180 protein-coding genes, 3 tRNA genes and 4 pseudogenes (1 of these 187 running past the window's edge) are annotated in these 217,133 nt (G+C 72.9%); 89 read left to right on the forward strand and 98 right to left on the reverse strand.

Features of this window, described 5'->3' with window-relative positions; all coding sequences use genetic code 11:
- Positions 1–413: the 3' portion of an alpha/beta hydrolase gene (locus ACFYZR_RS17305; RefSeq protein WP_391910982.1), read on the forward strand. Its footprint begins 331 nt before the window's first position; the window shows 413 of its 744 coding nt (coding positions 332–744); its start codon lies beyond the left edge, outside the window; the stop codon is at positions 411–413.
- Between the two features lie 3 nt (positions 414–416).
- On the opposite strand, the gene panD is transcribed toward ACFYZR_RS17305, so the two are convergent.
- From panD to ACFYZR_RS17325, 4 genes are all read right to left on the reverse strand, one after another.
- On the reverse strand, positions 417–833 hold the full coding sequence (gene panD / locus ACFYZR_RS17310; RefSeq protein WP_391911339.1) for an aspartate 1-decarboxylase: 417 nt from the start codon (positions 831–833) through the stop codon (positions 417–419).
- A gap of 72 nt (positions 834–905) precedes the next feature.
- On the reverse strand, positions 906–2,990 hold the full coding sequence (locus ACFYZR_RS17315; RefSeq protein WP_391910984.1) for a SpoIIE family protein phosphatase: 2,085 nt from the start codon (positions 2,988–2,990) through the stop codon (positions 906–908).
- Positions 2,991–3,177: 187 nt separating this feature from the next.
- Positions 3,178–3,738 carry an ATP-binding protein gene (locus ACFYZR_RS17320; RefSeq protein ID WP_391910986.1) on the reverse strand — a complete coding sequence of 187 codons (561 nt, stop codon included), beginning with the start codon at positions 3,736–3,738 and terminating at the stop codon, positions 3,178–3,180.
- A gap of 343 nt (positions 3,739–4,081) precedes the next feature.
- Positions 4,082–4,738 (reverse strand): DUF4360 domain-containing protein, encoded by a 657-nt coding sequence (locus ACFYZR_RS17325; RefSeq protein WP_391910988.1) that lies wholly within the window; start codon positions 4,736–4,738, stop codon positions 4,082–4,084.
- Between the two features lie 417 nt (positions 4,739–5,155).
- On the opposite strand from ACFYZR_RS17325, the gene ACFYZR_RS17330 reads away from it, so the two are divergent.
- A complete protein-coding gene (locus ACFYZR_RS17330; protein WP_391910990.1) occupies positions 5,156–5,506 on the forward strand; it encodes a helix-turn-helix transcriptional regulator in 351 nt (116 codons plus the stop codon).
- Between the two features lie 15 nt (positions 5,507–5,521).
- Here the strand turns inward: ACFYZR_RS17330 and ACFYZR_RS17335 are convergent, their stop codons facing one another.
- Positions 5,522–6,352, reverse strand: coding sequence for a hypothetical protein (locus ACFYZR_RS17335; RefSeq protein ID WP_391910991.1), 831 nt, complete (start codon positions 6,350–6,352; stop codon positions 5,522–5,524).
- Positions 6,353–6,643: 291 nt separating this feature from the next.
- Positions 6,644–7,204, reverse strand: a complete 561-nt coding sequence (locus tag ACFYZR_RS17340; RefSeq protein WP_311609539.1) for an NAD(P)H-dependent oxidoreductase — start codon at positions 7,202–7,204, stop codon at positions 6,644–6,646.
- Positions 7,205–7,402: 198 nt separating this feature from the next.
- Between ACFYZR_RS17340 and ACFYZR_RS17345 the strand changes: the two genes are divergently transcribed.
- From ACFYZR_RS17345 to ACFYZR_RS17355, 3 genes are all read left to right on the forward strand, one after another.
- Positions 7,403–8,239 (forward strand): alpha/beta hydrolase family protein, encoded by an 837-nt coding sequence (locus ACFYZR_RS17345; RefSeq protein WP_391910993.1) that lies wholly within the window; start codon positions 7,403–7,405, stop codon positions 8,237–8,239.
- 539 nt (positions 8,240–8,778) lie between these two features.
- The gene (locus tag ACFYZR_RS17350) at positions 8,779–9,363 is read left to right on the forward strand and encodes a restriction endonuclease (RefSeq protein ID WP_391910995.1); all 585 of its coding nucleotides are present in this window, start codon (positions 8,779–8,781) and stop codon (positions 9,361–9,363) included.
- 169 nt (positions 9,364–9,532) lie between these two features.
- On the forward strand, positions 9,533–9,742 hold the full coding sequence (locus tag ACFYZR_RS17355) for a hypothetical protein (RefSeq protein ID WP_190063843.1): 210 nt from the start codon (positions 9,533–9,535) through the stop codon (positions 9,740–9,742).
- A 113-nt stretch (positions 9,743–9,855) separates the two neighbouring features.
- On the opposite strand, the gene ACFYZR_RS17360 is transcribed toward ACFYZR_RS17355, so the two are convergent.
- The 3 genes from ACFYZR_RS17360 to ACFYZR_RS17370 form a co-directional block, all read right to left on the reverse strand.
- The gene (locus ACFYZR_RS17360; RefSeq protein ID WP_391910998.1) at positions 9,856–10,680 is read right to left on the reverse strand and encodes an alpha/beta fold hydrolase; all 825 of its coding nucleotides are present in this window, start codon (positions 10,678–10,680) and stop codon (positions 9,856–9,858) included.
- Positions 10,681–10,882: 202 nt separating this feature from the next.
- A tRNA-Ser gene (locus tag ACFYZR_RS17365) sits at positions 10,883–10,977 on the reverse strand.
- Positions 10,968–11,924, reverse strand: a complete 957-nt coding sequence (locus tag ACFYZR_RS17370) for a LysR family transcriptional regulator (RefSeq protein WP_391911000.1) — start codon at positions 11,922–11,924, stop codon at positions 10,968–10,970. The genes ACFYZR_RS17365 and ACFYZR_RS17370 overlap by 10 nt, the downstream gene beginning before the upstream one ends.
- Positions 11,925–12,023: 99 nt before the next feature.
- Here ACFYZR_RS17370 and ACFYZR_RS17375 point away from each other — a divergent pair, with 99 nt between their 5' ends.
- Together ACFYZR_RS17375 and ACFYZR_RS17380 are read left to right on the forward strand one after the other, a co-directional pair.
- Positions 12,024–13,040, forward strand: coding sequence for an L-tyrosine/L-tryptophan isonitrile synthase family protein (locus tag ACFYZR_RS17375; protein ID WP_391911003.1), 1,017 nt, complete (start codon positions 12,024–12,026; stop codon positions 13,038–13,040).
- A gap of 39 nt (positions 13,041–13,079) precedes the next feature.
- Complete coding sequence (locus tag ACFYZR_RS17380; RefSeq protein ID WP_391911005.1) at positions 13,080–13,940, forward strand: TauD/TfdA dioxygenase family protein; 861 nt, start codon at positions 13,080–13,082, stop codon at positions 13,938–13,940.
- A 3-nt stretch (positions 13,941–13,943) separates the two neighbouring features.
- On the opposite strand, the gene ACFYZR_RS17385 is transcribed toward ACFYZR_RS17380, so the two are convergent.
- Positions 13,944–16,640 (reverse strand): SpoIIE family protein phosphatase, encoded by a 2,697-nt coding sequence (locus ACFYZR_RS17385; protein WP_391911007.1) that lies wholly within the window; start codon positions 16,638–16,640, stop codon positions 13,944–13,946.
- Between the two features lie 179 nt (positions 16,641–16,819).
- Between ACFYZR_RS17385 and ACFYZR_RS17390 the strand changes: the two genes are divergently transcribed.
- Positions 16,820–17,137 (forward strand): hypothetical protein, encoded by a 318-nt coding sequence (locus ACFYZR_RS17390; RefSeq protein ID WP_391911009.1) that lies wholly within the window; start codon positions 16,820–16,822, stop codon positions 17,135–17,137.
- Between the two features lie 247 nt (positions 17,138–17,384).
- Here the strand turns inward: ACFYZR_RS17390 and ACFYZR_RS17395 are convergent, their stop codons facing one another.
- Positions 17,385–19,604 carry an NADP-dependent isocitrate dehydrogenase gene (locus tag ACFYZR_RS17395; protein WP_391911011.1) on the reverse strand — a complete coding sequence of 740 codons (2,220 nt, stop codon included), beginning with the start codon at positions 19,602–19,604 and terminating at the stop codon, positions 17,385–17,387.
- Positions 19,605–19,748: 144 nt separating this feature from the next.
- On the opposite strand from ACFYZR_RS17395, the gene vph reads away from it, so the two are divergent.
- The gene (gene vph / locus ACFYZR_RS17400) at positions 19,749–20,588 is read left to right on the forward strand and encodes a viomycin phosphotransferase (protein ID WP_391911013.1); all 840 of its coding nucleotides are present in this window, start codon (positions 19,749–19,751) and stop codon (positions 20,586–20,588) included.
- A gap of 72 nt (positions 20,589–20,660) precedes the next feature.
- Here vph and ACFYZR_RS17405 read toward each other — a convergent pair whose 3' ends face one another.
- The 6 genes from ACFYZR_RS17405 to ACFYZR_RS17430 form a co-directional block, all read right to left on the reverse strand.
- A complete protein-coding gene (locus ACFYZR_RS17405; RefSeq protein WP_391911015.1) occupies positions 20,661–21,665 on the reverse strand; it encodes a lytic polysaccharide monooxygenase in 1,005 nt (334 codons plus the stop codon).
- A 99-nt stretch (positions 21,666–21,764) separates the two neighbouring features.
- Entirely contained in the window at positions 21,765–23,177 is a 1,413-nt protein-coding gene (locus ACFYZR_RS17410; protein ID WP_391911017.1) for a sensor histidine kinase, read from the reverse strand.
- On the reverse strand, positions 23,174–23,887 hold the full coding sequence (locus ACFYZR_RS17415) for a response regulator transcription factor (protein WP_391911019.1): 714 nt from the start codon (positions 23,885–23,887) through the stop codon (positions 23,174–23,176). The genes ACFYZR_RS17410 and ACFYZR_RS17415 overlap by 4 nt, the downstream gene beginning before the upstream one ends.
- Positions 23,888–23,940: 53 nt before the next feature.
- Positions 23,941–24,996 (reverse strand): basic secretory protein-like protein, encoded by a 1,056-nt coding sequence (locus tag ACFYZR_RS17420; protein WP_391911021.1) that lies wholly within the window; start codon positions 24,994–24,996, stop codon positions 23,941–23,943.
- Positions 24,997–25,042: 46 nt separating this feature from the next.
- The gene (locus tag ACFYZR_RS17425) at positions 25,043–25,987 is read right to left on the reverse strand and encodes a peptidoglycan-binding protein LysM (RefSeq protein ID WP_391911023.1); all 945 of its coding nucleotides are present in this window, start codon (positions 25,985–25,987) and stop codon (positions 25,043–25,045) included.
- A gap of 31 nt (positions 25,988–26,018) precedes the next feature.
- Positions 26,019–26,906 (reverse strand): CAP domain-containing protein, encoded by an 888-nt coding sequence (locus ACFYZR_RS17430; protein ID WP_391911025.1) that lies wholly within the window; start codon positions 26,904–26,906, stop codon positions 26,019–26,021.
- A 252-nt stretch (positions 26,907–27,158) separates the two neighbouring features.
- On the opposite strand from ACFYZR_RS17430, the gene ACFYZR_RS17435 reads away from it, so the two are divergent.
- The 13 genes from ACFYZR_RS17435 to ACFYZR_RS17495 all read left to right on the forward strand — a co-directional run bounded on the left by ACFYZR_RS17435 (position 27,159) and on the right by ACFYZR_RS17495 (position 40,040).
- Positions 27,159–28,052: a peptidoglycan-binding protein gene (locus tag ACFYZR_RS17435; protein ID WP_391911027.1), complete on the forward strand. Its 894-nt coding sequence runs from the start codon at positions 27,159–27,161 to the stop codon at positions 28,050–28,052.
- A gap of 319 nt (positions 28,053–28,371) precedes the next feature.
- Entirely contained in the window at positions 28,372–29,616 is a 1,245-nt protein-coding gene (locus ACFYZR_RS17440; protein WP_391911029.1) for a DegT/DnrJ/EryC1/StrS family aminotransferase, read from the forward strand.
- Positions 29,617–29,670: 54 nt separating this feature from the next.
- A complete protein-coding gene (locus ACFYZR_RS17445; protein ID WP_391911031.1) occupies positions 29,671–30,504 on the forward strand; it encodes a DNA methyltransferase in 834 nt (277 codons plus the stop codon).
- A 5-nt stretch (positions 30,505–30,509) separates the two neighbouring features.
- Positions 30,510–31,745: a 2-deoxy-scyllo-inosose synthase gene (locus tag ACFYZR_RS17450; RefSeq protein WP_391911033.1), complete on the forward strand. Its 1,236-nt coding sequence runs from the start codon at positions 30,510–30,512 to the stop codon at positions 31,743–31,745.
- Positions 31,738–32,739, forward strand: coding sequence for a hypothetical protein (locus ACFYZR_RS17455; protein WP_391911035.1), 1,002 nt, complete (start codon positions 31,738–31,740; stop codon positions 32,737–32,739). Before ACFYZR_RS17450 ends, ACFYZR_RS17455 begins: the two co-directional genes overlap by 8 nt.
- A 31-nt stretch (positions 32,740–32,770) precedes the next feature.
- Positions 32,771–33,586 (forward strand): glycosyltransferase family 2 protein, encoded by an 816-nt coding sequence (locus tag ACFYZR_RS17460; RefSeq protein ID WP_391911037.1) that lies wholly within the window; start codon positions 32,771–32,773, stop codon positions 33,584–33,586.
- Complete coding sequence (locus ACFYZR_RS17465; protein WP_391911040.1) at positions 33,583–34,566, forward strand: radical SAM protein; 984 nt, start codon at positions 33,583–33,585, stop codon at positions 34,564–34,566. The genes ACFYZR_RS17460 and ACFYZR_RS17465 overlap by 4 nt, the downstream gene beginning before the upstream one ends.
- Positions 34,566–35,507, forward strand: a complete 942-nt coding sequence (locus ACFYZR_RS17470) for an NAD-dependent epimerase/dehydratase family protein (RefSeq protein WP_391911042.1) — start codon at positions 34,566–34,568, stop codon at positions 35,505–35,507. The genes ACFYZR_RS17465 and ACFYZR_RS17470 overlap by 1 nt, the downstream gene beginning before the upstream one ends.
- Positions 35,504–36,655 (forward strand): DegT/DnrJ/EryC1/StrS family aminotransferase, encoded by a 1,152-nt coding sequence (locus ACFYZR_RS17475; RefSeq protein WP_391911044.1) that lies wholly within the window; start codon positions 35,504–35,506, stop codon positions 36,653–36,655. Before ACFYZR_RS17470 ends, ACFYZR_RS17475 begins: the two co-directional genes overlap by 4 nt.
- A 16-nt stretch (positions 36,656–36,671) precedes the next feature.
- On the forward strand, positions 36,672–37,448 hold the full coding sequence (locus ACFYZR_RS17480) for a phytanoyl-CoA dioxygenase family protein (RefSeq protein WP_391911046.1): 777 nt from the start codon (positions 36,672–36,674) through the stop codon (positions 37,446–37,448).
- A 64-nt stretch (positions 37,449–37,512) separates the two neighbouring features.
- Complete coding sequence (locus tag ACFYZR_RS17485) at positions 37,513–38,127, forward strand: SIS domain-containing protein (protein ID WP_391911048.1); 615 nt, start codon at positions 37,513–37,515, stop codon at positions 38,125–38,127.
- A 15-nt stretch (positions 38,128–38,142) separates the two neighbouring features.
- Entirely contained in the window at positions 38,143–39,159 is a 1,017-nt protein-coding gene (locus tag ACFYZR_RS17490) for a zinc-binding dehydrogenase (RefSeq protein WP_391911050.1), read from the forward strand.
- A 20-nt stretch (positions 39,160–39,179) separates the two neighbouring features.
- Complete coding sequence (locus tag ACFYZR_RS17495; protein WP_391911052.1) at positions 39,180–40,040, forward strand: hypothetical protein; 861 nt, start codon at positions 39,180–39,182, stop codon at positions 40,038–40,040.
- A 74-nt stretch (positions 40,041–40,114) separates the two neighbouring features.
- Here ACFYZR_RS17495 and ACFYZR_RS17500 read toward each other — a convergent pair whose 3' ends face one another.
- Positions 40,115–41,251, reverse strand: coding sequence for a glycosyltransferase family 4 protein (locus tag ACFYZR_RS17500; RefSeq protein WP_391911054.1), 1,137 nt, complete (start codon positions 41,249–41,251; stop codon positions 40,115–40,117).
- A 71-nt stretch (positions 41,252–41,322) separates the two neighbouring features.
- Here ACFYZR_RS17500 and ACFYZR_RS17505 point away from each other — a divergent pair, with 71 nt between their 5' ends.
- Positions 41,323–41,868, forward strand: coding sequence for a D-glycero-alpha-D-manno-heptose-1,7-bisphosphate 7-phosphatase (locus ACFYZR_RS17505; RefSeq protein WP_391911056.1), 546 nt, complete (start codon positions 41,323–41,325; stop codon positions 41,866–41,868).
- Complete coding sequence (gene galE, locus ACFYZR_RS17510; RefSeq protein WP_391911058.1) at positions 41,865–42,827, forward strand: UDP-glucose 4-epimerase GalE; 963 nt, start codon at positions 41,865–41,867, stop codon at positions 42,825–42,827. The genes ACFYZR_RS17505 and galE (ACFYZR_RS17510) overlap by 4 nt, the downstream gene beginning before the upstream one ends.
- A 34-nt stretch (positions 42,828–42,861) precedes the next feature.
- On the opposite strand, the gene ACFYZR_RS17515 is transcribed toward galE (ACFYZR_RS17510), so the two are convergent.
- Entirely contained in the window at positions 42,862–43,812 is a 951-nt protein-coding gene (locus ACFYZR_RS17515; RefSeq protein ID WP_391911060.1) for a phosphotransferase family protein, read from the reverse strand.
- A 164-nt stretch (positions 43,813–43,976) separates the two neighbouring features.
- Between ACFYZR_RS17515 and ACFYZR_RS17520 the strand changes: the two genes are divergently transcribed.
- From ACFYZR_RS17520 to ACFYZR_RS17530, 3 genes are read left to right on the forward strand one after another with little or no spacing between them, the layout of a single operon-like run.
- Positions 43,977–45,803 (forward strand): ABC transporter ATP-binding protein, encoded by a 1,827-nt coding sequence (locus ACFYZR_RS17520; RefSeq protein WP_391911062.1) that lies wholly within the window; start codon positions 43,977–43,979, stop codon positions 45,801–45,803.
- Positions 45,800–47,665 carry an ABC transporter ATP-binding protein gene (locus ACFYZR_RS17525; RefSeq protein ID WP_391911064.1) on the forward strand — a complete coding sequence of 622 codons (1,866 nt, stop codon included), beginning with the start codon at positions 45,800–45,802 and terminating at the stop codon, positions 47,663–47,665. The genes ACFYZR_RS17520 and ACFYZR_RS17525 overlap by 4 nt, the downstream gene beginning before the upstream one ends.
- 39 nt (positions 47,666–47,704) lie before the next feature.
- Complete coding sequence (locus ACFYZR_RS17530) at positions 47,705–48,205, forward strand: AAA family ATPase (RefSeq protein WP_391911066.1); 501 nt, start codon at positions 47,705–47,707, stop codon at positions 48,203–48,205.
- 79 nt (positions 48,206–48,284) lie between these two features.
- On the opposite strand, the gene ACFYZR_RS17535 is transcribed toward ACFYZR_RS17530, so the two are convergent.
- The 4 genes from ACFYZR_RS17535 to ACFYZR_RS17550 are packed head-to-tail and all read right to left on the reverse strand — an operon-like array spanning position 48,285 to position 53,760.
- Positions 48,285–49,505 (reverse strand): glycosyltransferase, encoded by a 1,221-nt coding sequence (locus ACFYZR_RS17535; RefSeq protein WP_391911068.1) that lies wholly within the window; start codon positions 49,503–49,505, stop codon positions 48,285–48,287.
- The gene (locus ACFYZR_RS17540) at positions 49,502–50,320 is read right to left on the reverse strand and encodes a MerR family transcriptional regulator (RefSeq protein WP_391911070.1); all 819 of its coding nucleotides are present in this window, start codon (positions 50,318–50,320) and stop codon (positions 49,502–49,504) included. The genes ACFYZR_RS17535 and ACFYZR_RS17540 overlap by 4 nt, the downstream gene beginning before the upstream one ends.
- Positions 50,321–50,371: 51 nt before the next feature.
- Positions 50,372–53,293, reverse strand: a complete 2,922-nt coding sequence (locus ACFYZR_RS17545; RefSeq protein WP_391911072.1) for a BTAD domain-containing putative transcriptional regulator — start codon at positions 53,291–53,293, stop codon at positions 50,372–50,374.
- Positions 53,290–53,760, reverse strand: a complete 471-nt coding sequence (locus ACFYZR_RS17550) for a hypothetical protein (RefSeq protein WP_391911074.1) — start codon at positions 53,758–53,760, stop codon at positions 53,290–53,292. The genes ACFYZR_RS17545 and ACFYZR_RS17550 overlap by 4 nt, the downstream gene beginning before the upstream one ends.
- Positions 53,761–53,909: 149 nt before the next feature.
- Between ACFYZR_RS17550 and ACFYZR_RS17555 the strand changes: the two genes are divergently transcribed.
- The 5 genes from ACFYZR_RS17555 (at position 53,910) to ACFYZR_RS17575 (ending at position 61,814) form a co-directional block, all read left to right on the forward strand.
- Positions 53,910–55,472: an MFS transporter gene (locus ACFYZR_RS17555; protein WP_391911076.1), complete on the forward strand. Its 1,563-nt coding sequence runs from the start codon at positions 53,910–53,912 to the stop codon at positions 55,470–55,472.
- A gap of 213 nt (positions 55,473–55,685) precedes the next feature.
- The gene (locus tag ACFYZR_RS17560; protein ID WP_391911078.1) at positions 55,686–56,153 is read left to right on the forward strand and encodes a pyridoxamine 5'-phosphate oxidase family protein; all 468 of its coding nucleotides are present in this window, start codon (positions 55,686–55,688) and stop codon (positions 56,151–56,153) included.
- A 77-nt stretch (positions 56,154–56,230) separates the two neighbouring features.
- Entirely contained in the window at positions 56,231–59,350 is a 3,120-nt protein-coding gene (locus ACFYZR_RS17565) for an amino acid adenylation domain-containing protein (protein WP_391911080.1), read from the forward strand.
- Positions 59,347–60,567, forward strand: a complete 1,221-nt coding sequence (locus ACFYZR_RS17570) for a cytochrome P450 (protein ID WP_391911082.1) — start codon at positions 59,347–59,349, stop codon at positions 60,565–60,567. The genes ACFYZR_RS17565 and ACFYZR_RS17570 overlap by 4 nt, the downstream gene beginning before the upstream one ends.
- A 50-nt stretch (positions 60,568–60,617) precedes the next feature.
- Positions 60,618–61,814: a cytochrome P450 gene (locus ACFYZR_RS17575; protein WP_391911084.1), complete on the forward strand. Its 1,197-nt coding sequence runs from the start codon at positions 60,618–60,620 to the stop codon at positions 61,812–61,814.
- Here ACFYZR_RS17575 and abc-f read toward each other — a convergent pair.
- From abc-f to ACFYZR_RS17630, 11 genes and pseudogenes are all read right to left on the reverse strand, one after another.
- On the reverse strand, positions 61,804–63,465 hold the full coding sequence (gene abc-f / locus ACFYZR_RS17580; RefSeq protein WP_391911086.1) for a ribosomal protection-like ABC-F family protein: 1,662 nt from the start codon (positions 63,463–63,465) through the stop codon (positions 61,804–61,806). The genes ACFYZR_RS17575 and abc-f overlap by 11 nt on opposite strands.
- Positions 63,466–63,668: 203 nt before the next feature.
- Positions 63,669–64,274 (reverse strand): TetR/AcrR family transcriptional regulator, encoded by a 606-nt coding sequence (locus tag ACFYZR_RS17585; RefSeq protein WP_189448209.1) that lies wholly within the window; start codon positions 64,272–64,274, stop codon positions 63,669–63,671.
- Between the two features lie 67 nt (positions 64,275–64,341).
- A pseudogene (locus tag ACFYZR_RS17590) lies at positions 64,342–65,301 on the reverse strand (quinone oxidoreductase family protein); the annotation flags it as partial.
- A gap of 170 nt (positions 65,302–65,471) precedes the next feature.
- On the reverse strand, positions 65,472–66,656 hold the full coding sequence (locus tag ACFYZR_RS17595; RefSeq protein WP_391911089.1) for an acyl-CoA dehydrogenase family protein: 1,185 nt from the start codon (positions 66,654–66,656) through the stop codon (positions 65,472–65,474).
- 23 nt (positions 66,657–66,679) lie between these two features.
- Complete coding sequence (locus ACFYZR_RS17600; RefSeq protein WP_391911091.1) at positions 66,680–67,609, reverse strand: 3-hydroxyacyl-CoA dehydrogenase NAD-binding domain-containing protein; 930 nt, start codon at positions 67,607–67,609, stop codon at positions 66,680–66,682.
- Positions 67,606–68,361 (reverse strand): acetoacetate decarboxylase, encoded by a 756-nt coding sequence (locus tag ACFYZR_RS17605; protein ID WP_391911093.1) that lies wholly within the window; start codon positions 68,359–68,361, stop codon positions 67,606–67,608. Before ACFYZR_RS17605 ends, ACFYZR_RS17600 begins: the two co-directional genes overlap by 4 nt.
- Positions 68,358–69,137: a crotonase/enoyl-CoA hydratase family protein gene (locus ACFYZR_RS17610; protein ID WP_391911095.1), complete on the reverse strand. Its 780-nt coding sequence runs from the start codon at positions 69,135–69,137 to the stop codon at positions 68,358–68,360. The genes ACFYZR_RS17605 and ACFYZR_RS17610 overlap by 4 nt, the downstream gene beginning before the upstream one ends.
- Positions 69,137–70,276: a CaiB/BaiF CoA transferase family protein gene (locus ACFYZR_RS17615; RefSeq protein ID WP_391911097.1), complete on the reverse strand. Its 1,140-nt coding sequence runs from the start codon at positions 70,274–70,276 to the stop codon at positions 69,137–69,139. Before ACFYZR_RS17615 ends, ACFYZR_RS17610 begins: the two co-directional genes overlap by 1 nt.
- 249 nt (positions 70,277–70,525) lie before the next feature.
- Positions 70,526–71,446 carry a LysR family transcriptional regulator gene (locus tag ACFYZR_RS17620; RefSeq protein WP_391911099.1) on the reverse strand — a complete coding sequence of 307 codons (921 nt, stop codon included), beginning with the start codon at positions 71,444–71,446 and terminating at the stop codon, positions 70,526–70,528.
- 248 nt (positions 71,447–71,694) lie between these two features.
- Positions 71,695–72,453 (reverse strand): hypothetical protein, encoded by a 759-nt coding sequence (locus tag ACFYZR_RS17625; protein WP_391911101.1) that lies wholly within the window; start codon positions 72,451–72,453, stop codon positions 71,695–71,697.
- 231 nt (positions 72,454–72,684) lie between these two features.
- Positions 72,685–72,758 (reverse strand) — tRNA-Pro (locus ACFYZR_RS17630).
- Positions 72,759–73,056: 298 nt separating this feature from the next.
- On the opposite strand from ACFYZR_RS17630, the gene ACFYZR_RS17635 reads away from it, so the two are divergent.
- On the forward strand, positions 73,057–76,392 hold the full coding sequence (locus tag ACFYZR_RS17635; RefSeq protein ID WP_391911103.1) for an amidohydrolase family protein: 3,336 nt from the start codon (positions 73,057–73,059) through the stop codon (positions 76,390–76,392).
- Between the two features lie 64 nt (positions 76,393–76,456).
- On the opposite strand, the gene ACFYZR_RS17640 is transcribed toward ACFYZR_RS17635, so the two are convergent.
- Both ACFYZR_RS17640 and ACFYZR_RS17645 read right to left on the reverse strand, forming a co-directional pair.
- Positions 76,457–77,629 (reverse strand): MBL fold metallo-hydrolase, encoded by a 1,173-nt coding sequence (locus ACFYZR_RS17640; protein WP_391911105.1) that lies wholly within the window; start codon positions 77,627–77,629, stop codon positions 76,457–76,459.
- A gap of 48 nt (positions 77,630–77,677) precedes the next feature.
- Positions 77,678–78,325 carry an alpha-ketoglutarate-dependent dioxygenase AlkB family protein gene (locus ACFYZR_RS17645; protein WP_391911107.1) on the reverse strand — a complete coding sequence of 216 codons (648 nt, stop codon included), beginning with the start codon at positions 78,323–78,325 and terminating at the stop codon, positions 77,678–77,680.
- Between the two features lie 122 nt (positions 78,326–78,447).
- Here ACFYZR_RS17645 and ACFYZR_RS17650 point away from each other — a divergent pair, with 122 nt between their 5' ends.
- Positions 78,448–79,008, forward strand: coding sequence for a carboxymuconolactone decarboxylase family protein (locus ACFYZR_RS17650; RefSeq protein WP_391911109.1), 561 nt, complete (start codon positions 78,448–78,450; stop codon positions 79,006–79,008).
- Positions 79,009–79,040: 32 nt separating this feature from the next.
- On the opposite strand, the gene ACFYZR_RS17655 is transcribed toward ACFYZR_RS17650, so the two are convergent.
- The 3 genes from ACFYZR_RS17655 to ACFYZR_RS17665 are packed head-to-tail and all read right to left on the reverse strand — an operon-like array spanning position 79,041 to position 81,056.
- Positions 79,041–79,919, reverse strand: a complete 879-nt coding sequence (locus tag ACFYZR_RS17655) for an SAM-dependent methyltransferase (RefSeq protein ID WP_391911111.1) — start codon at positions 79,917–79,919, stop codon at positions 79,041–79,043.
- A gap of 24 nt (positions 79,920–79,943) precedes the next feature.
- On the reverse strand, positions 79,944–80,186 hold the full coding sequence (locus ACFYZR_RS17660; RefSeq protein WP_126916826.1) for a DUF397 domain-containing protein: 243 nt from the start codon (positions 80,184–80,186) through the stop codon (positions 79,944–79,946).
- A gap of 3 nt (positions 80,187–80,189) precedes the next feature.
- Positions 80,190–81,056 carry a helix-turn-helix domain-containing protein gene (locus tag ACFYZR_RS17665; protein WP_391911113.1) on the reverse strand — a complete coding sequence of 289 codons (867 nt, stop codon included), beginning with the start codon at positions 81,054–81,056 and terminating at the stop codon, positions 80,190–80,192.
- A gap of 136 nt (positions 81,057–81,192) precedes the next feature.
- On the opposite strand from ACFYZR_RS17665, the gene ACFYZR_RS17670 reads away from it, so the two are divergent.
- Positions 81,193–81,663, forward strand: coding sequence for an ATP-binding protein (locus ACFYZR_RS17670; protein WP_391911115.1), 471 nt, complete (start codon positions 81,193–81,195; stop codon positions 81,661–81,663).
- A 20-nt stretch (positions 81,664–81,683) separates the two neighbouring features.
- On the opposite strand, the gene ACFYZR_RS17675 is transcribed toward ACFYZR_RS17670, so the two are convergent.
- Positions 81,684–82,475, reverse strand: coding sequence for an SGNH/GDSL hydrolase family protein (locus tag ACFYZR_RS17675; protein ID WP_391911117.1), 792 nt, complete (start codon positions 82,473–82,475; stop codon positions 81,684–81,686).
- Between the two features lie 152 nt (positions 82,476–82,627).
- Here ACFYZR_RS17675 and ACFYZR_RS17680 point away from each other — a divergent pair, with 152 nt between their 5' ends.
- Positions 82,628–83,419 carry a tyrosine-protein phosphatase gene (locus ACFYZR_RS17680; RefSeq protein WP_391911119.1) on the forward strand — a complete coding sequence of 264 codons (792 nt, stop codon included), beginning with the start codon at positions 82,628–82,630 and terminating at the stop codon, positions 83,417–83,419.
- An 18-nt stretch (positions 83,420–83,437) separates the two neighbouring features.
- On the opposite strand, the gene ACFYZR_RS17685 is transcribed toward ACFYZR_RS17680, so the two are convergent.
- The 18 genes from ACFYZR_RS17685 to ACFYZR_RS17770 all read right to left on the reverse strand — a co-directional run bounded on the left by ACFYZR_RS17685 (position 83,438) and on the right by ACFYZR_RS17770 (position 104,202).
- Complete coding sequence (locus ACFYZR_RS17685) at positions 83,438–84,832, reverse strand: aspartate aminotransferase family protein (protein WP_391911121.1); 1,395 nt, start codon at positions 84,830–84,832, stop codon at positions 83,438–83,440.
- Positions 84,829–86,757, reverse strand: a complete 1,929-nt coding sequence (dxs, locus tag ACFYZR_RS17690; protein WP_391911123.1) for a 1-deoxy-D-xylulose-5-phosphate synthase — start codon at positions 86,755–86,757, stop codon at positions 84,829–84,831. Before dxs ends, ACFYZR_RS17685 begins: the two co-directional genes overlap by 4 nt.
- Before the next feature lie 109 nt (positions 86,758–86,866).
- Positions 86,867–88,033 (reverse strand): flavodoxin-dependent (E)-4-hydroxy-3-methylbut-2-enyl-diphosphate synthase, encoded by a 1,167-nt coding sequence (gene ispG / locus ACFYZR_RS17695; RefSeq protein ID WP_391911126.1) that lies wholly within the window; start codon positions 88,031–88,033, stop codon positions 86,867–86,869.
- Between the two features lie 5 nt (positions 88,034–88,038).
- On the reverse strand, positions 88,039–89,061 hold the full coding sequence (hpnH, locus tag ACFYZR_RS17700; protein WP_391911128.1) for an adenosyl-hopene transferase HpnH: 1,023 nt from the start codon (positions 89,059–89,061) through the stop codon (positions 88,039–88,041).
- 5 nt (positions 89,062–89,066) lie between these two features.
- Positions 89,067–89,729, reverse strand: a complete 663-nt coding sequence (locus tag ACFYZR_RS17705; RefSeq protein ID WP_391911130.1) for a 1-hydroxy-2-methyl-2-butenyl 4-diphosphate reductase — start codon at positions 89,727–89,729, stop codon at positions 89,067–89,069.
- Positions 89,729–91,747: a squalene--hopene cyclase gene (gene shc, locus ACFYZR_RS17710; protein ID WP_391911132.1), complete on the reverse strand. Its 2,019-nt coding sequence runs from the start codon at positions 91,745–91,747 to the stop codon at positions 89,729–89,731. The genes ACFYZR_RS17705 and shc overlap by 1 nt, the downstream gene beginning before the upstream one ends.
- 135 nt (positions 91,748–91,882) lie before the next feature.
- Positions 91,883–92,947, reverse strand: coding sequence for a polyprenyl synthetase family protein (locus tag ACFYZR_RS17715; RefSeq protein ID WP_391911341.1), 1,065 nt, complete (start codon positions 92,945–92,947; stop codon positions 91,883–91,885).
- A gap of 74 nt (positions 92,948–93,021) precedes the next feature.
- Positions 93,022–94,482, reverse strand: coding sequence for a hydroxysqualene dehydroxylase HpnE (gene hpnE / locus ACFYZR_RS17720; protein ID WP_391911134.1), 1,461 nt, complete (start codon positions 94,480–94,482; stop codon positions 93,022–93,024).
- Positions 94,479–94,628, reverse strand: coding sequence for a hypothetical protein (locus tag ACFYZR_RS17725; RefSeq protein ID WP_391911136.1), 150 nt, complete (start codon positions 94,626–94,628; stop codon positions 94,479–94,481). Before ACFYZR_RS17725 ends, hpnE begins: the two co-directional genes overlap by 4 nt.
- The gene (gene hpnD, locus ACFYZR_RS17730) at positions 94,628–95,566 is read right to left on the reverse strand and encodes a presqualene diphosphate synthase HpnD (protein ID WP_391911138.1); all 939 of its coding nucleotides are present in this window, start codon (positions 95,564–95,566) and stop codon (positions 94,628–94,630) included. Before hpnD ends, ACFYZR_RS17725 begins: the two co-directional genes overlap by 1 nt.
- Positions 95,567–95,574: 8 nt before the next feature.
- Positions 95,575–96,474, reverse strand: a complete 900-nt coding sequence (hpnC, locus tag ACFYZR_RS17735) for a squalene synthase HpnC (protein WP_391911140.1) — start codon at positions 96,472–96,474, stop codon at positions 95,575–95,577.
- A 405-nt stretch (positions 96,475–96,879) separates the two neighbouring features.
- Positions 96,880–97,668, reverse strand: coding sequence for an ABC transporter ATP-binding protein (locus ACFYZR_RS17740; protein WP_391911142.1), 789 nt, complete (start codon positions 97,666–97,668; stop codon positions 96,880–96,882).
- Positions 97,661–98,596, reverse strand: coding sequence for an ABC transporter permease (locus ACFYZR_RS17745; RefSeq protein WP_391911144.1), 936 nt, complete (start codon positions 98,594–98,596; stop codon positions 97,661–97,663). The genes ACFYZR_RS17740 and ACFYZR_RS17745 overlap by 8 nt, the downstream gene beginning before the upstream one ends.
- Before the next feature lie 91 nt (positions 98,597–98,687).
- Positions 98,688–99,584 carry a glycosyltransferase family 2 protein gene (locus ACFYZR_RS17750; protein WP_391911146.1) on the reverse strand — a complete coding sequence of 299 codons (897 nt, stop codon included), beginning with the start codon at positions 99,582–99,584 and terminating at the stop codon, positions 98,688–98,690.
- A complete protein-coding gene (locus ACFYZR_RS17755) occupies positions 99,581–100,360 on the reverse strand; it encodes a CDP-alcohol phosphatidyltransferase family protein (protein ID WP_229349238.1) in 780 nt (259 codons plus the stop codon). Before ACFYZR_RS17755 ends, ACFYZR_RS17750 begins: the two co-directional genes overlap by 4 nt.
- Entirely contained in the window at positions 100,338–101,399 is a 1,062-nt protein-coding gene (locus ACFYZR_RS17760) for an iron-containing alcohol dehydrogenase family protein (protein WP_391911148.1), read from the reverse strand. The genes ACFYZR_RS17755 and ACFYZR_RS17760 overlap by 23 nt, the downstream gene beginning before the upstream one ends.
- Complete coding sequence (locus ACFYZR_RS17765; protein ID WP_391911150.1) at positions 101,387–102,139, reverse strand: sugar phosphate nucleotidyltransferase; 753 nt, start codon at positions 102,137–102,139, stop codon at positions 101,387–101,389. The genes ACFYZR_RS17760 and ACFYZR_RS17765 overlap by 13 nt, the downstream gene beginning before the upstream one ends.
- Positions 102,136–104,202, reverse strand: a complete 2,067-nt coding sequence (locus tag ACFYZR_RS17770; RefSeq protein WP_391911152.1) for a DUF5941 domain-containing protein — start codon at positions 104,200–104,202, stop codon at positions 102,136–102,138. The genes ACFYZR_RS17765 and ACFYZR_RS17770 overlap by 4 nt, the downstream gene beginning before the upstream one ends.
- Positions 104,203–104,560: 358 nt before the next feature.
- Between ACFYZR_RS17770 and galE (ACFYZR_RS17775) the strand changes: the two genes are divergently transcribed.
- From galE (ACFYZR_RS17775) to idi, 3 genes and pseudogenes are all read left to right on the forward strand, one after another.
- Positions 104,561–105,547, forward strand: coding sequence for a UDP-glucose 4-epimerase GalE (gene galE, locus ACFYZR_RS17775; RefSeq protein ID WP_391911154.1), 987 nt, complete (start codon positions 104,561–104,563; stop codon positions 105,545–105,547).
- A 151-nt stretch (positions 105,548–105,698) separates the two neighbouring features.
- A pseudogene (locus tag ACFYZR_RS17780) lies at positions 105,699–106,643 on the forward strand (cation diffusion facilitator family transporter); the annotation flags it as partial.
- 149 nt (positions 106,644–106,792) lie between these two features.
- Complete coding sequence (gene idi / locus ACFYZR_RS17785) at positions 106,793–107,404, forward strand: isopentenyl-diphosphate Delta-isomerase (protein WP_391911156.1); 612 nt, start codon at positions 106,793–106,795, stop codon at positions 107,402–107,404.
- Here the strand turns inward: idi and ACFYZR_RS17790 are convergent.
- On the reverse strand, positions 107,379–107,891 hold the full coding sequence (locus ACFYZR_RS17790) for an ATP-binding protein (RefSeq protein ID WP_391911158.1): 513 nt from the start codon (positions 107,889–107,891) through the stop codon (positions 107,379–107,381). The genes idi and ACFYZR_RS17790 overlap by 26 nt on opposite strands.
- 192 nt (positions 107,892–108,083) lie before the next feature.
- On the opposite strand from ACFYZR_RS17790, the gene ACFYZR_RS17795 reads away from it, so the two are divergent.
- Positions 108,084–108,836, forward strand: coding sequence for an enoyl-CoA hydratase/isomerase family protein (locus ACFYZR_RS17795; RefSeq protein WP_391911160.1), 753 nt, complete (start codon positions 108,084–108,086; stop codon positions 108,834–108,836).
- Between the two features lie 218 nt (positions 108,837–109,054).
- Here ACFYZR_RS17795 and ACFYZR_RS17800 read toward each other — a convergent pair whose 3' ends face one another.
- Positions 109,055–109,684: a DJ-1/PfpI family protein gene (locus ACFYZR_RS17800; protein WP_391911162.1), complete on the reverse strand. Its 630-nt coding sequence runs from the start codon at positions 109,682–109,684 to the stop codon at positions 109,055–109,057.
- A 60-nt stretch (positions 109,685–109,744) separates the two neighbouring features.
- Complete coding sequence (locus ACFYZR_RS17805; RefSeq protein WP_391911164.1) at positions 109,745–110,728, reverse strand: GlxA family transcriptional regulator; 984 nt, start codon at positions 110,726–110,728, stop codon at positions 109,745–109,747.
- A 140-nt stretch (positions 110,729–110,868) separates the two neighbouring features.
- On the opposite strand from ACFYZR_RS17805, the gene ACFYZR_RS17810 reads away from it, so the two are divergent.
- From ACFYZR_RS17810 to ACFYZR_RS17820, 3 genes are all read left to right on the forward strand, one after another.
- Complete coding sequence (locus ACFYZR_RS17810) at positions 110,869–111,735, forward strand: hypothetical protein (protein WP_391911166.1); 867 nt, start codon at positions 110,869–110,871, stop codon at positions 111,733–111,735.
- Between the two features lie 140 nt (positions 111,736–111,875).
- Positions 111,876–114,230, forward strand: a complete 2,355-nt coding sequence (locus tag ACFYZR_RS17815) for a Tex family protein (RefSeq protein ID WP_391911343.1) — start codon at positions 111,876–111,878, stop codon at positions 114,228–114,230.
- Positions 114,231–114,634: 404 nt separating this feature from the next.
- Positions 114,635–116,233: an AMP-binding protein gene (locus ACFYZR_RS17820; protein ID WP_391911168.1), complete on the forward strand. Its 1,599-nt coding sequence runs from the start codon at positions 114,635–114,637 to the stop codon at positions 116,231–116,233.
- Here the strand turns inward: ACFYZR_RS17820 and ACFYZR_RS17825 are convergent, their stop codons facing one another.
- The 3 genes from ACFYZR_RS17825 to ACFYZR_RS17835 all read right to left on the reverse strand — a co-directional run bounded on the left by ACFYZR_RS17825 (position 116,234) and on the right by ACFYZR_RS17835 (position 119,588).
- Positions 116,234–117,559, reverse strand: coding sequence for a hypothetical protein (locus ACFYZR_RS17825; protein ID WP_391911170.1), 1,326 nt, complete (start codon positions 117,557–117,559; stop codon positions 116,234–116,236).
- 90 nt (positions 117,560–117,649) lie between these two features.
- The gene (locus tag ACFYZR_RS17830; protein WP_391911172.1) at positions 117,650–118,591 is read right to left on the reverse strand and encodes a dihydrodipicolinate synthase family protein; all 942 of its coding nucleotides are present in this window, start codon (positions 118,589–118,591) and stop codon (positions 117,650–117,652) included.
- Positions 118,592–118,622: 31 nt separating this feature from the next.
- Positions 118,623–119,588, reverse strand: a complete 966-nt coding sequence (locus ACFYZR_RS17835) for an FAD-dependent oxidoreductase (protein WP_391911174.1) — start codon at positions 119,586–119,588, stop codon at positions 118,623–118,625.
- 159 nt (positions 119,589–119,747) lie between these two features.
- On the opposite strand from ACFYZR_RS17835, the gene ACFYZR_RS17840 reads away from it, so the two are divergent.
- Entirely contained in the window at positions 119,748–120,029 is a 282-nt protein-coding gene (locus ACFYZR_RS17840; RefSeq protein ID WP_391911176.1) for a peptidylprolyl isomerase, read from the forward strand.
- Between the two features lie 48 nt (positions 120,030–120,077).
- Here ACFYZR_RS17840 and ACFYZR_RS17845 read toward each other — a convergent pair whose 3' ends face one another.
- The 3 genes from ACFYZR_RS17845 to ACFYZR_RS17855 all read right to left on the reverse strand — a co-directional run bounded on the left by ACFYZR_RS17845 (position 120,078) and on the right by ACFYZR_RS17855 (position 127,635).
- Entirely contained in the window at positions 120,078–121,484 is a 1,407-nt protein-coding gene (locus tag ACFYZR_RS17845; RefSeq protein ID WP_391911178.1) for a M1 family metallopeptidase, read from the reverse strand.
- Positions 121,481–125,674, reverse strand: a complete 4,194-nt coding sequence (locus ACFYZR_RS17850; protein WP_391911180.1) for a Pls/PosA family non-ribosomal peptide synthetase — start codon at positions 125,672–125,674, stop codon at positions 121,481–121,483. The genes ACFYZR_RS17845 and ACFYZR_RS17850 overlap by 4 nt, the downstream gene beginning before the upstream one ends.
- 323 nt (positions 125,675–125,997) lie before the next feature.
- Positions 125,998–127,635: an ABC-F family ATP-binding cassette domain-containing protein gene (locus ACFYZR_RS17855; protein WP_391911182.1), complete on the reverse strand. Its 1,638-nt coding sequence runs from the start codon at positions 127,633–127,635 to the stop codon at positions 125,998–126,000.
- 72 nt (positions 127,636–127,707) lie between these two features.
- On the opposite strand from ACFYZR_RS17855, the gene ACFYZR_RS17860 reads away from it, so the two are divergent.
- A complete protein-coding gene (locus ACFYZR_RS17860) occupies positions 127,708–128,076 on the forward strand; it encodes an MmcQ/YjbR family DNA-binding protein (protein ID WP_391911184.1) in 369 nt (122 codons plus the stop codon).
- Positions 128,077–128,094: 18 nt separating this feature from the next.
- Here ACFYZR_RS17860 and ACFYZR_RS17865 read toward each other — a convergent pair whose 3' ends face one another.
- Positions 128,095–128,877 carry an alpha/beta fold hydrolase gene (locus ACFYZR_RS17865; RefSeq protein WP_391911186.1) on the reverse strand — a complete coding sequence of 261 codons (783 nt, stop codon included), beginning with the start codon at positions 128,875–128,877 and terminating at the stop codon, positions 128,095–128,097.
- Positions 128,878–128,981: 104 nt separating this feature from the next.
- On the opposite strand from ACFYZR_RS17865, the gene ACFYZR_RS17870 reads away from it, so the two are divergent.
- The 10 genes from ACFYZR_RS17870 (at position 128,982) to ACFYZR_RS17915 (ending at position 141,286) form a co-directional block, all read left to right on the forward strand.
- The gene (locus ACFYZR_RS17870; protein ID WP_391911188.1) at positions 128,982–129,434 is read left to right on the forward strand and encodes a MarR family winged helix-turn-helix transcriptional regulator; all 453 of its coding nucleotides are present in this window, start codon (positions 128,982–128,984) and stop codon (positions 129,432–129,434) included.
- Between the two features lie 92 nt (positions 129,435–129,526).
- Positions 129,527–130,264, forward strand: coding sequence for a helix-turn-helix domain-containing protein (locus tag ACFYZR_RS17875; RefSeq protein WP_391911190.1), 738 nt, complete (start codon positions 129,527–129,529; stop codon positions 130,262–130,264).
- Between the two features lie 69 nt (positions 130,265–130,333).
- Positions 130,334–131,773, forward strand: coding sequence for a CoA transferase (locus ACFYZR_RS17880; protein ID WP_391911192.1), 1,440 nt, complete (start codon positions 130,334–130,336; stop codon positions 131,771–131,773).
- Between the two features lie 19 nt (positions 131,774–131,792).
- On the forward strand, positions 131,793–132,986 hold the full coding sequence (locus ACFYZR_RS17885; protein WP_391911194.1) for a CaiB/BaiF CoA transferase family protein: 1,194 nt from the start codon (positions 131,793–131,795) through the stop codon (positions 132,984–132,986).
- 67 nt (positions 132,987–133,053) lie between these two features.
- On the forward strand, positions 133,054–134,223 hold the full coding sequence (locus ACFYZR_RS17890; RefSeq protein WP_391911196.1) for an acyl-CoA dehydrogenase family protein: 1,170 nt from the start codon (positions 133,054–133,056) through the stop codon (positions 134,221–134,223).
- Complete coding sequence (locus ACFYZR_RS17895; RefSeq protein ID WP_391911198.1) at positions 134,223–135,290, forward strand: acyl-CoA dehydrogenase family protein; 1,068 nt, start codon at positions 134,223–134,225, stop codon at positions 135,288–135,290. Before ACFYZR_RS17890 ends, ACFYZR_RS17895 begins: the two co-directional genes overlap by 1 nt.
- Before the next feature lie 135 nt (positions 135,291–135,425).
- The gene (locus ACFYZR_RS17900) at positions 135,426–136,625 is read left to right on the forward strand and encodes a CaiB/BaiF CoA transferase family protein (protein WP_391911200.1); all 1,200 of its coding nucleotides are present in this window, start codon (positions 135,426–135,428) and stop codon (positions 136,623–136,625) included.
- Positions 136,622–137,764 (forward strand): acyl-CoA dehydrogenase family protein, encoded by a 1,143-nt coding sequence (locus ACFYZR_RS17905; RefSeq protein ID WP_391911202.1) that lies wholly within the window; start codon positions 136,622–136,624, stop codon positions 137,762–137,764. Before ACFYZR_RS17900 ends, ACFYZR_RS17905 begins: the two co-directional genes overlap by 4 nt.
- A 37-nt stretch (positions 137,765–137,801) precedes the next feature.
- Positions 137,802–139,016, forward strand: a complete 1,215-nt coding sequence (locus tag ACFYZR_RS17910) for an acetyl-CoA C-acetyltransferase (RefSeq protein ID WP_391911204.1) — start codon at positions 137,802–137,804, stop codon at positions 139,014–139,016.
- Positions 139,017–139,117: 101 nt separating this feature from the next.
- On the forward strand, positions 139,118–141,286 hold the full coding sequence (locus tag ACFYZR_RS17915; RefSeq protein ID WP_391911206.1) for a 3-hydroxyacyl-CoA dehydrogenase NAD-binding domain-containing protein: 2,169 nt from the start codon (positions 139,118–139,120) through the stop codon (positions 141,284–141,286).
- A gap of 40 nt (positions 141,287–141,326) precedes the next feature.
- On the opposite strand, the gene ACFYZR_RS17920 is transcribed toward ACFYZR_RS17915, so the two are convergent.
- Positions 141,327–142,052: a MerR family transcriptional regulator gene (locus tag ACFYZR_RS17920; protein WP_391911208.1), complete on the reverse strand. Its 726-nt coding sequence runs from the start codon at positions 142,050–142,052 to the stop codon at positions 141,327–141,329.
- 154 nt (positions 142,053–142,206) lie between these two features.
- Positions 142,207–143,751, reverse strand: coding sequence for a M1 family metallopeptidase (locus ACFYZR_RS17925; protein ID WP_391911210.1), 1,545 nt, complete (start codon positions 143,749–143,751; stop codon positions 142,207–142,209).
- Positions 143,752–143,919: 168 nt separating this feature from the next.
- On the opposite strand from ACFYZR_RS17925, the gene ACFYZR_RS17930 reads away from it, so the two are divergent.
- Positions 143,920–145,896, forward strand: coding sequence for a Xaa-Pro dipeptidyl-peptidase (locus tag ACFYZR_RS17930; protein WP_391911212.1), 1,977 nt, complete (start codon positions 143,920–143,922; stop codon positions 145,894–145,896).
- A gap of 125 nt (positions 145,897–146,021) precedes the next feature.
- Positions 146,022–147,563: a carboxylesterase/lipase family protein gene (locus ACFYZR_RS17935; RefSeq protein WP_391911214.1), complete on the forward strand. Its 1,542-nt coding sequence runs from the start codon at positions 146,022–146,024 to the stop codon at positions 147,561–147,563.
- Positions 147,564–147,572: 9 nt separating this feature from the next.
- Here ACFYZR_RS17935 and ACFYZR_RS17940 read toward each other — a convergent pair whose 3' ends face one another.
- The 3 genes and pseudogenes from ACFYZR_RS17940 to ACFYZR_RS17950 form a co-directional block, all read right to left on the reverse strand.
- Positions 147,573–147,797, reverse strand: a complete 225-nt coding sequence (locus ACFYZR_RS17940; RefSeq protein WP_391911216.1) for a DUF397 domain-containing protein — start codon at positions 147,795–147,797, stop codon at positions 147,573–147,575.
- Positions 147,794–147,910: pseudogene (locus tag ACFYZR_RS17945) on the reverse strand (DUF397 domain-containing protein); the annotation flags it as partial. The pseudogene ACFYZR_RS17945 and the gene ACFYZR_RS17940, both read right to left, overlap by 4 nt.
- The gene (locus ACFYZR_RS17950) at positions 147,861–148,811 is read right to left on the reverse strand and encodes a helix-turn-helix transcriptional regulator (protein ID WP_391911218.1); all 951 of its coding nucleotides are present in this window, start codon (positions 148,809–148,811) and stop codon (positions 147,861–147,863) included. The pseudogene ACFYZR_RS17945 and the gene ACFYZR_RS17950, both read right to left, overlap by 50 nt.
- 134 nt (positions 148,812–148,945) lie before the next feature.
- Between ACFYZR_RS17950 and ACFYZR_RS17955 the strand changes: the two genes are divergently transcribed.
- The 3 genes from ACFYZR_RS17955 to ACFYZR_RS17965 all read left to right on the forward strand — a co-directional run bounded on the left by ACFYZR_RS17955 (position 148,946) and on the right by ACFYZR_RS17965 (position 151,500).
- Positions 148,946–149,152, forward strand: coding sequence for a hypothetical protein (locus ACFYZR_RS17955; RefSeq protein ID WP_391911220.1), 207 nt, complete (start codon positions 148,946–148,948; stop codon positions 149,150–149,152).
- Positions 149,149–149,340, forward strand: a complete 192-nt coding sequence (locus tag ACFYZR_RS17960) for a hypothetical protein (protein WP_391911222.1) — start codon at positions 149,149–149,151, stop codon at positions 149,338–149,340. Before ACFYZR_RS17955 ends, ACFYZR_RS17960 begins: the two co-directional genes overlap by 4 nt.
- A 114-nt stretch (positions 149,341–149,454) precedes the next feature.
- A complete protein-coding gene (locus ACFYZR_RS17965; protein WP_391911224.1) occupies positions 149,455–151,500 on the forward strand; it encodes an alkyl/aryl-sulfatase in 2,046 nt (681 codons plus the stop codon).
- Between the two features lie 21 nt (positions 151,501–151,521).
- On the opposite strand, the gene ACFYZR_RS17970 is transcribed toward ACFYZR_RS17965, so the two are convergent.
- Positions 151,522–152,220: an endonuclease V gene (locus ACFYZR_RS17970; protein WP_391911226.1), complete on the reverse strand. Its 699-nt coding sequence runs from the start codon at positions 152,218–152,220 to the stop codon at positions 151,522–151,524.
- Between the two features lie 79 nt (positions 152,221–152,299).
- Here ACFYZR_RS17970 and ACFYZR_RS17975 point away from each other — a divergent pair, with 79 nt between their 5' ends.
- Positions 152,300–152,599, forward strand: a complete 300-nt coding sequence (locus tag ACFYZR_RS17975; RefSeq protein WP_229355296.1) for a YciI family protein — start codon at positions 152,300–152,302, stop codon at positions 152,597–152,599.
- Between the two features lie 193 nt (positions 152,600–152,792).
- Here the strand turns inward: ACFYZR_RS17975 and ACFYZR_RS17980 are convergent, their stop codons facing one another.
- Positions 152,793–153,896 (reverse strand): WD40/YVTN/BNR-like repeat-containing protein, encoded by a 1,104-nt coding sequence (locus ACFYZR_RS17980; protein WP_391911227.1) that lies wholly within the window; start codon positions 153,894–153,896, stop codon positions 152,793–152,795.
- Positions 153,897–154,039: 143 nt separating this feature from the next.
- On the opposite strand from ACFYZR_RS17980, the gene ACFYZR_RS17985 reads away from it, so the two are divergent.
- Together ACFYZR_RS17985 and ACFYZR_RS17990 are read left to right on the forward strand one after the other, a co-directional pair.
- Positions 154,040–155,242 carry a sensor histidine kinase gene (locus tag ACFYZR_RS17985; RefSeq protein ID WP_391911228.1) on the forward strand — a complete coding sequence of 401 codons (1,203 nt, stop codon included), beginning with the start codon at positions 154,040–154,042 and terminating at the stop codon, positions 155,240–155,242.
- Positions 155,243–155,455: 213 nt separating this feature from the next.
- A complete protein-coding gene (locus ACFYZR_RS17990) occupies positions 155,456–155,863 on the forward strand; it encodes an SsgA family sporulation/cell division regulator (protein WP_391911230.1) in 408 nt (135 codons plus the stop codon).
- 41 nt (positions 155,864–155,904) lie between these two features.
- Here the strand turns inward: ACFYZR_RS17990 and ACFYZR_RS17995 are convergent, their stop codons facing one another.
- From ACFYZR_RS17995 to ACFYZR_RS18005, 3 genes are all read right to left on the reverse strand, one after another.
- Positions 155,905–157,410 (reverse strand): hypothetical protein, encoded by a 1,506-nt coding sequence (locus ACFYZR_RS17995; RefSeq protein WP_391911232.1) that lies wholly within the window; start codon positions 157,408–157,410, stop codon positions 155,905–155,907.
- 40 nt (positions 157,411–157,450) lie between these two features.
- Positions 157,451–157,951, reverse strand: a complete 501-nt coding sequence (locus tag ACFYZR_RS18000) for an inorganic diphosphatase (protein ID WP_391911234.1) — start codon at positions 157,949–157,951, stop codon at positions 157,451–157,453.
- Positions 157,952–158,235: 284 nt separating this feature from the next.
- Entirely contained in the window at positions 158,236–159,162 is a 927-nt protein-coding gene (locus tag ACFYZR_RS18005) for a DMT family transporter (protein WP_391911236.1), read from the reverse strand.
- Between the two features lie 397 nt (positions 159,163–159,559).
- On the opposite strand from ACFYZR_RS18005, the gene ACFYZR_RS18010 reads away from it, so the two are divergent.
- From ACFYZR_RS18010 to ACFYZR_RS18020, 3 genes are read left to right on the forward strand one after another with little or no spacing between them, the layout of a single operon-like run.
- Positions 159,560–161,083, forward strand: coding sequence for a flavin monoamine oxidase family protein (locus tag ACFYZR_RS18010; RefSeq protein WP_391911237.1), 1,524 nt, complete (start codon positions 159,560–159,562; stop codon positions 161,081–161,083).
- Positions 161,083–164,415, forward strand: a complete 3,333-nt coding sequence (locus ACFYZR_RS18015; RefSeq protein ID WP_391911239.1) for a ferritin-like domain-containing protein — start codon at positions 161,083–161,085, stop codon at positions 164,413–164,415. Before ACFYZR_RS18010 ends, ACFYZR_RS18015 begins: the two co-directional genes overlap by 1 nt.
- Positions 164,412–165,611 (forward strand): cytochrome P450, encoded by a 1,200-nt coding sequence (locus tag ACFYZR_RS18020; protein WP_391911241.1) that lies wholly within the window; start codon positions 164,412–164,414, stop codon positions 165,609–165,611. The genes ACFYZR_RS18015 and ACFYZR_RS18020 overlap by 4 nt, the downstream gene beginning before the upstream one ends.
- Before the next feature lie 215 nt (positions 165,612–165,826).
- Here the strand turns inward: ACFYZR_RS18020 and ACFYZR_RS18025 are convergent, their stop codons facing one another.
- On the reverse strand, positions 165,827–167,101 hold the full coding sequence (locus ACFYZR_RS18025) for an alpha/beta hydrolase family protein (protein WP_391911243.1): 1,275 nt from the start codon (positions 167,099–167,101) through the stop codon (positions 165,827–165,829).
- A 71-nt stretch (positions 167,102–167,172) separates the two neighbouring features.
- Here ACFYZR_RS18025 and ACFYZR_RS18030 point away from each other — a divergent pair, with 71 nt between their 5' ends.
- Both ACFYZR_RS18030 and ACFYZR_RS18035 read left to right on the forward strand, forming a co-directional pair.
- A complete protein-coding gene (locus tag ACFYZR_RS18030) occupies positions 167,173–168,372 on the forward strand; it encodes a sensor histidine kinase (RefSeq protein WP_391911245.1) in 1,200 nt (399 codons plus the stop codon).
- Complete coding sequence (locus tag ACFYZR_RS18035) at positions 168,369–169,052, forward strand: response regulator (RefSeq protein WP_391911247.1); 684 nt, start codon at positions 168,369–168,371, stop codon at positions 169,050–169,052. Before ACFYZR_RS18030 ends, ACFYZR_RS18035 begins: the two co-directional genes overlap by 4 nt.
- Before the next feature lie 173 nt (positions 169,053–169,225).
- On the opposite strand, the gene ACFYZR_RS18040 is transcribed toward ACFYZR_RS18035, so the two are convergent.
- From ACFYZR_RS18040 to ACFYZR_RS18050, 3 genes are all read right to left on the reverse strand, one after another.
- Positions 169,226–170,809: an FAD-dependent oxidoreductase gene (locus tag ACFYZR_RS18040; protein WP_391911249.1), complete on the reverse strand. Its 1,584-nt coding sequence runs from the start codon at positions 170,807–170,809 to the stop codon at positions 169,226–169,228.
- A 121-nt stretch (positions 170,810–170,930) separates the two neighbouring features.
- Positions 170,931–172,382 carry an MFS transporter gene (locus tag ACFYZR_RS18045; protein WP_391911251.1) on the reverse strand — a complete coding sequence of 484 codons (1,452 nt, stop codon included), beginning with the start codon at positions 172,380–172,382 and terminating at the stop codon, positions 170,931–170,933.
- A gap of 170 nt (positions 172,383–172,552) precedes the next feature.
- Positions 172,553–174,160 (reverse strand): helix-turn-helix domain-containing protein, encoded by a 1,608-nt coding sequence (locus tag ACFYZR_RS18050; RefSeq protein WP_391911253.1) that lies wholly within the window; start codon positions 174,158–174,160, stop codon positions 172,553–172,555.
- 228 nt (positions 174,161–174,388) lie between these two features.
- Here ACFYZR_RS18050 and ACFYZR_RS18055 point away from each other — a divergent pair, with 228 nt between their 5' ends.
- The 5 genes from ACFYZR_RS18055 (at position 174,389) to ACFYZR_RS18075 (ending at position 176,283) form a co-directional block, all read left to right on the forward strand.
- Positions 174,389–174,748, forward strand: coding sequence for a hypothetical protein (locus ACFYZR_RS18055; protein ID WP_229349809.1), 360 nt, complete (start codon positions 174,389–174,391; stop codon positions 174,746–174,748).
- Complete coding sequence (locus ACFYZR_RS18060) at positions 174,739–175,104, forward strand: hypothetical protein (RefSeq protein ID WP_391911255.1); 366 nt, start codon at positions 174,739–174,741, stop codon at positions 175,102–175,104. The genes ACFYZR_RS18055 and ACFYZR_RS18060 overlap by 10 nt, the downstream gene beginning before the upstream one ends.
- A gap of 20 nt (positions 175,105–175,124) precedes the next feature.
- Entirely contained in the window at positions 175,125–175,484 is a 360-nt protein-coding gene (locus ACFYZR_RS18065) for a hypothetical protein (RefSeq protein WP_391911257.1), read from the forward strand.
- 63 nt (positions 175,485–175,547) lie between these two features.
- The gene (locus tag ACFYZR_RS18070; RefSeq protein ID WP_391911259.1) at positions 175,548–175,916 is read left to right on the forward strand and encodes a hypothetical protein; all 369 of its coding nucleotides are present in this window, start codon (positions 175,548–175,550) and stop codon (positions 175,914–175,916) included.
- Positions 175,917–175,923: 7 nt separating this feature from the next.
- A complete protein-coding gene (locus ACFYZR_RS18075; protein WP_391911261.1) occupies positions 175,924–176,283 on the forward strand; it encodes a hypothetical protein in 360 nt (119 codons plus the stop codon).
- Positions 176,284–176,353: 70 nt separating this feature from the next.
- Here ACFYZR_RS18075 and ACFYZR_RS18080 read toward each other — a convergent pair whose 3' ends face one another.
- The 5 genes from ACFYZR_RS18080 to ACFYZR_RS18100 form a co-directional block, all read right to left on the reverse strand.
- Positions 176,354–177,946 carry an FAD-dependent monooxygenase gene (locus ACFYZR_RS18080; RefSeq protein ID WP_391911263.1) on the reverse strand — a complete coding sequence of 531 codons (1,593 nt, stop codon included), beginning with the start codon at positions 177,944–177,946 and terminating at the stop codon, positions 176,354–176,356.
- Between the two features lie 56 nt (positions 177,947–178,002).
- Complete coding sequence (locus ACFYZR_RS18085) at positions 178,003–180,396, reverse strand: ATP-binding cassette domain-containing protein (protein WP_391911345.1); 2,394 nt, start codon at positions 180,394–180,396, stop codon at positions 178,003–178,005.
- 104 nt (positions 180,397–180,500) lie between these two features.
- Positions 180,501–181,100: a hypothetical protein gene (locus tag ACFYZR_RS18090; RefSeq protein WP_391911265.1), complete on the reverse strand. Its 600-nt coding sequence runs from the start codon at positions 181,098–181,100 to the stop codon at positions 180,501–180,503.
- Positions 181,101–181,371: 271 nt separating this feature from the next.
- Positions 181,372–181,776 carry a hypothetical protein gene (locus ACFYZR_RS18095; RefSeq protein WP_391911267.1) on the reverse strand — a complete coding sequence of 135 codons (405 nt, stop codon included), beginning with the start codon at positions 181,774–181,776 and terminating at the stop codon, positions 181,372–181,374.
- An 83-nt stretch (positions 181,777–181,859) separates the two neighbouring features.
- Positions 181,860–182,435: a hypothetical protein gene (locus ACFYZR_RS18100; protein WP_391911269.1), complete on the reverse strand. Its 576-nt coding sequence runs from the start codon at positions 182,433–182,435 to the stop codon at positions 181,860–181,862.
- A gap of 257 nt (positions 182,436–182,692) precedes the next feature.
- Between ACFYZR_RS18100 and ACFYZR_RS18105 the strand changes: the two genes are divergently transcribed.
- Both ACFYZR_RS18105 and ACFYZR_RS18110 read left to right on the forward strand, forming a co-directional pair.
- Positions 182,693–186,376 carry a helix-turn-helix domain-containing protein gene (locus tag ACFYZR_RS18105; protein WP_391911271.1) on the forward strand — a complete coding sequence of 1,228 codons (3,684 nt, stop codon included), beginning with the start codon at positions 182,693–182,695 and terminating at the stop codon, positions 186,374–186,376.
- Positions 186,377–188,036: 1,660 nt separating this feature from the next.
- Complete coding sequence (locus tag ACFYZR_RS18110) at positions 188,037–188,273, forward strand: hypothetical protein (protein ID WP_391911273.1); 237 nt, start codon at positions 188,037–188,039, stop codon at positions 188,271–188,273.
- A gap of 144 nt (positions 188,274–188,417) precedes the next feature.
- On the opposite strand, the gene ACFYZR_RS18115 is transcribed toward ACFYZR_RS18110, so the two are convergent.
- Positions 188,418–188,505, reverse strand: a tRNA-Leu gene (locus ACFYZR_RS18115).
- 106 nt (positions 188,506–188,611) lie between these two features.
- On the opposite strand from ACFYZR_RS18115, the gene ACFYZR_RS18120 reads away from it, so the two are divergent.
- Positions 188,612–189,976 (forward strand): DUF2254 domain-containing protein, encoded by a 1,365-nt coding sequence (locus ACFYZR_RS18120; protein WP_391911275.1) that lies wholly within the window; start codon positions 188,612–188,614, stop codon positions 189,974–189,976.
- Between the two features lie 49 nt (positions 189,977–190,025).
- Positions 190,026–190,856, forward strand: coding sequence for a formate dehydrogenase accessory sulfurtransferase FdhD (gene fdhD, locus ACFYZR_RS18125; RefSeq protein ID WP_391911277.1), 831 nt, complete (start codon positions 190,026–190,028; stop codon positions 190,854–190,856).
- A 40-nt stretch (positions 190,857–190,896) separates the two neighbouring features.
- Here fdhD and ACFYZR_RS18130 read toward each other — a convergent pair whose 3' ends face one another.
- Both ACFYZR_RS18130 and ACFYZR_RS18135 read right to left on the reverse strand, forming a co-directional pair.
- Entirely contained in the window at positions 190,897–193,434 is a 2,538-nt protein-coding gene (locus tag ACFYZR_RS18130) for a GTPase-associated protein 1-related protein (RefSeq protein ID WP_391911279.1), read from the reverse strand.
- 169 nt (positions 193,435–193,603) lie between these two features.
- Entirely contained in the window at positions 193,604–194,149 is a 546-nt protein-coding gene (locus ACFYZR_RS18135; RefSeq protein ID WP_391911281.1) for a MarR family winged helix-turn-helix transcriptional regulator, read from the reverse strand.
- Between the two features lie 111 nt (positions 194,150–194,260).
- Here ACFYZR_RS18135 and ACFYZR_RS18140 point away from each other — a divergent pair, with 111 nt between their 5' ends.
- Positions 194,261–195,193, forward strand: a complete 933-nt coding sequence (locus ACFYZR_RS18140; protein WP_391911283.1) for a zinc-binding alcohol dehydrogenase family protein — start codon at positions 194,261–194,263, stop codon at positions 195,191–195,193.
- A 101-nt stretch (positions 195,194–195,294) separates the two neighbouring features.
- The gene (locus tag ACFYZR_RS18145; RefSeq protein ID WP_391911285.1) at positions 195,295–197,259 is read left to right on the forward strand and encodes an exo-alpha-sialidase; all 1,965 of its coding nucleotides are present in this window, start codon (positions 195,295–195,297) and stop codon (positions 197,257–197,259) included.
- A 95-nt stretch (positions 197,260–197,354) separates the two neighbouring features.
- On the opposite strand, the gene ACFYZR_RS18150 is transcribed toward ACFYZR_RS18145, so the two are convergent.
- Positions 197,355–198,449 carry a bile acid:sodium symporter family protein gene (locus tag ACFYZR_RS18150; protein WP_391911287.1) on the reverse strand — a complete coding sequence of 365 codons (1,095 nt, stop codon included), beginning with the start codon at positions 198,447–198,449 and terminating at the stop codon, positions 197,355–197,357.
- A gap of 89 nt (positions 198,450–198,538) precedes the next feature.
- On the opposite strand from ACFYZR_RS18150, the gene ACFYZR_RS18155 reads away from it, so the two are divergent.
- The 3 genes from ACFYZR_RS18155 to ACFYZR_RS18165 all read left to right on the forward strand — a co-directional run bounded on the left by ACFYZR_RS18155 (position 198,539) and on the right by ACFYZR_RS18165 (position 202,399).
- Positions 198,539–199,471, forward strand: a complete 933-nt coding sequence (locus tag ACFYZR_RS18155; RefSeq protein ID WP_391911289.1) for a LysR family transcriptional regulator — start codon at positions 198,539–198,541, stop codon at positions 199,469–199,471.
- 139 nt (positions 199,472–199,610) lie between these two features.
- Entirely contained in the window at positions 199,611–201,437 is a 1,827-nt protein-coding gene (locus ACFYZR_RS18160; protein WP_391911291.1) for an AMP-dependent synthetase/ligase, read from the forward strand.
- Between the two features lie 119 nt (positions 201,438–201,556).
- The gene (locus tag ACFYZR_RS18165; protein WP_391911293.1) at positions 201,557–202,399 is read left to right on the forward strand and encodes an aldo/keto reductase; all 843 of its coding nucleotides are present in this window, start codon (positions 201,557–201,559) and stop codon (positions 202,397–202,399) included.
- 45 nt (positions 202,400–202,444) lie between these two features.
- Here ACFYZR_RS18165 and ACFYZR_RS18170 read toward each other — a convergent pair whose 3' ends face one another.
- Positions 202,445–202,750: a 4a-hydroxytetrahydrobiopterin dehydratase gene (locus ACFYZR_RS18170; protein ID WP_391911295.1), complete on the reverse strand. Its 306-nt coding sequence runs from the start codon at positions 202,748–202,750 to the stop codon at positions 202,445–202,447.
- Positions 202,751–202,925: 175 nt separating this feature from the next.
- Between ACFYZR_RS18170 and ACFYZR_RS18175 the strand changes: the two genes are divergently transcribed.
- Positions 202,926–204,710 carry an FAD-dependent oxidoreductase gene (locus ACFYZR_RS18175; protein WP_391911297.1) on the forward strand — a complete coding sequence of 595 codons (1,785 nt, stop codon included), beginning with the start codon at positions 202,926–202,928 and terminating at the stop codon, positions 204,708–204,710.
- Positions 204,711–204,869: 159 nt separating this feature from the next.
- Here the strand turns inward: ACFYZR_RS18175 and ACFYZR_RS18180 are convergent, their stop codons facing one another.
- On the reverse strand, positions 204,870–207,248 hold the full coding sequence (locus ACFYZR_RS18180) for a collagenase (protein ID WP_391911299.1): 2,379 nt from the start codon (positions 207,246–207,248) through the stop codon (positions 204,870–204,872).
- A gap of 165 nt (positions 207,249–207,413) precedes the next feature.
- Between ACFYZR_RS18180 and ACFYZR_RS18185 the strand changes: the two genes are divergently transcribed.
- The gene (locus ACFYZR_RS18185) at positions 207,414–207,995 is read left to right on the forward strand and encodes a TetR/AcrR family transcriptional regulator (protein ID WP_391911301.1); all 582 of its coding nucleotides are present in this window, start codon (positions 207,414–207,416) and stop codon (positions 207,993–207,995) included.
- Between the two features lie 103 nt (positions 207,996–208,098).
- Entirely contained in the window at positions 208,099–208,860 is a 762-nt protein-coding gene (locus tag ACFYZR_RS18190) for an SDR family NAD(P)-dependent oxidoreductase (protein ID WP_391911303.1), read from the forward strand.
- A gap of 82 nt (positions 208,861–208,942) precedes the next feature.
- On the opposite strand, the gene ACFYZR_RS18195 is transcribed toward ACFYZR_RS18190, so the two are convergent.
- Positions 208,943–210,343, reverse strand: coding sequence for an amino acid permease (locus ACFYZR_RS18195; RefSeq protein ID WP_391911305.1), 1,401 nt, complete (start codon positions 210,341–210,343; stop codon positions 208,943–208,945).
- Between the two features lie 266 nt (positions 210,344–210,609).
- The gene (locus ACFYZR_RS18200) at positions 210,610–210,867 is read right to left on the reverse strand and encodes a hypothetical protein (protein WP_391911307.1); all 258 of its coding nucleotides are present in this window, start codon (positions 210,865–210,867) and stop codon (positions 210,610–210,612) included.
- Positions 210,868–211,081: 214 nt separating this feature from the next.
- On the opposite strand from ACFYZR_RS18200, the gene ACFYZR_RS18205 reads away from it, so the two are divergent.
- Together ACFYZR_RS18205 and ACFYZR_RS18210 are read left to right on the forward strand one after the other, a co-directional pair.
- A complete protein-coding gene (locus ACFYZR_RS18205) occupies positions 211,082–212,497 on the forward strand; it encodes a CoA transferase (RefSeq protein WP_391911309.1) in 1,416 nt (471 codons plus the stop codon).
- A 56-nt stretch (positions 212,498–212,553) separates the two neighbouring features.
- On the forward strand, positions 212,554–214,437 hold the full coding sequence (locus ACFYZR_RS18210; protein WP_391911311.1) for a DUF5107 domain-containing protein: 1,884 nt from the start codon (positions 212,554–212,556) through the stop codon (positions 214,435–214,437).
- A 73-nt stretch (positions 214,438–214,510) separates the two neighbouring features.
- Here the strand turns inward: ACFYZR_RS18210 and ACFYZR_RS18215 are convergent, their stop codons facing one another.
- Positions 214,511–214,861, reverse strand: coding sequence for a VOC family protein (locus tag ACFYZR_RS18215; RefSeq protein WP_391911313.1), 351 nt, complete (start codon positions 214,859–214,861; stop codon positions 214,511–214,513).
- A gap of 10 nt (positions 214,862–214,871) precedes the next feature.
- Positions 214,872–215,684 (reverse strand): class I SAM-dependent methyltransferase, encoded by an 813-nt coding sequence (locus tag ACFYZR_RS18220; protein WP_391911315.1) that lies wholly within the window; start codon positions 215,682–215,684, stop codon positions 214,872–214,874.
- Between the two features lie 169 nt (positions 215,685–215,853).
- Here ACFYZR_RS18220 and ACFYZR_RS18225 point away from each other — a divergent pair, with 169 nt between their 5' ends.
- Together ACFYZR_RS18225 and ACFYZR_RS18230 are read left to right on the forward strand one after the other, a co-directional pair.
- Entirely contained in the window at positions 215,854–216,429 is a 576-nt protein-coding gene (locus ACFYZR_RS18225; RefSeq protein ID WP_391911317.1) for an IS607 family transposase, read from the forward strand.
- Positions 216,422–216,802, forward strand: a pseudogene (locus ACFYZR_RS18230) (IS200/IS605 family accessory protein TnpB-related protein); the annotation flags it as partial. The gene ACFYZR_RS18225 and the pseudogene ACFYZR_RS18230, both read left to right, overlap by 8 nt.
- A 13-nt stretch (positions 216,803–216,815) precedes the next feature.
- Here ACFYZR_RS18230 and ACFYZR_RS18235 read toward each other — a convergent pair.
- A partial coding sequence (locus ACFYZR_RS18235) for a transposase (RefSeq protein WP_391911319.1) occupies positions 216,816–217,133 on the reverse strand: 318 nt, incomplete at its 5' end.

A 217,133-nucleotide genomic window follows, 5' to 3' on the forward strand; every position in this document is an offset into this window, starting at 1 on the left:
CGGCCGCGGTGGGTGTCGCGCTGCGGCCCGGCATCGCATCCGGCCCGCGCCCGGCGGCCGTGGTGAGCATCGCTTCGCGTTATGACCTCCCGAACCGGACGACGGGCACGGTCCCGCTGACCGACCTGGCCGACCCGGCCGGCCTCGCGGAGACGTCCGCCGTGCCGATCACCCTGGTGCACGGCACGACGGACGCCCTGATCCCCGCCGCGCGCTCGCGGCACCTGAGGGACGCCCTGGCCGCGCGCCACTGGCCGGTGCTGCTGGAGGAGCCGGCGACGGACCACGCGGGCGTGATCATGACGGAGTACGACCCGGTGGCGGGCCGCTGCCGCCCGAGCGAGGATCCCGGCGTGCTCGCGGCCGGCCGGACGACGGCCCGGGCGATCGCCGGGGCCGCCGGGAGGGCGTAGCCCTCAGACCTCGACCCGGTCCCCCCGCTTGAGCCCCGAGCCCTCCGGGACGGCGGCCGGGTCGCTGCCCAGGTCGACGGCCCGGTTCCGGTCGTCGACGAAGACGACGCGCGGCTGGAAGGTGCGGGCCTCGGCGTCGTCCATGGTGCCGTAGGCGATGATGATGACGAGGTCGCCGGGGCTGATCAGCCGGGCCGCCGCGCCGTTGATGCCCAGGACGCCGGAGCCGCGCGGGCCCTCGATGACGTAGGTCGACAGACGGGCGCCGTTGTCGATGTCGACGATGTCGACCTTCTCGCCGGGCAGCAGATCGGCGGCTTCCATCAGATCGGCGTCGACGGTCACGGAACCCACATAGTGGAGGTCGGCCTGGGTGACGATGGCGCGGTGGATCTTCGACTTCATCATGGTGCGCTGCATGGGCATGCTCGGCTACTCCCGGAACTCGGCTCCCTGCCTGCGTTGTTGCAGGTCAAGGGCTGTGCCTTCACTTTACAACGAGCCGCGGACCCGGGCGATGAGCAGGGCGACGTCGTCCTGGTCGTTGCCCTCGCGGAGCTCGGCGAGCAGCAGGTCGCAGGTGGCCTCCAGGTCGAGCCGGTGGCGGTCGAGGAGGTCGACGAGGACCGCGAGGCGGGTGTCGATGTCCTCGTCGCGGGTCTCCACCAGCCCGTCGGTGTAGAGGACGAGCTGGTCGCCGGGGGCGAGCGCCACGCCGACGCTCTCGAAGGGGACGCCGCCCACGCCCAGCGGCGCGCCCGTGGGCAGCTCCAGCAGGACGGGCCGCAGTCCCGGCCGCATCAGGACCGGGGGCAGATGGCCGGCGTTGGCGACGCGGCAGCGCGCCTCGCGGTGGTCGTAGACGGCGTAGACACAGGTGGCGATGGTCTGGTCGAGACCACTGGCGGTGCGGTCGAGGTGGTGGAGCACCCGGCCGGGGTCGAGGCCGAGGCCGGAGAGCGTCCGGGCGGCGGTGCGCAGCTGGCCCATGGCCGCGGCGGCGTTGATGCCGCTGCCCATGACGTCCCCCACGACGAGGGCGCTGCGGGCGCCTCCCTGCGGGATGACGTCGAACCAGTCGCCGCCGACCTGGACGGCCGCTCCGGCGGGCTGGTAGCGGTAGGCGACCTCCAGGCCGATCAGGTTCTGGGGCCGCTGGGGCAGCAGGTTCCGCTGGAGGGTGAGGACGGTGGCACGTTCGCGCTGGTACCAGCGGGCGTTGTCGATGCAGACGGCCGCGCGGGCGGCGAGCTCGCCCGCGAGGACGACGTCGTCCTCGCCGAAGGGCTCGGGGTTGGTGACGCGCTTGAGGTCCAGGGCGCCGAGCACCTCGCCCCGGGCGATCAGCGGTACGGCCAGGTAGGAGTGGAGCCCGGCGCGGCGGAGGAGCCCGGCGGACGTGGCGTCGCGGGCGATCCGGCCCACGTCCGAGGGGGTCACCCGGGCCAGCAGGACGGGCCGGGCGGTGCTCACGCAATGGGCGACCAGGCGGTCGGGGGCGTACTTGGCGATCTCGCCGGGCGGGTCGGCGGCCCGTACGGCGTCGGTGACGGCGTCGCCGCCGGCCGAGGCGACGGCGAGGGCCCGGAAGACGGCGGCCCTTTCGTCCGGCGGGGTGGCGTTGCCGTGGAGGGCGGTGTCGAGGACGTCGACGGCCGCCACGTCGGCCAGGTCGGGGACGACGACCCCGGCCAGTTCCCGGGCGGTCTGGTCGAGGTCGAGGGTGGTGCCGATGAGCACGGACGCGTCGGCGAGCAGGGCCAGTCTGCGGCGGGCCTCGGTGGCCGCCCGGTGCCGGTCGGTGATGTCGACGTCCGAGGTGGCCAGCCCCATCGGCCGGCCGCCGGGGTCCTCCAGCCGGTAGCAGGAGACGAGCCGGGCCCGTTCCCCGGCGGCGGCGTCGGCGGTGGGCCCGACCGTGAAGTGGTCCACCAGGGGGACGCCGGTCGCGAGGACCCGGCGCATGGCCCGCTCCACCGCGTCGGCCTCGTCGGCGGGCAGGAAGGGCAGCGCCTCGCGCACGTGCCGGCCCACATAGGCCCGGGCGGGCAGGCCGTGGATGCGTTCCAGGGCCGGGTTGACCATGACGTACCGCAGCTCGGTGTCGAGGACGGCGAGCCCGATCGGGGACTGGGCCACCAGCCGCAGCGACAGGGCCAGGTCCCGCTCGACGTCCCGCAGGATCTCCTGGTCGGTGGCCATGCCGAGGGCGTAGACCCGGCCGTCCTTGTCTTCCAGCCGCATGTTGCGGAATTCCAGCAGCCGGGTGGTGCCGTCCTTGTGCCGGGCGGGGAAGACCCCGGCCCAGCTGCCGCCGCCGCCCATGACCTTGGCGAACAGCCGCAGGACCTCGTCGAGGTTCTCCTCGTCCACCAGGAGCTGGGCGGCGTACCGGCCCAGGGCCTCGGCGGCGGTCCAGCCGAAGAGCTCCTCGGCCTGCGGGCTCCACAGGACGATCCGGCCGTCCTGGTCGAGGACCACCGCGGCGACGCTGAGCACGTCCAGCAGGGTGCCGGGCTCGTAGGGGGTGCCCCTGGCCCGGCCCGGGTCCGGCCGGGACGCGTCGGTCGTACCCATCGGAGGTCCTCCTTCCGCCCGCTCGGGGTGGTGCGGCGGCCTCGCGCCCGGGTGTGCGCCCGGTCCGTCCTGCGGTCCTCCCTCGCCTCGCCGTCACGCCGCAGCGTCTTCCATGTTCCCCCCGAACCCGCCCACCGCCCACCGCGCGGGCCGCGGCCCCTGCCGGTCGGGCGGGAGCGCCCGGGGGTCAGCCGAGGGGCGTGGCTCCGGGCAGCGGGAGGGTGAACCAGATCGTCTTGCCGCCGCCGGAGGTGTGGTGGCCCCACTCGGTGGCCAGCTGCTCGACGAGCCAGATGCCCCGGCCGTTCTCGCTGTCCGCGCCGGCCTCACCGCACAGCGGCAGCCGGCCGCCGCCGTCGGTGACCTGCACGACCAGCTGGGCGGGGGTGCGGCTGAGGGCGAGCCGGACCTCTCCGGAGCCCTCGGGGACGTGCACGATGGCGTTCGTGACCAGCTCCGAGAGGAGCAGGACGGCGTCGTCGGCGAGCTCGTCGAGGCCCCACTCGGCCAGCAGGCCCCGGGAGAAGCGGCGGGCGGCCGCCACGGAGCGGGGCGAGGAGGGCAGGGAGACCGCGCCGGAGGGCGGCGCCGGGGGCGTCCGGCGGGCCGTCCGGAGGACCGGCGGGCTGTGCAGGCACCAGGGGACCCCGTGGCCCCATTCGCCGAGGACTCCCCGGGGGCGGGTCGTCCACTCGGCGATCGGCTCGTGGGCACGGGGGAAGGCGTCGGCCGTATGCGAGGGACTCAAGGTGTCGCGTCGGAATGCAGGCATCGGGCTCTGGGACGTTCGAGGGGGCGCGAAGGGCGCCGGACGACGGGGTCGTCCTGTGCCCCGCCACGGCCCCGGGGGGGAGCGCCGTGCGGGCCGTCTTCGCAAGGGATTCCCCCAACATTCGCCCCGTTTCCGCCACAGGTCCATACCCTTTGGGTCACCTCCTCCCCACGGAGTGCGATAACCGCAGGCCGGGAGGGGTGTCCGGGGCGTAAAGTCGATGTGAGCGAGACCACGGACCGATGCCCCCCGGGGGGCCGTGCCGGAGCCCCCGGGGCCGCCGGGGCCCGCGTGGCGCGGGCCCCGGCGGGGCGTCCCGTCAGGATCTGGCGGGGCACTCCTTCCACGCGAGGTGGTAGGTGGTGTTGATGCTGCCGTCCGTGGAGTCCATGGTCATAAAGCTGGTGGTCTTGCTGGGGTCGGAGGTGCCCGCGTTGACCCGCAGCTCGGTGTTGATGTTGAAGTTCCGCAGCTCGCCACAGGGCGCCCAGACCAGCGCGGCGATGGGCACGCTGTCGGTGGCCTGCCAGTTGTCGGCGTAGTGCCCCTTGAACGTGTGGCTGCTCGGGGTGGTGACGGGCGAGCCCTGGAAGTAGTACGAGGCCTTCTGGATGCCCGAGGCCCCGGGCTCCAGGCTCGCGTAGCCGCGGTAGTCGGCGGCGGCGATCGCGTAGGTGAAGCCCTGGGGGACGTGGACGTTCAGGTTGAGCTGGCAGTTCTTGCGGAAGTCGGTGGGCTTGGAGCCGACGCCGACCTGGGCGAGGTAGTCGCTGTAGGTGACGGTGAAGGCCGTGTTGTCGGGCGAGACCGCGACGGCGGCGGTCCCGGCCGGACAACCCGAGCCGTTGACCGTGGCGACCTCGATCACGATCTTGTCCGGCGGCGGGTTGGTGATGACGGAGGAGGCGTTGTGCGTGGACAGCGGCGCCGCGAGCAGGGTCGCGATCGCACCCGCGGTGAGAAGACCGGTGGGCATGGCGCTCCAATCGGTTGGGCGGCGGGAGTGATGACGTGACTCAAGTGCCGGACGGCCGGGAGGGCGGGCGGCGACGCGGGTCGCGACACGACCCAAACAAGCCATGCGCATGACAATCCACGCCCTCTTCCGGGGCCCGTAGGACTGGGAGCGTTCGCATCGTAGGGGGCGGGAAGGGGGTTGACCAGACTCTCCGCCCGCGCCCGGCGGCGACCCCCGCGACACGTCCGCCGGGGTGAATTCCCGGGATCTGGCCGAAAGTTGTCGTCGCCTGTGTATCGCCTGGTCACCGGGCGGGAACCGGTCCCGCCCGGTTGTCGCGGGCGGGCCTTTGCGCCAGACTGGTCTTTTAGTTAGGGCTAAAGGTGGCATGCTGCACCCAAGGAAAGCCCGGAAGACAGCTGGTGGGGGGACGACATGGCCTGGCGCAGGAGCGGTCACGAAGGCGGACACGACGCGGCGCCGGCGGGAGCCCGGCTCGCCCGGCAGACGACGGCCTCGCTGGCCGGCCTGCTGGCCGAACGGGACATGACGCGCAAGGACCTGGCCGAGCAGCTCGGCGTCTCCCCCGGCCGGGTCAGTCAGATCCTCTCGGGCGACGAGAACCTCACCCTGCGCTCGCTGGCCGCCGTCGCCGAATCCCTCGACGCCACGATCGAGATCACCTTCCGGGACGCCTCCGGCGACCGGAAGCACCACCACGACGACGCCTCCACCCGTCTGGAGACCGCCCCCGCCTCCCCCCTGGCCCGCTCACGCCGGCACTGAACGGACGGAGCGCGCTCAGCGCTGGGGAACGCCCCGGGTGTCCGCGCCCGGCGCGCCCGGCCCGCCGCCCAGGGCCTCGTCCATGTCCGAGGGGACCAGATAGCGCTCCTTGAGGGCGAGGATCTTCTCCCCGTCGCTGCGCTTGCCGTGCGCGTGCGCGAGCTCCAGCAGATGCCGCAGATACTGCTCGGCCTCCCCGAACGCCCGCTTCACCTGGCGGATCTCATCGGGCCCGGGCAGCCGGCCCTGGAGCCGGGCGGCCTTCTTGACCTTCGTCTCCACGTTGATCCACTTCTGTGCCGCCGTCCGCACCTCCTTGTGCCGCTCGTTGATCTCGCGCTTGGCCAGCGCCCGGGCCCGGCCCGTACGGCCCTGGACGTCGACCCGCAGCAGCAGGTGCGCTCTGATGTCGTCGGCGTAGTAGTCGAGGTGCCAGCAGTCCCGGAAGCCCTCGGCCATCCGCTCGCACCAGTCGGCCCGGTCCGTCCGCAGGCGCAGTGCCAGTTGGTGGAGCAGCAGGGAGTTACCGAGTGTCAGGACGGCCATGGCGGGGCCGCCGCCGTTGCGCTCGCCGCCCCGGCCCCGGGGGCTCACGCCCCAGCCGGTGGCGACGCCCACGGCCATCGGGGGCACGCTGGGGGTGAGGGGCAGCAGGACCCCGCTGGCCAGGGCGGCCATTCCGGAGGTCCACAGCACGACGCACAGCGCCAGCGCCGAGGAGCGCGCCGTCCCCAGCAGCCTGCCGTCCTCCCGGAAGCGGAAGACCAGGCACACCCAGGTGACGGGCGCGCAGACGGCGGCGGGCAGGACCCACTCGGAGATGATGGACGCCTGGTCCAGTGCCACGTCGGCTCCCGGTCGCGAACTCAAGGGGGGCGGCCGCGCCTTGGTGACACCTGCGCCGAGAAGCACGGGCGGCGCGCCGGACCGAGCGCTTGTCCCACTCGGCTCGACAGCTTTCACTCAGCGCGCACCGCGACGACCCGATGATGTTCCCACCGAGGCCATTACGGCGTGCGACGATCCGGCCAACCTCTGGGGGCGACCGAATGATTCACGCCATACCTGTCCGGCGGACGCCACCGGGCCGGGAGGCGGGGCCGGTGCCCGGCCCGGCGGCGTCCGGTCGGCGCGGGGTCAGCCGCGGACCTTGGCCACGACGGCCATGACCAGGGCGGTCAGGGAGGCGCGCAGCTCCTCGTCGACGGGCAGGCCGTCCTCGCCGAGGGCGGTGTGGGCCTTGGCCACGCACAGCTCGTCACCGACGACGTCGGCGCCGCAGGCGGTCAGCACCTTGCGCAGCTCGGCCTGGGCGAACTTGGCGCCGTAGCCGCTGGGGCTGGCACCGATGACGGCGGCGGTCTTGCCGTGGAGGGCGCTGGCCTGGTAGGGGCGGGAGGCCCAGTCGAGGGCGTTCTTCAGCTGGCCGGGCAGCGAGGAGTTGTACTCGGGGGTGGCGAACAGCAGGGCGTCGGCGGCGAGCATCGCCTCGCGCATCGCCCGCACACCGGCGCCCGGCGCGGCCTCGTCGTCCTCGTTGAAGGGCTCGACGGCGGCGAGACCGTCCCACAGCTCCAGCTTCACCTCGGCGCCCGCCAGTTCGCCGGCCGCGCGCAGGATGGCGGCGTTGACGGAGGCGGTACGGGTGCTTCCGGATATCGCGAGGACGCGGACGGTGTCGGTGGTGGTGGCGGTCATGTAAACAAGTTCTCCTGTTGTGACAAAAATGCCGCCTGGACGACGGCTTGACGTACTGAGGATCTGCCAATCAGGGAACGTAGCACCCGCACGGCCGCGTTCCGCCCCAGATGGGACATGGCCTGCTCCGGAACGGCCGCGACGACGGGGGAGGAATGCGGTGAAGTTCCATGAATGGGACGGTCCGGTGGGGGCGCCATGAGGCGGGGTGTCATGGGCCGGGGCGCCATGAGCCGGGAGGTGCTGTCCCGGCAGGCTCCGCGCCCGTATCGCACCCTGGCCTACGGCACCCACCCGGACCAGGTCGTCGATCTGTGGCCCGCGCCCCGGGACGGCGCTCCCCTGGTGCTGATCGTCCACGGCGGCTTCTGGCGGGCCGAGTACGACCGCAGGCACATCCGTCCCATGGCCAACGCCCTGGCCGCGTCGGGGTACGCGGTCGCCGCGGCCGAGTACCGGCGCACGGGGACACCCGGCGGGGGCTGGCCGGGCACCTTCGACGACATCGCGGCGGTGGCGGACGCGACGGCCGGACTCGCCGCGCGTCATGGCGCGGATCCGCGCCGGCAGATCTGGGTCGGCCACTCGGCGGGCGGCCATCTCGCGCTGTGGGCGGCGTCCCGGCACCGGCTGCCGGAGGGCTCGCCCTGGCACGCCGCGCGCACGGAGGCGGCCGTGCTCGCTCTGGCGGGCTGTGCCTCACCGACCCTGGCGGCGCTGTGGGACCTCGACGAGGGGGCGGCGCGAACGCTGCTCGGGGGGACGCCCGAGGGCGTACCGGAACGTTACGCCGCCGCCGATCCGGGGTGGCTGCTGCCCACGGGGGTGCGGGTGACGCTGGTGCACGGTACGGCGGACGAGCAGATTCCGGTGGCGATGAGCCGGACGTTCGCCTCCCGGGCCCGGCGGCTGGGGGATCCGGTGACGCTGGTCGAGCTGCCGGGGGTGGAGCACTTCGCACTGATCGACCCGCGCTCGGCCGCCTGGCCCGAGGTGCTCACCGCGCTCGCCGCGCTGGCGGACCCGGCGCGGTAGGGCCGTGCGGCCCTGACAGGGGCAGGACAGCGGCGCCCGGAGATTCGTAGGCGGCTTCGCTTTGGTCGGAGGCCATGAGGTCGGGCAGGGCCTTCATGCACGCCTTCGAGAGAGCGTCGAAGCGGCTGCCACCGTCGGCAGCCAGTCGGAGCACCATGTTCGGCGTGCGTCGAGAAACGGCTGAAGCCCGATGGGCGGCCAAGCGAATGCGCTGGTAGTCGGTGGTCGTCCATATGGGACTGCGGGTTTCAGTGACCGAAAACCCACTACTGCCGGTGATCGTGTCCGGACAGATTGTCGGTGGTGCGTGCTCTCATACGACCTGCGCGGTGACGTGCCAACGTTCGTAACTGGTGGGGGAGTTTCTTCATGGCGGTGCAGGTGAAGGCGCACGGATGGGGCGGAGTCCCCCTACAGCCCGATGGTGTCCGGTGAGCCGCCGTCCGGTACGGCGTACGGCCCGGCGGCGGGTGTCTCGCCGGTCCAGGAAGAAGGACGAGCAGGTTGGCCTGCTGGCGGCCACGGTCGTGGCGGTCGGGATGGTGGCTGCAGCTGTGCAGTGGCTGCTCGCGCACTGGTGGGTCCTCCTTCTCGCGGCCGTGGGCGCCGCTGTCGCCGGTGGCCTCTGGCTGCGGCAGGTGCGGCAGCGGGCCGAGTGGGAACGCGCCCGGACGCAGGCCCTGCGGATGCGCATCGCCGAGCTCGACGCACTGGATCACCGCGCCTTCGAGTTCGCCATACGGGACTTGATGCGGCGGGATGGTTGCCGGGCAGAGCGACTGGGGGGTGCGGGAGACAACGCCTGCGACGTGCGTGCTGTCGACCCTGCCGGTCGTGTCTGGGCGATCCAGTGCAAGCACCGGCGGGACGGAGACCGGGGCTCCGCCGTCGGTGTCGGGGTGCTGCAGCAGGTCAATGGCACCGCTCGACAGATCCACGGGGCAGACATAGCGGTCGTCCTCACCAACGGCCGCTTCACCTCCAAGGCCGTCCCCTGGGGGCAGGAACACCGAATCCACCTCGTTGATCGCCGCTTGCTCGGCGAGTGGGTGGCAGGCTCCCGTCCCCTGTGGGATCTGCTGGACCGTATCCCGCCGGCACGTCGCCCGACCGCCCTGTCCTGACTCGCGGGGCGGGATGACGGATGCGGTGGATCAGCGTGGGCGTGCCGTGAATCCAGCCACTGGACCGGCACTCTGGCCCCATCCGCTGCTGATAGGGCCACCGCGGTGCCCACTTCGGGCTATGCAGGAAGGAGGGGAAGGCAAGTGCTGGGGGGAGGGGACTCGTCGGATGACCATCAACGTGGCGCTCTTGCTGGCCATCATCATCGTCGTGCGACTGCGCCGGCGCACAGAAGCCCGGAGCCGGTTCGACGAAAAGCTCACCGTGGTCATTGTGCTGGTGTTCGGAGTACTGATCGCTCCGACCAGCTTCGGACAAGGGATACTCAACGTTGTGGGGCAGCTCGCACGGAGCATCTCGCAGAACAGCGGGTTCTGAGAGCCTCCGGACACTTTGTGATGTTTAGGCCCATTCAATCAGACCGCATGGGCCCCCGCCCGCAGACCATCCTGCGGAGCGTCCCTCTGCTGGGGTGGCAGGTGCCGAAGGGGCTATGAACGCCGGTTGTTCCCTTCGATGAAGCTGGTCACGCGCTCTGCGTAATCGTTCGGGTGGCTGATCTGGGGGATGTGCCCGGCTCCTTCGAAGGTGTGTGTCTCCGCTTGGGGCAGAGCTCGAGAGAGCCTGGCGGTGATCGTGGCGAACCACGGCGGGCTCTCCGTTCCCTTCGTCAGCAGGGCCGGTCCGGTGTAGCCGGAGAGGCGGCTGAGGTCGAGATTCGCCCACCCCGGGTCGGCCTGCTCGTCCACGAAGGTGGGGGCGTTGGTGATGAATGTTTCGCGGAGCTGTTCCGGCAGCTGGTCCCAGGCGCCGGGCCCCAGGGCGATCTCCTCCGCGAACTGGCGCGCTCCCGCGAGGGTCTCGTCCGCGCGCAGGTGGGCGAGGACGGATTCGATCTTCTCTTCGGTGGCTGCCATCAGCGGCAGCAGCTCGGCATCATCGGCCACGATTCCCATGAGTGGGGGCTCGTGGGCGATGAGGCCCCGGAAGAGCTCGGGCCGCCGGGCCGCAAGGCCGAGTGCGGTCGAGGCGCCGAAGGAGTTGCCCGCGACGTACGCCGGCGCGAACCCGAGGGTCTCGATCAGCGCGGCCAGGTCTTCCTCGTCCTCGAACCGGGATCCCTGCCCTGGCGGGCGTTCGCTCTGGCTGTGTCCCCGCCGGTCGTAGATGAGCACCCGAAACCTCAGCGCGAGGGCGTGCAGCACCGGGGCCCAGCTGTCGTGGTCGCTCCAGGAACCGTGTACGAGCACCAGCGGATCGCCATCCCCGCCCACTTCGAAGAAGAGTTCGACGCCGTTCGCTCCGACCCGTGGCATACCTGTCTCCTTACCGGCCGACGGCGGCTGCTGGAACCAGTGAGGCACCGCACCCCCGGCCGGTGCAACTGCGGTAGGCCGAACGCCGCACTTCCGGACGCCGCGTGCCCCGGAACGGATCAAGCCGCCCCGGCGGGGAGGGAAGTCGGCGACGCGGGAACGCCAGAGGGCCGGACCGCTGATGCGGTCCGGCCCTCTGGGCTGGCGGAGGATACGAGATTCGAACTCGTGAGGGGTTGCTCCCAACACGCTTTCCAAGCATGCCGCGAGCGGCCTCAGCACGGCCGTCACTCCTCCAGCGGCGGGTTCTCGGCCAGCCAGTCGAGGTAGTGCGGGCTGCGGCGCACGGCGGTGGCGTAGACGCGGTCGGCGCGGGCGGCGATGACGGGGGCGTGCGCGCTGAGCGCGCCCTGCCGGTGCCACAGCAGCAGGTGCCGGAGCCGTAGGGGGGTGCCCGTCAGGGGGCGCGGGACGATGCCCGGGGTGGCGCGGAAGGTGGCCTGCCCCAGGCCCACCGCCTGGCCGTCGGCGATGAGTTCGCGGGCCGCCCCGGCCTCGGCGTCGTGCCGGACCTTCGGGGTGAAGCCCGCGCGGGCGCAGGCGGCGGTGAAGGAGTCGAACAGGCCGTTGCCCTGACTGGCCGGAAGGGTCCACTCCGCGTCGGCCAGCTCCGCCAGCCGGAGCTCCGGCCGGGCGGCCAGGGGGTGGACCTGGGGCAGCAGGACGAAGGCCGGTTCGGTGGCAACGGTCGCCGAGCGCAGGTCGGGCGGCAGCTCGGAGGACGGCCGGACGTACTCGGCCACGGCGGCCAGGTCCTGCTGGCCGCTGACGACGAGGTCGGCGGCGGTGGCGAGGTTGGGCTCGGTGCGCAGGGTGGGCAGGGCGCCGGGGAAGAGTTCCTGGAGCTCGCGCACCAGGCCCACCGCGAGCGGGCCGGGGGTGGCCACGTACCGCAGGGGGCGGCGGCCCTCGGTGGAGCCGGTGTGCAGCGCGGACTCGCGCTGGATCGCCTCGATCGACGGCAGCACCGAACGCGCCCTGGCGAGCACGAACTCGCCCAGCGCGGTGGGCGCGGCACCGTGCCGTGACCGGGCGAACAGGGCGCCGCCCAGGACCCGTTCGATCCGCCGGATCTGGGCGGTGAGGGAGGGCTGGGAGACGCCGAGCGCGGCGGCCGCGCGGGTGATGCTGCCGGCGTCGGCTATCGCGCAGACCACCTTGAGGTGGCGCACTTCGAGATCCATAACCCGCATCCTATGGACGAATGCGATTACTTGAAAGTTTTAGTTCTTGTCAGGATGGTGACGCCGCACAGCATCGAACGGAATTCCGGGAGGACACCGATGGCCGACAGGGGCGACGTGCTCATCGCGCGCCGAGTCATGGAGCTGGTCCTGCGTCACCAACGCAAGGGACAGCACACGGGCGGCTGCGCGCGGACCCCCTGCCCGGACTGCCGGGACGCCCATCTCGCCCGCGTCACCCGCTACGTCGAGGCCGGCGAGCCGGTGCGGTTCGTGCTGCCGGCCTTCCCCGGCAAGTCCCCCAACGCCGCCAAGGTGCTCGGGACGCTGCCCGACACGGCGGAGCGGCTGGCGCTGGACTTCCTCGCCGGGCTGACCGCGCGGATCCGCGCGGTGCACGCGCCGGGGGCCGAGATCCTCATCTGCTCCGACGGCCGGGTCTTCAGCGACGCGGTCGGCATCCCGGACCCCCACATCACCGGCTACCAGCGGGAGATGCAGCGGCTGATCGACGCGCTGCCGGAGCCCAGCGGCATCGGCCTGTTCAACCTGGAGGACGTGCCCGAGTTCGCCGGGCTCGGCCACGACCGGATGCGACAGCTCCTCGCCGAGCGGTACGCCGAGCCCCTGGAGTCGCTGAAGGAGCGGGTGCGGGCGGGCGAGGAGGTCGCGCTCTACCGGGCCATGACGCGCTTCCTGTTCGAGGACGGCGACACCCCCGGCCGCACCGGCAGCAGGGCCGCCCTCCAGCGCGACGCCCGGGCCCGCGCCTACACCGTGATGCAGCGCAGCAAGGCGTGGGGCGACCTGCTCGCCGAGCGGTTCCCCGGAGCCGTGCGGCTGTCCATCCACCCGCAGTCCTGCGGCGCGGAGAAGCTCGGCATCCACCTCGTGGACACCCCGGACAACTGGCTGACGCCCTGGCACAGCGTGGCGCTGGACACCGGCGGCGGCCGGTACGTCCTGGTCAAGCGGAGCGAGGCCGAAGGGCGGGGCGCCGAGCCGGTCCTGGTGGCCGGCCGCCCGAGCCACTACGCGCTCCGCTCCCCCGTCACGGCTCCCGTCACGGCTCCCGTCACGGCCGCCGCGCCCGCCCCCGCGGCCTCCGCCGCCTGACCGGGCACCCCACCCCCCGTATCCACCGAAGGGCCCGCCATGACCAGCACCCCGGACACCACCGACCGCCTCTCCGGTCACCCCGTCACCGCGCTGGAGCCGTTCGGCGTCCGCGTCGACGCCGCCTCGCCCGGCGCCGATGTCACCGGCCTGTCCATAGCCGCACTCCGCGAACTGACCATGCGTCATCATCTGGTGCTGCTACGCGGTTTCACCGCCTTCGCCGACGCCGGGGCGCTCACCGGGTGGAGCGCCCGCTGGGGCGAGATCGGCATGTGGCCCTACGGGGCCGTGCTGGAGCTCGTCGAGCACGACGAGCCCGACGACCACATCTTCGACCACCGCTACGTACCGCTGCACTGGGACGGCATGTACCGCGAGCAGATCGCCGAGTTCCAGATCTTCCAGTGCGTCACCGCGCCGGGCGAGGGCGACGGCGGCCGGACCACGTTCTCGCAGACCGAGGCCGTGCTCCGCGACGCCGCCCCGGAGCACCGGGAGCTGTGGGAGCGGGTCACCGGCCGCTACCGCCGGGCGGTCACGGACTACGCGGGCGAGTGCGTCTCGCCCGTCGTCACCACGCGCCCCGGCGGCCGCGCGGTGATCCGCTACAACGAGCCGGTCCCGGCGGGCGAGGTCTTCCTCAACCAGCCGGACCTGGAGTTCACCGGCGTGCCCGGGGAGCTGCTGCCCGAGTTCCACCGCACGCTGCGGGCCGCCCTCCACGACCCGCGCCACCTGTACGCCCACGCCTGGCGGGACGGGGACGTGGTCGTCGCCGACAACTACACGCTGCTGCACGGCCGGGAGGCCTTCACCAGCCGCTCGCCGCGCCATCTGCGGCGCGTCCACGTGCTCGGCACCCCGCCGCTGGAGAACACGGCACTGATACGTGGGTAGGGCTCAGGCCAGCGGCAGCTCGGCCCAGATGACCTTGCCCTCGGGGGTGTAGCGGGTGCCCCAGCGCTCGGCGAGCTGGGCGACGAGGAACAGGCCCCGGCCGCCCTCGTCCTCCGCCGCCGCGTAGCGCAGGTGCGGGGCCGTGCTGCTGGTGTCGGACACCTCGCAGATGAGGACCCGCTCGCGCAGCAGCCGCACCCGGATGGGGCCGGAGGCGTGCCGGATGGCGTTGGTGATCAGCTCGCTGAGGATCAGCTCCGTGGTGAACACCGCCTCCTCCAGCCCCCACTCGCTCAGCTGCCGGGTGACGTCGGCCCGGGCGCGGCCCACCACGGCCGGGTCGGAGGGCAGCTCCCACTCGGCCGACCGCCCGGGCTCCAGGATCCGGGTGCGCGCGGCGAGCAGGGCGATGTCGTCGGTCTGCTCGGCGGGCAGCAGCGCCTCCAGGACGGCCTCGCAGGTCTGCTGGGGCGTGCGGCCCGGCCGGGCCAGGGTGTGGGCGAGGATGGTCAGGCCGGTGTCGAAGTCACGGCGGCGGTCCTCGACGAGGCCGTCGGTGTAGAGCACCAGGCTGCTGCCCTCGGTCAGGGTCAGCTCCATGGCCTCGAAGGGCATGCCTCCCACACCGAGCGGCGGGCCGGCGGGCAGCTCGGGGAAGGTGACCTCGCCGTCCGGGGTGACCACGGCCGGCAGGGGGTGGCCCGCGCGGGCCAGGCTGCAGCTGCCGGAGGTGGGGTCGTAGATGGCGTACAGGCAGGTGGCGCCCGCGATCGCGGCGCCCCCGCCCGTTTCCCCACCGGTTTCCCCACCGGCCTCCGCCGCCTCCTGGTCGATGCGGGCGACCAGCTCGTCGAGGTGGCCGAGGAGCTCGTCCGGGGGCAGGTCGAGGGCGGAGAAGTTCTGCACGGCCGTGCGCAGCCGCCCCATGGTGGCGGCGGCGTGGAGGCCGTGGCCGACCACGTCGCCCACGACGAGGGCGACCCGGGCGCCGGGCAGCGGGATGACGTCGAACCAGTCGCCGCCCACCCCGGCCTGGGCCGGCAGATAGCGGTAGGCGATGTCGAGGGCGCTCTGCTCGGGCACGCCGCGCGGCAGCAGGCTGTGCTGGAGGGTGACGGCCATGGCGTGCTCGCGGGTGAAGCGGCGGGCGTTGTCGATGCACACGGCGGCACGGGCGGCCAGCTCCTCGGCCAGGGACAGGTCCTCCTCCTCGAAGGGCTCGCTCCCCTCGGTGCGCCAGAAGTTGACGATGCCCATCAGCACGCCGCGCGCCTTCAGCGGCACGGTGATCAGCGAGTGGAAGCCGTAGTCCAGGATCTGCTGGGTGCGCATCTGGTCCTGGGTGCGCCAGCCGGTGGACGTCGAGAGGTCCGGTACGAGCACGGGGTGCCCGCTGACGAAGCCCTGGGCCTGCGGAGTGGGCGCCGCGAACCGGTGGAGCTCGCCCGCCCCGTACAGGGGGTGGTCGTCGCGGACGCCGCTGACCGCGACCCGGCGCAGCTCCGGGGCGCCGGCCGTCGAGGGGCGGGGCTCCTCGCCGTGGAGGACGGGCTCGGAGAGGTCGACGGTGGTGTAGTCGGAGAAGCGGGGGGAGGACACCTGGGTGAGTTCCTCGGCGGTGCTCCTGACGTCCAGGGTGGTGCCGACGGCCACGCTCGCGTCGTAGAGCAGCCGCAGCCGTTCGCGGGCGACCTCGGCCTTGCCGGCGAGCGCGCGCAGCTCGGTGGAGTCACGCAGCGTGGCCACGCTGCCGGGCGGGCCGCCCCCGCGGTCGGTGCGCCGGTTGTTGACGGCCAGCATCCGCTCCCCGACGGGGATCACCTCGTCGGTGGCGACCCGGCGGGAGACCAGCAGTTCCGCCATCCGGGGGTCGAGGCCCAGGTCGTCGACGGGCCTGCCCTCGGCGTCCGGGGGCAGGTCCAGCAGCCGGCGGGCCTCGTCGTTGGCCAGCATGACCCGGCCGTCGCCGCCGACGATGACCACGCCCTCGCGCACCGCGTGGAGGACCGCGTCGTGGTGCTCGTACATCCGGGTCATCTCGGCCGGGCCCAGGCCATGGGTCTGGCGCCGCAGCCGTCTGCTGGCCAGCCAGGTGCCGCCCGTGGCCAGCAGCAGCGCGATGGCACCGGCGATCAGCACCACGGGCAGCAGCCGGTCGGCGGCGCTGCTCACCCGGCTGACCTTCATCCCGGACGCGACCATGCCCACGACGTGGCCGTGGTCGGTCACCGGGACGACGACCTGGAGCTCCTCGCCCAGGGGGCCGTTGACGTCCTCGACGGTGGTGCGGCCCTGAAGCGAGGGCCCGATCGTGCCGACGAACTTCTTCCCGATCAGCCGGGGGTCCGGGTGGGAGTAGCGGATGCCCTGCCGGTTCATCACGACGATGAAGTCGACCCCGCCCTTGCGGCGGGCGTCCTCGGCCAGGGGCTGGAGCACGGCGGACGGGTCGGGGCCGCGCAGCGTGGCCACCATGCCGGGGCCGTGGGCGAACGCCTCGGCGGCGGCGAGCGAGCGGTCGCGCGCCGCCTGGAATCTGTCGCTCCGCGCCTGGAGCAGCAGGGTGACCGCCGCGGCCACGACGAGCAGCACGACGATCAGCACCTGCAGCACGAACATCTGTCCGGCGACGCTACGGGTGCTCGCCACGGCGAACCAACGGCCCGAGGGCCTCCAGGAGCGGCCCTGGCTTCGGGCCATACCCCATGTCTACCCTGCCGCCTTCCGCCGCGCGAACGGTACGCGGTCACACCGGGCGACCACCGGCCGGCCCGGAGGCGGTCCGGCGCGCCCGGGCGCGTGTCGGGACGGGCCGAGCGTCGTTGACCATATCGGGCCCAATCGCCCTCCCGCCCCGCAATCGAGACCAAGGATCCGTGATGCGCCTGATCCGCACCGCAGTGGCCGCCCTCGGGGGCCTTCTCCTCGCCGTCACGCTGCCCGGCAGCACGGCGGTCGCCGCGAACGGCCAGTTCCTCTGGCTGGGCCCGAAGGCGAAGGCCTACTCCATCCAGAACCCGCCCGACAACAAGTGCTACGACATGGGGCAGGAGGCCCGCGCCGCCCGGAACGAGACCAAGACGCCGCTCGTCGTCTACTCCAAGAAGAAGTGCAAGGGGGACGCGACCCGGCTCGCCCCGGGGCAGCAGGCGCCGCAGGGCGCCGGCTTCCAGAGCGTGATCTTCAACCCGCGCTGAGCCGGCACGGAGCACCGAGCGCGCCGCCCGGGCCGGACACCGGCCCGGGCGGCGGCCTGTCCGGGCCACGCCGGCCCCGGGCGTCCCGCTGGTCCCGCCGGTCCCGCGCCACTCCCCTGTTCCCCGCGGTGCGGCCGCCGGGTGGCGTGGATACGGGACCGCCCCGGCCGGCGGGTGCCGGTCGGGGCGGTGTGCCGGGCGTACGGCGGGACGGCGGTGGGCCGTCCGGGCCGGGTCCGGGCGTGGGTCAGGCCAGGGTCGCGACGGCCTGGTTGAAGGTCGCGGACGGGCGCATGACGGCCTCGGCCTTGGTCACGTCGGGCTGGTAGTAGCCGCCGATGTCGGCCGGCTGCCCCTGGACGGCGTTCAGCTCGTCGACGATCTTCTGCTCGTTGGCGGTGAGCGTCTCGGCGAGCGGGGCGAAGGCCTTGGCCAGGTCCGCGTCGGTGGTCTGCGCGGCCAGCTCCTGGGCCCAGTACATGGCCAGGTAGAAGTGGCTGCCGCGGTTGTCGATGCCGCCGACGCGACGGGTCGGGGACTTGTCCTCGTTGAGGAAGGTCGCCGTGGCGCGGTCGAGGGCGTCGGCGAGGACCTGGGCGCGCTGGTTGCCCGTGGTCTTCGCGAAGTGCTCCAGGGAGGGGACCAGCGCGAAGAACTCGCCGAGCGAGTCCCAGCGCAGGTAGTTCTCCTTGACCAGCTGCTGGACGTGCTTGGGGGCGGAGCCGCCCGCGCCCGTCTCGAAGAGGCCGCCGCCCGCCATCAGCGGGACGACCGACAGCATCTTGGCGCTGGTGCCCAGCTCCAGGATCGGGAACAGGTCGGTGAGGTAGTCACGGAGCACGTTGCCGGTGACGGAGATGGTGTTCTCGCCGCGGCGGATGCGCTCGACGGACAGCTTGGTCGCCTCGACCGGGGACAGGACGCGGATGTCCAGGCCCTCGGTGTCGTGCTCCGGCAGGTACTGCCGGACCTTGGCGATCAGGTTGGCGTCGTGGGCGCGGTTCTCGTCGAGCCAGAAGACGGCCGGGTCGCCGGTGGCGCGGGCGCGGGTGACGGCCAGCTTCACCCAGTCCTTGATCGGGGCGTCCTTGGTCTGGCAGGCGCGGAAGATGTCGCCGGCGGAGACGGTCTGCTCCAGGACGACGTTCCCCGCCTGGTCGACCAGGCGGACGGTGCCGGTGACCGGGATCTCGAAGGTCTTGTCGTGGCTGCCGTACTCCTCGGCCTTCTGGGCCATCAGGCCGACGTTGGGCACGGTGCCCATCGTGGCCGGGTCGAAGGCGCCGTGGGCGCGGCAGTCGTCGACGACGACCTGGTAGACGCCCGCGTAGCTGCTGTCGGGCAGCACGGCGAGGGTGTCGGCCTCCTGGCCGTCCGGGCCCCACATGTGGCCGGAGGTGCGGATCATGGCCGGCATGGAGGCGTCGACGATGACGTCGCTGGGGACGTGGAGGTTGGTGATGCCGCGGTCGGAGTCGACCATCGCCAGGGCCGGGCCCTCGGCGAGCTCGGCCTCGAAGGACGCCTTGATCGCGTCGCCCTCGGGCAGCGCCTCCAGGCCCTTGAAGATGCCGCCGAGGCCGTCGTTCGGGGTCAGGCCGGCCGCGGCCAGGGTGCCGCCGTGCGCCGCGAAGGTCTTCGGGAAGAAGGCGCGGACCACGTGACCGAAGATGATCGGGTCGGAGACCTTCATCATCGTGGCCTTCAGGTGCACCGAGAACAGCACGCCCTCGGCCTTGGCACGGGCGACCTGCGCGGTGAGGAACTCGCGCAGCGCCGCGACGCGCATGACGGAGGCGTCGACGACCTCGCCGGCGAGCACCGGCACGGACTCGCGCAGGACGGTGGTGGAGCCGTCGTCACCGGCCAGCTCGATGCGCAGCGCGCCGTCCTCGGCGATGACCGCGGACTTCTCGGTGGAGCAGAAGTCGTCGGCGCCCATGGTGGCGACGTTCGTCTTCGACTCGGAGGTCCAGGCGCCCATGCGGTGCGGGTGGGTCTTGGCGTAGTTCTTCACCGAGGCGGGGGCGCGCCGGTCGGAGTTGCCCTCGCGCAGGACCGGGTTGACGGCGCTGCCCTTGACCTTGTCGTAGCGGGCGCGGATGTCGCGCTCCTCGTCGGTCTTCGGGTCGTCCGGGTAGTCCGGCAGCGCGTAGCCCTGCGCCTGGAGCTCCGCGACGGCGGCCTTCAGCTGCGGGATCGAGGCCGAGATGTTCGGCAGCTTGATGATGTTGGCACCGGGCGTCTTGGCCAGCTCGCCGAGCTCGGCGAGGGCGTCGGCGACGCGCTGGCCCTCCTCGAGGTACTCGGGGAAGCCGGCGATGATCCGGCCCGCCAGGGAGATGTCACGGGTCTCCACAGTGACCCTGGCCTGCGAGGCGTAGGCCTTGACCACGGGCAGGAAGGAATGCGTCGCCAGGGCCGGCGCCTCGTCGGTGTGGGTATAGATGATGGTCGAGTCAGTCACCGGGTGCTCCGCTCCACGTCTATAACATTGCTTGACATCAAGATATCTCGTACCGGGCGTCTCTTCGACAGGACCCCGCCCCGGGGCCTTTCGGGGGCACCGGGGCCGGACGGAAGACCGGACGAAAGAGGGGATCCGCCCGCCGTGGACGTGCTGGAGGAGCACCGGGCCCTGCTGGAGCGGCTGCTGCCGGGCGAGCGGGCCGGGGAGCTGGTCGTCCACCGGGGACAGTTCCACCAGGTGGTGATCGGCGGCACGCGCGTGGTGTGCTTCGCCCGCACCGGCGCGGCGGCGGCCCGGCTGCCCCGGCGGGCCGCCGTGCTGCGCGCCCTCGCCACCGTCGACCTGGGCTTCCGCACCCCGGAGCCGCTGGAGGAGGGCCCGGCCCATCTGGTGCTCGGCCGGATCCCCGGGGCCCCGCTGGGGGAGGACGCCCTCGCCGCACCCGGCGCCCTCGACGCCGTCGCCGAGCAGTACGCCGCCCTGCTCGCCGGGCTCGCCGCGGCGGGTGCCGACGAGAAGGTCCGCGCGGCGCTGCCGGGGGCGCCGGAGGGCGGGTGGCGCGCGTTCGCGGACGGGGTGCGGGCCGAGCTCTTCCCGCTGATGTCCGCGACCGGGCGGGAGCGGGCCGGGCGCGAGCTGGCGGCCCTCGACGCGCTCCCCCACCTGACCACGGCCGTGGTCCACGGCGACCTCGGCCGCGAGAACGTCCTGTGGGACACGTCCGGCGGGCTGCCGAGGCTGAGCGGAGTGGTCGACTGGGACGAGGTCTCCCTCGGCGACCCCGCCGAGGACCTCGCGGCCATCGGCGCCGGCCACGGCGAGGAGCTGCTGCGGCGGGTCATCGGGCTGCGCGGGCCGGACGAGGGCGTCGGCGGGCGCGTCGCCGCGATCCGCGGCACCTTCGCCCTCCAGCAGGCCCTGTACGCACGCCGCGACGGCGACGAGGAGGAGCTGGCGGACGGCCTGGCCGGCTACCGCTGAGCCCGGGCCGGAACGCGGCGTACCGCAGGGGCGGCACCGATGCCCACCCCGGCGGTACGCGGCGCGGGGAGGTCAGGCCCGGTCGCGGGCCTGCCGACGGCGCGCGGTCAGGACGATGGCGGTGCCGCCGGCCGCCAGGGCGCCGGCTCCGGCGAGGGCCATCACGGCGGTGCGGTCGTCGCCGCCCGTCTCGGCGAGCTGCCCGCCCTGGGCGGCGGGGGCGTTTGCGGCCTTCACGGCGGCGGGCGCCGCGGCGACGGTGTGCGGGGCCGGGGCGGCTGCCGCGTGCCCGGCTTCACCGCCGTGCCCGCCCGCGCCGCCCTCGCCGCCCTGCCCGCCGTGTCCGCCGTGGGAGACCGTCGACTTGTGGGCCTCGGCGGCGATCTGCTGCTCGCCGGGGGCGGCGGCGAGCGGGGCCTTCGCGTCCGGGGAACGGCCGAAGTCCACGTCGGAGCAGGTGTAGAACGCCTCGGGGCTGTCCGAGCGCTGCCAGACGCTGTAGATCAGATGCCGGCCCGACCGCTTCGGCAGCTTCCCGTCGAAGACGTAACTTCCGTTCCGCAGCGTGGGGTCGGTGACCTTGGCGAACGGCTTCGCCTCCAGGTCCGACCACTTCAGCGGCTTCTTCGGGTCGTACCCGTCCTTCGTGATGTACAGCTCGAACGTGCCCCGGTGCGGGGCGGTCGCCCGGTAGCGGAACGTGTGGGCGCCGGGGCTCAGCCGCGTCCCGGGCCAGTCCGCGCGCGGCAGGTCCAGCCCCCGGTACTTGGCGCGCCCGGCGCTGCACAGCTTGCCGTCCGGGATGATCTGCCGGTGCCGGCCGGCGGCGGTGCCGATGTTGACCTCGTTCCAGTCGTACAGCGGCTGGGTGCCGCCGGCCGCCACCAGCGCCTTGCACGCGGCCGAGCGCGGGTGCTCGGGCCCTTCCGCGAAACAGGCCGCCACCCGGCTCACCGGGTCCGACATCGAACCGTGCGCGTCGGCCGGGCCGGTGGCCAGGGCCGAGAGCGCGAGCGGCCCGGCAGCGAGCACACCGACCCGGGCGGCGCGGCGCGCGGTCGTACGACGAACATCCATGGGGGGTCTCCTTCGTGAAGCGGAACGCCCCGCACGCTAGCCCCGCCGGCCCGCGTGAACGCCCGTCGAAAGCGCTACCGGCCAGTCCTTATGCCTCTCTTAAGACGGCCCTGAGGCGGCGCTCAGACCGGGTGTCCCGCGCCGGGACGCGCCCCGGCCCCGCCGTCGGCGGCGGGCTCCCCGGCGCGGGCGGCCGCCGGCCAGGGCGAGCCACACGCGCACCTCCGTTCCGCCGAGTACCGACCGGCCGATGCGGATGTCCCCGCCGGTCGACTCGGCGACGCGGCGGACGATGTCCAGGCCCAGGCCGGTGGAGCCGGGGCCGCCGGCGCCGTGGCCCCGGCGGAGGGCGGCGCCGGGGTCGGCGATGCCCGGGCCGGCGTCGGAGACGAGCACGATCACGGCGTCCTCGCCGTGGTGGACGTCGACCGCGAAGGCGGTGCCCTCGGGGGTGTGCCGGAAGACGTTGCCGAGCAACGCGTCGAGCGCGGCGACGAGTTCGGGGCGGGGCACCGGGACCCTGGCCGGCGCGGCGGCGCCGGCGAGCCGTGCCGTGCGGCCCTCGTCCTCGGCGAGGGCGGACCAGAAGGCCATCCGGTCGCGGATCACCTCGCAGGCGTCGCAGCCGGGCGCGGGCCGCGCCTGCCGCTCGCCCCGCTCCCGTGCCGTACGGATCAGCTGGTCGACCTCGCGCTCCAGCTGGGCGACGGCGGAGCGGGTCTGCTCGGCGGCCGGGCCGTCGCCGAGCGAGGCGGCGTTGAGGCGGAGGACGGTGAGCGGGGTGCGCAGCCGGTGGGAGAGGTCGGCGGCCAGCTCCCGTTCGCCCTCCAGGAGCCGTACGATCTTGTCGGCCATGGCGTTGAACGACGCTGCCGCCGCGCGCAGTTCGGCGGGCCCCTCCTCGCGCACCCGCACCTCCAGCCGCCCCTCCCCGAGCGCGCCGGCGGCCTCGGCGAGCCGCACGGCCGGGCGTACCAGGCGCGTGCCGAGGCGGTCGGTGACGGCGACCGCGCCGACGACCAGGCCGAGGCCCGTCCCGGCGAGGACCAGCCAGGAGGCGGTGACGCCGGCGCCCACCGCCTCGTGCGGCACGTAGACCTCGACCACCGCGAACCCGCCCGTCGCGAGGGCCGTCGGCTGGAGCAGCACATAGCCGCCGGGCACGGGGGCGACGGCGGATCGGCCGCCGCGGGCCGTCTCCACATCGCGCGGGGCGGCACGGACGCGGCCGATGCGGTACGCCTCATGGGCGCCGGTGCCGCCGGTGCCGGCCGGCACATGGACGGCCAGCCGCCCCTCGCCCCCGGCCCGCGAGCCGGCGACCGCCCGTTCCAGCCGGTCGCGGTCGGCGGTGACGGCGAGCGCGGGCCGGATCCGGGCGGCGCGGCGCTCGGCGTCGGCGAACGCCCGGTCGCGGGCCAGCTCCCTGACCACCAGCCCGAGCGGCACGGCGAAGGCGAGCACCACCATCACGGTGACGGCGAGCGAGACCCTGATCAGCGCCCATCTCACGCGTGCTCCACGGCCGTCGGCGGCGCCTCCAGCTTCACACCGACCCCGCGGACGGTGCGCAGGTAGCGCGGCCGGGCGGCGGTCTCGCCCAGCTTGCGGCGCAGCCAGGACAGGTGGACGTCTATGGTCTGGTCGTCGCCGTAGGACTGCTGCCACACCTCGGCGAGGAGTTCCTTGCGGGGGACGACGACGCCCGGCCGGCCGGCGAGGTAGGCCAGCAGGTCGAACTCGCGCCGGGTCAGGTCGAGCGCGTCGCCGCCGAGTTCGGCGTGGCGCCGTAACGGGTCGACCGTCAGAGCGCCCACCCGCAGCACCCTCGGCGGCTCGGGCTCGCCCGCCCCGCCGCCCCCGCCCGCCCGGCGCAGCACGGCGGCCACGCGGGCCGTCAAGTGGGCGCCGGAGAAGGGTTTGACGAGATAGTCGTCGGCGCCGTCGGTGAGCAGGCGGACGATCTCGGCTTCGTCGTCCCGCGCGGTGGCCACGATGACCGGCACGTCGGTGATGCCGCGCAGCATCTTCAGCGCCTGCGCCCCGTCGAGGTCCGGCAGCCCGAGGTCGAGGACGACCGCGTCGAAGCCGACCTGTGCCACCTCCCGCAGTGCTTCGAGAGCCGTGCCCACGCTGCGCACGGTGTGCGCGGCCTCGGTCAGCTGGCGGATGAGCGCGGAGCGCACGAACGGATCGTCCTCGACGACGAGCAGTCTTGCCATGGGCCGCACCGTACGCCATACGGGTGAGGCCCATGAGCCGGATGAGACGGGTCTCAGCGCTTGGGGATCTCGTCCCACAGCTGCTGGGCGGTCTTCCCGGTGCGCTCGCGCCACCACTGGTTGTCGCCGTCCTGCCCGTACGAGCCGTCGTGGCCGGCGACGTTCAGCTTGCGCACGATGTCGCCGTCGTAGCGCGTGGCGACGTGGTTGAGGAAGTACGCCGTCGTCCGGTAGGCGTCGGTGTACTTGTCGGACGTCCCGACGGAGGGCAGCCCGCCGTTCTCGAAGTGGTAGTTGCGGACCCAGTCGGCGACGCCCTCCACGAAGTGCCCCGGGAGGACGCGGTTCTGCTGGATGATGTGGACCTGCTCGTGGATCAGGAAGCCGGTGTCGCCCGGGTTGCGGCGGACGTAGTCGGGGTTGACGCTGACCATGTCGCCCGAGGCGTAGGCGACTCCGGTGTTGGACCGGTCGAGCACGATCCGGTACCCGGCGGGGGCCGCGAACGCGTCGCCTATGATCAGCGCGACGGTCTTGGGGAACCAGGCCTCCAGCACCGGCTTCCGCTCCTCCAGCCAGCCGGCCAGGTCGGGGGCCTGCCCGGCGTCCAGGGTGATCCGCACGCCCGTGCCCGGACCGGGCTGCGGCCGGGAGGAGCCGACGGGCAGCAGCTCCCAGCGCTGCCCCGGGTCGCCCCAGTCCGGGCCGCGCAGCCCCAGCGCGACGCCCTCGCCGACGGCCGTCAGATAGCGGTCGCCCTCGTTGCCGCGCACGGTCTTGATCCGGTACCAGCCGCTGCCGGCGTCCTCCAGCAGCCAGCGCTGGTTGGTGTCGCCGTGCTCGGGGAAGAGGTGGGTGACCCCGGCGCTGAAGTTGTAGTCGAGCACCATGCCCTTGCCGGGGGCGTGGGTGCCGTTGGTCAGACCGGTCTCCAGCAGCCACGTGCCATTGTCCTTGGCCCAGAAGACCCAGCTCTGGGCCTTGGAGCCGTTGGGCTTCCAGCCCTGGATCCGGTTGCCGGTGGTGGTCTGGCTGGAGTTGACGTCGACGGTCAGTCCGTTGGCGGACCGGAGGACGAACATCTGGCCGTTCTGCGGGGTGACGGGCATGTCACGATGCCTTTCGGTGGTGGGGTGAGGGGAGTCCGGCGGAAGCTCAGTCGGTGACGCGGAAGCCGTGCTCCGCGCCCAGCTTCTCGAGGCTGGTCCGGCCCGGGACGCCGTCGGCGTCGTCGCCCTCGTAGCCGCAGCGGCTCTGCCACTCGGCGTAGGCGTCCCGGGTGCTGGTGCCGAAGGAGCCGTCCAGCCACTCGGCGGACAGCAAGCCCTCGGCGTGCAGGGCCCGTTCGACGACGAGGACGTCGTCGCGGTGGGTGGTCGCGCCCTGCGGGGCGTCGGGGTCGCTCCCGGCGGCGGCGATCACGTTCGCGAGGCTGACGCCGGAGACATCGACGCCGGAAACCTCGCCGTCGGGGACATCGCCGTCGGCGGCCGTGCCGGACGGTGCCTCGTCGCGTGCGGCGGGAGCGTCGCCCGAACCCGCGGCGAGGACCGCGGACTGCGAGATGGCGCCCGGGTCCCAGTGGTCGTTGCCGGGGACGTTGGCGTGCCCGTAGTGGCCGCCCTCGGAGTGCCAGGTGTCGCTGTCGCGGCTGGTGGACTCCGAGCCGTCGGAGGCGAGGTCGCCCGCGGGCCAGGCGTCCGGGACGCCCCAGGAGCGGGCGGCCTCCAGCAGCGCGGCGAAGTTCGGGCCCGGCTTCCAGTAGTCGGTGAAGGGCTCGCCCGCCCGGGCCAGCACCTCGACCTGGACGCAGACGCGGCCCGTGCGGTTGGTGCGGTCGTCGCCGTCGTTGCGCAGGGCGCGGGCGCTCTCGTCCAGCGGGCCGAACTGCCCGAGGCGGTCGGTCGTGGGGTCGTAGAGCAGGTGCGGCTCGGCGCCGATCTCCATCAGGTAGTCGGCGGTGGAGTCGAACTCCGCGTCGCCGGCGCCACTTTCGGTGGTGTGCCAGACGATACGGGGCGGCTCGTCGGGGGTGTCCATCTCGCCGCCGATGTCGCCGTCGCCCAGGCGCTCGGCACCGGGGATCCAGGTGATGCCCATGGGGGGTGTGCTCCTCGTGCTCGCGGGCGTGTCAGTTGGCGAAGGCCTGGGTCCAGCGGCCGCCGTTGCCGGGGGCGAAGCCGGCGCCGAAGCGGCTGTATCCCCGGCCCAGGATGTTGTTGCGGTGACCTTCGCTCTTCATGAGCATGTCCATGGCCTGGCGCACGTCCGTCACGGGCGCCGCGTTCTCGGCTCCGCCGAAGAGGTTCTGGACGCCCGCCTCCCGGAAGCGGTCGAAGAACGTACTGCCGTTCGAGCCGTTGTGCCCGAGGAAGTTGTTGCGCGCCTGGTCCTCCGAGTGCCGCTGGGCCGCCAGGGACAGCCGGTCGTCGAGCCGCAGCGGCGGCACCCCCGCCCTCGCCCGCTCCTGGTTGACCAGGCTGAGCATCAGCTCGACCGCGGAGCCGCCGCCGGGCTGAGGCTGCGGCTGCGGCTGGGGCTGCTGACCGCCCTGTCCGCCCTGGCCGGAGGACGGGGCGCTCTCCAGCCGCCACCGCTGGGCGTCGCTGCCGGGGTCGGACTTCCACACGCCCAGGAAGCGGCCGGCGCCGTCGGCGGTCAGATAGGCGTCGCCGTCCTCCGTGCGCAGGCTCTTGAGGCGTACGTAGCCGTCGCCGGCGTCCTCCAGCCGCCACAGCTGGTTGGGCTGCCCGTGCTCGTTGACGAGGTGGGCGCGCCAGTTGGAGAAGTCGTAGTCGAGGACCATCGCCTGGCCGGGGGCGTGGGTGCCCTGCGTCAGGCCCGTCTCCAGCAGCCACGAGCCGCCGTCCTTGGCCCAGAAGACCCAGCTCTGGGCCCGGGAGCCGTTGGCCGGCCACCCCTGGATCCTCGTGCCCGGCGCCGTATTGCTGTGGTCGACGTCGGCGACCACACCGGTCGCCGAGCGAAGGACATATGCCTGACCGTTCTGCGGAGCCATTTTCTCTTTGCCACCCAATTCTTTGGTGCGATGAATTCTTTTCGGCGATCGCCATGCTGCCGGGGGCGGATCAACGGCCGGTCGACGGGAAATGGAAGAACGGTCGACGTCACGTTCACGGTTTGTCGATGAGGCGTCTATTCCGCCCTTGCGCACCGCATTCCCGGTTTTTGTGTGGCATGGTGATCGACGGCAATCGCCGCACGTCAGCCCGTGTCGGTGAGCATTCACGGAATCCAGGAGGGCTAAACCATGGCCGGAGCAAAGGAATTCATCAGCGTCGCCCGGGACGAGATCGGATACCAGGAGGGCTTTTCCGACGGACACTGGGACAACGACAACAAGTTCGGCCGCTGGTACGGCATGAACGAAGAGGCGTGGTGCGGCATGTTCGTGAGCTGGGCCGCGGACCGCAGCGGTAACGGCGACATAGTGCCGCGCTACGCGTGGTGCCCGGCGGGCGTGGAGTGGTTCCAGGAGCGCGGCCGCTGGAGCGAGTACCCGGCCGTCGGCGGTGTGGTGTTCTTCGGCCCCGGCGGCGGCAACCACACCGGCATCTGCATCGGCTACACCGACGACGAGATCACCACCATCGAGGGCAACACCAACGACTCCGGCTCGGCCGAGGGCGACGGCGTCTACCTCAAGACCCGGCCGCGCAAGTCCTCGTACATCTACGGGTACGGGATCCCGGACTTCCCCGAGGGGGCCGTCGTGGCCGACCCCGACTGGAAGGGGCGCCCCGGCGTCGTCCACTTCGGCGAGCAGGCCGACGAGTCCGACATCCCGGCCGGCGGCGGCACTCCCACGCCCCGGGAGGAGGACCGGCCCACCGCCCGGGAGGAGGAACAGGAGGAGGGACAGGAGGAGACGCCGGACGGGACCGCCACCGACCCCCGCCAGGTCGTGATCGACGGCGCGGCCTACGGCCCGGGCAGCAGCGGCGAGCACATCACCCGCCTGGGAGAGATGCTGGTACGGGCGGGCTGCGGGGCCTACCGGGTGGGGCCGGGCCCGGAGTGGACGGAGGCCGACACCGAGTCGGTGCGCCGCTACCAGCTGATGATCGGTGACACGGGCGCCGACGCGGACGGCGTCCCGGGCCCCCGGCAGCTGGCCCGGCTGATCGAGGAGTACGGCTCGTAACCGTCCCCGTCGCCACTCGGCCGCCGGTGCGCAATTCCGGTCAAGGACCAGCCATTGGCGGCGAGTTGACACAAGTGTCAACAGTCCCCGTTCTCAACCACACGCAGGACAATCAAGCTTCCCCCACGTCCCGGGGCCCTCGGAGTCGAGGCGAGCTCAATCCGCCAACCGCCGACCGGTCGTTGACGCGTGCCACACGCACATGCGTACGCTTCTTGGTAATCCCGTTCCGCTTCGGCGGCACGGCGTGCGCGCGACACCGTAGGCGTTCGGCCCACTCCCCACACTCGTGGCCCGGTGAACACGGAGGTCCGGCAGCTTGAAGACACACACGCACTCATGGCCCGCGTGGCCGAGGTACACCCCGCAGACCGAGGAGCGCCTGCTCGCGGCGCTGCGGTCGGGCCGCTGGACGGTCAGCGGCGCCTATACCGGCGAGCGGTCCTTCGAGGAGTCCTTCGCCCGGGCCTTCGCCGGCTATCTCGGCGCCGCGCACGCGGTCCCCACCTGCAACGGCTCGGCCGCGCTCACCGTCGCCCTGGAGGCGCTGGACGTCGGCCCGGGTGACGAGGTGCTCGTCCCGGGCCTCACCTGGGTGGCCTGCGCCTCCTCCGTCCTGCGCGTCGGCGCGACCCCCGTGCTCGTCGACGTCGACCCGGACACCCTGTGCATGTCCGTCGCGGCGGCCGAGGCGGCGCTCACCCCCAGGACCAAGGTCGTCATGGCGGTGCACCTGTACGGGTCCGCCGTGGACCTGGACGCCATGGGCGCGCTGACCCGCCGGCACGGCCTGGCGCTGCTGGAGGACTGCTCGCATGTGCACGGCGCCACCTGGCACGGGCGCCGCCTGGGGAGCTTCGGCGATGTGGCGGCGTTCAGCCTGCAGCAGACCAAGCTCCTCACCTGCGGGGAGGGGGGCGTCGCGGTGACCTCCGACCCGGAGATCCACTCCCGGCTCTACCGCAAGCGGGCCGACGGCCGCCGGCACCGCACGGGCGCCCCGCCCGGCGAGCTGGAGCTGGAGGAGCTGCCCGGCGTGCAGGGCTACAACTACTGCATGAGCGAGTTCAACGCGGCCGTCGCGCTGGACGGCCTCGGCCGGCTCGACGAGGAGAACGACCTGCGCAGGGCCTCCATGCGGCGCCTGGAGGAGCTGCTCGGGGACGTCGAGGGCGTGTACCCGCTCGTCCGGCCCGCCGCGCTGACCGCCGAGGCCGCCTACCAGTTCTGTGTCCGGCTGCGCCCCGAGGTGTTCGGCCACGGGGCCAAGCACAAGGTCGCCGCCCTGCTCTCGCAGCAGCTCGGGGCGCATGTCGAGCCCGTCGACTCGGCCCTCAACCGCAACGACCTCTACCAGCCGCTCAGTTCCGGCTGGGCCGGGGCCGGGGCCGATCCGCGGCGGGCCCGGGAGCTGGACCCGGCGCGGTTCGAGCTGCCCGTCGCCGAGGCCGCGGGGGAGAACGCCGTCGTCCTCCCGCACTGGATGTTCCTCGCCCCGCCGGAGCGCATGGAGCTCGTGGCCGCGGCGCTGGGGACGGCCCGGACCCGGCTGGGCGTCGTCTGACGCCTAGCGAGGTCCGCGTCCCGGCAGCTCCGCCCCACGACGAAAGGGCACGCCATGACCTCCCGTACCGCGCCGGGCGCCGCCGCCGTGCGCACGGTGACGTCGACGGACCGCGGAACCCTCACCCAGGGCGACGCCGTCGGTTTCCTGCGCACCCTGCCCGACGCCACCGCCCGGCTGGTGGTCACCTCCCCCTGGTTCACCGGCCCCTTCACGGCCTCCTCCGCCGACCCCACCGGCCCCGGCTTCGTCAAGTGGCTCGACCCGTTCCGCAAAGAGATCGCCCGGGTGCTCCGGCCGGACGGCAGCCTCGTGATGGAGCTGGGCTGCTGCTGGGCGGAGGACGCCCCCGTGCGCACCGTGCAGAACTTCTCCGCGATCGGCGGCCTGCTCGCCGGCGGCGACTGGCACCTGCTCCAGGAGTTCTACTGGTACAACCCCGGCTTCCTGGACGCCGACGTGGAGTGGCGCGACCGGCGCCGGGAGCGCCTCGACGACTGCGTGAGCATGTGGTTCTGGCTGGCGAGGACACCAGACGTGCCCGTGGACGTCAAAGCGGTGCGCGGCTTCCAGAACCACCTCACCCGGGCGTACGGCAACTTCCTCGTCCTGGGCGACTCCGCGGCCGACGACCACGGCCCCGCCGACGCGTCCGGCGATCCGTCCGGTGAGCGGGAACGGGCCCACGCCGAGCGCTTCCCGGTGGCGCTGCCCGAGTACTTCATCCGCCTGCTCACCCGGGAGGGCGAGCTCGTGGTCGATCCCTTCGCCGGGACCGGTGCCACGGCCCTGGCCGCCGAGGCCACCGGCCGCGCCTGGGCGTGCAACGACTTCTCCAACGAGGCGACCGGGATCGCCGAGCGGCGCATCGACGCTTTACGAAGGTGATGGTGATGGACTCCCAGTTCCCTCCCCCGGCCCCGGCCGATCCCCACGGCCCCCCGCCGCCCCTGACCGAACGGCACTTCTCCCTCGGGGACCGGCGCGTCCGGGTGCTGCTCGGGCACGACTGCCTCGACGACGTGGCCCAGGTGCTCACCGCACTGGACGCGGACCGCTTCGTGTTCGTCACCGACGACACCGTCCAGGGCGTGGTCGCCAGCAAGCTCGCGGGGGTCGTCGAGCAGACCGCGCCCGCCCTGCTGCTCTCCCACCCGCCCGGCGAGACCCACAAGAACCTCGCCACGCTCTCCCGGTTCATCGACCTCGCCCTGGACTTCAAGGTCACCCGCCGCTCCGTCGTCGTGGCCGTCGGCGGCGGCATCCCCGGCAACATCGCCGGGCTGCTGGCCGGGCTGCTCTTCCGCGGCATCCGGCTCGTCCACGTCCCCACCACCGTCATCGCCGCCTGCGACTCGGTGATCTCCGCCAAGCAGGCCGTCAACACCACGCACGCCAAGAACACCGTCGGGCTGTACCACCCGCCCGAGCTGATCGTCGTCGACTTCGGCGTGGTGGCCACGGGTTCCCCGCGCGACCTGCGGTCGGGCACCTGCGAGACCGTCAAGAACGCCCTCGCCATCGACCCCGGCCAGATCACCGCCCTGCGCCGGCTGCTGCGCCCCCAGGCCGACTACACGGCGGTGGACCTGGAGGAGATCTTCGAGCTGAGCCTGGCGGTCAAGAGCCGGCTGCTGCTGGAGGACCCCCACGAGAAGTACTCGGGCGTGCTGCTGGAGTACGGCCACACCGTCGGGCACGCCCTGGAACTCGCCAGCGCCGCCCCCGGCTCACGGGCCGTCCCCGTCAAGCACGGCGAGGCGGTGGCCCTGGGCATGGCCGTCGCGGCCGACGTCGCCCACCGGCTCGGCGCGCTGGGCGCGGACGCCGTGGCCACCCACGAGGAGCTGATCGAGCGCGTCGGGGTGTGCCGCTGCCTGACCGCCGGGCTGGACACGGAGACGGTGATGCACCACATCGGCTTCGACAACAAGCGCGGCTACGAGGCCCACACCTCCTCGGACGTCCCGATGGTGCTGCTGGGCGCGCTGGGCGTCCCGCTCGGCCTCGGGCAGCACTACCTCACCCCGGTGCCCCGCCGGGAGGTCCGGGCCGCCGTCCACGAACTGCTGCGCCGGGGCCGCGAGTGCGGCGGGGGCCACGACCCGGGACACGAGGCCCATGGCTGAGATCGTCACGGCCCGCGCACCCCTGCGGATCTCCCTGGCGGGCGGCGGCACCGACATCCCCAGCTACTCCGCCCGCCACGGCGGACTGGTGATCGCCTGTGCCATCGACCGCTACGTCGGCGTGACCGTCCACCCCCGCGAGTTCCGGGGCCGGCTGCGCACCGCCACGGACTCCTGCGAGAGCGTGACGGAGGCGGCGCGGCACCCGGACCCCATGCTGCGGGCCTGCCTGACGCGCGCGGGGCTGATCCGCGACCGCCAGGTCACCGTCTTCGGCGACGTGCCCAGCGGCAGCGGGCTGGGCGGCTCGGCGGCCCTGGCCGTCTCCGTGCTCCACGCCGCCGCCCACCGCCACGCCCCCGGCACGGACGCGGACGCGCTCGCGGAGACGGCGAGCCGGATCGAGATCGAGGACCTGGGCCGGGCCGTCGGCAAACAGGACCACTACATGGCGGCCCACGGCGGCGTCCGGATCCTCCGCTTCGCCCCCTCCGGCCGGGTGGAGACCGAAAGCCTCGACCTCGACCCGGGCGTACGCGCCGAACTGGAGGAGCGGCTGCTGCTCTTCTACACCGGCATCAGCCGCGACGCCGGGGACATCCTCTCCGAACAGAACCGCCGCACCCTGGCGGGCCACGGCGACGCGCTGGAGCGCCTCCACGCGATCCGGCGCATCGCCGACGACATGGCCGACTGTCTGCGCAAGGGCGACCTCGACGGCGTCGGCCCCCTCGTCGAGGAGCACTGGCGGCTCAAGTCACGGCTCGGCTCCCGCGTCAGCAGCCCCTGGCTCCAGGAGCTGCACGACCGGGCGCTGGCGGCCGGCGCCGCCGGAGGGAAGCTGCTGGGATCCGGCGGCGGCGGTTTCCTGCTGCTGGTCTGCGCCCGCGACCGGCGGCAGACGGTACGCCGGGCCATGACCGGCGCGGGCCTTGTGGAACTGCGCTTCCGCTTCACCGCACACGGCTCCCGGGCCGTCGCCCTGCCCCTGTGAACCACCGACCCGAGCGAAGGGCGATCCAGCCGTGCTGGTCACCGTCGTCACCCTCACCAGAAACCGGCCCCGGCTGCTGGAGCGCGCGCTGCGCAGCGTCCAGCGTCAGGACCTCGACGCCCCCTTCCGGCACCTCGTCGTGATCGACGACTGCCACGAGACCTACGCGTTCCTGCGCTCCCACGAGCCGCTGCCCGGGAACGTCCGCTGGCTGCTGGCCGGACGCGGCCCCGAGGACGTCTCCGGGCCGGGACGCTCGGCACGGCTGCGCAACATGGCCGTCCGCACGAGCAGCGCCCACTGGATCGGCTTCCTCGACGACGACAACGAATGGGAACCGGAGCACCTCAGCAGCCTGCTGGAGTGCGCCGGGCGCACCGGCCACCGCGCCGTCCACTCCCACCTGCGGATGCTCAACGCGGACGGCACCCCCTATCTGGAGCCCCGCGAGCCCTGGGCCCGCGACCCGGCGGAGGGGCGCGCCCAGTGGGCGCGGATGCGCGCCAAGGGCGTCGTCTCCCCCGACGTCTGTGTGCGGCGGGACCGGCTCGACCCGCCGGGCACGGACGACCCGGTCGTCTCCGTCGACACCGGTGAATGGCTGCTGGCCCGCGACCTGCTCCTCGACGTGCCCTTCCGGGACGTCTACGACGCCCACGACGAGGCCGAGTCCATCGGCGAGGACGACAAGCTCGCCATGGACCTGCGCGCCCGCGCCGAGCCGGTCTCCTGCACGGGAAAGGCCACCTTGCGCTACTACCTCGGCGGCTACTCCAACAACTTCTCCCTCCCCTTCGACCCGGCCTTCTCCTGGCGGGACGCGGGAGAACACGAGGCGGTCCGATGACCTATCGCGTCGAGAACGGAAAGGTGGTCACCCCGGAGGGGTGCGAGCTCAACGTCGCCCACCACTGCAACCTCGGCTGCGCCTCGTGCAGCCACCTCTCCCCCGTCTTCACCCGCTCCTTCGTCGCGCCCGAGACGGCGGAGCGCGATCTGGCCCTGCTGGCGAAGTCCTTCCGGGCCCGGTTCGTGAAGGTCCTCGGCGGTGAGCCCCTGCTGCACCGCGAGCTCGTCCCGATCCTGGGCTCGGTGCGCGCCAGCGGCATCGCGCCGCGCATCGTCGTGTGCACCAACGGCGTGCTGCTGCCGCGCATGCGCGAGGACTTCTGGGCGGCGGTGGACGAGGTGGAGGTCTCCGTCTACCCCGGCAAGGAGATCCCCGAGGAGAAGATGGCCCGGATCCGCGGCCACGCGGCGGACCACGGGGTCACCCTGACCCTCCTCCACTACTCGCACTTCCGCTACTCCTACTCGGAGTCCGGCACCCGTGACGACCAGCTGGTGCGGCGGATCTACTCGACGTGCCAGATCGCGCACGTGTGGCGCTGCCACACCGTCTTCGAGGGCCATTTCTTCAAGTGCCCGCAGTCCGTGTTCCTGCCCCGGGTCCTCGAGGGCGGGGCGGACCCGTGGGAGGACGCGCTGGAGATCACGGACGACCCGGGGTTCCCGGACCGGCTGCTGGCCTATCTCCGCTCCCCCGAGCCCCTGGCGGCCTGCCGCAACTGCCTGGGCAGCGCCGGGCGGCTGATGCCGCACGAGCAGCGCACCCGGCGCGACTTCCGGCTGCCGCAGCGGCACCCCACCGAGGAGCTCACCGACCGCGCGTTCCTGGACCTGCTGGACCGCACCCCCGACACGGACGACGGCTGCGCCGTGGACAGCGCGCAGGAGTGGCGCTCCCGGCTGCGCGGGAGTGCCGGCGCCGCGGTCGCGGGCCCGGCGTCCGCCACCACCACCCACCACACCCACAAGGGGACCTGATGCGAGCTCTGGTGACCGGCGGATCGGGCTTCATCGGCCGCCATGTGGCCCGTCGCTTCCACGAGGAGGGCCACGAGGTCCTCGTCGTCGACACGCGGTGGACGCCCGACGACCCCTTCCCGGGTGCGGCGCTGAGCGTGACCGCGCGGCGGGAGCTGACGGAGCTGTTCGCCTCCTGGCGGCCGGAGGTGGTCCTGCACCTGGCGGGCGTCGCCGACGCCCGCGCCGTCCTGGCCGACCCGGTGACCGCGATGGACGTCAACGTCACCGGCACCACCGCGGTGCTCGACGCGTCGGCCGCCTGCGGCGTCTCCCGCGTCGTCCTCGCGGGAAGCTGCTGGGTGTACAACGCCATGCGCGTCGAGGCCATCGACGAGGACGAGCCGTTCCTGCCCACGGGCGCGGGCCACTTCTACACCACCTCGATGATCGCCAAGGAGCTGCTGGCCCGCGACTACGCCCGGCTGCGCGGCCTCGCCTCCACCGTCCTGCGCTACAGCCCCGTCTACGGCCCCGGCATGTGGCCCGGACTGGTCGTCTCCGCGTTCCTGCGCGCGGCCGCCGAGGGCCGGGAGCTGACCGTCTTCGGCGACGGCTCCGAGCGCCGCGCGTTCCTCCACGTCCACGACCTCGCCGACGCCTTCCACCGGGCCACGGCCCCCGTCGCCGCCAACCAGGTCTACAACCTGGAAGGCCCCGAGATCCTCACCACCGGGGAGCTCGCCGAGCGGGTCTCCGCGCTGTTCGGCGGGGTGCCCATCACCTACCGCGAGGAGCCCACCCGGCGCGGTGAACTCGTCTACTCCCAGCGCTTCGTCTCCACCGCCAAGGCCCGCGCCCAGCTCGGCTGGACCCCCAGGATCACCATCGACGAAGGGCTGCGCATGGAGCTGGAGCACCGCCCGGACCACAGCGGCCAGGCGGGGGTGAGCGGCCGATGACCCGTCCGCACGTGGTCCCCGTCCGGCCCGACTTCACGGAGGCGGACATCCAGGAGGTACTCGCCGCCGTGCGCACCGGCCTGGAGACCGGGCAGCTCACCCAGGGCGCGCAGGTCGAGGCCTTCGAGGCGGAGATGGCGGCCTGCACCGGCGCCCGGCACGCCGTCGCCGTCGCCTCCGGCACGGCCGCCCTGGTCTGCGGGCTGCGGGCGCTGGCCGGCGAGGCCGGGGGCGAGGTGCTGGTACCGGCCAACTCCTTCTACTCGACGGCCGCCGCGCCCCTGCTGGCCGGGCTGCGGGTGCGGCTGACGGACGTGGACGCCGCCACGCTCGCGCCCGGCGTCCGCGAACTGGAACGGGCCGTCACCGACGCCACCACGGGCGTCCTGATCGTCCACATGGGCGGCATCGTCACCCCGGACATCGAGTCCGTCGCCGCCTGGTGCGCCCGGCGCGGGCTGTGGCTGTTCGAGGACTGCGCCCACGCCCACGGCAGCCGCCTGGCGGGGCGGCACGCCGGGACGTTCGGCGCGGCCGGGGCGTTCTCCTTCTTCGCCACCAAGGTCATCACCTCCGCCGAGGGCGGCATGGTCACCACCGACGACGACGAACTCGCCCGGCTCGTCCGCCTCTACCGCAATCTGGGCAAGCCCGAACCCTGGCGCAGCGTCCACACCGTGCTCGGCGAGAACGCGCGGATGAGCGAGCCGCACGCCGCCATCGGCCGGGTCCAGCTGCGCCGCCTCGACGAATTCCTGGCCGTCCGCGACCGGCTCGCCCGGCGCTACACCGCCGGACTGGCCCAGATGCGCGGCGTCCGCCCGCTGCTGCCCGGGCACTCGCCGGCGAGCTGGTACAAGTACGTGGTCGTGCTGGACCCCGGCGTGGACCGGGGGCGGCTGCGGGAGCGGATGCGGGACGCCGGGGTGCAACTGGGCGGCGAGATCTACGAGATGCCGCTGGACGCCCAGCCGGTGTTCGAGGGCCGGTTCCCGGCCGGGGAGCACCCCGTGGCCGCGGACCTGTGCGCCCGGCACATCTGCCTGCCGCTGCACACCCGGATGAGCGACGACGACACCGACACCGTCCTGCGCGCCCTCGACAAGGCCCTCGCCGAGGAGGACGTGACCCTGCCCCCGCGGCACTGACGGAAAGGGAACCCCTGTGCCCGCCCTGTCACCGGAAGAGCTCTACCTCTTCGACACCACCGGATTCCTGGTCGTGCCGGGCGCCTTCGACCCGTCGGAGGTCGCCGGCCTGCGCGCGGAACTCGACCGGCTCCACCCCGTAGACCCCGGATTCGCCAACACCCGCCGCTACAACGACCTGCCCCGCGCCAGCGAGACCTTCGCGAAGCTCGGCCGGGACGAACGCATCGTCGGCCGGGTGCGCGAGGTCGTCAACCAGCCGCTGCGCGTGCTGGAGGGCTACGCGCTGCGCCGCGGCCGCGACAGCGTGCTCTACCTCCACGGCGGCAACGCCGAACTCCTCGACCTCGACGGCGGGACCGTGGGCCGCGACCTGTCGATCACCCACACCTACCACGACGGCAAACTGTTCTGCCCCTATGTGAAGGCCCTGGTCTACCTCAGCGACATCCGCTCCCCGGAGGACGGCTCGTTCTGCTACATCCAGGGCTCGCACAAGGCCAACTTCCCGCTGCTGCGCCCCCGCGCCGAGCGCGGTGAGCGCGCCTCGCTGATCGACGAGGGCTTCCCGACGCTCACCGACGTCTTCGTCGGCGCCGGCGACCTGCTGATCCTCAACGAGGCGCTGATGCACGGCACCCGCCGCAAGCGCACCCCCGGCGACCGCGTCCTGGCCGCCTTCGGCTACGGGCCGACCTATATGGCCGACTGGAGCGAGTGGGACGGCGAGTCCGGCGACCTGCGCGGCACCGGGTACGTCGACCACGACGTCGAAGAGGACTTCGTCCGCTGACCCCGTACGACCGTGGTGTCCACCGCACCCCGGTGCTCCCCGACACGATTGCAGGTACGCAGAGATGACGCAGGACTCCATCGCCACGGGCCGTACGGCCCGTGGCCCGTGGGACGAGTACCTGGACACCGCGGGCCCCCTGCTCCAGGCCATGGGCGACCAGGTGCACCGACTGATCGGCGAACTCGACGAGGTACGGCGCGACGGGGCCACGGTCTACCTGGCGGGCAACGGCGGCAGCGCCTCGGCCGCCTCCCATCTCGCCCAGGACCTCCTCAAGGGCACCACCGCGGAGCAGAACCCTCCACTGCGCGCGATCGCCTTGACCGACAACCTGTCCATGCTCACCGCCTACGCCAACGACTGCGGATACGAGCGGGTGTTCGTCGAGCCCCTGCGGCTGATGGCGCGCCCCGGCGACCGGCTGCTGGTGATCAGCTGCTCGGGCACCAGCCCCAATGTGGTGGCCGCGGCCCGCTGGGCCAAGGAGGCGGGGCTACGGGTGATCGCGGTGACCGCGGGCACCGGAGGCATCCTGCGCGACCTGGCGGACGCGGAGGTGAACGCCCCGACCAAGGACGTCGGCATGGCCGAGGCCATGCACAGCATGATCTTCCACTTCGTCACCCAGTACCTGCGTGACAACAGCGGCAACCCCCGCCACTCCCACCAGGGCTGAGCTGAGAGGTCCCGTATGCGTGCAGCAGTGCTCAACGGCCCCCGCGACCTGTCCGTCGAGGCCGTCCCCGACCCGGTGCTCCCCGAGGGGTGGGCCCTGGTCCGCGTCGCCTACAACGCGATCTGCGGCAGCGACGTCTCCCTGTACAACGACGTGTGGCACGGCGCCGCCCTGCCGGCGATACCGGGCCACGAGTGGAGCGGCACCGTCGCCGAGACCCGTAGCCCCCTGGTGAGCCCTGGAGACGTGGTGGCCGGGGACATCGCGCTGACCTGCGGCCACTGCTCGTGGTGCGGCAGGGGGCAGCCGGTGATGTGCCCGGAGCTGCGCGAGTTCGGCTTCACCGATCCGGGCGGCTGTGCCGAGTTCATCGCCGTGCCCGCGCGGAACCTGGTGCGGCTCCCGCCGGACACCGACCTGCTGACGGCCACGCAGACGGAGCCGCTGGCCGTGGCCCTCCACGCGCTGGACCGGGTGCGGCTGGAGGCCGGGGAGAGTGTCGCGGTGCTGGGGTGCGGTGGCATCGGCCTGAACGTGCTCCAGGCGGCCCGGGCGTCCGGCGGCCGGGTCGTCCTGGCCGTCGACCCGGTGGAGCGGCGCGCCGCCGTGGCCTCCTCGCTCGGCGCGCGGACGGCGCTGTCGAGGCAGGAGGAGGTCACGCGGTGGATCGAGGAAGCGGGGCCCGCCGGGCTGCCGGACGTCGTCCTGGACGCCTGCGGGGAGCCGGACGCGATCCGGCTCGCCGCGGAGCTGGTGCGGCCCGGCGGCCGGGTCGGCCTGATCGGCTACCGGGTCGGCAAGCGGGTCGAGATGCCGGCCGCGCAGTGGCCGCTGAAGCTGATGTCGACGATCGGGGTGATGGGCCCGGGCCGGTTCATGCGCCGGGCGGCGGACCTCCTCGTGGACGGTGCCGTGCGCACCGACCGGGTCATCACCCACGTCCTGGGGCTGTCGGAGGCGGACAAGGCGTTCCGGCTCGCCGATCAGCCCGGCCCCGATGTGATCCGGGTGGTGGTCCGTGCCGACGGCTGAGCGCGCGGAGGGCGGCACGGGTGGCTGAGCTGCGTACGGACCCGCTGACCGGCCTCACGGTGGCGGTCGACGGCCGCCGCCAGTCCCGCCCCCGCGCCGGGAGCGAGGACTGCCCGTTCTGCCCGGGCGGGCTGGAGGCGCCCGAAGACTACCGGGTGCGGCGGTTCCCCAACCGCTGGCCCGCCCTGGACGGGGGCCGGTGCGAGGTGCTGCTGTACGCCCCCGAGCACGGCGGGTCCTGGGCCACGATGGGCCTGAACCAGGCGGCCCGGGCGGTCGCGTTGTGGAGCGAGTGCACCGAGGAGCTCGGCGCGCGGCCCGATGTGGGCTACGTGCTGCTCTTCGAGAACCGGGGCGCCGACGCGGGCGCGACCGTGGACCATCCGCACGGGCAGGCGTTCGGCCTGCCCGGTGTCCCGCCCGCCCCCGCGGCGCAGCTGGAGCGCAGCCGCGCGCTGGGCCGCTGCCCGCTGTGCGAGGGGCCCGCGAAGGAGCTGGTGGTGGCGGAGGAGGGCGGCTGGCGGGCCTGGGTCCCCGAGGCACCGCTGTTCCCCTACGCGCTGCGGCTGGCGCCGCGCGCCCATCTGCCGGACCTCCCGGGCGCGGGCGCGTACGGGCGGCGGGAGCTGGCCGCGCTGCTGACGACCGTCCTCGGCAGCGTCGACGCGCTGTTCGGGCGGCCGGCGCCGTATGTGCTGTGGGTGCGTCAGCGGCCGACGGACGGCGGTCACTGGCCGTGGGCGCATCTGTATCTGGAGATCAATGTGGTCTGGCGGGCTCCCGGGACGCCCCGGTACATCGCGGCGGGGGAACTGGGCAGCGGGATGTACTTCACCCCGCTGGAGCCGGAGCGGGCCGCCGAGACGCTGAGGGGGGTGTGATGGCCCGGCGGCGGCGTCTGCCCCGGCCGGGCCGGCGTCCGTCCCCGGGCGCCGGGCGCCCGGGGACGGCGGGGTCAGGCGGCGAGTTCCGCCAGCTGGTCCACGAGGACCGCGATCGGGTCCGGCGGGATCTGCTTGCGGACGGCCACGGCCGCGCGCCGGCCCATCTCCTGCCACTCGCCGCGGGCCCGCCAGGCCCGCTCCAGGGCCTCGTCGAGGCAGGCGGCCGCCGGGGCGGCCGCGACGAAGCCGGTCACCCCGTCCTCCAGGAGCTCGGCGTTGCCCGCCACGTCACTGACGATCGCGGGCCGGCCGCAGAGCATCGCCTCGATGATCACGGTGGGCAGGCCCTCGGCCCGCGAGCACAGGACCAGGCCGTGGTGCTCCCGCCAGATCGCCTCGACGTCCGTGGTGTACCCGGCGAACTCGACGTTGTCCAGGCCGAGCCGGTCGCGCAGGCAGCGCAGCACCCACGCGTGGCTCCCGGCCCCGAACAGGGAGACGGTCAGCGGGCGTTCGCGCCACTTGGGCCGGGCGAGGACCTCGAAGAGCACGTCCTGCCCCTTGCTGATCGGGTCGAGCCGGGCCGGGCAGGCCAGCCGCAGCGGCCCGGTGCCGCCGGGCCAGGGCGGGGCCGCGCCGTAGTCGACCTTGAAGTGGCAGCGGACCACCCGGGCGTTGGGCAGCCGCGTGCCGACCTGGCGTTCGGTGATGTCCCGGTTGGCCTCGGACACGAAGAAGGCCGCGCGGGCCGCGCGGTAGGCCACGGCCAGCCGCTGGGCGACGTCGTCCGCCGGCCATTCGAAGTCGGCGGCGGAGTTGGAGTAGGCGACGTACGGGTAGCCGCGCGTCCGGCACTCCTCCATCCAGCCCAGCCCCTCGTAGTTGTCGCCCTGGGAGACGACGACCAGGTCGGGCCGGACCTTCTCCAGGGTGCTCGACCGGTGTTCGGACCACGGGAGTTGGTGGACGGGGCGGAGGTCGTAGGGGGGCTGCTCCCAGCGGCGGTGCACGACGCACCCGGCCCGCTCGGCGGCGGCCAGCTCGGCGGGGACCTCGTCCCAGCCCTTGACGCTCGCGTGGACCTCGGCGCCCCGCTCCAGCCAGTGCCGCGCGGCCAGCGCCCAGTTCGTCTCGCTGGGGCCCCATGGCGCGGTCTCGTTCGCCGAGACGAAAAGAATACGGAGTCGTGCTCGATCGGCGGTGCCCATTCTCGCATTGCCTCCATTCCGGCTCCCTGGGGAGCCGAAAAGACCATAACAGCGAAAGCGGGTACGCAGAAGTGCGCACTTTCTTTCTGGACCGGGACGGCACCTTGAATGCGAAGCCGTCCGACGGCCGATACATCGGACATCCAGCGGAGCTTGTCCTGCTGCCGGGCGCCGCCGAGGCCGTGCGCGAACTGAACGCCGCCGGACGGCGTGTGGTGCTGGTGACCAACCAGCGGGGCGTAGCCAGACGCCTGATGACCAGCGCGGACCTGGTGGCGGTGCACGCGCGGCTCGCCGCGCTGCTGCGCGAGCACGGGGCGTTTCTGGACTCCATTTACGTCTGTCCGCACGAGGTGGGCGAATGCGGTTGCCGAAAACCGCTGCCCGGACTTCTCACCGCCGCCATGCGGGATTTCCAGGACATCGACCCGGCGGATTCCGTGATGATCGGCGATACCGAGTCGGACGTCATGGCGGGAAAGGCGGCCGGCACTCTGACCATTCTTCTTCAGGGCCCGGGAAAACCGCCTGCGAACACTGCGGCGGACATGGTGACGACGGATTTACGAACGGCCGTCGACCTCCTGCTCACGTCCTCGAAAGGCGGTTTCGTGTGAAGATCCTGGTGACCGGCGGCGCCGGTTTCATCGGCAGCGCGGTGACGCGCAGGCTCCTCGACGAGGGGCACCGGGCCGTCGTCCTCGACGACCTGTCCACGGGCTTCGCCGACGCCGTCCCGCACGGCGCCGAGTTCGTCCGGGGCACGATGGCCGAGGCGGCCGCTGTCCTCACCGATGGGCCGGGCCCGTTCGACGCGGTGCTGCACCTCGCCGCGCGGGCCCTCATCGACGACTCGGTGCGCCACCCCGAGCGCTTCTGGCGCAACAACACGGTGGAGAGCCTGACCCTGCTGGACGCGGTGCTGCGCGCGGGCGTCGGCCGGCTCGTCTTCTCCTCCACGGCCGCGGTCTACGGCCAGCCGGAGCGGGTGCCCATCGAGGAGAACGCGCCGACGGTGCCCACCAACCCGTACGGTGCCTCGAAGCTGGCCGTCGACCTGGCGCTGGAGGCGTACGCCCGTGCGCACGGTCTCGCCTCCGTGAGCCTCCGCTACTTCAACGTGGCGGGCGCGCTGGGCGAGTCGGGCGAGCGCCACGAGCCGGAGACCCACATCGTCCCGCTGGCCCTGGACGCGGCCCTGGGCGGGCGCCGGGAGTTCGCGGTGTTCGGCGACGACTACCCGACCCACGACGGCACGTGTGTAAGGGACTTCATCCATGTCGCGGACATCGCCGACGCTCATCTGGCCGCGCTGCGGGGCGCGGTCCCCGGTGAGCACCGCAACTACAACCTCGGCAACGGCAGGGGGTTCTCGGTGCGGGAGGTCCTCGACGCGGTGGCCCGCGTCACCGGCCGGCGCGTACCCGCCAGGGTGACGGGCCGGCGCCCGGGCGATCCGGCCGTCCTGGTCGCCTCCGCCGAGCGCGTCGGCCGGGAACTGGGCTGGAAGCCGGCGCGCCCGGGCCTCGAGGCGATGATCGAGGACGCGTGGCGGTTCCGCCGGGCGCGCTCATGACGGCCACGCGCCCGACGGAAGGGTTCCGTTTCCGCTACCGTACGTCCCACAGGAGCCGGGCCAGCTCCCCGATGTCGTCGATGCCGGAGAGGTCCACGGGCACCTCCTCCAGGACGTCGAAGTCATGCAGGAAGGTGAACCGGAGCATGTCCTCGGCGAAGGTGTCGGTCACCTGCCATTCCGCCCCTTCGAGCAGCGCCGCGAGCAGTTGGCGGTCCGCCCGGAAAGCGTTGAGGTGCAATTGGACGAGGCTGTACCGGGGGTCTCCCGCGTATACGTCGGTGAAATCGATCAGACCGGTCACCGAGGCGTCGCCCGCATCGACGAAAAGGTTGGTGCCATGCAGGTCGCCATGTACGAACACGGGTTTCCCGCCGTCGAGCAGGGCGTCGACGGAGGGCAGGAAGTCATCGACCCGGTCCAGCAGTCGCGGGGAGAGATAACCCCATTCCCGGTGGTCCTCGACGGTGGCCGCGCGGCGTTCCTCGAGCAGTTCGGCGAAGACCGGGGAATCCGGTCGCAGCGCTCCCGCGCCGGTCAGCGGTACGGAATGCAGCCGGCGCAGCACCGCGCCGAACCGCCGGGCCAGCGCCAGCTGGGTCGGCCGGTCGGCACGCGCCGCGGCCTCCCGCCATGTCGTGCCGGGGGCCGCGGCCATCACCAGGTACGGCCACGGCCAGGCGGCGCTGCCGGGAAACAGCTCGCCACGGCCCAACAGCGGGGGAACCGGCAGGTCCTGACCGGCCAGCACCTCATAGGCCTCGGCCTCCGAGGCGTAGTTCTCCGGGCCGCACCAGTGCTCGCCGTAGAGCTTGACGACCACGCCGGTGTCGGCGATCAGCACGGGGTTGGTGCTCTCCCCCGGGACCCGTAAGGCCCCCGGGGCGGGGAGCCCGGCCGCGGCCAGCGCCCGTCGGCCCCAGGGCTCCCAGAATTCCAGGTCGTTCCGGAGTTTCGCGTAGGTTTCGTCCGATGTAATTTCCATCGGCTGGGCGGGGTATTTATTGGGCACAGCATTCTCAGGCACGGCAGTTCCCCGACTTCTCTGCGTGTGGTGATGCCTATCGAATTCGGTTCAGGATAACATGGCCGGCCTGCCGGGCAACGGTGAAGCCCGGCCATTCGACCCGTCATTGCGAGGTGTACGCATTGAACGTCGACGGCGCCCCGATCCCGACGAACGCGTCCTCTCTTGCCGTACTCGCCAGGCTCGGCCCGTATTTACGGCCGGTATGGCTCCCCGTCACCGGGGCGGCCGCCGCCACATTCGGCGCCCTGCTGTGCGGCCTCGGCATTCCCCTGGTGGTGCAGCGCGTCATCGACGGCCCGCTCGGCTCCGGCGACTTCGGCCGGCTGCCCTGGCTGATCGCCCTCGTCGCCGTGCTCGGCACGGCGGAGGCCGGCCTGTTGTGGGCCCGCCGCAAGCTCATCGCCCGCCCCACCGCGCTGGTGGAGTCCCGGATGCGGGCCGACCTCTTCGCCCACCTGCTGCGGCTGCCCGTCGCCTTCCACGACCGCTGGCAGTCCGGCCAGTTGATGTCCCGCGCGGTCAACGACCTGGTGACGCTGCGCAAGTACCTGGCCTTCGCCGCGGTCTTCCTCGTCGTCAACTCCCTGACCCTGGTGGTGGGTCTGGGCATCCTGTTCACCATCGCGCCCGAACTCGCCCTGGTCGGGCTGATCAGCGCCGCGCCGCTGCTGCTGATCACCTACTTCTACGAGACGCACTACAAGAAGGTCGCCCGCCGGGCCCAGGACCAGTCCGGGGACCTCACCACCCTCGTCGAGGAGACGATGCTCGGCACGCGCGTCATCAGGGCGTTCGGGCGGTCCGCCGAACGCACCCGGCTGTTCGTCGCCCAGGCCCGCCGGCTGCGCTCGACCGAACTGCGCATCGTCCGCATCCTCGGCGGGCTGTCCACCGGCCTGCTCATCCTGCCCGAGCTCGGTATCGCCGGTCAGCTCGCGGTGGGCGGCTGGGGCATCGCCGAGGGCAGGCTGACCCTCGGTCAGCTCGTCGCCGCGATCACGATCAGCACGTATCTGCGCTGGCCCACCGAGTGCATCGGCTGGGCGCTGTCGGAGACGAGCACGGCCGCCGCGGCCTGCGACCGCTACTGGGAGATCAGGGACTGCCCGCCGACCGTCACCGACCCCGCCCGGCCCGTCTCCCCGGCCGGCCCCGCGCGGGGCCGGCTGCGCTTCGAGGACGTCCACTTCCAGTACCCGGGGCAGCCCCGCCCGCTGCTGCGCGGCGTCGACCTGGAGGTGCGCCCGGGCGAGACGATGGCGCTCGTCGGCGCCACCGGATCCGGCAAGACCACCCTGGCCTCCCTGGTCCCCCGGCTCGCGGACGTCACGGCGGGCCGGGTCACCGTCGACGGCGTGGACGTACGGGACATGCCCCTGGCCGAGCTGCGGGCGATGATGGGCTGCGCCTTCGAGGACGCGCTGCTGTCCTCCGCCTCCGTCCGCGAGAACATCGCCCTCGGCGCCCCCACCGCCTCCGACGCCGACATCCGCGCGGCGCTTCGGGTGGCCGGCGCCGAGGGCTTCGTCGACGCGCTCCCCCACGGTCCGGGCACCCGTATCGGCGAACGCGGCATGTCGCTGTCCGGCGGGCAGCGGCAACGGCTCGCCCTCGCCCGCGCGGTGCTGCCGCGGCCCGCCCTGCTGGTGCTCGACGACCCGCTCTCCGCGCTCGACCTCCACACCGAGGCGGAGGTGGAACGGGCGCTGCGCGAGGTGCTGCGCGACGCCACCGCGCTCGTGGTGGCGCACCGCCCGAACACCGCGCGCATGGCCGACCGGGTGGCCGTCCTGGCCGACGGCCGCGTCCTCGCCGTCGGCACCCACCACGAACTCCTGGACTCCTGCCCCCACTACCGCACCCTGATGGCGACCCCCGGCGAACCCGGAGCGGCGGAGGCGGTACGGGCCGACCCGCGGCCGGACAGCGAGGCGGTGACCCCGTGAGCGACACCACCTGCGCCGGGCCGGACGAGCAGACTCCGGAACTCGCCGGCGCCCTGACCGCCGAGGACGCCCCCGTCCTCGACAAGGCCACCCAGGCGCGCGTCCACGCCCGTTCGCGAAAGCTCCTCGCCTCCCTGCTGCGCCCCTGGCTGCGCCGGTCGCTGCTGGCACTGGCCGCGCTGGTGGGCGAGAACCTCGGGCAGCTCGCCGGGCCCCTGCTGATCGCCCGGGCCATCGACGTCGGTGTGCCGGGGGCCGTCGCGGGCCGGCCCGGCGCCCTCGTGCGGTGCGTGGCGGGCTTCACCGCGTGCGCCCTGGTCGCGGCCGCCGCGCGCTACGGCTTCTTCCGGCTGAGCGGCAGCGTCGGCCAGGCCGTCCTGCTGGACCTGCGCACCCGTATCTTCGAGCACGCGCAGCGGCTGCCGGTCGCCTTCCACGACGCCTACACCTCCGGCCGCGTCGTCTCCCGGCTCACCTCCGACGTCGACGCGGTGCGCGACCTGGTGGAGACGAGCCTGGACGGCCTGCTGACCTCGCTGCTGTCGGTGGGCGGCATCGCGATCCTGCTGCTGTGGCTGGACCTGCCGCTGGCCCTGGTGGTCCTCGGCACGTCCGTCCCCCTCGTGCTGATGACCCGCTGGTTCCGCGAGCGCTCGCGGCAGGCGTACCGCAGGGCCCGCAACACCGTCGCGGAGATCCTCGTGGAGCTGGGCGAGACGCTGGGCGGCATAAGGGCCGTCCAGGCGTTCCGCGCCGAGTCCCGCGCCGCCGTCCGGATGAACCGGCTCAACGACGACTTCCGCGACGCCCACACCGACGCCCTGCACGTGGTGGCCCGGTACACGGCGGGCGTCCGGCTGGTCGGCAACGTCTGTCTGGCGCTGGTGCTGGCGATCGGGAGCTGGCGGGTGGCGAACGGCACCCTCCAGCTCGGCGTCCTGACCGCCTTCGTGCTCTACCTCCGCAAGTTCTACGACCCGCTGGACGAGCTCGCGACGTTCACCAACAAGTACGCCGCGGCCGCCGCGGCCCTGGAGAAGATCTCCGGCTTCCTGGCCGTGCGGTCCTCCGTGCCCGAACCGGCCGCCCCGGACCGCCTGGACGCCGGCCGCCCGGGCCGCGGCCGGCTCCGGCTGCGGGCCGTGGAGTTCCGCTACTCCCCCACGGGCCGGCCCGTCCTCCCGCCCCTGGACCTGACCGTGCCCGCCGGGCAGACCGTGGCCCTCGTCGGGGAGACGGGCGCCGGGAAGTCCACCCTGGCCAAGCTCCTCGCCCGGTTCTACGACCCGACGGCCGGCGCGGTGCTGCTGGACGGGGTGGACCTGCGGGACCTCGCCGATGCGGACCTGCGCCGCGAGGTGACCCTCCTGACCCAGGAGAACTTCCTGTTCAGCGGCACGGTCGCGGAGAACGTGGCGCTGGCCCGGCCCGGCGCGAGCGACGCCGACATCCGCGCCGCGGCGGCTGCGGTCGGCGCCCACACGTTCATCGAGGCCCTGCCCGACGGCTACGACACGGACGTCAGCAAGCGCGGCAGCCGCCTGTCGGCGGGCCAGCGCCAGATGGTGGCCCTCACCCGCGCCTTCCTGGCCGACCCCACCGTGCTGCTGCTGGACGAGGCCACGTCCAGCCTGGACATCCCCACCGAACGCGCCGTGCAGGCCGCCATGGCCAAGGTGCTCGCCGACCGCACGGCCCTCATCATCGCCCACCGCCTGTCCACGGTCCTGGCCGCCGACCGCGTCCTCGTCATGGACGCCGGCCGCATCGTGGAGGACGGGCCGCCCGCGGAGCTCATCGACGCCTCGGGGCCGTTCAGCCGGACGTACCGCACCTGGATCGCGGCGGTGGGCGAGGACTGACGCCGCCGGGACGGGCATGCCGGGCATACGATGCCCGGCATGCCGACGCTCCACCTCCTGACCGGCGCCCCGGGCGCGGGGAAGTCCACGCTGATCGCGCACCTGACGGCGTATCCGCTCATCGCCGTCGACTTCGACGAGCTGATCGACCCCGTCGGCGAACTGCTGGGCGTGGACGTCAGGTCCTCGTCGGCGAGCCGGGTGTGGCCCGGCTACAACAAGCTGTGGGTGGAGATCATCGCCCTGCTGCTGCGGGGCGGCGGGCCCGTGCTGGTCATGTGCCCGCTGGCCCCGGACGAATGGCGGCGCGCGGCGTCGGCCGCCGCAGCGGCCGTGCCGGAGGCCGTCTGGGCGCGGCTCGACTGCGCCGACGCCGACCGGCGCGCGCGCCTCGCCGCGCGCGGCTGGGACGACGGCCGGATCGAGGACGCGGTCGAGGACGCGGCCGGGCTCCGCCGGGTCGTCGGCCGGGAGTTCACCACGAGCGGTCGTTCGGCCGCCGCGACGGCCACGGCCCTCGCCGAGTGGGTTGGCAGTTAGGCGCTCCGTTGGAGGTCCGGTACCTCATCTGCCGGTGCGTCGTGGCTGGTCGCGCAGTTCCCCGCGCCCCTTCGGGGCGTCACCCGGCCCCCGCCAGCTCCTCGATCGCCTTGAGGGCCTGCTCCACCCCGTCCTCGGTAGCCATGTGCCGCGCAGCGTACGCGGCGGCCCGAGCGTACGACCCCTCGTTCACGACTCGCTCGAGCGCGTCGGCGAGCCGCTCGGCGGTGAGGGACGGGAAGGGGATCGGGGCGGTGGCGGCACCGAGGGCGGCGAGCCGTCCCGCCCAGAACGGCTGGTCCCCGGTGACCGGCACGGTGACCGCGGGAACCCCCGCGCGCAACGCGGCCGCCGAGGTGCCCGCCCCGGCGTGGTGGACCACGGCGGCCAGCCGTGGGAACAGCGCGGCGTGCGGTACGTCCCCGACGGTCAGGACGTCGTCGCCGTCGGCCGCGAGCCCGGCGCCGCCGGACTGGAGGATGCCGCGCAGCCCGGCGCGGCGCAGGGCGCGCACGGCGATCCCGCTCAGCCGTTCCCCGTCCCCGCTCGCCATGCTCCCGAAGCCGACGAGGACGGGCGGGGGTCCGGCGCCGAGGAAGTCCTCCAGTTCGGCGGGGAGTGGCTCGGCCGGGTCGTGGTGGGGCCACCAGGTCCCGACGACCCGCAGGCCGGGGCGCCAGTCGGAGGGGCGCGGCACCAGGGCCGTACTGAAGCCGTGGAGCACGGGCCAGTCGGCTCGTTCCTGACGGCGGCGCATCGCGGAGGGCGAGAGCGGCGGCAGCCGGAGGCGGCCGCGCAGGTCGGCGGCCGCCTGCTCGTAGAGCCGGTCGACCATGCGGAGGGCGAAGCGCCCCATCGCGCGGTTGCCGAGGCGGCCCAGTGAGCGGGTGGCGGTGACGGCGGGCGGGAAGTCCCCGGTCGGCGCGGTGGGCTGGAGGTGGACGCCGAGGCCCGGGATGCCCGTGGCCTCGGTGAGGTGCCAGCCGAGCGGTGCCGTGGTGGCCGACAGCAGGAGCAGCTCCGTGTCGTCGCTCACCGCGTCGGCGAACCCCTGACCGAGTTCGGTGACGAACGCGGCGGCCGTGCGCATCAGCTCACGTCTGTCCGTGCTGCCGCCGCCGCGCACCCGTGTGTCGGCGGGGAGAGCGCGGTACTCCAGCCCGGCGGCGTGTACGAGGTGGGCGTAGGCGGGCGTGGCGGCGACCGTGACGTCGTGCCCGGCCAGGCGCAGCCCGGCGCCCAGACCCGTGTAGGGCGCGACGTCGCCGCGCGATCCGGCCGCGGCGATCAGGATCCTCATCGGTGCTCCCCGGAGGCGGAGTCGGATATGGAGTCGGTGCGGCCGCCGGTGTGGCGGGCCGCGTTGGCGTGGACCGCCCGGGACACATAGGCGGCCAGCCCCGGGCGCTGCTGTGACGGCGGTACGACCAGGGCGAAGGCGCGGGGCTCGGCGGCGAAGTCGTCCGCGATGCGCCGGTGCATGTCGGCGGGGCAGGAGGTGAACCAGCGCGAGATGTGCAGACGGTGCTCCTCGGCGAGGTCCATGGCCCTCTCGCCGTCGCTCGGCTCCCCCTCGTCGAAGGCCGCGAGCAGCTCCGCGCGCCAGGCGGCGGCCTCGCCCATCAGCCGCCGCCAGTCCTCCTTGGTGTGCGCGGCCGCGCGCGCCATCGCCTCGCGCCGGCCGTCCGAGTGCGCCCACTTCAGCTCGGCCTGAGTGGCGTAGCTCAGGTCGAAGGTGATGTCGCCGAAGACCTCGAAGCGTTCCTCGGGGGTCAGGGTCACCCCGGTCTGCTGGACCTCGATGGCCCGTTCCGCCACCTCGGCCAGCCGCTGCAGCCTGGTGATCTCCTCGCTCAGCCGCCGTTGCCGGGCCCTCAGCTGTTCAAGGGCGTTGGCCTGCGGGTCGGCGAGGATCGTGGCGATCTCGTCGAGGGAGAAGCCGAGCTCACGGTAGAAGAGGATCTGCTGGAGCCGGGCGAGATCGGCGTCGCCGTAGAGCCGGTATCCGGCGTCGCTGCGCTCGCTGGGCGAGAGCAGCCCCGCCTTGTCGTAGTGGTGCAGCGTCCGCACCGTCACCCCGGCGAATGCCGCGACCTGTCCCACGGAGTAACTCATCCACCTGCCCTTTCGTCGACCCACAGCCTCGGGCCTGACGTAGGGGGAGGGTCAAGCCGGGCCCCGGGCGAGGTCCGCCAGGAGCGTCCGGGTCTGTTCGGCGTCGGTCGTGGCCTCGCGCTGTTCGAAGAGGTCGAGGGCGGTCTCCAGGCAGGCCCGTGCCCTCGCGGCCTGTCCCAGGTGGCTCAGGCCGCGGCCGAGTGCCCTGAGCAGGGCGGCTTCGAGCATGCCGCTGGTCCGCCGGGCGAGCGGCATGAACTCCTCGGCGGTTCCCGCCGCGAGGGCGTGGTGCCCGGCTTCCGCGTGGACTTCGGCCATCAGGGTGCCCGTGGCGGCCTCGAAGGCGGTCACGCCCAGGGCGCGGAACAGTGCCAGCGCGTCCCGGGCCCGGTCCAGCGCGGCGTTCCCGTCGCCGCACAGGCGCAGGACCCGGGCCAGGTAGTACAGGCCGATGGCCTTCGAGACCGACTCCCGGCCGCCGACCAGCTCCGCGCCCCGCTCGGCCGCGGCCCGGGCCTCGGCGAGCCTGCCCTGGCGGGCGTAGTTGAAGGCCAGTTCGCCCAGCACGGTGCCTTCCGCGATCTCCGCGCCGAGTTCGCGGAAGAGCCGCACCGAGGCCTCGCCGTGGCCGACCGCCTCGTCGAAGTGGCCGTGGACGCGGGCGTTCGCGCACAGTGTGAGATGTGCCGAGGCCCGCAGCCGCGCGGATCCGCCGGCGCACAGCTCCAGGGCGCGGGCGAGTTCGGGCTCGGCCTCGGCGTAGGAGTTCGCGTGCCACAGGGCGTTGCCCCGTACGTACCGGGCGAGGGCCTCGACGTCCGGGCTGCCGCGGCGCGCGGCGGCGCCGGCGACCCGTGCGGCCCGTTCGGCGACGGCGGACAGGTGGGTGATGCCCGACAGCACGGTGTTCAGCTTGTCCATGAGGTCGGCCGCCTGGGTCAGCGACAGGCCCTCGTCCTCGCAGGCGCGGTCGACCAGCGCGCGCTGCACGGGGATCTCCTGCCGCATCCAGTCGGTGGCGTCCTGGGCGGTGCCGAACGCGAGGCCCGTCGAGGTCGTCGGCGCGTGGATGAGGGCACGCTCGGCGGGTTCCACCGAGTGGGCGACCGCGTCGGCGTTGCGGGCGGTGGCCACGCAGAAGTCCAGGAGCCCCGCGAAGGCCCGGGCAATCTCCCCGGGGGTGTCCTCGCGGGCGCTCCTGGCCCGCGCGAACGCGCGGACCAGGTCGTGGAAGTGGTAGCGGCCCGGCCTGCGGGACTCCAGGAGGCTCAGGTCGACGAGCGACTCGAGCAGTTCCTCGGTGTCCTCCGGGTCGTGGGCGTCCCGGCCCAGCAGCGCCGCCGCGCACGGCGGCCCGAAGTCGGGCACGTCCAGGACCGCCAGTAGCCGGAAGGCCCGCGACTGTTCGCCGGTGAGCTTGGAGTACGACAGGTCGAACGCGGCCTCCACCGCCGCGTCCCCGCTGCGCAGCTCGTCCAGGCGGTTCCGTTCGTCGGTGAGCAGGCGGACCATGTCCGCCAGGGGCCGGCCGGGCTCGGCGGCCAGGCGGGACGCGGCGATCCGCAGTGCCAGGGGCAGCGCCCCGCAGGCGTCCGCCAGTTCCGCCGCCGCCCGTGGCTCGGCGTCGACGCGGCGGCCGCCGATGATCCGCCGCAGCAGCGCCAGCGCCTCCTCGGGCGGCATCACGTCGAGCCGCATGTGCCGGGCGCCCTCCAGTCCGGTGAGCCAGGCGCGGCTGGTCACCAGCACGGCGCAGCCCGCCGTGCCCGGGATCAGCGGGCGCACCTGGTCACCCGAGGCCGCGTTGTCGAGCAGCAGGAGCACCCGCCGTTCCGACAGCGACGAGCGGAAGAGCGCGACGCGTTCGGCCATGCCGTCGGGGACGTCGCTCGCGTCGGTCCCCAGCTCCCGCAGGAACGTGCCGAGCACGGTCAGCGGGTCGGCCGGGTCGGGGTCGGCGCCGCGCAGGTCCACGTAGAGCCGCCCGTCCGGGTAGCTGTGGCCGAGCCCGCGGGCGGTGTGGACCGCGAGTGTGGTCTTGCCGACGCCGGCCATGCCGTTGATCGCGGAGACCACGACGGCCGGCGCGTCGCCGTCGAGCATTCCGGTGAGCGTCTCCACCTGTTCCCGGCGCCCGGTGAAGTCGTCGATGTCGCGCGGCAGCGCGGCCGGGCGCGGCCCCGCGGCCCGGACGCCGTGCGCCGGCCCGGAGGGTCCGGGGGGCCTGAGGGAGGGGTCCGAGCGCAGGATCCGCCGGTGGAGCTCCCGTAACGCCTCGCCGGGCCGTACCGGGCCGAGGAAGCGCCGGGTGTCCTCGAAGACCCCCAGCGCCTCGGCCTGGCGGCCCGACCGGTACAGCGCCAGCATCTGCACCCCGCGCAGCCGTTGGCTGGCGGGGTACTCCACCACCAGGGCGCCGGCCTCCGCGGCCAGCCCGGGGCGGTCCCCGAGCTCGGCGTCGAGTTCCAGCCGGGCCTCCAGCAACGCCTGCCGGACCCGGCGCAGCCGGGTGCGGGACGCCCTGGCGGCCGGCCCGTGGAGGCCCGCCAGGGGCTCGGCGGCCCATAGCGCGAGGGCCTCGTCGAGGACCTCGCGGGCGCGGTCCGCCCCGTCGGCGGACCGCGTCTTCTCCGCCATGGCCGGGGCGCCCTCGAACGACCAGGTGTCCACGGCGCGTTCGGCGACCCGCAGCGCGTAGCCGTCGCCGACCGTCTCCAGCACCGGCGCGCCGGCCCCCTCGAGGGCCCGGCGCAGCCGCCAGACGTGGGTCCGGATCGCGTGCTCCGGTCTGGCGGGACGGTCGCCCTCGTCCCACACGCCGTCGACGAGCAGCGGCATCGCCACCGTCCGTCCGGCGGCGCCGAGCAGGACCGCGAGCACTTCCCGCTGCTGCGGTCTGCCCAGGTCCAGCTCGGTGTCCCCGCTCCAGCCCCGCACCGGGCCGAGCAGGGAGAACCGGAGCTCCGGCGTCACCGGCTCGACCAGACCGGGACGATGTAGGGGGCCTCGCTGAAGACCTTCACCGTGCCGTCGGTGAACACACCGAGCTTCAGCTCCGGAGTGTCCGGGCCGAGCCGCTTCCGCTCGGTGTCGCTTTTCCAGCACACCCGGGTGCCCTGGCCGTAGACCACGAAGTTGCCGTCGGACTGCATCATGGCGCGGTCCCCGCAACCCGCCGTGTCGGTGTGCCAGGTGGGTTTGCGGTGGGCCCAGTTGTCGTCGGTGGAGTAGGTGACGAGGTTGCCGTCGTCCTGCATCACCAGCTGGACGTAGTCGTTCTTGAGGACCGAGCCCTTGGTGAGGGTCTCGTTGTTCCAGATGACGCCCCGGGCGTCGTCCCGGGCGGCCGAGGCCGTTCCGCCGGTCGCCATCACCGTGGTGGCGGCGACCGCCGCGGTCGCGGCGACGGCGGCGAGGCGGTGGGAGAGTCTGCTGCGCATGACGGGCCCTTCGGTCGGGGGGTGAGGGATCACCCCCCGACTCTCGCGGCGACCGATACACGATCAATTGATGAGTTCTAAATGCTCACTTTCCGCCAACCGTCGCTGATTCCGACTCCCTCCCCGATCTTCGGGGAAAGATCCTTTTCATGTCCGAACCCCGTGCCGACGACCCGCCCTTGACCGCTCCCGCCGCCCCCGCCGGCCCGCCCGGGCCGCCGGCGCCCTACCGGTGGCGCTGGGCGGCCCTGGGGGTGATCCTCGCCGGAGAGGCGATGGACATGCTCGACTCGCTGGTGGCCACCATCGCGGCGCCGTCGATCCGGGCCGAGCTGGGTGGCGGGGCCAGTCTCACCCAGTGGCTGACGGCCGCCTACGCGCTCGCCATGGCCGTCGGGCTGATCACGGGCGGGCGGCTGGGGGACGTCGTGGGGCGCCGGCGGACGTTCCTGATCGGCACGGCGGGATTCACCGCCGCCTCGCTGCTGTGCGCGGCGGCCGTCTCGCCGGGGGGCCTGGTCGCGGCGCGAGGGATCCAGGGGCTGTTCGGGGCGGTGCTGATCCCGCAGGGGCTCGGCCTCATCAAGGAGATGTTCCACGGCCGGGAGCTCGGCAAGGCCCTGGGGATGTACGGGCCGGTGATGGCGCTGTCCTACGTGGGCGGCCCGATCCTGGCCGGCTGGCTGGTGGACGCCGACTGGTTCGGGGCCGGCTGGCGCATGGTGTTCCTGGTCAACCTGCCGCTCGGGGTGCTCGCGTTCCTCGGCGGGTGGCGGTTCCTGCCCGCGTCGCCACCCACGGCCACGACCAGGCTGGACCTGGTGGGCGCCGTGCTGGCCTCGGCCGCCGCGCTGGCGGTCGTCTTCCCGCTGGTCCAGGGGCGCGAACTGGGGTGGCCGATGTGGGCCTTCGCGTCGATGACGGCCGGAACGGCACTGTTCGGGGTCTTCGGCTGGTACGAGAAGCGGGTGTCACGCGGTGGCGGCGACCCGTTGGTGGTTCCGGGGCTGTTCCGCAAGAGGGCGTTCTCAGGCGGTCTGGTGACCGGCGCCGCGCTGTTCGCCGCGGTGGCGGGGTTCTCGCTGGCGCTCAGCCTCTATTTCCAGTCGGGGCTGGGGGCTTCGCCGCTGAAGGCGGGGCTGGCCGTGCTGCCCTGGTCGGCCGGCACGGTCATCGGCTTCGTGGTGGTGCAGGTGCTGGACGGCGCGGGGGCGCTGAGCCGGCTGGGGCGCCCGCTGGTGCAGACCGGCGTCGTGGTGATGGCGGTCGGCGTCGGCGCGTTCGCGGGCGCGCTGCGCTGGGCGGGCCCGGAGGTCACGGTGTGGCGGGGAGCCCCGGCACTGGTGGTCGTCGGGCTGGGGACGGGGCTGGTGATGGGCCCGTTCTTCCAGGCGGTGCTGGCCGCCGTGGAGCCCCACGAGACGGGTTCGGCCGCCGGGACGCTGACCGCGGTGCAGCAGTTCGGCAGCGCCCTGGGCAGCGCGGTGCTGGGCACGGTCTTCTTCTCCGTCCTCGCCGGGCGGGTCACGGCCGCGACGGAGGCCGACGCCTCTTCAGCGACGGCCCGCCCCGGCTACGCCCGCGCCATGGAGATCACCTTGGGCGCGGAGGCCGGGCTGCTCGCGCTCACGCTCCTGGCGTCCTTCCTGCTCCCTGCCAAACCGGGCGGAACCACGGCGAGCCGGCTGACCGGAAATGATGTTGGTGATTGACACCTGGAAGAGAACCGTCCAGTCTCATCAGCCGAACAACCAGCCATAGCCCGACTATTGGCGTTAAGTCAGCGTTAAGCCCCATAAAAGAGCCGGATTACGGTCGATTTACCCGGGGTCAGGAAAGGTCGGCAAGGGCCAGGAAGCCCGGACCCCACCGGCCTGCCCCGAGGAGTCACCACCGAGACAGGAAGGCGCTTCATGCTGCCCGCAATGCCGCACTCCGAACGTGAACGTTTCCTCGCCGAGCCGCGCATCGGCGTGCTGGGCGTCACCGACCCCCGGGGCGAGCGCGCCCCGCTGCTGGTGCCGATCTGGTACCACTACGAGCCCGGCGGGGAGGTCGTGGTCCAGACCGGCCGGGAGATGGTCAAGACCCGCCTCCTGCGCGCGGCGGGCCGCTTCAGCCTCTGCGCCCAGGACGACAACCGCCCCTACCGGTACGTGAGCGTCGAGGGGCCCGTCGTCTCGGTCAGCGACCCGGCCGACGCCGATCTGCGCGAGGCCATGGCCCACCGCTATCTGGACCCCGAGGAAGCGCGCGCCTACCTCAAGGCGACGGCGCACCAGCTCACGGAGGACGTCACCTTCCGGATGCGCCCCCAGCACTGGCGCACCGCGAACTTCGCCGCCTTCGCCGCCGACTTCGCCGAGAAGGGCAAGGGCGACTCCGCCGGCTGAACCACCCACCCACCGGACCCACCACAGCGCGGATGACATGACACCCACACCCCCCGAACCCGAACGAACAGGTCTCCATGACAGACATCGACGTTTCCGTCCGGCCGTCCTCCATCGGCCGACCCGGGACAGCCGGTACGAGCGGCCCACACGATTACCCGCGTGACCGAAGTCTTCCCGAGCTGTTCGAGGAACAGGCGGCGGCCCGGCCACAGGCCCTCGCCGCCCGGCACGGGGACCGCACCCTCACCTACGGACAACTCGCCGCCCGTTCCGACGCGCTGGCCGCCCGGCTCCTCGGCCGGGGTGTCGAACCCGGCACTCCGGTGGGCGTGTGCGGCAGCCGTTCCCTGGAGGCGCTGGTCGCGCTGCTGGGCATCCTCAAGGCGGGCTGCGCCTACGTCCCGCTCGACGAGGACCTGCCGCCGGCCCGGCTGCGGGCCATGGCCGAGGACGCCGGGCTGCGCGCGGCCGTCGTACTGCCCGGCAGCACGGGCTCCGTACGCGGGCTGCCCGTCCACGTGGAGCTCGACGGCGTCGACGAGGCCGCCGGCCCCACCCTCGACACCCGGACCGTTCCCCCCGCCTCGCCCGCCGACTGCGCCTATGTGGTGTTCACGTCCGGCTCGTCCGGCCGCCCCAAGCCGGTGGCGATACCGCACCGCGGCGTGGCCCGTCTCGTCCTCTCCGACGGCGAGATACCCCCGCCCGGCCCCGGCGACGGCGTGCTCCACGCCTACGGGCTGTCCTCCGACGCCTCCACCATAGAGATCTGGGGCGCGCTGCTGACCGGCGCCTGCCTGGTCCTGGCGGACCGCGCGGAACTCCTCTCGCCCACCGCGCTGGAGGAGCTGTTCCGCGCCCGGGGCGTGACCGTCGCCTACCTGACGACCAGCGTCTTCCACCTCGTCGCCCGCACCCGGCCGCAGGCCCTCGCGCCGCTGCGCTTCGCCTCCGCCGGCGGCGAGGCGATGGACCCCCGCCTGGCGAACGAGGTGCTGGCCGCCTGCCCCGGCACCACCGTGGTCAACTTCTACGGCCCGACGGAGAACTCGGTCGTCTCCACCGCGCACGTGGTGCGCGAGCTGCCCGCCGACGCCACGCACGTCCCCATAGGACGCCCCTTCGGCGCCACCGTCTGCCACGTCCTGCGCCCCGACGGCTCGGCCGCGGCGCCGGGCGAGGAGGGCGAGCTGTACGTCGGCGGGGACGGCCTGGCCCTGGGCTACCTCGGCGATCCCCGGCTGACCGCCGAGCGGTTCGTCAGCCTGCCCGACCGCCAGCCGGACGGGCCGCTGTACCGCACCGGCGACCTGGTCGTCCGGCGCCCCGACGGGCTGCTGGAGTACCGGGGACGGCTGGACCGCCAGGTGAAGCTGCGCGGCGTGCGCGTCGAACTGGACGAGATCGAGGCCCGGCTGCGGGCCCACCCCGAGGTCGGCGAGGCCGTCGTCCAGCTCGAGTCCGGCGCCCTGACCGCCTACGTCACCGCCGCCGTGCCCGGCGCCCCGCTGGACCTGCCCGGCATCCGCGCCTACTGCGCCGAGTGGCTGCCGCCCCAGACCGTCCCGGCGCTGGTGGCCATGGACCACCTGCCGGTGACCAGCGGCGGCAAGGTCGACCGCGCCCGGCTGAAGGCCCTCGCGCCCCAGCCCGAGGCGCCCGGGCAGGCGGACCCGTCGAAGGTCGAGGGAGTGCTCGACGCCCTCGCCGAGGTGTGGCAGCAGGTGCTCCGGGTACGCCCCACCCCCCAGGACGACTTCTTCCGGCTCGGCGGCGACTCGCTGCTCGCCTCCGAGACCGTCACCCGCACCCTCGCTGTGCTGGGCCTCGACGCCTCGCTCGGCTCCGCCCTGATCAGGGCCCTGCTGGCGGCGCCCACCCTGGAGGGCTTCAGCGCGGCCGTCCGCGAACTGCGCGGCGGCGGCCCGGCGCGGAGCGACGAACCGGCGATCGACTTCGAGCGCGAGAGCGAGCTCGGCTTCGAGCTGCCGCCCGCCCAGGGCCCGGCCCCGCGCCCCGAGGATCCCCGCAACGTCCTGCTCACCGGCGCCTCCGGCTTCGTCGGCGCGTTCCTGCTCGACCGGCTGCTGCGCATGACGTCCGCGCGCGTCCACTGCCCCGTACGGGCGTCCAACGCCGAGCACGCCACGCGACGGGTCCGCAACACCCTCGCCCGCTACGGACTGAGCCTGGACGAGGCCGCCTGGCGGCGGGTGGAGTGCTTCCCCGCGGACCTGACCGAACCCGACCTCGGCCTCTCCCCCGAACACGCCGCCGAACTGTCCGGCGGCCTGGACCTCGTCGTCCACAACGCGGCCCGGGTCAACTTCCTCTATCCGTACGAGGAGTTGCGCTCCGCCAACGTCGAGGGCACCCGGCGGATCGTCCAGCTGGCGGCGCCCCGCCGCGTACCCGTCCACTTCATCTCCACCGTCGCCGTCGTCGCCGGATTCGGCACGGCCGGGGTGGACAAGGTCGACGAGGACATGCCGCTGGCGCACGCCGACGGGCTCACCATGGGCTACGCGGAGAGCAAGTGGGTCGCCGAGGAGGTGCTGCGGCGGGCGGCGGAAGCGGGCCTGCCGGTGGCGGTCCACCGGCCGTACGAGGTGACGGGCGACCGGGTGACCGGCGCGTGCAACACCGAGACGGCCATCTGCTCCCTGTTCAAGACGATCGCCGAGACGGGGCTGGCCCCCGACATCGAGCTGCCGATGGACTTCGTCCCCGTCGACCACCTCGCCGAGGCCGTGGTCCACATCGCCACCCGCCGCCCGGCCGGCTGGCGGGTCCACCACCTCACCAACCCGCGCCCGGCCATGCTCTCCGACGTCCTGGACCGGATGCGCGCGGCCGGCTTCGCGATCGACACGATGCCCTACAACCAGTGGGTGGGCGAACTGGTGCGCCACGTCGCCCGGAACCCGACCAGCGCCACGGCACCGTTCGTCTCCCTGTGCGTGGACCGCAGCCGCAACGCCGACATGTCGGTCAAGGAGATGTACCTCAAGGGCGTCTTCCCGGTCCTCGGCCGCCGCAACGCCGAGGAGGCGCTGGACGGCAGCGGGCTGCACTGCCCGCCCGTCGACACCGCGCTACTGGACCGGTACCTGGAGTTCTTCTTCACCTCCGGCTACATCCCGCGGCCCGCCCCCGGACACCCGTCGCTTCCCGGAACGGAGCACACAGCATGACCGCCCCCGAGGAACCCGCCGGCCTCATCCAGGTCCCGGCCGTGGAGCCCGACACCGTCGGCCCGCCGTGCGGCTATGCCCGGCTGCGCGCCGAACATCCCGTGGTCAAGGCCGAGTTGCCCAACGGCGAGACGGGCTGGCTGATCAGCCGGTACGAGGACGTCCGGGCCGCCTTCGCCGACCCCCGGCTCGTCCGGCCGCTGCTCTCCGCCTGGCCGCCCCGCGAGGGCCCCGACGCCCCGCCCCCGGCCCTGCCCACGTTCCTGGAGATGACGGGCGCGCACCACGAACGGGTGCGGCGCACCGTGCTGCCGCTGTTCGGCAGGCGCCGCCTGGAGGTCATGGAGCCCAGGATCCGGGCCATGGCCGGGGAACTGATCGACGCCATGGTGGAGTCCGCCGACGGCGGCACGGCCGACCTGGTCGCCGCCTACGTCGAACCGCTGCCGCTGCGCGTGTTGTGCGAGACCACCGGGATCCCGCACGAGGACCACGAGATCTACCTCCCGCACACCCTCACCCTGCTCAGCGCCGCCGGGCTGTCGATGGACGAGGTGCTGGCGGCCCTGTACGCGCTCCAGGACTACGCCGAGGAGCTCATCTCCCGCAAGGAGAAGGAGGGCGAGGGCGAGGACTACGTCCACCTCCTGCTGGCGGAGAGCCGCCGCCCGGACGGCGGACTGACGCGGGACGACGTGGTCAGCTTCGTCGTCACCATGCTGATGGCCGGCTACAAGACCAACATCCAGCACACCGGCAACGCGCTGTTCACCCTGCTCACCCATCCCGAGCAGTTGCGTGAGCTGCGCGAGTCGCCCCAGCGGATGGGCACCGCTGTGGAGGAGCTGCTGCGCTACGTCCCGCTGATGAACGCCATCAACATCCTGGTCGCGCAGGAGGACCTCACCCTCCACGGGCAGCACATCCGGGCCGGCGACGCGGTCATCCCGGTGCCCGCCTCCGCCAACCGCGACCCCGCCGCGTTCACCGACCCCGACCGCCTGGACCTGACCCGCACCCCCAACGCGCACGTCGCCTTCGGGCACGGGCCGCACGCCTGCACCGGCGGACACCTGACCAGGCTGCAACTCGCCACCGCCATCGAGGTGCTGCTGGAGCGGCTGCCCGGCATCGAGCTCGCCGTGCCGGCGGAGTCGATCACCTGGGACGAGTCCACCCCCCTGCGGGCCCCCGCCCGGCTTCCGGTGCGCTGGTGACGCACCATCCCCTCGACGACGCGACGACCGGACGAGAAAGGCCCGAGACCGTGACCGCACCGAACGCGGAGCTCCCGCACTACCCCTTCAGCACCCAGGGCGACCGCCTCGCCCCCGAACTCGGCGAGTTGCGGGGCCGCTGCCCGGTGGCCAGGGTGAGCACCAACTCCGGCGAGGAGGCCTGGCTGGTCACCGGCTACGAGCTGGCCCAGAACGTGCTGCGCGACCGGAAGTTCGCCCGGTCCGTGCTGGGCGACCCCGACGGCCCCACCCAGGACGCCCCGATCCTGGCACCCGAGCTGCTGGACGCCATGAACCACCTCCAGCAGGCCGGGCTGCGCGACGAGGTCCTCCAGGCACTCGGCCGCAACCAGCCCGAGCTCCCCGCCGACTGGGTCGCCGAGGTCACCCGTGAGGGCCTGGACGCCATGGTCCGGCAGGGCGGCCCCGGCGACCTCCAGCGCCACTTCGCGGAGTGGGTCGCCGCCCAGTGCATGTGCCGGCTGCTCGGGCTGCCCTTCGAGGACCACGAGTGGCTCGCGGTACGGGCCGACCTGGACCTGACCATGGTGACCCCCACCAACGAGGAGCTCGCCCGCAACTGGGAGGAGATCCGTGTCTATATGCACGACTACATGGCCTCCCGCGAAGCCGGCCGGCCGCGCGGACTCGTCGACCGCCTCGCCGACCTCAACGAGGAGCGCAAGGGGCTGACCGACAAGCAGCTGTCGAACATCGTCTCCGTCCTGTTCGTCAGCGGTTACGAGGACTTCGCCAGCTTCCTGGGCGTCGCGGCGCTCAACCTCCTCCAGCGCCCCGAGGCGATGGAGGCCGTGCGCGCCCGGCCGGAGACCATGTCCAGTTGCGTGGAAGAACTGCTGCGCTACAGCGTCGTCCTGGGCAACGCCATCCCCCGTTTCGTCACGGAGGACGCCAAGATCGGCACGGCGGAGGTACGGGAGGGCGACCTGATCCTGCTCTCGCTGGACGCGACCAACTACGACCCGGCCGCCTTCACCGACCCCGACACCTTCGACCCCGGCCGCTCCCCCAACCCCCACCTCCGCTTCGGCTACGGCCGCCACCACTGCCCCGGCGCCCACCTGGTCCGCCGACAGTCCGAGACGGCCTTCCGCGTCCTGCTGGACCGGCTGCCGGGCATCCGCCTGGCGGTACCGGTGGACGAGGTGCCCTGGCACCCCAACCGCATGGCGATCATGCCGGCGGGGCTTCCGGTCACCTGGTAGCGGGGCCGGGGGCTCCCACCTCGGGAGCCCCCGTCTCCGTCAGCTCGCCGTCGGCCAGCCGCAGCCACCGGTCGACGCGGATCTCCCACAGGAACCGCTCGTCGTGGCTGACCACCACGAACGCCCCCTGGTAGGAGTTGAGGGCGCTCTCCAGCTGGCCCGCGCTGACCAGGTCGAGGTTGTTCGTCGGCTCGTCCAGGAGCAGCAGGTGCGGGGCCGGTTCCGCGCACAGGACGCAGGCCAGGGTGGCGCGCAGCCGCTCGCCGCCGGAGAGCACCCCGACGGGCAGATGGGCGCGGGCGCCCCGGAAGTGGAAGCGGGCGAGCAGGTTCATCCGCTCGGCCTCGGACCGCTCCGGGGCGTACTCGGCGAAGTTCTCGGCGACCGTACGCTCCGGGTCGAGCAGGTCGAGGCGCTGCGAGAGGTAGGCGACGCGCCCGTCGGCCCGCTTGACCGCGCCGCTCTCCGGGGTCAGGCCGCCGTCGAGCAGCCGGAGCAGGGTGCTCTTCCCGGCGCCGTTGGGGCCGGTCAGCGCGATGCGTTCCGGGCCCCGGATCGTCAGGTCGATGCCGTTCCCGGCGAAGACGTCCTTGCCGCCGAGCCGGACGCGGAGCTGTTCGCCGAGGAACAGATTGCGTCCGGCGGGCACGTCGGTGTCGGGCAGGTCCAGTGTGATGCGCTGTTCCTCGCGCAGTGCGCGTCCGGCCTCGTCCAGCCGGGCCTTGGCCTCGCCGACCCGGCCGGCGTGCATCTGGCCGGCCCGTCCGGCGGCTTCCTGCGCGCCGCGCTTCATGTTGCCGGCGAAGATGCGGGGCAGGCCGGCGTTCTTCAGGTTGCGGGCGGCGTTGCTCTGCCGGCGCTCGGCGCGTTCGCGGGCCTGCTGCATCTCCCGCTTCTCCCGCTTCAGCTCCTGTTCGGCGTTGCGGACGTTCTTCTCGGCGACCTCCTGCTCGGCGCGGACGGCCTCCTCGTACTCGGTGAAGTTGCCGCCGTGGAAGCGGACCTCACCGCGCGGGTCGAGTTCGGCGATGCGTTCCATGCGGTCGAGCAGGGCGCGGTCGTGGCTGACCAGGAGCAGACAGCCGGTGAAGTTGGTCAGCACGTCGTAGAGCTTGTGCCGGGCGTCGAGGTCGAGGTTGTTGGTGGGCTCGTCGAGCAGCAGTACGTCGGGCCGCTTCAGCAGTTGGGCGGCGAGCCCGAGGGAGACGACCTGGCCGCCGCTGAGGGTGCTCAGGGTGCGGTCCAGGGTGACGTCGGTCAGGCCGAGGCGGTCGAGCTGGGCGCGGGTGCGCTCCTCGATGTCCCAGTCGTCGCCGATGGTGGTGAAGTGCTTCTCGTCGGCGTCCCCGGACTCCACGGCGTCGATGGCCCGGATGACCGCGGCGACGCCCAGCACCTCGGCCACGGTGAGCTCGCCGGTCAGGGGGAGACTCTGCGGCAGATAGCCGAGGGTGCCGGTCACGGAGACCGAACCGGTGCGGGGCCGCAGTTCACCGGCGACGATCTTGAGCAGGGTGCTCTTGCCGGTGCCGTTGGGTGCGACGAGACCGGTGCGGCCGGAGCCGAGGGTGAAGGACAGTTCCTGGAAGACGGGGGTGTCGTCGGGCCAGGAGAAGGACAGGTTCGAGCAGACGACGGAAACGCCGGACATGGAGGTGACCTCGTGAGAGCAGTGGCAGACAAGGGGAAAAGGGGAACGACAACGAAGCCACTGTCGGCGGCGGTGCCTCCGCGGATGTTTCCGCGCACCGGCCGGTGGCCTGTCGGGTCCGGGTGATCACCCGGAGATGTCGTCGTCCACCACCATGACCGGTCTCCTCAACGCACCATCAGAATCCGTGCCAGTTTAACAACTCAAGCGGGAATCGCGACGGGAATTTCTCGCAGGTGTGCGATGCCCCGGTCCAGGGCGGCCTCCAGGTGCTCGATGCCACCCGTCGTCAGGAGGATCATCACCCCGCCCTGGACTCCGGCCAGCAGGGCCGCGGCCTCGCGGTCGGCGTCCAGGGCGGCGGCGATCTCGCCCGCGTCCTGCATGTGGCGGATGCCCGCCGCGAGTTGCTCCTGCCAGTGCCCCAGAAGCTCACGGGCCACGGCGCGCGCGGCGTCCGTGGCCGTTCCCAGCTGTGACATGGCGGCGTGCAGCGGACAGTTCTCGCCCTGCGCGCGGTAGCGGGCGACGACCTTGTCGCGCCACTGCCACCAGGCGTCCCAGCCGGTCAGCGCGCCCAGCTCCGGCTGCTGGTCGTCGATGACCCGGGCCGCCTCGTACCGGGCCACGGCCAGCAGCAACTCGTCCTTCCCGCCGGGGAAGTAGTGGAACAGCTGGCTCTTGCTGGTCGCCGTGCGACCCATGACGTCCTCAAGCCGCAGGGAGAAAACTCCCTGGTCCCGGATCTCCTCCGCGGCCCCCTCGATGATGCGCTGCCTGGTCGCGGCGCCCTTGCGGGTCAACGACACCTGTCCTCCCGGTGTGAGCTGTCGCGCCCATTGAAGTGCGCCGGGGCGGGACGCGCCACCGCGAGCCGGGCAGGAGCAGCAGCTTTCCGGTGGTCCGGCGCGACTCGATGTCCGCGTGGGCCCGTGCCGCGTCGGCCAGGGCGTAGCGGCCTCCGACGCGCGGGGTGAGCTTCCCGTCGAGGATCAGGTCGAAGAGCTCTCCGGTCCGGCGGACCAAGGCCTCGCGGGTGGGCACGTGGTGGTGCACCACCGGGTAGGTCAGCAGGATGCTGTTGGGCAGGTCGGTCGGCCGGAGGGCCGGAACGCCCATGAAGGGGCCGTAGTAGGCGTGCACCCCGTGCGGGCGCAGGGCGAGCTGCGAGGAGCGGAACGTCTCGCTGCCACCGCCGTCGTAGACGACATCGGCTCCCCGACCGCCGGTCAACTCCCTGACCCGCTCCTCGAAGCCACGCCCGGACCGGACCAGCACATGGTCGGCTCCGGCCTCCTCGGCGACGGCGACCTTCTCCTCGCGGGAGACCAGCCCGATCACCTTGCCGCCACGTGCCTTGATCATCTGGGTGAGCAGCAGCCCCACTCCCCCCGCCGCCGCGTGCACCACGGCCGTGTCACCCGGCCCGATCGCGTAGGTCTCGGTGCTGAAGTGGCCGGCGGTCAGCCCCTGGAGCATCACGGCGGCCGCGGTCTCGTCCGCGATCCCGTCGGGCACCTTGACCAGCGATTCGACGGGAACGGCGAGTAACTCCGCATAACTGCCCGGATGATAGAACCACGCCACCCGGTCCCCGACGGCGAACTCCTCGACGCCGGCGCCGAGAGCGGTGACGTATCCCATCCCCTCGGCACCCAGGACCGCCGGAGCGGCCCACCCCGGTCCGCCCTGGGCGCGGGCCCCGACGTCCATGTAGTTCACTCCCGCGACACCCAGCCGGACGAGCACCTCACCGGGGCCGGGTTCCGGGTCCGGAAGCTCGGTCCACCGCATGACCTCGGGGCCGCCGTGTTCCTCGATACGGATCGCGTGCATGGGGGCACCTCTCTGTGCGAATCAGCGCGAACGAGCGCGTGGTGAAGTGATCCGCCGAGCACGGTAGGCAGCCGGGATTGGACCCACAAGTCCAAAAGTGGGGAGGTCGAGGCGAGTCGGCGTAGCGGGCCACGCCGTGGAGGGTGCTGGTGCGACGGGCGCACCGCCCGTCACGCGAACGCGCTGTGACCGGTGATGGACTTGCCGACGATGAGGGTGTTCATCTCCCGGGTGCCCTCGAAGGAGTAGACGGCCTCGGCGTCGGCGAAGAACTTGGCGATCCCGTAGTCGAGGACGATGCCGTTGCCGCCGAAGAGTTCACGGGCCCAGGCGACGCACTCGCGCATCCGGGCGGTGGTGAACGCCTTGGCGAGGGCGGCCTGTTCGGCGCTGTCCCGGCCGGCGGCGGAGAGCTGGCTGAGGCGGACGACCATGCCGAACATGGCGGTGATGTTGCCGAGCATCTTCACCAGCAGGTCCTGGATCAGCTGGAAGGCGCCGATGGGCCTGCCGAACTGCTCACGGCTGACGGCGTAGGCGCGGGCGAGTTCGTAGGCGCGCACCGCGACCGCCAGCGCCTGCCAGGCCACCCCGCCCCGCGTGCGCGCCAGGATGGCGGCGGTGTCCCGGAAGCCGTCGACCCGCTGGAGGCGGTCGGCCTCGGGGACCCGTACCCCGTCGAGGGTGATGTCGGCGTTCTGCACGGTCCGCAGCGCGATCTTGCCCTCGATCTTGGTGGCCGTGAAGCCCGGGGTGCCCTTCTCCACCACGAAGCCCTTGACCTGGCCGTCGGACGTATCGCGGGCCCAGACCACGACGAGGTCGGCGAAGGTGCCGTTGCCGATCCAGCGCTTGGCGCCGTCGAGGACCCAGGTGTCGCCCTCGCGACGGGCGGTGGTGCGCATGCCGCCCGCGACGTCGGAGCCGCCCTCGGGCTCGGTGAGGGCGAAGGCGCCTATCTTCCTCATCGCGGCCATGTCCGGCAGCCAGCGGTCGCGCTGCTCCTTGCTGCCGCCCCCGTGGATGCTGCCCATCGCGAGCCCGGTGTGGACTCCGGAGAACACTCCCAACGACGGGTCGACGCGGTTGAGTTCCAGGTTGAGGAAGCCGGAGAACAGCTCGCTGCGGTGGCGGCCGTCACCGTACTCGGGGTAGGCGTAACCGGCCAGGCGGAGCTTCGCGACCTTCTCGATCGCGGCGAAGGGGAATTCCGCCCGCTCCCAGGAGGCGTCGAACAGCGGCTTGATCTCGCTTTCCAGGTAGTCGCGGACGGTGGCCAGTTCGGCCCGTTCGGCGTCGCTGAGCAGGTCGGCGAATCCGAAGAAGTCGGGGGTGGGGTTGGCGGGCTTGGGCATGGGGTGACTCCTATACGTGAGGTTCAGTCGTTTTCGGCCCGGCGCAGTGCCGCGTCGAGCGCGAGCTGTTTGCGGTCGCGGAGGGCGGCACGTCGCCGGTACGCCTCGGGTCCGTTCCCGTACGCGGCCTCCGTCTGGCTCACGAGCGTGGCGACGGCGGCGGCGTCCAGCTCCGGGTGGCCGAGGCGCTGCCAGCCCTCGGCGAGGCCGGGGCCGAGGTGGCGCATCATGTGCCGGATGCCGCCGGGGCCACCGCCCAGGTGGAAGCTCTCGAAGGGGCCGACGGCGGCGTAGCGGCCGCCCAGCGACGCCTTCATCACCGTGTCGAGTTCCTCCGCGTCGACCACGCCGCTGAGGACGAGGTGGATCGCCTCCTGGAGCACGGCGCCCTGAAGCCGGTTGGCCGCGAATCCGGGGAGTTCCTTGCGCAGTCGTACCGGAGTCTTGCCCAGTGCCCGGTAGAAGGCGATGGCCTCCTCCACGGCCTTCTCCGCGGTGCGTTCGCCCGGCACGATCTCCACGAGCGGGACGATGTGCGGCGGATTGAAGGGGTGCGCGACCAGCAGCCGCTCCGCGGCCTCGTCCGGAAGGCGCTCGGCGATGCGGGTGGCGACGATGCCGGAGCTGGAGGTGGCCAGCAGCGCGTCGGCCGGGGCGTGGCGGGCGATGTCGGCGAACAGCCGCTGTTTGAACTCCAGGTTCTCCGGGCCGTTCTCCTGTACGAGGCGCGCTCCGGCCACGGCCTCGGCCAGGTCGTGGGTGGTGCGGATGCGGCCGCGCAGCTCCGCCGCGTCGCTGCCGGGCAGTCCGGCGGCGAGCATCGGCAGCGCCTCGTCCACGGCCGCGTCCAGGTCCTCGCGCGGGTCGGTGACGGTCACCTCGATTCCGTTCACGGCGAAGAGCGCGGCCCACGCGAGGCCGATGGTGCCGGCACCGACGACGGCGGCGGTCATGAGGATTCCTCCTGGGTCAGGTAGTCGTGGACGGGCACGGCGCGGCCCAGCGTGAGGTCCGTGATGATGTGGCTCGCCGAGACGATCTCGCGCACCGGCAGATCCGCCAGCGGCGCCAGCACGTGCGCGAACAGTTGCAGCCGCGCGGGCCCGGTGTAGGCCTCCTTGACCACCAGGTCGGTGATCCGGGTGCGGACGAGTTCGCAGACGCGCGGGGTGCCGTCGTAGTCCGGGACGGTCTTGAGCATGTACGTGGGGACGGTGATCTGCTCGCGGGCGAGCTCCGGGTCGAGCGGGTGGTGCTTGTAGCCCATCGTCGCGGTGGCCACCCGTACGCTCCCGTAGTCGAGCGTGCCGACCAGCGCGGCGTGCTCGGCGTACAGGGCGGGTGTGCCCATCGCCTTCGGGTAGGCGCTCACCTCGCGGCCCGCGGCGGTGGCGGCGAAGCTGTCCAGGTACATCGCGTGGAGGTACTCGCCGCGCTCGTCCCCGAAACGCACCGGGATGGCCTGTCCGGCCTCGACGTACGGGCCGTAGGCCGTGACGTCGCCCATCTTCATCACCTCGAACCGCACCAGCGGCTCGTCGAGGTCGACGTGGAGGGGCTCGGGCACGACGGCCCGCAGCGCATCGGGGTCGGTGCGGTAGACGACGCTGAGGTACTCGCGGTCGGTGAAACGGACGGCGGCCGGGGCGTACGCGGGCGCTGTGGCGGGTGTGCTGATGGTCCGCAGGATCTGTGCGCGGTTCATCGCCCGCTCCACCGCGGTGCGCGCTTCTCGGCGAAGGCACGGACCCCTTCGGCGAAGTCGGCGGAGCGCAGGAGCGTGCCGATCTCGGCGGTCTGCGCGGCGAACGCCTCCGGCTCGGGTACGCCGTCCGCCCGTCGCACGGTCCTCTTGACCGCGGCCAGGGCCAGCGGCGCGTTGGCCGCGATCTCCTCGGCGAGCTCCAGGGCGGCCGGCAGGGCCTGGCCGTCGGGGGTGAGGCGGTTGACGAGGCCGAGTTCGCGGGCGCGTCCGGCGGTGATGGCGCGGCCGGTGAGGAGGAGTTCCATCGCCAGGTGGTGCGGGACGCGCCTGGGGAGCCGTACGACGCCGCCGCCACCGGCGATCAGCCCGCGCTTGACCTCGGGGAGGGCGAACCGGGCGCCCTCTGCGGCGATCACCAGGTCGCAGGCCAGGGCGAGTTCGAAGCCGCCGCCCAGGGCGTGGCCCTCGACGGCCGCGATCAGCGGCTTGGCCGTACGCGCCTCGACGAGCCCGGCGAAGCCCTTGCCCGGCACGGTCACCTGCTCGCCGCGGGCGGCGGCCTTGAGGTCCATGCCCGCGCAGAACGTGCCGCCCGCGCCGGTGAGGATCCCCAGGCGCAGGCCGGGGTCGGACTCCAGGCGGTCGACGGCGGCGGCGATGCCGTGGGCGACCTCGGCGTTCACGGCGTTGCGGGCTCGGGGCCGGTCGATGGTGACGACGAGGACGCTGCCGACGGTGTCCGTGCGTACGGTGTCGGTGCGGACGCTGTCGTTCATCACCGCACCTCACCGTGGGCGAGCTCGCCGAGTACTTCGTCGGTGTGCTGGCCGGGCAGTGGCGCGTGCCGGCGCACCGAGGCCGGGGTGGCGGAGAACGCCAGCGGTATGCCGATGACCCGGTAGGCGCCCTCGCTGGGGTGCTCGGCGACGTCCAGCAGGTGGCCCCCCTGTACGTAGGGGTCCTCGGCGGCCTCGTCGAGCCGCAGTACGGGCCCGAAGGGAATGCTGTGCTTGGCGCACACCTCGGCCCACTGCGCGGAGGTCAGCCGGGGCGTCACCGTCTCCAGCAGCTCGGCCAAGGCCTCGCCGTCGCGCGTGGAGTCGATGAACTCGCCATTGACGCGCGGGTCCTCGGCCAGATCGGGGCGTCCCGCGGCGGCGAACAGGTCACGGAAGTTCTGCGGGCTGTACGGGATGACCATCGCCAGGCCGTCCTTGGTGGGACGGGCCCGGTGTCCCTTGTTCATGGACAGCGGGAAGCCGGTCGGGCCCATCGGCGGCTCGAAGACGCGGCCCTGAAGATGCTCGACCAGGTTGAACGCCAGCAGGGTGTCCACCATGGGTATCTCGACGTGCTGCCCGCGACCGGTCGCGCGCTGGTGGACGAGGGCCGCCAGCGCCGCGTACACGATCGTCAGCGCGGCGACCTTGTCACCGAAGATGCTCGGCAGCACGACGGGCGCCCCCACGTCGCCCGCGCGCTGCGCGAGGTCGATGAGCCCGGAGGCGGCCTGCACCGTCTCGTCGTACGCGGCCAGCCGGGCCCGGTCGGAGTCCGGGCGGAACCCCTGCGCGTGGGCGTAGACGAGACGGGGGTTGGCGGCGGCGAGGCTGTCGTAGTCCATGCCCAGGCGACGCAGGGCGTCGATGCGCATATTGGTGATCAGGACGTCGGCGGTGCCGATCAGCTCCAGCGCCGTGGCGCGTTCGCCCTCGTCCTTGAGGTCGAGCGTGACGCTGCGCTTGTTGCGGTTGACGTTGAGGTTCAGGGGCGTCATACCGGGCGTACGGTGCAGCACGCCGATCCGGACGGTGTCGTTCGGCGACTCGATCTTGATGACGTCGGCGCCGAGGTCGCCGAGGATCTGTGCGGCGTAGGGCCCCATCACGACGGTGGCCATGTCGATGACGCGCACTCCGGCGAGGGGCCCGCCGGGCGCGTCTTTGTCTACTGCGTCTACCGCGTCTACTGCGTCTACTGCGTCTACTGCGTCTACTGCGGATTCCATCACCACTCCTTTTCCAGGAGAATTCCCGGGGTTTCCCGGGTCGCATGGAAAACGCTAGTCCGGCGTGGTGGATGAACCCAAGCGATCAGTGACACCGATGCACGAAAAACGGCGTGACCGCAGCGGTCACGCCATTTTTCGGCTCCTCGGAGGCGCTCAGCCGGACTCGATGGGAGCGGAGAACACGGCCCCCGCCTCCCGCACCAGTCCGTGCAGGTCGCCGTCCGGCTCGGCCCGGTCCCGGCGCCAGACCAGCCCGGTCGCCAGGGAGGGCGAGAAGTCCCGGAACGGCAGGACGACGCTGGCGCCCCTTCCTCCCTCGCCATTTCCCTCGCTGTTTCCGGCGCTGAGCAGCGTAATTCCGAAGACGGAACCGTTCGCCACGATCTCGCGCACGCTGGCGTAATCCCCGATATTGAGGCTGATCTCCTTGTGAATTCCGGCGGCTTTCAGGCGCACTTTGAGCTGGTCGAAATACGTGGGGAGCGTGCCGGGCGCGGAGGTCACATAGGTGTAGTCGGTGAGTTCGCTGAGCGACACCGAGCTCCGGTCACCGAACGCCTCGGCCGGCAGCAGCGCGCCCAGCGGCTCGTGCAGCAGCTCCAGCACCTCGATCCCCTCGGCGTGCACGGGCAGGTGCACCAGCGCCATGGCGAGGTCACCGCGCTGTACGGCGTTCAGGAGATTCCCGCTGTTCCCGGGCCAGCGCTTGACGTCGTACTCCTCGGCGCACCGCGTCTCCAGCAGCGCGAGCCGCTCCCGCAACCGCGGGTGGAGGGCCGGCACCACCCCCACGTACGCCGCCCGCCGCTCGGGCCCCAGCGCCTGGCGCAGCTGCCAGGGAATGTCGTCGAACCGCCCGATGACGTCCTTCGCCGCCGGCAGCAGCGCCGCGCCGGCCCGGGTCAGCGCCACATGATGGGAATCCCGGTCGAACAGCTGCTGTCCGAGCTCCCGCTCCAGATCCCGTATCCGCTGGCTCAACGGCGAGGTGGCCATGTGCAACTGACGCGCGGCACGGGAAAAACTGAGATTCTCGGCGACGGCGACGAAGTAGCGCAGATGAAAGATCTCCACCACCGGACCCTATCCAGGACCCCCGGGTGGCGACCCGGCGGTCGCCGTCAGCGGCCGGCGGCCTGCCCGGTGAAGTCGGCCACCGCGCCCGGCCGGGACACATACACGGCATGGCTGCCGGGCACCTCGGCGGTACGGGCCCCGGCGCGCTCGGCCATGGAATTCGGCGTGCGGCGTCGGTGTACCTCGACGAGGCAGGTGTGGCGCTCCCCGCGAACGCCACACTGCCGCCCCGGTGCCCCGGGCCTTCAGGCCGCCAGTTGGTCGTAGCGCATGAGCGCTTCCTGGTAGGCGGCCGGTGCGATGCTGATGCCGCCGGTGTAGGGGTGGTTGAGGGCGAGGACGAGGTAGATCATGTAGGCGAAGCCGGCGGCGCCGACGCCGAGGAGGATGTAGTGGCTGCGGCCGGTGGGGCGGCCGAAGAGGGCGAAGAAGACGAGGCAGACGACGCCGGAGCCGATCATGAGGAAGAGGATCGGGGGCGGGACCTCGGCGTCCTTCTGGGCCAGCCGGTCCCGCCTGGCCACATAGACCTCCTGGAGGTGCCGCGATGTCTCGGTGCGCGCCGCCCGGGAGTCCTCGTCCGGGACGGGCAGGCGGTACAGGGCCGCGCGCAGGGAGTCGAGGCCCCGCACGGTTGATTCGTCGGCGTGGCCTTCGCGCATGGCGGGCCATTCGGCAGTGATGACCGACTTCGTGTAGGTCACGACGCGTTGCCGGATGTCGTCGCGTTCACGCGGCGGCAGACCCCGCGCGAAGAAGTAGACGTCCTTGAGGGCTCCGGCCTCGGCGAGCGTGGCCTTGCGGGCCGTTTCGAGCTGGCCCTGGGCATTGACGGCCAGAAAGGCGAAGGAGAAGACGAAGAGCCCGCTCACGGCTCCGATCGACATCTCAACGCCTTTGGGCAGGTCGTGGACCTTGCCACCCTTGTGCCGCCGTAGCAGGAAGGCGGTCAGACATACCGCGAGGGCGGTGCAGAACATGACAGCCAGGGCAGAGATCAACACACGGCAATTATCAGACCAACGGCCCGATAGAGTGTGATTGTTGTACATCGGACCCTCGGAGGAGGGCCTCACTGAACACCTGTCCGCACATGCAGGCCGCCGCAGGCATGCACGGCGGCCACGGGACCACCGACAGCTCACCCCTCAGCCGATCGCTGATCGCCTTCTCAGGAAAACGTAAAATAGCCTCTGGCCTGGGATTACTCCCAGGCCAGAGGCTATTTCGCACCGTCGGGACGGCGGGATTTGAACCCACGACCCCTTGACCCCCAGTCAAGTGCGCTACCAAGCTGCGCCACGTCCCGGTGCTCGTCCGGCCCGGGCTTTCGCCCTCGCCGACCGCGCATGAGAACAATACCGCACTTCGCGCGGTGCTCGCGCACCCCTTTCCCGCCCGCCACCAGGGCCCGCGCCCACCGTGGCGAAGCACGGCGAGGGGGGTGTGACGTGGGTTACCCGTTCGGATGAAGAATCCCCCCGGCCCCGGGGCCCCCGGCGGGAGGCGGCGGGCGGGGGCCCCGGGAAACGTCCTCGCTCGGTGTTCGTGATCGCTCCGGGGTGTTGACCCATGGCCTGTGGAGCGTGCAACCATCGGCTTCCGCCATGGGGGCTGCCGCCCCGTGCAACTCCCCCGACCCAGGAGGACAGTTGGACACCACCATCTCCCGACGCGGTTTTCTTCAGGCCGCGGCCGGTACCGCCGCCGTGGCAGGTGCGGCCGTCGCGCTGCCCGTGGACGCGATAGAAGCGGTGGCGGCCCCACGGGGCGGGCACGGCGCGCTGTCGTTCACGGGGGCCACCAATGGGGCGGGGTCGCTGGCCCCCGGTGGTGGGCGGCTGGTCGTCGAGGTGCAGAACGTGCTGTGGTCCGTGCCGCGCGAGGGCGGGGAGGCCGTCGCGATCACCCCGGTCGATCTGGAGCCGACCCGGCCCACGTACGCGCCGGACGGGCGGCTGCTGGCCGTCTGCGCCTACCGGGGCGGTGGCTTCCACATCTGGACACTGCGGCCGGACGGCTCCGGGCTGCGGCAGCTGACGGACGGGCCGTGGGACGACCGGGGGCCGGCCTGGTCGCCGGACGGGACGCGGATCGCGTTCGCGTCCGAGCGCGGGGGCGATCCCGTGACGGGCAGCCCCTACCGGGTGTGGGTGGTCGATGTCCGGACGGGGGCGCTGACGCGGATCACCGGGACGGACGGGCAGGAGGGGCCCGGGCAGGACGGGGCGTGGGAGGACTTCGACCCCGTCTGGTCGCCGGACGGCAAACGGCTGCTGTTCGTGCGGGGGCAGGTGGCCGGGGGTGCCCTCCAGGCCCGTACGGTCGCGTCCGTGGCGGCCGACGGGCAGGGGCCGGTGCGTGTCGAGCACACCGAGAGCGCGGCCGGCGCGCAGGTCATGACGCCGGCCGTCTCGCCCGCCGGGCGGCTGGCCTATCTGCGGACGACGGCCGCGCCCGCCGCGTCCTGCGTCCTCGTCGTGGACGGGGCGGTCGTGCCGGTCGACGGGGACGTGGAGCCGGTGCCGCCGCGCTGGGTCTCGCGGGACGAGCTGCTGCTGACCGTGAGCGGACAGTTCACGATCGTCAGACCGGGCGCCGCCCCCGAGCCGCCGCGCACACCCGCCGCCGACTCCCTCCCCCACCCCTCGGCCGCCCCCGCGCCCACGCCCCCGGCCGGCGCCCACGGCGTGCCGGCGGTCACCATCCCCTTCCATGCTCAGCTGCCCCTGGACCGGCCCCGCTACCAGGTCAAGCGGTACGACTTCGCGGACACCGGCGCGCTGGTCCGCCGCGTCCGCTCGCTCCACCTGCCCGCCCTCTCCCCCGACGGCCGCCAGGTGGCCTTCGCCGCGCTCAACGCCCTGTGGGTCGCGGAGATCGAGAAGAGCGACAGGCCCCGGCAGGTTCTCGCCGCCTCCCCCGGGCGGTACGTCATGGCGCCCACCTGGACCCACGACGGCCGCGCGCTGATCTTCACGGACGACCGCGACGGGCTCTACGCCGTCCGCCGCCGCGACCTCGCCTCGGGCGAGGAGACCGTGCTGGCCGACGGCGGACGTGTCCACCCGGCGCTCTCCCCCGACGGGACCCGGCTGGCCTGCGTCGACATGTCCGGGAACCTCATCGTCCGCGACCTCGAGGAAGGCGCGGAGAAACTGCTGGCGGCTCCTCTGGGCGCGGGCGGCCTGCCGGGCCGGCCCACCTGGTCGCCCGACGGGCGCTTCGTCGCCCTGTGCGACCGCAACCGCCTCAACCAGCGGTTCCGCGAGGGCTACAACCTGATCAGGGTCGTCGACGCCGGCAGCGGGGCCGCCCGGCTGCACGCCCTCGCCCCGCACGCCTCGGTCTCCGACCGCTACGACTCCGGGCCCGTCTGGTCGCCCGACGGCCGCTCCATGGCCGTGATCAACGAGTCGGCGCTGTGGCTGCTGCCCGTGCGCCCCGACGGCACCCCCGACGGCGAGCCGCGCCGGCTGACCGACGAGGCCGCCGACCACCCCTCCTGGTCCGCCGACAGCCGCCGGATCCTCTATCTGTCCGCCGGGCGGCTGCGGCTGCTGGACGTGGCGGACGGCACCGCCCGCACGGTCCCCGTCACCCTCGACTACCGCCGTCCCACCCCCGCCGACACCGTCGTGCGCGCGGGCCGCTTCTGGGACGGCACGGGCACGACCGTGCGCGAGGACGTCGACCTCGTCGTCCGCGACGGCCGGATCGCCGCCGTCGAGCCGCACCGGGCCCGCCGGGCCGCCCTCCGCACGGTCGACGCCTCGCACCAGACCGTGATCCCCGGCCTCTGGGACGCCCACACCCACCCCTGGCAGTACACCTACGGCGGCCGCCAGACCGCCCTCCAGCTGGCCTACGGGATCACCACGGCCGTCTCCCTCGGCGGCTTCGCCTACGAGCAGGCCCGCATCCGCGAGGCCGTGGCGGCCGGCGCGCTGGCCGGGCCGAGGCTGCTGACGGCGGGCGAGCTGCTGGACGGCTCGCGCGTCGCCTACACCATGGGCCGCGCCCACCGCACCGAGGAGGGACTGCGCCGCTCGCTGACCCGCGCCACCGCCCTGGACTGGGACTTCGTCAAGACCTACGTCCGCGCGCCGGGCTGGGTGATCCGGGAGGCGGCCCGCTTCGCGCACGAACGGCTCGGGGTGCGCACGGGCAGCCACCTGTGCTCGCCGGGCGTCCAGCTCGGGCAGGACCTCACCACCCACCTCCAGGCGACGCAGCGGCTGGAGTTCGGCCACGCCACGACGGCCACCGGCCGGGCGTACCAGGATCTGGCGGAGATCTACACGGGCACCGACTTCCGTATGATCGCCACGATCTTCACCTCCGTGCCCCTGCTGGGCGAGGCCCCGGATCTCGCCGAGGACCCCCGCGTCACCGAGCTGATGCCGCCGTGGGACCTGGCGACCGTCCGGCAGACCGCCGCCAAGGCGCCCACGGACGACCAGCTGACCACGCTGCGCCGCGAGATCGACGTCTACCGGAAGGTGCTGTCCGGCGGTGGCATCGTGGCCCTCGGCACGGACGCCCCGCTCGTCCCCGTCGGCCTCTCCCTCCACCTGGGGCTGCGTGCCCTCCACCGGTACGGGCTGACGCCGGCCCAGGCGCTGCGGACGGCGACGGTGCTGCCGGCGCGGGCGTTCGGGGCCGAGCGGGACCTGGGCACCCTGGAGGTCGGCAAGCTCGCCGACGCCACCGTGATCGACGGCGACCCGTTCACCGACTTCGACACGCTCGTACGGACGGCGTCGGTGCTGCGCGGCGGCGTCCGCTTCGAGCAGCGGGAGCTCGTCGCCTCGTACAAGGGCACGGCGGGCGCGGCTCCGCGCCATGGGCGGCTCCACCGGGAGTGGCTGGAGGTCGGGCGGGAGATGCGCAAGGACTCCTGCTGCGACTTGAGCGGACTGGGTCACCCCGGCGCCCACTGACGGCGTCCGCCGGCGGCCGGCGGGGCCGGGGCTTCGCGCCCCGGCCCCGCGTGGTGCCACGGGCTCACGCCTGAAGGACGACCTCGGCATCCGCCGGCGCTCCGGCCTCGGGCATCGCGTCGGTGGGCCGCGTCGCGATCGCCCGCCACCAGGGGTCGAGCGGCAGCCCCGCGCCGGGTTCGAACGGCTGGCCGGGCCTGGGCACCGCGATCCGCGCCCCGGTCTCCCGGGCCGCCGCCACGCTCTCCTCGGCGGGTTCCTCCCACGAGTGCGGGGCGAGGTTGAACGTGCCCCAGTGGATCGGCAGCATGACGCCCCGCGCGGCGTCGCCGCCCTGGAGGTCGAGGTGGGCGCGCATGCCCTCGTCCGGCCGCATATGAATGTCCGGCCAGAAGTCCGAGTACGCCCCGATCTGCACCATCGTGGCGTCGAACGGTCCGTACTGCTCGCCGATGGCGGCGAAGCCGGGGAAGTAGCCGGTGTCACCGCTGTGGAAGACCCGGTGCTCCGGGCCGGCGACCACCCAGGAGGCCCACAGGGTGTGCTGGGTGTTGCGCAGCCCGCGGCCGCAGAAGTGCCGGGCGGGGGCGGCGGTGAGGGTGAGCCCGCCGACCCGCGTCGACTCGTGCCAGTCGAGCTCGGTGATCCGGTCCGCCGGGACTCCCCAGTGCTCCAGGTGGGCGCCGACGCCGAGGGGGACGACGAAGGCGACGCCGGTGCGGCGGGCGAGGGTCCGCACGGTGGGCATGTCGAGGTGGTCGTAGTGGTCGTGCGAGATGACCACGGCGTCCAGCGGGCCGGTCTCGGCCAGCGGCACCGGCACCGGGTGCAGCCGCCGGGGGCCCGCGAAGGAGAAGGGCGAGCAGCGCTCGGACCAGACGGGGTCGAAGAGCACCCGGTGGCCGTCGATCTCGGCGAGCACACTGGAGTGGCCCATCCAGGTCAGCCGCAGCCCGGAGGCCGGGGGGACGGCCAGGTCGGCGACGGTGGTGGGGTGGACGGGCACCGGATGGGCCGGGGCGCGCAGGGCGCGCTCCTCCTTGCGGAAGTAGGTGGGCAGGAACTTCAGCATGGAGCCGGACGGCGTACGGCGCGTTCCCTCGGGGTTGACGAACACCCCGTCGGCGAAGTTCGGCGACCGGCGGATGCGCGCCATCCGCTCCCCCGACGGGTCCACGCCGAAGGCGGCGGGACGCAGCGCGTCCAGGGGCGAGCGGAACGGGCGGGAGCCGGTCACGGCACCTCCAGGGTCGAGCAGGCAGGTCGTCCCATTATCCGCCGGGGGTCACAGCCCGCTCACGCGCAGGGTGATGTTGAGGCGCCCCTTGAGCCCCAGCCCGGGCGGGGCGGTGCCCGGCAGGATCCGGGGGACGCCGTGGTAGGCCGGGCGGGCCGGGCCGCCGAAGACGAAGAGATCGCCGCTGCGCAGCTCGACGTCGGCCCAGGGGCGGGTGCGGCCGCCCGGATGGCCGAAGCGGAAGACGCAGGAGTCGCCGAGGCTCAGGGAGACGACGGGCGCGGCGGACTTCTCGTCGGCGTCGCGGTGGAGACCCATTTTCGCGTCGGCGTCGTAGAAGTTCACCAACGCGATGTCGTACCGCTCCGGCCCGGCCGGGCGGCCGTACACGCGGGCCACCGCGGCCCGCGCCAGTTCGTCCAGCCAGCGGGGGAACGGCTTGACCGGTGCGCCGTCGCCGTCGACGACGGTGCGGGCGTAGCCGTAGGGGAACCAGTGCCGGCCCAGGCAGACCGTCCGCACGGACATCTCGCCCCCGCTGGGCATGCGCACCGTGCGCCCGCCCGCCGGCGGGCGGGCCCACTCGCGGCAGGCTGCCAGGAGGCGGTGCTGGGCGGCCTCGTCCAGCCAGCCCGGGACGTGCACGGCGCCCGGGGCGACCTCGGTCACGGGTCGCGGGAAGAGCTCACCGTCCATGCGGTCAGCCTATGCGGGGGCACCGACAAAAGATCTTCACCCGGTGATGTCACATTCCGGCGGGGCCGTTGCGTCGTACGGGCGACAGCAACCCGCACTCCCTATCGCAGGAGGCACCGGCCATGGCCCGCATCTCCCTCGCCCCGCCCCGTACGCTGGTGAACCGGCTCACCGCCTGGTACAGCAAGCGCGCCTACGGCAGGGTCATCGACCCGCTGCTGGCCATGGGGCACAACCGCAGGGTGCTGATGACCGACGCGCGCTTCGAGATGTCGCTGGCCCGCTGGAAGGCGCTGGACAGCGGGCTCAAGGAGCTCGCCGTGATGGCGTCGGCGGCCGCGATCGGCTGCTCGTGGTGCATGGACTTCGGCTACTGGCTGAGCCACAACCAGGGCATGTCGCCCGACAAGCTGCGCGACGTGCCGCGCTGGCGGTCCAGTGACGCGTACACCCCGCTGGAGCGGGACGTCATGGAGTACGCCGAGGCGATGAGCGCCACCCCGCCGGCCGTCGAGGACGACCTGGCGGAGCGGCTGCGGCTGCGCCTCGGCGAGGCGGCGTTCGTCGAGCTGACCGCGATGGTGGCGGTGGAGAACCTCCGCTCGCGGATCAACTCGGCGCTGGGGCTGACCAGTCAGGGCTTCAAGGACAGCTGTGAGATCCCGGCCCGCCCGGGGGCGTGAAGACCGCCCGGGGGCGTGAGGACGGCCGCCGGTCAGCCCTTGCGGCCCATGCCGCCGTAGAAGACGGTGTCGCTGAGCTCCTTCGGCCCGGGGACCGGTCCGTCCGGGCGCCACAGCGGCACCCGGACCAGCCCCGGGTCGAGGAGCGCGAAGTCGCCGAAGAGGGGCTCGACGGCGGCGCGGCCGCGGAGGTTGAGGGCGGCGGTGGCGTTCCGGTAGACGTCCAGCACGCCGTCCCGGGCGACGGTGTCGGTGCGGCCCTCGGTGTAGCCCTCGTAGGGCTCCTCCGTGGCGTGGGACATCACCAGGAGGCTGCCGGCGGGCAGGGCGTCGCCGAGGGTGGCGACGATGCCCGCCGGGTCCTCCTCGTCCTTGACGAAGTGGAGGACGGCGACGAGCAGCAGGGCCACCGGCCGGTCGAAGTCGATCAGCTCCCGGACGACCGGGTGCCCCAGGATCGTCTCCGGCTCCCGGACGTCGGCGAGGGCGAAGCCCGCCCCGCCCGCGCTGGTGAGCTTGGCCTCCGCGTGGGTGGCCACGATGGGGTCGTTGTCGACGTAGGCCACCCGGACGTCCGGGGCCGACTCGCGGGCCACCTCGTGGGTGTTGGGCGAGGTGGGGATGCCCGTGCCGATGTCGATGATCTGGCGGACGCCGCCGCGCACCGCCTCGCGCACGGCCCGGCGCAGGAAGGCCCGGTTGGCGCGGGCGGAGAGGCGGACCTGGGGGTGGGCCTCGATGACGCGTTCGGCCGCGGCCCGGTCGACCTCGTAGTTGTCCCAGCCGTCGAGGTAGTAGTCGTACATCCGGGCCGGATGCGGCCTGCTGGTGTCGATCTCCTCGGCCGGTATGCCGCCCGGTCCGCCCACGCCGTTCTCGGTCACGCCCTGCTCCCCTTCGACACGATCCATACGTCCGTTCGGTTTGTCTGTGCGCTACGCCAGCAGGAAATCGGCCTCGCCTGCCTTGGCGCCGCGGATGAAGGTCTCCATCTCGTGACGCGTGTAGATCAGCGCGGGGCCGCCGGGGTCGGTGGACTGGCGCAGGGCCACCCGGCCGTCGCACAGCCGCATGGCCTCGACGCAGCTGCCGCCGTTGCCGCCGCTCCACGGCTTGCTCCAGCCCTCGGTGCCGAGGTCCGTCGCGGGCATGCCGTTGTAGACGCGGTCCGGATCCATGGTTCAGATCTCCTTACGAATGCCACCGAGGACGGCCTTGGTGGTGTGTGCCGGCGCGGCCTGCGCGCACATCCGGTCCAGCGCCTCCAGGAAGGACGAGACATCGTCACGCTGGTCGAAGTACGAGGCTCCGACGAGGTTCTCGGCGTAGGCGATGTCCGGCAGCTCCTGGAGGGGGAACCGGAAGATGTGGAAGGGGCCGTACATCGCCGGGTGCGGCCCGGCGGCGAACGGCATCAGCTGGAGTCGTACGTTCGGCATGTCGGTGGCCTCGATGAGCCGGTCCACCTGGGCGCGCATCACGTCCGGCCCGCCGATGGGGCGGCGCAGCACCGTCTCGTCCATCACCACCCAGAGCAGCGGGGCCCCGTCCTTGGTGAGCAGGCCCTGCCGTTCCCGGCGGACGGTGACGGCGCGTTCGATGTCGGCGTCGCGGGCGTGCGGCATGCCGGCGCGGAGCACGGCCCGGGCGTACTCCTGGGTCTGCAACAGACCGGGGATGTAGTGGGGTTCGTACGCGCGGATGAGATTGGCCTCTCCCTCCAGGCTCACGAACGCGCTGAACCACTCGGGGAGGACGTCCCGGAAGCGGTGCCACCAGCCGGGGCGGTTGGCCTCGCGGGTGAGGCAGAGGAAGCCCTCGACCTCGGCCGCGTCGAGCACCCCGTAGACGTGGAGGAGCTTCTCCACATAGGGGATCTTCAGCCCGACCTCGGCCTTCTCCATTCTCCGGACGGTGGCGTGGGTGACGTCCAGGGCGCGGCCCGCCTCCTCGTAGGAGAGCCCGGCCCGCTCCCTCAGGTGCTGGAGACGCTTGCCGAGCACGACCCTCAGGACCGTCGGGGCACCCGCCGGTCGCGAGTCCGCCACTGTCCACCCCCTCCAACTGCCGTCATATGCCAGCAGTGTGCCACGCGGTCTGTCGGCCCGACAGACTGTCCTTGCGATTCTGTAATTTGCAGGTTGAACCTTGCCACAGCTGACACGTATCGCACATAGTTGCGGAGTGGTCCTCTCCCATGACGCACCATCGCTCGGGCTCTGCGGCAGCGCTCTCCTCGGCCATCTCGGCCATCTGCGGCAGGACGCCTTTCACTTCCCGGCCCTCAACACCTCGGTGGCGGAGGCGCGCCAACGAGTCCTCGCGCGACTGCGGGAATGGGGAATAGACGAAGTGGCCTGCGAGGACGCCCAATTGGTGGTGTCGGAGCTGGTCACCAACGCGGTGCGGCACACGGACAGCGAGAAGGTCAGCTGTCAGCTGCGGGTGAGCGGTGCGGCGGTGCGCATAGAGGTCGCCGATCAGGGCGACGCCCCGACCGAGCCCCGGGCGCGCCGCAGCGGTACGGACGAGGAGAGCGGGCGCGGGCTGCTCCTGGTCGGCGCGCTGTCCCGGGAGTGGGGGGTCCGGCCCGACGACAGCGGCCACGGCCGAGTCGTCTGGGCCGACCTGCCGCACGGGCGGCACCCCCACTGACCCCCACCACCCCTTCGGGCCTACAGCGGCAGCAGGTCCGGGCGCTTGGGCTCCACGTTGTCGCCAGAGGACTCACCGCGCAGCCGGCGGCCGATCCACGGCACCAGGTGCTCGCGCGCCCAGTGGATGTTGTCCCGGCGCACATCGGCGGCCGAGCGCTGCTCCTCGTCCGGCCAGGCCTGGTCGGGGTCGGCCGGCACCTCCAGGCCCAGCACCTGGGCGGCCCGCAGCGCGACGCGCGTGTGCCCGTCCGCCGACAGGTGCAGCCGGTCGTCGCTCCAGGCCCGGCGGTCCTGGACCGAGCGCAGCGACCACAGGTCGAGGACCGGGCAGTCGTAGCGGTCGGCGATGGACCGGACATGGGCGGTGTACGTCGCGATCTTGCCCCGCAGATGGCGCAGGACCGGGATGCCACGGGTGTCGAAACCGGTGCACAGCAGGACCGTGCCGACGGAGGAGCACAGCTCGGCGACGGCCGCCTCGTAGCGCTGGGCCACATCGTCCGGGTCGCTGCCGGGGCGCAGGATGTCATTGCCGCCGGCGCAGAAGGAGACGAGGTCGGGGCCGAGCTCCTTGGCCCGGGGGACCTGCTCCTCGACGATCTGGTCCAGGAGGCGGCCGCGAACGGCGAGGTTCGCGTACCGGAAGGAGTGCTCTTCCTGCTGGTCGGAGAGGAGTACGGCCAGTCGGTCGGCCCAGCCGACGAAGGTGTCGCCGGGGCCCGGATCCCCGACGCCCTCGGTGAAGCTGTCCCCGACGGCTGCGTACGACCCGATCGCGCTCTTGTTGAATGAATTCGAATCGTCTGCCACGTCAGTGCATCCTTCACCTTTTCAAGTGACCTACGCCACCGTAACCAGGGGTTGACGTGCCGTGATGTATCCCACCCCGGCAATGTCGCCCGACCCGGAATACGATCGGCGCCGACGAGCCGACGAGCAGGAACACCCCCCGAGGAGCGCACGTGACACAGACGCCGCCCGCCCCGCAGGCCGAGCCCGAGCTGGTGGGGGTCCGCAACTTCCGCGACCTGGGGGGACTGCCGGCCGCCGACGGACGGCGCGTCCGGCCCGGCGTCCTGTTCCGCAGCGGGCACCTGGCCCACGCCACCGAGGCGGACGCGGCGTTCCTCGCCTCGCTGGGCCTCGACACGATATTCGACTTCCGCAATGCCGCGGACATCGCGCTGGAAGGCCCTGACGTGACCCTGCCCGGGGTACGGAACGTCAACCTCCCGCTGAGCGACCCGGCCGACGGCAGCGAGTTCTGGCGGATGGTGCGCGACGGCGACCTGGCCACTCTGCGGTCCGTGCTGGGCGAGGGCCGCGCGGCGGACCGGATGGCCGCCTCGTACCGCACGATCGTCACCACGCGGACGGCCGAGCACGGGCGGGTCGTACGCGCCCTCGCCGAGGGCGACGTGCCCGCACTGATGCACTGTGCCGCCGGCAAGGACCGGGCGGGGCTGTCCGTGGCGGTGACGCTGCTGGCGCTCGGGGTGCCGGCCGAAGCCATCGAGGCCGATTACCTGGAGTCCAACGCGCCGCACCGGCGGTACCGGGTGCGGCGCGACGCGGAGGTTTCTCCGGAGGTTTCGGAGCTGCTCTCGCCTCTCTTCGAGGCGCGGGCCTCGTATCTCCGGGCGGCGTTCGCCGCGATCGGTGAGGTGTGGGGGTCCACGGACCGGTATCTGTCCGAGGGGCTCGGGCTCACCGCCGCGGGGCGGTCCGTGCTTCAGGAGCGGTTGCTCGGCTGACCGCCGGTGGGCACACCGTCACCTTGCGACAGCCTGTTTCACCAGGTTACGGCCGAAGTCCCACATCAAAGCGCTGCCGTTGTGGGCTTCGTCCATCACCGCCGTGAACGCTTCCACGAAGCGGTCCACCTCGGGTTCGCCGATGATCAGCGGGGGGATCAGTTTGATCACCTCCAGCTGGTCCCCCGAGACCTGGGTGAGGATGCGGTGCTTCTGGAACAGCGGCACCACGACCATCTGGGCGAAGAGGCCCTTGCGGGCCGCCTGGAGCATCGTCCAGCGGCCGCGCAGGCCCAGTGACTTGGGCCGGCCGAACTCGATGCCGATCATCAGGCCCCGGCCGCGCACGTCGTGCAGCAGCTCGTACTCGCCGACCAGCGCGGCCAGCCGGGAGCGCAGCAGCTCGCCCGTGGTGCGGGCGTTGGCGACGATCCCCTCGTCCTCCAGCACGGCCAGCACCGCCAGCCCGGCGGCCATGGCCTGCGCGTTGGAGCCGAAGCTGGCCGAGTGGACGAGCACCCGGTCCATGGACGAGTAGACCTTCTTGAAGATCCAGTCCTTGCCGAGCGTGGCGCCCACGGGGACGTAGCCGCCGGAGAGCGCCTTGGCCACGCAGACCAGATCCGGCTCCACGCCCGGCTCGTGCTGGTGGGCGAAGAACTCGCCCGTCCGCCCGATGCCGGTCTGCACCTCGTCCGCGATGAGGAGGGCCTTGTGCCGGTGGAGGAGCTCCTGCGCGGCGAGCAGGAAGCCGGGCGGGGCCTCGTGGACGCCCTTGCCCTGGACGGGCTCGACGATCAGGCCCGCCACGTCGCCGCGCCGCAGCTCCCGTTCCAGGGCGTCCAGGTCGCCGAGCGGGACCGGGGTGTCCGGGAGCAGGGGCGCGAAGCCGTCCCGGAAGCCGTCCTCGCCGTTGACGGACAGGGAGCCCACCGTCAGGCCGTGGAAGGCGTGGGCGCAGTACAGCACGCGCGGTCTGCCCGTGGCGTACCGGGCGAACTTCAGGGCGGTCTCCACCGCCTCGGTGCCGCTGTTGCCGAAGAACACCCGGTCCAGGTGCGGGGTGTACGACAGCAGCCGCTCGGCGAGCAGGCCGGGCAGCGGCGGGCAGTCGAAGCGGGTGAGGTCGGCGAGCGAGGCGTCCAGCACGTCGTGGAGCGCCTTGCGGACCACGGGATGGTGCCGGCCCAGGCCCATCACCCCGAAGCCGGCGAGCATGTCGAGGTAGTCGTGCCCCTCGGCGTCCCAGAAGTACGCGCCCTCCGCCCGCTCGTACACCTTGTCGAAGCCGATGGTGCGCAGCATGCGCGGCAGCTGGTGGTTGAGGTACCGGGTGTGGAGTTCGTACCGTTCGCCGCCGCGCTCGGCCAGCAGCCGGGCCAGGTCGAATCTCTCGGTGCCGTCGCCGGTCATGCCGTGCTCTTCTCCTTCTCCTCGTCCTTGTTCCGCTCCTCGTTCCTCACCAGGGCGGCGCTGATCCGCCCGGCGATCTCGGCGGGGGTGAGCCCCACGTCCGCCAGCACCTCCGAGCGCTTGGCGTGGGCCAGGAACTGTTCGGGGATGCCGAAGGTCCGTACGGGCAGGTCGACCTCGGCGTCGCGGAGCGCCTGGGCCACGGCCCAGCCGACGCCTCCGGTGCGGCTGTTGTCCTCGACAACGGCGACCATGCGGTGGCGGGCGGCGAGCGCCGGCAGCGCCTCGTCGACGGGTTTGACCCAGCGCGGGTCGACGACGGTGCAGCTCGTGCCCCGGGCGCCCAGCAGGTCGGCCGCGTCCAGCGCCACCCGGGCCATGGCGCCGACCGCGACCAGCAGTACATCGGCATCGGTCCCGTCGGTGTCCGCCGGCCGGGCGAGGACGTCCATGCCGCCGATCCTGCCGACGGCCGGGAGGGCCTCGCCCACGTTCTCCTTCGGGAAGCGGACGACGGTGGGGGCGTCGGCGACGGCGACGGCCTCGCGCAGCTGGGCCCTCAGCTGGTCGGCGTCGCGCGGGGCGGCGATCCGCAGGCCGGGGACGACCTGGAGGATCGACATGTCCCACATGCCGTTGTGGGACGGCCCGTCGGTGCCGGTGACGCCGGCCCGGTCCAGGACGAACGTCACGCCGCACTTGTGCAGGGCGACGTCCATCAGCACCTGGTCGAAGGCGCGGTTGAGGAACGTGGCGTAGACGGCGAGGACCGGGTGGAGGCCGCCCGTGGCGAGCCCGGCCGCCGACACCGCGCCGTGCTGCTCGGCGATGCCCACGTCCCAGACCCGGTCCGGGTAGGCCGCCGCGAACTTGCCCAGGCCCACGGGGTGGAGCATCGCCGCCGTGATCGCGACGACGTCGGGCCGCTCGGCGCCGATCCTGACCATCTCGTCGCCGAAGACCGACGTCCATGACGTGCCGGCCGACGGGGCGAGGGGCTCGCAGGTCAGCGGGTTCATCGCGCCGACCGTGTGGAAGCGGTCCGCCTCGTCCTCCAGGGCGGGCCGGTAGCCGCGCCCCTTCTCGGTGCGGCAGTGCACGAGGACGGGCCCGTGGAAGCGCTTGGCCCGGCGCAGCGCCGACTCGACGGCCGCGATGTCGTGGCCGTCTATCGGGCCGAGGTACTTCAGGCCCAGGTCCTCGAACATGCCCTGGGGGGCGAAGGCGTCCTTGAAGCCCTTCTTCGCCCCGTGGAGCGACTCGTACAGCGGCTTGCCGAGCAGGGGCACGCTCTGGACGGCGTTCTTGCCCCAGGACAGCGCGCGTTCGTAGCCGTCGGTGGTGCGCAGGGTGGCCAGGTGGTCGGCGAGGCCGCCGATGGTGGGGGCGTAGGAGCGTTCGTTGTCGTTGACGACGATGATCAGCGGGCGGTCCTTGGCGGCCGCGATGTTGTTGAGGGCCTCCCAGGCCATGCCGCCGGTGAGGGCGCCGTCGCCGATGACGGCGACGACGTGGTTGTTCCAGCGGCCGAGGATCTGGTTGGCCTTGGCGAGGCCGTCGGCCCAGCCCAGGACGGTCGAGGCGTGGCTGTTCTCGATGACGTCGTGCTCGGACTCCTCGCGCGAGGGGTAGCCGGACAGGCCCCCCTTGCCGCGCAGTTTGGAGAAGTCCTGGCGGCCGGTGAGCAGCTTGTGGACGTAGGACTGGTGCCCGGTGTCCCACAGGATGCGGTCCGAGGGCGAGTCGAAGGACCGGTGCAGGGCGATGGTCAGCTCGACCACGCCGAGGTTCGGCCCCAGGTGGCCGCCGGTCCTGGCCACGGCGTGGACCAGGAAATGGCGGATCTCCTCGGCGAGGTCGGTGAGCTCCTCGCCGTCGAGTTCCTTCAGGTCGCGCGGACCGCGGATGTTCTCCAGCAACGACACGCCGGCCCCCTCCTCCTGTCGTCGGCCCGGTGGTGCCGGGCGCGTTGATCGGACTCCGCCGGATTTCTTCGGCCGGATTCTTCGGCCGGACTTCTTCAGCCAGTTTTCTTCAGAGCACGGTGACGGCCGGCGCCCCCGAGGGGGTGCCGTCCTTCTCCATCCGTTCGGCGAGCTTCATGGCCTCGTCGATGAGGGTCTCCACGATCTTCGACTCGGGGACGGTCTTGATGACCTCGCCCTTGACGAAGATCTGGCCCTTGCCGTTGCCGGACGCCACCCCCAGGTCGGCCTCGCGGGCCTCGCCGGGCCCGTTGACGACACAGCCCATCACCGCCACGCGCAGCGGCACCTCCATGCCGTCCAGGCCGGCTGTGACCTCGTCGGCCAGCTTGTAGACGTCGACCTGCGCCCGTCCGCAGGACGGACAGGAGACGATCTCCAGCCGGCGCTGGCGGAGGCCCAGGGACTCAAGGATCTGGATGCCGACCTTCACCTCCTCCGCGGGCGGGGCGGAGAGGGACACCCGGATGGTGTCCCCGATGCCCTCCGACAGCAGGGCGCCGAAGGCGACGGCGGACTTGACGGTGCCCTGGAACGCCGGGCCGGCCTCGGTGACGCCCAGGTGCAGCGGGTAGTCGCACTGGGCGGCCAGCCGGCGATAGGCGTTGATCATGACGACCGGATCGTTGTGCTTCACGGAGATCTTGATGTCGCGGAAGCCGTGCTCCTCGAAGAGCGACGCCTCCCACAGCGCCGACTCCACCAGGGCCTCCGGGGTGGCCTTGCCGTATTTGCCCAGCAGCCGCTTGTCCAGGGACCCGGCGTTGACGCCGATGCGGATCGGGGTGCCCGCCGCGGCCGCCGCCCTGGCGATCTCCTTGACCTTGTCGTCGAACTGCCGGATGTTCCCGGGGTTGACGCGCACCGCCGCGCATCCGGCGTCGATGGCGGCGAAGACGTACTTCGGCTGGAAGTGGATGTCGGCGATCACCGGGATCTGCGACTTCCTGGCGATGACGGGCAGCGCGTCCGCGTCGTCCTGCGAGGGGCAGGCGACGCGGACGATCTGGCAGCCCGCCGCCGTCAGCTCGGCGATCTGCTGCAGTGTGGCGCCGACGTCGGCCGTGACCGTCGTCGTCATCGACTGCACCGACACCGGGGCGTCCCCGCCCACCGGCACCCGGCCGACCTGGATGCGCCGTGCGGGACGGCGTGCCGCCAGGGGCCGGGCGGGTGGCACGGGCAGGCCGAGGGAGACCGGTTCCGTGGTGGCCATCGCGGTCAGCCCCGGTTTCCGGCGACGCTCTCGCGGGCCGCGCGCAGCGACTCCTTGAGCGAGCCCATGGTGGCGAGGACGGCGGTGGGCTCGTAGCCGCAGTGCGCCATGCAGTTGTCGCACCGGGGGTCCTTGCCGCGGCCGTACTTGTCCCAGTCGGTCTCCTCGATCAGCTCCCGGTAGGTGGGCACGTACCCGTCGGCCATCAGATAGCAGGGGCGCTGCCAGCCGAAGAGCGAGTAGTTGGGGATGGCCCACGCGGTGCAGGGGAAGTCGACCTTCCCCTCCAGGAAGTCGAGGAAGAGGGGGCTGTGGTTGAGCCGCCAGCGGGAGCGGTTGCCCCCGGCGAACGCCTTCCTGAACAGCTCCCGGGTCTGCTCGACGCCCAGGAAGTGGTCCTGGTCGGGGGCCTTCTCATAGGCGTAGGCCGGCGAGATCATCATCTCGTCGACCCGCAGCTCGTCATTGAGGAAGTTGAGCACCTCGATGATGGTCTGGGGGGTGTCGGTGTTGAAGAAGGTGGAGTTGGTGGTGACCCGGAAGCCCCGCCGCTTGGCCTCCTTGATCGCCTCCACCGCCTCGTCGAACACTCCCTCCTTGGCCACGGACTCGTCGTGGCGCTCGCGCAGTCCGTCGATGTGCACGGCGAAGGCGAAGTACGGCGACGGGGTGAACTTCTCCATCTTCTTCCGCATCAGCAGGGCGTTGGTGCACAGGAAGACGTACTTCCGCCTGGCCACCAACTGACGCACGATCTCGTCGATCTGCGGGTGCATCAAGGGCTCGCCACCGGCGATGGACACCATCGGCGCCCCCGACTCCAGCACCGCGCCGACCGCCTGGGCCACGGGCATCCGCTGTTTGAGCACCCCTGCCGGATGCTGGATCTTCCCGCAGCCCTCGCACTTGAGGTTGCAGGCGTAGAGCGGCTCCAGCTCGACGATCAGCGGGAACTTCTCACGCCGGCGGAGCTTCTGTTCGAATAGATAGGTCCCGACCCGGATGGTCTGGCGAAGCGGCATGGCCATCTGGCTCACCTCCTGGGGAGCAGCAAAGAACGGTGCCATTCGAAAAAGGCCGGCAGGACGGTGCGGAGCACGCGGAAAGCCGATATTCCACCCCGCAAGGTCCCGATTCGCACAAGTTCATGTTCGGGAGCGTCCACGACCACTCTTACGGCCGCAACGGGGCGGGCACCGGCCCGCACGGCGCTTCGGAGCGTGGCCGCGGACTCCATGTCCACCGCCAGCGCCCCGGCGGCGTGCAGCGCGCCCCGCTCGGCGCCGCGGACCACATGGTCGGAGCCGACCAGCGGCCCGGTGTGGATGACGCGCCGGGGCGCCACCCGGGCGAGCTCCTTGGCCAGCAGCTCGACACCGGCGCACTCCGTACGGCCCGCGGGGTCGCGGGTCTCGTCGGCGACCACCAGATCGCCGGGGTGCATCCCCGGCGCCAGCCCGGCGCAGAAGCCGGTGGCGATCACCGCGGTCTCGGTCCCGGGCCCCGGCGGGGCGCCGCCGCCGGCCAGGGCCCGGGTCACGGCACGTTCCGCGGCCTGCGGGCCCATGCCGGTGCGCAGGACGGTCACGGGTCCGGCCGCGCCGCCGAGGCCGCCGCGCAGGGCGAGGCGCTCGATGCCGAGCGCACAGGCGATCAGCAGCGGTGCGGGGGCGGGGGTACCCGTGCCGGTGGACATCAGCCCTCCAGTGGCGTCTCGGCGAAGGGCTCGCCGTGGAGGTAGCGGCCGAGGGCGGTGAGGGGGAACACCTGGCGGTACAGGTGGTAGTTGATGGAGAAGTCCCAGGGGAAGCCCGTGCCGGTGAAGTGGGGCTCGTCCCAGGAGCCGTCCTCCCGCTGGGTGTCCGTCAGCCAGGTCACCCCGCGCTCCACGGCCTCGCCGTCCCGCTCCCCCGCCGCCAGCAGCGCCATCAGCGCCCAGGCGGTCTGGGAGGCGGTGGAGGCGCCCCGGCCGATCCAGTCGGGGTCCCGGTAGGAACGGAGGTCCTCGCCCCAGCCGCCGTCCGGGTTCTGCACCTCGCCCAGCCAGGCGACGGCCCGGCGGACCGCCGGGTGGGAGACGGGGATGCCGGAGGCCACCAGGGCGGGCACCACGGACCCGGTGCCGTAGACGTAGTTGACGCCCCAGCGGCCGAACCAGGCGCCGCACTCCTCCTGTTCGCCCAGCAGCCATTCGACGCCCCGGCGGGCGCGCGGGTCGTGCTGCTTGCCGAGGACCGCCAGCATCTCCACGACATGGGCGGTGACATCGGCGGACGGCGGGTCGATCACCTCGCCGAAGTCGCAGAACGGCAGCCGGTTGGGGAACGGGCTGGTGTTGTCGGCGTCGAAGGCGCCCCAGGCGCCGTTTCTCGACCGCATGCCCACCGCCCAGTTGGCGGCCCGCCGGACCGCCTTCTCCAGGCGCTCGGGGTCGGGGTGGCGGACCCTCTTGAGGGCGAGCACGACCTCGGCGGTGTCGTCGATGTCGGGGTAGGCGTCGTTCTCGAACTCGAAGGCCCAGCCGCCCGGAGCCAGGTGCGGCCGCTTCACGGTCCAGTCGCCGGGGCGCAGGATCTGCTCGTCCAGCATCCAGTCGGCGGCCTTGACCAGCGCCGGGTGGTCGGGGCTCAGGCCCGCGTCGGCGAGGGCGGTGGTGGCCAGGCAGGTGTCCCAGACCGGGGACTGGCAGGCCTCGATCATCCGGACGGGGGCGCCGTCCGCGTCCTCGTGCCAGACGGCGAAACGGTCCAGCGACTCCAGCCCGGCGCGCAGCACCGGGTGGCGGAGGTCGTAGCCCAGCAGGTGGAGGGCGATGATGTTGTAGACGGCGGGGGGCTGGATGCCGCCCCAGCAGCCGTCGTTCTCCTGGCGCTCGACGATCCAGCGGGCCGCCGAGCGCAGCGCGGCCCGGCGCAGCGGGGCGACGGGCAGCCGGTGGTAGACGTGGAGGACCTTGTCCAGGCGCTGGAAGAGGCCGTCCCAGCTCGTGACGGGGGCGAGGGGGCGCGGCGGGTTCGGCCGGCGGGGGTCGGTGTGGAGCTCGTCGAGGGGGAACGGCGCGGGCCGGACGGGCCGCAGGGCGGAGACGATCGTCAGGGGGACGATGGTCTGCCGGGCCCACTGACCGAAGTCGTAGAGGTTGAGGGGCACCTGCTTCGGCAGGTACATGATCTCGGGTGGGAGCTCGGGCAGGTCCTCCCAGCGCCACCAGCCGAAGAGGGCCAGCCAGATCCGGGTGAAGACGCGGGTGGCGGCGATGCCGCCCTGTTCGCGGACCCAGGCGGAGGCGGCGGCCATGTGCGGCGCTTCGGGGGCGTCCCCGGCGAGGCGGAGGGCGGTGTAGGCCTCGACGGTGGCGGAGAGCTCGGCGGGCCCGCCGTGGAAGGTGGCCCAGGTGCCGTCGGGGCGCTGGCGCGAGCGGATGAAGCGGGCGGCGGCGGCCGTGGTCCGCGCGTCGTCGACGCCCAGGAACCGGCGCAGCAGCAGGTCCTCGGCGTCCATGGTGACGTTGGTCTCCAGGTCGCCCTTCCACCAGCCCGCCGCGTCCTGGCGGGCCAGCAGGTGGTCCGTGGCGAGGGTGACGGCCCGCGCCGCGGCTTCACGCGTCTTCGGCGCTCCGGGGGACGCCGTGGCGGGCGCCGGAGCGGTGGTGCTGTGGCCGGCCTCGGCCTCGGGGAGCGGTCGCTCCCCGGTGCCGTCGGTCGTCGCTGTCATGGTTTCCCCTAATGCAGTGAGTTCCTATCTCTGCCGTACTGCTGTGACTGCCGTACTTCGGGGGGTTCCGTCAGCCGGTGCCGCACACACAAGGCACCGGCCGGCGACCGCGGGACTGGTTCGTGTCTGTCGTGATCAACTCTTCCGTACGACGACGAAGTCGGCGAGCGCGACGAGCTGCGCCCGGACTTCCGCGGGCATGTCGACGCCGTCGAGGGCCTCGACGGCGGTGGCGTGCTGGCGGCGGGCCTCCTGCTCGGTCCACTCGCGGCCGCCCGCCTCCTCGATCAGCGCCGCGCGGGAGGCGAACTCCTCCTCGTCGAAGTCGGCGAGCTGGGCGTCGGTGAGCCCCGCGTCGGCGGCGAGGATGCCGGCGAGCCGCTCGGAGGCGGGGCCGCCGGCCGCGAGGGCGGCGACCACGGGGAGGGACTTCTTGCGCTGCCGCAGGTCGCTCCAGGTCTGCTTGCCGGTGGTCTCCGGGTCGCCCCAGATGCCCAGCAGGTCGTCGACGGCCTGGAAGGCGAGGCCGAGGTGGTAGCCGTAGGCCTCCAGGGTGTCGGCCGTGCGGTCGTCGGCGCCGCCGAGGACCGCGCCGATGGAGACCGCGCACGCCAGCAGCGCGCCGGTCTTGTTGCCCTCCATCTCCAGGCACTCCGCGACGGTGACGCGCTCGCGGTGCTCGTAGGAGATGTCCTGGGCCTGGCCGTCGATGAGCTTGCGGGTGGCGGTGGTGAGCCGGCGGGTGGCCCGGCCGGCCTCGACGGTGCCGAGCTCCAGCAGGATCTCGTTGGCGAGCGCGAAGAGGGCGTCGCCGACGAGGATGGCCTGGGCGGGCCCGTAGGCCTTCCAGACGGTGTCGCGGTGGCGGCGCTGCTCGTCGCCGTCCATCAGGTCGTCGTGCAGCAACGAGAAGTTGTGCACGAGCTCGACGGCCACCGCGCCGGGGATACCGGTCTCGGCGGGGGCGCCGGCGGCCTCGGCCGACAGCAGGGCGAGGGCGGGCCGCACGGCCTTGCCCGGGTCGCCGTGGGCGGGCTTGCCGTCGATGTCGATCCAGCCGAAGTGGTAGGCGGCGACGGTGTCCATGGGTGCAGCGAGCCTGTCCACGGCGGCACGCAGCACCGGCGTGGCAAGCGTCCGTCCGCGCTCCAGCAGGGCGCGCACGCCCGCGGTGTCGACAGCTGGGATCGCCGATGTCACGGTCTCTCCTCTGGTGGTGGTCGTGCTCATGCGCGTCCCGCTCGCGGGCACGCGCGCCTTGAGGGCTCGCTGGTTCATACCGCCGCCTCCCGCAGGGGGCTGTGGTGGGGCAGGCCGAGCTCGGAGAGGGCCGCGCCGGCGGCGACGAGGCCGCTGCGCACCGCGCTCTCCATGGTCGCGGGCCAGCCGGTGGCGGTCCACGCACCGGCCAGGTAGAGGCCGGGCGCGTTCGTGGGGGCGTCGGGCCGGAGCCGGCCGACGCCCGGGGTGGGGGCGAACGTCGCCGTCCGCTCGCGGGTGACGAAGAAGTCCTTCACCCGCGCCGTCCGGGCGGCCGGCAGCAGCCGGGCCAGCTCGGGGAGGTAACGCTCGCGCAGCTCGGCGACCGGCCGGTCGATGTCGTCCTGCGCGGCGGACTGGGACACGGCCAGGTACTGCGCGGCCTTGTCACGGTCGGCCAGCCCGGAGGAGTCGGTGCGGTCGAAGACCCACTGCACCGGGCTGCCGAGCGCTGTGAAGAAGGGCTGCCGCAGGACCTTGCGGTCGTAGACGACGTGGAGGTTGAGGATGGGCGCGGTGTCGATGCCGAGCAGCCGGTCGGGGTCGTCAAGGGCGCCCTCGGGCAGCAGCGCGTGGGTCTCGCGCTGGGGCACGGCGAGGACGACGGTGCCGGCCTCCAGCCGCTCGCCCGCGCCCGGCCCGGCCTCGGTGTCGACGTGCCAGCCGCCGTCGGGGCGGCGGGCGATCCGGGTGGCGCGGGTGCGCAGCGCGACCCGGACGCCGGCGGCGTCCAGCGCGGCGCGGGCCATGGAGTCGTGGAGCTCGCCCAGCGGCACCCGGGCCCAGCCGATGTCGGCGGCGCCGGGCTCGGAGAGCAGGCCGGTCTTGAAGACCATGGCGGCCAGGGCCAGCGAGGAGTGGTCGGCGGTGGCGTTGAGGGTGGCCACGCCCACCAGGTCCCACAGGGCCTCGACCGTCCGGGGCGACTGGCCGCGGCGGCGCAGCCAGGTGCCGAAGTCCACGCCGTCCAGCGCGGGGTCGTCGAGGTCCAGGCCGCGCAGCGCCAGCGCGGCCCGCCCGACCGCGGCCCGCTCGGCGAGCGAGAGGTGGGGATAGGTGGCGAGGCTGGCGGCCAGATGGAGGGGTACGGGCAGGCCGGCGCGGCGCAGCCGGCCGAGGCGGGCCCGGCCCGAGGGGTGGCCGACGTCCAGGACGGGCACGTCGAGCCGGTCCTGGACGGGGGCCAGGTGGGCGGCGCCGATCCGGTCGAGGAACCACCGGTAGGCGGTGCAGCAGCGCAGGTAGACGTGCTGGCCGTTGTCGACGGTCAGCTCGCCGCGGCGGAAGGAGAAGGCGAGCCCGCCGAGGCGGGGGCGGCCCTCCAGCAGGGTGACGCGGAGCCCGGCGGCGGCGAGTTCGAGGGCCGCCGTGACGCCCGCGAGTCCGCCCCCGATCACTACCGCGGCCGCCCCGTCGGGGCGGCCTGCTTGGTCCGTGCGGAGCCGGTCGGGCCGGGTTGTCGTTCGTTCTGTCATGCGCCCATCCCCTCGGCTGCTGTCAGGGACGCGTCCGCCGGGCGGAGGGTTGCGCACCGGTTGCCGGTGCGGTGGATCGCCTCGCCGGGCGTACGGCCGGTGCGGGTCGTCATGGCGCTGCTCGTCGTGGTGCGGGCGGGGGTCATCAAACGCGCCCCCTGGCGGTCTGCCGGTGGACGCTGCGCGCGTCGTAGCCGGAGAGTCCGCGCACGGCGACGAGGGCCTTCTCGTGGCCCGGCAGCGAGACGCGGCCGCGCAGCACCGCCGTGGGCTCCTCGGCGATGCGTTCCAGCAGCCTGCGGTAGATGCCGGACATGGCCGCGACACAGGCGCCGCTGCGCCGGTCGAGCATGGGCAGCAGCTTCATGCCCTCGGCGAACAGCGCGCGGGCGCGCCGGACCTCGTAGTGGACCAGGCCGGTGAAGTCCGAGCCGGCCGGGGGCAGGGCGGAGTGGAATCCGGCCGAGCAGCCGAACTTGGCGAGGTCGTCGGAGGGCAGGTAGGTGCGGCCGTTGGCCGCGTCCTCGCGGACGTCGCGGAGGATGTTGGTGAGCTGGAGCGCCAGGCCCAGCGTGTCGGCGTACTCCGGGGCGCGCGCGGCGTCCCGTGCGCCGGGCACGGTGCCGAAGATGCCCAGGGAGAGCCGTCCGATGGCGCCGGCGACACAGCGGCAGTAGTGGGCGAGGTCGTCCCAGGTCTCATAGGTCTCGCCGCGGACGTCCATCTGGACGCCGTCGATGAGCTCGTCGAGGCCGCCGAGAGGGATGGGGAACCGGCGCACGGCATGGGCGAGCGCGACGGCCACCGGGTCGGTGTCGTCCTCCTCGACGTCGCCCGCCCGGATCCGGTCGAGCGTGGTACGGGCGTCCTCCAGCCGGAGCCGCTTGGACTCGGGGTCCAGGGGCCCGTCACCGATGTCGTCTATGCGCCGGGAGAAGGCGTACAGCGCCGACATGGCCCGCCGTTTGGCGGTGGGCAGCAGCCTGATCCCGTAGCTGAAATTGCCGGCCTGCTGTCCGGTGACGGCTTCGCAGTAGCTGTACGCGGCGAGTACCGGCGGCGACGCTTGTGGCGTTGCATTCACGTTCCGGCTCACCCCTCTCTTCGCAGTGTCGCCCCCACCTCGCGCAGCAGGCTGAGCTTGGTGGGCTTGGGCGGTCCGGGGAGAACGTCGTGCCCCGCGGCGGTGACCGCGGCGAGTGCGGCCCTCCCTCCGCCCACGAATCCCGCGAGCAACAGCTTCAGCCTGCCGTGGACGCTACCCACCAGGGGGGTGCCTTCATTCAGCAGGCGCCGGGCGCGTTCCGCCTCGTACGCGACCAGGGCGCGCACCGACGCGCCAGCGGTCGGGAGGGCGAGGTCGGCCTCCGTGACGCGGAAGCGCGCCATGTCCTCGGCGGGCAGGTAGACGCGGTCGCGCCGGAGGTCCTCGGCGACGTCCTGTAGGTGTTCGACGATCTGCAGGGCGGTGCAGACCGCGTCCGAGCGGCGGACCCGCTCGGGGCTGGTGGTGCCGGTGATGCCCAGGACGAGGCGGCCGACGGGGTTCGCGGACAGCTCGCAGTAGGCGAGCAGGTCGGCGTAGCTCCCGTAGCGGCGCACCCGCTGGTCCTGGCGGTTCGCCTCGATCAGCCCCAGGAAGGGCTCGGGGGTCAGACCGCACCGGCGGACGGTCGGACGCAGGCGGAGCAGCAGCGGGTGGCGGGGGCCCGTGCCGGTGGTGTCGAAGACGCGACGGAGGTCGGCCTCGAAGGCGTCGAGCATGGCGAGCCGGTCGTCGGTCTGCTCGCGGTCCAGGCCGAGCAGCTCGGCGTCGCGGCCGCCGGGGGCCAGATCGCCGTCGCCGATGTCGTCGACGAGGCGGGCGTAGCCGTAGACCGCCATGAGATCGGCACGCCAGGCGCGTGGCACGAAGAAGGGCGCCACGGGGAAGTTCTCGTGCGCGGCCTTGTCGAGCACGGCGCGCGCGTGCGCGTCCGTCCCCGCGGTCATCGCGGGCTGCCCGGACCGGGGACGGCGTACGCGTCTCTGATCTGGAGAGTTCCCGTAACCATTGCCGTCACATCTCCCGTTCTACACTGCCGACCCAGAACATCCTATTTCGGACACGCCGCAGGGCGGGCCGTGCCCCTGGCCTCCTTCCGGGCCGCTCCCTCGCGGCTCCGGCGGCGGGGCCGTGAAGCGTGTATCGCCACGCACCGCCCCGAAACAGCCGCAAAAGAGCAGGCTACAGCGTACGCCGCACAGGTGTCCGACGCTCGCCGGGGTATGTGCTTGATCCATACAATGCCACGCGAGCGCCCAATCGGCCCTGACAATAAGCCAGTTGATCGTTACGGAACGGTCAAGGCCCCCGCCGCGAGCGCGCCGGCGGGGACCTTGGACGTCACGTCCGCGTCAGCGGGCCGTCTCCTTCTCATAGGCCCGGACGACCTCGTCCGTCGGCCCGTCCATCAGCAGTTCCCCGCGCTCCAGCCACAGCACCCGGTCGCAGGTGTCCCGGATGGACTTGTTGTTGTGGCTGACCAGGAAGACCGTGCCGGCCTCCTTGCGGAGCTCGCGGATGCGCTCCTCGGAGCGTTTCTGGAAGGCCCGGTCGCCCGTGGCCAGCGCCTCGTCGATCATCAGCACGTCGTGGTCCTTGGCCGCGGCGATGGAGAACCGCAGCCGGGCCGCCATGCCGGACGAGTACGTGCGCATCGGCAGGGTGATGAAGTCGCCCTTCTCGTTGATCCCCGAGAAGTCGACGATGTCCTGATAGCGCTCGCGGATCTGCTCCCGGGACATCCCCATGGCCAGCCCGCCGAGCATCACGTTCTTCTCGCCGGTGAGGTCGTTCATCAGGGCGGCGTTGACGCCCAGCAGCGAGGGCTGGCCGTCGGTGTAGACCTTGCCGCGCTCGGTGGGCAGCAGCCCGGCGATCGCCTTGAGCAGGGTCGACTTGCCGGAGCCGTTGGAGCCGATCAGGCCGATGGCCTGACCCCGGTAGGCGGTGAAGCTCACACCCTTGACGGCGTGCACCTCCCGCACCCCGGCGCTCGGCTGCCGGCGGACGATCCGGTTCAGGGCGGCCGTGGCACTGCCCCGGCCGGTGTTGCCGCCGTAGACGCGGTAGACGATGTGGACGTCGTCCGCGATCACGGTGGGGACGCGCTCGGAACCCTTGGGAATGATCTGCTCAGCCACGGCCGTACTTCTCCTCGGACTTCCAGAAGTAGACGAAGCCGCCGACTCCGATCACCACGGCCCAGCCGATCGCCAGCAGCCACACGTGCGGCGGCAGGTGCTTCGCCCCGTAGTCGTCGATCAGCGCGTAGCGCATCAGGTCGATGTAGACGGCCGCCGGGTTGGCCCCCAGCAGATCGATCACCCACTGGGACGCGTGGGTCCGCTTGAGGTTGTCGACCAGGCTGTACATCACGCCCGAGGCGTACATCCAGGTGCGCAGCAGGAACGGCAGCAGCTGGGCCAGGTCGGGGGTCTTGCTGCCCGCGCGGGCCAGGATCAGCGCCAGTCCGGTGTTGAAGAGGAACTGCAGCGCCAGCACCGGGACGATCATCAGCCAGGCCATCGACGGCATGTGCCCGCAGGCGACCAGGACGAGGGCCAGCACGACCATCGAGTACAGCAGCTGCTGGAGCTGCTGGAGCGCGAAGGAGATCGGCAGGGCCGCCCGGGGGAAGTGCAGGGCCCGCACCAGGCCCAGATTGCCCGCGATCGCCCGGACGCCCGCCATCGCCGAGCTCTGGGTGAACGTGAAGACGAACACACCCGTCACCAGGAACGGGATGTAGGTGTTCACCGGCAGGCTGCGCTTCTGGTCCATCATCACGCCGAAGATGAAGTAGTACACGACGGCGTTCAGCAGCGGCGTGGCCACCTGCCAGACCTGGCCCAGCTTGGCCTGGCTGTACTGAGCGGTCAGCTTCGCCCGGGAGAAGGCGACGATGAAGTGGCGCCGCTCCCACAGCTGCCGCGCGTACTCGGCCAGGGACGGCCGGGCGCCGCTCACCGCGAGGCCGTACTTACGGGCCAGCTCGGCGGCGGGCAGTCCGTCGTCGGGTGACGACGGCACAGTCAGGGCGACCGCACTGTCGTGCGTTGTCTCGCTCACAGTTGACACTTTCGTCCTCAAGGCGCGCTCCCGGGGCCTGGCCCCGGTGCGCGCCCGATGCTCTTCGACACGACTCTCGGATACGAGCTTGTCAGATCACGGGGGGACGACCCAGTCGGGTCAGGCGCCACACGGTACGCCACTTCATCGGACGCCGTGGTCCGCAAGGGGTCGTCCACCCCTCCCGGAAACCGCCCAGCCACGCGCGCAGCGCGGGCAGGGAGGGCCGCCGGGCCAGGGTCAGCAGCAGCCAGACCCCGACGTAGACGGGGACCAGCGGCGCGGGCAGATTGCGGCGGGCCAGCCAGACCCGGTTGCGGGCCACCATCCTGTGATAAACGGCATGGCGGCTCGGGGCGGTCGTCGGGTGGTGGAGCACCATGTCCGACCGGTAGTCGATCATCCAGCCCGCGTCCAGGGCCCGCCAGGCCAGGTCCGTCTCCTCGTGGGCGTAGAAGAACTCGTCCGGCAGCCCGCCGACCTCGGCGAAGACCCGGGTGCGCGCCGCGTTGGCGCCGCCCAGGAAGGTGGTCACGCGCGAGGAGCGCATCGGGTCGGACGCCCGCAGCCGGGGCACGTGACGGCGCTGGGTGACACCGGTGTCCGGGTCGGCGATCCGGAAGCTGATGATGCCCAGCTTCGGGTCGGCGGCGAACGCCTCCCGGCACAGCTGGGCCGTGTCCTGGTTCGGCAGGTGCCCGTCGTCGTCGAGGAAGAGCAGGATGTCGACGTCCCGGCCGGCGGGGCCGAAGGCCTCGATGCCGACGTTGCGGCCGGCCGGGATGCCCACGTTCTCCGGCAGCTCGACGGTGCGCACGGCCAGGCCGGGCACGGACAGCTCGGGCAGCGGGGAGCCGTTGCCGACGACGACGACCTCGATGGGGTCGCCGGTCTGCTTGGCCACGGACTCCAGCAGGGCGCGCAGCTCGTCGGGGCGGTTGCCCATGGTCAGGACGACCGCGCCGACCTTCATGCTCGTATCGCTCATTTCAGCCTGCTCGAGGCCAGGATGGACACCAGGTGGAGCACCGTCTGCAGCAGCGCGATGCCCGCGAGGACGGCGGTGCCGAGGCGGGTGAAGAACAGGTCGCCGTGGGCCGCGTCCGCGATCGCGAGGACCAGGATCAGCAGGGACGCCTCGATGCCGAGGATCAGCCGGTGGAACTTCAGGGCCGCGGCGGCCTTGCGGGCCAGCGCCACCTTGGAGGAGCGCGGCTCGGCCGCGGACTCCTTGACCGGCGGCAGCCCGGCCTGATGGCGGGCGACGCCGACGAGGTCGGTCTCGGCCTTGATCAGGACGGCGCCGAGCGCGGCGAGCGTGCCCAGGAAGGCCCACAGCCAGTCGATCCGGCCGCTCCCCCACAGGTCGGCGGCGCGCAGGCCCAGACCGGTCAGGACCGCGGCGTCGCACAGATAGGCGCCGACCCGGTCCAGGTACACCCCGGAGTTCGAGTACTGCTTCTTCCAGCGGGCGATCTCGCCGTCGACGCAGTCCAGCAGCAGATAGAGCTGGACCATGACCACACCGAGGACGGCGCCCCAGATCCCCGGCACCAGCAGGGCCGGGAGCGCGAGGACGCCCGCCACGGTCATCAGGTAGGTGAGCTGGTTGGGCGTGACCCTGGTGTTCACCAGATGGCGGTCGACCCGCAGCGAGATCTCCCGCATGTACAGGCGGCCCATCCAGTGCTCGCCACTGCGCCGGTCCTTCACACCCGCGGGGTGGACGACCGGGCGGAGTTCAGCGACTGATGGTTTGTGCATAGTCGGCGTACGCGTCCCTGATCTGATCGGTGGAGAGGTCGAGGTGCTCCAGGATGGTGTACCTCCCGGGGCGGGTCTGCGGCGCGTACGCGACGACCGAGACGAACTCGTCGTCGGTGAAGCCGATGTCGCCCGGCAGGACGGGCAGACCGTGGCGGCGCAGCACCTCGACCATGAGCGCGGATTCCTGGTGGGCACCGCGCAGGTGCATCGCGAAGGCTGCCCCGAGGCCGCACTGCTCGCCGTGGCTGGCGGCGCGCCTGGGGAAGAGGAGGTCGAAGGCGTGGTTGATCTCGTGGCAGGCGCCGGAGGCCGGCCGGCTGTCGCCCGCGACGGACATCGAGATGCCGGTGAGCACCAGGCCCTCGGCCAGCACCTGGAGGAAGGCGTCGTCGCCGACGCCGCCGGGGTGGCGCAGCACGGCCTCGCCGGCCTGCCGGGCCATGGCCGCGGCCAGTCCGTCGATGCTCTCGCCGCGCTCGCGGTGGGCGAGCTCCCAGTCGGCGACGGCGGAGATGTTGGAGATCGCGTCGCCGATCCCGGAGCGGACGTAGCGGGACGGGGCCTCGCGGATGATGTCCAGGTCGATGACGACGGCGATCGGGTTGGGCACCCCGTAGGAGCCGCGGCCCGCGTCGTTGTCGAGCGTGGCGACCGGCGAGCAGAGCCCGTCGTGCGAGAGGTTCGTGGCCACGGCGACCAGCGGAAGCCCTATGCGGGCGGCCGCGTATTTGGCGCAGTCGATGATCTTGCCGCCGCCGAGGCCCACGACCGCGTCGTAGCGCCCCTTCTTCATGCGGTCGCCGAGCCGGACGGCGTCGTCGAGGGTGCCGCCGCCCACCTCGTACCAGGAGGCGCCCGGCAGCGCCGGGGCGAGCCGCTCGCGCAGCTGCGCCCCGGAGCCGCCGCTGATGGCGATGGCCAGCTTGCCGGAGCTGGAGATCCGCTGGTCGTGGAGGAGTCCGGCCAGGTTGTTCAGCGCTCCGGCGCGGATGTCGACGACGACCGGCGAGGGGATGAGCCTCGTCAGTACTGGCACGCGATCTCCCGGCCCTTGGCGAGGTCGTCGTGGTTGTCGATCTCGACCCACTTCACTTCGCCGATGGGGGCCGTGTCGATCTTGAAGCCGCGGTGGACGAGCTCCTGGTAGCCGTCCTCGTAGTACAGGTCGGGGTCGCGCTCGAAGGTGGCCTTCAGGGCGTCGGCCAGCTCGGCGGCGGCCTCGGCCTCGATCAGGGTGACGCCGATGTACTCGCCGGTGGCGTCGCCGGGCTCCATCAGCTTGGTGATCTTCTGGACGCCCTTGTCGGGGTCGACGACGACCTTCATCTCCTCGTCGGCGAGATTCTTCACCGTGTCGAGGGCGAGGATGATCCGCTTGCCGTCGCCGCGCGCGGCGAGCAGGGTCTTCTCGACGGAGACGGGGTGGACGGTGTCGCCGTTGGCGAGGATCACACCGCGGCCGAGCACGTCACGGGCGCACCACAGGGAGTAGGCGTTGTTCCACTCCTCGGCCTTGTCGTTGTCGATCAGGGTGAGGGTGAGGCCGTACTTGGCCTCCAGGGCCTCCTTGCGCGCGTACACGGCCTCCTTGCGGTAGCCGACGACGATCGCGACCTCGGTCAGGCCGACCTCGGCGAAGTTGCCGAGGGTCAGGTCGAGGACCGTCAGGGAGTCCTCCGCACCTTCGGGACCCACCGGCACCAGAGCCTTGGGCAGCGTGTCGGTGTAGGGGCGCAGACGCCGTCCGGCGCCGGCGGCCAGCACGAGGCCGATCATGCGGGTTCTCCTGTTTCGTCGTGGACTGCGGGCGCCCCGGAGGACACCCAGAACCGGATGCTCTCGCTGAGCACCACGAGCGCGATGGCGGCCGCCAGGACCGTCAGCGCGATGGTGAAGCCTCGGCCGTGCCACAGGGAGGCGGCGGCGGTGACCGCCAGCACACGTCCCTCGTGCCCGCCGATGACCCTGACGAGCCAGTGCGGGGGCGCGCCGGTGCCGCCGCGGATGCGGTACACCGTGTCGTAGTGATGGTAGGCGACCGCGGCGACCAGCCCGAATGCCGCAGGCAGGGCGCCGGGCGCGTCCGAGCGGGCGGCGAGCAGCAGGACGATCCCGTACTCGGTCGCGCGGAAGAGGGGCGGCAGCAGCCAGTCGAGCGGGCCCTTGAGGGCGTGGGCCACGGCGACGCCCGCGAGCAGCGCGTACACCACGGCGGGCGGCAGGCCCTGCCAAGTGCCCAGGTTCCCGGTGGCCAGCGGCCAGACGAACAGGGCGACGGCGGCGAGCAGCGCCCAGTAGGGCGCGCTGTACGAGCCGCCGGGCAGCCGCCGGCCGAGGGCGCGGCTCACGGCCTCGGCCTCGGGGCCGGAGTCGGCGAGGTCCGCGAGCGCCCCGGCGGCGCGGTCGGTGCGCTTCGCCTTGCGGGTGAGCGAGCGCAGCACCCGGCCGGCGGTGGTGTAGCAGGCGGCGAAGGCGCAGCCGATCAGCAGCACGACGAAGACCACACGGGGTGTGGTGAGCGCCGTGAGCAGCGCTATCAGCGCCCAGCGCTCACCGATGGGCAGGATGATCATGCGCCGGGCCCAGACGGTCCAGCCGACGCTGTCGAGCCTGCCGGAGAGGGCGGCGGTGGGGCTGGTGTTGGCGGTGGCGTCGTGGTTGGCCTCGTTGAAGGCGAAGTCGACGACGTGCCGGCAGGTCTGGAGGACCATGGCGCCGAGGGCGAGGGCCCAGACGTCGTCGCCGCCACGGGCGGCGCCGAGGGCCAGGCCCGCGTAGTAGGCGTACTCCTTGGCCCGGTCGAAGGTCGCGTCGAGCCAGGCGCCGAGCGTCGAGTACTGGAGCGAGTAGCGGGCGAGCTGGCCGTCGGTGCAGTCCAGGACGAACGAGGCGATCAGCAGCACACCCGCCGCGACGAACCCGGGCCGGGTGCCGGTGGCCGCGCAGCCGGCCGCGATCAGCGCGGTCAGCAGGGAGGCGGTCGTCACCTGATTGGGGGTGAGGCCGCGACGGGCGCACCAGCGGGCGATGTACCGGGAGTACGGGCTGACGCAGAAGGTGGTGAAGAAGCCGTCGCGGGACTTCACGGCGGCGCGCAGCCGTACGGCCTCGTCGTCGACGGCGTCGACCTCCGCCAGCGCCTTCGCGCGGGCGTCCGCGCCCTCGGGCAGCTCGGCGACGAGCACGCCCAGCTCGGGGCGGTGCACGGGGACGCCTTCGGCTTCGAGCCGGGCGGCGAGCTCGTCGGGGAGGCTGCCGCCGCCGGACGGCCGGCCCGCGCTCCCGGCGGCGGGCTCGCCCGCCGGACGGCCTGCGGCCGGGGCGGCCGGGCGCGAGGCCTCCGGCCGGGCGGCCACCGCGTCGGCAGCGGCCCCGGCGGGCTCCGCGCCGCCCCCGGCCGCCGGGCGACCGCCGGCCGGTGCGGGACCCGTGCCTTGGGCTCCGGGCGCGGCGCCTGCCGCCGGGCCGGTCTCGGCGGGCGGCTCGACACCGGTCTCGCCCGGCGCGGCCGGACGCGAGGGCTCCCGCCGGGCGGCCGCCACGTCGGGCACGGGCCCGGCGGACTCGGCAGCCGGGCGGCCGGCGTCGGTGCCGGCGGCCCGAGCAGCCGGGCTCGCGCCCGACGCGGCGGCCAGCGCCCGCGTCAGCGGGCCGCGCGCCTCGGCCTGGACCGTCAGGGCGCCGGTCACGGCGCCCGCCGGGAAGCGGGGGTCGGTCAGGGCCAGGCGCAGGGCGTGGACGTGTCCCGTGAAGCGGGGGTCGACGACGGCGACCCGCTCGGCGGCCGGGACCGCGGCGAGCTCCCCGGCCGCGCCGGCGGCACCGGTCGCGGTGCGCACGTCGAAGCCGAGCGCCCGCAGGTCGTCCTCCAGCGAGGAGCCGGCGGGCGGCGGACCGATGAGGATGGCGGTCGACAGACGAACTCACTCCTTGCGGCTGGCGTGGCCGCCGTGCGGCCGCGGGACGCGGCGGGCGGCTGGCGTGCCGCGCCGGGCCCGGGTCTGCGGGGCGGCGCACGGCACGACGGCAGAGGCTATCGGATCACCGGAAGGCCGAGTTCACCGCACGTGCACCCGGGCGTTCCCGGCCCGGGCGGCCGCCCGGGAACCGGCCACTGTCAGGACGTCCGGGATGCCCGGGCGGTTCCCACGGACGGACGAAACGTTTCCCGTCGGATGGCTGGAATAGGGTGCCGTCATGACGTGGCTGATCACAGGCGGAGCTGGGTACATCGGGGCGCATGTCGCGCGGGCGATGACGGAGGCCGGGGAGCGGGTGGCCGTCCTGGACGATCTGTCCTCGGGCGTGGCCGGCCGGCTGCCGGAGTCGGTCCCGCTGGTGCGGGGCTCGGTGCTGGACCGTGAGCTGCTCGACCGGACGCTCACCGGTCTCGGGGTGACGGGCGTGGTGCACCTGGCGGCGAAGAAGCAGGTCGGGGAGTCGGTCGAGAAGCCCCTGCTGTACTACCGGGAGAACGTCCACGGGCTGACCGTGCTGCTGGAGGCCGTGGTCGCGGCCGGGGTCCGCAGCTTCGTCTTCTCGTCCTCGGCGGCCGTCTACGGCATGCCCGACGTGGACCTGGTCACCGAGCGCACGCCCTGCCAGCCGATCAACCCGTACGGCGAGACCAAGCTCGCCGGCGAGTGGCTCGTCCGGGCGACGGGCGCCGCGCACGGCATCGCCACGGCGTGCCTGCGCTACTTCAACGTGGCGGGCGCGGCCCGGCCGGAGCTGGCCGACACCGGGATCTTCAACATCATCCCGATGATGTTCGACCGCGTCACCCGGGGCGAGCGGCCGCTGATCTTCGGCGACGACTACGCCACCCCGGACGGCACCTGCGTCCGTGACTACATCCACATCGAGGACCTGGCGACCGCCCACCTGGCCGCCGCCCGCCGGCTCGCCGAGCGGCCGGGCGCGGGCGATCTGACGCTGAACGTCGGCACCGGCCTCGGGGTGTCCGTCCGGGAGATGGCCGACCTGATCGGCGAGATCACCGGGCGCCCGGAGCTGACGCCCGAGACGGCCCCGCGCCGTCCGGGTGACCCGGCGCGGGTCGTGGCGTCCAACGAGCTGATCTCGAAGGAGCTGGGCTGGAGCGCCCGCCACGGCCTGCGCGACATGGTCGCCTCGGCCTGGGAGGGATGGTGTCTCCACCACCCGGAGGCACGTCGCGCCTGATCCCCCGTGGGGGCTTCGCCGCAGGTCAGGTGGGGTGCTCGGAGGCATCGGCGGGGCGTCGCCCGATACCCCGCCCGCCCGTAGTTGACTGGGCCCGGCCGGCGGGTGCCCGCCGGCCGGGCGGCGACGACGGCTTCGGAAGGCGGCGGGCATGGGAGCGGGTCACCACCACGGCCACTCGCACGGGGGACCCCCGCCCGGTGCGACCGGCACGGCCGCGGCCGCCCACAAGGGGCGGCTGCGGACCGCGCTGGGCATCACCCTGACCGTCCTGCTGGTCTACGCTGTGGGCAGCGCGCTGACCGGCTCGCTCGCGCTGTTCGCCGAGGCGGGCCATATGGCCACGGACGCGATCGGGGTCTCCATGGCCCTGGTGGCGATCCGTTTCGCCGCCCGCCCGGCCACCGGCAGATGCACCTTCGGCTACGCCCGGGCCGAGATCCTCGCTGCCCTGCTGAACTGTGTGCTGCTGCTCGGGGTCGGTGGCTACGTCCTCGTCGAGGCGATGGAGCGGCTGGCGGAGCCGGAGCCGGTGCCGGGCGCGCGGACGGTCGTCTTCGGCCTGGTCGGCGTGGCCGCCAACGGTGTCTCGCTGGCCCTGCTGACCCGGGGCAGCAAGGAGAGCCTGAATGTGCGGGGCGCCTTCCTGGAGGTCCTCTCGGACGCCCTGGGCTCCCTGGCCGTGGTGGTCTCCGCCCTGGTGATCATGGTGACGGGCTGGACGCGGGCCGACCCGGTCGCCTCCCTGGTGATCGGGCTGATGATCGTGCCGCGCACGGTGAAGCTGTTGCGCGAGGCGCTGGACGTGCTGCTGGAGGCGGCGCCGAGGAACGTCGACACGGCCGAGGTGCGGGCGCACATCCTGGCCCTGCCCGGGGTGCGGAGCCTCCACGATCTGCATGTGTGGACGATCACATCGGGGATGCCGGTGCTGTCGGCGCACGTGGTGGTGGACCCCGGCACGCTGGACTCGGCGGGGCAGGGGAAGATGTTGCACGACCTTCAGGACTGCCTCGGCGAGCACTTCGCCGTGGAGCACTGCACCTTTCAGCTGGAGCCCAGCGGGCACGCCGAGCACGAGGCCGGTCTCTGCCACTGGACCCGCCGCGAGACCTGCCGCCGGGCCACGGACGGCCGAGGGCCGGTCCGATCAATCGAACGATCGGATCGATGACTCATCCGCCGTGGTCGTGGGCATTCCGTACGGCAGACTTGAAGGTGGAAGACCGACAATGAGGATGGTCAATGCCGATCACATCTGCCAAGGGCCGCTCCGCCGACTCGGACCGGGTTCCCGCGGCCGCCGACACCGCCGAACCGATCATGCTGGAGCTGGTCGACGAGGACGGCAGAACCATCGGCACCGCCGAGAAGCTCTCCGCCCACATCGCCCCCGGCCGGCTGCACCGGGCCTTTTCGGTCTTTCTCTTCGACGACGCGGGCCGGCTGCTCCTCCAGCGCCGGGCGCTGGAGAAGTACCACTCCCCCGGTGTGTGGTCGAACACCTGCTGCGGCCACCCCTACCCGGACGAGCCGCCCTTCGTCGCCGCCGCCCGCCGCACCGGTGAGGAGCTGGGCCTGGCGCCCGCGCTGATGCGCGAGGCCGGGACCGTGCGCTACAACCACCCGGACCCGGCCTCGGGCCTGGTCGAGCAGGAGTACAACCACCTGTTCGTGGGCACGGTCACGACCCTGCCCGACCCGGACCCCTCCGAGATCGCGGAGACCGCGTTCGTCACCCCCGCCGAGCTGGACGCGCTGCGCGAGAAGTACCCCTTCTCGGCGTGGTTCATGACCGTCCTGGACGCCGCCCGCCCGGCGGTCCGCGAGGTCACCGGGGACGCCGCAGGCTGGTAGGCCGGGGGCGCAGCGGCAGGGCGGCCCAGACCACCTTGCCGCCGCCGGCGGTGTGCTCGATGTCGTAGGCGCCGCCGGCCTCCTCCACCGTCGCCTGCACCAGCAGCAGGCCCCGGCCGCCGGTGCGCGGCTCGTCCTCGGGGCAGGCCTCCATGGGCGCGGGGCGGTACGGGTGGTTGTCCTCGACGGCCACCCGGACCCACTCCGGGCCCAGGGAGACCTCCACGGCCACCTCCGGGGAGAGCAGCGCCGCGTGCCGCACGGCGTTGGTGACCAGCTCGGAGACGATGAGCAGCAGCCCGTACAGCTGGTCCTCGCGCAGCGGCACGGCGCGGCGCCGGATCAGCTCGCGGACCGCGCTGCGGGCCGCGGGGACGGACCGGTCGAGCGCGGGAGCGGTCCAGCGCCAGCTCCCGTCGTACTCGGCGGGCTTGCGGGGCGCGGCCGCCCGTCCCGGCCCGGGCGGGCGTCCCCCGCGCATCTCCATCTCCGCATCCCACCCCTCGCCGTGGCCCGACCACCTGTGCCGAGTGTTGGGAACCCTGGCATCCGCTCCGGTGAGCTGACCAGAAGTCATTGGCTATCGACGGATTCCGGCGGGGTTCGACCGATCACGCACACGGCTGTCGCCCGGCAGACTGTTTGATCATGACTTCCTGGTCCCGGTTAGCATCCGCCCATGAAGCCCGCACTGCGCCTCGAGACCGACGGACCCGTCGCCACCGTCCGGATCGTCAACCCCGCCAAGCGCAACGCCATGACCACCGGGATGTGGCGGGAGCTGCCCGGGCTCCTCGCGCGCTGCGCCGCCGACCCGGCGGTCCGGGTGCTGGTGCTGACCGGCGAGGGCGACACGTTCTGCGCGGGCGCGGACATCGCCACGCTGGCCGCCGACGGCGGCGTGGGCTCGCGGGACCTCGCGGTGGCGGCGGAGGAGGCGCTGGCGGCGTTCCCCAAGCCGACGATCGCGGCCGTGCGCGGCCACTGCGTGGGCGGCGGCTGCCAGCTGGCGGTCGCCTGCGATCTGCGGTTCGCGGCCGAGGGGGCGTCCTTCGGGGTCACCCCGGCGCGGCTGGGCATCGTCTACCCGGCGTCCACCACCCGGCGGCTGGTGGAGCTGGTCGGCCCGGCGACCGCCAAGTACCTGCTGTTCTCGGCCGAGCTGATCGGCACCGAGCGGGCCCTGCGCACCGGGCTGGTGGACGAGGTGTGGCCGGCGGACGCGCTCGACGGCCGGGTGGCGGAGTTCGCGGCGACGCTGGCGGGGCGCTCGCAGCTGACGCAGGCGGCGGCCAAGGAGTTCGCCTCGTCCCCGGCCACGGCGGAACGCGTGGCCCACTGGGCCGCGCGGGAACGCGGCAGCGGCGACACCGCCGAGGGTGTCGCCGCGTTCTTGGAACGGCGGATGCCGCTCTTCGACTGGACGGTCTGAGCGCCCCGTTCCGAGCGCCCCGAAGGGGCGCGGGGAACTGCGCGCTCAGCCCGGGACGGCCCGCAGCGACCCGACTGCCCCACCAGCGGGGCGCTCAGGCCTGACCGTCCGGACCCCCGTCCTGGGCGGTCGCGCCGTTCCCGACCGCGGGCCGGTGGGGGCTGGTCGCGCAGTTCCCCGCGCCCCTAGGGGCTCGCGCCCCTTACGGGGCCGCGCGCCTAGCGCGGCACGTACGCCGCGCGCCGCTCCGCGACGATGTCCGCGGGGGCCTTCTCCGGGGAGCCCGCGTCGTACGGCGGCTGCGGGTCGTACTCGATCATCAGCTGGACGGACTGGGCCGTCCGGTCGCCCGCGATCCGGCCGAGGAGGGCGAGGCCCATGTCGATGCCCGAGGAGACCCCGGCGGCGGTGACGTACTTGCCGTCGAAGACGACCCGCTGCCCCGTCGGCTCGGCGCCCAGGGAGCGCAGCTGCTCCAGATGGAGCCAGTGCGAGGTGGCCCGGCGGCCCGTCAGCAGCCCGGCGGAGGCCAGGATCACGGAGCCGGTGCACACCGACGTCGTCCAGGTCGTGTGGCGGTCCACGGCCGTCAGCCAGTCCCGCACGGGGCCGGGCTCGAGCGGCAGGAACCGGTCCGGGCCGCCGGGGACGACGACGATGTCGGGGCGGGGCACGTCCGCGAGGGAGCGCTCGGCGACGAGCGTGAGGTTGCCGCTCTCGTTGGGCACCGGGCCGGGCCGCTCGGCGACGAAGACGGTCTCGGCACCGGGGATACGGCTGAGGGTGTCGTACGGGCCCACGGCGTCGAGGGCGGTGAAGCCGGGATAGAGCAGGATGGCGATCTGCATGGCAAAGCCTTCTCTCGTACTCGTTCAGACAAAAATGATGGGAAATCGAAGGGAAAACGGTCAGCCGACGGCGATGGGCTGAACCGTGGTCATGGGCCGGAAGCGCCGCCGGTATTCGGCCGGGCCCGCGCCCAGGGCCCGGACGAAGGCCCGCCGCATCGCCTCGGGCGTGCCGTAGCCGCAGGCGCGGGAGACCTCCTCCACGCCCTGCCCGGTGTCCTCCAGCAGCCGGCGGGCGGCCTCCAGGCGCACCAGGTCGACATAGCGCCCCGGCGTCATCCCCACCTCGTCCCGGAAGGCCCGGGCGAAGTGCCGGGGCGACAGGCCCGCGCGGTCCGCGAGCGCGTCCACCGACAGATCGGCGCGCAGGTGCTCCACGATCCAGTGCTGGACGTCGCGCAGCGTCGGCCGCCCGGCGGTCTGGGCGGCGAGCGGCACGCTGAACTGCCGCTGGTTTCCGGGGCGCCGGAGGAAGACGACGAGGTGGCGGGCGATGGTGAGGGCCACCTGCCGGCCGTGGTCCTCCTCGACGACGGAGAGCGCCAGGTCGATGCCCGCCGTCACCCCGGCCGACGTGGCGACGCGGCCGTCGCGCACGAAGATGGGCTCGGGGTCCAGCCGCACCTGCGGGAAGCGCTCGGTGAACCGGTCGCAGTACGCCCAGTGGGTGGTGGCGCGGCGGCCGTCGAGCAGCCCGGCGGCCGCGACCAGGAACGCGCCCGTGCAGACGGAGAGCAACCGCCCGGCCCGGGGGCCGTGCTCGCGCAGCCAGGCCACGATCCGCGGATCCGGGTCGAGGGCGCCCTCCCCGCCCGGGACGACGAGGAGATCCGGCACGGCGCAGTCGCCGAGCGCCGCGTCGGGGGCCAGCCGCAGCCCGCTCGTGCTGCGGACCGGCTCTCCGTCGATCGTCGCGGTGCGCACCTCGTAGCCGCCCGCCGCGCCGCGGTCGGGCCGCACCCCGGCGAACACCTCGTGGGGGCCGGTGACATCGAGGGGCTGGAGTCCCTCGTAGAGGACGATCAGCACCGTGCGGGTTCTCATGGCAACCATGCTGACGGCCCGTCCGGCATGGCGGCAATGACGGGTTCCCCACCTTTCCTGCCATCGGCGTGGACCGCCGGCCGGACACCTGTGACGTTCACCCTTTCCCGCCGTACCAACCAGTACGTACGGTACGGGACATGACCTCTCTCCCCGCCGGCGCCGCACGGCGCTGCCACTCCTTCCTCAACCCCTACCACTCGGCCCAGTACTTCTCCCCGGAGCTCCAGCAGGAGGTGGGCGCCCTCGGTATCGGCGCCGGCGAGAACTGGGGCCCGGCCTATCTGGCGGGGCGTGCCGCCGCCTTCGGCCGGGTCGGGCCCGGCGTGGTGACGGCCTCTTTCTTCAGCTTCAGCCACGAGCTGGTCTCCCGGCACATCCCCGCCGTCTGGGACATCGCCTCCCCCGAGGACGTCCTGGCCGCGCGGCTGCGCGCCGCCGACGCCCAGCTGCGGCGGCTGCTCGGCGAGGAGACCGTGGCCTCCCCGGAGATGGCCGAGGCCGCGGAGCTCGCGCTGCGGGCCACCGAGGCCTGCGACCGGTCCATGCGCACGCTGTACGCGGCCCACGCCGACCTGCCCGTGCCGGACGCCCCGCACCTGGCGCTGTGGCACGCCACCACGCTGCTGCGCGAATACCGCGGCGACGGCCACCTGATGGTCCTCGTCCAGGCCGGCATCGACCCCATCGAGGCGATCCTGACCCACTCGGCCACCGGCAAGGGCATGTCCCACAAGTGGCTGCTGCGCACGCGCGGCTGGAGCGAGGAGGACCTGGCCGCCGGCCGGGAGCGGCTGCTGGAGCGCGGGCTGCTGAACACCGACGGCACGCTGACGAAGGCCGGCGTCGCGCAGCGCGAGGAGCTGGAGGACGAGACGGACCGCCTGGACCGCGCGCCCTACGAGCACCTGGGCGCCGCCGGTGTCGCACGGCTGACCGAGCTGGCGCAGGGCTACACCACGACCCTGGTGCAGGGCGGCGCCTTCCCGGCCGACCTGCGGGGGTAGTCGCCCCACGGGGACGCCACCCCGCGCCGCCCCACGCCCCGGGGGCGGCGCACGGGCGCTGTCACCGGCACCTGCCACAATGCAGATCGCGGCTCAGCGCGGCGGGAACCGCCGCGGAACAGGGAAAGCGGAGCGTGATCGTGACGACGTCGACGTCGATCGAAGGCAGGATCGCCGAGGAGCTCGGCGTGCGGGAGCGGCAGGTGCGGGCCGCCGTCGAATTGCTCGACGGCGGGTCCACCGTGCCGTTCGTCGCGCGCTACCGCAAGGAGGCGACCGGGGCGCTCGACGACGCGCAGCTGCGCACCCTGGAGGAGCGGCTGCGGTATCTGCGGGAGCTGGAGGACCGCCGGGCGGCGGTCCTGGAGTCCGTACGGTCCCAGGGCAAGCTGGACGAGGCGCTGGAGGCCCGGATCCGCGAGGCCGACTCCAAGGCCCGCCTGGAGGACATCTATCTGCCCTTCAAGCCCAAGCGGCGCACCAAGGCGCAGATCGCCCGCGAGGCCGGGCTGGAGCCGCTGGCCGACGGGCTGCTGCGCGACCCCGGCGTCGAGCCGTCGGCGGCGGCCGCCGCGTTCGTCGACGCGGACAAGGGCGTCGCGGACGCCGCCGGCGCGCTCGAGGGCGCCCGCGCCATCCTCACCGAGCGGTTCGGCGAGGACGCCGACCTGATCGGCGAGCTGCGCGAGCGCATGTGGTCGCGCGGGCGGGTGGCCGCGAAGGTCCGCGAGGGCAAGGAGGAGGCGGGCGCGAAGTTCGCCGACTACTTCGATTTCGCCGAACCCTTCACCGAGCTCCCCTCGCACCGGGTGCTGGCGATGCTGCGCGGCGAGAAGGAGGAGGTCCTCGACCTCGCCCTGGAGCCGCAGGCCCCGGAGGAGACCACCGAGGGCCCCAGCGCCTACGAGCAGATGATCGCCCGGCGCTTCGGGATCGCCGACCGGGGCCGTCCGGCGGACAAGTGGCTGGGCGACACCGTGCGCTGGGCCTGGCGCACCCGGATCCAGACCCACCTCGGCATCGACCTGCGGATGCGGCTGCGCCAGGCCGCCGAGGACGAGGCCGTCCGGGTCTTCGCGGCGAACCTGCGCGACCTGCTGCTCGCCGCCCCGGCCGGCACCCGCGCCACGATGGGCCTGGACCCGGGCTTCCGTACGGGCGTGAAGGTCGCCGTCGTGGACGCGACGGGGAAGGTCGCCGCCACCGAGACGATCTATCCGCACGTCCCGCAGAACAAGTGGGACGCCTCGCTGGCCACCCTGGCGCGGCTCGCCCGTGAGCACGGTGTGGAGCTCGTCGCGATCGGCAACGGCACGGCCTCCCGCGAGACCGACAAGCTGGCGACCGATCTGATCGCCCGTCACCCGGAGCTGAAGCTGACGAAGGTGATGGTCTCCGAGGCCGGCGCCTCGGTCTACTCCGCGTCCGCCTTCGCCTCGCAGGAGCTGCCGGATCTCGACGTCTCCCTGCGCGGGGCGGTCTCCATCGCCCGCCGGCTCCAGGACCCGCTCGCCGAGCTGGTGAAGATCGACCCGAAGTCGATCGGCGTCGGCCAGTACCAGCACGACCTGTCCGAGATGAAGCTGTCCCGCTCGCTGGACGCGGTCGTCGAGGACTGCGTCAACGGCGTCGGCGTCGACGTCAACACCGCCTCCGCGCCGCTGCTCTCCCGGGTCTCCGGCATCAGCGGCGGACTCGCCGAGAACATCGTCGCCCACCGCGACGCCAACGGCCCCTTCCGCTCCCGCCGCGCCCTGAAGGACGTGGCCCGCCTGGGCCCCAAGGCGTACGAGCAGTGCGCCGGCTTCCTCCGCATCCGCGGCGGCGACGACCCGCTGGACGCCTCCAGCGTCCACCCCGAGGCGTACCCCGTGGTGCGGTCCATGGTGAAGGCCACGGGCGGCGACGTCGCCTCGCTCATCGGCAACACGGGCGCGCTGCGCTCGATGCGCCCCGAGGACTATGTGAGCGACGCCTTCGGTCTGCCCACGGTGACGGACATCCTCCGCGAGCTGGAGAAGCCGGGCCGCGACCCGCGACCCGCGTTCAAGACGGCCACGTTCAAGGAGGGCGTCGAGAAGATCGGCGACCTGGCGCCGGGGATGCTGCTGGAGGGCGTCGTCACCAACGTCGCCGCCTTCGGCGCGTTCGTGGACGTGGGCGTCCACCAGGACGGTCTGGTGCATGTGTCGGCGATGTCGAAGACGTTCGTGAAGGACCCGCGCGATGTGGTCAAGCCGGGGGACATCGTGCGGGTGAAGGTGATGGATGTCGACATTCCGCGCAAGCGGATTTCGCTGACGCTCCGTTTGGACGACGACGCGGCGCCGGCGACGCGCGGCGCCGGAGCGCCCCGCGAGCGCGCGGAGCGCGGCGGCGAGCGTCGGGGCGGCGCGCCGCGCCCGCGCCGGGCGGAGGGCGGCCGCCAGGCCGCCACTCCCCCGGCGGCGGACGGGGCGATGGCGGACGCACTGCGGCGGGCGGGGCTGCTGTAGCGGGGCCGGGTGCGGCCCGGTGGTCGGGTTGTGCCCACCCTCCCCCAGCTACCGCTGGGAGGTGCCCCCAGCCCAGCGGGACGATTGCCCACAACCCGGGGGGGCCGGGGGCGGAGCCCCCGGTTTCGGGAAGGGGCGGGACTGGGGCACCCCCCCTCCGCCGCGACGGCGATCGGCCGCCACGGCGCGGTCCGGCGGTGCCGAACCGACGCCCGCCGTCGTCGGCACGAGCCGATTGCTGCGCCCGACCGGATGAATGCTCCACGTTCCCGGTGAGACCCGCCGCGTCACCGGCCATCGATCAGACGGGATGACGCCCGTCAACAGCGCGCGCCGTCGCCCGCGACGTCCCGTCCTCCACCGACCAGGGGCGGTTGACCGGAACCGGAAGAGGAGGCGGGCCCATGGACGGGTCGGACGGAGTGGCAGGGCGCAGTTACGCCGCTTGGCTGGTGGACGAGGTCTTTCCCGGGTACGGGAGCCGGGAGGCCGTGGTGCACGGCGCCCGCCGGATGACCTACGCCGAGCTCGCGGAGGCGATCCGCCGGCTGGCCGCGGGGTTCCGGTCGCTGGGGCTCGGCCCGGGCACCACCGTGGCCCTCGCCAGCGGCAACCGCCCCGAGGCGGTGTGGGTGCCCTTCGCCGCGCACCTGGTGGGGGCGCGGTTCCTGCCGATGCCGATGGACCGGGGCCCGGCCGAGTACGCCAGCATCACGCAGAACGCCCCCGCCGACGTCCTGATCATGGACGACCGGATCCCGGAGGCGGGCGCGCAGGCCGTCACGAGCGCGTTCTCCGGGGCCCGCCTCTGGTCGCTGGGCCCCGGCGGGCCGGCGCCGGACATCCTGGACGTGGCCCGGCGGGCCGACCCCGCCCCGGGCCAGGGCTGGGCGGACGCCTCGCGGGTCGAGACCGTCCTGTGCTCCGGCGGCACCACGGGCCTCACCAAGTGCATCCTCCACCGGCACCGGATGTACCGGACGATCCTGGCGCACCCCTTCCTGCCGGAGCCCGTGCGGCTGCTGGTGACGAGCCAGATCGCCCACGTCGGCGGGCTGTACGCGCTGACGAGCCTGGCCGGGGGCAGCACGCTCGTCCTCCTGGACCGTTTCACCCCGGAGGCCGTGATCGAGGCGCTGACGAACGAGCCGATCACCGCCATGATGCTGATGCCCCCGATGCTGTACCGGCTGCTCGACCACCCGGCGCTGGCCGGCGTCGACTGCTCCGGGCTGCGCCGTGTCATGTACGGGGCCAGCCCGATCACCCCGGACCGGCTCCAGCAGGCCCTCGACCGGTTCGGCCCGGTGCTGTGGCAGCTCTACGCGCAGACGGAGGCGTTCGGCCTCACAGCGCTGGACTCCGCCGATCACCTCCTGGACGGCGGGAGACTGCTGCGTTCGGTCGGGCGTTCCTTCCCCGACATGGAGACGGACGTCCGCGACGACCAGGGCCGGTCCCTGCCGCCGGGGGAGGTCGGGGAGATCTGCGCGCGCGGGCCGCGCGTCATGGAGCGCTACCTCAACCAGCCGGAGGCCACAGCGTCCGCGTTCCACCCGGACGGCTGGCTGCGCACCGGCGACCTCGGCTACCGGGACGAGGAGGGCTATTTCTTCCTCATGGACCGGCGCAATGACGTGATCATCACGGGGGAGGCCGGGTCCGCCATCTACTCGCCGCTGGTGGAGAACGCGCTGACCACCCACCCCGCGGTGCGGGCCGCCGCGGTGATCCCGGTGCCGCACCCGTTCTACGGGCAGGCCGTCCACGCCGTCGTCGTCACCGCTCCCGGGGCGCACGTCGAGCTCGACGAGCTGCGCAAGTGCGTGCTGGCCGAGCTGGAGCGGCCCGTCTATCTGCCCGCGAGCTTCGAGTTCGTCGACGCGCTGCCCCTGACCCCCATCGGCAAGGTCGACAAGACCGCCCTGCGCGCGCCCCACTGGGCCGGGCACCAGGGGCTGCTGCACGGGGACACGACGGCGCGGGCGGAGCCCGCGGGCTGATCAGGGCTCGTCGCCGGCGGGCCGGGTGAAGGCGACGGTGGCCAGGGTCTCGGTGCTGGTGCTGTAGCCGATGACGTCACCGCCGGTGGCGCGCTGCGCGCGGATGGCGTTGCCCCCGTATCCGTCGGGGGTGACGTACAGGCCCCAGACCGGCGTCCAGTCCTCGGTCGCCCCCGTCCCCGGGTCCACGACCGGCTCCGGGCGGGGCACGACCCGGCGTTGTACGACGAACCCGCCGTCCGCGGCGGAGCGCAGCGCGTCGCGCCACTCCCGTTCCGGGCAGGCCCAGCCCGCGACGACGCCCGAGCCCGCGAAGCCGCGGCAGGGTTTGAGGATCATCCGTTCGCGTTCCTCGACGCACCGGTCGACCAGTGGCGCGGTCAGCAGTGCGGTCCACGGCAGGATCCGTTCCGTCACCCGTCGCTCCGGCGCGGAGAGCACGGCGTCGCACCGGGGGTCCGACAGCAGCGCCAGGGCGCCCTTGTTGGTGAACAGGGCGCTGTCCAGCCCGGTCCACAGGACCGCGGTCCCCTTCTCCTGGGCGCGTGTGATCGCGTCGAGGGCGTCCTCGTGGCCGATCGTGTCGTCGACGGTGAAGTAGCGCAGCACCACGTCGACGCGGGCCGTGCCGACGAACAGTTTCCCGGCCTCGCCCCGTACGTCGCCCAGTTCGCCGAGGAGCACCTCCAGTCCCTGGCCCTCCAGCACGTCGACGGTACCGGCGATCGGCCGCCGGTAGCGGGGCAGCGCCCCCGGGGCGAACACCAGGGCCACGACGGGGGACGGGCGCGGCGCCACGGCCCGCAGCGTCGCGGCCACGCGTTCGGCGGTCCGTACGTGCCGCAGCGCGTACCGCTCGGCGAACGCGGCGAAGGCGGGCACGGCTTCGAGGGAGCGGGGCAGTTCGCCCAGTTCGAAGCCGCCCACTCCCCCGGCGATGTTGAACTCCAGCAGGGCGAAGCGACCGTGCTCGTCGCGGTAGAGGTCCGCCCGGCCGAAGCGGTCGGCGGGCCGTCCGGCGCGCACGTGGCGCCGCAGCAGCGGGCCCAGGCGGGGCTCGCCGCCCAGGGCCGCCCAGTACCGCTCGACGTCGCCGTCGAAGAGACGGTCGGGCAGGGAGACCAGGACGTCGAAGAGGGCCAGCAGGTCGTCCGCCGCCGACCGCAGCCCGGGCTCGTCGGCGAACAGCGGCCGGGCCAGCAGCCGGGCGTCGCGCAGACAGGCCGGCAGCTCGGCCTCGGCCACGGCCGCGCTCAGCCCACCCCCGGCCGGCCCGCTCCCGTCGGCGCGGCACAGTTCCACATAGCGCGCGGTCACCTCGTCCAAGGCGGCACCTCGTCCATGAGCGGCTCTCCCACCGGTCGGCGTTCACCGTTCGTCTTCGGCAGGAAGCGCGCGTCACGTGAGCGGCTCGCGCTACGCGAGCAGTCCGCCCTCCGCCAGCCGCCGGCGGACCTCGGCCACGGCCTGTTCGGACAGCGGCCGCTGGGGCGCGGCCGTCGCCGCGCAGTCGATGACCCCCAGCGCGCGCAGGGCGGCCTTGAAGCCGCCGAGCGCGGCGGCGCCGCCGCTCATCGTGGTGGTGTCCCCCGCGTCGACGAGGGCGAACAGCGCCGCGAGCCGGTCCTGCTCGGCCGCCGCCTCCCGCCAGCGCCCGGCCCGCGCATGGTCGTACAGCCGTACGTACCCGGCCGGGTCGACGTTGCCCAGGCCGGGGACGACGCCGTGCGCGCCCGCCAGCAGGGCCGCGTCCACGGTGAGTTCGGAGCCGGTGAGCACGGCGAAGGCACCGTCGAGGCCGCGCTCGCGCAGCGCGACCAGCAGGCGGCGGAAGGCGCCCAGGTCGCCGCTGCTGTCCTTGAGCCCGGCGAGGGTGCCGTCCTCGGCGAGCCGGAGGAGGACGGGGGCGGTGAGCTTGCTGTGGACGGTCTGGGGGATGTCGTAGGCGATCAGCGGCAGGCCCACGGCGGCCCGGACGCGGCGGAAGTGGTCGGCGGTCTCGGCGGGGTGCGTACCGGCGTAGAAGGGTGCGGTGGCCACGAGCGCGTCGGCGCCGTGGGCGGCGGCGGCCAGGGCCCGGTCGACGACGCGGGCGGTGGTCATGTCGATGACGCCGGCCAGCACGGGCACCCGCCCGGCCACCGCCTCGACGGTGACCCGCAGCACCTCGTCGCGCTGGGCGTCGCTCAGGAACGCGGCCTCGCCGCTGGTGCCGAGGGCGAACACCGCGTGGACCCCGGCGTCCAGCAGGTGCTCGACGAGCGAGACGAGGGAGCGGACGTCCACCTCGCCGCCGGGGGTGAGGGGGGTGCAGAGCGGAGGGACGACGCCGGTCAGGGGTGTGGGCAGGTGCGTCACGCGGTACAGCATTCCGTCCGGGCCCGCGCTGTCAAGACGGCGTGGCCACCTCCACCAGGTCCGCCGCCGCCAGGGCGCATCCCCAGGAGACCGTGACGCCCGCGCCGCCGTGGCCGTAGTTGTGGACCAGCCTGCCCCCGCCCGGCAGCGGCTCGGCCTCCAGGCGGACGCGCGGGCGGGCCGGGCGCAGGCCCACGCGGTGGCCGAGGACGCGGGCGCGGGCCAGGCGGGGGAAGACGCGGGAGCAGCGGCTGATGATCGCCTGGGCGGTGCAGGGCGAGGGGGCCCGGTCCCAGACGTGTTCCTGGGCGGTGCCGCCGAGGACCGCGCCGTAGGGCTGGGGGAAGACGTAGACGGTGTCGGATCCGGCGTCGTCGGCGGCGGTGAACCACTCGTCGATGCCGGGGTTCTCGACCACGACGAGCTGGCCCCGCACCGGGTGCACCGACGGGTCGGGCACCAGGTCGCGGGCGCCCAGACCGGTGCAGTTGACCACGACGGGCGCCGAGCGGGCCGCCTGCGCGAGCGAGGCGACCGCACGGACGGCGACGGTGCCGCCCGCCGCGCCCAACCGGCGGGTCAGGTAGGCGAGATGCGTGGCCATGTCCAGCAACGGCAGCCGGACGCGCACCCCGCGGTCGTAGCCGTGCGGCAACTCGCCCGCGCCCGCGGTACGCAGCCCCGGCACCCGGTCCGCCCACGCGCCCAGCTCGCCCGGGGCCTGGCCCGCGTGCGTCCCCTCGGCCAGGCGCACGCCGGTGCGTTCCGGCCCGTCGGCCAGGCCGGTCATGACCGCGAGCGAGGCGAGCGCCCAGTCGCCCGCCCGGTCGCGCGGCTCGATCCGGTACGGCCACCACAGGCCGCCGGCCACCGCCGAGGTGGTCTCCGCGGACGGCGAGCGGGTCCACACCTCGACGCGCCGGCCGCGCTCCGCCAGGACCACCGCGCTGGTCAGGCCGATGACCCCTGCACCGACCACGATCACATCGCTTGCCATGCGCCGACGGTACCGGTGAATTCCCCGCCGCCGGGCGGGAAGCGGCACACCCGTGGGGAGGGACGGGGGCCGACCGGCACGCCGCCGGGTGTCCGGAGCAGGGCTCTGTAGCATGCCGGGTAGCTCATTTCATGATCGGCCCACTCGAAGGGACATACGATGGCCACGGCCACTGCTCGCCACATCCTGGTGAAGACGGAAAGCGAAGCGCTGCAGCTGAAGGAGCAGATCGAGGGTGGCGCGGACTTCGCCGAGCTCGCCAGGAAGCACTCCTCGTGCCCCTCTTCCCGCGATGGGGGCAACCTCGGCTCGTTCGGGCCGGGCCAGATGGTTCCCGAGTTCGACCAGGTCGTCTTCAGCGCGCCGGTCGGCGTGGTCCAGGGCCCGGTGAAGACGCAGTTCGGGATGCACCTCGTCGAGGTCACCAGCCGGCAGGACTAGATTCAGGACCGGGTTTCCGAGGGGGTCCGCCCCTCGGAGACCCGGGGCTCAGGCCGGGAAGTCCGGCAGCCGCTTGTCGTAGAGCCAGGGGTGGAGCACCGTGCGCAGCTCACGGCCCGTCACCCGCTCGGCGTGGGCCAGGAACATGTCCGTGTCCGCGCTGCCTCCCCGGTGGGCGTCGTGCCAGGTGCGCAGGGTGCGGAAGAAGTCGTCGTCCCCCACGGCCAGCCGCAGCGCGTGGAGGGTGCAGGCCCCCCGGACGTACACCCGGTCGTCGAAGAGGCTGCGCCGGCCCGGGTCGGCGATGCGGAGGTTCTGCCTGCGGCCGGAGAGGTCCTGCCACGCCTGCCGGGCCAGGGTGTCGGCGTCGTCCTCGTCGAGGTGCTCCGACCACAGCCACTCCGAGTACGTGGCGAAGCCCTCGTTGAGCCAGATGTGCCGCCAGTCGGCGAGGCCGACGCTGTTGCCGTACCACTGGTGGGCGATCTCGTGGGCCACGAGCGTCTCCCAGCCGCGCCGCCCGTCCACATGGTTGCCGCCGAAGACGGACAGCGTCTGGTTCTCCACCGGCGCCGCCAGCTCCGCGTCGACGACGACCGCCCCGTAGGACTCGAAGGGGTAGTCGCCGAAGAGCCCGGCGAAGGCGCGGAGCATCTCCGGCTGGCGGGCCAGGTCGTGGCGGGCCCGTTCGGCGAGGCGGGGCGGGTAGGAGTTGCGGACCCCGCCGCGTTCCTCGTGGAGGAAACGGCCGGTGTAGAGGGCGGCGAGGTAGGAGGACATGGGCCCGGGGTGGTGGTACGTCCAGCGCTCCCTGGCGCCGTCGCCCACGGGCACGTGCTCGCGCAGCGTGCCGTTGGCCAGGGCGTGGTGGCCCCGGGGCACGGTGACGGTGAAGGTGTAGGCGGCCTTGTCGTCGGGGCGGTCGTTGCAGGGGAACCAGGAGGGGGCGCCCACGGGCTGGGAGGCGACGAGCGTCCCGTCGTGGTCGTCGCCGGTGCGGTCCCAGCCGACGCCGCCGAAGGGCGTGGTGACGGGCTTCGGCCGGCCCGCGTAGCGGATGTCGAGGACGAACGCCTGCCCGGGCGCGAGGGCCCGGGCGGACGTCAGGAGGAGCTTGCCGTCGCGGCGCCGGACCGCGAGGGGCTCCCCGTCGAGGTGCGCCGAGCGCACCGACAGCCGGGCCAGGTCCAGCGCCACCACGCGCGTACGGTCGTTGGCGACGGCGTGGATCCGGGCGTGGCCGTCCAGCCAGGCCCGGCCCGGGTCGTAGTCGAGCCGCAGGTCGTAGGCGAGGGTGCGGTGGCCGTGGGAGCCGTGCCGGGGGAAGTAGCCCGGCTCGTCGGCCGTGCGGCGGCTGTCGCCGCCGGCGCAGAGCACGGCGGCGCCCAGCGGGAGCGCCGCCGCGGCCGTGAGGAGGCCGCGGCGGCTGCACGAGAAGCGGTCCCGGAGGCTCATGCCACCAGCTCGGGTGCGGGCCGGGGCTCCGCCCCGGCGATGGGGTTGCCCGCCCAGTGGGTGCCGGCGGGCACCGTCTCGCCGCGCATGACGAGGGAGGACGGGCCGATGGCGGCGTGCTCGCCGACCGTGCTGCCCGGCAGCACGATGCCGTGCGGGCCGAGCGAGGCGCCCGTGCCGAGGTCGACGCGGTCCATGCGCATGATCCGGTCGTGGAAGAGGTGCGTCTGGAGCACACAGCCGCGGTTGACGGTGGCGCCGTCGCCGAGGGAGATCAGATCGGTCTCCGGCAGCCAGTGGGTGTCGCACCACACGCCGCGCCCGATGCGGACGCCGAGGCTGCGCAGCCACCAGTTGAGGACCGGCGTGCCGGTGAACGGACCGGCCAGCCACGGCACGGCGAGGGACTCCACGAAGGTGTCGTAGAGCTCGTTGCGCCATACGAAGGAGCTCCACAGGGGGTTCTCCCCGGCCTTGAAACGGCCCACGAGCAGCCACTTGGCGGCGGTCGCGGTGAGCGCGGCCACGATGCCGGCGGCCAGCAGCAGGGGCGCGGCGATGAGCGCGGCGAAGCCGAGGCCGTGGTCGTCCAGGGCGTCCTGCTCGATCAGCATCACGGCCTCGGTGAGCGCGAGGCCGCACATCAGCGGCAGCACCCGGCACAGTTCGACGGCCGCGCGGGCCATGACGAGCCGTCGGGGCGGCTCGAAGGTGCGCCCGGCGTCGCCGCCGGAGGCGACGCGCGGCAGCGGCATCGCGGGGCGGCCCAGCCAGGAGCTGCCGGGCTCGCTGTGGGCGGGGGCGTCGGACAGCACACCGATCAGCGCGTGGTCGGGAACCTCGCGACCGGGGCCGACGATGCCGGAGTTGCCGACGAACGCCCGGCGCCCGATACGGACGCGGCCCAGCCGCATCCGGCCCGCGTGCAGCTCGAACGGGGCGACCAGGGTGTCGTCCGCGAGGAACGCGCCGTCGTCGACGGTGAGCAGCGAGGGCAGCGGCAGGACCGTGGAGATCTCGGCCCGCTTGCCGATCCGCGCGCCCAGCATGCGCAGCCAGCCGGGGGTGGCCAGGCTCGCGTAGAGCGGGAAGAGTCCGGCGCGGCTGCCGTCGAGGAGCCGGGTGACGAGCCAGACCCGCCAGGCGACGCCGCCGTCGGCGGGGTGGTTGCCCGGGGTGATGCCGCGGCCGAGGATCCGCACGACCAGGGCGATGAGCAGCATCCAGCAGACGGTGGTGACGAAGGTGAACGCCGGGACGGCGGCCAGCAGCCACAGGCCGGCGGTCGTGAGGGTGGCGCAGCCCTCGATCAGGTAGTACGTGCCGACGAGCGCGGGCAGCGCGGCCAGCAGCGGCAGCAGCGGCAGCCCGGCGAGGGACAGCGCGTAGGCGAGGGACCAACGGCGCGAGCGGCGGTGCCGCGCGGTGTTCCGGGCGCCGCGCCCGGTGCCGTCGGGGCGCCGTGCCCCGGGGACGTGCGCGTGCGCGCTCCGCGCGGGGTGGGGGTCGGCGTGGGAGACGCCGGCGTCCCGGCTCGCGCCGGGGAACGGCCGGGCGTCGGCCGGACCGGAGTGACCGGCGGGGGCCGCCGAGCCGAACGCCTGGGCCGGGAACGGCTCGCCCAGGCCCTGCCCGCCGGCCGGACCGGCGGCGCCGGACGGGGCACCGTGGCCCGTCCCCGCGTAGGACACGTCCAGGGCCGGCGCCCCGGAGTGCGCGGGCCCGGCGGTGGGCGGAACCGCCACCGGGCGGGCCGGGGAGCCCTCCCAGGTCTGGCCGGCCGGGATGTGGCCGTCGAGGCAGCCGCCGCCCTCGAGGGTGGCGGCCGGGCCCAGGGAGGCGCCCGGCATCAGCATGGTGCGGTGGCCGACGCGGGCGCCGGCGCCGATGGAGATCGCGCCGACGCGCAGCGTCTCGCCGTCGAGCCACCAGCCCGCGAGGTCGGCCTCCGGCTCGACGCCGCAGCCGTCGCCGAACTCGGCGAGGCCGGTGACCGGCGGCATGGCGTGGAGGGAGATGTTCCGGCCCGTCGCGCAGCCCAGGGCGCGGGCGTACCAGACGGCCCAGGGGGTGCCGAGCAGGGCGGGGACGCCGAAGGAGGCGACGGTGCGTTCGGCGGCCCACAGCCGCAGGTGGACCCGCCCGCCGCGCGGGTACGCGCCCGGCGCGATGCCCCCGGTGAGCAGGCGTGCGGCGGTCGCGCCCAGCAGGAAGCGGGAGGGGGCGCTGAAGAGGATCAGCCAGCCGGCCAGCACCAGCCACCAGGAGGTGTGGGGGGCCCAGGCCTCGGGGGCCAGCAGGCCCAGGACGTTGTCGGCGGCGGCCAGGCCCACGATCCCGCGCAGCCCGGCGACGCCGAACAGGGCGGTCTGCACCACGATCTGGGCCGCGCCCATCCGGCGGCGCACGGGCCGGACCTCGCGCCGCACGGCTTCCTGCGGGGCGAGGGAGTCGAGGTGGGCGGCCATGTCGCGGAGCACGGGATGGCGGTAGAGGGCGGCGACGGAGACGCCGGGGTAGTGCTCGCGCAGCGCGGAGGCCATCTTGGCGGCGGCCAGGCTGGTGCCGCCGAGGGAGACGAAGTCGGAGCCGGCGGAGGGCCGGGTGCCGAGCAGCTCCTCCCAGAGGTCGGCGAGCCGGGCGGCGGTCCCCGTCAGCGGCCCGCCCTCCGCCGCGTCGTCGCCGGCGGTGGGCAGCGGCCAGGGCAGGGCGTCGCGGTCGACCTTCCCGGAGGTGCGGGTGGGCAGCTCGGCGACCTCGCCCAGGACGGGCACCAGCGCGGCGGGCAGCCGTTCCACCAGCAGCTTTCTCGCGAGCTCGCGGTCGTACTCGGGGCCGGGCACCACATACCCGGCGAGCAGCCGGCCGCCGGCCGGGGTGGTGCGGACGGCCGCGGCGGCGCCCAGCACACCGGGCAGGGCGCTGAGCGCGGCGTCGATCTCGCCGAGCTCCAGCCGGCGCCCGCCGATCTTGATCTGGTCGTCGGCGCGCCCGGCGAAGACCAGGCCCTCGGGGTCGGCCCGGACGAGGTCGCCGGTGCGGTAGGCGCGGGTGGTCTCCAGGGCGGCCGAGGGGCGGTAGCGGTCGGCGTCCTTGACCGGGTCGAGGTAGCGGGCGACGCCCACGCCGGCGACGACCAGCTCGCCCTCGGCGCCCCAGGGCACGGGCTCGCCCGCCGGGTCGACGACGGCCAGTTCCCAGCCGTCCAGGGGCAGTCCGATGCGCACGGGCTCGCCGGGGTGCATCCGGGCCGCGCAGGCGACGACGGTGGTCTCGGTGGGCCCGTAGGTGTTCCACATCTCGCGGCCGGGCACGGCGAAGCGGTCGACCAGCTCGGCGGGGCAGGCCTCGCCGCCGACGATCAGCAGCCGCACCCGGTCCAGGGACTCCGGCGGCCACAGCGCGGCGAGCGTGGGCACGGTGGAGACGACGGTGATGCCGCGCTCGACGAGCCAGGGCCCGAGCTCGTGGCCGGCGCGGACGAGGGAGCGGGGGGCGGGCACCAGGCAGGCGCCGTGCCGCCAGGCCAGCCACATCTCCTCGCAGGAGGCGTCGAAGGCCACGGACAGCCCGGCCAGGACGCGGTCGCCGGGGCCGAGCGGGCAGTCCTTGAGGAAGAGACCGGCCTCGGCGTCGGCGAAGGCGGCGGCGCTGCGGTGGCTGACGGCGACGCCCTTGGGCGCACCCGTGGAGCCGGAGGTGAAGATGATCCAGGCGTCGTCGTCGGGCAGCGTCGGACGGTGCGGGCCGGCGGCGGGGGCGGGGCCCGGCAGCAGGGTGTCCGCGGTGATGACCAGGCAGACCCCGGCCTCGCGGAAGACGGTGGCGGCCCGCTCGTCGGGGTCGTCGGCGTCGACGGGGACGTAGGCGGCGCCGCAGCGGAGGACGGCGAGGATCGCCAGGTACAGCTCGGCGGTGCCCGAGGGCACGCGGACGCCGATCCGGTCGCCCGGGCCGGCGCCGGCCCGGCGCAGCCGGTCGGCGCGGTAGGCGACCTCGGCGGTCAGGGCCCGGTAGGTCAGGGTCTCGCTGCCGGTGTCCAGGGCGAGGGCATCGGGGTGCGCGGCGGCGGTGGAATCGAACACGTCGAGCAGGGTGCGCTCCGGGTGGGGCGGGGCGCTTCCGTAGCGCGCCCTGCCCGCTGCGGAGCCCGTGGGTACGGGTGCGGGTCCTGGGAGGGTCGATGACATCGGTCGGTACGCCTCTATTCGACGTGGGTGGCACGGACGCCATCGGACGACGCCCGCAACCACAGACGGCACCCGCCCACGAGGGGTTCGTATGCCGGTTCCCAACGTTCCGTAAATCGAACGCACCCTGGGTAACCCCATCGGCGCTTCAAAAACATAGCCGTACCCGGGGTATTGCCACTGATTCAATGGTCAAACAAGGCTGACGCCTTGGGCTTCTCTTGGGGAAGTGTTGGCCTTCCACTGGGGTTCTTTTCGGACGCGATGTCACCCGTTCGCTCAGCCCTCCCACAGGAACCACCCAGCTCCCGCCCGGTGACGGCTCAGCGTTCGCTCACGCGCCCGTCCGAGACCTCCAGCCGCCGCGTGGTGCGGACCGCGTCCAGCATCCGGCGGTCATGGGTGACCAGCAGCAGCGTGCCGTCGTACGAGGCCAGCGCCGACTCCAGCTGTTCGATGGCCGGCAGGTCGAGGTGGTTGGTGGGCTCGTCGAGGACGAGCAGGTTCACCCCGCGCGCCTGGAGCAGGGCCAGCGCCGCACGGGTGCGCTCGCCCGGGGAGAGCGTCACGGCCGGGCGCAGCACGTGCGCCGCCTTGAGGCCGAATTTCGCCAGCAGCGTCCGGACGTCCTCCGGGGCGAGCTCCGGGACCTCCGCGCCGAACGCCGCCAGCAGCGTCTCGTCCCCGAAGAACAGCGCCCGGGCCTGGTCCACCTCGCCCACGACCACTCCCGGGCCCAGCGCGGCGCCGCCCTCGTCCAGGGGCAGCCGGCCGAGCAGGGCGGCGAGCAGCGTGGACTTGCCGGAGCCGTTGGCGCCCGTGATGGCGACCCGGTCGGCCCAGTCGATCTGGAGGTCCACCGGGCCGAGGGCGAACGGCCCGCGCCGGGCGACCGCGCCGCGCAGGGTCGCCACGACCGCGCCCGAGCGGGGCGCGGCGGCGATCTCCATCCGCAGCTCCCACTCCTTGCGGGGCTCCTCCACGACCTCCAGCCGCTCGATGAGCCGCTCGGTCTGCCGGGCCTTGGCCGCCTGCTTCTCGCTCGTCTCGCCGCGCAGCTTGCGGCCGATCTTGTCGTTGTCGGTGGCCTTGCGGCGGGCGTTGCGGACGCCCTTGTCCATCCAGTTCCGCTGGGTGCGGGCCCGGGCCTCCAGGCCCGCCCTGGTGTCGGCGTACTCCTCGTAGGCCTCGCGGGCGTGCCTACGGGCGGTCGCGCGCTCCTCCAGATAGGCGGCGTAGCCACCGCCGTAGAGGTTCACCTGCTGCTGGGCGAGGTCGAGCTCCAGGACCTTGTTCACCGTGCGGGTCAGGAACTCCCGGTCGTGGCTGACCAGCACCGTGCCGGCGCGCAGCCCCGTGACGAACGACTCCAGCCGGTCCAGGCCGTCCAGGTCGAGGTCGTTGGTGGGCTCGTCCAGCAGGAAGACGTCGTAGCGGCTGAGCAGCAGGGAGGCGAGGCCGGCGCGGGCGGCCTGGCCGCCGGACAGGCCCGTCATGGGCCGGTCCAGGCCGATGCCGAGGCCGAGCGAGGCGGCGACCTCCTCGGCCCGCTCGTCGAGGTCGGCGCCGCCCAGGTCCAGCCAGCGCTCCAGCGCGACGGCGTAGGCGTCGTCCGCGCCGGGCGCGCCGTCGACGAGGGCCTGGGTGGCGGTGTCGAGAGCGCTCTGCGCGGCGGCGACGCCGGTACGGCGGGCGAGGAACGCCCGGACGGACTCGCCCTCGCGCCGCTCGGGCTCCTGCGGCAGATGACCGACGGTGGCGGTGGGCGGGCTGAGCCGCAGCGTGCCCCGCTCGGGCGTGGCGAGGCCCGCGAGCATCCGCAGCAGGGTGGACTTCCCCGCCCCGTTGGCCCCGACGAGCCCGATGACGTCCCCGGGGGCGACGACGAGGTCGAGCCCGGAGAAGAGGGTGCGGTCACCGTGTCCGGCGACGAGGTCCTTGGCGACGAGGGTGGCACTCATAAGGGCACCGATTTTATCGGGTGGGAACATCTCCCCCACAGGCCACAGCGACTCCCGGAGGCACCGCCACCCATGCCCGCCCTCGAAACCCGTGCCAGCGTCCGCGCGTTCGCCCTCTCCCTCCCCGGCGCCTTCGAGGACTTCCCCTGGGAGGAGAGCGCGGTCGTCAAGGTCAACAAGAAGATCTTCGTCTTCCTGGGCGCCGAGGGGAACGACGAATCCGCCGGAATCTCCCTCAAGCTCATGGACGAGGCGTCCCACGGCCATGCCCTGACCGTCCCCGGCGCCGCGCCCACGGGCTACGGACTGGGCCGCTCGGGCTGGGTGACCGTCCCGCTGACCGGCACCGACGTGCCCGTCGAGCTGCTCTGCGACTGGGTGGAGGAGAGCTACCGGACCATCGCCCCCAAGCGCCTCGTCGCCCGGCTCGACGCGGAGTGACCCGACCCGGCGTGGCCCTTACAGCGCCCGGCGCCTGTCCACGTATTCGGTGACGATCGAGAAGAACCGGGCCGGGTCCTCGAACGGCAGGCCGTGTCCGCCGGGGACCTGGAGGTACTCGGCCCCGTCGATGCCGTCGGCCAGCTCGCGCTGGTGGTGGGGCGGGAGGATCCGGTCGTCCGCGCTCGCCACCACGAGCGTGGGGGCGGTGACGCGGCCCACCGCGTCGCGCAGGTCGATACGGGCGTCCAGTTCGATCTGCCCGAGTATGCGCTCGTCGAGCATGGCCGTGAACCCCGCGGCCCTCTCGGCGAACCCGTCGTCGTCGAGGGAGGCGAGGAGACCGGGCCCCATCGCGGTGAGGATCAGCTGACGGGCCAGCAGTTCCCGGTCGGTGCGCAGCAGTCGCGCCCACAGGTCGAACATGAACTTCTCGCGCGCGGTCGTCCTGACCCATCCGGCGTGGAGGACGAGCGAGGTCACGGCGCCGGGGTGCCGCGCGGCCACGGCCGTGGCGACGACGGCGCCCAGCGAGTGGCCGGCCAGGTGGAACCGTTCCAGCCCGGCGGCGCGGGCGGTGGCGACGATCCGGTCGGCGAGTTCGTCCAGGTCGATCGGCGCGGGGTCCGTGGCGGTGGCGCCCGCGCCGGGCAGGTTCGGGGCGACGACCGTGTACCGGTCGCGCGTCGCCTCGATGAGAGGTCCCCAGTTCGAGGTCGCGTCGGCGCCGGTCCCGTGGATCAGGACGAGGCCCGGGCCGGACCCGGTGACGACGTGGTCGAGCGGTTCGGGGCAGGACATGGGTTGCCTCCATGAGTGGCACGAGAGGAATGACAGAGATCTTACACATGACAGAGCTCTGCCATAAGCCAGGGCCCGATGCGCCCAGGACGTACGATCGCCCCATGGACAGCTCCATGGACATGCCGGTCACCGAACGCCTCGGCCTCCACATCAAGCGGGTCGAACAGGAGCTGATGGCCGCCAAGCACGCGGCGCTCCGGCCGCTCGGCCTGACGGTTCCGCAGTACGCGGCGCTGTACATGCTCGACGAACAGCCGGGGCTGTCCGCCGCCGCGCTCGCCCGCGCGTGCCTGGTCACCCCGCAGACCATCGCCACCGTGCTCTCCAACCTCGAATCCAAGGGACTGATCACGCGGCAGCCGCACCCCTGGCACCGCAAGGTGACGGAGGTGCGCCTCACCGACGACGGACGCCGACTGCTGGGGCAGGCCGACGCGGAGGCCGTCGCCATCGAACGGCGGATCGCCGACGGGTTCAGCGCCGAGGAACGCGCGCTGCTCATCGGTCTGCTGGCCCGCGCGTCGAGCCGGCTGAACCCCTCGCCGTCGCACTGAGGATCAACACCTCACGTAGGCCCTCGAAAGGATCGACGGGCCGTGTCGGCGCTCGTGGCCGGCGGAGTACACGAAGGACAAGGCGGGGTGGGATGGGCGAGCACGGCCGAAGGCGGCGCCACCGTACGGTGGACCGGGTCGCGTGGATCCTGGAGGCCGCCGCCCGGGCGCCGGGCGGGGTGACCGTGGCCGAGTTGGCGCGGGCGGCCGGGGCGCCGGCGAGTTCGGTGCAGGATCTGGTCAACGGCCTTGTCGCGACCGGTTTCCTGCTGGAACAGCACCGGCGCTTCAGGCTCGGGCCCGCCCCGCACGTCCTCAACCTCATCGCCGGCCGGGCCGTCCCGCGGATCAGCCAGGCCGAGCTCGATGAACTGAGCCGCGTCGCGGGTACCCCGGTGCTGCTCACGGTGCGGGTCGGGCTCGACGCCGTGCACCTCGCGCGCGGCGGCGAGGACCATATTCCCCGCCTCGTGCCGCTCGCCGACGAGCACGTCTCCCGGCCGCTGCTGCGCACCGCCGCGGGCCGTCTGCTGCTGGCCTTCACCGACGAGGCGGAGCGCCGTGGGCTGCTCGACGAGCTCGCCCGCCACGACCCCGAGGCGGTCGCCGAGTTCCGCTCCGCCCTTCCGGCGATCCGCGCGTCGCGGATCAGCCGCAGCGAGGGTCTGGCCGACCCCGAGGTCAGCGCGCTCGCGATCCCCGTCACCGAAGGCTCCGTCGTCACAGGAGCCCTCGCGCTGATACACCGGCGTCGCGGCCGCTCGGAGCGGCTGAGTCTGGACCGGGCGGCGGCCCGGCTCCTCGCACACATACAGGAGAGGCGGGCGTGACGTCCGCACCGGTTCACGGATATCCGTGAATCCGGGCGTTCGTGCGGTGCCGGGAACGAGCATCCCGGCATGACTTCGAACACGCTGACCACGACCGGGCCGAAGCCGCCCGCCGGCGAGATCGCCTCCCGGCTGCTGCACGCCCTCGGCGACCCCGATCCGGCCCGGGGGGCCGAGGACATCACCGTCGTCGGGGCCGACCCCCTGGTGCCCTCGGTGCACCGCCTCGCCGATGCCATGTCCGCCGCGATCGGTGTCTTCGGGCAGCAGATGGCGGCGGTCGGCGAACAGCGCGGCCACCGGCACCAGAAGGTTCGGGTGCGGGCCGGGGCCGCGATCGACCAGCTCATGGCGACGCACCACACGACGCTGTCGGGACGCCCGATCGGTGTCCTGCTCGACGATCCGGCACTGCTCGGCAACAACGACTTCTACCGGGCGCGCGACGGCCGGTGGATCTTCATCATCACCACCTATCCGCATCTGCGGGACGCCGTCGCCTCCGTGCTGCGGTGCCCTCTCGACAAGGTGGGGATCGCGCGGGCCGCGGCCGGCTGGGACGCCTTCACTCTGGAGGAGGCCATCTGCGGGCGGGGCGGCGTCGCGTGCGCGGTGCGCAGCCGGGACGAGTGGCTCGCGCACCCCGCGGGGCGGTATGTCGCGCGGCGCCCGGTCGTCGAGATCGAACGCGTCGGTGACGGACCGGTCCGGCCTCTGGAACCGATCGGTGAGGACGACGAGGCGCTCGCGGGCGTCCGGGTGCTCGATCTCACCCATGTCATCGCGGGCCCCGTATCGACGCGGCTCCTGGCCCAGTTCGGCGCCGACGTGCTGCACCTGACGCGCCCCGACCGCCCCGACCCGATCCCGATGATCGCCATGACCGGCGGCGGCAAGCGCAACGCCTACTGCGACCTGCGTGACGCCCACGACCGTGCGGCCTTCCACGACGCGCTCCAGGAAGCGGACGTCTTCGTGAACGCCTACCGGGGACTCGCCCGGCACGGGGCGTCGATCGAGGAGCTCGTCCGGCGCCGCCCCGGACTCATCGCCCTCGAATACCACGCCTGGGGCGCCGACGGCCCCTGGGGCGAACGCGGCGGTTTCGACCAACTCGCCTGCTCGGCGACCGGGTTCGCCGTCGAGGAGTGGACCGACCGGCCGTCGCTCCCGCCGACGTACCTGCTCAACGACTACCTCGCCGCCTACCTCGGTGCCGCCGCCGTCGCCACGGTCCTGCGCCGGCGAGCGGCGGAGGGCGGCTCGTGGCGGATCCGCGTGACCTTGGCCGGGGTGTGCCACTGGGTGCAGGAACTCGGAATGCTGGCACGGGAGGACGTACTCGACCTGCCCCGGCCCGGGGGCGCGCCGCTCGCCGCGCTGTCGACCACCATGACCGACTTCGGCCCGCTCACCGAACCGGCGACGCCGTTCGCGTACAGCGGGCGTACGGTCCCCCAGCCCGGCCGGCGGTCCCCGCTCGGGTCCGCCGAGCTCCAGTGGCGCTGACCCCGGGAGGTACTGGAAGATGCCCGAGAAACTGAGCGGCCCGTCCGGACGTGGACTCCTCGCCGGAGTCCGTGTCATCGAACTGGCCAGTGTGATCATGGCCCCGTACGCCGCCCAGCAACTGGGCGACCTGGGCGCCGATGTGGTCAAGGTCGAACCGCCCGCCGGTGACATGACGCGCCACTACCCTCCGCGGCGCCACCCCGGCATGGGCGCCGCGACACTGAACCTGAACCGCAACAAGCGCAGTGCCGTCATCGACCTCAAGGCCCCGCACGGCCGCGACGCCCTGCTCGCCCTGCTGCGCACCGCCGACGTCTTCATCACCAACCTGCGCCCGCAGGCCCTGGAGCGTCTCCGCCTCGGGTACGACGACGTCGCGGCGGTCAACCCCGGCCTGATCTACGCCAACGCCCAGGGTTTCCGCAGCGACAGCCGCTACGGCACCCACGCCGCCTACGACGACATCATCCAGGCGGCCAGCGGCCTGGTCTGGCTCAACCACAAGGTCTCCGGCCGGCCGCACTACGTCCCCACCGTGCTGGCCGACAAGATCTGCGGCATGCAGATCGCCCAGTCGGTGCTGGCCGCGCTGCACTACCGGGAGCACGGCGGCACCGGCCAGCACATCGAGGTCCCGATGGCCGACACCATGCTCGCCTTCAACCTGGTCGAGCACCTGGGCGCGGCTGCCCTGGAGCCCGACGGGGCGTTCGGTTCGGCGCGCTCGCTCAGCCCGGAGCGCCGTGCCCTGCGCACCGCCGACGGCTGGATGTGCATCCTGCCGCACAGCGACCGCGACTGGCGGGAGTTCACCGCCTTCGTCGGCCGCCCCGGCCTGGCCGACGACCCGCGCTTCGCCACCGGACCCGACCGGGCCCGCAACGCCGACCAGTTCTATCCGCTGCTCGCGGAACTGACCCCGCGCCACACCAGCGCCGAGTGGCAGGAGTTCTGCGATCGGGCGGGCATCGCCGCCGCCCCCGTCCTCGACCTGGAATCCGCCGCCACCAGCGCCTACGCCCGCGAGGGCGGCCTGCTGCGCGATGCCGAACACCCCACCGAGGGCCCCTACCGGGTGATCGGCCGACCGGTCCGCTACTCGGCCGACCCGGAGCCGGAGCCGCGGCCCTGCCCGGCCATCGGCCAGCACACCGACGAAGTGCTCGGCGAGGTCGGCTTCGATCCTTCCTTGTTGCGCTCCGCGAACTGACCGATCGCGAACTGACCGATCGCAAACCGACCGATTCTCCGTAACCCCAACCGGGAGCTACTGATCCATGTCTCCTTCGACGCTTTCACCGATCGCGTTTCCCGACGTCGCACTGCCCGAATCGGCCCGTCGGCTCCGCGGCGAGGTCCGCGGCTTCCTCGACGAGGAGCGCGACCGCGGCACCGTGCTGGGCCGCCCCGACTCCTGGCTGGCCGGCTGGGATCCCGGCTTCAGCCGCCGCCTCGCCGAGCGCGGCTGGGTCGGCATGGCCCTGCCCACCGAATACGGCGGCGCGGGCCGCGGCTTCCTGGAGCGCTACGTGGTGATCGAGGAACTGCTCGCCGCCGGCGCCCCGGTCAGCGCGCACTGGGTCTCCGACCGGCAGGCCGGCCCGTCCGTCCTCCGGCACGGCACCGAGGAACAGCGCCGCTTCTTCCTGCCCCGGATAGCCGCCGGACAGTGCTTCTTCTCCATCGGCATGAGCGAGAAGAGCAGCGGCTCCGACCTCGCCTCGGTCGCCACCCGTGCCGAACGCACCGCCGATGGCTGGCGGTTGACCGGCACTAAGATGTGGACCGGCGGCGCCCACGTCAACGACTACGCCATCGTGCTGGCCCGCACCGACGAGGCCGAGGACAGGCACGCGGGCTTGAGCCAGTTCATCGTCGACCTGCGCGCCCCGGGGGTACGGGTCGAGCCGATCCGGCTGATGAGCGGCGAGCACCGCTTCAACGCCTGCCACTTCGAAGGCGTCGACGTCCCCGACGGCATGCTGCTCGGACAGCGGGGCGACGGGTGGAAGCAGGTCACCGGTGAACTCGCCTTCGAGCGCAGCGGCCCGGAGCGCTACCTTTCCACCTTCCCCCTGCTGGTCTCCCTGCTTCGCGAACTGGAGCAGCGCTCGGCGACGGCCGAGCAGCTGGCCCGGGTCGGCATCCTGACGGCCCGTCTGTACGGCATCCGCCGACTGTCCCTCGGCGTGGCCGCGGCCCTGGACGCCGGAGCCTCGCCCGATATCCAGGCCGCCCTGGTCAAGGACCTCGGCACCCGCCTGGAGGGCACGCTGGTCGACGCTGTCCGCGGCATCCTGCCGACCCCGGCCGATCCGCACGCGACCCCCGGCAGCCACCCCGAACTGCTCGCCTTCGCCTTGCTGCACAGCCCCGGCTACACGCTGCGCGGCGGCACCAACGAAATCCTTCGCGGCATCATCACTCGTGGTCTGGAGCGGCACTGATGAACACCCACACGATAGACACCGGCGCACCCGTCATCTCCGCCGACGCCTACGACACCGAAGCCTTCTACGCCGACCCCGACGCCATCGCCGTCGTCACCAACACCACCGACCCCGACGCCGTGGCCCTTCCGACCCCGGACGCCTCCACCGCCGAACTCCTCGCGGCCGCCCAGGAGGCAGGACGCCGTGCGGTCCCCGCCCCCTTAGCCGAGACCGCCCTGGTCGCCCGCCCGCTGTTGCGCCGCGTCGGCCTCGCCGTCCCCGACGGACCGCTCGGCTACGCCATCGCCCCCGAGCTCACCGTCCGTTACGCCCACCCGGCCGCCTCCCCCGTCGGCTCGGCCGGCTGTCTGGGCGACGAGGACACCCTGCTGGTCAGCGGCACCCTGCGCCGCGTCCCCTGGGCCCGCGCCGCCACCGCGGTGGTCGTCCTGGCCACCGCCCCCTTCGGCCCCGTCCTGTTCACCCTCACCCCCGACCAGGCCGTCCTCACCCCCGGAGCCAACCTCGCCGAGGAAGCCCGCGACGACCTGTACCTCGCCGCCCTTGAGATCCCCGCCTCGCGGGTCCGCAGGGTCTCCCCCGAACTGCTGGACGAGGCCCGGCTCCGCGCGGCCCTGGCCCGCGCCGCCCTGATCGCCGGAGCCGCCGAACGCTGCGTGGAACTGACGGTCGCCCACACCACCGCCCGCACCCAGTTCGGCCGTCCGCTCAGCCGCTTCCAGGCCGTCAAGCAGGACGAGGCACGGCTCGTCGAGGAGGCCGCCCTGGTCCGTACCGCCGTCCGGGCCGCCGCCGCACCGCTGGACGGCGGCGGCCCGGCCGCACACGTCGCCATCGCCGCCGCCAAGACCCAGGCATCCGCCTCGGCCGCCGAGATCGCCCGTATCGCCCACCAACTCCACGGCGCCATCGGCACCACCCGGCTCAGCCCGCTCCACCTCGCCACCACCCGCCTGTGGTCCTGGCGCGACGAAGACGGGGACGAGACCTACTGGGCCCTGCGCCTGGCCAGGTCCCTCACCGCCACCAACCTCTGGCCCACCCTCACCGCCACACCCTGACCCCCTCGCTCCCCCGCGCGCCCACAGACCCGCCCCGCAAGACCCTTGTGATCGGTAGAACACGTTCTTAACATCACGAGTGTTACAGCGGTTGTGTCACAGGGACGTGGGGGCCGTATGGACAGCGGGACCGGGATGGCGACAGGGACAGGGACGGCAGTGAGCGGGCCGCTCGCCGGGGTGCGGGTGGTGGAGCTGGCGGGCATCGGGCCCGGCCCGTTCGCCGCCATGCTCCTCGGCGACCTCGGCGCCGACGTGGTCCGCGTCGAGCGGCCCGGCGGGCCCGGGCTGGCCATCGACCCGGCCCACGACATCACCAACCGCAACAAACGCTCCGTCCTCGTGGACCTCAAGTCCGAGGACGGCGCCCGTACCGTCCTCGACCTGGCCGCCCGCGCGGACGTGCTGATCGAGGGCTACCGCCCCGGCGTCGCCGAACGCCTGGGCGTGGGCCCCGACGCCGCGCTGGCCCGCAATCCCGCGCTCGTCTACGGGCGGATGACCGGCTGGGGCCAGGACGGGCCGCTCGCCCCCAGCGCCGGGCACGACATCGGCTATATCGCCGTCACCGGCGCCCTGGGCCTCGCCGGGCCCGCCGACGGCCCGCCCTACGCCGCCGCCAATCTCCTCGGCGACTACGCGGGCGGCTCCCTCTATCTGGTCATCGGGATCCTCGCCGCCCTCCAGCACGTCCGCTCCGGCGGCCCGGGGCAGGTCGTGGACGCCGCGATCGTCGACGGCACCGCCCATCTCACCGCGATGCTCCACGGCATGCTCGCGGCCGGCCGCTGGCAGGACCGGCGCGGCGCCAACCTCCTCGACGGCGGGGTGCCCTTCTACGGCACGTACGAGACGGCCGACGGCGGCCATATGGCGGTGGGCGCGCTCGAGCCGCGTTTCTACGCCGAGTTCACCCGCCTGCTCGGCCTTGGTGAGGGAGCGCCTCCCCGTGAGGACCCCGCCCGCTGGGGCGAGCTGCGGGCCGCGATCGCCGAGCGCTTCAGGCAGCGCACCCGGGCGGAGTGGACGGAGGTTTTCGAGGGTTCGGACGGGTGCGTGGCGCCCGTCCTGTCGTTGCGCGAGGCCCCGGACCACTCGCACCTCGCCGCGCGCGCCACCTTCACCGACCACGGCGGCATCACCCAGCCCGCCCCCGCCCCCCGTTTCTCCGCCACCCCCGGCTCCGTGCGCCGGCCGCCCGCGCGGCCGGGGGCGGACACCGCCGAGGTGGCCCGTGACTGGGACGTCCCCGGTCTCGAACCCGGTCTTGAACCCGGCCCCGAAGGGCACGCGCCGGGCGCCGGCGCGGCAGAGAAAGGCAGTCAGAACCGATGAAACGTCAGCTCTTCACCGCCGACCACGAAGCCTTCCGCGAGACCGTGCGCACCTTCCTCGCCAAGGAGGTGGCCCCGCACCAGGAACAGTGGGAGAAGGACGGCATCGTCTCCCGCGACGCCTGGCGGGCCGCCGGGCGCCAGGGCCTGCTGGGCCTCGCCGTGCCCGAGGAGTACGGCGGCGGGGGCAACCGGGACTTCCGCTACAGCACCGTGCTCGCCGAGGAGTTCGCCCGCGCCGGCGCGGCCGGCCTCGCCGTCCAGCTGCACAACGACATGGTCGGCCCGTATCTGGCGGGCCTCGCGACAGAGGAGCAGAAGCGGCGCTGGCTGCCGGGGTTCTGCTCGGGCGAGATCATCAGTGCCATCGCCATGACCGAGCCCGGCGCGGGCTCCGACCTCCAGGGCATCCGCACCGCCGCCGAGGACCGGGGCGACCACTGGCTGCTCAACGGCGCCAAGACGTTCATCTCCAACGGCATCCTCGGCGACCTGGTCGTCGTCGTGGCCCGGACGACGCCGGAGGGCGGCGCCAGGGGGCTGAGCCTGCTGGTCGTGGAGCGGGGCATGCCGGGCTTCGAGCGCGGCCGCAACCTCGACAAGATCGGGCAGAAGGCGCAGGACACCGCCGAGCTGTTCTTCTCCGACGTCCACGTCCCCAAGGAGAACCTGCTGGGCGAACTGCACGGCGCGTTCGGCCATCTGATGGCCAATCTGCCGCAGGAGCGGCTGAGCATCGCCGTCTCCGCGATCGCCGCGGCCGAGCACGTGCTGGAGATCACCACCCGCTACGTCAAGGAGCGCGAGGCCTTCGGCCGGCCGCTGGCCAGGCTCCAGCACATCCGCTTCGAGATCGCCGAGATGGCCACCGAGTGCGCGGTCACCCGCGCCTTCCTCGACCGCTGCGTCACCGACCACGACCGGGGCGAGCTCGACGCCGTCCACGCCTCCATGGCCAAGTGGTGGGCGACCGAGCTGCAGAAGCGCGTCGCCGACCGGTGTTTGCAACTGCACGGCGGGTACGGCTACATGGCCGAATTCCCGGTGGCGAAGGCGTTCACCGACGGACGGATCCAGACGATCTACGGTGGTACGACCGAGATCATGAAGGAGATCATCGGCCGCTCCCTGCTCTCCTGACCCTCTCTCCCCGATAACTTCCGAAAGGCCCACGCCCTTGAGCACCGAAGCGTACGTATACGAGGCGATCCGCACCCCGCGCGGCCGCGGCAAGGCCAACGGCGCCCTCCACGGCACCAAGCCCATCGACCTCGTCGTCGGGCTGATCCACGAGCTCCGGCGGCGCCTCCCGGACCTCGACCCCGCCGCGATCGACGACATCGTGCTCGGCGTCGTCAGCCCCATCGGCGACCAGGGCTCCGACATCGCCCGGATCGCCGCCATCGCCGCCGGGCTGCCCGACACCGTGGCGGGCGTCCAGGAGAACCGCTTCTGTGCCTCGGGCCTGGAGGCCGTCAACCTCGCCGCCGCCAAGGTCCGCTCCGGCTGGGAGGACCTGGTCCTCGCGGGCGGCGTGGAGTCGATGTCGCGGGTGCCCATCGCCTCCGACGGCGGCGCGTGGTTCGCGGACCCGATGACCAACCTGGACGTCAACTTCGTGCCCCAGGGCATCGGCGCCGACCTGATCGCCACCCTCGGCGGCTTCTCCCGCCGTGACGTGGACGCCTTCGCCGCGCGATCGCAGGAGCTGGCCGCCGCCGCGTGGAAGGACGGCCGCTTCGACCGTTCCGTGGTGCCCGTACGCGACCGCAACGGCCTCGTCGTCCTCGACCGCGACGAGCACCTGCGCCCCGGCACCACGGTCGACACCCTCGCCGCCCTCAAGCCCTCCTTCGCGGCCCTGGGCGAGCAGGGCGGCTTCGACGCGGTGGCCCTCCAGCAGTACCACTGGGTGGAGAAGATCGACCACGTCCACCACGCGGGCAACTCCTCGGGCATCGTCGACGGCGCCTCCCTCGTCGCCATCGGCAACCGCGAGGTGGGCGAGCGCTACGGGCTGCGGCCCCGGGCCCGTATCGTCTCGGCCGCCGTCTCCGGCTCCGAGCCGACCATCATGCTCACCGGCCCGGCCCCCGCCACGCGCAAGGCGCTCGCCAAGGCGGGGCTGACCATCGGCGACATGGACCTGATCGAGGTCAACGAGGCGTTCGCGGCGGTGGTCCTGCGCTTCGTGGAGGAAATGGGCGCGGACCTGGAGAAGGTCAACGTCAACGGCGGCGCCATCGCGCTGGGGCATCCGCTGGGGGCGACGGGCGCGATGCTGCTGGGCACGGTCGTCGACGAGCTGGAGCGGCGGGACGGACGGTACGGGCTGATCACGCTGTGCGTCGGGGGCGGGATGGGGATCGCGACGGTGGTGGAACGGGTGTGAATCCCACCGGGGTCTGGGGCGGAGCCCCAGGAAACGGTGAAAGGGCGGGACAGGGGCCTCACCAACCCATCGGACACCACACACCACGGAGACCTGGAACCATGACCGAAACCACCATCCGCTACGACCGCGACGCGGCCGGCGTCGTCACCCTCACCCTCGACGACCCCACCCAGTCGGCCAACACCATGAACGACGCCTTCAAGGCGTCCCTCACGGCGGTGGCCGACCGCCTGGAGGCGGAGAAAGAGCAGATCCGCGGAGTGATCGTCACCTCCGCGAAGAAGACCTTCTTCGCCGGCGGCGACCTCCGCGAGCTGATCAAGGCCACCCCCGCCGACGCCCAGCGCGTCTTCGACGCCGGCATGGCCGTCAAGCGCGACCTGCGCCGCATCGAGACCCTCGGCGTACCCGTCGTCGCCGCGATCAACGGCGCCGCGCTCGGCGGCGGTTACGAGATCGCCCTCGCCTGCCACCACCGCGTCGCCCTCGACACGCCCGGCACGAAGATCGGCCTGCCCGAGGTCACCCTCGGCCTGCTGCCGGGAGGCGGCGGCGTCACCCGCACCGTACGGCTGCTCGGCATCACCGATGCCCTCCTGAAGGTGCTCCTCCAGGGCACGCAGTACAACGCCCGCCGCGCCCTGGAGGCGGGCCTGATCCACGAGGTCGCCGACGGCCCCGAGGACCTCCTCGCCAAGGCCCGCGCCTTCGTCGACGCCCACCCCGCCTCCCGCCAGCCCTGGGACGAGAAGGGCTACCGGATCCCCGGCGGCACCCCCGCCAGCCCGCGCTTCGCCGCGAACCTCCCCGCCTTCCCCGCCACCCTGCGCAAGCAGACCGGCGGCGCCCCCTACCCCGCGCCCCGCAACATCCTGGCGGCCGCCGTCGAGGGGTCGCAGGTCGACTTCGAGACCGCGCAGGTCGTCGAGGCCCGTTACTTCACCGAGCTGGTCACCGGGCAGACCGCCAAGAACATGATCCAGGCGTTCTTCTTCGACCTCCAGGCCGTCAACTCCGGCCGCAGCCGCCCGCAGGGCATCGCCCCGCGCACCGCCTCGAAGGTCGCCGTCCTCGGCGCGGGCATGATGGGCGCGGGCATCGCCTACGCCTGCGCCAAGGCCGGCCTCGACGTCGTCCTCAAGGACGTCTCCGCCGAGAACGCCGCCAAGGGCAAGGCGTACTCGCAGCGCCTCCTGGACAAGGCCGTCTCCAGGGGCCGGACGACCGAGGCCGAGCGGGACGCGGTGCTCGCCCGGATCACGCCCACCGCCGGCGTCGCCGACCTCGCGGGCTGCGATGTCGTCATCGAGGCCGTCTTCGAGGACCCGGCGCTCAAGCACAAGGTCTTCCAGGAGATCCAGCAGGTCGTCGCCCCCGACGCGCTGCTGTGCTCCAACACCTCCACGCTGCCCATCACCCTCCTCGCCGAGGGCGTGGAGCGGCCCGCCGACTTCGTCGGGCTGCACTTCTTCTCGCCCGTCGACAAGATGCCGCTGGTGGAGATCATCAAGGGCGGGCGCACCGGCGACGAGGCCCTGGCCCGCGCCTTCGACCTGGTCCGGCGGATCCGCAAGACGCCCATCGTCGTCAACGACTCGCGGGGCTTCTTCACCTCGCGCGTCATCGGCCGGTTCATCAACGAGGGCGTGGCGATGATCGGCGAGGGCCTCCCCGCCGCCTCCGTGGAGCAGGCGGCGGCCCAGGCGGGCTACCCGGCGAAGGTGCTGTCCCTGATGGACGAGCTGACCCTCACTCTGCCCCGCAAAATCCGCGAGGAGACCCGCCGTGCCGTCGAGGAAACCGGTGGCACGTGGGAGCCGCACCCGGCCGACGCGGTCATCGACCGGATGGTGGAGGAGTTCGGGCGCACCGGCCGGAGCGGCGGTGCCGGGTTCTACGACTACGTGGACGGCGAGCGCGCCGGGCTGTGGCCGGGGCTGGCCGAGCACTTCGGCCGGCCGGACGCCGCGCCGGTCCCCTTCGCCGACATGGTGGAGCGGATGCTCTTCTCCGAGGCCCTGGACACCGTCCGCTGCCTGGAGGAAGGCGTGCTGACCTCGGTCGCCGACGCCAACATCGGCTCGGTGATGGGCATCGGCTTCCCCGGCTGGACCGGTGGCGCCCTCCAGTACGTCAACGGCTACGAGGGCGGGCTGCCGGGCTTCCTGGCCCGCGCCCGCGAGCTCCAGGAGGCGTACGGCGAGCGCTTCGCGCCGCCCGCGCTGCTGGTGGAGAAGGCGGAGAAGGGCGAGACCTTCACGGACTGACGTGCCCTGACAGGGGGACGTACGGGGGCGGGCGGTGCGCTCAGCCCCCGTACGTGTCCCGCAGCTCCTGCTTGAGCGACCGCTGGAAGGCGGTCACCAGCGCCTGCACCACCATCGGCTGCATGTGCGCCGACAGCGACTTCATCGCCTCGACCTGCTCCGGGTCCTCCTCGCGCTCCCGGTAGGGGCCCCAGACCTCCTCGTGGAAGAGCCGCGTGAGCTCGCGCGCCGTCGCCCGGGCGTGCTCCAGGAGCACCGTACGGGCCGCGAGGATCGTGCCCAGTGCGATGGGCACGTCCAGGAGCGCCAGGCCCAGCCCCAGCAGTCCGGGGTCGACGCGCAGGGCGTCGCCGGACCCGGGGCGTTCCAGGACGTTCATGGCGGCGAGCCGGTCGAGGTCGGTGTCGGTGAGGGGGCGCCCCACGCGCCGCTCCAGCGCCTCGCGGGTGGTCTCCTCGGCCTTGTCCGGGGTCCAGGAGGCCACCAGCGCGCGGTGGATCGCCAGGTCGTGGGCGCTCAGATCCGCCGGGAGCCCGCTCACATAGCGTTCGATGGCGGCCAGGGTGAGGCCCTGGTGCTGGAGCTCCTCGATCAGCGCGAGCCGGGACAGGTGGGCGGAGCCGTAGCGGCCGACGCGGCGGGGGCCTATCTCGGGCGGGGGCAGCAGACCCCGGGTGCTGTAGAAGCGGACCGTACGGACGGTGACGCCGGCGCGGGCGGCCAACTCGTCGACGGTGAGGGAGGGTTCCTCGGTCCCGGTGGTCATGTGGTGCCTCGCTCTCCGTCGCCCGTGCCGGTCGGCGCCCTGCGGGTTCAACAGTATTGCTGTGCCACCACTGCTGTGAAACCCCCGGCCGCAGGAATGGCACAGGGCCCGTCGTCCGTGACGACGGGCCCTGTGGGCTGCGCTATGGGGTGGGTCAGTGCTGGTGGCCGTGGCCGTTCTGCGCGGCCTGGATCTTCTTCCAGGACTTGGGCTCGGCGGCCTTGGCCGGCGCCGCGAGCGCCTTGCCGGACTTGCTCGCCTTGGGAGCGGCCTTGCCGGCCTTGCCGATGCCGTCCTTCGCGGCGACGGCGGCGCTCGGCTTGCTGTCCGTGAAGAGCCAGGTGTCGAAGAGGCCCTTCAGCTGCTTGCCGGTGGCCTTCTCGGCGTACGCCACGAAGTCCTGCACGGAGCCGTTGCCGAACTTGTTGTCGGTCTGCCAGCCCTTGAGGACGGCGAAGAACGCCTTGTCGCCGACCTTGTTGCGGAACGCCTGGAGGGCGACCGCGCCCCGCTGGTAGACCGCGCCGTGGAACTGGTTCTCGGCGCCCGGGTCGCCCGGCTTGACCTTCCAGAAGGCGTTGTCGGCCGGGATGCTGTCGTAGACGTAGTCGGCGAGCTCCTGCGTGGTGCCCTCGCCCTCCTTGTCCGACCACAGCCACTGGGCGTAGGTGGCGAAGCCCTCGTTGACCCAGATGTCGCGCCAGTTCTTCACCGAGACGTTGTCGCCGAACCACTGGTGGGCGAGCTCGTGCACGACCAGGGAGGTGTTGGCGCCGTTGGCGAAGCCGGAGGGGCTGTAGTACGGCCGGGTCTGGGTCTCCAGCGCGTAGCCCGTCTTGACGTTCGGGACGTAGCCGCCGATCGCGTTGAACGGGTACGGGCCGAAGATCTTGCTCTCCCACTCGATGATCTCGGCGGAGCGCTCGACGCTGGCCTTGGCCGAGGCGAGGTTGTCGCCCAGGTCCTTGCTGTAGGCGTTGAGGACCGGAAGGCCGTCCGCCGTCTTGTCGGTGGTGATGTCGAACTTGCCGATCGCCAGCGTCGTCAGGTACGAGGCCTGCGGCTTGGTGGCGCGCCAGTTGTAGCGCGTCCAGCCCAGCTTGGACGACTGCGACTTGAGCTCGCCGTTGCTGACCGTCTGGAGGCCGTCCGGCACCGCGATGGAGATGTCGTACGTGGCCTTGTCGCGCGGGTGGTCGTTGCTCGGGAACCACCAGGCCGCCGACTCCGGCTCGTTGGCCACGACCGCGCCGTCCGGGGTGCGCTGCCAGGCGGAGTACCCGCCGATCTTCACCTGCGAGGGGGTGCCGCTGTAGCGGACCACGACGGTGATCTGCTTGCCCTCGGCCAGGGGCGCGGAGGGAGTGATCTCCAGTTCGTGGTCGCCCGACTTGGCGAAGAAGGCCGTCTTGCCGTTGACCGTCACCTCGCTCACGTCCAGGGCGAAGTCCAGGTTGAAACGGGACAGCGCCTGGGTGGTGGTGGCGGTGAGGGTGGCCGTGCCCTCCAGCTTGTCCGTCTGCGGCTGGTACTTCAGCCGCAGGTCGTAATGGGAGACGTGATAACCGCCGTTCCCGGCCGTCGGGTAGTACGAGTCGCCGACGCCCGGAGCGCCCGGCGTGGGCTCGGCCGCCGACGCCGGGATCGCCAGCAGCAGGGAGGCGGCGGCAGCGGCCGGAACGATCAGTCTGTGACGCACGAGGCACTCCAACTCGTAGGGGGCGAGAGATCAATCGGAGCCTATGTACTCATTGACGGGACGGGTATGTCCATGGTGCTTTCTGTCATGCGATCGACACACCGGTGACACCGTAGACCCCGCAAACCCCCTTCTGCACAGCGGTTTTCCCGCGCTACCGTCCGCCCCGTGACGATACGTAAGCGGAATTCCCGCATCCCCTGGACGAAGTCCCTACCCACGGCACTGATAGCCCTACTGGCCGTGCTCCTGCCGACCCCGGCGCTCGCCGCGCCCGCGGCGAACGGCGGGAAACCACCGGGCGAGAGCAGACCCGTCTACTCCTACGACCGGGCCGTCCGCGAGTCCGTGTGGGTGGACACCCGCGTCGACGGCGACCGCGACGGCCGCACCGACCGGGTGGCCGTCGACATCATCCGCCCCCGCGAGGCCGCCGAGCGGGGCCGCAAGGTGCCGGTCATCATGGACGCCAGCCCGTACTACTCCTGCTGCGGGCGCGGCAACGAGAGCCAGAAGAAGACGTACGACGCGCAGGGGCGTCCGCAGCAGTTCCCGCTCTTCTACGACAACTACTTCGTCCCGCGCGGCTATGCGGTGGCACTGGTCGACCTCACCGGAACGAACCGTTCCGACGGCTGCGTGGACATCGGCGGCCGCTCCGACGTCCAGTCCGCCAAGGCCGTCGTCGACTGGCTGAACGGCCGCGCCCGCGGCTACTCCTCGCGCACCGGGACCACCGCCGTCACGCCGGACTGGACCACCGGCGCGGTGGGCATGATCGGCAAGAGCTACGACGGCACGATCGCCAACGCCGTCGCCGCCACCGGCGTCAAGGGCCTCAAGACCATCGTCCCCATCGGGGCCATCAGCTCCTGGTACGACTACTACTTCGCCAAGGGCGCCGCCCTCTACGACGGCGGCCCCGACGGCCTCGCCAACGGCATCGAGAGCCCCGAGGCACGCGGCCGCTGCCAGGCCGTCCAGCGCGAACTGGTCGAGGGCGCGCCCCGCACCGGCGACTGGACGCGGCTGTGGGCCGAGCGCGACTACGTGAAGGACGCCGGCAAGGTGCGCGCCAGCGTCTTCGCCGTGCACGGGATGCAGGACCTCAACGTCCGCACCAAGCACTTCGGCCAGTGGTGGGACGCGCTCGCCGCGCACGGCGTCGAGCGGAAGGTCTGGCTCTCCACGGCGGGCCACGTCGACCCGTTCGACTTCCGCCGCGAGGCGTGGGTGCCCACCCTCCACCGCTGGTTCGACCACTACCTCCTCGGCTACGACAACGGCGTCGAGCGCGAGCCGATGGCCGACATCGAGCGGGCCCCCGACCAGTGGTCCACCGACCGCGTCTGGCCGCCGCGCGGCACGCGCACGGCCGTCCTGCGGCCGGGGACGGGCCCGGTGCCCGGCGTCGGCACACTGGGCACGGAGCCGGCGCCGCGCGGGGCGACGGCGGAGTTCACGGACGACCCGAAGCTCGGCGAGGCGGACTGGGCGACGAAGATCGACGAACCGACGGGCAGTAAGGCGGGGTTCGTCACCCGTCCCCTCAGCCAGGACCTGCGGCTGTCCGGCTCCTCGACGGTCCGGCTGACGGTCACCCCGTCGACGTCCTCGGCCCACCTCTCGGCCGTCCTCGTCGACCTCGGCCCGGCCACGATCCGCAACTACGCGGGACGCGGCGAGGGCATCCTCACCCTCGCGGACCGCAGCTGCTGGGGCAGCGGGACGCCGACCGACACCGGCTGCTTCAAGGGGACGGCGGCGGACCGGGCCGAGGTCGGCCACACGGTCTTCAGCCGTGGCTGGGCCGACCTCGGCCACGCCGGGGACCTCGCCCACGGCCGTCCGCTGACCCCCGGCAAGCCGTACACCATCACGCTGGACCTCGCGGCGACCGACCACATCGTCCCGGCGGGCCACCGCCTGGCCCTGATCGTGGCCGGCACGGACGGGGGCCTGATCGAACCGGCGAGCACGACGCCGCGTGTGACGGTGGACCTCCACGGGACGTCGGCGAGCCTGCCGCTGGTCGGCGGCGCGGCGGCGTTCGCGCGGGCGACGCGGGATGCCGTGTCCGGGGGCGTCGCCCCCGGCTCGCCCCCGCACGGCCTGCGGCTTCCGGAGCTGACGCACCGGCCGTAGCCCTGGGGGCGGCTACGCCCGTGGGGCCGTAATCCGCTGGCTCTCGTCCCGGCCCGGGCGGGATGATGACGTGCTGTTGGCACGGCATCCGTGACAGCGTTCCCCCCGCCCGGGAAGGGGCTGCGATGACGATTCCCGCTTCCGGAACACCCACGGGCTCCGAGCCCGAGGTCCGCACAACGGCCGGGGTGCTACGCGGCCGTACGGAAGGGGGCGTGGCGGTCTTCCGTGGCGTCCCCTTCGCCGAACCACCGGTGGACGGTTTCCGGTTCGCCGCGCCGAGGCCGGTGAAGGGCTGGGACGGCGTGCGCACGGCCGTGTCGTACGGGCCGCCGCCTCCGCAGGCCGCTTTCCTCGGCATGGACGCGCTGGCGCGGGACGCGGCGGGCACCGACTGGCTGACGGCCAACGTCTGGTCGCCCGAGCCGTACCCGGGAGCGGGGCTTCCGGTGATGGTGTGGATCCACGGCGGCGGCTACTGCTTCGGCACGGCCGCCCTCCCCGAGTACGACGGGGCCCGCCTCGCGCGCGACGGCGGCGTCGTCGTGGTGACGTTCAACTACCGGGTGGGCATCGAGGGTTTCGCGTCGATCGAGGGCGCGCCCGCCAACCGGGGCCTGCTCGATCAGATCGCCGTGCTGGAGTGGGTGCGCGACGGCATCCGGGCGTTCGGCGGCGACCCGGACCGTGTCACGGTCTTCGGCCAGTCGGCGGGGGCGGGGTCGGTCGCCGCGCTGCTGGCGATGCCGCGCGCGGCCGGGCTCTTCCGCCGGGCGGTCGCGCAGAGCGCGCAGGGGACGTTCTTCTCCCCGGCACTCGCCGCCGACATCGCCGCCGCCTACGCCGCCGGGCTGGGACTGCGGCCCACGGCGGCCGACCTGTCGGCCGTGGCCCCGGACCGCCTGGCCGCCGCCGGCGACGCGGTCGCCGCCGAGTCGGCCTCGTTCGCCGGACGCTGGGGCCGGGCCGCGCTCAGGACGATCCCGTTCTCGCCCGTCGTCGACGGCGATGTCCTGCCCGTCACCCCCTGGCAGGCCCTGGCCGACGGCGCGGGCCGGGACGTCGACGTCCTCACCGGACACACCCGCGAAGAGCACCGGCTGTTCAGCGCGCTCGACGGCACGCTCGGCCGGGTGACGGACGCGCGGGCGGCGACCGCTCTCCGGAACTTCGCCCCCGGCCCGGACGGCGCGCGCCGGTACGGCGAGGGTTTTCCGGCGGCTGGCCCGGAGGAGCTGTACGAACTGGTCCACTCGGACTGGCTGTTCCGCATGCCGAGCCTCCGTCTCGCCGAGGCGCAGATCACCGGCGGCGGACGCGCCCATGTGTACGAGCTGACCTGGCCCGCGCCGGGAATGGGCGGCGCCCTCGGCGCGTGCCACGGCCTCGACGTCCCTCTCGTGTTCGGCAACCTGGACAGCGGTCAGCCCGCCGCGCTCTTCGGCGAGAGCCCCTCCCCCGCCGGGGAGGAGCTCTCCGCGTCCATGCGCACCGCATGGACGGCCTTCGCCACCCACGGCGACCCCGGCTGGCCCGCGTACGACGCCGGTCGGCGCCTCACCCGGATCTTCGACACGCGACCGGCTGTCACGACCTACCCGGAGGAGGCGTCCCGCCTCATCTGGCAGGACCACGCGTTTGCGGTGCTGCCGCTGCTCGGCGAGTAGGTGCGCCGACTACACGGCGGGGTGCTGCTGCCGTTTGACTCCCGTCAGGAAGGCGGACCAGGCGGCGGCGGGCAGGGCGAGCACGGGCCCGTCAGGGCCCCGCTTGCTGTCCCGGACGGGGATGATGCCGGATGATGACATGAGGCTGCGGGCGAACTCGACGCACTGGCCGCCGTTCCCGCCGCTGTAGCTCGACTTCTCCCACATCGTGTGGAGGTGCCCGGTTGTGCTCACCGATCCTTGACCCCTGTCACGAACGCGGACCAGGACGGGACAGACACCGTGAGCACGGGCCCGTCAGGGCTCTTGCTGTCCCGAACGGGGACGACGCCGGATGATGACGCGAGGTTGCTGGCGAACTCGACGCACTGGCCGCCGGTTCCGCCGCTGTAGCTCGACTTCTCCCATATCGCGCGGGTGAGGTCCGGGGCGGTGCTCATGGCTGAACTCCTTCAAGATAGTTCGAATCAATGCCGTGGACCGCTGGGGCGACAGCGCGTCGGCGCGCAGTCGGTTGTATACGTCCTGCGCCTCCGCTACGGCGGACACCGAGTCGTCCACCCGCGCGTGGTGCCGGGTCTCCTCGTGCAGGACGGTCGGTCCGCCATCCTTCGGGGTCAGCAGCGTGAAGGGCAGGTGAGCGGCCGGAGTGCCAGCGTCGTTAGTGAGCACCTGGATCATGACGTTGGGTGCCTCAGCCTCCGCCAGCAGGTGCTCAAGCTGTCCCCCCATCGTGGCGATGTCGCCGACGATCATACGCAGCGCTGCCTCGTGGATGATCACCCACAAGCGTGGAGGGTCCTCCCGCTCTATCACGCTGTGCCGGGCAAGCCGCGCCCCCACGCGCGCAGTGATCTGCGCGTCGCTCTCCCGCGGATAGGACGCTCGGAAGATCGCGCCCGCATAGGCAGACGTTTGCAGCATCCCCATGAGGAAGGTGGTCGAGTAATCCTCGATGACGGCGGCTTGACGCTCCAGCTTGACGTACGGAACGAACCATTCGGGATGCCCGGCGTCGGAGATCCGGCGACGCAGCCGAAGAAAGTAGCCGGGCGTGCCGAAGTACCGGTCGCATCCCTGGGCGAAGAGCTCCGACCCGAGCGTATGACCGTTCTCGACCTTGCTCACGTACGGGACCTTGTACCCGATCGCATCTGCCAATTGCTGCTGCGTCACACCTGCATGCTCCCTAGCGTGGAGCACCTCGCTGCCGTAGAAGGCTGGACCGTCCTGCGCACCTTCACTCACGTGAACTCCCCCGGTTTCCAAAGGCGTTTGGAAACATCAAATCACTGTTCACCTCCCTTCCGGCGCGCAACTCTTGAGCCTCCGCAAGGGAATTGCCCGCTCAAACAAGCTCGAACACCCGGAGGTTCGAACAAATGACGAAGCAAACCGCTGCCACAATCACCTACCGCCCCAGCGTATGGCTGATCGACACCCGCCTCGACCGCCTCGGCTGCCTCATGGCGACCGAAGGCGGCCGTGCGCAGCTCCGCCCACCGGGCGGCGGGCGCGAGTGGGACGTCGACCCCGACGCGCTGCGGCTGGCGCGCGCCGACGAAAAGCGCGCGGCAGGCGTCCGGTGACGATCCCGCTCCCCCACACCAGCGGTGGAGCGCCCGCCGCCGCGCCCTGCCAGCAGTGCCTGCTCTTCGCCCGCGCGAAGGACGGCGCCAAGCAGCGGCGCGACCCGATGGCGCTCGCGCAGTACGAGGCGGCGGAGCGGGCCCATTGGGCCCGGGCCCACCCGGACCACCCGGTGAACGACCTGTGACGTGATCCCGCCCCCGTACCGGGGGCGGGCCTCTGTCCGGTTCCGTTCCTTGCGGGGCATTTTCCACTGCGAATAGCGTCGATGGTGTTCCCATGTGCCAGAGGAGGCGTTCGCATGCTCGAGTCCGCTGAGCAGATCGAGGTCGACCCGGCCGTCGCCGAGGCCAACCGGCAGATCGTCAACACCATCCCGCCGAACTCCGAGGACTTCGAGGACGCCCAGCGCGGACTCATCGCACTCCCCGAGATCCCGGCGATCCCGGCCCGCCACAAGAGCGACCGGATCGTGTGGAACTTCGTCAGCTACGACTTCCTGAGCCAGGGTTCGACGGACGACGCCCCGCCCTCCGTCAACGCGAGCCTGTGGCGTCAGGGCCTGCTCACCGCCCAGGCCGGCCTCTTCATGGTCGCGTCCTACGAGCACGGCCGGATCTACCAGGTCCGTGGCTACGACCTGTCCAACATGACCATCATCGAAGGCGATTCGGGCATCCTCGTCATCGACCCGCTCGCCTCTTACGAGACCGCCCAGTGGGCGCTGAAGCTCTACCGGGACGCGACCGAGAGCAAGCGGCCGATCGTCGGCGTCATCTACACCCACAGCCACGTGGACCACTTCGGCGGCGTCCGCGGCCTCTTCCACGAGAAGAACGGCGAGGTCGACGCCAACATCCCGATCATCGCCCCCGACGGCTTCCTGGAGCACGCCGTCAGCGAGAACGTCTACGCCGGTCCGGCAATGTCCCGCCGCTCCGAGTACATGTACGCGGCCAAGCTGGACAAGGGCCCGTACGGGCAGGTCGGTGCCGGGCTCGGGCTGACCGTCTCCACGGGTGAGGTCACGCTTGTCCCGCCGAACGTGAACATCGGCGGCAGCGGTACCGCCCCCGTCCCGCGCGACCAGTGGTCGTCGAAGGACGTCATTCCCTGGCGGCCCGGCCTCTACCGGGAGCTCGTCGACGGGATCCGGATGGTCTTCCAGCTCACGCCGGGCACCGAGGCCCCGGCGGAGATGAACATCTACTTCCCGCAGGCCCGCGCCCTGTGCGCGGCGGAGAACGCGACCCACACGCTGCACAACATCCTCACCCTGCGCGGCGCCCAGGTCCGGGACGCCCACGCGTGGTCGAAGTACCTCACCGAGACGATCCAGACCTTCGGCGAGCACACGGACGTCGAGTTCGCCTCCCACCACTGGCCCCGCTGGGGCAAGGAGAAGATCGTCGAGTACCTGAGCAACCAGCGGGACGTCTACGCCTACCTCAACGATCAGACGCTGCGGCTGATCAACGCCGGCAAGACGGGCATCGAGATCGCCGAAGAGCTGGAACTGCCCGAGTCCCTCGGCTCCCACTGGTACACCCGCGGCTACTACGGCTCCCTCAGCCACGACCTCAAGGCCGTCTACCAGCGCTACATGGGCTGGTTCGACGGCAACCCGGCGCATCTGTGGAACCTCCCGCCGGCCGAGGCGGGCGCCCACTACGTGAACGCGATGGGCGGCGTCGACGCCGTCGTGGCGACGGCGCAGGCGGCCTACGACCGCCAGGAGTACCGCTGGGTCGTCGAGCTCCTCAACCACGTGATCTTCGGCCACCCCGAGGACAGCGCGGCGGCCAAGGAGTTGCAGCGCAAGGCCCTGACCCAGCTCGGCTACGGATCCGAGAACGGCACCTGGCGCAACTTCTACCTCACCGGTGCCCACGAGCTCGCCCACGGCGTCGAGAGGCCGTACAACCAGGAACCCGGCGACATCATCGTCAGCACGTCCCTGGAGCAGTACTTCTCCACGCTCGCCCGTGCGATCGACGGCCCCAGGGCCGCCCGCGAGCAGCGCGACCCGATCGTCCTCCAGTGGGTGATCAGCAACGGCGACGAGCAGACCTGCACGACGACGCTGCGCAACGGCGTCCTCGTCTACGTCCCCGGCAAGGACCGCTTCGCCGGCACGCCGCAGACAGTGATCAAGCTGACCCGTGACGTCCTCAACGGCCTGATGTACGGGGCCAATGGCGACTACCGGGCCGCCTTCGGCAAGGCCGTCCGCGACGGCCTCGTCCAGATCCCCGAGGGCAAGCCGGAATACGCCGACGCGGTCTTCGGCTATCTGACCAGGCCCGACTCCTCGTTCCCGATCGTCGCCCCGGCCACGCCCGAGTAACCGGGCCTCAGCAGCCCGGCCTCAGCCGGTTCCCTCCGCCAGCGCGCGTCGGCAGAGGGAGTCGGCCGCGCGGGTGGTCTCGGGGAGCCGGTAGCGGGGGGCCAGCGCCAGGGACCACGCGCAGGCGTGGTCGAGGCTCACGCGGTGGCCGACCGAGACGAAGACGGGCTTGACGCCCTTCTGGGTGCGCAGGGCCCGGCCGACCTCCTCCGCACCGTCCAGCAGCGGGGACGTGTCGCCGCGCTCCGGGCCGGGCGCGTCGTACGTGAACGTGAAGGGGTTCTTCGCGACGCCGATCGTGGGCAGGCCCGTCAGGACGCCGAGGTGGCTGGCGAGGCCGAAGCGGCGGGGGTGGGCCAGGCCGTAGCCGTCGCAGACGACGAGGCCGGGGGTGACCGTGAGGCGGTCGAGCACGGCGAGGACGGTGGGGATCTCCCGGAAGGCGAGCAGCCCCGGTACATAGGGGAAGGCGACGCGGCCGACGGCCGTGGCCTCCTCGACGACCTCCAGGGTCGTTCCATCGAGCGCCACGGCCGCCGCGACGACGACGTCCCGCTCGTCGTCGTACGCGACGTCCACGCCCACCGCGATCAGCGGAGCGCCCGGCTCCGGGCCCGGCTCGTCGAGGATCACCCGCCCGCGCAACTCGTCCTGCACGGCGGTCGCTTCCGCCTCGATGGTCGGCCAGCCGGTGGGCAGGGGGCGGGGTGCGTCGATCATGGTGGGCACGGTACCGGGCGGGCACCCCGCCGCCGGGGCGGGGGTGCCGTACTGGGCGACCGGGCGTAGCCTGTCGATCATGTTCGTACTGGAACTGACCTACATCGCCCCCATCGAGCGCATCGACGCCGCTCTGCCGGAGCACGTGGCCTGGCTGGAGGCCCACTACGAGACGGGCGTCTTCATCGCCTCCGGCCGCAAGGTGCCGCGCGACGGCGGGATCATCCTCGCGGTGGGCGAGGACCGGGCGAAGATCGAGGAGATCACGCGCAGCGACCCGTTCACGGTGGCGGGCGTGGCCGAGTACACCGTCACCGAGTTCATCCCGACGAAGACGTCCCAGGCCATGGAGCCGTACCGGCAGGAGCTCCCCTCCTAGAGGCCGTGTCCGGCGGATCTTCGTCACGCGCCACCACGGCGCCCCATAGGGGCGCGGGGAACTGCGCGATCGGCCGGCGACGGCCCGCAGCTGACACGCCACCCCGGGGGTCGGGCAATCCGCGGGCACGTCGTGGCTTGTCGCGCAGTTCCCCGCGCCCCTACGGGGCACTGCATGGCCCGCCGGACAGGGCCTAGGCCCTCCGGGGTACCAGCCGGGCGATGCGTCCCTTCTCCCCCGCCGCCCAGCACCCCGCGCCCGGTGCGGCGGCCGGGGCGCAGTCGACCGTGTCGTACGAGCCGGTGTCGAAGGTGCGCCAGGTGCGGCCGCCGTCGGTGGTGAGGTCGCTGCCGGTGGGGCCTACGGCGAGGGCCGTGGTGCGGGTGTGCGGGAGCCAGGCGACCCCGGAGCGGTAGGCGGCCGGGGGCGCGGTGGCGGCGTGCCAGGTCCGGCCGCCGTCGCCGCTGGCGGCGGCCGCCCGGGGCGAGGGCTGCCCGGCGCGGTAGTCCCCGCCGACGGCCAGGCCGTGGGCGCGGTCGCGGAAGGCGAGCCCGAAGACGCCGCGGGCGGCGTCGCCCGCCGGGAGGGGCGCCTCGGTGGCGGTCCAGGTGCGGCCCCGGTCGGTGGAGTGGAGCACCCGGGAGGCGGTCGCGCCGCCGGTGGCGATCCAGGCGTCGCGGGGGCCCGAGCTCACCACGCACTGGCCGCTCGCGGCGAAGGCCGCCTCGCCGCTCAGTGCGGCGGGCAGTCCGGCGGTGGGCAGGGGCCGCCAGGCGCGGCCGCCGTCGTTCGTCTCCAGGAGCCGGAACCTGCCGTCGACGGGGTCACCGAGGGCGAGGCCGTGGCGGCGGTCGAAGAAGGTCACGCAGTCGTAGAAGGCTTTGGGGTCGGTGTTCCGGAAGGTCTCCGTCCAGGTGGTACCGCCGTCTTCCGTCCGCAGGATTCTCGATGCCTCGCCCTCGCCGATGGCGAGGACGACGGCGTTCCGCCCGTCGAAGGCCTCGATGTCGCGGAACTCCAGCCCGCGCGCCCCGGGTGGGGAGACATCGCGCCAGGTGGTGCCGCCGTTCCGGGTGAGCAGGACGGTGCCCTTGGTGCCCGCTGCCCAGGCGGTGGCGCGGCTGACGGCGGCGAGGCCCCGGAAGCGGGTGTCGGTGCCGGTGTCCTTGAGCTCCCACGCCATGTGGCGTTCGGGGGCGGCGGCCCGGGCGGGCGCCGTCGCCGGGCCGACCAGGGCGAGGGCTGCTCCGCAGGCCCCGGTGAGCAGGGTTCGTAAGGTCTTTCCCATGCGTCTCATGGGGCGGGAAGCTAGCGGAGGCCCGGCGGGACCGTCCATGACAACTCCACGACGGAGGAACGTCAAAGATTCATCCTTTTGGCCGGTGACCGGTGGCCGCACGGGCGATCCGGGGCCGGGGACGCCGTGCCTAGCGTGGGGGAATGGCCCAGATCCCCCTGCCGTCCCTGCCGTCCCTGCCGCCCTCCCGCTCGCTCCGTGCCGCCCGTACGCCCGCCCTCGTGGCCGCGCTCGGCGGGCTGTGGATCCTGGAGGGCCGGGCGCTGAGCAGGGGCGCCGGGCATCCGGTGTACTCGGGCGGGCACCACGCGCATCTGCACGCGCATCTGGTGCTGTGGCTGACCGGGCTGCTGGTGGCGGCCTGTCTGCTGCCCTGGGCGCCGCTGGCCGGGCGGGCGGCGGCGGCCGTGGCCGTGTCGTGGTCGGCGACCGGCTGTCTGCTGATGGCGGGGCAGCCCATACCGGCCTGGGGGATCACCGAGAGCGCCGCCCTGCTCGTACTGCTGGGCGCGGTCGCCTGGCGCACCCCGGTGCGGCCGGCCGTGCCGCTGGGGATCGCGCTGGCCGCCGGGATCCTCGCGGCGCCGGTGCGGGACGCGGACGCGCTGAGCACCACCGTCGTGGCGTACGCCCTGGTCGTGGCCGGGGTGACGGCGCTGGGTCTGTGCCTGCGCCACCGGGACGTCGAGCGCGCCCGGGCGGTGGCCGCCGCGCGTGAGGCGGAGCGGCTGGAGCTGGCGGGCGAGCTGCACGACTTCGTCGCCCATCACGTGGCGGCGATGACCCTGCTGGCCAAGGCCACCGGGTCGCTGGCGGACGACGAGCGCGTCGCCGCGTCGCTGCGCGACATCCAGGAGGCGGGTGACGAGGCCATGACGACGGCCCGGCGGCTGCTGAAGGTGCTCCAGCAGGACCAGGCGCACCGCGCGCCGCTGCCCGGGCTGGACCGTACGGCCGAGCTGGTGGCGGCGTTCCGCGAGGTGCACCCGGCCGCGCGGGTCACGCTGAGCGTCGACCCCCGCTTCGACGAGGGGCTGGCCCCCGAACTGGGTGCCTCCGTCCACCGCATCGTCGGCGAGGGCCTGGCCAATGTGGCCAAGCACAGCCCGGACGCCTCCGCCGTGGGGGTGTCGCTGCGGCGCTCCGGGGAACGGTTGTTCGTGTCCGTGCGGGACGACGGCGGGCCGGCGCGCACGCCTTGCGCGCCCCGCGCACCGGAGGACAGTGGGGGGCTCGGGCTCGTGGGTGTCGGCGAGCGCGCGGACGCCATCGGGGGCTCGCTGACGGCCGGGCCGGCGCCCGAGGGCGGCTGGGAGCTGCTGGCGGTCCTGCCGGCGCGGCTCTGACCATCCTTGGCCGTATTCCTTGGAGTTCATTGCCATCAATGACAAATGTCTTCTTTTTCAAGGGCCGTGATGCAGCTCACGCTTGATTCATGTGCACGACCACGATCGTTCGGCCGTCTCACTGTGTAAAGCAGAGGAAGTCACAACGGCACGGAAGCGCACCACCGGGAACGACCGGGAAACCACCGGGAAACCAACGCAAGGGAGCCGGCATTGTCCGCTGTCATCGAACAGGCTGTCCAGGCACGCATCATCGCGTCGGCTCCGCCGTCCCGGACGGTTCCCGCGCTCCTGCGCTACGAGAGCGCCGATCCGTTCGCCGTGCGCGTCGTCTTCCCGCCCACGGCCTCCCTCGACGGGGACGAGGTCGAGTGGGCCTTCGCCCGGGAGCTGCTGGCCCGGGGCCTGCTGCGCTCGGCGGGCGGCGGGGACGTACGGGTGTGGCCGTGCGGCCCGCACCGCACGGTGCTGGAGTTCCACGCGCTGGAGGGGGTGGCCATGGTGCAGATCGACACCCCGGAGCTACGGGCCTTCCTGGCGCACACCTACGCCCAGGTGCCGGCGGGCGCCGAGGCCGGGCACCTCGACGTGGACAGCGACCTGGCCGCCCTGCTGGCCTGAGCACGTCATCCGGGGCGGGCGCGGCCATCCGGTCGGGCGCGTCAGGGGACGTACGCGAGCCAGTCGGTGCCCGGCAGCGGGTGGGAGTGCCACCGGCGCGCGTACGGCGGGAGGTAGGGGTGACGCGTGTCGTACAGCAGCGCGGTGGGGATCCGGGCGGCGGTGCGGACGATGTCGGCGGTGGTGTGGGAGCGGTTGTTGCCCATGGTCTGGGCGGAGGCGCAGCCCGCCTCGTAGGCGATGGGCTGGGCCCGGGGGCCGGTGACGAGGCAGGGGGCCGTGACACCGAGGCGGCCGAGTTCGTCGGCGGCCCGGCGGTAGCGGACGGTGGTGTCGCGCGCGTCGGCGGTGTTCACCCGGAGCTCCTCGATCTGGACGGCGAGGTGGGCGGTGAGGACGGCGCACAGCAGGGCGACGGTGGTGAGCCGGGCCCATCGGCCGCCGGCCGCCCCCGAGGCCCGTACGGTTTGCGCGGCGAGTGCGGCGACGGGGAGCGCGAGCAGCGCGTAGACGGGCAGCAGGAAGCGGGGCGCCGCATAGTCGAGCAGGAGCAGGTAGGGCGCGGCCAGGGCCAGCGCGCAGGCGACGGGCAGGAGGGTGACGGCGACCGCCTCCGTCTGCCGGTGGCGGGCCCTCATCGCCATGGCGCAGGCGGCCGCGACGAGGACGGGGAGCAGCAGCCACCACAGGGAGTGGGTGACGGAGGGGCCTGCTATGCGGCAGGGGCGGCAGAGCTGGGGGCCGTTGAGGGCGCGATAGGAGGCGCGGAGGCCGGCGCCGAGGTGCGCGCCCATGCCGCCCTCGGTGTCGCTGGAGAGCGCGAGCCGCCGGCCGATGCCGCCGAAGCGCGTGTACGCCTCGGCCGCCCATTGCGCGCCGCCGGCCGCGAGCCCGCCGAGGACGGCGGCCGCGGTGGCGGGCGTCCGCCAGGCCCGTAGGCCGGCGCAGGCGGCGAGCAGGGGCAGGGCGAGCCAGACGGCGTCGGGGGCGCGCAGGAGCGCGGCGGCGGCGAGGGCCAGGGCGAGACCCGTACGGGCCCGGCGCCGGCCGGGGGCGTCGCGGCGGGCGCGCAGGAACCAGCCGACGGCGGCGACGGCGGCCAGTGCCAGCCAGAGGTTGGGCATGACCTCCGGGCCGCTGAGCACGGTGATCCACAGCCCGGCGAGGAGCAGCGCGGCGAGCGCGACGCGCCCCTTGCCCAGCAGCGGCTCCCACACCCGGAACGCGGCGAACAGCGCGAGCGAGGAGAGCAGTACCAGCGTGACCCTCAGCGCGGTGACGGAGGGGGTGAGGGTGACGACGGGTGCGACGAGGAAGCTGATGCCGCGTGAGCGTGGGGCGCTGAAGAAGGCGGCGGGGTTGCGGGGGTCCACCTGCGAGAGGTAGACGCTTTCGTCCCAGCCGAGGTCCATGTGGGCGACGGCGTAGCACAGTTGCAGTACGGCGAAGGCGACGGCGACCGTCGCCAGGCGTACGTCGCGGTGCGGCGTGCCGTCCCGGTCCGTGGTGACGGAAACAGGCTCGACACGCCGGTCGGTGGTGGCCATGCCCCCTTCTTCTACCGCATCGCCACCGACCTCGGCCCCGTTACCAGGGAGAGTTCGTCCCCGCCGCCTTGGCCCGGGCGCGGGCGGCGCTGATCTCGGCCTCGGCGGCGGCCCGGCCCGCCCAGCAGGAGGCCTCGGCGGACTTGCCCGGCTCCAGCTCCTTGTAGACCTCGAAGAAGTGCTGGATCTCCAGCCGGTCGAACTCGGGCAGGTGCCGGAGGTCGCGCACGTGCTCGTGCCGGGGGTCGCCGGAGGGCACGCACAACACCTTGTCGTCCTCGCCCTGTTCGTCCCGCATCCGGAACATCCCGATCGCACGGCAGCGGATGACTATGCCGGGGAAGGTGGGGTCCCCGGCGAGGACGAGCGCGTCGAGGGGCTCGCCGTCGGCGCCGAGGGTCTCGTCGATGTAGCCGTAGTCGGCCGGGTAGCGGGTGGAGGTGAACAGCATCCGGTCGAGCCGGATGCGGCCGGTCTCGTGGTCCATCTCGTACTTGTTGCGGCTGCCTTGCGGGATCTCCACGACGACATCGAAATCCACGGGGGCTCCTCCGGAGGGGTCGGGGGATCACCATGGTGGCGCGTTCTGTACTCCGCGCGCCACGGTGCGTCCACCCGGGGCCCGGGCCCGGCTCCGGTGAGGGTGCCCCAGCCCCGCCCTTTCACCGTTTCCCAGAGGGCTGCGCCCCCTGGCACCCCCGGTTTGTGGGCAATCGTTCCGCAGGGCTGGGGGCACCTCCCAGCGGTAGCTGGGGGAGGGTGGGCACAAACCGACCACCGGGCCGCACCGCATCACGCAGCCTCGACCCCGTCGACGCGACGGCGTCAGCGCGGGTCCGGGTCCGCGCCCGCGGGGACCAGACCGCGCTCGGGGCGGCGCGCGTGGGGCAGGGCGAGGCCCTCCACCTCGCCGTCCGCAGGACGCTTCGCGTCCTGGAGGGTCAGCGTCACCACGCCCGTCGCGGCCAGCGCCCCCGCCACGGCGGCGAGGAGCGTACCCGTGGCGCCGTAGCGGAAGACCTCGCCGAGTTCGGCGACGCCGACGGCCGCGGCCACCACGGGGTTGACGACCGTGAGGGTCGCCAGGGGGGCGGCGAGGCCCGCGCCGCGGTAGGAGGCCTGGGACAGCAGCATCCCGGCCGAGGCGAGCACCGCGATCGCGCCGAGGCCCGGCAGCAGGGCCGGGAGGCCGGCGCCGCGCGTCGTCCAGTCCTCGGCGACGGCCTTGGTGAAGACCGACGCCATGCCGAACGCCGTGCCCGCCGCGGCGGCCAGCATGACGCCCCGGGCGGCCGGGTGGCGCAGCCGGCGGGCGGCGAGGGCCGCCAGCGCCACGGCGGTGAGCACGACGACCGCCAGCAGCGGGCGTTCGGCGCGGTCGAGGGTGTCGCCGTGCGGGGTCCCGGTGAGGCTCAGCAGCCCCGCCAGCCCCACCGTGGCGAGGAGCGCGCCGCGCCGGCCCGCCGCGCCGACGGGGCGGCGGGCGAACAGCGCGGCCATCGGCAGGGCGAAGACGATCGTCAGCGCCCCCAGCGGCTGAACGAGACTCAGCGGGCCGTAGGCCAGGGCCACCACGTGCAGCCCGGCGCCGAGGCAGGTGAGGGCCACCGCGCCCCACCAGCCCGCGCGCCGCAGCGGCGCGTACCCGCCGCCGGGGCCGGTGGCGGCGACGCGCTCCTGGGCGATGGCCGCTCCGGCGTAGCAGACGGCGGACACCAGGCACAACAGCACCGCCACGGCGAGCGCGCTCACCCGCCACCCCCGCTCCCGCTCCCGCTCCCGGCCCCCCGGTCCGTCACCTCGTGCTCCATATCTCCACGATGCCCGTTCCGGGCGCTCACGTCGTCGTACTTGAGTACGGGCTTTTCCGTACTCCGCTGGGAGTACGGCCGGATGATCCGAGGGGTTGCCGGGCGTCGTGGGACCGGCGTCGATCACGTCCGGCGGGGCGAGCGCACGGCCCATGGGATGTCCGGACGATCCCCGGCCGTATTTCTCCGTACCGCGTCTACGATTTCGTCGACGCCGGGGAAAAATCCGCTGCCGGATTTCGAGCGTCCTCAAATACCATTGCGTTCCGACGGCCCCGTATGAAATTTGTACGGGTGCTCGAACGGGGAAAGCACGGCATTAACGGGGGGAACCACCAATGTCCGCGAACTCCACGGTTTGGCATGCCCACGCATTCGATAAATTCGAACAGCGCGGACGCCACGTCACCGTCATCGGCGCCGGTGTCTCCGGCCTGGTGACCGCCTACGAACTGGAGCGCCTCGGCTATCGCGTCGAGGTCCTGGAAGGAAACAACCGCATCGGTGGCCGCATTCTCACCCACCGGTTCGGCCCGGGCCCCGGCGCACCGTCCGTGGAGCTCGGCGCCATGCGCATTCCGGCCCATCACCGCCACACTCTCGAATACATTCGAAAGATGGGGCTGGACGACAAACTCCGCACCTTCGCCACGCTCCTCTCCGAGGAGAACGCCTATCTCCACACCCGGAACGGCTTCATTCGCATCCGGGACGCCGCCCGTCCGCTCCGCGAGGACTTCCGCGCCGAGCTCGCCCGGCAGCGCCCGGACCACCGGTACACGCCAGGCACCATCGCCTTCGGCACCTGGCTGACGGCCATCGTCGACGCCATCGCTCCCCCGGACCTGAGGGACGAGCTCCGCGCGGACCTCCACCGTCAGCTGCTCGACATGGTCGACCACCTCGACATCACCGAGCACATACGAGGATCGGCACGGGACCGCGTCGACCTCCACACGTTCTTCGCCGCCTACCCGGGCATCCGCGCCGGATGCAGCGGACGGCTCAACAGCTTCCTCGACGACATCCTCACCGAGACCAGCCCCGACCTGCTGCGGCTGCACGGCGGCATGGACCAGCTGACCTGCCGTCTGGCGGGCCGCCTCCGGGGCACGGTGGCCCTCGGCCACCGGGTCACCGCCGTCGACGTCCGCGACGACGGCGTCCTGCTCCAGGTCAAGGCGGCCGGCCGGACGGTCGTCAAGCGCTCGGACCTCGTCGTGTGCACCGCGCCGTTCCCCGCCGTACGGCGGATGCGGCTCAGCGGCCTCGACGCCGACAAGCTGGCCGTACTGCGCGACGTGCAGTACTGCCCCGCCACCAAGGTCGCCTTCCTCTGCCGCACGCCCTTCTGGCGGGAGAGCGGCATCGAGGGCGGCGCCTCCTTCACCGGAGGACGGATCCGCCAGACCTACTACCCGCCCGTCGACGGCGAACCGGGGCGCGGCGCCACCCTGCTGGCCAGCTACACCATCGGGGACGAGGCCCGGAAGCTGAGCCGGATGTCGGCCTGCCGCCGGCACCGTCTGGTGCTGGACGAGCTCAGCGTGGCCCACCCCGAACTGCTGTCGCCCGGGATGGTGCTGGAGGCCGTGAGTGTGGCCTGGGGGGACTCGCGCTGGCAGGCGGGCTGCGCCGTGCGCTGGGGCAAGAGCCCCGGCGAGGTCGAGGAGGAGCTGCTGCGCGCGGGCCGCCCGGCGCACCGGCTGTTCTTCGCGGGCGAGCACTGCTCGACGTCGCCCGCCTGGATCGACGGCTCGATCGAGTCCGCGCTCCGGGCCGTCGAACAGGTGACGGACTTCGCCACCGACCGCCGCCGCACGCCCGTCTCCGGCCGGGCCAACCCCGCGGGAGCCCTGTGATGAGCGTCTTCGACCTGCCCCGGCTGCACTTCGCCGGCACCGCGACGACCAAACTGCCCACCGGCCCGCGCAGCGGCCTCGTCGACCTGGCCGCCAACCGGGCCCTGACCGGCGACGGCCGGCCCTTCCCGGCCGACCGGCCGGCCGCCGAGTACCACGACCACCTCCAGGCGCTCGGGCCGCACTTCGACGCCGCCGGGCGCCCCTGCCCGGCGGCGGAGGGCACCGTCGCGGCGGACGCCTTCGCCGCAGGCGTCTTCAGCGCGGTCAAGGGCCGGCACTTCGACGGCAACGGCCACTTCCTGCTGGACGCCCGGATCGTCTCCGTCGAGGGCCCGGACACGCCGGCCGGCGCCCCGCCGGCCACCGACGACCCGGTCGTCGGCCGCAGCGTCGACGTGTGGGGCCACTACAACGACTACCTGCGCACGACCGTCAACCGGGCCCGGGTCTTCGACCTGGACCCGGCCTCCCGGTGGACCACCGCCCTGATGATCGGCCGGTTCGGCCTGGGGCGCCTGGGCCGTTCGCACGACGACGGCTACATGCTCAGCAACGCGGTCGAGGGCTTCCAGCCGCCGCGCTGGGTGGACTTCCGCCGGATCCTGGACGTGGGCGAGCACGCGCTCGCCCGGGAGCTGGGCTACTGCGCCGTCCACCAGTTCGTCGTCACCCCGGAGGAGGGCGCGGACGGGCTGGGCTGGCTGCCGGACGCCGGGCTCTCCCCCGCCGTGCGCGCGCTGCGCGAGGCGGTGACGGGCGGGGCGGACGGCCTGGTCGTCCAGTTCGCGCTGGACGACGTGACCTCGCCGCTCGCCCCGGACACCCCGGCCCTGTGGCGGGTGCGCGGGACGATCGCGCCCTGGCACGCCGACGAGATGCGCGGTTACCCCGCCGGCCGGCTGCTCGCCCCCCTCCCGGGGGCGGGCGGCCCGCTCCACCACATGACGGTGGAGGTCGGGCGCGGCCGGGCCGCGTTCAACATGATCTCCGCCGTGCCGCTCACGGGCCGGGCGCCCGAGGCCGGTCCGGGCCCGCTGCACCGGCTCGGCCCACCGCTGGACGCCGGCGACCTGGAGCTGCGCTCGGCCCGCTCCGGCCGGCTCCTCGCCCGGCTGCCCGCCGGGTCCTACGACGGGGAACTCACCTCCGGCGTCGTCACCGTGCCCGCCGAGGCGGGCTGGGAGGCCGCCCCGGACGAGGCTCTGTGCCTGGTCCGGGCGGCCACCGGGGGCGGGGAGGCGACGGTGCTGCTCGTCGAGCGGGAGGTCAACGTCCAGAGCGACGACGCCCTGGTGACGCTCCATCACCGCGACCGGGCGCGGAGGCGCGACCACGCCGTGGAGATCCCGTTGCGCGTGTTCGTCCGGGGCCGCCCGGCGAGCGCCGGGACCGTCCACGCGCGCCAGTACTCCAACCCGCGCGCCCTGCCCGCCGACCCCGTCGCGGGCGGCGCCGGGGCGCGCTGCGGCGACGCGGTCCACCTCGGGATGCGCGGCGGGGACGACGGCTTCACCGCCGAGTGCTCCGTTGCGACCGACGAGCGGGGCCGGGGCCTGCTCACCCTGCGCGGCGAGCGGGCGGGCACCTGCCGGGTCCTGCTGACCACCGACCCCGCCGACCGGCCCGCCACCGACCCCACGGCCGAGGGCTCCGCCTGGACGGCCTACGACGACGAGGACGCCCTCGGCTACTGGGCGGGCGCGGGCAGTCTGTCCGTCCGCGTCCTGCCCGACGACTGGCACCTGGACGACGTCCCGCGCGAGGACGTCGACTTCACCCTGCTGCACCGCGAGGTCTTCGCCTTCTACGAGCACATCTCCACCTTCATGCGCTCCGACGTCTTCAGCCTCGCCGACCGCTGCAAGGTGGAGACCTACGCCGAGCTGGCCTGGCAGATGTGCGACCCGCGCAACAAGGCCAAGACGTACTACATGCCGCCCACCCGCGACCTGACCGACCCCAAGGCCCGCCTCCTGCTGGCCTATCTGCGCAACCAGCAGGAACGGCCGCGCCCGCCGCTGACCGCCCCGGCGATCCCCGTGACCGAGCCCGCGATCACCACGCGCGGCGAGCTGTGGACCGTCCTCAAGCAGGCCGCCGCGCTGGAGCTCGCGGTGATGCTCCAGTACCTCTACGCGGCGTTCTCCGTGCCCACACACGGCGCCGGGCGGGAGTACGTACGGCGCGGACAGTGGACGACGGGGCAACTGGAGCTCGCGTGCGGGCAGGGCGGCGCCACCCTCGACGACGGGATCCGGGGCACCCTGCTGAACGTGGCCCGCGAGGAGATGATCCACTTCCTGCTGGTCAACAACATCATCACGGCCATGGGCGAGCCCTTCCACGTCCCGGAGATCGATTTCGGCACGCTCAACGCCGAACTGCCCGTACCGCTGGACTTCGCCCTGGAGGGGCTGAGCGTCGGCAGCGTGCAGCGCTACATCGCCATCGAACAGCCTGCGGGCCTCACCCCCGAGGTGCGCCGCGAGGGCGGCACCCGGCCCGGGCCCGTCCGGCCGCTCGGCTTCACCTGGAACTCGGTGAGCGAGCTGTACGCGGGCATCCGGGAGGGGCTGCGACGCGTCCCGGACCTCTTCCTCGTCGAGAAGGGGCGCGGCGGCGGCGAACACCACGTGTTCATGCGCGAATCGGTCAACACCACCCACCCCGACTACCAACTGGAGGTCGACGACCTCTCCAGCGCCCTGTTCGCCGTCGACTTCATCACCGAGCAGGGCGAGGGCGGCACCCTCGGCGACGCCGGGCCGTCGGACTCCTCGCACTTCCAGAGCTTCCTGCGGATCGGCGAGGCCCTGACCACCGAGCGGGTCCCCGGCCCGTACGGGCGGCTGCTGCCCTGGAGCCCGGCCTACCCGGTGCTGCGCAACCCCACGCTGGGCGTCGGCGACGCGGCGAAGGACGCGATCACGGACGAGGAGGCGCGCACGGTGGCACGGCTGTTCAACCGCTCGTACCACGTGATGCTCCAGCTGATGGTCCAGCACTTCGGCGAGAGCCCCGACGGCAGCCTGCGCCGCTCGAAGCTGATGAACGCCTCCATCGACGTGATGACCGGCATGATGCGCCCGCTGGCGGAGCTGCTGGTCACCATGGAGTCCGGCCGCCGCGGCCGGACCGCCGGGCCGACGTTCGAACTGGACGCCCCGCCCGCCTTCGTCCCCCGGCCCGACGTGGCGCGCCGCTCGCTGGCGCTGCGCCTCGACCACCTCGCGGCGGCGGCCCGCAAATGCGAGCCGGTGCCGTCCCAGGTCGCCGAGATGGCGGCCTTCCACGCCGACTTCTTCCGCCGCCAGGGAGACACCCCATGAGCGCACCGATACCCCCGTTCCGCCCGGAGGACGTCGATCCGGCGGACCCCTACGCGTCCTACCGGCCCTACCGGGAGCTCGACCCCGTCCACCGCTCCGGCGACACCTGGTACCTCTTCCGGCACGCCGACGTGGCCCGGGTGCTCACCAGCCGGCGCCACGGCCGGGGCGCCCTGCCCGCGGCGCTGCCCGAGGAGTGCCCCCACCTGCGGCGCACGGTCACCAACTGGCTGGTCTTCATGGACCCGCCGGAGCACACCCGGGTGCGGGCGCTGGTCGCGAAGGCCTTCACGCCCCGCATCGTGGAGGCGCTGCGCCCCCGGATCCGACGGCTGGCGGCGGAGCTCACCGGGGAGCTAGCGGCGGCGGACCCCGCCGATCTGGTGACGGGCTTCGCAGCGCCCTTCCCGATCCTGGTGATCAGCGAACTACTGGGGGTGCCGCGGGCGGACCGCCCCTGGTTCCGCGAGCGGGCCGTGGACCTCCAGCAGGCGACCAGCTCCCGGGCGGCCCGCCGGTCCGACGGGTTCGCCGTGGCCGAGGCGGCCGCGCGGGAGCTCGCCGGGTACTTCCGGGCCGAGCTGGCCGGGCGGCGAGCGGGGCGCAGCCCCAACGCGGCGGACCTGATCGCGGCGATGCTGGCGGCCGAGGAGAGCCTTCCGCTGGGGGACGACGTCCTGGTGGGCACCTGTATCCATCTGCTGACGGCGGGCCACGAGACGACCACCAATCTGGTGGCCAAGGGGCTGCTGGCCCTCTTCGCCCACCCGGAGCAGCTCGCGGCGCTGCGGTCGGATCCGGGGCTGTTGCCGGGCGCGGTGGAGGAGCTGGTGCGCTACGACCCGCCCGTGCAGATGATCAGCCGGTGGGCCAAGGAGGACGACAAGATCGCGGGGCACGTCGTGCGCCGGGGCGAGAAGGTCGTCCTGGTGCTGGGCTCGGCCAACCGGGACGCCGGGCACTTCCCCGACGCCGACCGGCTCGACATCCGCCGCGACGCGCTCCGGCACACCGGTTTCGGCATGGGCATCCACTACTGCGTGGGAGCGCCGCTGGCACGGGCCGAGGCGGAGACAGCCCTGACCGAACTCCTCCGCCTCCCGGGCCTCGCCCCGGCGACCGAACCGGTCCGCTACGCGGACGACCTGATCTTCCACGGCCCGGCGAGGATGATGGTACGGACGGGAGCCCCGTAACGGGAGCGCCCCGTAAGGGGTGCGGGGCTGTGTCGATATGCGGCTACCGCCGCGTGGGCGCCGCGGCCAGTTCGCCTCCTGCGACGAACTGGCCGCGGGCATCGACACCTTCGTCCTGGCCTGCGACGAACACGACGCCAAGCCCTACCGCTGGACCTTCGACGGCGGCCCACTCGAAGCCGCATGGACCCCCGAAGGATCAACGCGGCGCTGCACTAGGGCTGGAAGAGTACTTCCGGATTGTTCGGCGAGGGGCCGTCCAGCAGCGGACGGTGGATCCCCTTCAGCGTCTGGTCGAAGAACGCCGTCACGTACTCACGCGTGAGCACGATTCCATGTGCGGGGTCGAGGGGCGGCGTCGGGAACCCGGCCTGCTCCTCGAGCAGGTCCACGTCGGTGAAGCTGGCGTGGTTGGCGCCGGTGACCGCCAGCCACTTCTTGTAGCCGCCGAGGGCGGCCCAGGCCTTCTCCCACGTGGTGTCGGTGCCGCTGGGTGAGTGGTTGTCGGTCTCGCCCAGCATGAGGAGCGGCCGGTTGATCTGGCCGGGCATCGGGACCGGGTAGAACTTGCCGTCCATGTTCACGCCGGCCCGTACCCGCGGGTCGGCGATCATCGTGGCGACGGCCGACGCTCCGCCGATGGAGTGTCCGGCCATCCCGATCTCGTGCTTGTCGATGAGGTGCGCCAGGCGCCACGCGGTATTGCCATGCGTCAACCGGTCGATCACGAAGGACGCGTCCAGCGCGCGGCTGGCGGTGACCGTGTTCATGTCGAGCTTCGGGTCATCGCAGATCGCGCACGGCGGCGTCTGGCCGTTCTCCAGCGTTTCGCCGCTGTCCTCGTGGGTGGGGCCGACGAGCGCGACGACGTAGCCGTGACTGGCCAGGTCGGTCGCGAGCGAGGTGAGCACCATGCGCGGGTCCCCGAACCCGGGTGAGAGGACTACCAGCGGATGCTTGCCGCGTTGCGGCCGAGCGCCCTCGAAGGCCTGAGTGGTGACGCTGGAAAGGTTCTCCGGGGTGATGCCGGAGCTCGCCGGTATCCTCGCGCGCTGGATGTGTCCGGCTGCCTCGGCGAGGGTCATGTAAGGGGCCGGAGTCCCGGTCCCGGGGACGGCCGGGTAGACCATCGTGACGGTCAGTCGGCGGGGGCCGGATGACGGCACCCACGGGTCGGGACGGTTCGCGTCGGTGAGGTGGATGACGTCCTCGCCGGCGGCGTAGGGGCCGGTCGGCGCGGGGAGCGTGCCTTGGAAGGACCGCGTGGGCGCGGTGGCCGTGGCCGGTGCGGCGTCGAACGCGCGCGTGGCCACCGGTGTGGCCGACGGTGTGGTCGTGGCGGCGTACCCGGCGCCGGTTCCGGTGACGAGGGCGGCGAGCGCCAGTGCTGCGACAGCGCTGATACGGCGATTGCGTTTCATGGGATCGACGCTAGATACGGACCACGATCCACCGCGTCGGCCGGCGGATGTCACCTCTTCCCAGGCCATCGGCCCGGGGGCGTATCCGGCGTACATCCCCGGGGCGACGCAGAGCCGACGCCACTGAATACGATCTCTGTATGGAACAGCTTCTCCAGCGTCTGTCGACATCGAAGCGCGTGACCTGGCTGATGTCACAGGCCGTGGTGCTGGCCACCACCTGCTTGTACGCGCTGATGCTCCCCTTGACGATGCCGGCCCCTGAGTACGGCCTGTTCCGGTTCCCCGACCTCGAGCCCGCCCAGATGATCGGTCTGTACGTCGTGCTCGCCCTGCCGGTTCTGCTGGTGCGCCGTCTGCCGGCGACGGTCTTCGCGGCGGTCCTGGGCGAAGCAGTCCTCGGCGACGCCTTCGGCGCGCGGCCGTCGATCGTGTTCGTCCTGCTCGTCGGCTTGGGCGGGTACCTCGCCGTCCGGCGGCCGAAGGCTGCCGCCGTCGGCTCCGTCGCGGGCGTCGCGGCCGCGCTCGTCAACGACATCCACACCCGCGAGCAGTCCGTCAGCGACGCGGTCCAGTGGGCCGGGGGGTTCGCGTTGTGGTTCGCGGTCGCGTGGGTCTTCGGCGGGGTGTACCGCAAACGCCGTGAATACCTCGAAGCCCTGCACGAGCAGAGGGCGGCCCACGCCGTCATGGCCGAGCGGCTGCGGATCGCCCGCGAACTGCACGACAGTGTCGCGCACAGCATCGGGATCATCACGGTGCTGTCGGGAGCGGCGGCGCGGGTCGTTCAGACCAAGCCCGAGCAGGCGCGGCAGGCGCTGACCGGTATCGAGACCACCAGCCGGGAGACGCTGCTCGGGCTGCAGCGCATGCTCGGGGCGCTCCGCCGCGCCGAGCCCGACGACGCCATGCCGGGGGCTGCTCCGCTGGCGCCGGCCGGCAGCCTGGCCGACGTCCCGCAGCTCGCCGAACGCACGGCCGGCGCCGGGGTGCGGGTCCACGTGACCTGGCGGGGCGAGCGGCGTCCACTGCCGCCGGAGATCGAACTGTCGGCGTTCCGGATCATCCAGGAGTCGGTGACGAACGTGGTGCGGCATTCCAGGGCGCGGACGTGCCGGGTCGCGGTCGGTTACGAGCCGGAAGGGGTGGCGATCGAGGTGGTGGACGACGGGGACGACGGTCTCGGCGGGCCGGGCCGTGCGAGGCCCTCGGCGGCGGCCGGCGGGAGCGGCTTCGGCCTGCTCGGCATGCGCGAGCGGGTGACGTTGCTGTCCGGCCAGTTCAGCGCGGGCCGGCGGCCGGAGGGCGGATTCCGGGTGGCTGCGAGGCTCCCGGCATGAGCGTGCGGGTACTGCTGGTCGACGACCAGCCGCTGATGCTGGTCGGGCTCGGGATCCTGATCGGCGACACCGACGACCTGGAGGTGGTCGGCGAGGCCGGCGACGGCCGCGAGGCGGTGCGCCTGGTGCGTGAACTGCGGCCGGACGTCGTGGTGATGGACATCCGGATGCCGGGCATGGACGGGATCGAGGCGACCCGGCAGGCGACCGCCGAGCCGGACCCGCCCAAGGTGCTGGTGCTGACGACCTTCGACGACGACGAGTACGTCTACGGCGCACTGCGCGCCGGGGCAAGCGGATTCCTGCTCAAGAGCATGGCCCTGGACGCGATCCTGGAAGCGATCCGCGTGGTGGCCGCGGGCGACGCGCTGATCGCGCCGAGCGTGACCCGACGGCTGATCGCGGACTTCACCGGAGCGTCCGGCCCCGCGGCCCCCGAACCGGGCGCCGGGCCCGCCGCGGACTCGAGTCCCATCGCGGGGATCACCGACCGGGAGCGCGAGGTGCTGGCACTGGTCGGACAGGGACTGTCGAACACTGAGATAGCCGAGCGTCTGGTGATCAGCGCGGCGACCGCGAAGACCCATGTCGCGCGTCTGTTCGCCAAGCTCAAGGCTCGGGACCGCGTCCACCTGGCGATCATCGCTTTCGAAACCGGACTCGTGCCGCGTAGACGGTAGGGGCCGACGGTAGGGGCAGGATCAGAAGAACGATCGCGACCACGAGTCCGCCGCGTTCCAGATGCGCCGGCACACCCCTGGTCGCAGCCGGATTGGACTTCGGCCGGGCCGGGGGCGAGGTCGTGCTGCTGGACGGCACCCTGACCAGCCCGTTGAGGATGGCGCAAGCTCACTCAGCCAAGCCGAACGAACCACCGCTCAAGGTAAGCGCCCAGCGCCCGCGCATCCCCCGCCCGGGCCCGCAGCCCAATATGCCCGTCCGGCCGGACGAGCAACAACGTGCCGGGCGCGGGCCCCTCCGCGACGCCCTTCCCCGCGCGGATGCCGAAGACCTCCGCCCGCACCGCATAGCGCTCAAGCGTGCGCCGCAGCTCGGCCGTGTCGGTCGTGCCCGGCACCGTGCCGGTGGACGCGCCGGCCGCCGCGTCCACCAGCAGCGTCCAGCGGTCGTAGGACAGCAGGTCGTGGAGCCTGCGCTGCCGTCCGCCCTCGGTGACGGGCAGGTCGGGCAGCCGGTCGCCGGCGCGGAGGGCGCCGCGCCCGCCCCGGTCGGCGGCGAGCGGCCCGCTGCGGTAGTGGCGGAAGAGCTCGCTGAGGAGATTGCGGCCCTGTCGGTTGAAGGTCTCGCTGCGGAGGAGGGCGGGGCCGAGGAGCCGCATCGCGGTGAGGGTGAGGGCGGAGGGCGGCAGCTCCAGGACGTTGCGCCGCATCTGGCGCATCACCTCCTGGGCGATGGCGCGCTGCTCGGCGGTGTAGGTGTCGAGCAGGGCGTCGCGGGCGTGCCCCTGGTGGACGGCGGCGAGCTTCCAGGCGAGATTGTGGACGCCGCGCAGCCCGGTGTTGAGCCCGCGCCCACCGACGGGGGCCCACAGGTGGGCGCTGTCGCCGGCGAGGAGGGCCGGGCCCACACGGAAGGTGGCCGCGACGCGGTCGTGGAAGCGGGCCCGGTTGAACCACTCCGGCTCGGTGGGTGTCAGGCGGACGTCCGGGTCGTGGGTGACCCGGGCGACCAGCTCGCGCATCTCCTCGACGTCGGGCGGCGCGGCGTGCCCGGGATCGGGGTCGTCGCGGAAACAGAAGAAGCGGTACCCGCCGCCCGGGCGCGGCGAGACGATGAGGCTCGCGCGCCGCTCGATGAAGAAGTACGTGGTGTCCGGGGCGTAGGGGTAGGCCCACCGGGGCCGGGCGTTGATCTGCACGGCCTGCAGGCCGGTGCGGCGCTCGCCCTCGAAGAGGAGGCCCAGCGTCCTGCGGACCAGGCTGTGCGCGCCCTCGCAGCCCACGACCCAGCGGCAGTCGAGGGTCTCCACCGTCCCGTCGGGCCCGCGCACGTCCACCTGGGCGGCGCGTTCGCCGGGGCGTACGGCGACGGCCTCGCTGTTGCGGCGGACCTCGGTGCCGAGCTCGCCGAGGCGCTCGGCCAGCAGCGTTTCCATGGCGATCTGCTCGATGGACAGCGGCTGTGGGAAGGCCGTCCCGGGCACGCTCATGGTGTGCCGTCCGACCTCCCGTCCCCGGACGTGGAAGACCGCCTGCCGCAGGGGCAGCCCCTGGTCGAGGAAGCGGTCCGCGCAGCCGAGGTCGCGCAGGATCTCCAGCGCCCGCTGCCAGACGACGCTGGCCCGCACCTGGCGCCTGGTGCCGGGCTCCTTCTCCAGGACGGTCACGCCCAGCCCGTACTGGCGCAGGGCGACGGCCAGGGCCAGCCCGGTGGGCCCGGCCCCGATGATCACGACGTCTCGGCAGAAGCGGCTCATGGGCCTCCCCATCGCTCGCCCTTCATGGTCGGGGATGCGAGGGGGAGGCTTCAATGGGAAACCCACGGGGCATTGGCCCGTTCGGGCGCCCGTTCGACGGCGGTACGGGCGCCGGTGCGCCTCAGTGCGCCTCCGCCTCCACGGGCTTGGGGATCAGGAAGGACGTGCCGAGGGCGGCGGCCATGATGACGACACCGGCGATCATGCTGGTGACATAGCCGCCGGCCGAGGCCGGGTCGCTCGGCGCGGCCGCGGTCTTGACCGCGTAGAGCAGCGCGAAGCTCAGGCCCGCGCCGAGGTTGAAGGCGCCCGCGTTCAGGCCGGGCAGGAAGCCCGGGTTCTCCTTGGGCGAGAGCACGATGCCCAGGCCGTTGAGGACGATGTTGGCCACGCCCGCGTAGGTGATGCCGACGAGGACCGAGGTCACCAGCAGCATGACGCGCGAATGGGCCGGGATGGTGAAGATCATCAGGATGACGGAGGCGGCGGCGCCGACCAGGCCCAGGCGCAGGATCCGCCCGTAGCCGTAGGTGGCGGCCAGCCGGCCCGCGACCGGGCCCATGGCCAGACCGGCCAGCGCGTAGGGCGTCAGCGTCCACCAGGCGGAGGCCTCGGCGCTCATGCCGAGGCCGGCCTTGGCGTCCTGGGCGAACGCGGGGATCAGGCCGTTCATGACGGCGAACACGCCGGTCATGGTGAGCACGGTGGTCAGCAGGGTCGCCCAGGTGCCGCGCTGCTTGAGGTGGCGGGTGGCGACCAGCGGGTGGCGGGTGCGGTCCTCGGTCCGCCAGAACAGGGCGAAGGCGATCGCGGAGAGCACGACGAGCCCGCCGGCCAGGCCCCAGTTCGCCGCGTCGAGCTTGCCGGCCTCGTTGAGGGCGATGAGCAGCGCGCCGACCGAGACGACGAGGAAGGCGACGCCCGGCCAGTCCATGGAGTGCGCGGAGGGGACCTTGGTCTCGCGGGTCAGGGTGGCGACGAGGACGGCGGCGATGACGGCCACGACGCCCATGGCCCAGAAGACGGACTGGAAGCCGTGGTTGTCGGCGAGGTAGCCGCCGGCCAGGGAGTCGACGCCGGCGATGCCGCCGTTGACAGCGGTGATCACGCCCAGGAGGGTGCCGTAGCGCTTGGGTTCGCTGACCTCCATCCGCAGCATGATCAGGCACAGCGGCACGGTCGGCCCGGACGCGCCCTGGATGAGCCGGCCGACGAACAGCATGGGGACGCTCTCGGCCAGCGCGGCGACCACACAGCCCACCGCCATCAGCGCCAGCATTCCCGCCAGCACCTTGCGCCGTCCGATGACGTCACCGAGCCGGGGCAGGAACAGCGAGAACAGCGCCGCCGAGGTGAAGAAGGCCGTCTGGGTGAGGCCGATCTCCGCGGAGCTGGCGTGGAGGCTGTCCTCGATGCTCTTCAGCGCGGGGCTGAGCATGCTCGCGTTGAGCTGGAAGGCGACGCAGGCGGCCAGGAGTGCGGTGACCAGCACGCCCACGCGCACGGGGCGGTGATGGTCCCAGGCATCCCCGGCCCGGTCCCCGGTGGGGTGATCAGTGTGAGAAACGTTCATGCTTCGGCGTACCAATTCGTTCAAGGCTCGACCGCGACCAGTGTCTGGCAGACGGCGGGGACGGGCGACCTCGGCCACGAGGTGGACCGGCTGCCGCAAGGTGTCCCCAAAAATAGAAAAACCCCAGCTGAGCTGGGGTTTCCTCGGGGCCGCGGATAGCCGGCCGCGCTCTAAGGGTACATGCCGCCCGAACCGGTCGTTACGGCCGGTTCGGGGACGGGTGCGGGGGCGGGGGCGGGGGCGAGTGGGGGTGCGGCTTCCGCCAGGTCCAGGGCGCGGGCGGCCAGCCACAGTTCGTGGCGGTCGCTGGGGGAACGCAGCAAGGAGCGCTCCAGGAGGTCCTCGACGCGGGTGAGCCGCTTGCGGACGGCGGTGGCCGAGAGCGCCAGCTCGGTGGCCGTGGGCCCGAGGCGGGCGTCGTTGCGCAGCCAGACGTCCAGCGTGTGGGCGAGGGCGGCGGAGGGCGGCGCCGTTCGTACGGGCCGGAGCAGGCCGTGGGCCCACGCGACGGTGGTGGGGCGGGTCAGGAGGTCGTCGAGGCGGAGCGACGCCGTCTCGTCCTCCCCCCGGGGCTCCGGGCGGCAGGCCGCGGGGAGGCGTTCCGCGCGGAGGGCGAGCGCCAGGAGCGACTGGTCGGCGAGCCGGTCGAGGTCGAGGGCGAGCAGCTGCCCGGTCTGCCGGAGCCGGGCGGACAGGGTGTTCCGGTGGATCTTGAGGTGGGCGGTCGCCTGCGCGGCGAAGGCCAGCCAGGAGGCGGCCGTGGTCGCGAGCTCCCGGCCGTCGGGGTCCTGGGGGCGCCGGGGCGCGTGCCCGCGCAGGGGTGCGAGCAGCCGCTCCGCCCAGGCCGCCAGCGCCGGCCCGATCACCAGGACCGGATCGGGGCGGCACGCGAACGTGGCGTACCGCTGGGCACGGCCGCGCGCGGCGGCCAGCGCGTGGAAGGCCTGCCCGTACGCGGTGGCCGTCTCCCGCAGGGGGACGGCCTCGCTCACGCCCACCGGATGGCCGCCGGTCTCCCGGGCGACGGCCGCGGCGAGGGCCAGGGGCTCCTCGGCGGGCTCCCCGGGCGCGACCGGGGCAAGAACGAGGAGGTGGTCGGCGTGGACGGGGCACGGCACCACCCACGCCCCCCGTATCAGCCCGGCGCACCGGCGCGCCAGGTCCGGGCGCAGGCGGGGCGGGGACTCGACGACGAGGAAGCGCAGCACTTCGGGCAGGGCCGGCCGCAGGACACCGGCGATCTGACGGGCGGCGGAGACCTGACCGTTCATCAGCAGGTGGAGGACGGCCTCCCGGTTGTGGGCCTCGACGAGCTCCAGCCGGTTCCGCCGGCGTTCGTTGTCCTCGGCCTGCCAGCACATGCCCAGGGCCGAGGAGGCGTCCGCGAGCAGTTGCGGCAGGCCCTCGGGGACGGGCCCGGGCAGGACGGCGGCGAGGGCCGGGGCGGCGGTCCGTCGTGCGCAGTCCAGGGAGCAGAGCAGGCCCGTGTGCTCCTGGTCGTCGACGACGAGGGAGCCCAGGCCCCGGGAGACGAGCTCCTTCGTACCGCGCCGGGCCAGTTCGGCCGCCCGCTCGTTCTTCGTCGCCCCGGTACCGCAGGAGGCCAGGATCGTCCCGTCCACGCCGACGAGGAACACCCGCGCCCGTGTGCGCGCCGCCAGCCAGCTCAGTACGGACCGTGTGCCGCCCCTGTGGGCCGACCGCTGCATGGCCAGCACGTCGTCGGCTCTGTGCGCCCGGCGGTCCGGTGCCGATGTCCCCTGTGTCGTGACCTGCACGGCTACCCCCCAGTAGATGTGGATCCGGCCGCAGCGTACCGGGGGCGTCCGACACTGTGCGTTCCGGCACCGGAACGGCGGCTTCACTGTGCGGGGAGAACCTGGGCCGGGCCGGGACGTCGCCATAGATTCTGCGACGGAAACCCCACCTCCCCCTCAGACTCCCCAGATTTCCCAGACTTCCCAGACTTCCCAGACCTCTCAGACCTCTCAGAACAGGACATCCGCATGCGCTGGGCCAGAAAGGCGATGGTGACGGCGGGCGCCGTCGCACTCGCCGTCGGCGGCGGCATCGCCACCGGCGACACCGCTTGGGCCGGGTCGAACGGGCAGCAGATCAACTACCACAAGTCCCGTGACAACCACACCCTGTCCGTAAAGGTGACCGGCACCAACCAGAACGGCGTCCGGGTCACCAAGTGCTTCGACACCCCCGGCTCCGGGAACTACCTGGCCGGCTGGTGGTGGAAGGGCGACGTCGAGTTCGGCCGTTACGGCGGCTGGGGCTGCACCGGCTCCCACGTGGACGGCTTCGGCCTGACCGTGCCCGCCTCGCATCCCTCGGACTGGTACGACGTATGGGACTGACGCCGGGCACGGCGGTCCGGGCCGCGGCCGTCGGCCTGCTCACCGCCGCCGCGTTCGCCGGCGCCGTGCCGGACGCGGCCTTCGCCGGGAGCAACGGCCAGCAGGTCCACTTCATCGACCGGCGGGGGGACGTCCGGTCCGTGAAGCTCGTGGGCCACAACCAGAACGGCAGCTGGGTCTCCCACTGCTTCGCCGTGGTCCCCGGCTCGGACACCCGGCTCACCGGCTGGTGGTGGAAGGACGACGTGGAGGTCATCGACTACACCGGCGCTCAGTGCGGCGGTGAGGTCGTCTTCCAGGGGATCCACGAGATTCCGGCAAGGCAACCGGGCGACTGGTACGAGATCACCGACTGATCCAAGGAGAACCACTTCCGATGACCATCAAGAACACGATCGTCAAGGGCCTCACCGCCGCCGTCCTGGCCACCGGCGCGGTCGCCGGCTTCTCCGGCTCGGCCTGGGCCGGCGGCAACGGCCAGCAGATCACCTTCCACGACCGGGCGGGCGTGGCCTCCGTCCGGATCGCGGGCCTCAACCAGAACGGCCAGTACGTCTCCCACTGCTTCTCCGTCGCCCAGGGCGGGGACACCAACCTGGGCGGCTGGTGGTGGAAGGGCAAGCTCTCCGTCAAGGGATACGGCGACGGCGGCTGCGGCGACCTGCTGTGGCAGCCGGACCGGCAGCCGACGGTCCCCACGTCCCAGAGCGGCGACTGGTTCTACATCGCCGACTGACGGTACCCCCCCCCGCAGGCTCCACCACAAAAGCTTCGTCACAGACAAGGACAGCACGCAGACATGAAGCTCAAGAGCAGGATGGCCAAGACCGCCGGTGCGCTCGCCCTCGCCGTCGCCGGTGTGGCCGGCGCGGCCGGCACCGCGGCCGCCGGGTCCAACGGCCAGCAGATCGAGTTCTTCGACAAGAACCACATCGCCGAGTCGGTCTGGCTCTACGGCACCAACCAGAACGGGCAGATCGCGGCGGGCTGCTGGGACACCCCCGGCTACGACACCCCCATCCCCGGCTGGTGGTGGAAGGGCAAGGTCACCCTCGTCTCCTACGGCAGCAAGGGTTGCAAGGGCCCCGCCACCTGGAGCCGCAACGTCGACATCCCCGCGCAGTGGAGCAGCGACTACTACGGCGTCAGCGACCACATCAAGGGCTGACGCGACGATGAGCACCCGAAGCCTTCTGCGCAAGGCCACCACGACGACCGCGATCGGGATCGCGGGGGTCGCTCTGGCGAGCGGCACGGCGTTCGCCGGATCCAGCGGCCAGCAGATCGAGTTCCACGACAACAGGCACATCGCGAACTCCATACACGTCCGCGGCCACAACCAGAACGACGTGATCGTCGAGCACTGCTTCAACACCCCCGACACCGTCAACAAGCTCCGCGGCTGGTGGTGGCAGGGCCAGATCTCCATCGACGCCTACTCGGGCAAGGGCTGCACCGGCAAGGTCAACTGGAGCGCCAGCCCCGCCGTCCCGGCCATCCAGGACGGCGACGACTGGACCGCCATCGGCGACTGACCGCTGACCGCGCCGTACCCGCGTCACGTGCCCCGCACCCGTTCACCGGGCGCGGGGCCGCGCCGTGCCGTCACGCCGGCGCCGAGCCGGTGACGGCGGCGAGGGCGCGCCGGAGGGCGGAGTCGCCCGGTGGGCGGTCGTGCCAGCGGGCGGCGATGTGGCCGTCGGGCCGGACGAGCAGCGCTCCGTGCGGGCCGAGGCCGCACGCGTCGGTGTGCTCGTCGGGGAGGGGCTCGACGCGCAACGGCCACGGTGCGCCCGCCCGGGGCGTCCAGCGGGCGGGGTCCGGGGTCAGGAGAGTGAACCACTCACCGCACGCGTCGAGCGTGGAGCGGCCGGGTGCGAGCCAGAGGTGCGGCAGGCGATGGCCCGGCTCGGCGGTGGGGACGTAGTCCGTACCGCTGTCGGACGGATCAGGCCCGGGTGGGGCGTCACCGTCGGCGAGGACGGCTCCGGAGCGGTAGGTGACGCCGAGCACGAGACCGAGCTGGGCGAAGTACCGTTCCGACCAGGGAAGTTCGACCGAGTCCGGTGTCACCCCGCCCGCCTGGAGCTGTTCGCGGCGCCGGCTCTGAACGTCCAGCATGAGCCTGGTGTTGGCCACCGCCTGGCGGAGCGTCCGGTGGGCGACGGGGTGGCGTTCCGTCTCGTACGTCTCCAACAGCCCCGGCCCGGCCCACCCGTTGAGCACCCCGGCCAGTTTCCAGCACAGGTTGTGCGCGTCGGAGAGGCCGGCGTTCATGCCCAGGCCGCCCGTGATGGGCACCGCGTGCGCGGCGTCGCCGGCCAGCAGGACCCGGCCGTGGCGGAAGCGTTCGGCGACGAACGCGTTCATCACCCAGTGCTGGACCCGTGACACGTCGACGCGTTCGACGGCGCCCGGGCCGAGGGCACGTGAGACCAGACCGGGCCAGTCGGCGCTGGCGGCGTCCTCGGGGGTGGGGACGAACCAGGCCCAGCCCCCTTCGGGGTAGAGCGGGGCGAACATTCCGTGCGCGGTGAAGTAGACGCCGGCGGGCCGTCGGGCGCACCAGCGGTCGAGGTCGGCGTCGAAGACGACGGTGGTGAAGTCCCCCATCGCCCCGGGGCCGACGGTGCCGATGCCCAGCAGTTGCCGGACGGTGGAGTTCGCGCCGTCGGCGGCGAGGACGTAACGGGCCCGGACGCGGGCCTCCGCACCGCCGCGGCGGTCGACGAGCGAGGCGACGACGCTCGCCCCGTCCTCGGCCGGGTCCAGGCCGAGGAGCTCGGTCCCGAACCGCACCGGTGCTTCCGCGGCGGCGATCAGGGTGGGTTCCAGCCGGTCCTGCGAGGTGAGCGCGCCGGTCACGGGGCTCTCGGGGACGGGACCGTTCACCCCGACCATCGCCGCCGTCGCGAAGTCGCGGTCGTGGAGGGTGTCGCGGAAGCGGACACGGCCGTAGTCCGGCGGGAACGCGGCGGCCGCGATCGTGCCGGCGAGCCCGAGCCCGCGGAAGATCTCCATCGAGCGCACATTGACCAGCCGCGAACGGGGGAACGGCGACAGCTCGTCGCGTTTCTCGACGAGCAGGGTCCGTACGCCCCAGCGCTCCAGGAGCGCCCGGGCGGTGAGCCCGACCGGCCCCCCGCCGACGATCAGTACCGGTACCTCGTCGTCGCCGTTCCCGGGCATGTCCGCCATGACAGCAATCTTCCGCACCCGACGGCCGACCGCAATGCCGGACCGCGCTGCCGCTGTCAGCCGCCGACGTAGGCCGCGAGGTGCTCGCCGGTGAGGGTGGAGCGGGCGGCGACGAGGTCGGCGGGGGTGCCCTCGAAGACGATCGTGCCGCCGTCGTGTCCGGCGCCGGGGCCGAGGTCGATGATCCAGTCGGCGTGTGCCATGACCGCCTGGTGGTGCTCGACGACGATCACCGACTTGCCGGAGTCGACGAGCCGGTCGAGCAGGCCGAGCAGTTGCTCGACGTCGGCGAGGTGGAGGCCGGTGGTCGGCTCGTCGAGGACGTAGACGCCGCCCTTGTCGGCCATGTGGGTGGCCAGCTTCAGCCGCTGCCGCTCGCCGCCGGACAGCGTGGTCAGCGGCTGACCGAGGCTGAGGTAGCCGAGCCCGACGTCGGCCAGCCGCCGGAGGATCCGGTGCGCGGCGGGCGTGCGCGCCTCGCCACCGCCCTCGCCGAAGAACTCCTCGGCCTCGTTCACCGGCATCGCGAGCACCTCGCTGATGTCGCGGCCGCCGAGGCGGTGCTCCAGCACCGACGCCTGGAACCGCTTGCCCTCGCAGTCCTCGCAGGTGGTGGCGACCCCCGCCATCATCGCCAGGTCGGTGTAGACGACGCCGGCGCCGTTGCAGGTGGGGCAGGCGCCCTCGGAGTTGGCGCTGAACAGCGCGGGCTTGACGTCGTTGGCCTTCGCGAACGCCTTGCGGATCGGGTCGAGGAGCCCGGTGTATGTCGCCGGGTTGCTGCGTCGCGAGCCACGGATGGGCGTCTGGTCGACGGACACGACACCCTCGCCGGCGGGGATCGACCCGTGCACGAGCGAGCTCTTGCCGGAGCCGGCGACGCCGGTGACGGCGACGAGCACCCCGAGCGGGATGTCGACGTCGACGCCGCGCAGATTGTGCACGGTGGCGCCACGGATCGGCAGCGCGCCCGTGGGCTTGCGTACCGTCTCCTTGAGGGCGGTCCGGTCGTCGAGGTGCCGGCCGGTGACGGTGCCGCCGGCCCGCAGCCCCTCGACGGTGCCCTCGAAACAGACGGTGCCGCCTTCGGTACCGGCGCCGGGGCCGAGGTCGACGACGTGGTCGGCGATCGCGATCGTCTCCGGCTCGTGCTCCACGACAAGGACCGTGTTGCCCTTGTCGCGCAGCCGCAGCAGCAGGTCGTTCATCCGCCGGATGTCATGGGGGTGGAGGCCCGTGGTGGGCTCGTCGAAGACGTAGGTGACGTCGGTGAGCGGCGAGCCGAGATGGCGGATCATCTTCACGCGCTGCGCCTCGCCGCCCGACAGGGTGCCCGCCGGCCGGTCGAGCGCGAGATAGCCGAGGCCGATCTCCGAGAACGCGTCGAGGCTGTGCCGAAGCCTGTCGAGCAGCGGCCCCACCGACGGCTCGTCGAGACCGCGCACCCACTCGGCCAGGTCGCTGATCTGCATCGCGCACGCGTCGGCGATGCCGATCCCCGCGACCTTCGAGGATCTGGCCCCTTCGCCGAGCCGGGTGCCGTCGCAGTCGGGGCAGGTGGTGAAGGTGACCGCCCGGTCCACGAATTCCCGGATGTGCGGCTGCATCCCCTCCCGGTCCTTGGCGAGCATCGACTTCTGGATCCGCGGGATCAGCCCCTCGTAGGTCATGTTGATACCCGCGATCTTCATTCTGGTCGGCTCGCGGTGAAGGAAATCGTGGAGCTCGCGTTTGGTGAACTTCCGGATCGGCTTGTCCGCGTCGTAGAAACCCGACTCGCTGTACAGCCGGTGGTTCCAGCCGCCCGCCTTGTACCCGGGAACGGTGAGCGCGCCCTCGGAGAGCGACTTGGAGTCGTCGTAGAGCTGCGCGACGTCCAGATCGGTGACCGCGCCCCGGCCCTCGCAGCGCGGACACATACCGCCGGTGCGGCTGAACGTCGCCCTCACCGCCTTCCTGGCACCGCGCTCCACCGTGATCGCCCCGCTCGCCCGGACCGAGGGCACATTGAAGGCGTACGCGCTGGGCGGCCCGATGTGCGGCTCCCCGAGCCGGCTGAAGAGGATGCGCAGCATCGCGTTGGCGTCGGTGACGGTGCCGACCGTGGAACGGGGGTCGCCGCCCATCCGCTGCTGGTCGACGCTGATCACGGTGGTCAGCCCGTCGAGGACGTCGACCTCGGGCCGCGCCGGGGTGGGCATGAAGCCCTGGACGAAGGCGCTGTAGGTCTCATTGATCAGCCGCTGCGACTCCGCGGCGATCGTGTCGAACACCAGCGAGCTCTTCCCCGAGCCGGAGACACCGGTGAACACGGTCAGCCGGCGCTTGGGGATCTCGATGCCGACGTCCTTGAGGTTGTTCTCGCGCGCGCCGTGCACCCGGATCAGATCATGACTGTCGGCGACGTGCGGGGCGGGCGCCCGCGTGTCCGTCGTCTTGGCCCTGGGCATCATGCTCTCCATCCGTCGGACGTCCCGTCCGTACCAGGAAAACAGAAGAACCCCAGCTCAGCCGGGGTTCCGCTGCGGCCGGGTTCACCCACCCGAGCCGTCCGTCACAGGAACCGCGCACGCTCGAACCCATCGAGGGCGTCGGCGAAGTACTTGTTGGGCCAGATCAGGTTCTTGCCGCTGTTGAGGTGGTTGAGGCCACCGCTGTTGTCATACGCCTTGAAGATCTCAACGGCACGAGTGAGGCAGTTGTTGGTCCCGTCATTCCATGGCGCGCCCTGAAGCACGTACTTCGTATGGTCGAGCCGCTCCCGCTTGACGAAGGCGGCGTGCTGGTCATGCCCCCGGGTATTGATGCAGCGGTACCGGGTGTAATAGGGGCCGGGAGCATTGTTGGGATTGCGGCGGTGGCGGAACGTATCGCGCACCTCGTCCCAGGTGCCATTGAGGTTCCACGCCTCCCGTTCGTTCTCGGTGGCTCCGAAATCCCAGCGACCACTGCCGTTGTCCCAACGGTAGGCCCAGCCGACGTGACCCGCATAGTGACCGCCGATTTCAGCACCGGTGGGTGCCTGGAACATACAAACCCTTCCGGGCTCGTCAGCCTGTGCCGACGGCGCGATGGTCAGGGCTGTGGCAGGGGTGGCGGCCAGAAGCGTGAGAAGGAATGCCAGAGACGAACGCCGACTGATAGTGCGGGACATACTCACAATCGATCCGATCTCTTCGTGACAGTCGCGTACCGGGCGGCGCATGTGAATGACCCACCACCGGCCGGTACGGAGCGACTTGTGATGACGACGAGGTGACACTCTCATCCATCGGCCAGGCAACCGGCTTCTGGATGAGACCGCGCCAGCCAATCAGGTGAATCCGGCGACTAGTTGGTGACTGTTCGCCGACCGGACCGGGTGGCGCGGGGCGATGGACGCCCCGCGCCACCCGGCGGTCTTGCGCCGACCTGTGGTCAGGGCGTCACTGGCAGCGGTAGGTGGTCTCCGGGCTCTTGGCCTTCACGCCGCCCGGCCCGTCGGTCTCGGATACGACCCGGTACTGGCTGTCCGGTTCGCAGCCGTAGGCCGGGTGCAGATCGACCTGGCGACCGGTGGCCCTCTGCTGGGCCAGGACCCGGTCCGGTCCGAAGTCGTGCTTCTCGATGAGCTTGACGATTACGGTGGCTTCCGAGCCGCAGTCCCAGCGCCCGCCGTAGCCGGTGATGGTGTGATTCGCGTAGGTCGGGGTGTCCGCGGTCAGGTGGCAGTCGCCGACCGGCACGGCCGGGGCCTTGGCGGCGGCGTGGGCGCCGTTCATCGTGGGAACGGCGAGGAACGCGGATGCGGCAAAGGCGGCGGCGATGAGGCCGCGGGAGACCTTGCGCATGATTGATCAACTCCTTGACGGTGACGCTGTGGTGTGGTTGCCGGGGCGTTGCCCTCGACCGGCCCCCGGTTGCCGGAGTACGATCAGTCGGCGAGGTTTCGGGGGTGCGCGGCGTGGTAGCCGTCGCCCTCGCGCAGGCCGTAGTCGTGCGTCGTGTACCGAGTGCCGACACCGCCGGCCTGCTCGTAGGCCCAGTACTCGGTGCGGCCGGCGTTGACCCAGTGATCGAAGATCACAACGTGGCGGACCTTCGAGGAGTCGCTGTCCGCCTTGATGATCAGGTCGCCCTGATTCAGCTCGGACATGCCGATCGGGCGCGTCCAGCCCTCGTTCTTCAGAGCGACGGTGTTCGGGCCCGGCTTGGGCAGCCCGAGCGTCATCGACGCGTAGCCGGAGCAGTCCTGACGGTAGCCGTCATTCCAGTCACGGTCCTGGGTGTAGGGCACCGGCCTTCCGTGGTCGGCTGTGAGCCATGCCTTCGCCCGCTCGATCTCCTCGTGCCGGTGGATCGTCGGTGCGGCGAAGTGAACGGCCGCGGCGTGAGCGGCCGGCGCTGCGGAAACCGGGTGCGCCAGGGCGGGGGCGCTCAGGGCCGCGGTCGCGGACAGCAGTGCCGCGGCGAGCAGTCGGGTGGCCCGGCGGCCGCTGATGAGGTTCATCGTGTCCTCCCGATGAGTGTGGGGCCGGGCGGTGCTGCCCGGCGATCCACAGCTTCGGCGCACCGCTGGCCGACCCGGGAGGGGTTGCCGGTTGTCAAGCCGGTCTGTCAACCGCCTTCACCGCCTTGGCCTGGTGCGATGCCGACTCGACCGGGTGACGGCAGGTCGAATCCCGGCGCCGGGGAATGCCCGTGCCCGACCATGTGCCGGCAAGGGGACCGCTCTTGGAGGGCGGTCGGTGGGACAGAGGAGACCGGGTGGACAAGGGCACGAACGACGACGCGTTCGACTTCGGCGCGCGGCTGAAGGAACTCCGTCAAACCGCGGGGATGGCGCAGCGAGTGCTCGCGCAGAAGATCCGCTTCGACAAGACGTACATCAGCCATGTCGAGCACGGCCGCCGTCAGCCCACTGCGGACTTCGCCAGGGCGTGCGACGAGGCGCTGGGTGCGGGCGGAGAGTTACTCGGCATGGTCGGGCGCGGCCTGTGCCCCTATCCAGGCCTGGCGGCCTTCGGCATCGCCGACGCCCGTTGGTTCCACGGGCGCCGCGCGGCATTGGCGGAGCTGCTCGGGCTGCTGGCCGACCGGGCCGAGCACGGCGGCGGGCCCGTCCTGGTGGTCGCTCCGTCCGGCGCCGGTAAGTCCTCCCTGCTCCACGCGGGTCTGCTGCCCGCCCTGGCTCGTGGTGATCTCACCGGTCTCGGCCCCACCCCGGCCCTGTGCTTCACCCCCACCGCCGATCCCCTCTCCGCACTCGCCAAGGCGGAGGAACACGCGCCGACGGCGGACGGCGGGATCTGGGTGGTCGATCAGCTCGAGGAACTGTTCACTCTCTGCCCCGACCATGAGCGGCGCACGGCCTTCCTCGACGTCCTCACCGGCCAGGAGGCCCGTCCCGGCGTCTCGCGCACGGTGGTCTGCGGTGTCCGTGCTGACTTCTATGGCCACTGTCTGCTCCACGAGGGCCTGCGTGCCGCGACCGGCCGGGGCCAGCTCGCCCTTGGACCGATGAGCGAGGCGGAATTACGCGACGCCATCGTCGAACCGGCTCGTCGCGCCCGGCTCGACCTCGAGCCGGGCCTCCTCCCGCTCCTGCTGGGAGATCTCGGCCTCACAGCGACCCGCGCCTCGACGGGCTACGACCCCAGCCGGCTTCCGCTCCTCGCCCACACACTGAAGGAACTGTGGCGCCACCGGGAGGACAACACCCTGACCCTCTCCGGCTATGAGGTCGTCGGCGGCCTGCGCGGATCGGTCGCGACCACAGCCGAACGGGCGTGGGCCCGGCTGAACCCTTCCGAGCGGACCGGCGCCCGCACGATGCTGCTGCGGCTCGTCCACATCGGCGAGCAGACGGATCCGGCACGGGTACGCCTCTCCCGCCGTCAGCTCGTCGGTTCCCTCACCGACCGGGCGTCGGCCGAACGTCTGCTGGAGTTCTTCACCGGCCACGACGTCCGTCTGCTGTCCACCGCGGACGAAGGCGGCATCACCTTCACCCACGAAGCCGTCCTGGACGCCTGGCCACGCCTGCGCGAGTGGATCGCCGCCGACCGGGCGAGCCTGCGCGTCCACCAGCGACTGACAGCGGCTGCCGACAGCTGGGAAGAAGGCGACCGCGACCCCTCCCTCCTGCTGCGCGGCCCACACCTCGCCGTGGCCCGGACATGGGCCGACCAGGACGGGGCACGCTTGGGCATCAGCCCACATGAACAAGCGTTCTTGACCGCCTCCTCCCGGCGTCAGAGCCGTCGCACCACATGGCTGCGAGCCCTGGCCGCGGTGCAGACACTCCTGCTCCTGGGCGTCATCGCCTTCGCCGTCGCCACCGTGCGCGCCGAGCAACAGTTGGACCGGCAGAACCGGACCGCGCACGCTCACGAGCAGGCCAGTGCCTCCTACACCGTCCGCCAGGGCCGCCCCGACGCCGGCGGCCTGCTCACCGTGAACGCCTTCCGCACCCTGCCGGACGACGTCCAGACCCGTAGCGCGCTGCTCAGCGCGGAAACGGACCTGTTCGCCGGTCGGCTCACACGCCATCAGGGCCCGGTGTACGGCGTCACCTACAGCTCGAACGGCCGCGTGATCGCCACCAGCGGCAGGGACAACACCGTACGCCTGTGGGACGCGGCCACCCACCGTCAGCTGGGGCATGCCCTGGCCACGGGCTCCCCTGCGGCAGCAGTCTCCCTCGGCCCCGACGCGGATCGCGCGGCCGTCGTGACGGACAAGGGCGTACAGGTGTGGGACACCTCCGCCCGGCGCCGGATCGGCGTCCTGGCGAACCAGTTCAACGGTATGAACACGGTGGCCCTCACACCGGACGGTAAGCGCCTCGCGACGATCTCGTCGAACACGAGAGCTCTGCGCATGTGGGACGCGCGCACTCTCGCGCCTCTCCCGGAGCCCGAGGGCGGCTCGGCGGGGTTCAACGCACTGGCCTTCAGCCATGACGGCACCGTTCTCGCCGCCGCGGGTGATGGACCTGTTCAGATCTGGTCCGGCCCCGACAGCCCTCCGCGCACGTTGGAGGCTCATCACGTCGGCCCCATCGAAGCCGTGGTTCTCAGTCGTGACGGCCGTACCGTGGCCGCGGCCGGACAGGATGGGGACGTCACCTGGTGGGACGTCCCCAGCGGCCGGCTTCTGCGCACCGTGATGGTCGCCTCACCCGTCTGGGGCCTGGACTTCAGCCCTGACGGCCGCACCCTGGCAGCCGGTGCCGACGACCACTCCGTACGCCTGTGGGACACCGCCACCGGAAGTCAGCTGACGATGCCGGTGGGCCACGCCAACTCCATCCACAGCGTCGTTTTCAGCCCCGACGGCCGTACACTCGCGGCGGCGAGCAGCGACGGCACCACCTCTTTGTGGGACACGAGCGGTTCCACGACCTGGTTCCCCCAACCGGCCTCCACCACCGCCGCCCTCGCCTACGACAAGGACGGGCACGTCCTCGCCTCCGCGGCCAACGACGGCAGCGTGCGCCTCCGCGACACCGCCACCGGCCGCGAATTCGCACGATTCGAAGCGGGAAAGGCGCCCACCGCCCTGACATTCGTGAACGGCGACCGCCAACTCGCCGTGGCCGGCAGGGAGGGATTGACCGTGCTTGACGCCGCCACCGGCAAACCCATCGGGCCGAAACCGGTGACCGGCCCAGTGGATTCCCTGGCACTCAGCCGCGACGGACGCATTCTGGCGACCAGTTTCGGCACCACAATCCGGCTCTGGTCCACAGCCACATGGGAATCGCTCGGCGACCTGCCTGAGACCAAGGGCACCTATGCCCTCGCCTTCAGCCCCGACGGCCGCACTCTGGCAGCCGGTGGCTACACCAACCGCATCGACCTGTGGAACCTCCGGGACGACGTTCCCTTTCCCCGTGAGCCGATGACGTCCCTGCTCACCTCCAGCACCATCCGCGCCCTCGCCTACAGCCCTGATGGGCGTTTCTTCGTCAATGGCACGGACGAGGGCGCCGTCGAGATCTACCCCCTCTCCCGCCACCACGGGCCGACCCGGGCGACCCGCTCCCTCAGATTGGCCCTGCTACAGCCCCTGGGCACCATCGACCGCGACAGCGGCGGCCTGCGGAGCAACGTCCTGGCCGTGGCCTTCAGCCCCGACAGCCGCCATTTGGCAGTCGCGGGCAATGACGGCCAGGTGCGCGTCTGGCGCACCACGACAAACGACACCACCGGGCTTCAGCCCCTGGCCGTGCTCACCGGTCACCGAGGGTCCGTGCATTCCCTCGCCTTCGAGCCGCGCACCGGTACACCGGAACTGGCCAGTGCCAGTGAGGACGGCAGCATCCGCCATTGGGACCTCGACACCACGCACGCCGTCTCCAGGATCTGCGCTGCTGCCGCGACCACGGACCCGACCCTATGGCCGCAAGATCTCACCGGCCTCCTCGATCATCGCCACCACTGCTGAAGCAGGCTTCGTACGCACACGCCTCGAAAAACAGAAGAACCCCAGCTCGGCTGGGGTTCTTCGCTGTGTCCGAGGGGGACTTGAAAAACAGTACGTGTAAAACACACTCACGGCGGCGCCAACCGGAATGAAGATGATCTTAGAGTGTCTTGGTCGGCATTGCAATACAGTTGACTTACTTCCGGGGTGACGGGCCGTTGCCCCGGGGCTGTGGGCTACGTGCACCCCACAGCCCCGGATCGAGCCGTCTCGTCATCAGAGGGCCTTGCGTGCAGCGGCTTGGGCTGGCAGCTCGAACGCCTCCACCAACTTGGAGTTCTCCACCCGCTGTGTCACTTCGCCGACACTCAGGAGCGCGGCGACCAGAGTCGAGAGTGCCTCTCCAGGACGGTGACGTACTGCGTGGCCAGGGCGACGGCGTACTCCAGCATGCTGCGCGCTCCCGCACTCCACACGTCTCACCGTGGTGTGCGGCGGGAATCGTGCAGCTCGCAGACGGTTTCCCGTTTCCCCCACAGGAGGAAACCCCAGGCACCTACCCTCGGCCGCTTGATCAGTGGTGTGATGTGGCCTGCGTCGGCGGTTGAGTGAGCTGAAAGGCGACGCCGGGCGGCCCGGCTGCATGCCAATGAAGCGGCGCACACGCAAGCGTGCCCGGCCGAGACAGCAGAGCCTTCGCCTGATCGTTAAATATGCACCCAGTCAGTTCGAGAAATCTGGAAAGCTAGATAGCCTGTGAAGAGATCAACTCGCCTTCGTCTCATTTTTGCCGCTGTGGCCATTCCTGTTATGTGCCTGGCGACAGCCAGTCCGGCATCGGCCAATGGTGAGGTCGAGTGGGCGAATAAGGCCGCCGGTAAATGCCTTGATGCCGATTCGAGTGGTTACGCCGTGCCGGGCCCCTGCTATGTGACCCCAAAGACCTGGTATGACGTGCAGCAGGCAGATACCAACTGGATCGAGTACTGGAATGCTCCCAATAACAGATGCCTTGACAGTAATGCTCGGGGTAGCGTCTACGTTGGGCCGTGCGACATTCCCTCTACGAACAAGTATCAGCTCTGGTCCGAAGAGAGGTGGAAGGGCGGTTGGGTGCTTAAGAACGTCGCTACAGGCAGGTGCTTGGCTGTAGACGGCGGGAAAGTTCGCACTCTCCCGTGTGACGCAAACAACAAGTGGCAGTTCTGGGGGTAAATTGATGGCTGCGATGGTGTAGCAATCAATGCCCGATGAGGCGGGAACAGAAAAGCCCCTACCTTCTGGGCAGGGGCTTCATTGGTCATGTTTCGGTGTGGCTGGTGGCTACGGTAGACAAAAGCGCAGCGTGTGTCTTCGCGTTCTCCACTCGGCAACACCTTCAGGCTCAGAAGGCTGACGAAGGACGGGGAGGACGATGCGGTCATCTACGTGGACCAGGCCCTGATGGATGTCCTGTGGTGACAGTGGGAGAGTCAGCAGTACGAGAAGGAGGCGCTGGGAGACCTCTGGGTGGATCACGGCCTGGCCTTCGCGCGAGACAGCTTCAAGCTGTTCAAGCAGAGCAACGCCGGAGGCCCCCAGGGCCCTGAGAAGGTCTCGGCCCGCTGGCGCACCGCGCGAAACCGTCAGGACCGGCCTGATGAGTTCAGCCTGCAAGGCTGGCGCCGAACCAAGATCACGAATGACCTGCAAAACCAAGGAGAACCCCGTCGAGGTCTCCGCGAACGCCCGTCACCGCTCGGGACCGGGGTTCACGATGAAGTACTACGGCCAGCGGCGCGCCGACAACGCCAAGCAGCTCGCGGCCTCCCCCGCTAGCAGGATCGGCCTTGCCGGTGCCGCTCCGGCCTCCCGTCGGACTGGCCTCGCGGGGCATGCTCCGAGCGGCCCGAGCAGCCTGCCGGGTCTGGCGGCCTGAGCAAGATTCCCGTCCGGTCGGTCTCGTGGTTGGTCACGCCACCGGGTGAGGAAGTACCCGTTTCTGTGGGTCACGCGGTGGGTCACGCGAAGCGTCATCAGACCCGAAAAAACAGAAAGACCCCAGGTCAACTGGGGTCTTTGCTGGTGTCCGAGGGGGGACTTGAACCCCCACGCCCGATAAAGGGCACTAGCACCTCAAGCTAGCGCGTCTGCCATTCCGCCACCCGGACCAGGTGATCGTCTCTGCGAGGCGTTCCCCGCAGCGACATGGACAACTCTATCAAGGATTCGGAGTGCCTTTCACCAGGGATTTCATCCGGAGCATAGGGTCCATACATGGGCAATCCGGGACACCCTCCCCGCTTCCCCGCGCCCGGTGGCGCCTCCCGGCGCTCGCCGCGGCCGTTGTCGCCGTTGCGGGAGCATCTGCGGGACACCTTCTGGTTCGCCCCGACCGTAGGGCTGGCGGGGGCCGTCCTGCTCGGCGTGGGTGTGCTGGAGCTGGACAGTCTGCTCATCGACGTCCTGCGGGAGCAGCAGGCGTACGACGACATCGCGTCGCTGATCGCGGTCGCCGACGACCTGAAGACGATCATCACGACGGTGGGCTCGGCGATGCTCACCTTCATCGGTGTGGTCTTCTCGATCTCGCTGGTCGCCCTCCAGATGGCCAGTGGCCAGATGACGCCCCGCGTGGTGCGGCTGTACGTACGCAGCCGGATCACCAAGTGCACGTTCACGGTGTTCCTGGCGACGTTCCTGTTCTCGCTGCTGGTGCAGGCCTCGTACGAGTCCGGGGACGATCCCCGGACGATCACCACGGTGCCGGTGATCTCCGCCTCGGTGTGCGGGCTGCTGGTGCTGCTGAGCCTGGCGCTGTTCGTCGCCTATGTGAACTCCACGCTGCGGCTGATGCGGGTGAGCCATGTCATCGACCGGATCACCCGGGAGTCGTTCCGGGTGATCGACCGGCACGCGGTGGCGGAGGCCGGGCCGCCGTCGGAGCTGCCGGCGGCCGGGGGTGAGGTGGTGCACCGGGGGCGGGCGGGGGTGCTGCGGGACGTGCACATCGCCCGGCTGGTGCGGGTGGCGCGGCGGCACGGGGTGGTGCTGCGGCTGATCCCGCGCATCGGGGACTTCGTGGTGCCCGGGACGCCGCTGCTGACCGTGCACGGGGGCACGCCGCCGCCCGCGCGGGCGCTGCGGTACACGGTGTCGGTCGGGGTGGAGCGCACGTTCCACCAGGACCTGGGGTTCGGGCTGCGGCAGCTGTCGGACATCGCCCAGCGGGCCCTGTCCCCCGCCGTCAACGACCCGACGACCGCCGTCGCCTGCCTGGACCGGATCACCCAGTTCCTGGCGGCCGTCGCGGGGCGGCCGCTGGGGACGCTCCACCACCGCGACCGCCGGGGCCGGGTGCGGCTGGTCCAGGACCTGCCGGGGTGGACGGATCTCGTCGACCTCGGCTTCGCGGAGATCCGCGGCTGCGCCACCAACAGTCCGCAGGTCACCCGACGCCTCATGGCCGCCCTCGACGACCTGCGGCTGCTGGCCCCCGAGGACCGGCGGACGCCGCTGGAGCGGCACCGTACGCTCCTGGTCCACGCCGTGGAGCGCTCGGTGCGGGAATCGGCGGACCGGGCGTTCGCGCTGCGGCCCGACCGGCAGGGGGTCGGCAGGTCGGCGCCCGGCGACGCGTGAGAACGTTGCCGGGACCGCCGAACATCGCCGACTGTGGGGGCTGATCGATTTGGGACGGGTGACCGCACGCCGCCGCGTGGTCCGGGTCCGCGACGGGGCCGTGAACACCCGCCCGGACACCCTGGTGGTGGAGGAGCCGCTGGAGATCCGGCTGAACGGCAAACCGCTGGCCATCACCATGCGCACCCCGGGCGACGACTTCGACCTCGCCGCCGGCTTCCTCGTCAGCGAGGGCGTCCTGGGCCGTGCGGACGAGCTGGCGAACATCGTCTACTGCGCCGGGGCGACCGCCGACGGCGGCAACACCTACAACGTCGTGGACGTCCGGCTCGCCCCCGGCGTCCCCGTTCCCGACATCGCCCTCGAACGCAACGTCTACACCACCTCCTCCTGCGGCCTGTGCGGCAAGGCCAGCCTGGACGCGGTGCGCACCACCGCCCGCTGGCCGGTCGCCGACGGCCCGGTGCCGCTGCGGCTCGCGCCGGAGCTGCTCTTCGCGCTCCCCGACCGGCTGCGCGAGGCCCAGCGCGTCTTCGACCGCACCGGCGGGCTGCACGCGGCGGCCCTCTTCTCGCCCGACGGTGAGCTCCTGGACGTCCGCGAGGACGTGGGCCGGCACAACGCCGTCGACAAGCTCGTGGGCGCCGCGCTGCGTCAGGGGCTGCTGCCGCTGGCCGGGAGCGTACTGATGGTCTCCGGGCGCGCTTCGTTCGAGCTTGCGCAGAAGGCCGTCATGGCCGGGATCCCGGTTCTGGCGGCGGTCTCGGCGCCGTCGTCGCTCGCCGTGGACCTGGCGGCGGAGACGGGGATGACGCTGATCGGGTTCCTGCGGGGCTCGTCGATGAACATCTACGCCGGGGAGCAGCGCGTGGCGGTGTGAGCAGCGCGTGGCGCTGCGAGGACCCGGGACCGACGCCTCGTCACGCGCGGGGCGGGCGGGCCCGCCAGCGGCCGCTGAGCCTGCCCAGCACCCCGAAGCGGTCCCACTCGTGGAACATCTCCGCCCACGGGCCGCCGACCTGCCGCAGACAGCGGCGGATCTCCTCGACGTCCTCGGTGGACATCCGGCGCACCTCGGGCCGCAGCACGGAGTTGAGCAGCTCGGCGCGGATCTCGTCCCAGACCGGGCTGACGTCGGGGGCGGTGTGCCAGGCGACGAAGCAGACGGCGGCGTAGGTGGGGGTGCGGCGCAGCAGGTCGCGCACCTCGTCGCCCTGCGCCTCGCGGGCGTAGGCGTACAGCAGGTACTCGTCCTCGGCGAGGACGAGGTCGGGCAGCTCGCCGGGGGCCGGGGGCGGGTCCATGCACAGCAGGTGGCGGGCGAGGGCGTCGCCGAGCCGTTCCTCGATGCCGGCCTCGAGCGGCTCGGCCTGCCGGCGCAGGCTCACCACGCGCGAGGCGCAACCGGGCAGGGCGGCGCCGGTGGCGAGGTCCCCGGCCTGTTCGAGGAGGAGCAGGGCGGCGTGCTCGCGCGGCGGGAGCTCGGTGCCGTCGCCGAGGACGCTCTTGAGGAGGGTCTTGGCCAGGCGCGGTGCCACGGGGTCGTCGGGGGTGCCGGTGAGCGCCGCCCGGACGAAGGGCCCGTCCAGGCCGGCGGCGTGGACGGCGCCGGGCGCGATGCCCTCCAGGAGGACGACGGCCTCCAGGGTGCCGAGCGGTTCGTCGCCCCAGACCAGGCGGTAGGCCGTGCGCAGGACGGACGGGGTCTCCTGGTGCTCGGGCCCGGCGGTCTTCACCAGGGCGTGCAGCAGGGCCGGCCGGTCCTCGTAGTCGGCGTACGCGTCGGCGTGGTCGTCGCCGTACTGATCGGCGTACTGGTCGGCGTGTTCGTCGGCGTACTGGCCGGGCGTGCCCTCGCCGTCGGGTCCGCCGTCGGAGCCGCGGTGGGATCTGCCGTCGGATCCGCCGCCACCGCCCGCGGCGCGCTCGGACCGGCGCAGGGCGGACATCGGCATGGCGGCGGCCATCCGGAGGTGGGGGCGCCCGGTGAGGTCGGCGCGGGGGAGCTCGGCGGCGAGGAGGCGGGTGATGGGGCGGGGGTCGTCGGTGGCGGCGGTGTGGTCGAGGGAGTCGAGGACGGCGGTGCGCAGCCGGGGGTGGGTGTCGAGGGCGGCCCGTACGACCTTGCGGTCCGGGGAGGCCTCGTCGAGCAGGGCGGCGGTCAGCCGGGCGGTGAGCACGGGCAGGACGGCCTCGTGCTCGACCCGCAGGGCCTCGGCGAGGCGCAGGAGCGTCAGGAAGCGGACGAGGGGGGTGTCGGGCGAGTCGGCCGCTCGTGCCAGCTCCGCCCGCAGGTCGCGTCTGAGGGGGGCGGAGGCCGACCGGCAGGAGGGCGCGGCGAACTCCTCGGTGAGGGAGGCGAGGACCGTCCACTCCTCGGGTGAGCGGTCGGTGCCCCCGGCGGCGAGGGTGGCGAGCAGCCGGGCCCGCAGGGCGGTGTCGAGGCTGTCGCCGGGCGCGTGGCCACGGGCCCAGCGGGCGGCGGCCGTACGGCCGTTCGAGTCGAGGGGGATGCCCTCGCGGGCCGCGAGGGCGGCGAGCCGGTCGGCCTCGTCGCCGGGGCCGCGCCCGCCCCCGAGGCCCAGGGGGACGCCCGTACGGCGCGTGGCCTCGGCGAACAGCGCGGGCTGGCCCGCCAGCCAGATCCGGGCCGCGACGGACGCCCACAGGTCACGCTCCGCGCGGGCGGGGCTGGAGGGGCCGCCGGTGCAGTCGTGGACGCGGTAGCGGTGCTGGGCGGAGGCGGAGACGTGGTCGAAGTCGGCGTCGGGGAAGGCGCAGACGATCTGCTGCCGGGCGAGCATGGGGTGCCGGGTGTAGGTGGTGAAGGTGAGCCGGTCGGCGAGGTCGCGCGGCAGGACGGCACTGGCGACGGCGACCCAGTACGCCGTGGCGGCGCTGTCCCGCTCGATGACGAGGAGCTGCTGGGCGTCGGGGGTGCGGAAGAGGGTCCGGACGTCGGCGAGGAAGGGCTCCAGGCGGTCGGCGCGGGAGCGGACGAAGTCGAGCAGTCCTTGTTTGTCGATGCGCCGGGCGGGGACGAACCCGGCCAGCGGCTCGGGGGAGCCGCCCTCGGGGGTGCGGTCGGACCAGGAGGGGGACTCCCAGGCCTCGATGGGCAGCAGGCCGCCGGGCAGCCGGGCGCCCTCGGGCAGGCGCACGGCGTGGGCGTGGAAATTGCCGTGCCGGCCCGCGCGCCCGGGGCCGGTGCGCACGGTGCGGCACAGCAGGCGGCTGCCGTCGGAGAGACGGTTGTGGCTGAACGCCACGGGGAAGTCGGCGAGTTCCTCGGTGGAGGGACAGTCGGGGGCGTCGTGGGGCGGTTCGTAGCCGATGAGCTGCTCCGCCTCCCCCAGCAGGGTGATGGGCAGTTCGGGGCTGGCGGCGGTGAAGCGGAAACCGGAGCCGTCGGGGGCCGTGGTGGCGGTGGAGGTGTAGTGCAGCTGCTGGAGATTCACCTGACACCTCGTCTCGCCTCGGCCCACTTGTATATGTTCTCCAGCCCTGTGTAACGGGTGGTCGGCCCGGACGGGCCGCCGCCACGCCTCTGACTTCCCATCGTCGCCCCACTTGCGGGTGACATCCCACCAGATCCGGGGCGTCGGCGCCCGGGCTTTGGCGGGAAGTTCAGCCGCCGTCCCGGTCTCCACCCGGCGGGTTGTCCGCCGGGTTGTCCGCCGGGTCGTCCGCCACGACGCGGGAGAGGAGGGCCAGGAAGAGCTCGCGCTCGGCGGGGGTGAGCGCGGCGAGGAGGGCCTCGTTCGCCTCGTCGCCGAGTTTGGTGAGGCGGGCGAGGCGACGGCGGCCGGCGGGGGTGAGCGCGATGGCGTTCTTCCGGCGGTCGGCGGGGTCGGGGGTCCGGGTGATCAGCTCCTGGGCCTGGAGGTCGTTGAGGATGCCGACCATGTCCTTGGGGTCGAAGCCGGTGGTGCGGCCGAGCTCGGCCTGGGCGACGGGGCCGAGGTCGGCGACGGCGGAGAGCACGGCGTGGTGGGGCATGCGCATGCCGTCCTGGGCGAGCGCCTCGGTCACGAGGCGGCGGCCGCGCGCGGAGGCGCGGTTGAGCAGCCAGCTGGGGAGGGCCTGGATGCGGGGGAGGGCGGGCTCGCCGGCTGCGGTGTCCGCTGCGCCTGCCGTGGCTGCCACGCCTGCCTTGCCTGCTTTGTCTGCCATGGGACGAGCCTAACCGAAACCATTGGACTTCCCAATGAAGTCGTGTAGCGTAGGGCCTACCAACGTTGGGGATCCCAATGAATCCCTGGCCTGACTGTGCGGAGGTGCGTCGTGCGACGTGTTCGGTATGCCGAGACCGGTGGCCCCGAGGTCCTGCGGGTCGAGGAGGCGGCCGTGCCCGTCCCGGGGCCCGGCGAGGTGCTGGTGCGCACCGAGGCGATCGGCCTCACGCTGCCCGTCGTCCGCAAGGTCCGCGAGGGCGGGCTGCCGCTGCCGACGGGCCCGGGCGGCGAGGTGGCCGGGGAGATCGAGGCCGTCGGCGCGGGGGTGACCGGCTTCGCCGTCGGCGACCGGGTGACGGGGCTGTGCTTCACCGACGCCTTCGCCGATTTCGCCCTCGTCCATACGGCGATGCTCTCGCCCGTCCCCGAGGGCGCGAGCGCGGCCGACGCCGTCGCGCTGGTGCGGTGCGGGCTGGTCGCCCTGGGGGCGTACGAGGCGGCGCGGCCGGCGGCGGGCGAGTCGGTGCTGGTGACGGCGGCGGCCGGGGGCTCCGGGCACCTGGCGGTGCAGCTCGCCAAGGCGCGCGGGGCCGGCCGGGTGGTCGCGGCGGTGAGCTCGGCGGACAAGGCGGAGTTCGCGCGGTCGCTGGGCGCGGACGAGGTGGTGACGTACGGGGACGAGTCCTGGGGCGCCCCGGTGGACATCGTGCTGGACGCGGTCGGGGGCGAGCTCCTCTCCCCCGCGATCGCCGCCCTCGCGCCGGGCGGCCGGATCGTGGCCTACAGCTCGGGCGGCGGGACGATCGAGGCGTACGACCTGCTGGTGGGCGCGAAATCGGCCATCGGCTTCCAGATGGCCCTCATAGCCCGTGAACGGCCCGAGCTGATGGAGCGATGGCGGCGGGAGCTGTGGGAGCTGTTCGCGGCGGGGCGGATCCGGCCCCGGGTGGACTCCGTGCTGCCCCTGGAGGACGTGGCGAAGGCTTTCGGGATCATCGAGTCGCGCGCCAATCGCGGCAAGGTGATTCTGCGACCCGTGTGAGCGTATATGCCGCCTGGTCCTTGTGAGAGGAAGGCCCGCCCCGTACGTTGACCCACCGGACACGTGGGGCCTCGACGGCCTTGACGCGAAAGGGACGGGCCATGGCGGCGCATCCTTCCTCCCCCGGCGAACCCTCCGGCAGACCCCCTGGTAGACCCCCCAGCGGCCCTTCAGCTCGCGCCCGCAGCCGTATCCCCGCCGCGCTCGCCCTCTGCGGGGCACTGCTCGCGCTCGTCCTCCACCCCGCGCCGGCCGGGGCGACGGAGGATCCGGTCGGCCCGGGGCGGGCCGGGTTCGACGAGCGGGTCCTCTTCCGGCCCGACCAGGACCCCGGCTACGCCTGCTACCGCATCCCGGCCATCGTCACCACCACCCATGGCACCCTCCTCGCCTTCGCCGAAGGGAGAAAGGACAACTGCGGTGACGCCACCGACATCGATCTCGTGCTCAAGCGGTCCACCGACGGGGGCCGCAGCTGGGGGCCGCTCCAGGTCGTCGACCCGGGCCTGGGCGACACCCATGGCAACCCCGCGCCGGTCGTGGACCGCCGGACCGGCCGGATCGTCCTGGCCACCACCTACAACGAGGGCCGCGAGGACGCCGGGAACTGCGATGTGCCCTGCGACCGCACCCCCCACCTCCAGTACAGCGACGACGACGGCGCCAGCTGGTCGTGGCCGCGCGACCTCACCGAGGAGATCCGGCCCCCCGGCTGGAACTCCTGGTACGCCACCGGCCCGGGGCACGGCATCCAGCTCGGCCATGGCCCCCACGACGGGCGGCTGGTCATCGGCCTCAACGCGGAGAGCCATGACGGCACCCGCACCTCCGCCAACCACGGGGCGCTCGCCCTCAGCGACGACGGCGGTGCCCACTGGCGGCTGGGGGCGGTCGACACCTACCCCGTCGCGGCCGACCGGACGTACCGTCAGAAGCCCTCCGAACTGACGCTCGCCGAGCGGAGCGACGGCGCGGTCTACGCGGGCGGGCGCGAGCAGGACGGCACGGAGCTGGGCAACCGGGACGACGCCGTGAGCGGGGACGGCGGGGAGAGCTTCGACGCGCCGTTCCGGCCCCTGCCCGACCTCTACTCCCCCATGGTGCAGGGGGCGGTGATCCCGCTTCGGCCCGGGCGCTGGCTGTTCTCGGCGCCGGCCGACCCCGACCGCCGCCGCACGATGACCATCCGTTCCTCCTACGACGAAGGGCGCACCTGGGAGGGCGCCGAGCGGGGGCGGCGGGTCACCGCCGACTGGTCCGGCTACTCCGACATGGCGGTCATCGGGCAGGACACGACCGGTCTGCTCTACGAGGCGGGCAAGGCCGACGCGCACCAGGAGATCCGCTTCGCGCGGTTCACCGAGGAGTGGCTCGGCCCCCGGCGCGGCCCGGACCCGACGACACCGGACCGGGCGCCCGGCGGCACCGGCGCGTACGTCCTCGGGGGCGCCCGTCCGGTGGGGGGCCGGTTCGGGGGCGGGCTGGGCTTCGACGGGACGGACTCCGCCGTGCGCCTGCCCTACCGGCCCACGCTGCCCCTGGGCACCCGGGACTTCACGGCGGCCCTGTGGTTCCGCTACCGGGCGGCGGCGGTCAAGGGCGAGCAGCCCCTGCTGTGGATGGGCGGGGTCGGTGGGGCACCCCAGGTGGCGCTGCGCGGGGAGCCGGGCACCGGCCGGGTCGTCGGCCAGGTGGCGGCGCTGGCGCCCGGCCCGGGGCCGTCCCGTACGGCGACGGTGCGGTCGGCGGGCGCGTACGGCGACGGGCGCTGGCACCACGTGGCCCTGCGGCGGGCGGGCGGGGTGGTGACCCTCACCGTGGACGGCGCGTCGGTGTCGGTGCCGGACGTCCCGGGATCGGTGAGCCGCAACTCGACGTTCGGGGTGCACCTGGGCCAGAAACCGGACGCCCGCGTGTTCCTGACGGGGGATCTGGACGAGGTACGGGTCTACGGGCGGGCGCTGACCGACGGAGAGCTGGCGGCCGTACGCGGGCGCAACGCACCGGTCGCCCGCCGGGACGCGGTGCTGTGGCTGCCACTGGACCGAATCGACGGCGCCCCGTAAGGGGCGCGGGGCAGTGTCGATTGCGGCTCCGCCGCGTGGGCGCGACCAGCCCCCACCGGCCCGCGGATGACCGGCCCGCCCTCCGTGCGGAGCGTTCAGGCTCCGCCCCGGGCAGAGGCCGATTCGGTCGCCGGGTCCACCGGCCCCGGCGACCGGGTGACCGCCGGGTCCGCCAGGGCGGCCGAGCCCGCCGAGCCCGCCGGCTCCGCCGGAAGGGCAACCGGCCCGCGGCCGAAGCGCTTCGCCAGTACCGCACCCACCATCAGCTGAAGCTGGTGGAAGAGCATCAGCGGCAGGACGGCCAGGCTCGCCTGGGCGCCGAAGAGGACGGTGGCCATCGGCAGCCCGCTCGCGAGGCTCTTCTTCGAGCCGGCGAAGGTGATCGCGATCCGGTCCTCGCGGCCGAAGCCGAGCCCCCGCGAGCCGAAAGTGGTGAGGGTCAGCATCACGGCCAGCAGGAGGGCCTCGACGCCCACCAGCACCACCAGCCGCCACGGCGACACCTGCTGCCAGACGCCGCGCACCATGCCCGCGCTGAAGGCCACATAGACCACGAGGAGGATGGAACCCCGGTCGACCAGCCCCAGCACCTGGCGGTGCCGGGTCAGGAAGCCGCCGATCCAGCGGCGCAGCAGTTGCCCGGCCAGGAAGGGCACCAGCAGCCGCAGCACCACCGACAGCAGCGAGTCCAGCGAGCCCCCGGCGCCGCTGCCGCCCAGCAGCAGGGCCGCCAGCAGCGGTGTGAGGACGATGCCGGCGAGGCTGGAGAAGGTGCCCGCGCAGATCGCCGCCGGCACATTGCCGCGCGCCAGCGAGGTGAAGGCGATCGAGGACTGGACGGTGGAGGGCGTCAGGCACAGGAAGAGCAGCCCGGTGTAGAGCTCCGGGGGCAGGACGTGGGGGACGAGTCCCCGGGCGGCGAGGCCCAGCAGCGGGAAGGCCAGGAACGTACAGGCGAGGACCGTCAGGTGCAGCCGCCAGTGGCGCAGCCCGTCCATCGCCTCACGGGTGGAGAGCTTGGCGCCGTAGAGGAAGAACAGCAGCGCCACCGCGCCCGTGGAGGCCCCGCCGGCGACGCTCGCGGCCGGGCCGCGCACCGGCAGGAGCACCGCGAGCAGCACCGTGCCCAGCAGCGCGGCTATATAGGGGTCGACGGGGAGGCGGGAGAGAAGACGGCGCATGTGTCCCATCCTTTTCCCGCCCCACGGCCATCGGGAACCCCGTACACCACTCTGACTGTTATCACGAATACCGATAACCTCCGATAGCCTTATCTGTCATGTTCGATCCCGCGCAGTTGCGTACGTTCCTGACCGTCGCCCAGACGCTGAGCTTCACCCAGGCCGCGCGGCGGCTGGGAGTGCGGCAGTCGACGGTCAGCCAGCAGGTGCGCCGGCTGGAGGACGCCGCCGGGCGGCAGTTGTTCTCCCGGGACACCCACAGCGTGCGGCTCACCGAGGACGGCGAGGCGATGCTCGGTTTCGCCCGGACGATCCTGGAGGCCCATGAGCGCGCCGCGCACTGGTTCGCGGGGGCGCGGCCCCGGGGGCGGCTGCGCTTCGGGGCGTCGGAGGACTTCGTGCTGACCCGGCTCCCCGAGCTCCTGGAGGGGTTCCGGCGCCACCACCCCGAGGTGGACCTGGAGCTGACCGTGGACCTGTCCGGGCATCTGATGAAGCGGCTCGCGGCCGGGCGCCTCGATCTCGTCCTGGCCAAACGGCACCCGGCCGACGAGCCCATGGCGGCGGGCCCCGGGGCCGACGGGCCCGGCACCGGCCCGGGCCCCGACGAGCCCCACGGCCGGGTGGTCTGGCGCGACCGGCTCGTCTGGATCGGCGCCGAGGGCAGCCGCCCCGACCCGCGCCGCCCCCTGCCGCTGGTGCTCCTCCCGCCCCCGGCGGTGACCCGCGCCCGGGCCCTGGAGGTGCTGGAGCGGCACGCCCGTGCCTGGCGGGTGACCTGCACCAGTGGCAGTCTCAACGGTCTGGTGGCCGCCACCCGGGCCGGGCTCGGGGTGATGGCCCACGCCCAGGGGATGATCCCGCCGGGGCTCGTCCGCCTCCCGGCCGGCGCCGGGCTGCCGGAACTCGGCGGGATCGACATCGTCCTGCTGCACGGCGCGGGCGCGCGGCGCGACGGGCCGGTGCGCGACAGCGCGGAGGCCCTCGCGGACGCGATCCTGGCAGCGGGCGACCGGCTCCACTCCGGGTGACCGGCCGCGCTCCGCGACCGGCCGCGCTCCGGGTGACCGGAACCGGCCCGGAATGGTTCGTGCCGGTACGGGACCGGGTACGGTCACGGCGCTGTGCCACGCCCGCGAGGGCTGTGCCACGTCCGCGAGGAGCGAGAGGTTGCGCGAGTTCACCGTGCCGTCCCTGGTGACGGCGCCCCCTGTCGGAGGGCTGGCGGACGTCGTCTTCGACCATGCCGCCGAGGACCCCGGCCGGGTGGCGCTGAGCCGTGCCGAGGGCGGTGTGTGGCGGGACGTGACCGCGGCCGCCTTCCGGGACGAGGTGCTGGCGCTGGCCAAGGGCCTGCTCGCCCAGGGCGTCCGGTTCGGCGACCGGGTGGCCGTCATGTCCCGTACCCGCTACGAGTGGACGCTGTTCGACTTCGCGCTGTGGAGCGTGGGCGCCCAGCCCGTGCCGGTGTACCCCACCTCCTCCCCCGACCAGGTCCTCGGGATGCTGTACGACGCGGAGGTCACCGCCTGCGTCGTCGAGCACGAGGACCACGCGATGACCATCGGCTCCGTCATCGACCGCCTCCCTGCGCTCACCCGCCTCTGGCAGCTCGACGCGGGCGCGGTCGACGAGCTTTGCGAGGCCGGCGCCCGTATCCGCGACGAGGTCGTCCACCGCCACCGGATGGCGCTCACCCCCCGCTCCCCCGCGACGGTCGTCTACACCTCGGGCTCCACGGGCCGCCCCCGGGGCTGTGTGCTCACCCACGGCAATTTCATGGCCGAGAGCGACAACGTCCTCCGCCGCTACGAACGGGTCTTCCGCTCCCGCCCCGGCGAGCAGGCGTCCACCCTCCTCTTCCTCCCCCTCGCCCATGTCTTCGGCCGCATGGCGGAGGTCGCCGCGGTCCGGGGCCGGGTCAGGCTGGGCCACCAGCCCCGGCTGACCGCCGCCGCCCTCCTGCCCGACCTCCGGGCCTTCCGCCCGACGTTCGTGCTCGCCGTCCCCTATGTCTTCGAGAGCCTCTTCGCCGCCGCCCGGCGCGCCGCCGAGCGGGAGGGCCGGGGCGGGCCGTTCGAGAAGGCCGTCGACGTCGCGGTGCGCTACGCGCGGGCGCTGGAGGCCCGGGCCTTCGGCACCGGGCCGGGCCCCGGCACCGCGCTCCGCGTCCAGCACCGGGTCTTCGACAGGCTCGTCTACGCCGGGCTGCGCGAGGAGCTCGGCGGCCGGGTGCGGTACGCGATGTCGGGCGGCTCGGCCCTGGAGCGGCGCCTGGGGTTGTTCTTCGCCGGGGCCGGGGTGACGGTGCTGGAGGGCTACGGGCTGACGGAGACCACCGGCGCCGCCGTCGCCAACCCGCCCGAGCGGACCCGCTTCGGGACGGTGGGCCGGCCCGTGCCCGGCACGAGCGTGCGGATAGCGGACGACGGCGAGGTGCTGCTCCGCGGCGAGCAGGTGTTCGCGGGCTATCTGGGGGACGAGCGCACCACCGTCTCCGTGCTCCGGGACGGCTGGCTGGCCACCGGCGACCTGGGGGCACTGGACGAGGACGGCTATCTGACGATCACCGGGCGGAAGAAGGAGATCCTGGTGACCTCGGGGGGCAAGAGCGTCTCGCCCCTCGCCCTGGAGGAGCGGGTGCGCGCCCACCCGCTGGTCGCCCAGTGCGTCGTGGTCGGCAACGACCGCCCGTACGTCGGCGCGCTCGTCACCCTGGACCGGGAGGGGGTGGCGCACTGGCTGGCCATGCGGGAGCTGCCCCGGCCCGCCACCCTGACCGACCTGGTGCACGATCCCGACCTGGAGGCCGAGATCCGGCGGGCCGTGGTGGCCGCCAACACCCTCGTCTCGCAGGCCGAGTCCATCCGCGCCTTCCGGATCCTGCCCGGCCTCTTCACCGAGGAGCAGGGGCTGCTGACGCCCACGCGCAAGCTGAGGCGCAAGGCCATAGACAAGGCCTACGCCTACGAGGTCGAGGCGCTCTACTCCTCCTGACCCCCATCAGGGCCCCTGACGCCCATCCGGGTGACTTGACGGCAGAAGCGGGAATGCGGCCCACGGCGTTCCGGTTGACCCTGGAGCAAGTGCATTCGCGAACGTAAGGATCGACTGCTGTGAGCAAGGTCCCCACCATCACCCTGAACAACGGCGTCGAGATGCCCCAGCTGGGCTTCGGCGTGTGGCAGGTCGCCGACGACGAGGCGACCGCCGCCGTCTCGACCGCCCTCGAAGCGGGGTACCGCAGCATCGACACCGCCGCCATCTACGAGAACGAGACGGGCACCGGCAAGGCGCTCGCCGCCTCCGGCATCGCCCGTGACGAGCTGTTCGTCACCACCAAGCTGTGGAACAGCGCGAACGAGACGTGGACGCGCGACAGCGTGCTGCGGGAGTTCGACGCCTCCCTGGCCAAGCTGGGCCTCGACTACATCGACCTTTACCTCATCCACTGGCCCCGGGCCATGCGCGAGGACTACGTGACGATCTGGCGCGCCTTCGCGGAGATCGCCGAGAGCGGTCGCGCCAAGGCGGTCGGCGTGTCCAACTTCCACGCGCCCCAGCTGGAGCGCGTGATCGCCGAGACCTCCCTGGTCCCGGCCGTCAACCAGGTCGAGCTGCACCCCGACTTCGCGCAGACCGAGCTGCGTGCCGTGCACGCGCGCCTCGGCATCGTCACCGAGGCGTGGTCCCCGCTGGGCCAGGGCCGCGGCCTGCTGGAGGAGCCGGTCCTCGCCCGCATCGGCGCCAAGCACGGCAAGTCGGCCGCCCAGGTCGTCCTGCGCTGGCACCTCCAGCTGGGCAACGTCGCCATCCCGAAGTCGGTGACGCCGTCGCGCATCCGGGAGAACTTCGACGTCTTCGGCTTCGAGCTGGACGCCGACGACCTCGCGGCGATCGCCGGCCTCGACGCCGGCAACCGGCTCGGCCCCAACCCGGACGAGTTCGACTGGAGCTGATCCACGGACCGGTCCCGCGGGGCGCCCGCCCCGCGGGACCGGTCGTCAGCGCGCTCCGTGCCCCGGGGCGACCGCCTCGATCCTGCGGGCCAGCTCCACGTCCAGCCCGGTGACCTTTCCGCCGACGCTGTGGGTGTTCACGGCGAGGGTCACCGTGTTGTAGCCGAGGGTCAGATCGGAGTGGTGGTTCAACTCCTCCTGGATCTGGGCGATGTGGACGACCATCGCCGCCGCCTGGAAGTGCCCGTCGAAGGAGTAGCGGCGGGTGATCCGGTCACCGTCCGTGGACCAGCCGGGGAGCTCCTGGAGGCGATCCTCCACGTCCTTCTGCGAGAGCGGTTCGACTGCCATCGCACATCCCTTCGTCCTCGTCGTCCCACCAGCGTCCCATGAGGCGGCAGCGCTTTCACGCCAATGTGCGGCGGATGGCACGGACGCGTCGGCGACGCCCTTCCGGGACCCGAGGGACTCTCTTATGCTCCTGCGCCGGACATGACACGTTACCGGGGTGGCAGGGGGCTGTGGCATGGCGGAACGCACACGCAGAGGGTTCATCGGCGGCGCGGCGGCCGTCACGGCGACGGCGGCGCTCACCGGGACGGCCCACGCCGCGCCCCGGCCGGCCGCCGGCACCGTCCGCAAGGGGAGCGCGGGCCGGCGCGTAGCCGTCCTCGGGGGTGGTGTCGCCGGGCTCACGGCCGCCCATGAACTGGCCGAGCGGGGCTTCGAGGTGACGGTCTACGAGCGCAAGTCCGCGCTCGGCGGCAAGGCCCGCAGCATGGACGTGCCCGGCAGCGCGAAGGGCGGACGCAAGCCGCTGCCCGGCGAGCACGGTTTCCGTTTCATCCCGGGCTTCTACCGCAATCTCCCCGACACCCTTCGCCGTATCCCGTTCAAGGGCAACGAGAACGGCTGCCACGACAACCTCGTGGCCTCCAGCGAGGTCATGCTGGCGCGCACGGGCGGCCGTGAGGACATCCGCATCCCCTTCGCCACCGTCGGCACGCCTCCCCCGGTCCTCACCCCGGACGCGCTGCTGCGCGCGCTGACGGCCTACTGCGAGACGCTCTCCCGGCTGCGGGCCCATGAGATCGCGTACTTCGCGAACCGGCTGCTGGTCTGGTTCACCAGCAGCGAGCGCCGCCGGCTGGAGTCCTGGGAGCGCGTCCCGTGGCTGGAGTTCACCGGGGCCGCGCGGATGTCGGCCGACTACCGGCAGCTGCTGGCCATCGGCATCACCCGCAACATCGTCGCGACCAAGGCCGAGGTCGCCAGCACCCGGACCGTCGCGACCTGCGTCGAGGCCTTCCTCTACAACGCGCTGGGCCGGGGGGCCGACGGCGAGCCCGACCGGGTCCTCGACGCGCCCACCAATGAGGCGTGGATCGACCCGTGGACCGCCCATCTGCGCTCGCTGGGCGTGGTGTTCCACACCGGCTGGTCCGTGCGGGACCTGCGGCTGGCGGGCGGGCGGATCACCGAGGCCGTGGTCGAGGACGCGAGCGGCGCCCGGCAGTCGGTGACCGCCGACCACTTCGTCTCCGCGATGCCGGTCGAGCACGCCAGGCTGACCTGGAACGAGAGCGTCCGGGCGGCCGACCCCCGGCTGGCGCGCTGCGACAGGCTCAAGACGGACTGGATGACGGGCATCCAGTTCTATCTCACCGAACCCACCCCGATCATCCACGGCCACATCAACCACATCGACACCCCCTGGTCGATCACGTCCGTCAGCCAGGCCCAGTACTGGCGCGGCCGGGACTTCCGGGCCGACTACGGGGACGGCACGGTCGCGGACTGCCTCTCCGTGGACGTCTCCGAATGGGAGCGGCCCGGCATCCTCTACGGCAAGCCCGCCAAACGCTGCACCCGCGAGGAGGTCGCCCGCGAGGTCTGGGCCCAGATGAAGGCCGGGCTCAACGACACCGGGCGCACGGTGCTGCGCGACGCGACGCTCCACTCGTGGTTCCTGGACCCGGCCGTGGAGCTGGACGGCACCCGCGCGAACAACGACGAACAGCTCTTCATCCACCCCACCGGCACCTGGTACGACCGCCCCGAGGCCCGCACCGCCATCCCCAATCTCTTCCTCGCCGGGGACTACGTGGCCGTCGACATCGACCTGGCCACCATGGAGGGCGCCAACGCCTCCGCGCGCACCGCCGTCAACGCCCTCCTGGAGGAGACCGGCTCCCGCGCCGAGCGCTGCTCGGTCACGCCCCTCTACCGGGCGCCGGAGCTTGAGCCGCTCCGGCGGCAGGACGAGTTCCGGCACCGGCTGGGCCTGCGCAACGTCTTCGATCTGGGCTGACGGTTCTTCCACTCTTTCACATGACGTAACGGTCTCCCGGACCCGAGTGCGCGGGTCCGGGAGACCGTTCGTGCTCACCTTGCCCCAGGAGGGGCCGGGTCCGCGACGACCTCGGAGGTCATGGGCGCGTCGGGCGGACCCGAGACGGTGCTCAGGTGCTCACGGCCGCAGCGGGCCCTCGCAGGTGAAGTCGGCGGTGCCCGCCTTGCCGTCGGACCAGATGTCGACGGACCCGAAGGAGCAGTTCATGTCGGCGAGGTTGTTGGCGGCCGGGGCCGCGCGGCCGAGGATGAAGTAGTCCACGGTGGCGGACATGTCGCCGAAGACCCGGTCGGGGCTTCCGCTGTCGGAGAGGTTGGCGGTGATCCGGCCCGTACAGGTGAAGCGCGGCTTGCCGCTGGTGTCGCCGTTGCCGGCGCAGTTGGACGGGGTGATCCCGGTGGCGCTCGCGAAGGCCGCGCCGACCCGGTCGGCGGCGGCGTGGGTCAGCGAGCCCACGGGGGTGTAGTGGGTGTCGGGGACGTAGAGGTGGTCGACGTCGCGGATCTGCTCATCCATGAAGGCGTCGTACTCGCGCTGGATCGTGGCGTCCTTGCCCATGCGGGTGCGCCAGGCGTCGAAGCCCTTGGGGTCGTCGGCGCGCTCGTATCCGTACATCTCCCGCAGCAGTACCGGGTGTTCGCGCCACAGGAACTCGAAGAACGTGCCCGCGTAGTTGTAGAAGCGGAAGCCGTCGCCGTCGTAGGTGGCGTGGAGGAACCGGTCGACGCTCATCCGGGGCTTGCCACCGGCGGTGTCGGCGATGATGCCCTTGACGAGGGACTTGCGGACCTTGATGCCCTCGTCGCGGGTGGCGCCGTCGAAGAACTCGGCCGTGCCCTCGTCCATGGCGGTGGTCAGGTCGCCCTGGTACCAGGGGCCTTCGCCGAACATGCCGGGGACGGCCCAGCGGCCGTTGAGGTAGTGGGTGTACTCGTGGCGGAAGAGCTCCTCGAGGGTGAGGCTGGAGTCCTGGGGGACGCGGCGCTGGTAGGTGTAGAAGGTGGCGCCCTGCTCGATGTAGACGCCGCCGTTGTTGGTGCCCATGCCGGTCAGGAGGGGGTGGAGCACCTCGTAGTCGGCGCGTGAGGCGTAGAGGTGGATGTGGAGGGTGGTGTTGGGGTCGCCGGTCAGCGGGACGTCGGTGCCGAGCACCCGGAAGAACTGGGCCTTGACCTGCTTGCTCGCGTAGTAGAGCTGGTCGACGATGGCCTGGTCGAGGGCGGTGCGGACCTCGATGCCGCCCTTGTCGTAGGTATAGGTGCGCGGGAAGACCCGGGCCTCTATCTGGGGCTTGCAGACGTTGTAGGGCGCGCACGCCTCATAGGTGTTGAGCCAGGAGGCGAGGGAGGCCCAGGGGGCGCTGAGGTCGCCGAAGCCGGTCTCGGCGGTCTTCAGCAGCGCGCCGAGGTCGGCGGTGATCGCGGGGCGCAGGCCGTCGATCTGACCGAAGCGCCCGTACTCGCTCAGGGCGTCGCGGACCGTCCAGGCGTTGGCCGTGCCCTTGAGGTGGGTGTGGCCGGAGAAGGCGCGGAAGGCGGCGCGGTAGCCGGGGTCGGCGGCCACCGCCCGGTGGAAGTCGGTGTCCTTGTTGCCGGGGTAGACGCCGAGGTAGTTGACGGTGAGGGCGGCGAGGGCGGCGCCGCCCCAGGCGGGGTCGCCGGCGGTGGTCCGGCCGGGGCCCATGGTGGCCAGCACCTTGGGGACGAGGCCGAGTTGGTGCTGCCGCAGGCCGGGCGCGCTGCCGGCGGTGAGGGCCTCGCGGAGGGTCTCGGCGTTCTGCCGGGTGGGGTCGAAGGTGTGGGCGGCGGTGCCGTACGCGTCCGTGGCGCGGCGCATGGCGTCGACGGTCGCGGGGTCGGTGAGGTCGATCTCGTCGTGGGAGAAGTCGTGGTAGACGGCGGCGTGGAGGTAGGTGAAGAGCTCCAGGAGGTGGCTCGCGTCGTCCCCGGTGTGCCGGGGGGCGAGCTCGGCGGCGCGCCGGGCGACGGCCTGGACGTGGGCGCGGGAGAGGACGGGGACGAGGCGGGCGTCCCAGGTCCAGATCAGGCCGCGCAGACAGCCGTCCGCGGTGACGGCGGGGTCGGTGAGGAAGTCGGCGAGCTGGTCGGGGCCGAGCCGGGTGAGGCCGTCGAGGGTGCAGGGGACGGAGCCGCGCAGGGCCGGGCCGGCGGTGGGCCTGCCGGGTCTGTCGGCTCTGCCTTGCGCGAGGTCGCCGGGTATCCGGCCGGGTTCGCCGCGCTCGCCGCCGGGGACGGGGGTGCGGGTCGTCTGCCGGGGTGGTGCGGCGAGGCGGTCGACGTCGTCGTGGGGGTCGTGGACCGGGGCCGTACCGGTGGCGGTCCCGGCGGTGGACGTGGGGGTGGATGTGGGGGGCGGGGCGGCCGGACGGGCGGGCCCGGCCTGGGCGGCCTGAGCGGCCTGAGCCGTCGGCAGGGCGAGAGCGGCCGCCAGGGCGGCGGCCAGCAGCCCCTTGCGCACTGTGCGTAGCGCGTACACCGGTTCTCCTCAGGGGGGTTGATGAGGCGTCAGCTACGAGGTGATGCGCGGCGTACCATAGTAATGTGACATTTCACTGACAACCCATAAGACCGCGGATGGACGAACTCTTGACCGACCGTTGATTCTTGACCAGTCGTTCTCGATACGCCTAGGATCGACGACGTGGCCAGGACCAAGGAATTCGATCCGGACGCCGCCCTCCAGTCGGCCCTCGAACTGTTCTGGGAGCGCGGCTACGAGGCGACGTCGATGGCGGACCTCGTGGAGCGTCTCGGCATCGCCCGGGCGAGCCTGTACGCGACGTTCGGCGGCAAGCACGACCTCTACCTCAAGGCCCTGGAGCGCTACGGCGAGCAGCAGGACCCGCGCTTGATGGCCGAGCTCTCCCAGCCGGGCCCGGCCCTGCCGGCCGTCCGCGCCCTGGTACGCCGCTTCGCGGCCGAGTCGGCCGGCGAGCTGCCCCGGCGCGGCTGCTTCGTGACGAACACGGCCGTCGAACTGGGCCCGCGCGACCCGGTCGCAGCCCGCCGGGTCGAGCAGAGCTGGCACCACGTCGAGGCGGCACTGACCTCGGCGCTGATGCGGGCCTCGGCGCAGGGCGAACTCCCCCCGGAACGCGACCCGGTGGCGATCGCCCGGATGCTCCTGGTGCTCCTCCAGGGGCTGCGCGTGATCGGCCGGCTCGACACCGGACCGGGCCTCGCGCGGGACGCCGCCGAGCAGGCGCTGACCCTGCTGGACTGACACCCCCGAGGGGGCGCTTCCGCGCCCCTGCATGCCTTCATGCCCAAATTCAAGACCGATCGTTCTTTTATCTTTGTTTTCGTTATCCCGAGGAGTCATCGACATGACCACGCGTTTCTCCGGCAGGACCGTCCTCGTCACCGGTGGCGGGACCGGCATCGGCCGGGCCGTCGCCCTCGCCTTCGCCCGGGAGGGAGCCCGGGTCGTGGTCGCGGGCCGGCGCGCCGAGCCGCTCCGGGAGACCGTCGCCGCCATCGGGGCGGCGGGCGGCGAGGCCACGGCCGTCACCGCCGACGTGACCCGCCCGGCCGACGTCGAGGCCCTGGTCGAGCAAACGGTGCGGCGGTACGGCGGCCTCGACGTGGCCGTGAACAACGTCGGCGTGCTCGCCCCGCCCGCGAAGGTCGCCGACATCCCGGAGGACGACTGGCACACCGTCCTGACCACCAATGTCACGGGCGTCTGGCTGTCGATGAAGCACGAGATCGCGCACATGCGGGCCAACGGCGGCGGCGCCATCGTCAACATCTCGTCCAACCTCGGCGCCCACAAGCGCGTTCCGGGATTCGGCGCGTACGCCGCGAGCAAGGCCGCCGTCTCCGCGCTGACCCGCAGCGCCGCCCTCGACCACATCGGCGAGGGAGTGCGGATCAACGCTGTGAGCCCCGGCGCCATCGAGACGTCGATGTCCACGCGCCCGGGCGAGTCGGCTCACGAGAAGGCCGAGCGGATGGCCCGCGACGTCCCCGCCGGCCGCGCGGGCAGCCCGGAGGAGGTCGCCGCCGCGGTGCTCCACCTGGCCTCCGACGAGGCGGGCTACACGGTCGGCACGGAGCTCGTCCTGGACGGCGGCGTCACGGCCTGAGCAGCCGGGTCGCCAGGTCGCCGGGCATGCGAAAGGGGCGGGCCCCCGGGCCCGCCCCTTCCTCGTGCGTCCTGTGTACCGATTACGCCACCAGCTCCGGCTCGGCGGACTTCTCCGCCGCCACGGGCTCGCCGGCGCCGTCAGCCGCGCCGTCGCCCTCGCCCGCCGCCGGGCGGCGGGCCGCCATCCAGGCGTAGACGAGGATGCCGGCGAAGAGGAACAGCCCGCCCTGGTAGACCGCCGCGTAACCGGCGCCGGCCACCAGCCAGAAGGAGAAGCCGAACCCGCCGAGCGCGAAGACCATGTCACGCGTGAACCGGCCCGCGTGGACCTTGTCGCGCTCGCCCCTCAGCAGGAAGTACACCTGCGCGGCGGTGGCCAGGAGGTAGGGGACGGTCGCCGAGAAGGTGGTGATGAGGACCAGGATCTCGAAGACCCCGCCCGAGCCGGAGACGTAGTTGATGATTGTCAGCAGCGAGGCGAGCACCGCCGCGGCGATCACGCCCGCCGTCGGCACCCCGCGCCGCTTCTTCCCGAACATCGCCGGGAACAGGCCGTCCTTGGCGGCCGCGTAGGGCATCTGGGCGCTCATGAGCGTCCAGCCGTTGAGCGCGCCCACGATGGAGACGACGGCGGCGAAGGCGATCAGCGTGCCGCCCCACTCACCGCCGAACATCGCGTCGACCGCGTCGGAGAAGGGCGCCGTGGACTTGGCGAGCTTGTCGTGCGCGACCGTGCCGAAGACCGCCACCGTGCCGAGCAGATAGACCACGGCGGCGCCGATGGTGCCGAACACGCTGGCGCGGCCCACGTTGTGCTCCGGGTCACGGACCTCGCCGGCGCTCATCGCGGCGGACTCCACGCCGATGTAGCTGTAGAGCAGGATCGCCGCCGAGGCGGACAGACCGCTGGCCCAGCTGCCACCGCCCTCGCTGAAGGAGCCGAGGTTCTTCGGGTCGAAGAAGAAGAGGCCGGCGACGGCGACGAAGAACAGCGGGACGAACTTCAGCACCGTGGAGACCACCTGCACCACGCCGACCCAGCGGGTGCCGGCGAGGTTCGCCAGCGCCGGGAGCCACAGCATCAGCAGGGCGATCGCCAGGTCCGTGCCCTTCGAGGACGAACCCCCGGTGAGCACATGGAAGTAGCCGACGCCGGCGACGGCGAGGGCGGCGTTGCTGACCCAGGTCATCGTCCAGTACGACCAGGCGGACAGGAACCCGGCGAAGTCGCCGAACGCCGCGCGCGCATAGACATACGGGCCGCCGGTGTGCGGATGGCGCTCGGCGAGCCGCCCGAAGACGAGGGCGAGGGCGATCGCTCCGATCGTCAGCACACCGAAGGCCAGCAGGCTGACGGTGCCGAACGGGGCGACCGAGGCGGGCAGCAGAAAGATGCCCCCACCAATGATGTTGCCCATGACCAGGCAGATGGCCGTGGGGAGGCCGAAGCGGCGTGCGGGAGTGCCGTCGGTTTCTTGCATGGAAGGGTGCGCCTCTCGTACTGCGGGCAGGTCGCTGATTCTGTGGCGACTTCGCATGACTGTGCAAGAGCACAGGTATGTGCGACAGCACATATTGACCGCACTGTGAGACGGCGCAAAATTGAAATTTTTTGTCCCGCGAGGAGCGCCCGGCGACCGCAAAAGGTGCTGTGATCACCGCCGCGCACCGTGATTCGTCCACCGGGGCGCGATCAAGCGGAACAGGCGGTTCGCGCCCGGTTCACGCTCGCGACCGGCCCGTGGGGTCAGTCGTCCGGCTCCCCGACGGGCCCCTCGGTGGCCTCCCCGGGATGGCCGAGGGTCGGGTCCAGCGCGGAGTCGTACGTCCCGGACCCCCGGCAGTGGGCGCACTGCCCCGCGCGGTGGACGGTGTCGGCCGGGCCCGCGAAGGGGTCGGCGCCCGGGCAGTACGCCAGCGCCCGCGTCCCGTACCCGGAACCGTGACACCACTGACAGGTCCGCCCCGGCGACTCCGGCCCGGGCGGGGATGTGCGCTCACTCACGCTCACTCACCGAAACCCGTCCCCGAGCCGCTCACCGGGCGTCGCCCGCCGATCACCGTTGGTGCGTCCAGCCTAGACCTCGGGAACCGCCGCGCCGGGCCCACGCCGGATGTCACCCGAACGGGTAGTGCCCGCCATGGGACGGGACACCTCTGGGCAGGACGCCTAAATGGGCCTCTTCCCAGCACCTGGCACCCAGTGCCAGACTCGGGGGATGATCAAGCGATCGTCCGAAGCGACGGACCAGGCCTGGGCGTTGCTCGGCGGGGACCCCGCACTCATGGCCGCCGTGGAGTACGGCGGCACCGAGACAGCCCTGCCCGCCCGGCTCCCGGTCCGCGAGACGGCCCGGGCCACGGTGGCCGTCTGCGCGCTGGCCGCCGCCGAACTGCTCGCCGCCCGGCGCGGCGGGCCACTGCCGCGCGTACGCGTCGACGACGGCGCCGTCGCGACGGCGTTCGCCAGCGAGCGCCATATCCGCCGCGACGGCCGCTCCCCGGCCTCCTTCGCCCCGCTCTCCCGCTACTGGCGCACCGCCGACGGCTGGGTGCGCACCCACGCGAACTACCCCCATCACCGCGCCCGCCTCCTCGCCGCCCTCGGGCTGCCCGACCCGGGGCCGGAGGCCGACGCCGCGCCGCTGGTCGACCGGGTCGCCGCGGAGCTGGCGGGCCGGGAGGCCGCGCGGGTGGAGGAGCTGGTGTACGCGGCCGGCGGGCTGGCCGTCGCCGTGCGCACCCCCCACGAGTGGGCCGTCCACCCGCAGGGCGCGGCGGTCGCCCAGCGCCCCCTGCTCTCCCTGGAACGGATCGCCGAGGGCCCCGTCCGCGCGCTCGGGGCACCCTCCGGGGCCCTGCCCGCCGAAGGACTGCGCGTCCTCGACCTCACCCGGGTCCTCGCGGGCCCGGTCGCCACCCGCACCCTCGCCCTGCTCGGCGCGGACGTGCTGCGGATCGACTCCCCCGCCCTGCCGGAGAGCCAGGAACTGCACGACGACACCGGCCTGGGCAAGCGCTCCACCGCCCTCGACCTGGCCCGCCCCGCCGACCGCGCGGTCTTCGAGGAGCTGCTGGCCGCCGCCGACGTCGTCGTGACCGGCTACCGGCCCGGGGCGCTCGACCGGCACGGCCTGTCCCCGCAGGCCCTCGCCGAACGGCGGCCGGGCCTGGTCATCGGCCAGCTGAGCGCCTGGGGCAGCTACGGGCCGTGGGGCGGCCGGCGCGGCTTCGACAGCCTGGTCCAGGCCGCCTGCGGCATCGCCGCCACCGAGCCGGGCCCCGACGGCGGCCCCGGCGCGCTCCCCGCCCAGGCCCTCGACCACGGCACCGGCTATCTGCTGGCCGCCGCCCTGCTGCGCGCCGTCACCGAGCAGCGCGCCGGCGGCGGCACCCATCTGGCCCGGTTCGCCCTCGCGCAGACGGCGGCCTGGCTGGCCCGCGACGTGCCCCACGACGACGGCGTACCCGAGCCCGGCGGCGACGGCCACGACCCCGCGCCCTGGCTGGCCGGGGGAGAGGGCCCGCTCGGGCGGCTGCGGTACGCGCGCCCGCCCGTGGAGTTCACGGGCTCCCCGCGCGACTGGGCCCGGCGGTCCGGCCGCTGGGGCGCCGACGCCCCCGTGTGGCTGTGAGAGAACCCCGAAGCGAAGAGAATCCCCGACCCCCGGAGCGAAAGGGAGACCGACGCGTGGCCACCACCATCCGCCGAGCCGTGCTGACCCTGCCCGCGGCCTCCCCCGGCCCGGAGAACCCGCTGCCGCCGCTGCGCACCCGCGGCGACGTCCACCGCCTGGACCGCGCCGCCATGGCGGGCCTGCCGCCCGCCATGGCCCGGCGGACGCGCTACGCGCCGCTGCGCTCCCTGCTGCCCGTACGCCGCCGTGACGACTACACCCGCACCCGGGTGCCCACCGACCTCGACGCGATCGTCATCGAGAACGACCGGCTGCGCGCCACGGTCCTGCCGGGGCTCGGCGGCCGGGTGCACTCGCTCGTCCACAAGCCGACGGGCCGCCCGCTGCTCTACTCCAACCCCGTCCTCCAGCCCGCCGGCTTCGCCCTGAACGGCGCCTGGTTCTCCGGCGGCATCGAATGGAACATCGGCGCGACCGGCCACGGCGCCCTCTCCGTCGCCCCGCTCCACGCGGCCAGGGTGCCCGCGCCCGACGGCGGCCAGATGCTGCGGCTGTGGGAGTGGGAGCGGCTGCGCGACCTGCCCTTCCAGGTCGACCTGTGGCTGCCGGACGGCTCCGACTTCCTCTACGCCGGTGTGCGCGTCCGCAATCCGCACCACCGCACCGCGCCCGTCTACTGGTGGTCCAACACCGCCGTGCCCGAGGGCCCGCGCACCCGGGTCCTCGCCCCGGCCGAGCGGGCCTGGCACTTCGGCTACGACCGCGCCTCCCTGCGCCGGGTGCCCGTCCCCCACTGGGACGGCGCCGACCGGACGTACCCGGCGGACGGCACCCACCACGCCGACTACTTCTACGACCTCCCCGACGGCGAACGCCGCTGGATCGCCGCGCTCGACGGCGACGGCCAGGGGCTCGTCCAGACCTCGACCGACGCGCTCACCGGCCGCAAGCTCTTCCTGTGGGGCGCGGACGAGACCGGGCGGCGCTGGCAGGAGTGGCTCACCGAGCCCGGCACGGGCGGCTACGCCGAGATCCAGGCGGGCCTCGCGCCGACCCAGCTGGAGCACGTCCCCCTGGAGGCGGGCGGCGAGTTCGCCTGGCTGGAGGCGTACGGGCCGCTGGCGGCCGACCCCACCGCCGTCCACGGCGCCGACTGGGCGGCGGCGCGGGCCGAGGCCGCCGCACGGCTGGAGGCGGCGCTGCCGCGCGCCGCCGTGGACGCCGCGTACGAGGCGTGGCGGCCGTACGCCGACCACGAGCCCAAGGAGACACTGGCCACCGGCTCCGGCTGGGGGGCGCTCGAGGTCGAGCGGGGGCGCCTGGAGCTGCCGGGGACGCCGTTCCCGGTGCCGGCGGACGGGGGCGGGGACGAGCAGCGGCCCTGGCGGGCGCTGCTGCGCACCGGTTCACTGGGCGAGGAGGGGCCGGAGCCCGGCCCCTCCCTGGTCTCCCCCGCCTGGCGGGAGCTGCTGGAGACCGCCGGGCCGGGCCCGCACACCGCGTACCACCTGGGCGTCGCCCAGTGGCACGCCGGTGATCGCTCGCAGGCCGTCCGCAGCTGGGAGCACGCGCTCCGGCAGGGCATGGGCTGGCCGGCGCGGCGCGCGCTCGCGGCGGCGGACGTGGAACGCGGGCATCCGGAGCGGGCCGCCGACCGCTACGCACGGGCGGTGACGGAGGCCCACGAGGCGGGGGCGTCCCGGGCCGCGCGGACGGCGCTCGCGCGGGAGGCGATCGAGGCGCTGCTGGCGGTGGGGCGGGCGGAGGAGGCTGCCGCCGTGCTGGCGGCGGTGCATCCCGTTGCGCGGGCGCGGGGGCGGTTCCGGTTGCTGGAGGCGCGGGTGCTGGAGGGGCGGGGGGATGCGGCGGGGGCGCGTGCTGTTCTTGCCGAGGGGTTCGAGGTGGAGGATCTCGGTGAGGGCGAGTCGTTCCCCTGACCCGCCCCTTCCCGTTTCCCGGGGGCTCCGCCCCCGGACCCCCGGTCCTCAAACGCCGGACGGGCTGACTTTGTCAGCCGGTCCGGCGGTCGACGTACTCGAACACCGATCCGTCCGGATGACGGGCCACCAGGTTGCTGCCGATGGGCGTCCGCACGGGGCCCGCGATGATCTGCGCGCCCACCGCGAGCAGATCGGCGAGGGCCTCGTCGACGTCCGTGACGGCCAGTGTGGCCGTGATGTTGCGCAGGACGGAGAGTTCGGCCTCCGGTCCGCTCATCAGGAAGAAGCAGCCGACGGCCGCGACCGAGACCCCGCCGCGCCGGAAGCGCTGCGCCTCGGCGCCGGTCAGTCGTTCGTACACCGTGATCGACGCTTCCAGATCGCTTACGCACACCCTTAGCGAAGTCCCCAGAATGTTCATGAAAAGCAGGCTAGTTGACCCGGCAGAGCAGTTCGCCGTGGAGCACCGAGAACCACGCGTCCTCGTGACGTCCCCACTCGTGCCAGGCCTCCGCGATCGCCGCCAGGCCGGCCCGGTCCGTGTGGCCGCCCTCGACGGCGTGGCGGGCGTAGGGGTCGGAGCGGGTGCGGTCGGCCCACAGGCCGCTCCACCAGGCGCGTTGCTCGGCACCCGTGTAACACCAGGCGCCCGCCGTGGCGGTGACGTCGGTCAGCCCGGCCCGCCGGGCCCAGCCCAGCAGCCTGCTGCCGGCGTCGGGTTCGCCGCCGCCGGCGCGGGCGACGTCCACGTACAGCCGCTGCCAGTCGTCGAGGCCGGGGACGCGCGGGTACCAGGTCATCGCCGTGTAGATGACGTCGCGGACGGCGACGATCCCGCCGGGGCGGCACACGCGGCGCATCTCGCGCAGGGCGGCCACCGGGTCGTCGAGGTACTGGAGCACCTGGTGGGCGTGGACGACGTCGAAGGAGCCGTCGGGGAAGTCCAGGGCGCGGATGTCGCCGACGGTGAAGTCCACGTTGGACACGCCGCGTTCGCGGGCGGCGGCGCGGGCGGTCTCCAGGATGGCGGGGGCGGCGTCGAGGCCGGTGACCCGGCCCCGGTGCGCCAGGGCGGCCAGGTCGGCGGTGATGCTGCCGGGGCCGCAGCCTATGTCCAGGATCCGGTGGTGGGGTTCGAGTGAAGGCAGCAGGTAGGCGGCGGAGTCGGCGGCCCGGCGGCGGCCGTGGGAGCGCAGCACGGACTCGTGGTGACCGTGGATGTAGACGTTCTGCCGTTCCGGCATGGCGGCTCGTCCCTTCGCGACGGCGTGAAGTGGCGTTTCCACCGTAGGCCGTTCTCTCGCATGGTGAGAGGGATGTCTTACGATCCGGGACAGGGGGGTGACCACCTGCCGGCCCTCAAAGTCGGGTAAGTGAGCGTAACCATGTATGAGTGAGTATCGTTGTCAGAGCGTGAACCTGACGGAATGGGCGAAGACGCAGGGCGTGCATCCGCAGACCGCGTATCGCTGGTTCCGTGAGGGGACGTTGCCGGTACCGGCTCAGCGGGTCGGGCCACGCACGATCCTGGTGAACATCGACGCCACCACCACGCTCGGGGCCGTTGGCGGTCTGGGGCTGTATGCCCGCGTCTCCTCGCACGATCGGAAGACCGATCTGGAACGCCAGGTCGTCCGGCTGTCGGCGTGGGCGGCGAAGGCCGGTCACCGGGTCGTTCGTGTTGAGGCGGAGATCGCTTCCGGGATGAACGGCTGTCGTTCCAAGGCCCGGCGTCTGCTGGCCGACTCGCAGGTGACCACTGTGGTGGTGGAGCACAAGGACCGGCTCGGCCGGATGAACGTCGAGCTTGTCGAGGCCGCCTTGTCCGCGACGGGACGCCGCCTGCTGGTGCTGGACGACGGCGAGGTCGAGGACGACCTGGTGCGCGACATGGTGGAGGTGCTGACATCGTTCTGCGCCCGCCTGTATGGCCGCCGTTCGGCGAAGAACCGGGCGAAAGCCGCGTTGGAGGCCGCCGAACGTGGCTGACCTGCGCCCGATTGATTCGCCGTTCGTTGCTCTCGGGCCGTCCGGTGTCGCGGTCCGTACCCGGCTCAAGGCGATCACGGCCCAGGACAAGAAGGTGCTCAGGCTGGTCGGTGGCCACTTGGGGACGCTGGCCGGGCGTGACCTCAAGGCCCGCTGCGCGGCCGCTCTGGAGCATGACACCGACCGGTGGGCGGAGCGGAAGCGCGCCGTGACGCAAGAGGCGTCGTCCCGATGGGCCGGGAGCATCACGAAGGCCACCCACGACCAGTGGGCGCTGTCCCGCCGCGCCCAACTCGCCCACATCCAGAACCTGGAGACCGGTGTCCGTACGATTGCGCACCGACTGTCCCTCCCGGTCGGGGAGAAGGGCACTACTGAGGTTTTCGTTAGTTCTGTGGTTGTTGGGGGTGGATGGTCAGTCCGGTGTGGGTGAGGAAGGACCAGGGGAGTTGTTCGTCGGAGCAGACGCGGTGGATGCCGTGTTCGGTGGCGTCGGCGACGTCGGCGAGGTGGTCGCCGGCGAGGTTGGCGAGCTCGCGGGTCTTGATGGACGACCACAGCAGTTCCACGGGGTTGAGCTCGGGTGCGTAGGCGGGCAGCCGTTCCAGTGTGAGCCAGTCCTGGCCGGCTGCCCAGGCGCGCATGCCCCGGCTCCAGTGCGCGGACAACCCGTCCCACACCAGTACCACCGGCTCTCCGGCGTA

The sequence above is a fragment of the Streptomyces sp. NPDC001678 genome (assembly GCF_042892945.1).
Classification (GTDB): domain Bacteria; phylum Actinomycetota; class Actinomycetes; order Streptomycetales; family Streptomycetaceae; genus Streptomyces.

Coding starts and splice junctions, on each gene's coding strand:
- panD (WP_391911339.1), bottom strand. CDS start 833: ATGCAGCGCACCATGATGAAGTCGAAGATCCACCGCGCCATCGTCACC.
- ACFYZR_RS17315 (WP_391910984.1), bottom strand. CDS start 2,990: ATGGGTACGACCGACGCGTCCCGGCCGGACCCGGGCCGGGCCAGGGGC.
- ACFYZR_RS17325 (WP_391910988.1), bottom strand. CDS start 4,738: ATGCCCACCGGTCTTCTCACCGCGGGTGCGATCGCGACCCTGCTCGCG.
- ACFYZR_RS17330 (WP_391910990.1), top strand. CDS start 5,156: ATGGCCTGGCGCAGGAGCGGTCACGAAGGCGGACACGACGCGGCGCCG.
- ACFYZR_RS17340 (WP_311609539.1), bottom strand. CDS start 7,204: ATGACCGCCACCACCACCGACACCGTCCGCGTCCTCGCGATATCCGGA.
- ACFYZR_RS17345 (WP_391910993.1), top strand. CDS start 7,403: ATGAGGCGGGGTGTCATGGGCCGGGGCGCCATGAGCCGGGAGGTGCTG.
- ACFYZR_RS17350 (WP_391910995.1), top strand. CDS start 8,779: ATGGTGGCTGCAGCTGTGCAGTGGCTGCTCGCGCACTGGTGGGTCCTC.
- ACFYZR_RS17355 (WP_190063843.1), top strand. CDS start 9,533: ATGACCATCAACGTGGCGCTCTTGCTGGCCATCATCATCGTCGTGCGA.
- ACFYZR_RS17360 (WP_391910998.1), bottom strand. CDS start 10,680: ATGCCACGGGTCGGAGCGAACGGCGTCGAACTCTTCTTCGAAGTGGGC.
- ACFYZR_RS17370 (WP_391911000.1), bottom strand. CDS start 11,924: ATGGATCTCGAAGTGCGCCACCTCAAGGTGGTCTGCGCGATAGCCGAC.
- ACFYZR_RS17375 (WP_391911003.1), top strand. CDS start 12,024: ATGGCCGACAGGGGCGACGTGCTCATCGCGCGCCGAGTCATGGAGCTG.
- ACFYZR_RS17380 (WP_391911005.1), top strand. CDS start 13,080: ATGACCAGCACCCCGGACACCACCGACCGCCTCTCCGGTCACCCCGTC.
- ACFYZR_RS17385 (WP_391911007.1), bottom strand. CDS start 16,640: ATGGCCCGAAGCCAGGGCCGCTCCTGGAGGCCCTCGGGCCGTTGGTTC.
- ACFYZR_RS17390 (WP_391911009.1), top strand. CDS start 16,820: ATGCGCCTGATCCGCACCGCAGTGGCCGCCCTCGGGGGCCTTCTCCTC.
- ACFYZR_RS17405 (WP_391911015.1), bottom strand. CDS start 21,665: ATGGATGTTCGTCGTACGACCGCGCGCCGCGCCGCCCGGGTCGGTGTG.
- ACFYZR_RS17415 (WP_391911019.1), bottom strand. CDS start 23,887: ATGGCAAGACTGCTCGTCGTCGAGGACGATCCGTTCGTGCGCTCCGCG.
- ACFYZR_RS17420 (WP_391911021.1), bottom strand. CDS start 24,996: ATGCCCGTCACCCCGCAGAACGGCCAGATGTTCGTCCTCCGGTCCGCC.
- ACFYZR_RS17425 (WP_391911023.1), bottom strand. CDS start 25,987: ATGGGCATCACCTGGATCCCCGGTGCCGAGCGCCTGGGCGACGGCGAC.
- ACFYZR_RS17430 (WP_391911025.1), bottom strand. CDS start 26,906: ATGGCTCCGCAGAACGGTCAGGCATATGTCCTTCGCTCGGCGACCGGT.
- ACFYZR_RS17435 (WP_391911027.1), top strand. CDS start 27,159: ATGGCCGGAGCAAAGGAATTCATCAGCGTCGCCCGGGACGAGATCGGA.
- ACFYZR_RS17445 (WP_391911031.1), top strand. CDS start 29,671: ATGACCTCCCGTACCGCGCCGGGCGCCGCCGCCGTGCGCACGGTGACG.
- ACFYZR_RS17450 (WP_391911033.1), top strand. CDS start 30,510: ATGGACTCCCAGTTCCCTCCCCCGGCCCCGGCCGATCCCCACGGCCCC.
- ACFYZR_RS17455 (WP_391911035.1), top strand. CDS start 31,738: ATGGCTGAGATCGTCACGGCCCGCGCACCCCTGCGGATCTCCCTGGCG.
- ACFYZR_RS17465 (WP_391911040.1), top strand. CDS start 33,583: ATGACCTATCGCGTCGAGAACGGAAAGGTGGTCACCCCGGAGGGGTGC.
- ACFYZR_RS17470 (WP_391911042.1), top strand. CDS start 34,566: ATGCGAGCTCTGGTGACCGGCGGATCGGGCTTCATCGGCCGCCATGTG.
- ACFYZR_RS17475 (WP_391911044.1), top strand. CDS start 35,504: ATGACCCGTCCGCACGTGGTCCCCGTCCGGCCCGACTTCACGGAGGCG.
- ACFYZR_RS17485 (WP_391911048.1), top strand. CDS start 37,513: ATGACGCAGGACTCCATCGCCACGGGCCGTACGGCCCGTGGCCCGTGG.
- ACFYZR_RS17490 (WP_391911050.1), top strand. CDS start 38,143: ATGCGTGCAGCAGTGCTCAACGGCCCCCGCGACCTGTCCGTCGAGGCC.
- ACFYZR_RS17500 (WP_391911054.1), bottom strand. CDS start 41,251: ATGGGCACCGCCGATCGAGCACGACTCCGTATTCTTTTCGTCTCGGCG.
- ACFYZR_RS17515 (WP_391911060.1), bottom strand. CDS start 43,812: ATGGAAATTACATCGGACGAAACCTACGCGAAACTCCGGAACGACCTG.
- ACFYZR_RS17530 (WP_391911066.1), top strand. CDS start 47,705: ATGCCGACGCTCCACCTCCTGACCGGCGCCCCGGGCGCGGGGAAGTCC.
- ACFYZR_RS17535 (WP_391911068.1), bottom strand. CDS start 49,505: ATGAGGATCCTGATCGCCGCGGCCGGATCGCGCGGCGACGTCGCGCCC.
- ACFYZR_RS17540 (WP_391911070.1), bottom strand. CDS start 50,320: ATGAGTTACTCCGTGGGACAGGTCGCGGCATTCGCCGGGGTGACGGTG.
- ACFYZR_RS17550 (WP_391911074.1), bottom strand. CDS start 53,760: ATGCGCAGCAGACTCTCCCACCGCCTCGCCGCCGTCGCCGCGACCGCG.
- ACFYZR_RS17555 (WP_391911076.1), top strand. CDS start 53,910: ATGTCCGAACCCCGTGCCGACGACCCGCCCTTGACCGCTCCCGCCGCC.
- ACFYZR_RS17560 (WP_391911078.1), top strand. CDS start 55,686: ATGCCGCACTCCGAACGTGAACGTTTCCTCGCCGAGCCGCGCATCGGC.
- ACFYZR_RS17565 (WP_391911080.1), top strand. CDS start 56,231: ATGACAGACATCGACGTTTCCGTCCGGCCGTCCTCCATCGGCCGACCC.
- ACFYZR_RS17570 (WP_391911082.1), top strand. CDS start 59,347: ATGACCGCCCCCGAGGAACCCGCCGGCCTCATCCAGGTCCCGGCCGTG.
- abc-f (WP_391911086.1), bottom strand. CDS start 63,465: ATGTCCGGCGTTTCCGTCGTCTGCTCGAACCTGTCCTTCTCCTGGCCC.
- ACFYZR_RS17595 (WP_391911089.1), bottom strand. CDS start 66,656: ATGCCCAAGCCCGCCAACCCCACCCCCGACTTCTTCGGATTCGCCGAC.
- ACFYZR_RS17600 (WP_391911091.1), bottom strand. CDS start 67,609: ATGACCGCCGCCGTCGTCGGTGCCGGCACCATCGGCCTCGCGTGGGCC.
- ACFYZR_RS17605 (WP_391911093.1), bottom strand. CDS start 68,361: ATGAACCGCGCACAGATCCTGCGGACCATCAGCACACCCGCCACAGCG.
- ACFYZR_RS17610 (WP_391911095.1), bottom strand. CDS start 69,137: ATGAACGACAGCGTCCGCACCGACACCGTACGCACGGACACCGTCGGC.
- ACFYZR_RS17635 (WP_391911103.1), top strand. CDS start 73,057: ATGGGGGCTGCCGCCCCGTGCAACTCCCCCGACCCAGGAGGACAGTTG.
- ACFYZR_RS17645 (WP_391911107.1), bottom strand. CDS start 78,325: ATGGACGGTGAGCTCTTCCCGCGACCCGTGACCGAGGTCGCCCCGGGC.
- ACFYZR_RS17650 (WP_391911109.1), top strand. CDS start 78,448: ATGGCCCGCATCTCCCTCGCCCCGCCCCGTACGCTGGTGAACCGGCTC.
- ACFYZR_RS17655 (WP_391911111.1), bottom strand. CDS start 79,919: ATGGATCGTGTCGAAGGGGAGCAGGGCGTGACCGAGAACGGCGTGGGC.
- ACFYZR_RS17660 (WP_126916826.1), bottom strand. CDS start 80,186: ATGGATCCGGACCGCGTCTACAACGGCATGCCCGCGACGGACCTCGGC.
- ACFYZR_RS17685 (WP_391911121.1), bottom strand. CDS start 84,832: ATGACCGGCGACGGCACCGAGAGATTCGACCTGGCCCGGCTGCTGGCC.
- ispG (WP_391911126.1), bottom strand. CDS start 88,033: ATGGCCACCACGGAACCGGTCTCCCTCGGCCTGCCCGTGCCACCCGCC.
- hpnH (WP_391911128.1), bottom strand. CDS start 89,061: ATGGCCATGCCGCTTCGCCAGACCATCCGGGTCGGGACCTATCTATTC.
- ACFYZR_RS17705 (WP_391911130.1), bottom strand. CDS start 89,729: ATGTCCACCGGCACGGGTACCCCCGCCCCCGCACCGCTGCTGATCGCC.
- shc (WP_391911132.1), bottom strand. CDS start 91,747: ATGACAGCGACGACCGACGGCACCGGGGAGCGACCGCTCCCCGAGGCC.
- hpnE (WP_391911134.1), bottom strand. CDS start 94,482: ATGACAGAACGAACGACAACCCGGCCCGACCGGCTCCGCACGGACCAA.
- ACFYZR_RS17725 (WP_391911136.1), bottom strand. CDS start 94,628: ATGACCCCCGCCCGCACCACGACGAGCAGCGCCATGACGACCCGCACC.
- hpnC (WP_391911140.1), bottom strand. CDS start 96,474: ATGACCGCGGGGACGGACGCGCACGCGCGCGCCGTGCTCGACAAGGCC.
- ACFYZR_RS17750 (WP_391911146.1), bottom strand. CDS start 99,584: ATGAGCGATACGAGCATGAAGGTCGGCGCGGTCGTCCTGACCATGGGC.
- ACFYZR_RS17755 (WP_229349238.1), bottom strand. CDS start 100,360: ATGCACAAACCATCAGTCGCTGAACTCCGCCCGGTCGTCCACCCCGCG.
- ACFYZR_RS17765 (WP_391911150.1), bottom strand. CDS start 102,139: ATGATCGGCCTCGTGCTGGCCGCCGGCGCCGGACGGCGTCTGCGCCCC.
- galE (WP_391911154.1), top strand. CDS start 104,561: ATGACGTGGCTGATCACAGGCGGAGCTGGGTACATCGGGGCGCATGTC.
- idi (WP_391911156.1), top strand. CDS start 106,793: ATGCCGATCACATCTGCCAAGGGCCGCTCCGCCGACTCGGACCGGGTT.
- ACFYZR_RS17790 (WP_391911158.1), bottom strand. CDS start 107,891: ATGGAGATGCGCGGGGGACGCCCGCCCGGGCCGGGACGGGCGGCCGCG.
- ACFYZR_RS17795 (WP_391911160.1), top strand. CDS start 108,084: ATGAAGCCCGCACTGCGCCTCGAGACCGACGGACCCGTCGCCACCGTC.
- ACFYZR_RS17800 (WP_391911162.1), bottom strand. CDS start 109,684: ATGCAGATCGCCATCCTGCTCTATCCCGGCTTCACCGCCCTCGACGCC.
- ACFYZR_RS17805 (WP_391911164.1), bottom strand. CDS start 110,728: ATGAGAACCCGCACGGTGCTGATCGTCCTCTACGAGGGACTCCAGCCC.
- ACFYZR_RS17810 (WP_391911166.1), top strand. CDS start 110,869: ATGACCTCTCTCCCCGCCGGCGCCGCACGGCGCTGCCACTCCTTCCTC.
- ACFYZR_RS17820 (WP_391911168.1), top strand. CDS start 114,635: ATGGACGGGTCGGACGGAGTGGCAGGGCGCAGTTACGCCGCTTGGCTG.
- ACFYZR_RS17835 (WP_391911174.1), bottom strand. CDS start 119,588: ATGGCAAGCGATGTGATCGTGGTCGGTGCAGGGGTCATCGGCCTGACC.
- ACFYZR_RS17840 (WP_391911176.1), top strand. CDS start 119,748: ATGGCCACGGCCACTGCTCGCCACATCCTGGTGAAGACGGAAAGCGAA.
- ACFYZR_RS17845 (WP_391911178.1), bottom strand. CDS start 121,484: ATGAGCCTCCGGGACCGCTTCTCGTGCAGCCGCCGCGGCCTCCTCACG.
- ACFYZR_RS17850 (WP_391911180.1), bottom strand. CDS start 125,674: ATGTCATCGACCCTCCCAGGACCCGCACCCGTACCCACGGGCTCCGCA.
- ACFYZR_RS17855 (WP_391911182.1), bottom strand. CDS start 127,635: ATGAGTGCCACCCTCGTCGCCAAGGACCTCGTCGCCGGACACGGTGAC.
- ACFYZR_RS17860 (WP_391911184.1), top strand. CDS start 127,708: ATGCCCGCCCTCGAAACCCGTGCCAGCGTCCGCGCGTTCGCCCTCTCC.
- ACFYZR_RS17865 (WP_391911186.1), bottom strand. CDS start 128,877: ATGTCCTGCCCCGAACCGCTCGACCACGTCGTCACCGGGTCCGGCCCG.
- ACFYZR_RS17870 (WP_391911188.1), top strand. CDS start 128,982: ATGGACAGCTCCATGGACATGCCGGTCACCGAACGCCTCGGCCTCCAC.
- ACFYZR_RS17875 (WP_391911190.1), top strand. CDS start 129,527: ATGGGCGAGCACGGCCGAAGGCGGCGCCACCGTACGGTGGACCGGGTC.
- ACFYZR_RS17880 (WP_391911192.1), top strand. CDS start 130,334: ATGACTTCGAACACGCTGACCACGACCGGGCCGAAGCCGCCCGCCGGC.
- ACFYZR_RS17885 (WP_391911194.1), top strand. CDS start 131,793: ATGCCCGAGAAACTGAGCGGCCCGTCCGGACGTGGACTCCTCGCCGGA.
- ACFYZR_RS17890 (WP_391911196.1), top strand. CDS start 133,054: ATGTCTCCTTCGACGCTTTCACCGATCGCGTTTCCCGACGTCGCACTG.
- ACFYZR_RS17895 (WP_391911198.1), top strand. CDS start 134,223: ATGAACACCCACACGATAGACACCGGCGCACCCGTCATCTCCGCCGAC.
- ACFYZR_RS17900 (WP_391911200.1), top strand. CDS start 135,426: ATGGCGACAGGGACAGGGACGGCAGTGAGCGGGCCGCTCGCCGGGGTG.
- ACFYZR_RS17905 (WP_391911202.1), top strand. CDS start 136,622: ATGAAACGTCAGCTCTTCACCGCCGACCACGAAGCCTTCCGCGAGACC.
- ACFYZR_RS17915 (WP_391911206.1), top strand. CDS start 139,118: ATGACCGAAACCACCATCCGCTACGACCGCGACGCGGCCGGCGTCGTC.
- ACFYZR_RS17920 (WP_391911208.1), bottom strand. CDS start 142,052: ATGACCACCGGGACCGAGGAACCCTCCCTCACCGTCGACGAGTTGGCC.
- ACFYZR_RS17935 (WP_391911214.1), top strand. CDS start 146,022: ATGACGATTCCCGCTTCCGGAACACCCACGGGCTCCGAGCCCGAGGTC.
- ACFYZR_RS17955 (WP_391911220.1), top strand. CDS start 148,946: ATGACGAAGCAAACCGCTGCCACAATCACCTACCGCCCCAGCGTATGG.
- ACFYZR_RS17965 (WP_391911224.1), top strand. CDS start 149,455: ATGCTCGAGTCCGCTGAGCAGATCGAGGTCGACCCGGCCGTCGCCGAG.
- ACFYZR_RS17970 (WP_391911226.1), bottom strand. CDS start 152,220: ATGATCGACGCACCCCGCCCCCTGCCCACCGGCTGGCCGACCATCGAG.
- ACFYZR_RS17975 (WP_229355296.1), top strand. CDS start 152,300: ATGTTCGTACTGGAACTGACCTACATCGCCCCCATCGAGCGCATCGAC.
- ACFYZR_RS17980 (WP_391911227.1), bottom strand. CDS start 153,896: ATGAGACGCATGGGAAAGACCTTACGAACCCTGCTCACCGGGGCCTGC.
- ACFYZR_RS17985 (WP_391911228.1), top strand. CDS start 154,040: ATGGCCCAGATCCCCCTGCCGTCCCTGCCGTCCCTGCCGCCCTCCCGC.
- ACFYZR_RS17995 (WP_391911232.1), bottom strand. CDS start 157,410: ATGGCCACCACCGACCGGCGTGTCGAGCCTGTTTCCGTCACCACGGAC.
- ACFYZR_RS18010 (WP_391911237.1), top strand. CDS start 159,560: ATGTCCGCGAACTCCACGGTTTGGCATGCCCACGCATTCGATAAATTC.
- ACFYZR_RS18015 (WP_391911239.1), top strand. CDS start 161,083: ATGAGCGTCTTCGACCTGCCCCGGCTGCACTTCGCCGGCACCGCGACG.
- ACFYZR_RS18020 (WP_391911241.1), top strand. CDS start 164,412: ATGAGCGCACCGATACCCCCGTTCCGCCCGGAGGACGTCGATCCGGCG.
- ACFYZR_RS18025 (WP_391911243.1), bottom strand. CDS start 167,101: ATGGCCTGGGAAGAGGTGACATCCGCCGGCCGACGCGGTGGATCGTGG.
- ACFYZR_RS18030 (WP_391911245.1), top strand. CDS start 167,173: ATGGAACAGCTTCTCCAGCGTCTGTCGACATCGAAGCGCGTGACCTGG.
- ACFYZR_RS18035 (WP_391911247.1), top strand. CDS start 168,369: ATGAGCGTGCGGGTACTGCTGGTCGACGACCAGCCGCTGATGCTGGTC.
- ACFYZR_RS18040 (WP_391911249.1), bottom strand. CDS start 170,809: ATGAGCCGCTTCTGCCGAGACGTCGTGATCATCGGGGCCGGGCCCACC.
- ACFYZR_RS18045 (WP_391911251.1), bottom strand. CDS start 172,382: ATGAACGTTTCTCACACTGATCACCCCACCGGGGACCGGGCCGGGGAT.
- ACFYZR_RS18055 (WP_229349809.1), top strand. CDS start 174,389: ATGCGCTGGGCCAGAAAGGCGATGGTGACGGCGGGCGCCGTCGCACTC.
- ACFYZR_RS18060 (WP_391911255.1), top strand. CDS start 174,739: ATGGGACTGACGCCGGGCACGGCGGTCCGGGCCGCGGCCGTCGGCCTG.
- ACFYZR_RS18065 (WP_391911257.1), top strand. CDS start 175,125: ATGACCATCAAGAACACGATCGTCAAGGGCCTCACCGCCGCCGTCCTG.
- ACFYZR_RS18070 (WP_391911259.1), top strand. CDS start 175,548: ATGAAGCTCAAGAGCAGGATGGCCAAGACCGCCGGTGCGCTCGCCCTC.
- ACFYZR_RS18075 (WP_391911261.1), top strand. CDS start 175,924: ATGAGCACCCGAAGCCTTCTGCGCAAGGCCACCACGACGACCGCGATC.
- ACFYZR_RS18080 (WP_391911263.1), bottom strand. CDS start 177,946: ATGGCGGACATGCCCGGGAACGGCGACGACGAGGTACCGGTACTGATC.
- ACFYZR_RS18085 (WP_391911345.1), bottom strand. CDS start 180,396: ATGCCCAGGGCCAAGACGACGGACACGCGGGCGCCCGCCCCGCACGTC.
- ACFYZR_RS18090 (WP_391911265.1), bottom strand. CDS start 181,100: ATGTCCCGCACTATCAGTCGGCGTTCGTCTCTGGCATTCCTTCTCACG.
- ACFYZR_RS18095 (WP_391911267.1), bottom strand. CDS start 181,776: ATGCGCAAGGTCTCCCGCGGCCTCATCGCCGCCGCCTTTGCCGCATCC.
- ACFYZR_RS18100 (WP_391911269.1), bottom strand. CDS start 182,435: ATGAACCTCATCAGCGGCCGCCGGGCCACCCGACTGCTCGCCGCGGCA.
- ACFYZR_RS18110 (WP_391911273.1), top strand. CDS start 188,037: ATGACCTGCAAAACCAAGGAGAACCCCGTCGAGGTCTCCGCGAACGCC.
- ACFYZR_RS18120 (WP_391911275.1), top strand. CDS start 188,612: ATGGGCAATCCGGGACACCCTCCCCGCTTCCCCGCGCCCGGTGGCGCC.
- ACFYZR_RS18135 (WP_391911281.1), bottom strand. CDS start 194,149: ATGGCAGACAAAGCAGGCAAGGCAGGCGTGGCAGCCACGGCAGGCGCA.
- ACFYZR_RS18145 (WP_391911285.1), top strand. CDS start 195,295: ATGGCGGCGCATCCTTCCTCCCCCGGCGAACCCTCCGGCAGACCCCCT.
- ACFYZR_RS18150 (WP_391911287.1), bottom strand. CDS start 198,449: ATGGGACACATGCGCCGTCTTCTCTCCCGCCTCCCCGTCGACCCCTAT.
- ACFYZR_RS18155 (WP_391911289.1), top strand. CDS start 198,539: ATGTTCGATCCCGCGCAGTTGCGTACGTTCCTGACCGTCGCCCAGACG.
- ACFYZR_RS18170 (WP_391911295.1), bottom strand. CDS start 202,750: ATGGCAGTCGAACCGCTCTCGCAGAAGGACGTGGAGGATCGCCTCCAG.
- ACFYZR_RS18175 (WP_391911297.1), top strand. CDS start 202,926: ATGGCGGAACGCACACGCAGAGGGTTCATCGGCGGCGCGGCGGCCGTC.
- ACFYZR_RS18190 (WP_391911303.1), top strand. CDS start 208,099: ATGACCACGCGTTTCTCCGGCAGGACCGTCCTCGTCACCGGTGGCGGG.
- ACFYZR_RS18195 (WP_391911305.1), bottom strand. CDS start 210,343: ATGCAAGAAACCGACGGCACTCCCGCACGCCGCTTCGGCCTCCCCACG.
- ACFYZR_RS18205 (WP_391911309.1), top strand. CDS start 211,082: ATGATCAAGCGATCGTCCGAAGCGACGGACCAGGCCTGGGCGTTGCTC.
- ACFYZR_RS18215 (WP_391911313.1), bottom strand. CDS start 214,861: ATGAACATTCTGGGGACTTCGCTAAGGGTGTGCGTAAGCGATCTGGAA.
- ACFYZR_RS18220 (WP_391911315.1), bottom strand. CDS start 215,684: ATGCCGGAACGGCAGAACGTCTACATCCACGGTCACCACGAGTCCGTG.